Below are 165,190 nucleotides of genomic sequence, written 5' to 3'. Positions count from 1 at the left end.
ATACCCTGCGCCGCCACGGAATCCGAGCAGCCACAACCGAGTCAATCCGTCGCAGAAAGATGTGTATATGCCCTAGCCCCATGTGGGGGAGATGTCCGGCAGGACAGAGGGGGGCGCTGTCCCGCCGACTTTCGTGATCTGTCAATCCCTCAATACGGGCTCGCCACGTCCCCCGTCTCGACATAAACCGCCTTCAGCTGCGAATAATGCGCCAGCGCCGCCAGCGAATTCTCGCGGCCGATGCCGGACTGCTTGACGCCACCGAAGGGCATTTCCACCGGCGTGAGATTGTAGGCGTTGATCCAGCAGATGCCGGCCTGCAATTCGGCGATGACGCGATGCGCGCGCGGCAGGTCGCGCGTGAACACGCCCGCCGCCAGCCCGAATTCGGTGTCGTTGGCGCGCTCGATCACCTCGTCCTCGCTGTCGAATTTGAGCACGCTCATCACCGGTCCGAAAATCTCCTCGCGCGCGATCCGCATGGTGTCGGCGACATTGGTGAACACCGTCGGCTCGACGAAAAAACCGCCTTCGAAACCCTGCAGCGACGGTAAATTGCCGCCGCAGGCTAGGCTGGCGCCATCCTGCTTGCCGGCTTCGATATAGGAAACGACCTTGTCCTGCTGCGCCTTGTTGACCAGCGGACCCATCTGCGTTTCCGGATCGAGCGGATCGCCGATGCGGATCTTCTTGGTGCGCTCGACAAGCCGCTCAACGAAGCGGTCGTGCAGGCCCTTCTGCACGAAGACGCGCGTGCCGTTCGAGCAGATCTGGCCGGTAGAGTAGAAGTTGCCGAGCATGGCGCCGCCGATGGCGTTCTCGAGATCGGCGTCGTCGAAGACGATCAGCGGCGACTTGCCGCCGAGCTCCATCGTCGCGTGCTTCATCTTCGAGCCGGCAAGCGACAGCACCTTGCGGCCGGTCGGCACCGAGCCGGTCACCGAGACCTTGGCCACGACATCGTGCCCGACAAGGCCGGCGCCGACATCGCCATAGCCTTGCACGACATTGAACAGCCCGTCGGGCAGGCCGGCCTCTGAATAGATCTCGGCCAGTGCCAGCGCCGAAAGCGGCGTGTTCTCCGACGGCTTGAATACCATGGCATTGCCCATGGCCAAAGCCGGCGCCGACTTCCAGCCGGCGATCTGGATCGGATAGTTCCAGGCGCCGATGCCGACGCAGACGCCGAGCGGCTCGCGGCGCGTATAGGCGAAGGGCCCGCCGAGATCGATCATCTCGCCATTGAAGGCGGCGACCGCTCCGGCGAAATATTCCAGGCAGTCGGCGGCCGAAGGGGCGTCGGCCACCAGCGTTTCCTGGATCGGTTTGCCGGTGTCGAGCGTCTCGATGCGGGCCAGATCGGCATTGCGCGCGCGCAGAATGTCGGCAGCGCGGCGCAGGATGCGGCCGCGCTCGACGGGCTTCAACCGTGCCCAGGCAGGCTGCGCGGCCCGGGCGGCTTCGATCGCCAGCTCCAGCACGTTCGGCGTTGCCGAATGCAGCGTGGCGATGATCTCGCCGGTAGCCGGATAGATCACCGGCAGCGGGGCACCGCCTTCGTCCTCGATGTAGCGGCCGTTGACGTAGTGCGATGCCGTTGGCTGGGCGCGCATGGCTTTCTCCGGAACTGTTCGCCGATCGGGCGGGTGTGCCCGACAATGCCCTATCGGTCCGCCACCTGCCAGCGCGGATTGATCCACGGTTCCTGGTTGGATGGCGCCAGCGGCGTTCGGCCAAGGATGTGATCGGACGCCTTCTCGCCGGTCATGATCGACGGCGCGTTGAGGTTGCCGTTGGTCACCCGCGGGAAGATCGAGGAGTCGGCGACGCGCAGCCCCTCGACGCCGATCACCCGGCATTCCGGATCGACGACGGCCGTAGGATCGTCGGCGCGGCCCATCCTGCAGGTGCCGCAAGGATGGTAGGCGCTCTCGGCATGGTCGCGGATGAAGGCGTCGAGCTCGTCGTCCGACTGCACATGGCTGCCCGGTGAAATCTCCTTGCCGCGGAAGCCATCGAAGGCCTTCTGGCCGAAGATCTCGCGCGTCAGCCGGATGCAGTGGCGGAACTCGCTCCAGTCGTCCGGATGCGACATATAGTTGAAGCGGATCACCGGCTTGGCCTTCGGATCGGGCGAGCGCAGGCCGACCGAGCCGCGCGACTTCGAGCGCATCGGCCCGACATGCGCCTGGAAGCCGTGCGACTTCGCCGCCGACTTGCCGTCATAGCGCACCGCCGCAGGGATGAAGTGATACTGGATATCGGGGTAATCGACGCCGGCCTGCGAACGCACGAAGGCTGCCGCCTCGAAATGGTTGGTGGCGCCAAGGCCGGTCTTGAAGAAAAGCCATTGCGCGCCGATCAGCGCCTTCGAGAAAGGATTGAGCACCGAGTTCAGCGTGATCGGCTTGGTCGATTCCTGTTGGATATAAAGCTCCAGATGATCCTGCAGATTGCCGCCGACGCCCGGCCGGTCGGCAACCACCTGGATGCCGTTTTCCTGGAGATGCGCGCCCGGGCCGATGCCTGACAGCATCAGGATCTTTGGCGAATTGATCGACGAGGCCGCGACGATCACCTCACGCCGCGCCTTAACGACCTGAATCTTTTTATCAGCTTCAATCTCGACGCCGATCGCGCGTTGATTCTCGATTACCACGCGCCGGGCGAAACCCTTGAGCAGCCTGACATTTCCGCGTCTGAGAGCCGGCTTCAGATAGGCGTTCGCCGCCGACCAGCGGCGGCCGCCCAGAATGGTCTGTTCCATCGGCCCGAAACCTTCCTGCTTGGAGCCGTTATAGTCGTCGGTGAGCTCGAACCCGGCCTGGCGGCCCGCCTCGACGAAGGCGCCGTAGAGCGGATTTTTCCGCGTGCCGCGCTGCACATGCAATGGTCCGCCTTTGCCCCGCCAGCCATCCTCGCCGCCGTCGCAATCCTCCATGCGCTTGAAATAGGGAAGCACGTCGGCGAACGCCCAGCCTGCGGCGCCCTGTTCGGCCCAGTGGTCGAAGTCATGCGCATGTCCGCGCACATAGACCATGCCGTTGATCGAGGACGAGCCGCCGAGCACCTTGCCGCGCGGGGTGGCCAGCACGCGCCCGCCGAGATGCGGCTCCGGCTCGCTGGCGAACCCCCAGTCGTAGAGGCTCATATTGAGCGGGATCGACAGCGCCGACGGCATCTGGATCAGCGGCCCCATATCGGTGCCGCCGAACTCGATGACGATCACCGAGTGCTTGCCGTCTTCCGATAGCCTGTAGGCCATGGCCGAGCCGGCTGAGCCGGAGCCGATGATGACGAAATCCGCTTCAAGCATTGTTCACATGCGCCATAAAGTCGGCGAGCGAGACATTGCCGCCGGTTGCAACCACAAGGACGGTCTTGTCCTTCACATCCACCTTGCCGCCGAGCAGCGCCGCGAGCGATGCCGCGCCCGAAGGCTCCAGCACCAGCTTCATCCGCTCGAAGGCGATCTTCATCGCCCACCGCACCGAGGCGTCGTCGACGGTGACGCCGCGCACGCCGGCCGCGCGCACCGCCGCGAAGGGCGCGTCGCCGGGCTTGCGCGCCATCAGCCCGTCGCAGATCGATTTCGGCCCGATCGGCATGGTCTCGATCGCGCCATGCGCCAGCGACGAGCCCATGCCGTTGAAACCTTCCGGCTCGACGGCGATGATCTCGGTGTTGCGCGACAGATAGTGGAAGGCCAGCGAAACACCGCCGATCAACCCGCCGCCGCCGACCGAGCAGAATACCAGGTCTGCATGCGCCTTCTTCATTGCCAGCTGGTCGAGCGCTTCCAGTCCCGCGCCGGCCTGGCCGGCGACGATCTCAGGATCGTCGAAGGGATGCAGCAAGGTGAGATGCTCGCTCTCGGCGATCTCGCGCGCCTTTGCAGCCGCAACTTCCTCGCGGGCCCGTTCGCCATGATCCGTCAGCACCACGCGCGCGCCATAACCGGCGGTCGCGTCGCGCTTGGCGGCGGGCGCGTCGATAGGCATGACAATGGTGACGGGGATGCCCAGCGCCTGGCCGGCCGCCGCCAGCCCTTGCGCGAAATTGCCGGAGGAATAGGCGACGACCCCCTTTTTCGCTTCATCCGGCGAAAGCCGGTTCAACCGCCAATAGGCGCCGCGCACCTTGAAGGAGCCGGCCCATTGCAGCGACTCCGGCTTGACGAAGATCCGCGCTGCACCCGTCTCTTTTGCGAGCGCCGCCGACTCCAGCAGCGGCGTCACCTGCGTGGCCGTCGAGGTGACGGCATAGGCCTGTTTCAGATGGTCGAGGGTGGGAACGAGAACGTCAGCCATTATTCGCCTCTCGGATAGCGTTTGCTCTCTTCGAGATTGTCGAGGTTCATGTGGTTACGCATGTAGCGTTCCGACGCCTTCTGCAGCGGCTGGAAATCCCACGGGTAGTAGGCGCCGTTGCGCAGCGCCGGATAGACGACCCAGCGGCGCGCCTGGCTTTCGCGCACGGCGGCGTCGAAGGCGGCCATGTCCCAGCGGGCCCCGACCTTGTCCATGAACGCCGCCACCAGGGCTGCGTTCGCCGGATCGTCGGCGAGGTTGTCACGCTCGAGCGGATCGGTATCGAGATCGAACAGTTGCGGCGCGTCGAGCTCGCAATGGACGAATTTGTATTTACCGTCGCGCATCGCGACCAGCGGCGCGTAGGAGCCTTCGGCCGCATACTCCATCAGCACCGGCCCGCTTCGCGCCTTGCCGTCGAGCAGCGGCAGCAGCGACTGACCGTCGGTCCACGGTTCGATTGCCGCGATGTCGATACCGGCTAGGTCGCAGAGCGTCGGCGTCACGTCGAGATTGGAAACCGGCGCCGCGATCAGGCCGGCCGGCACGTCCTTGCCGGCGATCATCAGCGGCACGCGCGCCGAGCCTTCGAAGAAGCTCATCTTGAACCACAGGCCGCGCTCGCCCAGCATGTCGCCGTGGTCCGAGCAGAACAGGACGGTTGTGTCGTCGAGCATGCGGGTACGCGTGAGGACGTCCAGAATCTCGCCGAGCTTGTCGTCGACATAGGAAATGTTGGCGAAATAGCCGCGCCGCGAACGGCGCACTTGTTCTGGCGTGATCTCGAAGGCTTGGTAGTCGCTGGCGCGGTAGAGCCGTTGCGAATGCGTATCCTGCGCGTCATGCGGTATGAACGGGATTTCAGGATCGAGCGCCTGGCAGTTCTCGTAGAGATCCCAATACTGCTTGCGCGCCACATAGGGGTCGTGCGGGTGCGACAGCGAAACGGTAAGGCACCAGGGGCGATGACCCGCGTCGTCCTGCTCGCGCGACAGCTGGTAGAGCTTTTGCATGGCAAGGAAGACGACCTCGTCGTCATACTCCATCTGGTTGGTGATCTCGGCGACGCCGGCGCCTGTGACCGAACCCAGATTGTGATACCACCAGTCGATGCGCTCGCCGGGCTTGCGGTAGTCTGGCGTCCAGCCGAAATCGGCGGGGTAGATGTCGGTGGTCAGACGCTCCTCGAAACCGTGCAACTGGTCGGGCCCGACGAAATGCATCTTGCCGGACAGGCAGGTGTAGTAGCCGGCGGCGCGCAGATGGTGGGTGAAGGTCGGAATGGAAGAGGCGAACTCGGCGGCGTTGTCATAGACCCCGGTGCGCGACGGCAGTTGCCCGCTCATGAACGAAGCGCGGCCAGGCGCGCAGAGCGGCGAGGCAGTGTAATTGTTGGCGAAGCGCGCCGAGCGCGCGGCAAGCGCCTTCAGGTGCGGCGCATGCAGGAAGTCCGCCGGGCCGTCCGGAAAGAACGTGCCGTTGAGCTGATCGACCATGACGATCAGGAAATTGGGTCGCCGGGTGGTCAAGGCAGGCTCCGTCCGTTGAGCTTGGTTTCGAGATAGTCTTCCACGAGCGCGATCGCGGTCTGCGCGTCGGGCACGCCGTCCTTCAGCGCGCGGCGGATGTAGAGCCCGTCGATCAGTGCCGCGGTCGCTTCCGCCACGCGGTCTGCCTCGGCCCGAGGCAGGATGCCGGTCAGCCCGCTCATCAGGTTCGAATGGAGCCGCCGCGCATAGATGCGCAGCAGCCGCCGCAGCTCCATCGATTTCTGTGCCTCGACATAGAAGGCGAGCCAGGCGGCGATGATCTGAGGCTGGAACTGCTCGTCGGAAAAGCTGACGGCGACGACGGCCGAGACGCGCTGGCGCGGTGTCGCGGCAAGGCCGAACGCGCGTCTGGTGTCGGTGTTGAGCTCAGCGAGGATGTGCCGCATCGTTGCGAAGAGCAATTCGTCCTTGGCGCCGAAATAATGATGCGCCAGCGCCGACGACACCCCGGCGCGGCCGGCGATCTCCGACATCGTCACGTCCAGCGATCCGCGCTCGCCGATCGCCGAGATCGTCGCGTCGATCAGCGCCCTGCGGCGCACTGGCTCCATTCCGATTTTGGGCATTCTGGGGGTCCGGTTCGAGCCAAGGTTATTTTTTATTGACGCGTCAATCAATAAAAATCGACACCGGGATCAACCGATCGTGTCGTTCTGGCCCATGGCATGGGGCTGGAAACGGTTCATTATTGAACAATATTGAATCACATGCCGCGTGCGATCGTGCTAGGCTGCGGCACAGATGGAGGTTGCCATGACCGCATGCATCGTCGGCTGGGCGCATTCGCGCTTCGGCAAGCTCGAAGGCGAGACGCTGGAGGGCCTGATCACCAAGGTCGCCGTCGAAGCGCTCGACCACGCCGGCATCGGCCCGGACGATGTCGACGAGATCGTGCTTGGCCATTTCAACGCCGGCTTCTCGCCGCAGGATTTCACCGCAAGCCTCGTGCTCCAGGCCGACGACCGGCTGCGCTTCAAGCCGGCGACGCGCGTCGAGAACGCCTGCGCCACCGGTTCGGCCGCCGTCCGTCAAGGCATCCGCGCCATCGACGCCAACGCCGCTCGCATCGTGCTGGTGGTCGGCGCCGAGCAGATGACGACCACGCCTGGACCCGAGATCGGCAAGAACCTGCTCAAGGCATCCTACCTGCCGGAAGATGGCGACACGCCGGCAGGCTTCGCCGGCGTCTTCGGCAAGATCGCGCAGGCCTATTTCCAGCGCTATGGCGACCAATCGGACGCGCTGGCCATGATCGCCGCCAAGAACCATCGGAATGGCGTCGACAATCCCTACGCCCAGATGCGCAAGGATTTCGGCTACGAGTTCTGCCGCCAGGAAAGCGAGAAGAATCCGTTCGTCGCCGGTCCGCTGAAGCGCACCGACTGCTCGCTGGTCACCGACGGCGCCTCGGCGCTCGTTCTCACCGACACGGCGACGGCGCTGAAGATGCGCCGCGCCGTGACTTTCCGCGCCAATGAGCATGTGCAGGACTTCCTGCCGATGTCGAAGCGCGACATCCTCTCCTTCGAGGGTTGCGAGCGCGCCTGGGAGCAGGCGCTGAAGAAGGCTGGCGTGACGCTCGACGACCTCTCCTTCGTCGAGACGCATGACTGCTTCACCATCGCCGAATTGATCGAATACGAAGCGATGGGGCTCGCCAAGCCAGGAGAGGGCGCCAAGCTGGCGCTGGATGGCACGACGGCAAAGGACGGGCGCCTGCCGGTCAATCCGTCCGGCGGCCTGAAGGCCAAGGGCCACCCGATCGGCGCCACCGGTGTCTCGATGCATGTGCTGACAGCCATGCAGCTCACCGGCGAAGCCGGCGGCATCCAGGTGCCGGGCGCAAAACTCGGCGGCATCTTCAATATGGGCGGCGCGGCCGTCGCCAACTACGTTTCCATCCTCGACCGGATCAGGTAGAAGCGGCCCGCATCGAAGCGCGCCCTCCTTGGGCAGCCCGTGCGGGAGGCAACATGACGAATCCGGTTCTGGTCGAGGTCACGCGCGGCGCTGTGGTCGAAAGCGGGCACCGCGGCGCGGTTTCCATTTTCGACGCCGACGGCAAGGCCGTTTGGGAGATCGGCGATACGGACCGCCCGGTGTTCCCGCGCTCGGCGGTGAAAGCAATCCAGGCATTGCCGCTGGTGGAATCGGGTGCCGCCGATGCCTACGGCTTCGGCAACCGCGAGCTGGCGCTGGCCTGCGCCTCGCATTCGGGCGAGCCGGCCCATGTCGAGCTGGCCACGGCGATGCTCGCCAGGGCGGGCCTCGACAGGACGGCGCTGGAATGCGGTGCGCACTGGCCCTCGAGCCACGAGGCCACCATCGCGCTCGCTCGCGCCGGCAACGTGCCGAACGCCTTGCACAACAACTGCTCCGGCAAGCATTCCGGCTTCCTCTGCACCTGCGTGCATACCGGCATTTCGCACGCTGGCTATGTCAAGGCCGGCCACGCTTTGCAGGAGATGGTGCGCGACGCCATGCAATCCGTGACGGGCGCGGCGCATGACGTCGATCATTGCGGCATCGACGGCTGCTCGATCCCGACCTACGCCGTGCCGTTGAAGAATTTTGCTCAGGGCTTTGCCCGCATGGCGACGGGCAGCGGCTTTGCGCCCGAGCGCGCCAAGGCGGCGAAGCGGCTGCTTTCGGCCTGCATGGCCGAGCCGTTCCTGGTCGCGGGCACCGGCAAGGCGGACGTCGCGCTGATGCAGGCAGCACCCGGTCGCATCTTCGTCAAGACCGGCGCCGAAGGCGTCTATTGCGCGGCATTGCCCGAGCTTGGCCTCGGCATAGCCTTGAAATGCGATGACGGCGCGGGCAGGGGAGCCGAAGTGATGATCGCCGCAGTGCTGGCGAAGTTGCTCCGCGACGATGAGGCGGTTGCGGCAAGGCTTACCGAACTTGCCCATCCCGCGGTCGAAAGCCGCATAGGTGCCAAGGTCGGCTTGCTGCGGCCGACAGCGGCGCTCAACTAGCCGTCTTCAGCGACAGCACCAAAGTCATCGGATTCTTTGGCGAAGCCTGAAAGCCGTAGCGCTCATAAAACGTCTTGGCCTCATCCGATATGGCATGAACCAGGAGACCGCGAATGCCGAGAATGGCAGCCGCTTGACCGGTCCGCAGCACCGCGTCCTGCAGCAGAGCAACACCCAGACCCTTGCCTTGCCAGTTCGCATCGACAGCCAAACGGCCAAGCACAGCCACAGGCACGGGATCGGGCATATTGCGGCGGATCGAACCAGGCGCATCCGCCAGGTCAAGTCCGCCCGATGAAAGGCAGTAGTAACCGACGACGAGCGTCCCTTCCGCAACCACATAGGTTCTGGACGCACCGCTGACTTGATTGGCTCGCGCCCGCCGTCGAAGCCATAGGTCCAGGCTGTCGGTCCCGCTTTGAAAAAGGTCGAGCTCGTGCACACCGGCTAACAGGGCTGGCGCCGAAAGCATCAGTCCCGCCAGGGCCTGGGCGCATTCATCAGGCGGGCGAATCCCTCGCCGCTCGGCGGCTGGTCTAGAATATCGAGATAGTGCTGATAACTTTCGGCATCGACCTTGATCAATGTCTGGTCCAGCAGCGTGTCTTCGGCTGCGCGGTAGGCGGCGTCGATCATGAAATCGGAGCGGGTCTTCCCGCGGATCTTCGCGGCGCGGTCGATCAGGATGCGGATATCCTCGCGGATGCGCAGATTGACGGGCTTGGCGCGGGTGTCCTCGTTTTTGATGGCCATGGCGATGTATCCTTCCATCACCGATATAGCATTTTTGCATACACAATGTGTATCTAAATCTAAGATTGCCAATTTTCATCGCTGGCGACCTGGACGGCGCCGGTTCTACGCAAACCGAACAGCAGCGAGTTCATGTTTCTGCTAGTCTCCCTCACCATCAATCGGATGCTGGGCGCTGGCTATGCTGGAAGCGGACAAGGTGTTTGCCGGGTCAATCCCGGAAAATTACGATCGACATATGGTGCCATTGATTTTCGAGGCCTATGCCGCGGAGACCGCGCGGCGAGCGGCGTCTTTCTCACCCTTGGCCATTTTGGAGACCGCCGCGGGCACCGGAGCCGTCACCCGTGCCTTGGCGCCGAAACTCTCTCCTGGTGCCAGCTACATCGTAACCGACCTCAACCAGCCGATGCTCGACTATGCGGCTTCGCGCCAGGGCCCCGACGGCCGCATCGCCTGGCGCCAGGCGGATGCCCTGAAGCTGCCTTTCGAGGATGCGGCCTTCGACCTCGTCTGTTGTCAGTTCGGCGCGATGTTCTTTCCCGACCGTTCCGCTGCCTATCGCGAGGCAAAGCGTGTGCTGAAGCCCGGCGGATATTTCCTCTTCAGCGTCTGGGACCGCATCGAGGAGAATATATTCGCCGATGACGTGACGAATGCTCTCGCCAGGATTTTTCCGCACGATCCGCCGCGTTTCCTGGCGCGCACGCCGCACGGCTACCACGACAAGGACCTGATCCGCCGCGATCTCGAAGCCGCGGGGTTTTCCGAGGTCGCGATCGATACCAGGGCCGAGCAGAGCCGCGCATCCTCGCCGCGCGTTCCGGCCGTTGCCTATTGTCAGGGGACGTTGCTTCGCAACGAGATCGAGGCGAGGGAGGCAGGACGGTTGGCGTCCGCGACCGACTACGCCGAAGCCGCGATTGCCGACAGACATGGCCGCGGCGAAATTGCCGCCAAGATCCAGGCGCACATCATCGTGGCCTCGATCTAGCTGACCTTGTTGCGCTCGACGGTGAGATGCGCGTAGCCAGTATCGGTTGACTGGGTGAGGTCGCCGGTCACCGGATCGGCCCAGCGCTGGCCGATGATGGCGCCGTGTTGCGCGCCGTCGATGACGTTGTCGGAGATGACGGCGCTGCCGGAGCCTTCGACGACCGAAACGACGATGCCGGTGCCCGCCTTGCGGATGACGTTGCCTGTCGCCACGACATTGCGCAGATAGGGGCCCCAGCCGAGCTGCATGCCATAGAGCGGCGCGTTCTCGACGACATTGCCGGAGACGGTGGTGTCGGCCTCGGTGCTGATGCCGACGCCGAAGCCAGGCGGGTCGGCGGTGTAGGGGCCAGTGGTCGAGAGGTTGCGCACGATATTGTTCGAGCAGACGGCCATCCGCCCGCCTTCGTTGAAATTGACGATCGAGATCCCGTTGGCGGCGCCGTCGACCAGATTGTTGCTGATGACCGCGCCTTCGAAGGAGAATTCCGAATAGATTCCGGTCTCGCCCGAGCGCGAGCAGGTGTTGCCGGTGATCTGCAAATTGCTTGAGCTGTTGGCGCGGACCGCGGTGAAAGCACAGTCGGAGACGACATTGCCGGAGATGATGACATTGCCGGCGCGGAAGGCATTGATGCCGTTGCCGTTCTGCCCGGTGCCGCCGCTGCGCGCGCCGATGCGCTGGACACGATTGCCGCTGACGATGGTGCCGTCCTCCGCCGCCTGCCAGCGATGCACCAGGATGCCGCCATTGGCGCAATCGGACACGGTGTTGCCGGAAATCTCCAGGCCGCCGGCCTCGACCGAATAGATGCCGGCATCTGCAGCACCTGAAATATCGGAGCGGCCGACGCGGCCGACGGCATGCTCGAGCGCCAGCCCGTTCTTGCCGCTGCCGGTCACCTGGCAATTGTCGATGACCAAGTGCGCGACACGGCGCAGGTCGAGCAGCCCTTGCGTGTAATCGGCCAGCCAGCGGTTGGCGCCGTCGAGCACCAGGCCGCTGAGCTCGATGTGCTCGGCTTGTTCGGCCATCATCAGATGGCCGTTGCCGCCATAGATGATGCGCGTCGCGCCGGGCACGCCCGACAGGCGCACGCGTGTGGGCAGCTTCAGGTTTGAGACGAGATAGCTGCCGGGCGGCAGGAATATCGGCTGGTCGCGGTCACTGGCCTCGGTCAGCATCCTGGCGAAAGCCTTGCTCTGGTCGTCGACCGCGCCCGGCTGCACGCCGATCTCGGTCGCGTTGATCGAGCCGCGCGTCGCGGCCATCTCGATGCCCGGCAGCGACTTGGCCGATGCCTTGCCGGCAAAGATGCCGGCGACGGCGAAGCCGGCGGTCCGGGCAAGCAGCGTTCGTCTGTTCAACATCGGCACAGGTCCTGGCGTTTCGCCCTGTCTGTCGCAGGAATCGTGCCAAGGCGGGCTCATCGGCAAACCGCTTGTGCAGTCGCCTCGCCAAGCCTAAGTTCACCGCATGAGCAGAGCTTTCACGCGCGAAGAAGACAGCGAAAACGCCATTGCCGGCGTCGGCGAACGTCCGGTCAGCACGCACCGCAATCTTGTGACGGAGCGCGGCCTTGCGATGATCGAGGACAACCTCGCCGAGCTGCGCGACCTGATGGCCAAGGCTGAAAGGCGCGGCGACCGCGAGCGCCTCGCTGTCGTGTCGCGCGACCTGCGCTACTGGACCGCGCGGCGCGAAAGCGCGGAGCTTTCGGTGCCGGAGCCGGGCAGCGACGTGGTCCGCTTCGGCATGGGCGTCACCCTGGAAGGCGATGACGGCAAGAAGGTGCATTGGCGCATCGTCGGCGAGGACGAGGCCGATCCCTCGAAGGGCAGCATTTCCCATGTCTCGCCGATGGCCGTGGCGCTGTTCGGCAAGAAGGTCGGCGAGATCGTGACCGTCAACGGCAAGGAATGGGAAATCGCCAAGCTCTCGGACAAGGCCGAGAGCTAGTCTTCGAGCTTGACGACATGGTCGCGGAAGAAGGCGGCCGCCCCAGGCTCATCGATCTGACCTGCGGCGACACCCATGACGAATTCGTAGATCGTGCCGTTGTCCGCCATCAGGTCGTAACCGTTGATGATCAGGAACGCGCCGGCTGCAACCATGGCCGTGCGCTTGTTACCATCAACGAACGCATGGTTCCTCGCGATGCCGAAGATATACGCCGCAGCCAGATCCTCGACAGACGGGTCACCATAGTTGGCCTTGTTCTCGGCGCGGGCTAGCGCGGATTCAAGGGCGTTCTCGTCCCTCAAACCCTGTGCACCGCCATGCCGACGCAATTGCTCAGCATGCATCGCTTCGACTGCGCGACGCGACAGAAACTGCCAGCTCATTCCGCAAGCTTCTGAAGCGCGACTTTGTATTTGTCCATGACCTTGCGGGCAGCTTCCATTTGCCGCTCGAAGCTGTCGTCCACCGGCTCAAGCGCAATGCCCTTGTCCGTTTCAACGATCTGAAGCTGGTCACCCGCCTTCATGTTCATGCGATCGAGGAGTTCCTTGGGCAGGATCACGCCTTCGGAATTGCCGATCTTTCGAATGATGGTGTTCATGGTGCTGCAGTCCTGTTGCAACATTGATTATAACCTAAACACCGTGTTGTTGCAACAGATATTATAACCCAATGCAGCCTATGAACCAGCCAACGTCCGCGATTAACCGCGACGATTCATCCTCGTCATCCACGGGCGGAGCAGGAGCAAAGCTCCTGCGCAGACCCGAGGATCCATTCCGTGACGCTTGTACGGATCAAAACGATGCGGAACCAGGCGCTTATCCAGTCCAGTGACAAGGCTCGATAGCGTCCGGACGATTATGCGACCATTCTGAGGTGTCGCGTTCCTTCGCAGACGTTACGGAATGGATCCTCGGGTCTGCGCGACGGAGCCTCGGCTTCGGTAGCGACGTCGGCGACCTGCTCTCGCCGCCGCTATTACCGAACCCTCGCTCAGCCGCCCAGCAACCGATCCATCAGCCGGTTGGCCGCTTCCGGGATGACGGTTCCCGGCGGGAAGATCTCCGCCGCGCCTGCGGCCAGCACCGCGTCGTAGTCTTGTGGCGGGATGACGCCGCCGGCGACGATCAGCATATCGCCATGGCCAAGCTTCCTCAGCGCGTCCTTGAGCTCGGGGATCAGCGTCAGGTGCCCGGCGGCTAAAGAGGAGGCGCCGATGATGTCGACATCGTGCTGCACCGCGAGCTTCGCGATCTCATCCGGCGTCTGGAACATCGGCCCGACGGTCACGTCGAAGCCCAGATCGGCGAACGCGCTGGCGATCACCTTCTGGCCGCGATCGTGGCCGTCCTGTCCCATCTTGGCGACCAGGATGCGCGGCTTGCCGCCGGATTTCTTTTCGAACGCTTCGATCTTCTCCTGCAGCCGCTCAAGCGCCGGGTTGTCGCCGAGCGCCTCGCGATAGACGCCGGAGATCGTCTGCACCGCCGCCGTGTGGCGGCCGAATACTTTTTCCAGAGCCAGCGAAATCTCGCCGACGGTAGCATTGGCGCGCGCCGCGCGGACCGCGAATTCGAGCAGGTTCTCGCCGCCCTCGGCGGCACGGGTCAGCGCCGCCAGCGCATCCTCCAGCGCCGCGACGTCGCGCGTGCCCTTCAGCCGCTGCAGCTTCGCCAATTGCCTGGCCTTCACCTCGGCATTATCGATCTTCAGCACATCGACCTCGATATCCGCTTCAGGCCGGTGCGCGTTGACGCCGACCAGCACCTGCTCGCCGGAATCGATGCGCGCTTGGGTGCGCGCGGCCGCTTCCTCGATGCGCAGCTTCGGGATGCCCTTCTCGATCGCCGCCGCCATGCCGCCGAGATTTTCGACCTCCTCGATATGGGCAAGCGCGCGCGCCGCCAGATCGTGCGTCAGCCGCTCGACATAGGCAGAGCCGCCCCACGGATCGATCATGCGCGTGGTGCCGGATTCCTTCTGCAGGACGAGCTGCGTGTTGCGCGCGATCCGCGCCGAATGGTCGGTCGGCAGCGCCATCGCTTCGTCGAAGGAATTGGTGTGCAGCGATTGGGTGTGCCCCTGCGTCGCCGCCATCGCCTCGATCATCGTGCGGGTGATGTTGTTGTAGGGATCCTGCGCCGTCAGCGACCAGCCCGAGGTCTGGCAATGGGTGCGCAGCGACAGCGAGCGCTCGTCCTTCGGCGCAAAATTCTTCTTCATCAGGCTCGACCACAGCAGCCTTGCGGCCCTGAGCTTGGCGACCTCCATGAAGAAGTTCATGCCGATCGCCCAGAAGAAGGACAGGCGCGGCGCGAAACGGTCGATGTCGAGGCCGGCGGCGACGCCGGCGCGGGCATATTCGATGCCGTCGGCGATGGTGTAGGCAAGCTCCAGATCGGCCGTCGCGCCGGCTTCCTGCATGTGGTAGCCGGAGATCGAGATCGAGTTGAACTTCGGCATATGCCTGGAGGTGTAGGCGAAGATGTCCGACACGATCCGCATCGAAGGTTTCGGCGGATAGATGTAGGTGTTGCGGACCATGAACTCCTTCAGAATGTCGTTCTGAATGGTGCCAGTGAGATCGTTCTGGGCGACGCCCTGTTCCTCCGCCGCCACGATGTACAGCGCCATGATCGGCAGCACGGCGCCGTTCATTGTCATCGACACCGTCATCTCGTTGAGCGGAATGCCGTCGAACAGCTGCCGCATGTCGAGGATGGAATCGATCGCCACGCCCGCCATGCCGACATCGCCGGCGACGCGCGGATGGTCGCTGTCATAGCCGCGATGCGTGGCGAGATCGAAGGCGACCGACAGGCCTTTCTGGCCGGCCGCGAGGTTGCGTCGGTAGAAGGCGTTGGACTCCTCGGCCGTCGAGAAGCCGGCATATTGCCGGATCGTCCAGGGCTGCTGGACATACATGGTCGGGTAGGGGCCGCGCATGAAGGGGGGCAGGCCGGGATAGGTGTCGAGATTGGCAAGACCCTTGAGATCGCCTTGGCCGTAAATGTGCTTTACGGCGATGCCTTCCGGCGTCATCCGCTGACCTCTGAGCTCGACCGGCGCGCGACGCGGCTCCGACCAGCCGATCTGGCTGAAATCCGGGATCATGATCCGGCTCCGATCGACTGATCGATGCGCACCGGAAACAGCGGCTCGCAGGTCGCCACGCCTTCGGTCAGGGCTGGACGCCGTTCCCGCGGTAGCGTCTCGACAGGACGTTCGCTGCCGACGCGGTAAAGCGTCGTGCCGACAATGCCGCGCTCGCCCGACCGATAGGCGCCGTTGCGCTTGGCGGCGGCCGTCTGCACGCGGTTCTGGATATAGCCCTGCTGCAGGCTGGCGAGCACGCCGCCCTCGGCCTCGATGCGCTGGAATTCTTCCCAGGCCGCGGCGCAGAGATCGTTGGTCAGCGCCTCGACCGAACCGGAGCCGCAGGCCGGATCGGCGACATGGCCGATGTGGCTCTCCTCGGCCATGATCAGCTGCGCGTTGCGGGCGACGCGGCGGGCAAAGCCGGCCGGCAGCCCGTGCGCAATGGTGTGCGGCAGGATCGAGATCGAATCGGCGCCGCCGGTTGCCGCCGCGAAAGCCGCGATCGCCGTACGCAAGATATTGGTCTCCGGGTCGGCCATCGTCATCATGCGATACGAGGTCTCGGCATGGATGCTGGCGGTCGAGGCCGGGATAGAGCAGGCTTCCTGGACCCGCGCCCAGAGCTTGCGCAACGCCCGCACCTTGGCCATCGACAGGAACTGGTCCTGGTCGACGCTGAGCGCGAAGCCAATATAGGGCGCCGCATAGACCAGCGGCTGGCGCGCCTTCTCGAACATCCTGAGATAGGACACGACGGAGGCCATCATCGAGCCGAGCTCCTGCGCCTCGGTGGCGCCGGCATTATGGAAGACGCGGCCGTCGGCCTCGAGCAGCACCCCCGGCACACCCATCGAGAAGAAATGCGCCAGCGACTGCGGCATCGATTCCTGCAGCGCCTCGATCGAGGTGCGCAGCCGCCCGGTTCCGGCGAAGATCGCTGCCGGGTCGATGCCGAAGGAAAGGTTGAGCTTGGCCGGATCGGAGCGGCGGCGGCTGAGAAAAGCCAGCAGCCAGTCGGCCACGGCACGGCTCCAGGGGTGCGCGTCGATGCGCACCTGCACGCGGTTGAGCGGCACGCCGTCGAGCACTCTCTCCAGCGCCTCCGCGGTGCGCGGCAAGCCGTAGCCGAAGGCATTCGGCGCACCCTCGAAGACAAGCGACAGGCCGGTGGCGCCTTGGGCGATGTCTTCCAGGGCTTGCGCACTGGCCCGGGCGACGTCCGGGTCGTCGACGCGCTGGCTGACGATCCAGGGCGCGGTCGGATTTGTGCGCGGCAACGGCTCGGCGGTCGTCGAGCGTTGGCTGAGCGGCTCGATGCGGATGCCGTCATCGGTGTGGGAGACGAGCTTTTCCTCGAAGGATCCGCCGGCAAGCACCTTTTCCGCCAGTGCCCGCCAACGCTTGGCGTCCGGGTTCGGAAGGTCGACATCCCTGGTCAAGGCGCCGGCGCCCATCGCTCTCCTCGCTTCTCGGTCGCATCAGCCGGTCAAGCCAATCTAAGGTCAGGAACCGGATATCACAATCCATCATCCGGCCGGGTTCTCTCGGCCAGCCAATCGATTGCCAAACATGCGCCGAATCCGCAAGCGCCAAAGGCCGAATCCGCAAGCGCCAAAGGCCAAATTCGCTGCGCCGCAAAATCGAGACTGGGCATTGCCGCATGCGACCCGCGTTACTATACCTCGGGTGAGGCCTTTGAGCGGAACAGATTGCGGAGACCGGACATGGTTGACGAGACCAGCATCTTCATCGGCGCCAGCCGCAAGCCCGACGATTCCTATCAGCGCGCCGAAGAGCTGCTGCTGCGCTACGGCAACCGCCACGGCCTCGTCACCGGGGCCACGGGCACCGGCAAGACCGTCAGCCTGCAGATCCTGGCCGAGGGCTTTTCGAATGCCGGCGTGCCGGTCTTCTGCGCCGACATTAAGGGCGACCTTTCCGGCATATCCATGATGGGCGAGGCCAAGGATTTCCTGGTCAAGCGCGCCGAGCAGGTGAAGCTCGATCCTTATCAGTTCCAGGAATTCCCGGTCATCTTCTGGGATCTGTTCGGTGAGCAGGGGCATCCGATTCGCGCTACCATTTCGGAGATGGGGCCGCTGCTTTTGTCGCGTCTGATGAACCTCACGGAAGCGCAGGAGGGTGTCATGAACATCGCCTTCCGCATCGCCGACGAGGAAGGCCTGCTGCTGCTCGATCTCAAGGACCTGCAGGCGCTGCTTGCCAACATGGCCGATCGCGCCGACCAGCTCAGCGCGCGCTACGGCAATGTCACCAAGCCTTCGGTCGGCGCCATCCAGCGCACGCTGCTCGTGCTGGAGAGCCAAGGCGCGGCGAACTTCTTCGGCGAGCCGGCGCTGCGCATTGCCGACATCATGCGCACCACGCGCGACGGCCGCGGCGCGATCAGCGTTCTGGCCGCCGACAAGCTGATGATGAACCCCAGGCTCTACGCCACCTTCCTGCTCTGGCTGATGTCGGAGCTGTTCGAGGAGTTGCCCGAGGTCGGCGATCTCGACCGGCCGAAGCTGGTGTTCTTCTTCGACGAGGCGCATCTTTTGTTCGAGGACGCGCCGAAGGTGCTGATCGATCGCGTCGAGCAGGTGGTGCGGTTGATCCGCTCCAAGGGCGTCGGCGTCTATTTCGTCACCCAGAACCCGCTGGACATTCCGGAAAAGGTGCTGGCCCAGCTCGGCAATCGCGTCCAGCATGCGCTGCGCGCCTATACGCCGCGCGAGCAGCAGGCGGTGCGCACCGCTGCCGAAACCTTCCGGCCCAATCCCGATTTCGATTGCGCCACCGCCATCACCCAGCTCGCCACCGGCGAGGCGCTGGTCTCTATGCTGGAGGACAAGGGCGTGCCGGCCATGGTCCAGCGCACGCTGATCCGGCCGCCGTCATCGCGGCTCGGACCGATCACGCCCGACGAGCGCCGCAAGATCATCGCCGAGAGCCCGGTCGCCGGCCAGTATGACGACGCCGTCGATCGCGAATCGGCCTTCGAAATGCTGCAGAAAAAGGCCAAGGAGGCGCAGGATGCCGAGGCGCAGGCACAGCAGCAGAACAGCGGCGGTTCGCGCTGGACCATTCCGGGCTTCGACGATGTTCTGGGGACAGGCAACCGGCGGTCCTCAAACCGCCAGACCGTTGCCGAAGCCGCCATCAAGTCGGTGGTGCGCTCGGTCGGCTCGTCCGTCGGCCGCGCCATCGTGCGCGGGATTTTGGGCAGCCTGGCGAGAGGCCGCTGAAGCGGAGAGGCGGTACCGCGCTCGGCGCGACGCGAATCACGCCCCGCAGCCTTTGATATCGGGCGAGACCCGCTTGCCGTCGCGCGAATCCGTCACGGAAATGCGCCGCCCCGGAAAGCTGTCCTCGTTACCTCCCGACGATCAAATCTTACCCGTCGACGGGTGAGCCGCATCAGCGGCAGCTAAAACTTTTCGCAAGGGAACTTTTCCGGCAGAACCGCAATTTCATGAAATACCGGACGCGCCAAATCATGGCCTTTGACGTGCTGTTGCCGGGGGGCAAACTGGATAGCGCCGACAGCACGTGCGATCACGAACCATTGTGTCCAGGGAACCAAAAGCGCCCGCTAAGGTTGGGCCAAAGCTGCGGAGAGCTGAGCATCAGGAGTCCGAGTTGCGGCGCGATGACGATCTGCCAGCTTGGTATTCGGAAATTCCTGCTGAAAGGCGGCCACTGCTGAACGCGAAAGGTGGGCTGTCGCTCGGCCACGCTCGTCTCGTGGCGCAATTCCTGAGCGAGAACTTTTCGCGCAAGCTTTCGCTCGCCGAGATGGCGGCCGTGTGTGGGCTGTCGCCCTACCATTTCGCCCGCGCTTTCTCCAAGACGTTCGGCGTGACGCCGCACCAATATGTTCTTGCCCTTCGCCTTGACTTTGCCGAGAAGCTGCTGGCCGACAGGCGCATGTCGATCACCGACATCGCCTATCTGAGCGGCTTCTCGAGCCAGAGCCATCTCACCACCACGATGAAGAAATATCGCGACGTGACGCCGTTGCAGGTGCGGGAGAGGCTGGTTCGATCGCGGGCCGGTAGGCAGGGCTGATTTCCCGGCGGCGGTTATCCATGGGTCGGCTTATAAAAGGTATTACTAAAGTAATTTTGCGTTAACCTATGGAAGATCTACGGTATATTTTCAGATAAACAGCAATTTGTTGGAATACGAACCTCTGAAAACCTGTCTTTCTGCAACAAATCCGGTATTCGGATTCTAGCTGGCCGAGGGGACATGAGCGACGACACGGCGATCCGCCGCAGCCTTTCCGAGGAGATCGGTTATTGGCTGGAGTCGGCATCCAGGACGCTTGAGAAGCGCTATGGAAATGGCGTGCCCCTGGCCAAGCAGGACATGTTGCTGGCCCATTATCTCTACGGCCTCACGACCGTCGTTCATGCGCATGACGCGCCTGCCGTCCATCTGGCGGCGGTGCGCTCTTATCTCGAGCGGCTGATCCCAACCGAGCGGGTTGCCGCGGCGCTCCAGGCTGTGCCCGAGGCGGGTGACGCTTGGCTTGAAAACACGCTCGATCGCGTCGAGGCGATCGGGGAAAAACAGGGCCATGCGCTGCTGGCGCGCGGCGCCGACGTGATCATCCCATTTTCGAGCAGACACGCTTTGGCGGCAGGGTCGGCGGAACCTGCCGTTATCGAGCGCGACCCACCAAAGGAGGCATTCTCGCAATGAACTTCAGGCAAGAACGGATCATTCGGCGCGGATCGGCCCGATTTGCTGGAAACTGGGTCTCAGGCGCGGCCGATAGCCGCTCGCTCCGTCGTCGCCTGATGGCGGCGCTTCGCAATGCGCATCGCGTGCTCGGCATGCGACGCAAGGGACGTGGGCTCGGCAAGCTCGGCGTCGGCGCAAGCCTTGGGTATATTGCATCGGCCGCCGCTTTGTTCCTGTTCGCGGCGCCGGCGCAAGCGCAATATGCCGCTGGCGGCGGGTCCGCGACCGCTCCCGAGACCATAGCGATCGGAAATGGCTCAACCGCCAGCCTCAACTGGGCCATAGCCCTCGGCTTTCAGGCTCAATCGACAGCGCAATACTCTGTCGCTATCGGCCGAACCGCGTCGGCCACCGGCCCCGGCGGCGCGGTGGCGCTGGGCTCCGGCACAATCTCGAACAACGTCAATACGGTAGCGATCGGCGTCAGCTCCAGTGCAACCGCCGCGGGTGCCAGCGCCCTGGGAACCTTCTCCGTAGCTTCGGGTGGCAACGCCACTGCCGTCGGCGTCAGTTCCTTGGCCAGCGGCGCCACCTCCTTCGCCGGCGGCTGGGGGACCCAAGCCACCGGGCAGCGCAGTACCGCGATTGGCACTTCATCGGTCGCGTCGGGAATAGACGCCTTTGCTCAAGGTACTTCCGCCGTTGCAAGCAACCAGAATGCCATCGCGATCGGCTTCCAGTCGGTCGCTACACAGATCAACTCCATCAATATCGGCGGGCGCACTCTTGCGGGAGCGGGCGCTACTGCGCAGGGCGCCATCGCCCTTGGCACGGATGTGACGGCGTCTCAGCAAAACACGGTTGCCATAGGCATCCTGACCAAGGCAACGGGAACGAGTGCTACCGCGCTGGGCAACACGGCCAGCGCTTGGGGCAACCAGTCCATTGCACTCGGCCTGGGTGCACAGGCAGGCCTTCAGGCCAACACGGCGCTGCCCAACAGCATCGCGATCGGCACCAATTCCCTCTCTTCCGGCGCTTTCGCTGTCGCGATGGGGACCACCTCCGTTGCGAGCGGCGCCGCCAGCACGGCAGTTGGCAACACCGCCGTTGCCAGCGGCGCAAATGCCTCCTCGTTCGGGACAGGATCCAAGGCGACGGGAGACAATTCGCTTGCTGCCGGCGTCAGCGCCAGCGCCGGTGGGGTAGCCAGCACCGCGCTCGGCATCGGCGCCAATGCGTCGGCGCAGAGCGCCATCGCCGTCGGCAACAATGCCAAGGCCGACGCCACCAACGCGGTGGCCATGGGCACCAACGCGGTTGCGACTGGCGGCCAGGCAGTCTCCATCGGCGCGAACAACACCGCCTTTGGCAACGGCGCGGTCTCGATCGGCGACCCGAGCTATGCCAGCGGCACCGGCGCCTTCACCGGCGGCGCCAACAACATCGCCAACAGCGACGGCACGGCAAGCGCCACCGCCGCCAACCAAGCCGCCGGCGCTGTGGCGATCGGCAACAACAACAAGGCGATCGGGCAAGGCTCGGTTGCGCTGGGCAACGGCTCCACCGCGGGTGCCGCCGGTCTCGCCGGCAATGTCGCGCTCGGCGACGGTGCGACCGCTGCGGCGAGTTCCGGCGACGTCGCCCTGGGCTCCGGCTCGGTGACCGACGTGGCCGTCGGCACGGCCAGCGCGACGATCGGAACCACGACCTACGCCTTCGCCGGCACGACGCCGTCCTCGACCGTCAGCATCGGCGCGCCGGGCGCCGAGCGGACCCTCACCAACCTCGCCGCAGGGCGGCTCAGCGGCGGTTCGACCGACGCCATCAACGGTTCGCAGCTTTTCGCCACAAATCAGCAGGTGACGCAGAACACGACCGATATCGCCAACATCGGCAACACGATCACCAACATCAATACCGGCGCGGGCATCAAGTATTTCCACGCCAATTCGACGCTGCCCGACTCCCAGGCTCTGGGGACGGATTCGGTCGCGATCGGCCCCAATGCCGTGGCCAACAACGCCGGCGATGTCGCAATCGGCCTGAACTCCGTATCCGGCACCACGACGGTGGTCGGCGGCACAACGATAGGCGGTGTGAACTACGCCTTCGCCGGCGGAACGCCGGCCGGCGCATTCTCGGTCGGCTCGGTGGGCGCGGAGCGCCAGATCCAGAACGTCGCGGCCGGGCGGTTGAGCAACTCCTCTACCGACGCGGTCAACGGCTCGCAGCTGTTCGCGACCAACCAGCAGGTGACGCAGAACACCACCGACATCGCCGCCAACACCGCCGACATCACCACTCTCGGCAACACGATCAACAACATCAACACCGGCGGCGGCATCAAGTATTTCCACGCCAATTCGACGCTTGCCGATTCCCAGGCGCTGGGGACGGATTCCGTCGCGATTGGCCCGAATGCCGTCGCCACCAACACCGGCGACGTGTCGATCGGCCTGAATTCGGTTACCGGCGCCACCACCAATGTCGGCGGCACCACGATCGGCGGCGTGAACTACACCTTCGCCGGCGGAGCGCCGGCCGGCGCGTTCTCGGTCGGTTCGGTGGGCGCGGAGCGCCAGATCCAGAACGTCGCGGCAGGGCAGCTGAACGGCTCCTCGACCGATGCCGTCAACGGCTCGCAGCTCTTCGCGACCAACCAGCAGGTGACGCAGAACACCACCGACATCGCCGCCAACACCGCCGACATCACCACGCTCGGCAATACGATCAACAATTTTGCCGGCGACACCTCGACTGCCTACACCGACGCCAACGGCGACGGCATCCGCTATGTCCGCACCAACGACTCGACGCTGCCGATTACCGACGCCTTCGCGCAAGGGGTTGGCTCCTCGGCGCTCGGCTACCAGGCGACGGCGTCCGCCGCCAATTCCCTGGCCCTCGGCCGTGGCACCGCGGTCACCATTGCCGACGGCGTGGCGCTGGGCTCCGGCTCCGTGTCTGACCGTGCGGTCGCGCCCGTGTCGGGATCGATCCTCTCCGGCACCGGCCTCATTCCTTACAACACCACGGACATGAGCCTGCTCGGCGCCGTCTCGGTGGGTACATCCACCGCCTATCGCCAGATCATCAACGTGGCCGATGGCACGCAGGACCAGGACGCAGTCACGCTTCGCCAGCTGAAGGGCGCGCTGAGCTCCTTTGCGGTAACGGGGACCATGTACTTCCACGCCAATTCGACCGCTCCGGACTCGCTGGCGGTCGGCGCCGAGTCGGTCGCGATCGGCCCGCGCACCACCGTCAACGGCGACAACGGCATCGGCATGGGCAACGGCGCCATCGTCCAGCAGACGGCGCCGGGCGGCATCGCGATCGGCCAGAACGCGACATCCAACCAGGCCGACAGCATCGCCTTCGGCACCAACTCGACGGCGAACGGCGCCCAGTCCATGGCGCTCGGCGCCGGCGCCACGGCCAATGAGCCGGGCAGCGTCGCTCTCGGCGCGGGTTCGACGACCGCCGCGGCGGTCGCCACGACCGGCACGACGATCAACGGCGTCAACTACACCTTCGCCGGAACTGCTCCGACGAGCACGGTGAGCGTGGGCGACGTCGGCAAGGAGCGCACCGTCACCAATGTGGCGGCGGGCCGGATCAGCCAGACTTCGACCGACGCCATCAACGGCAGCCAGCTCTACGCCACCAATCAGGCTGTCGAAGCAGTGCAGGGAAGTGTCGGCAATCTGAATGAATTCGCCGTCCAGTATGACAAGAACCCGGACGGCACCAAGTCCAATTCGCTGACGCTTGTCGGCGGCGATGTGAATGCGCCTGTCGTCATCCACAATGTCGGCGCCGGCACCGCCGACACCGATGCAGTCAACGTGCTGCAGTTCAACAACGGGCTGGCGACAACGTTCGACAACTCCAAGGCCTACACCAACCAGGTGGCGGCCACCACGCTGCAGCAGGCCAATGCCTACACGGACTCCAAGCTCAGCCAGCTCAACATGGATATGGGCGAGGCTCGGGGCGAGGCGCGCCAGGCTGCCGCGATCGGCCTTGCGGCCGCCTCGCTGCGCTACGACGACCGTCCGGGCAAGCTGAGCGTGGCGGCCGGCGGCGGCTACTGGCGCGGCGAAGGCGCCGTGGCTTTCGGCGCTGGCTACACCAGCGAGGACGGCCGGGCTAGAGCGAACGTCTCGGGCACGACGGCCGGCGGGCACTGGGGTGTCGGCGCGGGCGTCAGCTTTACGCTGAACTGAGTCCGTTGATGACCAGGCAGACGGTCCTTGCCGTGATATCCGGGACTTGCCTCCTTCTGTCCGGCGCGCACGCGGCCGGGCAGCAGGCGGCTCAGCCTGCCTATCGGATAAAACCTTCCGACGTCGCGGTGCCTGCGGGCGTGAGGCTTGGCGATTATCAGCGCACCACCCGCCCGTTCGAGAACTGGACGCTGATCTGCGACGAGAACCTGCAGGCCAGGAAGAAGGTCTGCAACATCAGCCAGTCCTTCATCGATCAAGGCCAGGCGCTGGTCTTCAGCTGGTCGCTGGCGGCCGACGACAAAGGCAAGCCCTTCATGATTTTGCGAACCCCGATCGCGGCAGGTGAGGGCAGCAAGCTTTCGCTGAGACTTGCCGGCCGCAAACAGCCGGTCGACGTTCAACTGCAGGGTTGCGACGCGTCGGTCTGCGTCGGCTATGTGCCCGTCGGCCCGGTGCTTCGCGAGCAGATCGGCAAGGAGACCACGGTCCAGGTTTCCTATTCCCTGCCGTCGGGAGCGACCGTCAGCCTCGATGCTCCGTTCAAGGGACTCAAGACCGCGCTGTCGGCCATCAACTAGAAAGACTTTGAGATGACACGCCAATCCATCGAGGACAGAATCCTGACGCAGCCGGTCGCGCTGCCGGAGCCGCCGGCAAGTCCGCCGCCACAGCGTTCGCCAGGCTGGCGCCTGGTGCGAAACACGGCGCTGCTCGGCGCGTTCGCGGTCTTGGTCGCGGCGGCGGTGGTCTTGTCGTTCCGTCTCTATCCCGCGCTTGGGACATTCGTCGCTGGCACGGCCTCCGCGCAGGCGCAGGCGCCCATGCAGGGCAAGCCGGCCGAAGCCGTGCCCGCGCCGGTCGACGCCTCGGCAAACAAGAATCCGTTTCAGGCGCATGTCGCGCAGGCAGGTGTCCGCACCTGCGCCAATCTCTTTGCCGCGATGGGGCAGGCTCTGACTGCCGGGTCGACCTATGCGATCCAGACGCAATGGGACAAAACCTCACCCGACACCCATGCCGTGCAGGCCGTCGCCGGGATGAGCTACAACCTGCCGGACTACAAGACGCAGGCAGCGGGCGTCGTTTTTGCCTCGCCTGTCGGCCAGAGCTGCGAGGGTGGCTTCATGCGCGTGGCGCCATTCCCGCGCTCTTGCCAGGAAGTCGTCGGAACGCTCCCGAAGGGCAGCCTGCTGGCGGACAATCTTTCGAACACGATGCTTTTCAACCTGGCCGACAATGCCGGCCAGGCGCTGCTGGTCCCAACCGGCAACACTTGCATCGTCGTCTCGGTCGCGCGCATGGGCGGCTAGAGCCGGGCATGACAGTCGATTGCTGAATAGCTGCAACTGGAGCACGAAGATGCTGATCAATCCCCGCCTTTCGATCCCGCTGCTTGCGGCGCTCGCCGGGCTTACGATTGCGAGCAACGCGGCTGACCTGATCGCCCCGTCGCCGCCGGCGCAGACCGGCGAGGAAAAGGGCATCTGGGGCGCGATCGCCTACTCGCCGGGCGACGGCCGTCACGGCTTTTTCTGGGGCGCCGACAAGCGGCAGGAAGCGGAAGACATCGCGCTCAAGCATTGCGAGAATGCGGATGGCAAGGGCTGCCGCGTGGTTGAAGTGTTCCGCAATCATCGCCATTGGGACGATGATGACGGCACCGGCTTTCCCTATGAGCACTGCGCGGCGCTCTCGGTAGGCAAGAGCCGTGGCGCGGCGACGCCGTTCTGGAGTGCAGCATCGGCCGCGACCCGCCGCGAAGCCGAGGAGAAGGCAACAGCCCAGTGCGGAGGCGAGAGCAAGGAGTGCAAGATCCGCGAGTGGGTCTGCACCTGACTTGCTGCGGAACTCAAGCAGCCGCGGCGGTTGGCCGACGCCGCGCCGTTCACACTGGAATGAGCGGCGCGACCTCGCGGTCTGAAGGCCGGTCGCTGGATGACAGGCCGGACACGACACCGGCGCGATCGGCGGCGTTGCGGTTCTGACTCATCTTGCGCTTGCCTTCGAGCTTTGTAATCGGCATGCGCAGGCCGACAATGCCCTTCAACTGCGATTGGATGAAATCCGCCGGCGCGTCCGACACCGCCCAGGGCGCGCCGCGCTCGCCTTCATGCAGGTTGGTCAGGCGGGTCACGACCTCGAGCAGCCTGTCGGCGTCCTCGAAGAATTCGATCGGCCCGTGGGCGTGGACGGCGACATAGTTCCAGGTCGGGACGACCTTCCCGGTCTCCTGCTTGGTCTGGTACCAGGCCGGCGTCACATAGGCATCCGGGCCCATGAACATCGCCAGGCCGTCGCGCAGCGGCGGCACGTGCCACTGCGGGTTTGCCTTTGCGACGTGCCCGTAGATCACCCCATGCTCACCCTCGTTCTCGTCGAGCAAAAGCGGCAGATGCGTCGCCAGCGGTCCATCGGCCGTGGCGGTCACCAGAATTGCCAGCCGCGCCGCGCGGATCGTGGCCCTGAGGCTCTCATGATCGTCGTCGCGAAAGGCGGGTGGTGTGTACATGGCAAGACTCCTTGCAGCATAAAATGCCTGAAGTCCGGCCAGCTTAGAACATCCGCCGTTGAAAGTTTGTATGGTCCAGCCGCACGGCATGGCGTGCCGATGCGGGCTGCCGGGATGATGGATTTTCACCGCAGCCCCGGTGGCGGTGCTGGCTATATTTGGCCAAGCACCGCCGGCCTGGGCGCAGGGTCAGAAAATCTCGTTGGTGAGCCGCTTCACCGGACCGAGCAGGATAGAGCCCGTCGGCACGCCATTGTCGATCGGAATGGCCTTGCGCTCCGGCATGTTCTCTTCCGGCGCGCCGATGTTGGCCGTCACGATCACGGGGGTCTTGGTCGGCACACGGTCGTAGAGGTCGATGATGTCCTGGTTGATCAGGCGCACGCAGCCCGACGACACCGACTTGCCGATCGACCACCATTCGGGTGAGCCGTGCAGGCGGTAGAGCGTGTCCTGATTGCCCTGGAAGAGATAGAGCGCACGCGCCCCGAGCGGGTTCTTCAGGCCGCCCGGCATGCCGCCATTCTTGGCGCTGAATTGCGTCAGCTCCGGCTGGCGTGCGACCATCTCGTCCGGCGGCGTCCATTTCGGCCATTTCTGCTTCCACTGCACGACCGCGTCACCCGACCATTCGAAGCCGGCGCGGCCGAGGCCGACGCCGTAGCGGATCGCCTGGCCGCCCTCGCGCACCAGATAGAGGAAGTGGCCGGTGGTATCGACGACGATGGTGCCCGGGCGCTGTCCGGTCGGATCGGGGACGATCTGGCGCAAGAATCTGTGATCGATCTTGTTGACCGGGATGGCCGGCAGGTCGAAGCCATTGTCCGACATCGCGCCATACATCGTCTCATAATCGCCGAGCGGCGGCTCGACATAGGCGGGCGGCGGCTGGACGGGGGCTGGTGCAGGACCGGTGGTGGTGCAGGCGGACACGGCGGCCGAGGCAGCGCCGAGGGCTGTGAAATTGAGGAAGCCACGGCGGCTGATGCGGAAGGAAGCGTCTGACATGGTTGCCTTTTCTAGGTCTTAATTCGCAAGAAAGCATGAACCCGCGGGCACGTCGCGGCGGCATTCATAACAGTCGGCGGCGATAGGCGGTTCCAATTCTGGCCTGAGGGTGGACAGAAAAAGGCGAAGCTGTGACCGCGCCACAGCTGTTGCCCTGCAGCAACAGCGGCATCAGACCTCCGCCAGGAGACCTTCGAGCGAAGGCAAGATCAGCCCCGGCGGGAGGTCACGATACTCGTCCGGCTGGTTGGTCCGGTTGATCCAGACCGTGCGAAAACCGAATCTCGCCGCGCCGGCGATGTCCCAGCGGTTCGACGACTGGAACGAAACCGCGCCGGGGTAAAGCCGCCAGCCGGTGACTACCATGTCGTACACCGACGGGTCGGTCTTGAAGCGTTTGACCTCGTCGACCGAAAACACGTCGTCGAGGATCTGGTCCAACGCTGCGGATTTGACCGCCGCGTCGAGCATTTCAGGCGAGCCGTTGGATAAAACAGCGAGCTTCGCGCCCGACGCCCTAAGCGCCTTCAGCACGGCGGGCACTTCCGGATAGCAGTCGAGCCGCCAATAGGCTTCGAGCAGTTTCGTCCGCAGCGCCGGATCGGCCGAGGGCACCTTGCGCAAAGCGAAATCCAGCGCCTGCTCGGTCAGTTGCCAGAAGTCGGCGTATGATCCCATCAGCGTCCGCACCCAGGAATATTCGAGCTGCTTGGCGCGCCAGATTTCGGAGAGAAGCTGGCCGTCCGGGCCGATCTCGCCGGCGTGGCGGCGCACGGCGGCGTGCACGTCGAACAACGTGCCATAGGCGTCGAAGACATAGGCCGCATGATGCATGTCTCAAGTTTTGCGGCGCGCAGGCTTGCCGCGCAAGCATTGATTGCGGCCAAGTGCCTCTGGCCCCAACGAATTTTCCCGATGTCAATTGACGCCAGCCGCCAAAGCATCGTCCTATGGCGGACTGAAATCACTCAATTGGACGGCGACCATGACACTGGCGGCGGCGGCGCAAACCGCGACTTGGACCTATGTGGACGGCGACTGGTACGAGGGCAATGTCGCCATTCTCGGGCCGCGCAGCCACGCCATGTGGCTCGGCACCAGCGTCTTTGACGGCGGCCGCTGGTTCGAGGGCGTCGCGCCCGACCTCGAGCTGCACTCCGCCCGCGTCAACGCCTCCGCGATCGCGCTTGGCCTGAAGCCTTCGATGACGGCGGAAGAGATCGTCGGCCTGACTTGGGACGGTTTGAAGAAATTCGACGGCAAGACGGCGGTCTATATAAGGCCGATGTATTGGGCCGAGCATGGCGGCTATATGGGCGTCCCGGCCGACCCGGCCTCGACGCGCTTCTGCCTCTGCCTCTATGAATCGCCGATGATCCCGCCATCCGGCTTTTCGATCGGCGTTTCGCCGTTCCGGCGCCCGACCATCGAGACCATGCCCACCAACGCCAAGGCCGGCTGCCTCTATCCCAACAATGGCCGTGCCATTCTGGAGGCCAAGAACCGCGGCTTCGATAACGCTTTAGTGCTCGACATGCTGGGCAATGTTGCCGAGACCGGGACCTCCAACATCTTCCTGGTCAAGGACGGTCATGTGATGACTCCGGCGCCAAACGGCACGTTTCTCTCGGGCATCACCCGCTCTCGCACCATCAGCCTGCTCGGCGACTACGGTTTCAGGACCACCGAGAAGACGCTGTCGGTCCGCGATTTCCTCGAAGCCGACGAGATATTCTCGACCGGCAACCACTCCAAGGTCGTGCCGGTCACACGCATCGAGAACCGCGACCTGCAGCCCGGTCCGGTGGCCAAGAAGGCGCGCGAGCTCTATTGGGAGTGGGCGCATTCGACGTCCGCCGCCTGAGCCGCCAGAGCGGCTCACCGTTTCGTTGAAATGGCGAACCGCTCCATCTTCCTGTTTGCGCAATTGCGGGCGGAAAACCGTTTCACACTTTTCCCGGAATTGCTCTAAAAAGTCGCTCGGCGCTCCATTCGGAGTTGCCCCGATCCATTCCAGACCTATCTTAGCCCGGTAGCATCACCGGACTTTTTTCCTCGAGGGAGTACTATCCATGGCTTTTGAGTTGCCCGCCTTGCCCTATGACTACGAGGCCTTGCAGCCTTACATGTCGAAGGAGACGCTGGAGTATCACCACGACAAGCACCACAAGGCCTATGTCGACAACGGCAACAAGCTCGCCGCCGAGGCCGGAATGGGCGACCTGTCGGTCGAAGAGGCCGTGAAGCAGTCCTTCGGCAAGAATGCCGGGCTCTTCAACAATGCGGCCCAGCACTACAACCACATTCATTTCTGGAAGTGGATGAAGAAGGGCGGCGGCGGCAACAAGCTGCCGGGCGCGCTGCAGAAGGCCTTCGACAGCGATCTCGGCGGCTACGACAAGTTCAAGGCGGATTTCATCGCCGCCGGCACCACCCAGTTCGGTTCCGGCTGGGCCTGGGTCTCGGTCAAGAACGGCAAGCTGGAAATCTCCAAGACCCCGAACGGCGAGAACCCGCTGGTCCATGGCGGCTCGCCGATCCTCGGCGTCGACGTCTGGGAACACTCCTATTACATCGACTACCGCAACGCCCGGCCGAAATACCTCGAGGCCTTCGTCGACAGCCTGATCAACTGGGACCACGTCCTGGAGCTTTATGAGAAGGCTCAAGCCTGAGTGATTTTGATGAGAAGCCCCGGTTCGCCGGGGCTTTTCTTTTTCAGGACAAACCCGGCAAAATCGTCACGGCGCCGGGGAATAATCCCACCATCACGCTCGTTAACGTCCAGAGCAGTTCCAGGAAAAGTATTGAACGGTTTTCCGTCCGGAATTGCGCCAGCGAACTCTCTTCATCCACGGAGCCAATTGAATGAGAAAGCTTGTCATCGCCATCTCTCTGCTTGCCTTTGCCGGCTCGGCCTATGCCGACCCGATCAAGGGTCGCCAGGCCCTGATGAAGGAACGCGGCAAGCTCGCCGGGCAGATCTCGAAGGTGGTCAAGGGCGAGACGCCTTTCGATACCGCCGCCGTGCTGGACGCGCTGAAGGCACTGCAAGCCAATGCCGAGAAGTTCGACGTCGACACGCTGTTCCCGGCCGGCTCCGACAAGGGCGACACCACGGCCGCGCCGAAGATCTGGGAAGACATGGCGGGCTTCAAGACGGCCGAGGACAAGTTCCTGGCCGATACCAAGGCTGCGGTCGCTTCCCCGCCGGCCGATGTCGACGCCCTGAAGGCGCAGCTCAACACGCTGGGCGGCGATTGCGGCACCTGCCATCAGACCTACCGGATCAAGAAGAGTTGATCGCTTGACGATGGCCTGGCTGAAGAAGCTTGTCGGCGCCGTCATCGTGCTTGGCGCCGCCGCGGCTGGCGCCAGCTGGGTTCTGTCGGCACCGGTCAGGCTGGACGCCGGCACCGTCGCTGATCTCGGCCCTGGCGACGCCGCCAGGGGAAAGCGGATCTTCTACGCCGGGGGCTGCACCTCCTGCCACGCCAGACCTGGCGCCCAGGGCGACGCCCGCCTCGAGCTCGTCGGCGGTCTGGAACTCAAGACGCCGTTCGGCACCTTCGTTCCGCCCAATATCTCGCAGGACCGGAAGGACGGCATCGGCGCCTGGAGCGAGGCGGACTTCGCCAACGCCATGCTGAAAGGCGTCTCTCCGTCCGGCGAGCATTTCTATCCGGCCTTTCCCTATGCGTCCTACGCGCGCATGAAGCCGGCCGACATCGCCGATCTCTACGCCTTCATGAAGACGCTGCCGGCGGTTGCCGGCAAGGCGCCGGATCACAGGCTTTCCTTCCCCTTTACCATTCGTCGCGGCATTGGCCTCTGGAAGCTTGTCTATCTCAGCCCCGAACCCGTGATCGCACTGCCAGAGGGCGCGCCGGACAAAGTTCTCGCCGGCCGCTACCTGGTCGAGGGTCCGGGCCATTGCGGCGAATGCCACACGCCGCGCGATTTCGCCGGCGGCGTCAGGAAAAGCGATTGGCTGGCAGGAGCCGTGGCCGCCGAAGGCTCCGGCGTCGTGCCCAACATCACGCCCGACGGGAAGGGCGTCAAGGACTGGTCGGAGGCGGACATCGCCAATTATCTCGAGACCGGCTTCACGCCCGATTTCGATTCCGTCGGCGGCGCCATGGTTGACGTGCAGCGCAACATCGCGCAACTGACCGCCGACGACCGCGAGGCGATTGCCGCCTACCTCAAGGCCGTCCCGCCGCACCCCAACGGCTATCCGGCACGCAAGCCGGCGAGTTGAGGATACCCGGCCTATTGTCCGGGCTGGGCGGTATTTATCAGTTCGAGCACCTTTTCGAGCCGTGCTACGACATCGCCGGTTTCCAGGATCTGCTGCTTCTCATCAATGCCTATCGACAGCAATTGGGTGACTGAATCGGCCAACAGGCCGGGATTTTCAGTGGAAGGAAGGCCGAAGCGGACTCGCTGACGCACTGGCAGTGAGGAAAGGTCGATATTGGCGTAGATTCGGTATGCCTCAAGTACCGTGTGGGAAAGTGAGATAGCTTCTTCTGACTGGCTACGCTGCTCTTCAATCGGCTCTATCTCGGCGGCCAGGAATTCGCCGTCGGTCAGGCGTGTGATGGCTGTGCGTTGAAGGCCGGACACGGTGACCTTGAGCACGCCGTCCATTTGTGTCTGGCTATTTATCACGCTCGCCGTAACGCCTACCGGATAGAGAGCTTGAAGAGTGCCGGGGTTGTCATCGGCGCCATGCCTCTGGGCGACCACAATAACCCGGCGATCGCCGGCCATGGCACGTTCAACGGCGCGCCGGGTTTTGTCGCGCGCCACGAACACAGGTGCGACCGTTTGCGGAAACAGCACAAAATCCCGCATGGGAAAAACGGGGACTTCTGTTTGCGTAGGCCCTGAAGGGATCACACCTGACGCCACTCCCGGCGCCGTTCCCTGAATCCTTGCGGCCAGCACATTCCAATCGCGGAGGCCAAGAATCTTGGCGATCAACTCCAGGCTTTCACTGTGGGAAAGAGAAACGGATTTTGCGGCCAGCGCTTCGCTTAGCGTTCGCGCCATAGCCTTGGCGTCGCGGAAATCGCGCATGAAATCATCCTCTGCATAAACGAACGGAAAGCGTCAGGGGCTTGCGTTGCTGACCCGTTCGTTCGGGCAAAGGGGAGCCGAAATTGGCTCGATACATTCACCGTACCCAGGAGGGTGCAAGCAGCAGGTTGTATCTACCGCTCGGGAAGGTGCGCCGAAGGTCTGGTGTTTGTCAATCCTGACCTGGAATTTCAGCGCTCTCTACGGGTGGCGATCGCCCAGGAAGTCGAAGCCGTTCTCGAAAAAATGGTTATAGTCGCAGGTCAGTTCCTCACCGGGCGCGATGTCGCGCAACGCGTAGGCCTCTTCCGGAGAGGAGATATCGCAGTTCGGGTCGTCCGCGTGGTTCATATAGCGGGCGTCGTCCGCCTCGAAGACGATGAATTTGGGATCGCGCCGATCCGGATAGGAATAGCGGTCGAGATAGGACTTCACCGGGCCGGATTCGCCCTCATAGGTCTCTACGGGAATGCGTCGATCGAACCTTGGATCGAGCTTCCAGATCAATGTGCCGCGCGCAATGCGGTGTTTGGCGAAAACGCCGATGCCCTGAATGGGCGATTTGTCGAGATAGACGTCGACGAGCAGCATAGCGAACCTTGCGAATGTATCGGGGCGCGGCCCCAAAATGGCCACGACCAAAAAACGACGGCGCATTGCCTAGCGCGCGAGCCGTGCGATTGCGAGTAGAAAATCAGGCCTTGCCTGTCACTTTCAAGGCATAGGCGTAAATATAGGCGATCTCCTCCAGCCGCGAGAAGCGACCCGAGGCGCCGGCATGGCCGGAATCCATGTTGATCTTGAACAGGACCGGGTTGCCGCCTGCCTTGCGTTCGCGAAGCCGCGCCACCCATTTCGCCGGCTCCCAATAGGTGACGCGCGGATCGGTCAGGCCCGCCAGCGCCAGGATCGGCGGGTAGTCGAGCGCCGCCACATTGTCATAGGGCGAATAGGCCGCGATCGTCGCGTAGTCGGCGGCTGAGGCGATCGGATTGCCCCATTCCGGCCACTCAGGCGGCGTCAGCGGCAGGCTGGCGTCGAGCATGGTGGTGAGCACGTCGACGAACGGCACCTCGGCGACGATGCCGCCGAAGCTTTCCGGGGCCATGTTGGCGATCGCCCCCATCAGCATGCCGCCGGCGGAGCCTCCCTGCGCCACGATGCGGTCGTGCTCAGTGTAGCGCTCGGCAACGAGATGGCGGGCGCAGGCGATGAAATCGGTGAAGGTGTTCATCTTCCTTGTCCGCTTGCCGTCCTCGTACCAACCGTAGCCCTTGTCCTTGCCGCCGCGCACATGCGCGATGGCATAGATGAAGCCGCGGTCGACCAGCGACAGGCAATTGGTATTGAAGGCAGAAGGCACCGTGATTCCGTAGGAGCCGTAGCCGTAGAGCAGGCAGGGCGCCGAGCCGTCGAGGGGTGTGTCGCGATGGTGCAGCAACGAGATCGGCACCAACTCGCCATCGGCGGCGGGGGCCATTAGCCGGCGTGTGACATAGTGCTCCGCATCGTGGCCGGATGGCACTTCCTGCGTCTTCAGGAGCACGCGTTCGCGGCTGCGCATATTATAGTCGAACATTTGCGCGGGCGTCGTCATCGACGAATAGGTGAAGCGCATCACGTCGGTGTCGTATTCGTAGGAGCCGGAGAGACCGAGCGAAAAAGCTTCCTCGTCGAAAGAGATGAAATGCTCCTCGCCGCTGGCGCGCTCGCGCACGACGATGCGCGGCAGGCCTTCCTTGCGCTCGAGCCGGACCATGTGATGCTTGAAGCCGAGCACCGACAGGATCAGCCGGCCGGGCTCGTGCGGCACCAGTTCCTGCCAGTTGGCCCGCACCGGGTTGTCGACTGGCGCGGTCATGATCTTGAAATCCTTGGCGCCGTCGGCATTGGTGAGGACGAAGAAGACGTCGCCGCCTTCTTCCAGATCGTATTGCAGGCCGGTCTCGCGCACCGCCACAAGCTTCGGCTCTGCGGTTGGATCATCGGCGGGCAGCAGGCGGTATTCCGACGTTTCATGATCGTTGATGCCGATCATGATCCAGTCGTTGGCGCGCGTGCCGCCGACATCCATGAAGAAGCCCGGATCGGTCTCCTCATAGATCAACCGGTCGTTTTCGGACCTGTCGCCCAGCGCGTGGAAGAACACTTTCGACGGACGATGGTTGTCGTCGAGACGGGTATAGAAGAAGCCGCCGTCGCCGGCGTCCCAGACCCCGCCACCGCCTGTATCCGGGATCTGGTCGGCAAGTTCTTTGCCGCTCGCAAGATCGCGCACGCGCAGCGTGAAGAACTCCGAACCCTTGTCGTCGAAGCCCCACAGCAGCTTCCCGTGGTCGGCCGAATGATCGACGCCGCCAAGCCGGAAATAGGGCTTGCCCTCGGCTTCCGCATCGCCGTCGAGCAGGATCTCCTCAGTGCCGCCGTCGCGCGGCGTCCGGAAATAGCGCGGCTGCTCGCCGCCCTGCCGGAACGACGATCCGTAGGCATAGCGGCCGTCCTTCATGGGCACTGTCGCGTCATCTTCCTTGATGCGCCCCTTCATCTCCGCAAACAGCCTGGCGCGCAGCTCCGCGGTGCCGGCCATGAGCGCGGCCTGATAGGCGTTCTCGGCATTGAGATGGGCGCGAATGCGGCCGTCGAGCAGGGAAGGGTCGCGAAACACGGCCTGCCAGTTGTCGGCCCGCATCCAGGCATAGTCGTCGCTGCGGGTGATGCCGTGATGCGTGTCGGAAACCGGCTGTTTCTCAGGGGTCGGCGGGCTGGCGGCCGGGAAGGCGGAAGTCAAGGCGGAAGCTCTGGTCATTACGTCTCGCTGCGGAATTTGCTTGAATGACGAATGAACACGCCGCTCAGCGGCGGTTCAACGGGCGCGGTTCAAGGTGGTACAGAAGCTAAGTCGAAGGGGGAAAGATGAAATCCTGCGTTTCTACAATGTCTGTTGCCGTCGTAGCGGCAGGTCTGGGTTTTTCCAGCCAGTCTCATGCAACCGTCTTTGCCGCCTGGCAAGTGGCGGGGGTGCCGTTCGGTGATACGCTCAATGCTCGAAAATATCCGTCCAATACATCGCAGAAACAGGCCGCCTATCCGAACGGCACCGTGCTGCAGATGACCGGCCGCTGCACCGGCGGCGTAAACCTGCTCGATATCGCCCGCCAGCCGCAGTGGAAGCAGCGCCAAGCGATCCGCTATCGCTGGTGCGAGATCTGGCACGACCCGGCGCAGAACGGTCATTTCGTCACCGGCTGGGTCTACGGGAAACATATCGCGCCTTACTGATGGATCTGTCGCGTCGCCTTGCCAGGTCCAGCCGCCAAGGCGGTATCCTTGCGCTTCGCTGTGCCGCAGGATTCGTTGTGCAGGCGAAAGGGCACCCAAGCATTAGCCAAGCATTGAACGTCGTGTCGAGTGGCGATCGGATGTCTAACATGCGGATGACGCAACGTCATGCCATGCTGGTCTGACCAGAAAAATCTCGCGAAGTTACACGGCGCACGAATTTTTGAAGCTGAATCGGCAATAGTTGATGAATATCGACCAATATAAGTCAATATGCGAATTGACTTACTTTCAATGCGGCGTCATTAAGATAACCGACGCGAATCTCAGAGCCTTTCCTGAACGAAATCCGCGCGATGCCCGATCCATAAAAAAGGGCGCAGTTATAGAAACAACTCTCGTTGGGGCCTTAGCACTATGGAAATTGTCGAAACACCTTCGAAAAACGGTGACGCGCTGATCGAGCTGACCGCCGATGTCGTCGCCGCCTATGTCAGCAACAATCCGGTGCCGGTTGGGGAACTGCCGAACCTTATCGCCGACGTCCATGCCGCGTTGGGCCGCGTCGGTGGCTCGTCGGAGCAGCCGTCGGCTGAGAAGCAGAAGCCGGCCGTCAATCCGAAGCGCTCGGTCCATGACGACTACATCGTCTGTCTCGAGGACGGCAAGAAGTTCAAGTCGCTGAAGCGGCATCTGATGACCCACTACAATCTCACGCCGGAAGAGTACCGCGAGAAGTGGGGCCTGGACGCCAACTATCCGATGGTCGCCCCCAATTACGCTGCCGCCCGCTCGCAGCTCGCCAAGAAGATGGGTCTGGGCCGCAAGCGCAAGGGCCGTTGATAGGTCTCAGCTCGTCAAGCAGTTCGACGGCGCCCTTGCGGCGCCGTTTTGCTTTCCTGATGGGAGCGATATCGGCCGGATCAGGCCGTCTGCTTCAGCGCCGCTTCCGCATCGCGCTTGATGCGCTTGACCATCGAACGCAGGCCGTTGGCGCGCTGCGGCGACAGATGCTCGTCAAGGCCGAGCTCCTTAAGGGTCGCTTCGGCGTCCGTGTTCTGGATTTCGCTTGCATGCCTGCCTGAAAACAGCGCCAGCATGATGGCGACGAGGCCGCGCACGATATGGGCGTCCGAATCGCCCTGGAAGCCGATCACCGGATCGGCGCCCGCTCCCTGCCTGGTGGTGAGCCACACCTGGCTCACACAACCAGGCACCTTGTTCGCAGCCGTGCGCTCCTCCTCAGGGAAAGGCGGCAGGCCCTCGCCGAGCTCGATCACATAGCGATAACGGTCCTCCCACTCGTCAAGCAGGGAAAAGTCGTCGCGGATGGTCTGAATCGAGGGGGCCATTGCCCGCATATAGTGGCCCGACACGGCCGCGTCACGGAAAAAGAAAGACGCCGCGGGCGTCGAGAGGTCGGACGGGCCCGCGGCGTTAGAGCAATTCTGGGAAACGTGCGTAGGCGGTTTTGCGTCAGGAATTGCGCTAAAATTAAAGTGCCGAGCGAACGGTCGGAAAGAATTCAGTTCTTGGCCGTCAACATCACCGGAATGTTGACCTTGGCCGGCAGCACGATGTCCTCGGCGACGCTGCCGGTGGTCGTGACGGAGCCATCCGCGACCTTCGTTTCGGGCGCGCCTGGCTGCCCGGACTGCTGGTCGTCGATCATGGCTGCGGCGATCTTGGCCGTTTCCTTGGCGCGAACGGTGATGGTGTACATAGCCGATTTGCCGGTCTCGCAGACATCGGGCTTGCGCTCGCAGAGCCCTGCAATGTCGCCGACCGCCTCGCGCGCCGCAAACAGCGCCTGGATCGGTCCGACGCTCTGCTGGCCGTTCTCGCCCGGGCCGACGCCGAGCGGCAGCGCCAGCAGCACCAGCGAAAACCAGAAAGCCATCCTGATCAGAAAGCCCATCTTACTTGCCTCTCATCCGGGATGGAATGATGCATCCATCCGTGACGGATCATGCATCCATCGGCATGACCTCTTTTATGGGCACGATAATGGCACGGTCACGCAAAGGACGGCTTGCATCGAAGCCGCGAATTTTCCTCAAATTTTAGGTGAATTCGAAAGGATAGGTTTTGACATGGGCTTGTGTCGAATCTCATCGAGTTCATTAACTTTATAATAACCATGTAGAGCATTGTTATCAAACGATTTTATTCCAGGCAGAACTTAGCCGGTTCAAGTTCCGGCCCGTTTTGGCACAGGCCTTGCGGCTAACCCGCCGTTTACCATGGCGCCAACTCGGCATGCTTTGCCGGGCCGGCATCGCAATATTTGCCTTGGCGCGGTCGCCGGCTTCGCCAGCCTTATCCATTCCTTAAACGCTGGATGCGAGTTTCAAGCCAATTGATGAGTCACCTGCCAGGCAGGCGTTTTTCACGACCGGGTACGCGTGCGTTGAGTTCTATTTCAGCCAGATACGTTCAATTGCCTGGCGCGGTTTCCGCCGGCTGCGAACGCATGGTTCACCCGACCGTGACGGGTGAGGCGGAACGCCTGCGCCAGCGCCGCTTCATCGGTGTCATGCTCGCCGCGCCCTTCCTTGCCGCGGGCGCCGCGGTCACGCTGGTCACTTCAAGTCTCGGCGCCGCCGTCACGATAGCCGCGATCTTTGCCGCTTTCGGCCTGTGCTGGTTCGCGGCGCTTCTGGTGGCGGCCACCGGCCATATGGCGCTTGCCGGCCGCATGGCGGTCGTGTTGGGGGGGCTTGCCCTAGCCGGCGCTATCGCCGCGGCGGGCGGATTGGCCTCGCCGGTGGCACTCCTTGCCGTCGCATTGCCGCTTGAAAGCTGGTGGGTCTCAGGGTCGCGGCGCGCCGCGCTGGCGGGCGCGATGGCGGCGCTTGCCGCCATCGTGCTGCAGCCCTTTGCCGGGCAGTTGCTGCCGCTCGGCGAGATCGCCGCCTGGCATTGGCTGCTGCCGCTCGCCTGGGCGCTGACGCTGTTGCCGCGGGCCGCCGCCTTCGCCAACCCGGCCGGCTTGCGGTCGGCGGAGCCTGCCGGCGATCGTCTCGAGGACGTCATCGACGCCGTCGTGCTGCGCCTCGGGCGGCAGGGCGAAGTGGTCGACGCGTCCGCCAAGGCACGTTCGATCCTGAAATTGGCGCCCGAGCTTCTGCTCGGCACCGGCCTGTTCGACCGTATCCATCTTTCCGACCGCGTCGCTTATCTGACCGCTCTGGCCGACATGCGCGAGGGCGCCCCGAAGCGTCGGCTTGATCTGCGCATCCGCTTGCCGCGCGAGGGTTCTGGCGCGGTCGACAATTTCCGCCCGTTCAGCCTCGAGCTGCTGCGCGGCGAAGCCGACCGCGACGTCTTCACCTTGGTTCTGCGCGAAAACGACGATGTTGCAGCACTTCGCGAGGAGCTGGTGGAAGCGAGGGAGGCGGCCGCGACCGCCGAAGTGGCCAAGGGCCGCTTCCTGGCGGTGGTCAGCCACGAGCTGCGCACGCCGCTCAATGCCATCCTCGGCTTTTCCGACATGCTGCTCCATGAGATGTTCGGGCCCTTCAAGGATCCTCGTCAGAAGGAATATGTCGGCCTGGTCAGGGAGTCCGGCCAGCATCTGCTGTCCGTCGTCACCTCGATCCTCGATGTTTCGCGCATCGAGGCGGGCGCCTATGCGACCGAGATGGAGCCGTTCCGCTTTGTCGAGGCCGTCGACATGTGCCGTTCGATGATGCGACCGCTGGCCGACGCCAAGAGCATAGTTCTTGCCACGCAAATTGCCCCGGATGCGGGCGAGATCAATGCCGACCGGCGGGCCGTCCAGCAGATTCTGATCAATCTCGCCTCGAACGCGGTGAAGTTCACGCCCGATGGCGGCAGCGTGGTGATCGGAGCCAAGCGCGTCGGCTCGCACCTGCATTTCTGGGTGAGCGACACCGGTATCGGCATCGCCGAGGAGGACATGGCCAATCTCGGCAAGCCGTTCATGCAGATCCAGAACGACTACACGCGTCGTTTCGAGGGAACCGGACTCGGCCTGTCGCTGGTCAAGGGCCTGGTGGCGCTGCACGAGGGTACGATGTCGATCGAGAGCGCGCCGGGTGAGGGCACCACGGTGACGATCGGCCTGCCGGTGAACGGGCCGAAGCGGCGATCCGGTGCGCCATCCGGCGTGCTGGCCATGCCGGCGGCCAAGCCGAAGGGGGATGCAAATGGGGAGAGGAATGGCTCGCTCCGCAAAACGGCCTAAGGTGGTCGAACCCGAGCGCGGCGTTCTTGCCGAGGGCGCGGTTGCCGTCGGTCAACTGATCGCCAGCAATCCGGTTCTGGTCGGCGGCTCGACCGCTTTTCTGGTGACGCTGTTCTACGTCTCGGCCAACGCGCTCTGGTATCAGCCTTTTCCGCATACCGGCGCCTTCTTCGCCACCCGAAGCATCGAGAACTTCCCGCACACCGTCTCCGACGAACCGGAGACCACCATCAACATCGTGCGCCAGCCGCCGGCGCAGCCGACAGTCAAGCCGGATCCGGTCGTCCAGCAGGTGCAGGGCATCCTGAAGGACCTCGATTTCTATGACGGCGCGGTTGACGGTCTCACCGGGCCGGCCACGCGCAAGGCGATCCAGGCCTACCAGTTGAAAGTCGGGCTGCCGGGGTCGGGCGAGATCGATGGCGCGCTACTCGACCAGCTTGGCGCCCGCCAGACGACGGCGGCCATTCCCCACCCGGCGCCGCGACCGGCCGATGCCGCAGTCGCTGCGGCGGCCAAACCGCAGGTGATCCAGGTCTCTGCTCCGGCCGATGGCACCACGCAGCCGCCCGACGCCCGCATCGTCAAGATCCAGGCCGGCCTCAAGGCGTTCGGCAATGGCGACATGCAGCTCGACGGCAAGGTCGGCGCCCGCACCAAGGCCGCGATCAAGGAATTCCAGGCCTTGTTCGGACTGCCCGAGACCGGCGAGCCGGACGAAGCGGTCTACGCAAAGATGCGCGAGATCGGCCTGACGAACTGAGCGGCAGCGCGCAAAATTGTTATTCGAGCCAAATGCTCCGGGTCCCGCATCCCGTGAACAACAGCTACTGCCAGGATGCCGTAGTCCATGGGCTCGTAGATAACGACATATCGGCCCTCTACGAGGATACGTGCGGTGCTGCTCAACTCTGGCCGGGCGACTCCCATATTGGGATGATTACAGGCGAGTTCCAGCTTATCGAAGATGCGCCCTAGAAGTCTGTCCGCTGCCTGTTCGTTGTCAGCCGCAATGTGGCGCCAGGTATTCTTGAGGTCTTGTTCAGCGCGAGGTGTGAGTCGATAACTAGCCACGTTCCGAGCGCTCGGCCTTCAGGGCGCGAAGAAAGGTGCTGCGATCGACGTCCTTGCCTTCGCCGCTCGCCATCCCTTCGTCGTAAGCCTGCTTGAGCTGTGCGAGCTCGAGCACGCGAAGCTCCTCGCGGCGCTCCCACAACCTGAGGGCCTCCCTGACGATTTCGCTGTTCGAGGCGTAGTCGCCGCTCTCGACCGCGTCCTGCAGACGGGCGGCCTGCTTCGGCGTGAGCGATATGGTGAGGGTGCGCATTGCTTGACTTTTCATTGCTCCTTTATAGCGCGCCCCACAAAGTCTAACAAGATTTGTTAGGCAGGACGTCTTCGACATCCAGGCACTCGCACGCTTAGGTGAATCTCGCTAGACCACATGAATGCCATCCAGGACCTTCCCATGCGCGTGACCACCGATCTCTGGGTCTCGGTCCTTGTGCGCCGCGTGTTCGGCGCCGGCGGCTTCGCCGCTGTCGTCAAGCGCGGCGCGACCGAGGCTGGCGCCGTGTTCGTGTTGTCGCGCGGGCGTCTGGGGGAGGTGACCTTCTACGGGCCGGCGCCGCAGACCAGCTACGATTCGGCCAAGCCCGATGAGCGCTTTTTCACTGTGCTCGGTACGAGCGACGATAGCTCGGCCTTCGATGCGCGGCTGGAGCGGGAGAAGAAATTCGATCCCGACATCTGGGTGGTCGAGATCGAGGGCGGGACCGTTCCCGTCGAGGAGCTTCTTTCCGTGAAGCCCGACTAGTGGCGCTGCACAGGGACTTTGACCGGTCGGCTCTGTTTGCGTTGGCAGGCGGCATGCCTTGGAGATTGGCCGAAACGCCCATCGCGATCGTCATTCCAGGGCGGAGCAGGAGCGAAGCTCCGTCGCGAAGACCCTGGAATCCATGCCGTTACCTTCGCCAAGGAATGCAACGGAGCAAGATTCTGCACCGGCACTTCCAAGTCACGGAATGGATTCTATGGTCTGCGCGCGTCGCTTCGCTCCTTGCTCCGCCATAGAATGACGAAGTTGGGGCGGCTTCAACCAATCTCCGATCTTGCACCAAGACAAACGCCAACCTTTCAAAATCCCTGTGTCGGGAAACTAGGGCGTTTACCGTTTCATGAGCTGGGAATCGCCATGACAGCAAGATCGCCGGCCGCGGGCCAAGGAAGCGCAGAAGGTTCAGCACGCCGCTTCCCCGTTCTGGACGGGAAATCGGGCGGCGAAGACTTCTTTGGCCGCAAACAGCCCGTTGAGCGCCGCGGGAAAGCCGGCATAGACCGTCATCTGGATGATGGTTTCGACGATCTCGTCCTTGGTCAGCCCGACATTGAGCCCCGCCTCGATATGGACTTTCAGTTGTGGGGTAGCGGTTCCCATCGCTGTCAGCGCCGCGATGGTCGCGATCTCACGGGCGCGCAGATCGAGACCGGGGCGGCTGTAGATGTCGCCAAACGAGAACTCGAACACGTAGTTCGCGAAGTCGGGGGCAATGCCAGCCAGGGCGGCAATGACTTTGTGGCCGGCTTCGCCGTCGATTTCAGCGAGCGCCCGCTTGCCGCGTTCCAGCCGGCTTTCGCCGATGTTCGGGGATTGATGCGTCATAGTCCTTCATCCTCTGTTTCACGCCGGCATATCCGGCGATTTTGGTGTCGAGGACGAGAAGGCAGGCTTGCAGTTTGGCCACATGCGCACGGACATGCTCACGGTGCTGCTTGAGCAGCGCGCCGCGCTCCGCTTCCGTGCCGACGCCGCGCTCCCGCAAGGCCGCGTAACGCAGCATTTCCCGGATAGGCATCCCGGTCGTTTTGAGACGGTCGAGAAATTCTATCCAGGTCAGGATTGATGCGTCGTAGTCACGTTGGCCCGATTGGTCCCTGTCGGCGTGGGGAAGCAGCCCGATCCGCTCATAGTAACGGATAGTGTAGGCAGACAGTCCCGAACGCTTCGCCAGCTCGCCAATCTTCATCAATGCCATTCTTTCGTCACGACGCGCAGAAAGCTACGGCTTAGAGTGCACTCTAAGTCAAGAGGCGTTGTCACTTTGTCGTGTCGCGGAAATGCCAAGTCTCGCGGCGACATCGGCTCGCTGACTTTCAAGCGAAAACAAACGCTTAAAAGCGCGTCGCCCGGATTCTTTCATCGCGAGGCGCTTTAAACCGATCAGGATGCCTTGAGGCTGGCACTCGCCGCGTCGCTGTTCGATGCCTGATGCTCGACGCCGGACGCGTCGGGAGCATTGTCGCGGATCGCCCGCGAAAGGGTCTCCGCCTTCCAGGCGCGTACCTTGTCGAGCGCCGCCTCGCGGTGCAGCAACCGGTAGCGGTCGAGGAACAGGCGGATCGCCTGCGGATGCGGGAACTCGCCGGGATAAACCGCGACCGCGATCAGGAAGGCCCTGTCTTCGCTGAGGTCGAGGGCACGCAGCGCCGCAAGCAATGCGGCATAGCCCGATTGCCCGGTCACCGAGCGGGCCGTCGCGAAGTCGATCTCCAGCGCATCGGCTAGCGCGGTCTGGAAGAATGCCGCGTTCCCCGTCAGCGCCGTCTCGCGCAACTTCACATAGGCCGGCTGGCCGAGGAAGGTGTTGACGTCGGCAGCGTCCCCGGTCGGGCGCATCATCGACCGCAGGCGGCGCCGCGCGTTCTCCGCGGCATCGCCGGGCGCGTGACGGCCGGTGTCCGCCGTGGCCACCGGCTCGGGTTTCGACGCAAGCCTGGTGACCGTCTCGGGCGGCCGTGCCTTGACCAGCGTCGGCCTTTCCAGCACGCGGATCAGGTCGGCGATCGTCGGGTTGAGCTCCTTGCGGCGCGCAATGGCGCGCGCGTGCGGCAGCCCGTGCCGGCCGATCAGCGCGATGAGGTCGATATCGCTCAGCGCGTTGGAGCGGGTGAGCAGGGGGGCTGCGATCTCGACCGGCTCTTCAGCCAGACGCCGCACCAATGCCGTCGGTGCGTAATCGCATTCGGAAAGGGCGGCAGCGACGTAGCGGCGCGACTCGATCGAGACCTCGTCGAACAGCGGCAGCGTCAGGTCTTCGAGCTGGGCGATCTCGCGGCGCGAGGGACGCGTCAGCGAGCAGAAGGCCGACACGGCGGCGCGGAACAGCCTTTCGGCCTTTCCCGCTTCGGTCCGGATAGCGATTTGCCTGAAATCGGAAGATGACACGGAGGATACGCCCGATACTCGACACAATCCCGAACCGCGCAAACCGGCCGGGCCGGTTTCGCGTCTTCAGGAAAACTAACATCAAATTAGCCGCGATCCGTTAGCGCTCCGTTAACCCTCTACGCCCCTTAATCAACTTTGGAGGCGTTGCGTTGTGCTCCGGTCAAACCGAGAGGAATGCGCGAACCATGGGCATGGTCCTGTCTTTTGTGCCGCGAGCGGCACCTGTAAATCGAGCAAGTCACGACACAACGACGGCGGCGGCGGTGATCATTTTCCCCGGCGTCCGTTATGAATTGCGTCCGCAGGCCGTCGAGGCGCGGCCCGGCGACAGCGGCTCCGACAGGCCGGGCTCTCCGCCGCCTGCCAAGCCGCATCACTGATCGGGCGCCTTTCTCAGTAGTCCTGCAATTCGCAGGCGCCCTGCTCGAGGAAGCGTGACACGATCGGCTTCCAGCTCCCGTCCGGCACGAAGGCGCGGACGACGAAAATGCCTTCCTCGATCGGCGCCTCGACAAAGATCGCGCCCTGCAGATCCTCCGGAAGGTCACGCCGCACATCGATCATCTGCGCCGGCGTCAACACCACCGCGTCGAGCTTCTCGCCATTGGCGTTGTGGTCGTTGAAGGAATAGATGTTGTGGCCGTTGCGGTCGTAGACCGAGGCCGACCAGAACGGCACGTCGCCCGGCGCCCTGATCCTGACCAGCCCGTCGGCAAGGTTGAAGCGGCAGGCGGCGGCATAAAACAATGGATCCACCGATTTCACCACCGGCGCGCCGCCGGCCTCGGCGTCGAGCCGCGTCATCTTGTAGAGGTCGGATGCCATCGCCAGCCGCGACCAGGCATCGCGTTCGGAAAATTCCGGCACCAGGAACAGCACAACGATGTGCACGATGCCGGCGCCGAGCAGGCCGAGGATCAGGGCATGCAGCAGTCTACGCATTGCAGCCCGCCTTCAGGATGCGCGGCAGTGTCACGTCCGAGAGGCCCGTGCTCGAGGCGATCGGCGTGTCGTAGAAGGTCAGCACGAAATACATCTTGCCGGAGCCGCCGGTCAGCAGCCAGTTGCCGGGGGCAGGGCGACTGCCGACGGAGATGACGACGGAATTGTCGGGCTGGCGCAGCACTTCGTAGGATTGCAGCGCCGACTGCCTCGGCTTGCCTGTGTCGATCACGCCAAGCGACTGGTCGGCGGCATAGAGCGTCCAGAAGCGGGCGGTCGGATAACCGCCTTCGATCGTATAGTTGCATTCGCGTTTCAGCGGCTCGCCGGCATCGTCGCGCTCGGCGACGAAGGCAAGTCCCTCGGCCTGGCCGAGCGCCAGCACGCCCTCGCGAGCCACGCGCGCCTTGGAATAGGGGTCGGCGGCCAGTGTCCCGACCTCCGGGAAAGCGGTCCATTGGCCGATGCGGATCGCGCCGACGCCGTCCTGCGCATTGAGCGCATACCAGACGCTGTAACCGCCAAGCCCGATGGCTATGGCAAGCGAAAGCAGCGTCAGGATGGCGTTCTTGAGCATGAGAGCCGCAAACAGAGGAGGTTGCCCGGGATATCGCGGCGCGGGGTGCCGTGGCAAGCCGGCTTCACGCCAGCGCCGTCCTAAAGCGCCGAAAGCGTCTCCGGCATGGTGGGCGCTTCGATTGCCGGCGCGGCCTGGAACGCCTTGGTCATGTCCCGCAGCGTCTGGCTCGTGCGGCTGGAAAGCACCGGCGGGCGTTCGGCCTCGGCTTGCGCCGCCGCCGCGTCGGCTTCCTTCTTGGCCGCTTCCTCGGCCTTGGCCGCGACCTCCGGATCGACCCAAGGATGATCGAGCCCGGGGATAGGCTTCAGATCGATGTTCTCATGCGCGTAGACCATCAGCCGCTGCCAGACCATCGCCGGCAGCGAGCCGCCGGTCATCTTGTTGGTCGCCGTGAAGTCGTCATTGCCGAGCCAGACGGCGGCTGTGTAATTGCCGGTGAAGCCGACGAACCAGGCGTCGCGGTAGGATTGCGTTGTCCCGGTTTTGCCGGCAACGACGATGTTCGGAAGCTGGGCGCGTCTCGCGGTGCCGATAACCGGCACCGCCGCCAGCATGGTGTTCATGTATTTCAGCGCCTTTTCCGACAGCACCCGGTGCGGTGGCGGCGCGTCCTTGGCCCAGTCGTAGACCACGTCGCCGGTGCGGGTGACGAGCTGGGTGATGCCGTGGCGCGAGCCGACGAAACCGTTCTGCGCAAAGACGCTGTAGCCCGTCGCCTGGTCCATCACTGTCATGCCGGATGTGCCGAGCACCATGGTCTTGTGCGCTTCCAGCGGCGATTCCACGCCCATCGATTCGGCCATCGCCTTGATCGGGCCGATGCCGAGGTAATCCTTGGCGAGCCGCACCGGCACCGTGTTGATCGACTTGGCGATCGCCGTGAGCAGCGTCACGTTGCCGGCCGATCCGCCGCTGTAATTGTGCGGCGACCAGCTGCCCCAGCTGATTGCGCCGCCGGAAACCACCGAGTCCGGCGTGAAACCGTGCTCCATCGCCGTGGCGTAGACATACGGTTTGAAGGATGAGCCCGTCTGGCGCAGAGCCTTGGTGGCGCGGTTGAATTGGCTGGTGCCATAATCCCGGCCGCCGACAATGGCGCGCACCGCGCCGTTGGTCTCGATCACCACCACCGCGCCTTCGGTGACATTGTATTCCTTACCGAACTGGCGAAGATGGAACTCGACCGACTCCTCGGCCGCCTTCTGGATGTTGGCGTCGAAAGTGGTGTGGGCGACCAGCGAATGCTGGCCGGGCTTGGCGATCTTCTTGACCTCGTCGAAGGCCCAGTCGAGGAAATAATCTGGACTCTTCTGCTCGCCGCGATCGACGACGTCGGCCGGATGCAGGCGCGCCTGCAGCACCTGGCCCTCGGTCATGAAACCGGCATCGACCAGGTTTGACAGCACGACATTGGCGCGGGCACGGGCCGCCGGCAGGTTGATGTGCGGGGCGTATTTGGTCGGCGCCTTGAACAGGCCGGCCAGCATCGCCGCTTCGGCGAGGCTCAGATCCTTGACGCTCTTGCCGAAATAGAAATCCGCCGCCGCCTCGATGCCGAAGGTGCCGCCGCCCATATAGGCGCGGTCGAGATAGAGCTGCAGGATCTCTTTCTTGGACAGATTCGCTTCCAGCCATAGCGACAGGAAAGCTTCCTTGATCTTGCGCTCGAAGGTGCGCTCGTTGGACAGGAACAGGTTCTTGGCGAGCTGCTGGGTGATGCTGGAGCCGCCCTGGACCACGGAGTTGGCGCGCACATTCTCGAAGATCGCGCGCGACAGGCCGAGGACATCGATGCCGTAATGGTCGAAGAAGCGCCGGTCCTCGGTCGCCAGCACCGCCTTGATGACGATGTCGGGCATCTCGTCGACCGGCACGGAATCGCGCTGGATGATGCCGCGCTGGCCGATCTCGTTGCCGTAGCGGTCCAGGAAGGTCACGGCGAAGTCGCCCTGGCTGCGCCAGTCGCCGGTGGTGATGTCGAAGGCGGGCAAAGCGAGCGCGAGCAGCACCACGAAGCCGCCGGCGCCCATGGTGAACCCTTCGCTCAGCACCTCGATGATCGTGCGGCGCCAGCCATGCACCCGGAAACGGCGGGAAAAGATGGTCGCCGCTTCCCAGAATTCGCGGGCCTTGAAGCCGATCTCGTAGAGCGAGGTATCGAACCAAGCGTCGGCGCCGAGCAGCGCCGAAGCGATGCGGCCTCTTCTCCTCTTGCGTGGTTTCGAAGGACTTGCCATTCCGACTTCCGCCCCAACGCGCTTTCGCCCGAAAACAGCACGCGGGCAGTTTCAGGGTGGCACCCTGTCAAACTATTCGACCATTTTATCACCGCTCACAAGGGCAGCGAAGCCACAGCACGAGCTTTGTTGATTAGAGGTGTGCTGGCCGTCAACAGCCGATCGATATCACCGCGCCGCGATGAATCGCATAAAATGCACCGCATCCGCCTCGGTCGGTTCATCGCCGATGAAGGAGCGCAGATAGGCGGCGAGATAGCTGACGCGCGCCTTGCCGCATCGAGGCGTCTCTCACGCGCGGTTGGCCCATTCTTGCCGCGCGAATTCATAGACTTGCACGATCATGGTCCGGGGTGCTCTCGACCCCGTTCATCTGAACGGCCGGCGTCACGAGAGGCAGCTGTGGTGCTTGGGAACCGCACGTCCAGCATATGTTCGACAGCATTCCATCTAGCCTCTTGGTATCGACGAAGGGCGAAGACGCTGACGGCGAATACCAACATGCCAATTCCGGTTGCTAGAACGATACCCAGGACTGCGACGGCTTTCGCCAGCACGCCGGCGAAAACACCTGCGATGACACTGGCGATGACGCTCACCATCCCCGCTGTGCTCATGAATGACTGCCAGTGCGAGGAATGAAGGGCTTTGCTGACGAGCAATGCCTCCTCGTCGTCGTGACGGGAGTGGATCAAGTATTTCTCCACGCCTGGAGCCGTCTCCACGAAATAGTGCCGGATGCGAGCCATGCCACGTGCGAGGACCATGTCCTCGATTGCGACTTGGACCGCCCGAACGAAGGTGACGATTCCGATGAAATACAGGCAGGGAAGCAGGATCAGGCTGAAAAAAACGAATGGCTGCCCCATGCGCGTTACTTGAGCGACGAATGCCAGCGCGACGGTTGCGCTGGAAACGGCGGTCAGGAAAAGGTCTGCGCGCGAATTGGCTTCCTGGATGGTGGCCGACCGCGCCGTCTGCAACACGAAATGTTCGGTCGTGAGGCATTGCAGGGTTTGATCACTGGTTTTGTCCTCGCCCGTCGCCATTGGATGCCGTCAACTCACTGCCTTGAAATGACGTGGCTTTGTGATGCACGTTGAACTGAAACAATCTGTAATTGTTCCAAAATGCATCCGATTCTTCGTAGGGTCGCGAGACGTGGGCGTCCGACGATCGTCGGCTTGAACGAACAGGTGGGAACCTCCGCGCCGGCAGGGTGCCTTGCTGCACGCCGCTAAGAGCGTCGCCCTGGCGTTGCTCGATGACGGTTTCGCCGGGGAGGGGACCGAGCTTTCCGTACACATTGTCGGGGTCGAACGGCCGGCGCGCGTCATCGCGGCCTCGCCCTAGGACGCCGAAAGCAAGGCGATGCGGCAATGAGGAGGAACCGCCATGATTGAGGAAGCCGCACGCGATCTCAGGCGCGAGCGCCGCCGGGGACGCACCGGGGAGGCCGGCAGCGAGTCGAGCCGCCATCCGAATTACCGGTCGCTGAAGAACCCGTTCCTGCCGCAGCCGATCTTTTCCGACGATCAGGTCGCGGCCATCCACGCTACCGCGCTGCGCGTGCTGGAGGAGCTAGGCATCAAGGTGCTGCTGCCCGAGGCGCGGACGATCTACGGCAAGGCCGGTGCTTTGGTCGACGAAGACAGCCAGATGGTCAGGATCGGTCGCGACATGGTCGAAGCCGCGCTCGCCTCGGCCCCGCGCACGATTCCGGCACTCGGCGGCGACCGCTCCCGCGACCTGACGCTCGAACTCGGCTCGATGACCTTCCTGGCCGGCTCCGGAGCCCCTAATGTCACCGATCTCGAGCGCGGCCGCCGGCCGGGAACGCTCACCGCCTTCGAGGAATTCATCAAGCTGGTCCAGCATTTCGACGTCCTGCATATGCTCGGGCCTTGCGTCGAGCCGCAGGAACTCGACAATCGCTTCCGCCATTATGCCGTCAACCGGGCGCAGCTGACGCTGTCGGACAAGTTCCCCTTCGTCTTCGCGCGTGGCACGCCGCAGGTCGAGGACGGCTTCGAGATGATCCGCCTGGCGCGCGGCCTCTCGCAGGACGAGTTCCGCGCCGGCGCCTATTGCTACACCGTCATCAACACCAACTCGCCGCGCCAGCTGGATATCCCGATGGCGCAAGGCATCATCGACTTCGCCAAGGCCGGTCAGGTTCTGGTTATCACGCCTTTCTGCCTGGCGGGCGCGATGGCGCCGATCACGGTCGCCGGCGCGCTGACCTTGCAGCATGCCGAGGCGCTCGCCGGATTGACGCTGGCCCAGATCGTGCGGCCTGGCGCGCCGGTGGTCTATGGCTCCTTCTCGTCCAATGTCGACATGAAGTCCGGCGCTCCGGCCTTCGGCACGCCGGAACACATCAAGGCGACGCTTGGGGCGGGGCAGCTAGCTCGCCACATCGGCCTGCCCTGGCGCTCCGGCGGCGGCAGCGCCGCCAATGTCTCCGATGCGCAGGCCGCGCACGAGACCCAGTTCGCGCTGTGGGGCTCGGTGCTGGCCGGCGCCACCGTCTGCATCCACGCCGCCGGCTGGCTGGAAGGCGGTCTCAGCGTTTCGCTGGAAAAACTGATCACCGACGTCGAGGCGCTGCAGACGGTGGCCGAGCTTTGCGCCACGACGCCGGGCGACGAGGATGCCATTGGCTTTGAAGCGATTGCCGAAGTGCAGCCCGGAGGTCATTTCTTCTCGGCCGCCCACACCATGACGCGCTACCGCAGCGCCTTCTACGAGCCGCTGGTGGCCGACTGGTCGAATTTCGGCAATTGGACGCAGGCCGGCGGCAAGACAGCCACAGAGCGCGCGACCGGCATCTGGAGGCGGATTGTCGCCGACTTCCAGCCGCCGGTCTCCGCTGCCGCCGCCGAGGGCGCGCTCGACGAGTTCATTGCCAGGCGCACCGCAGAAGGCGGCGCGGCTCCAGTCTCATGATTTGACGAAAACGCAATAAATTCTGGCCCTTCGCCCTTCGCACTATACTCAAAAACGATTCGCGGTCTGGCATCGGATCGCGAGCGCGGCTACGCTGCCGGAATTGACTGCGGCGCGGAGACATGTGTTGGCGATGGACGGTAGATGACGGCGCCTGGCGATTTGATGCAGGCCTTGTTCCTGAGGCTGAAGACCGATGAGTCGCTGTCGGCGCTGCTTGGCGGCGCGGGCCTGCTCGAGCAGGCGAGCGACAAGGCCGCCTTTCCGAACGTAACCTACGGCCGCACCAGCGCCTTCGACCTCGAGATCGGCGTCGACAACGACAATGACCAGCTGGTCACCTTGCACGTCTGGTCGAAAGCTCAGGGCGAGGCCGAGACACGCCTCATCATGGACAGCATCAAGGCGAGCCTCGATGGCGCGGCGCTGTCCATCGGCCCGCGCGGCCAGACGGGCCTGTCCCTGGAATTCGCCGAGGCGCGCTATGACGAGGATCTTGCGGTCTATCATGGATTGCTGCGCTTCCGCGCGCTGACCCAGGAAAGTGCATAGGGTGTGTTGAGATTCAGGTCAGGCCGAGTCGAAAATGGTGGCTTCCGAGAACCGGCGCGGAGCGTACTTAAAACACGTGAGCACCGGAAGCGCAGGAAGCCGTCGTTCGCAGGCCGGCCTCACCTGAACATCAACACACCCTAAAGCTGCGCCTGGATCGCGGCCTTGTCGATGACCGACCAGACCTCCCTTATGCGGCTGTCGTGGAATTCGTAAAAGACATTTTCGGCAAAGCTGACGCGCCTGCCGTGGACCGGCAGGCCGAACAGCACGCCTTTGGGATGGCAGTCGAAATGCAGGCGCGCCGCCACGCGCGGCGGCTCCGAGATCAGAAGCTCTATGTTGAAACGCAGGTCGGGAATGGCCTCGAAATCGCCTTCCAGCATGCGCCGATATCCGGACAGCCCGATCGTCTCGCCATTATACTGCACCTCCTCGCCGACGAACCGGCCGAGATTGCCCCAGTCCTGCTCGTTAAGGCAGGCGATGTAGCCCCGGTAGAGATCGGCAATATCCTCACGCGTCATCGCATCTTCCCATGGCCGGCCGGCATTTCTACACTAGGTAGCGCGGTGCGCGGAATCGGCAGGCCGAAAAGCGTAGCGGACCGACTGATTTTCCGGCTATGAATTTGCACCCGGGCTTGAGGGAGCGTTGGCGTCCATAGGGGGTATGGCGGGCATGGATTTTCGATCGTTCACCGTTCATTTCACGTTCAGCCCATATGCGTTAGAACCGTGATCATGAAAAGGTTTGGCCCTCATCTCCGCAAAGCAGTGCTGGCGCTTGCCGCAGCCGGCCTCTTTGCGTCGCAGGCGATTGCCCTGCCGGTCACCGAGCCGTCGGTCGATCGGCCGGTGGTGCTCGCCGCCAGCGATTGCTACGCCATCGGCCAGCAGGTCGCCGCGCAGAATGGCGGCACGCTGGCCAAGGCCTCGCAGGCGACGCGGGGCGGTCAGCAGGTCTGCGTGATCGTCGTTCTGGTTCCCGGCAAGGAAGGCCAGCGTCCCCGCCGCTCGGAAATCGTCGTTCCGATGGGCTGACCCTGTCGTTTCCCAGGCTGGCGGAATCGGCCTATAGGTCTACCCAACAACAGGCTTCAACCCCATGCGCGTGCTCGTCGTCGAGGATGACAAGGATCTCAACCGGCAACTGGCCGACGCGCTGGTCGACGCCGGCTATGTGGTCGACCGCGCCTATGACGGCGAGGAGGGGCACTTCCTCGGCGACACCGAGCCTTACGATGCGGTCGTCCTCGATATCGGCCTGCCGCAGATGGACGGCATCAGCGTCGTCGAGCGCTGGCGCCGCGGCGGCCGCAAGATGCCGGTGCTGATCCTGACCGCGCGCGACCGCTGGAGCGACAAGGTGGCCGGCATCGACGCCGGCGCCGACGATTATGTGACCAAACCCTTCCACATCGAGGAGGTGCTGGCGCGGGTACGGGCGCTGATCCGCCGCGCGGCCGGCCATGCCTCTTCGGAACTCACCTGCGGGCCGTTGCGCCTGGACACCAAGGCGTCCAAGGCCGACGTCAACGGCGTGCCGCTCAAGCTCACCTCGCACGAGTTCCGGCTGCTCGCCTATCTGATGCACCATATGGGTGAGGTGGTGTCGCGCACCGAGCTGGTCGAGCATCTGTACGACCAGGATTTCGATCGCGATTCCAACACGATAGAAGTGTTTGTCGGCCGGCTTCGCAAGAAGATGGGCATCGACATGATCGAAACCGTGCGTGGCATGGGCTATCGCATGCGTGAGCCGGAGGCGTGACGCGGAACCGCTGAAGCCAACCATGGAAACGCGGCTTTCGAAGCTGCGGCTCTGGCCGCGCTCGCTGACCTTTCGCGTCATCGCCTTTTCCACCATCTGGGCGATCCTGACTCTGGTCGTCATCTTCACCCTCATCACCACGCTTTACCGCCAGGCCAGCGAGCGCGGCTTCGACAGCCTGCTTTCGGCGCATTTGTTCAACCTGATCGGCTCCGTCGGCATTTCCGACAACGGCGCGCTGACCGGCTCGCCCGACCTCGGCGACCTTCGCTTTTCCGAGCCGAATTCCGGCTGGTACTGGTCGGTGGAGCCTGCCTCCGAAGGCGTGCATGGCGAAATCCATTCCTCCTCAATGACGACCTCGCTCCTGTCGCCGAGCGTCGCGGACGTCCCGTTCAATGCGAACTTCCAGCGCAGCTACTCGATGGAGGGCATAAAGGGCGAGCGACTCGAAGTGTTCGAGAGCGAGTTCGTGCTCGACGCCAAGAACCGCGCCGCGCGTTTCCGCGTCATGGGCAACCACAGCGAACTCGAGCAGGAGATCGCGAGCTTCCAGCGTCGCCTGCTCACCTATCTCTCGCTGTTCGGCGTCGGCATGATCGCCATCAATGCCATCGCCATCCTGCTGGGTCTCCAGCCTTTGCGCCGGGTCCGCAATGCGCTCGCAATGGTGCGCGAGGGCACCGCGCAGCGGCTCGACGGCAGCTTCCCGGCCGAGATTGAGCCGCTGGCCAGCGAGACCAATGCGCTGATCGAGAACAACCGGCGCATCGTCGAGCGCTCGCGCACCCAGGTCGGCAACCTTGCCCATTCGCTGAAGACGCCCTTAGCCGTGCTGATCAATGAGGGCCGCGCGCTCGGCGGCGCCAAGGGCCAGTTGATCGCCGAGCAGGCTACTTCCATGCAGAAACAGGTCGACCACTATCTGCAGCGCGCACGTGTCGCCGCGCAGCGCGACAGCGTCGTTTTCCGCACGCCGGTTTCGCCGCTGGTCGAGCGCATAGTGCGCGTGTTGCGGAAACTCAATCCGCAAATCAGGCTGACGCTGTCGCTGCCGCCGGCGGAGATCGTCTTTGCCGGCGAGCGCGAGGACCTAGAGGAACTGCTCGGCAACCTGCTCGATAATGCGATGAAATGGGCAAAGAGCGCCGTTGCCGTTTCGGTCGCGCTTGCACCGGGAATGAGCAACGTGTTCGAAATCGTTATAGAGGATGATGGCCCGGGCATTCCCGAGGACAGCGCGCGGGAAGTTTTGAAACGTGGCAAGAGACTCGACGAGACGAAGCCGGGAACAGGGCTCGGGCTGGCCATTGTCGCCGACCTCGTCAACGAGTATGGAGGCTCGCTGGCGCTGGAACGGTCTGGCATGGGCGGCTTGAGGGCGGCGGTGGGATTGCGGAGCCTTCAATGATGTTTTTTATCGATTTGCGAGCAGCGGCCGACGGCCAAATTTCCGACAAATATCAACACTATGGGCTCGACATCCTCCCCGATGACGCGGCCCCCCGCTCAAGAGAACCGGTTATTGGCATGAAGATCCGCGTCGTGCTCGTTTCCGCCCTGCTTGCCGTTTCCGGCTGCACGACGCTGGACAGGGGCGGGCCAAGCTCTGCGGTCACACCTGTTTCCACGCCGCCCGCCGGCGGCAAGGTCTCGACCGGCATCGTCTCGGCCATGAATGGCGGGCTTATCGGCGGGTCCGTCGGCTCGGGCCTCAGCGATGCCGAAAAGCGCAAGGGCCTGGAAGCGGAGTATAAGGCGCTGGAATACAACACCAGCGGCCAGAAGGTGACGTGGAAGAGCGACAACTCCTCGCATTATGGCGAGGTCGTTGCTGCCCAGCCTTACAGGGTCGGCTCGCAGGATTGCCGCCAGTACACCCACACCGTCTATACGAGCGGCGCGGGTGTCACCGCGCGCGGCACTGCCTGCCGCAATGCCGACGGCAGCTGGACGCCGCTGACCTAGAAAGGAACCCGGCCGGCCCGGTTATTCGGTCGGATTGACCTCGATCAAGGTCGGACGGCGCGTCTGCCGTCAAAGCGTCGCAGTACGTCCGTGTTGGCAGGGCACGGCTCTGCCTTTATTGGAAGGGCCATGCTGTTCTGGGTCATAGCCGCAATCCTCACGCTGGGCGCCAGCCTGGCCGTGCTGTTGCCGCTTACCGGCGGCATGAAAGGCGCGTCGCCGGCCGGCGATCACGATCTCGAAGTCTATCGCGACCAGCTGTCCGAGCTCGACCGCGACATGGCGCGCGGCCTGATCCAGCCCGGGGAGGCCGAGGAGGCGCGTGCCGAGATCGGCCGGCGCATCCTGCGCCTGGGCGCGGCCGTGCAGCCGGAGGCGGCAATACTCAAGCCTGCGCGCAGCGCCAGGTGGGTCGCCAGCATAGCCGTGCTAGCGGTTCCCCTGCTGAGCTGGGGGCTCTACGGAATGCTCGGCTCTCCCGATCTGCCTTCGCAGCCGCTGGCCGAACGTCTGGCCAAGAACCCGGCCGATGCCTCGGTCGACGAGCTGGTCGCCCGCGCCGAAGCCCATCTCGCCGCCAATCCTTCGGACGGCAAGGGCTGGGACGTGCTGGCGCCGATCTATCTTCGGCTGCAGCGTTTTCCCGACGCCGTGACCGCCTATCGCAACGCCATCCGCCTCGACGGCGACAGCGCCGTGCGCCAGTCGGGTCTCGGCGAAGCGATCGCCAGCGCGGCCGGCGGCATCGTTTCGGCCGACGCCCAAAAAGCCTTCGAGGCGGCCCTGAAGCTCGATCCGGCCAACGCCAAGGCGAATTTCTATCTGGCGGTGGGCCTGGCACAGGAAGGCAAGAAGGCCGATGCCGTCGCCGCCTGGCAAAAGATGCTCGGCCAGCTCGCGCCGGATTCGCCCTGGCGCAGCGCCGTCCGGCAGGCGCTTGCCGAGGCGGGCGGCCCGGCTGTCGCCGATGCGCCGGCCAATGGCCCGGACGCGCAGCAGGCGGAAGCTGCGCAGCAGATGTCGCCGCAGGACCGGCAGGCGATGATCGAGACCATGGTCGCCGGTCTCGACGACAAATTGAAGCAGAATCCCCGCGACGAGGAAGGATGGATGCGGCTCATCCGTTCCTATGTCGTGCTTGGCAAGGCCGACCAGGCGCGCAGTGCGCTCGGCCGCGCTGTCGCCGCCTTTGGCGCGGACAGTGAACAGGCCAGGAAATTCACCGCCTTCGCCGCCTCGCTCGGCGTGACGGCGACGGAGTAAGGCAATGACGCGCAAGCAGAAGCGATTGTCGGTGATCCTGGCGGGGCTGGCTTTCCTCGGTGCCGCTGCCGGCCTCACCTTCTATGCGCTGGGACAGAAGGCCTCCTATTTCTACATGCCGGCCGATCTCGCCACGGCAAGCGTGCCGCCCGGCCAGCGCATTCGGCTCGGCGGTCTCGTCGAGAAGGGCACCATCATGCGCGGGCAGGGCGCAACCGTCGCCTTCTCGGTCACCGACAAGCAGAAATCGGTCAAGGTCACCTATACCGGCATCCTGCCCGACCTGTTCCGCGAGGAGCAGGGCGTCATCACGGAGGGCGCTTTCGGCCCGGACGGCGTCTTCGTCGCCGACAGCGTGCTGGCCAAGCATGACGAGCGCTACATGCCCAAGGAAGTCGCCGACGGCCTGAAGGCCAAGGGTGTCTGGCAGGAAAGCACGAACTGATGAGCAGGTTCCGCAAAAGTGCCATGCGGTTTTGCGATCAGAACCTGCGGGAGAACAGGTAACCAATGGTCGAGACCGGACATTTCGCGCTTGTGCTCGCCTTCGCGCTGTCGCTGGTGCAGATGCTGGTGCCGCTCGTCGGCGCCCGCACCGGCAACCAGCGGCTGATGGCGGTCGGCGGTCCGGTCACGGTCACCGGCTTCGCGTTGACCGCATTGTCCTTCGCCGCCCTTGCGAGCGCCTATGCCGGCTCGGACTTCTCGGTGGCGAGCGTGTGGGAGAATTCCCATTCGCTGCAGCCGATGATCTACAAGATCACCGGCACTTGGGGCAACCACGAAGGCTCGATGCTGCTTTGGGTGCTGATCCTGACCTTCTTCGGCGCGCTCGTCGCAGTCTTCGGCAACAATCTGCCGTCGACGCTCAAGGCCAACGTGCTGGCCGTGCAGGGTATGATCGGCGCCGCCTTCTTCCTGTTCATCCTGGCGACATCCAACCCGTTCATCCGCCTCAATCCGGCGCCGATCGAAGGCCGCGACCTCAATCCGATCCTGCAGGACCTCGGCCTCGCCATCCACCCGCCGATGCTTTACCTCGGCTATGTCGGCTTCTCGATCTGCTTCTCTTTCTCGGTCGCGGCGTTGATCGAAGGGCGTATCGACGCCTCCTGGGCACGCTGGGTGCGGCCCTGGACGCTGGTCGCCTGGATGTTTTTGACCGGCGGCATCGCCATGGGTTCCTATTGGGCTTATTACGAGCTCGGCTGGGGTGGCTTCTGGTTCTGGGATCCGGTCGAGAACGCTTCCTTCATGCCCTGGCTCGCCGGCACCGCGCTGCTCCATTCGGCCATCGTCATGGAGAAACGCTCGGCGCTGAAGATCTGGACACTGCTCTTGGCCATCCTGACGTTCTCGCTGTCGCTGCTCGGCACCTTCCTGGTGCGTTCCGGCGTGCTCACCTCCGTGCACGCCTTCGCCACCGATCCGGCGCGCGGCGTCTTCATCCTGTGCATCCTGACGCTGTTCATCGGCGGCTCGCTGGCGCTGTTTGCGCTGCGCGCCTCGCGGCTGACGGCGGGCGGCCTGTTCCATCCTATCTCGCGTGAGGGCGCGCTGGTGCTGAACAATCTCTTTCTCACCACCGCCACGGCAACGGTGCTGGTCGGCACGCTTTACCCGCTGGCGCTGGAGGCGCTGACCGGAGGCAAGATCTCGGTCGGCGCACCGTTCTTCGACCTGACCTTCGGACCGCTGATGCTGCCGTTGCTGGCGATCGTGCCGTTCGGCCCCTTGCTCGCCTGGAAGCGCGGCGACATCATTGCCGCCTCGCAGCGCCTGATGGCGGCCTTGGCCGTGGCGATCGCCGCGATGCTCGTCACCGGCCTGTTCATCGACGGCGCCTCGGTCTTCGCAGCGCTCGGCGTCGGTCTTGCCGTCTGGCTGGTCGCCGGCGCGCTGACCGACCTTGCCGTCAAATCCGGCTTCGGCTCCGTGGCGCCGGCCGCCATGCTTCGCCGCTTCGCCGGCCTGCCGCGCTCCGTCTTCGGCACGGCATTGGCCCATCTCGGCCTCGGGCTGACTTTGCTCGGCATCGTCGGCACGCTCTGCTTCGGCACGGAGAAAATCCTCAGCATGCATCCCGGCGAGACGGTGGAACTCTCCGGCCATACGCTGCGCTTCGAAGGGCTCTTCCCGCAAAAGGGTCCGAATTTCACCGAGGATCGCGGCCGCTTCATGCTTATGGGCGCCGACGGCAACGCCGATGGCGCGATCGCCTCCGCAAAACGTTTCTACCCGGTGCGCCAGACGATGACGACGGAGTCCGGCATCAGGACGATCGGCTTGAGCCAGCTTTATCTGTCGCTCGGCGACGAGAACAAGGACGGCTCCGTCGTCGTGCGCCTCTGGTGGAAGCCGCTGGTGACGCTGATCTGGGGCGGCGGCCTGGTGATGATGGCGGGTGCCGCCATGTCGCTGCTCGACCGCCGCCTGCGCGTCGGCGCGCCGGCAAAGCGGCGCAAGCCTGCAGTAGCGGCAGCGGCCTTGCCATGAAGGCAAGATTTTCACTCGCCTCGCTGATCCTGCTGCTGGCGCTGTTCTTCGCCGGCGCCGCACAGGCGGTGAAGCCTGACGAGGTGTTGCAGGACCCGGCGCTGGAGGCGAGGGCGCGTGCGCTGTCGGAAGGCCTGCGCTGCATGGTCTGCCAGAACCAGTCGATCGACGAATCCGACGCCGATCTTGCTCGCGACCTGCGAGTCCTCGTGCGCCAGCGCCTCGTCGCCGGGGATACAGACCAGCAGGTAATGGACTATATCGTCTCGCGCTATGGCGAGTTCGTTCTGCTAAAACCGCGCTTCAACCTGCGCAACGCGCTTTTGTGGGGCACGCCGGTGCTTCTGCTTCTGGCCGGCGGCCTGTTCATTGTGCTGGGCAGCCGCTCGCGCCGCCCGGCATCGGACAGCGTTCTCAGCGTCGAGGAACAGGCGACGCTGGATAAGCTGCTTAGCGACTAACATGAATTGCGGACCTCGGAGTTGGCCGAGACCCCTGTGTCGTCGTCATCCACGGGCGAAGCAAGGAGCGAAGCGACGCGCGCAGACCCGAGGATCCATTCCGTGACTTCGAAGCGTCGCGGCCGTCCAGAATTTCTGCTCTGCTGCAACCCTAGCGCGAGGTAACGGCATGGGTTCCAGGATCTTCGCGACGGAGCTTCGCTCCTGCTTCACCCTGGAATGACGAAGTCTCGGGTGTTTCCGCCAAGCCTTCGAAGCGCGGCATGCCTGCGGTCATCGTCGCCGATCCCCAACATTACAAAACTTTCATGTACCGGAAATGGCGCCGTAATGTGCGGCTCTCTAATCCTCTTGCCCGAGGATGCTTCGCCTGAGTGCATCCACGTCGATAGAGGATAGGAAACCCCATGAATAATGCCCCCAATTCATTTGCATCCACCCGAAAGCGCCTGATGGCGGCTGCAGCGTCCCTGGCCGTTATCGGCGCGGTCGGCACGGGCGCGCTTGCCACCGGCACCGCCCCCGTGCTGGCCGATGCCGTGCGCGTCGAAGCCCCGCAGGTGCCGAGCTTCGCCGATGTCGTCGAGCATGTCTCGCCGGCGGTCGTCAGCGTGAAGGTCAAGGCCAAGATCCAGCCGACGGCCGACGATGGTTCCGACGATCAGGACGGTTTCGACAACCTGCCCGACAATCCGCAGCTGCGCCGCTTCTTCAAGGAATTCCGTGGCTTCGGCGACCAGGGTGGCCAGTTCGGCATGCGCCGCTTCGACCACCGCAACCATGGCAATGGCCAGCCGCGTCCGATCGCTCAGGGCTCGGGCTTCTTCATCTCCGAGGACGGCTATCTCGTCACCAACAACCACGTCGTCTCGGAAGGCTCGGATTTCAGCGTCGTCACCAATGACGGCAAGGAACTCGACGCCAAGCTGATCGGCACCGATCCGCGCACCGATCTCGCCGTGCTCAAGGTCGATGGCGGCGGCAACAAATTCACCTATGTCGACTTCGCCGACGATTCCAAGATCCGCATCGGCGACTGGGTGGTCGCCGTCGGCAATCCCTTCGGCCTTGGTGGCACGGTGACCGCCGGCATCGTCTCGGCCCGCGGCCGCGACATCGGCGCCGGCCCCTATGACGACTTCATCCAAATCGACGCTTCGGTCAACCGCGGCAATTCGGGCGGCCCGACCTTCAACCTCAACGGCCAGGTGATCGGCATCAACACCGCCATCTTCTCGCCGTCGGGCGGCAGCGTCGGCATTGCCTTCGACATCCCGGCCTCGACCGCCAAGCAGGTCGTCCAGGACCTGATGAAGAGCGGCTCGGTCCAGCGCGGCTGGCTCGGCGTCGAGATCCAGCCGGTCACCTCCGATATCGCCGAGTCGCTCGGCCTGAAGTCGGACAAGGGCGCGCTGGTCTCAAGCGCCCAGGATGGCGGGCCGGGCAAGAAGGCGGGTATCGTCGCTGGTGACGTCATCACCCAGATCGACGGCAAGGATGTCGCCTCGCCCAAGGAACTTGCCCGCATGATCGGTGCATTCGCGCCGGGCAAATCGGTCGACGTCACCGTCTGGCGCAATGGCAAGGACGAGACGGTCAAGGTCGATCTCGGCACGCTGCCGGCAAGCGACAAGCAGGCCTCGAACGACGACAGCAACAAGCAGTCGGCGCCGGCGGCCAAGGCCGACACGCTTGCCGATCTCGGCCTGACCGTCACCAAGGCGGAAAAAGGCAAGGGCCTCGTGGTCACCGACGTCGATCCCGACAGCGACGCGGCCGACCGCGGCATCCAGCCCGGCGACGTCATCACCTCGATCAATTCGAACGACGTGAACACCACCGACGACGTGTCCAAGGCGATGACGGATGCCGCCAAGGCCGGCCGCAAGGCCGTGCTGATGCAGATCACCCGCGACGACTCGAACCGCTTCGTGGCGCTGCCGGTCGGCAAGGGCTGACATCGACTTTCAGCTTCCCCATGGCGGTATCAACACCCCCGAGCCGCCGTGGGGAAACATGGGGCCGAGCACGTAAGTCAGTCACCGTGTTTCGCTCCTGGCGGCAGCGGGTTTCCCATCACCCGCTGCCGTTTTAACTTGAAGGCAACACGATATGGCTGCCCCTCAACCTTCCAGTGAAATCGCGTATAACGGTCCCATGAAGATTCTCGTCATGGAAGACGATCGCGAGGCGGCGGACTACTTGCAGAAAGCCTTTGCCGAAGCGGGCCACACCGCCCATGTCGCTGGCGACGGCGAGACCGGCTTCGCGCTCGCCGATGCCGGCGACTATGACGTGATGGTGGTCGACCGCCTGATGCCGCGCCGCGACGGCCTGTCGGTGATCGCCGCGCTTCGCTCGCGCGGCAACACCACGCCGGTGCTGATCCTTTCGGCGCTGGGCGAGGTCGACGACCGGGTCACGGGCTTACGCGCCGGCGGCGACGATTACCTCACCAAACCCTACGCCTTTTCCGAATTGCTCGCCCGCGTCGAGGTGCTGAACCGCCGCGCCAGCGCGCGCGAGTCCGAGACGGTCTACCGCGTCGGCGATCTCGAGCTCGACCGGCTGTCGCATTCGGTCAAGCGCGCCGGCCGCGAGATCACGCTGCAGCCGCGCGAGTTCCGCCTGCTCGAATATCTAATGCGCCATGCCGGCCGGGTGGTGACGCGCACCATGCTTCTGGAAAATGTCTGGGACTATCATTTCGATCCGCAGACCAACGTCATCGACGTCCACGTCTCGCGACTGCGCGGCAAGATCGAAAAGGGCTTCGACAAGCCGATCCTGCACACGATCCGCGGCGCCGGCTACATGCTGAAGGGCGGCTAGAACCCGTTATGGCGTTATCCCTGCCGGCCATCATGAAGACGACGGCGGCCCGGCTTTCGGCGCTTTATCTTCTGCTTTTCGCGCTCTGCGCGGTGCTGCTCGTCCTTTACATGACGTCGCTCTCGGCGCGCATGCTGACCGCGCAGACGCAGGAGACCATAAACGACGAGGTGCTGGGCCTGGCCCGCGCCTATCAGCGCGGCGGCCTGCCGGTGCTGGTGCGCGTCGTCGAAGCCCGCTCGCGCCAGCCCGGCGCCAATCTCTATCTGATCGCCGACGCCAACGGCCAGATCCTGACCGGCAATGTGCAGAGCCTGGAGCCCGGGGTCATCGAGACCGAGGGCTGGACGACGGACCCGTTTTCCTACCAGCGCTTTGGCGAGGGCGAGCTCGATCGGCTGCGCAGCGGCGGTTCGGACCAGTCCGCGCCCCAAGCCGGCGACAGCGCCAACATTCCTCAGTCGACAGGGGAAAAGGGCCACAACGCCATCGCGCTGGTGCTGAGGCTGCCCAACCAGATGATCATGCTGGTCGGCCGCGACCTCGGCGAGCCCGAGCGCTTCCGCGCCGTTATCAGCCGCGCGCTGACCCTGGCGCTCGGTATGATGGGTCTTGGCGGCATCCTGATCTGGTTCTTTGTCGGGCGCGCCGCGCTGAAGCGCATCGACAGCGTCTCGGACGCCAGCCGCCGCATCATGGGGGGCGATTTGTCCGGACGGCTGCCGGTCACCGGCGCCGGCGACGAATTCGACCGCCTTTCGGAAAACCTCAATTCGATGCTGGCCAGGATCGCCATGTTGAACGAGGGGCTGAAGCAGGTCTCCGACAACATCGCCCATGATCTGAAGACGCCGCTGACCAGGCTGCGCAACCGCGCCGAGGCGACGCTCGCCGGCAGGCACAAGACGGAGGAGTACCGCGAGGCGCTCGAGGGCACGATCGCGGAGTCCGACCAGCTCATCAAGACGTTCAACGCCATCCTGATGATCTCGCGCCTGGAGGCCGGCTACTCCTCGGAACAGACCGGTCCCGTCGATCTCGCCGAGACGGTGAGCGATGTGGTCGAGCTCTACGAGCCGGTGGCGGAGGAGGCGGGGGTTGCGCTGGAAACGACCGTGTCCGAGGCCTTCACGATCAACGGCAACCGCGAGCTGATCGGCCAGGCGTTGTCCAACGTCGTCGACAACGCCATCAAATATTCGACCGATGCTGCCGAGGCGCCGAAAGTACGGGTGGTGCTGGAGCGCGCCGGCAACGAGATCAAGCTTGCCGTCACCGACAATGGCCACGGCATTCCGGACGACGCCGATCGCGCCCGGGCCACCGAGCGCTTCGTGCGCCTGGAAAAGAGCCGCTCGCAACCGGGCTCGGGCCTCGGCCTCAGCCTGGCCAAGGCGATCATGACTTTCCACAACGGCAGGCTTGATCTTTTACCCGCCAATCCCGGATTGTCCGTGGCCATGAGTTTTCCGTTGCGGGAGACGCATTGACAGCGCGGACAAATGGCGAAGAAGAAAATCGAATCCGAGTTCCGGCTTAGCCCGACAGTGGCGCTCCGCCCCCTCGATGCGGAGCATGCCCGGCGTGAACTGTCGGAAATCGCCGATGCCGCCGAGGAAGAGGGGCTTTCGCGCCTCGCTGCGTTCCTGGCGGGCGAGGGGCCACTGCAGGAGCTGCTGGCGGCCGTCTTCGACCTCTCGCCCTTCCTGCGCGATGTGGCGCGCCGCCGGCCGGCCGTTCTCGACACGCTGTTCGACCGGACGATCGAAGCGCGGCTCGGCGCCGTCGGCGAAGCGATAGGCGGCGCGGCCAGGGTTGATGACGCTTCGGAATCGAGCCTGATGATGGCGCTGCGGCAATGGAAGACCGAAGCGCATTTCCTGATCGCGCTGGCCGACCTTTCAGGCGAAGCGGAGACCGCGGTGACGGTGCGCCGTCTCAGCGATCTCGCGGATGCCTGCACATGCGCCGCCGTCGATTTCCTGCTGCTCGATGCGAACCGGCAAGGCAAGCTCAAGCTGCCGGATCGGGCCGAACCGGCGAAGGATTCGGGCTGGATCCTGCTCGGCATGGGCAAGCTCGGCGCGCATGAGCTGAATTTTTCCTCCGACATCGATCTTGTCGTCTTCTTCGATCCGGAGGCGCCGGCCGTTATCGATCCGCTCGACGCGACCGAGCTGTTCTCGCGCCTCACCCGCCGGCTCGTGCGCATCCTGCAGGACCGCACCGAGCACGGCTATGTGTTTCGCACCGATCTGAGGCTCCGCCCCGATCCGGGCTCGACGCCGCTGGCGATCCCCGTCGAGGCGGCACTTCGCTATTACGAGGCGCGCGGCCAGAACTGGGAACGCGCGGCCATGATCAAGGCGCGGCCGGTTGCCGGCGACCTCGCCGCGGGCGCGGCCTTCCTCAAGGAATTGCAGCCCTATGTCTGGCGCAAATACATGGACTACGCGGCGATTGCCGACGTCCATTCGATCAAGCGCCAGATCCATGCCCACAAGGGCCATGGCGAGATCGCGGTGAAAGGCCACAACGTCAAGCTCGGCCGCGGCGGTATCCGCGAGATCGAGTTCTTCGTCCAGACGCAGCAACTCATCGCCGGCGGCCGCTTCCCGGAGCTACGCGGCCGCGAGACCGTGCCGATGCTCGCAGCGCTCGCCGCGCGCGGCTGGATCACCGTCGACGCGCGCGACGCGCTCACCCGGCAATACTGGTTCCTGCGCAGAGTCGAGCACGCCATCCAGATGGTGGCGGACGAGCAGACGCATATCCTGCCTGAGGAAGACGAGGAGCTGAAACGCATCGCGCTGATGCTGGGCTTTGCCGGCGAGGCGGAATTCACGCAGGCCTTCCGCGCCTCGCTACAGCAGGTCGAGCGCCATTATGCGGCGCTGTTCGAAACCGCGCCCGAGCTTTCGGCCGGCGTCGGCAATCTGGTCTTCACCGGCGATGTCGACGATCCCGACACGCTGCAGACGCTCGATCGCTTGGGCTTCCAGCGGCCGAGCGACATCTGCCGCGTCATCCGCGGCTGGCATTTCGGCCGCTACCGCGTCACCCAGTCGGCGGAGGCGCGCGAGAGGCTGACCGAACTGACGCCGGCGCTGCTGAAGGCCTTCGGCCAGACGCGGCGCGCCGACGAGGCGCTGATGCGCTTCGACGAGTTCCTCGCCGGCCTGCCGGCCGGTATCCAGCTTTTCTCGCTGCTGCAGTCGAACCCGGCGCTGCTCAAACTGATGGCGACCATCATGGGGGCCGCGCCTCGGCTGGCGGCGATCATCACGCGTCGTCCGCATGTCTTCGACGGCCTGCTCGATCCGGCATTGCTCACCGAACTGCCGGATCGCGCCTATCTCTCGGCCCGGCTTGCCGCCTTCATCGAAGGCGACCGCGCCTATGAGGATGTGCTCGACCGGCTGCGCATCTTCGCTTCCGAGCAGAAATTCCTGATCGGCGTGCGCCTGCTTGCCGGCTCGATTGATCCGGCGCGGGCGGGGCGCGCCTTCTCGGATCTCGCCGACCTCACCATCGAAGCGGCGCTTCAAGCGGTGATCGCCGAATTCGCGCTGCGCCACGGCAGGATCGCCGGCGGCAGGGTGGCGCTGCTCGGGATGGGCAAGCTCGGCAGCCGAGAGCTCACGGCGGGTTCTGATGTCGATCTCATCCTGCTCTACGACCATTCAGATGCCGAGGACTCTGACGGCGACAAGCCATTGGCGCCCTCGCATTACTATACCCGCATGACGCAGCGCCTGATTGCGGCCGTCTCGGCGCCGACGGCCGAAGGCGTGCTCTACGAGCTGGACCTGCGCCTGCGTCCATCAGGCAACAAGGGGCCGGTCGCCACCCATATCGACGCGTTCAAGAAATATCAGCGCCAGGATGCCTGGACCTGGGAACACTTGGCGTTGGCAAGGGCCCGCGCCATCGGCGGCGACGCCGAACTCTGCGCCGAGCTCGAGACGGAAGTGGCGGTGGTACTGGCGCAGCCGCGCGATGCCGCCAAGGTCAAAGCCGAGGCCTCGGAGATGCGGGCGCTGATCGAGAAGGAGAAGGCGCCGCGCGATCTCTGGGACATCAAGCTGATCCCGGGCGGGCTTATCGATCTTGAATTCATCGCCCAGGTCGCGGTCATTACCGGCGCGATCGAACCTGGCCGCCGGGTCACGGCGACCGCCGACATTTTGGCCCGGCTTTCTCCGGACTTCGCCGCAGCCGATATGCGTGAAGAGCTTGGCGAGGCTTATCGGCTCTATCTGGCGCTGACTCAGATGATCAGGCTTTGCCTAACCGGCGAATTCCAGCGCGACGATGTCCCGCCGGGGCTTTCGGACCTGCTTCTTGCGGTCACCGACCTCCCCGATTTCGCTGTGCTGGAAGCACATCTCAAGGAGACGTCACGGAGGGTCAGGCTGGACTTCGACCTACTGCTGCGGAGTGCGGGCGGGAGGGGCTAATCGGTGCGTTGCACGCGGCGGAGCTTGCGGCGCGCATGTGCCTGCAGAAGCCGATCGCGCAGATGAGCGTAGAAGCGTGGCGGCAGCATGCCATAGTGGAAGCGGGAGGGACTGCTTCCGGGAATTGGTCTAAGATCGGGGCCCGGCCAAAGGAAATCGTTGGTTTCACTCACCACGACCCATGACGGCATATCGTCGAGCCCAAAGTAAGCCTTGAGAGGCGCAGGCATTTCGACGGCATCGGCAGGATCGGCCGGAAGGGAATGCGTGATCGGAACCACAGTCACGACTTCGCGCCTTTCCACAATCCGGCGTGCGGCGACAATCGCACACGGGCGGTTCTTCCGACCCTCTTCGACGCCTTGCCTGTGCTCGTCCAACCACAGATGGGAATAGCAGATCACCAGGCCTGGAACAGGCTTGGGCAGGCTCACGGCACCCAGTCTTTGAGCATCTGGTTCAGTTCGTCATGCAGGGGCGGGACCGCGCTTTCGGCGATGGCTTTCAGCGTCTCATCATCAAGTTCTTCGACGGGGCGGGCGACCCGCCCCTTGACCAGCACTTCGAACATCGCCGCCGAAAGAAGCACTGTGTGGGTCCGGCCGTTTTTCGTTATCGCGACCGGCGCCCGCTGAGCGGCATCCTGGAAGCGGCCCACATTCTGCTGGAACTCAGTCGATGTCACGCGCATTGAAAAATCACCTCTTATCCAAAATAGATAAAATGGATAACTTTTTCAAGTTTGCTTCAGCCACTGCCGGTCGTTTCTGATCAGGCCGCAACCCTCACCGCCGCCGGCGCCTTCTTCAGGGGAATGCGCACCGACACGATGGTGCCGACGCCTTCGGTCGAGCGGATCTTCAGCGCGCCGCCCTGCAATTCGGCCAGCGAGCGCGAGATGGCGAGACCGAGGCCCGAGCCGGTGTGGTTCTTGGAGAACTGGTTCTGGACCTGCTCGAACGGCCGGCCGAGCTTGCTCAGCGCCTGCTTGGGGATGCCGCAGCCATTGTCCTCGATGGTGAGCAGCAGCGCGCCCGACGTGTTGCGCGCCCGGACCGTGATCTTGCCGCCCTGTCCGGTGAACTTCACCGCGTTGGAGAGCAGGTTGATGGCGATCTGCTTGATCGCGCGGCGGTCGGCATAGAGCCGCATCGTATCGGCGATGCGCGTCTCGACGTTGATCGACTTCTCCGCCGCCTGCAGCGAGATCACCCGCACCGTTTCCTTGATCAGCGGGCAAAGGTCGATCTCCTCGTGGTCGAGCGAGAACTGGCCCGCTTCGATCTTCGACATATCGAGGATGTCGTTGATGACGCCGAGCAGGTATTTGCCGCTGCCGTTGATGTCGGTCGCGTATTCCTCATAGCGCTCCGAGCCGAGCGGTCCGAACAGGCCCTGCTGCATCAGCTCGGAGAAGCCGATGATGGCGTTGAGCGGCGTGCGCAATTCATGCGACATGTTGGCGAGGAATTCCGACTTGGCGCGATTGGCCGCCTCGGCGCGCTCGGTTTCCTTCATGTATTTGCGGTTGAGCTCGACCAGTTCGCTGGCGCGTTCCTCCTCGGCGCGCCGCGCGAGGCTGAGATCGTGGATCGTCGCCATCAGCCGGCGCTCGCTGTCGACCAGCTTTTCCTGATGCAGCTTGATCTGGGTGATGTCGGAGCCGACCGAAACGACGCCGCCGTCCCGGGTCCTGAGTTCGTTGACCTGCAGCCAACGGCCGTCGGCAAGCTGGCGCTCGAGCGTGATACCGCCATGCGGCCCGTTGGCATTGGCCAACCTGCGCTCCGAGGCGAAGGCCAGCATGCGCTGCTCCAGCATATCGCGGGTCGCGCCCGGTACCACATCGCGGTCAGACAGCCCGTTGTCCTTCTGGAACTTCGAATTGCACATGATCAGCCGTTCGGCGGCATCCCACAGCACGAAGGATTCGTTGATGTTCTCGATCGCGGTCCTGAGCCGCATGTCGGCCGCTTCCGAACGCAGCGCCAGGTGACGCTGCTCGGTGACATCGACGGCGATGCCGATCAGCTGGATCTCCGGCGCCTCCGGGTCGATCACCTGGGCGCGGGCTCGCATCCACACCCATTGTCCGTCGGCGTGGCGCATGCGGAAGACCTGGTCGATATGGTCGATCTCGCGTTCGATGATGCGGTTGGCGAGCTCGAACAGGTCGCCGTCTTCCGGGTGGATGATCTCGTCGACCTCGCCGAAGGAGAGCATCGTATCGCAGGGCTCATAGCCCAGCATGTCGTACATCGAGCGCGACCAGTACATCTTGCCGCGCACCATGTCCCAGTCCCACAAGCCGCAGCGGCCGCGCACCAGCGCCATGTCGATGCGCTGATGCGCTTCGAGATAGATGCGGTCCGCCGCCTGGGCGCGCGCCGCCTGGCCGAAATAGGCGTAGAGGATGACGATCAGCACGCCCGCCGTCAGCACGAACAGCGTGACGTTGAGCGACATCGACTTGCGCCAGCTGTCGAACACCGCTTCCTGCGGCACCAGCACGGCGGCCGCGTGTTTGCGGTCGCCGCCGAGGCTGACGGCGGCAAACCAGTCCTGTCCGCCGGTGCTGACATCCATCACGCCGGCGCGGTCGCCGAACATGAACAGCGGCTGGCCGCCAAGGACCAAACTGTCGAGCGTGCGGCCCTGCCAGCCCGTCGACAACGGCGAAACGGCGATGACCTTGAAGTCGGCGTCGGTGATGGCAAGCACATGGGCGCGGCTCATGGCGCCCTGGCGGCTGATGTTCTCCAGGAGACTTACGGCATTGACGCCGGCCACGCTGGGGTCGGCGGTGATCGCCTGCGCCATCTGGCCGGCGGCCAGCGCCAGCACCGCCTTGGCGTCGCGCTCGATCTCGTCATGCTCGTTCATCAGCGACAGGAAGCGCAATGCCGCGATGACGATGAGAAAAACGACGATCAGCGCCGGGATCGACCGGCGCAGCAGCGGCTCGGCGGCCAGGAGCCGCTGATATGTGGGTTCGGCGATCAGGCGCGCATTGCCGGCAAGTCCGTCGCTCCTTGCCTTGCGACGCGCAAAAGCCTTCCCTCCGGGCGCGCCCCACGCGTCCGCCTTGGCCATAAATGGCACTCCCCGATTTGCCGCATACTTGGATGATCCGGCTACGCCGCACGCCCCGAATCGCCATTAAAGAATCAAAGCCGATTCGCCTTGTCCAGAGGCGCGGGCGAAAAAGATTAAAAGTTGATTGAAATTCGTCCCTTTCCCTTCTCCCCTTGTGGGAGAAGGTGGATCGGCGCGATGCGCCGAGACGGATGAGGGGTGTTCCAGCGGAGTGAGACGCTGGTTTTCCCTGGAGCACCCCTCATCCGTCGCCTTCGGCGACACCTTCTCCCACAAGGGGAGAAGGCAAAAGGCGCTACGCCAGCGTTCGCTCCACAATATCCCGCAGATCCGCCGACAGGTTCTCGACCTTCGCCATGTCGAGCAGCGCCTGCCTGGCCTTGGCCTGACGTCCAGGCTCCAGCGAGCGCCAGGAGCGTAGCGCCGTGGCCAACCGCGCCGCCACTTGCGGGTTGCGCTTCTCCACTTCCAGCACCGTCTCGGCGAAGAAACGGTAACCTTCGCCGTCGGGGCGGTGGAAGCCGGTCTGGTTGGCGCTGGAGAAGGTGCCGATTAACGAACGCACCCGGTTCGGGTTGGCGATCGAGAAAGCCGGATGCTGCGTGAGCCCGCGCACTTTCTCGACGGTCCTTGCGCCGGGCACGCCGGCCTGGATCTGGAACCATTTGTCGAGCACCAGCGCGTCGCCGCGATAGCGGGCCTCGAAGGCGGCTAGCGCTTCTTCGGCCTCGGCCGTCCCCGAATGGCGATGCGCCAGCACGGCGAGCGCCGCGGCGCGGTCGGTCATATTGGTGGCGGCGGTGAAGTGCCGCGCGGCGAGGCCCGCGCCGCCCGGCAGCAGCGAAAGATAATCGAGCAGGGTGTTGCGCAGGGCCCGGCGTCCGGCGCTCGCCGCGTCCGGACTGAACGGCCCGTTGTCGGCAAGCCGGTCATGGAGCGCCGCGAAGGTCTCGCCATTTGCCTCGGCGATCGCCCGCGCCAGCGCCTCGCGCGCGGCAAAGATGGCGTCTGGATCGATGCCCTTGCCGATGTCGCGGGCGATGTCGGCTTCGCCGGGCAGCGACAGCGCCAGTGCCCGGTAGGCCGGCTCCAGCGCCTCGTCGCCGGCGATCCTGCCGGCAAGCTCGGCGAGCCGTGCCGCGAAGGCCGGCTCCCTGCCGCCGAGGATCTGGCGGAAGGCGACGATCAGCGCGTCGGTCAGCAGCGTGTTGAATGCCTGCCAGCGCGCGAAGGCGTCGCTGTCATGCGCCGCAAGAAAGAACTGGTCGTCGGCCTTCTGCTGCACGGAAAGCGTGATCGGCGCCGAGAAGCCGCGGTTGAGCGACACCGAAGGCCGTTGCGAAATACCCGAGAAGCGCACCGTGTGCCGGCGCTTGCGGATATGGATGACACCGTCATCCACCGTTGCGCCCTCGACGGCCGTCCAGGTGATGGGCTTGCCGTTGGCGCCGACCAGCCCGAAGGCTAAAGGGATATGCATCAGCCGCTTGCGGCTTTCCGACGGCGTCGGCGGCACCGACTGCTCGATCTCCAGGGTGAACTCCTTTGCCGCCGCATTATGCGTGGAACTCACCGTCAGGTTCGGGGTGCCGGCCTGGTGATACCAGAGCGCGAATTGCGCGAGGTCTCTGCCGGAGACGTCCTCGAACACTTTGAGGAAATCCTCGATGGTCGCCGCCTCGCCGTCATGCCGCTCGAAATAGAGGTCCATGCCGGCACGGAAGGTCTCCGCGCCGAGGATGGTGCGGATCATGCGCACCACTTCCGAGCCTTTCTCGTAGACAGTCGCCGTGTAGAAGTTGTTGATCTCGCGGTAGCGGCGCGGCCTGACCGGATGCGCGAGCGGCCCCTGGTCTTCGGGGAACTGGTGCGCGCGCAGCGTGCGCACCTCGGCGATGCGCTTCACCGCTCGCGAGCGCTGGTCGGCGGAGAACTCGTGGTCGCGGTAAACCGTCAGCCCTTCCTTCAGGCAAAGCTGGAACCAGTCTCGGCAAGTGATTCTGTTGCCTGTCCAATTGTGGAAATACTCATGCGCGATGATCGCCTCGATATTGGCGAAGTCGGCATCAGTCGCGGTCTCCTCGTCGGCCAGCACATATTTGTCGTTGAAGACGTTGAGCCCCTTGTTCTCCATGGCGCCCATATTGAAGTCGGAGACGGCGACGATGTTGAAGACGTCGAGGTCGTATTCGCGGCCGAAGGCTTCCTCGTCCCATTTCATCGAGCGTTTCAGCGCGTCCATCGCGTAGCCGGCAAGCCGTTCCTTGCCGGGCTCGACATAGATGCCGAGCTCGACCTCGCGGCCGGACATGGTGGTGAAGCTGCCAGCTACCTTGCCGAGCGCGCCCGCCACCAGCGCGAAGAGGTAGGAGGGTTTTGGGAAGGGGTCGTGCCAGACTGCATAATGCCGGCCGTCGACGAGCGCGCCGCGTTCGACGGGATTGCCGTTTGAAAGCAAAAGCGGCGCCTCGTTGTGCGGCGCTTCGATGCGCACCGTGTAGACCGACAGGATATCGGGACGGTCGAGAAAATAAGTGATGCGGCGAAAGCCCTCGGCCTCGCATTGCGTGCAATAGACGTTGCTGGAGCGGTAGAGGCCCATCAGCGCCTCGTTGCGCGAAGGCGCGATCTCCGTCTCCAGGCGGAGCTCGAAGCGCTGCGCCGCCGGCGGCTTCAGGATCGTCAGCCGGTCCGGCGTCGCCTCATACTCGCCGGCTGCGAGCGCGTGACCATCGATGGCGACGCCGAGCAGCGTCAGGCCGTCGCCGTCGAGCACCAGCGGCGCCGAGGCGGCGATGCCCTCGCGTCGCTCGATGGTGAGCAGCGCGGTCACATGGGTCGCGTCCGGCGACAGGCGGAAGTCGAGGCTGGTGCTCGGGATGAGATAGTCGCAGGGGCGATAGTCCTCGAGCTTGAAGACATGGCCGGTATCTGTGCGCATTCGTTGAGCTTTTCCTGTCGAGGCGGCCAGCCGGCCTGGCTGGTCCAAGAATTTTGAGAGTGCGCGCTCTTTACACGAAACGGCCACTCGACAAAACTGCGGCATAATTTGTGTTTCGCAATTCCGGACGGAAAACCGTTACACACTTTTCCTGGAATTGCTCTTGGCCTATTTCGAGGCTTCGTTTCCCGACCATCCTTACGAGGCAAGATGACCGTCGATCATGCCGTCGGCCACAACACGCTGCGCGGCATCACGCTGAAGATCGTCTCGGTGACGGTCTTCGTTGGCATGCAGACCTGCATCAAGGCGGCCGGCGACGTGCCCGCCGGACAGATCGTCTTCTTCCGCTCCTTCTTCGCCATCTTCCCGATCATCGCTTTCCTGGCCTTCAAGGGTGAGCTCGCCACCGCGTTCACGACCAGGCGGCCGTTCAACCATATCGCGCGTGGCGTCGTCGGCGTCGGCGCCATGGGGCTCGGTTTCTTCGCGCTGACCAGGCTGCCGCTGCCGGAGGCCATCACGCTAAACTACGCCCAGCCGCTGCTGGTCGTGGTGTTCTCCTCGGTCTTCCTCGGCGAGACGATCCGCGTCTACCGCTGGAGCGCGGTTGCGGTCGGTCTTGCCGGCGTGCTGATCATCTCCTGGCCCGAGCTGACGCTGCTCAATTCCGGTGAAGGCCTCGACGACCAGGAGCTGCTGGGCGTCATGGCCGCGCTGATCGCCGCCGCGATTTCGGCGGTCGCCATGCTTCTGGTGCGCAATCTCGTGCAGACGGAGAAGACCGCGACCATCGTGCTGTGGTTCTCCTCGACGGCTTCGGTGTTGTCGCTCTTCACGCTGCCCTTCGGCTGGCAGGCCCCGACGCCGATGCAGGCCGCGCTCCTCGTCTTCGCGGGCTTCTGCGGCGGGCTCGGCCAGATCCTGATGACGGCGGCCTACCGCCACGCCGAAGCCTCGGTCGTGGCGCCGTTCGAATACACCTCTATGATCCTCGGCGTCGTCGCCGGCTATTTCGTCTTCGGCGACGTCACCTCTCTCAACACGCTAATCGGCGGCGTGATCGTCGTCGCCGCCGGCATTTTCATCATCTGGCGCGAGCGGCAGCTCGGCTTGGAGCGCACGCGCACCAGGACGGCCGCGTCGCCGCAGGGATAGTTCCGTTGCGTGAATCTCATGCGCCGAGTTCCGTTACACTCCTCTCTGGCCGCCAGGACAGAGGGGGGTGCTGTCCCTCGGCCTTTCTAGTTTCGAGCTATTGAGAGCTCCGCTCCTTCGCCAGCCGCACCAGCACCGCCCGGGTCTGCTCATCCGCAGGGAAGAAGGATTCGATCGCCAGCTCCGACAGCGTGACGTCGAGCGGCGTGCCGAAGACGGTGATCGTGCTGATGAAGGACAGCACCTGATCGCCATGCGCGAGCCGTAGCGGATGGACGATGCCGCTCGGCTCGACCGGTGCGGGCCGGCTGCTCCTCAGGCCCGACGGATAGGTGCGCAATTCGCGCTCCAGCTCAATCAGCACCGGGTCGCCGGTGGCGTCGTTCTGGTGTTTCAGCCGCTCCAGCAGATGTGCGCGCCACTCCGCCAGATTGACGATGCGCGGCGCCACGCCGCCCGGGTGCAGGCTGAGCCTCAGCACGTTGACCGGCGGCGTAAGCAGGGACGGCTCGGAAATATCGGCGAGGAGCGGGGCAATCGCGCCATTTGCGGAAATGAGGTTCCAGTGCCGGTCCACCGCCAGTGCCGGAAAGGGCTCGTGGCCCTTGAGCACCGTCTCGACGGCGGCAAGCGCCGGCGCAAGCGTCGCATCGGTGAGCGGCTTTTCGCTGAAGCTCGGCGCGAAGCCGGCGGCAAGCAACAGTTGATTGCGCTGGCGCAGCGGGATCGACAGCTGCTCGGCCAGATGCAGAACCATGTCGCGCGACGGCTGGGCCCGGCCGCTTTCGACGAAGGAGAGATGCCGCTGCGAGATATCGGCCTCCATGGCGAGGTCGAGCTGGCTCATGCGCCGCCGCGTGCGCCATTCGCGGATGAGGCTGCCGGCAGAAGGTTCGGATGTGGTCATGGGAGAGGAGTAGGGCGGCGAGGGGCGGAGTTCAATTACCTGGGAGGTTATAGCTCCGCCTTCTCCCCTGGTGGGAGAAGGTGGATCGGCGCGCAGCGCCGAGACGGATGAGGGGTGTTCCAGCGGAGTGAGACGCTGGCATTCCCTGGAGCACCCCTCATCCGCCCTTCGAGCACCTTCTCCCACAAGGGGAGAAGGAAAAAATGCTCACGCCAGCCCCCTCAACTTCGCCTTCACCTCGAGAAAATCCCGCCAGGCAAGCTTCTTGTGCGCCGGCGTTCTCAAGAGATAGGCCGGGTGCAGCGTCGGCATTGCCGGAATGGCGATCCCGGAAGCGGTCGTGTGCACCCGCCAGTTGCCGCGCAGGCGCAGAATCCCCTCGGTCGTGTTGAGTAGCGTCTTGGCCGACGGACCGCCGAGATTGACCAGCACCTTGGGATTGACCAGCTCGATCTGCCTTTCGATGAAGGGCCGGCAGATTTCGGTCTCGTGCGGCGTCGGCGTGCGGTTGCCCGGCGGCCGCCACGGAATAACGTTGGCGATATAGGCCGAGTTGCGGTTGAGGCCGATCGCGGCGAGCATGCGGTCGAGCAGCCGGCCGGAGCGGCCGACAAAGGGCAGGCCTTCAAGGTCCTCGTCGCGACCCGGCGCCTCGCCGACCAGCATCAGCTCGGCTTTCGGATTGCCGTCCGCGAAGACGAGGTTCTTGGCCGTGAATTTGAGATTGCAGCCGTCGAAGCCGGCCATGTGCTGGCGCAGTTCCTCGAGCGTCGAGGCGCTTGCGGCCAGTTGCCGGGCAAGCAGCGCCTGCGCCTCGTCGGGGACGGTGGCGGCCGGCATGCGCGCCGGAGCATCGGGAATATTGCGCGCGTCGAGGCCGGATGATGGCGTTGCCGGCACGGGCGCCTGGGGCCGCTCCGGGACCTGCCCGGATGCCGGGCGGCTCTCGGGTCTTGGGTCGCGAGGCGGCGCGGCTGGCGCCCGCTCGGCAGGCCTGCGTTCGGCCGACTTCGCCGCCGCTTCGGCAAACCGGTTGACCGGCGCGTCTTCAAGCGCCTCGTCGACGCCGGCGCTGGCATAGAAGGCGAGCAGTTCGGCGATCTCTGCTGGTGCGTTGGGGGAAGCGGCGGTCATGGCGCCACCATCATCCGCGCGGCGCCGATTTGCAACCGGGATCAGGTCAGCCCGTCGGTATGCGCGGGTCCTGCACGATATAAAACGTCCAGCGCGGCGTATAGTCGGTGACCAGGAAATCGAAGGTCGCCGTCTTCAGCGGGTCGACCTTGCCGTTTTTGAACAGCAGCTGGTCGTAAGGTTCGAACTTACGCTCGAAATCGGCGAAATTGCTCGACCAGATGTTGTCGGGCGTCTTGTTGCGCTGGTCGAAGGACAGGCCGTCGCCGAACACGCTCGGCTGATCGAGGATCTCCTGCAGCTCGAACTGGAACTCCACCCAGGGCAGCGCGCTGTTGTTGAGCACGTCGATGCGCATATACATCACGCCGTTGGCGACCTCGCCTGCCCTGCCGAAGGGCTCGATCGGCTTGGTCGCGCGGATCGTCAGCGTTACCGGCGTTGCCGTGTTGAGCTCCTCCTTGATGATCAGCGGGTCTTCCTTGGTGCCGATGCCCGAAGCGCCGGTGATGCGGAAGCCGCCCAGCTCGTCGGAGAAGGAATAGGCGCCGGTCGCCCAGACCTTCACTGGATCGGCCCAGACTGGCGTGGTCAAAAAGGCCGGCAGGGTCAAAAAGAGGAGCGGAAGAACCGCACGCCAAGCCATGCCTGGCGTGAAGAGTAAGCGCTTCGAGGGAAAGCCGGCTGGCTCTGGACTGCGCATGGTGCAAAGTATTGCCGATAACCAAGCCGTCGAACAATTAAAAACATGCGGATGCGGCCTGGCCTTCCATCCAATTGGCGTTGGCCTATGCTTGGCCATGGCCTGCGCGGCGGCCGTTTCGTAGGGAAAACCGCGACTTTTTGTCGAAATCGCTGTTGTCACGTCAGCGCCGGTTTCGCGTCGCGAATTGATGCGCTATGCAGCGCATGAGCCAGCACAATGCGAGAACATGGCGAGCCAGTGAGGGGCCGATGAGCGAAATCGAACGCGAGAGCATGGAATTCGACGTGGTGATCGTCGGCGCTGGTCCCGCCGGCCTTGCCGCCGCGATCCGTCTGAAGCAGCTCAACCCGGACCTTTCCGTCGTCGTCCTGGAGAAGGGCGGCGAGATTGGCGCCCATATCCTCTCCGGCGCCGTCGTCGACCCGATCGGCATCGACCGGCTGCTGCCCGGCTGGCGCGAGGAGGAGGGCCATCCGTTCAATACACCGGTGACGGAGGACCACTTCCTGGTGCTCGGCCCTGCCGGCTCCTTCCGCCTGCCGAACTTCCTGATGCCGCCGCTGATGAACAACCACGGCAATTACATCGTCTCGCTGGGCAATGTCTGCCGCTGGCTCGCGACCAAGGCCGAAGCGCTGGGCGTGGAGATCTATCCGGGTTTTGCCGCGGCAAGCCTCGTCTACAGCGAGGCCGGCGCCGTCACCGGCGTCATCACCGGCGACATGGGCGTCGAGAAGGACGGCACGCATGGCCCGGCCTATGCGCCCGGCATGGCGCTGATGGGCAAATATGTGCTGATCGGCGAAGGCGCGCGGGGCTCCTTGGCCAAGCAGCTCATCGCCAAATACAAACTTTCGGAAGGCCGCGAGCCCGGCAAATATGGCATCGGCCTCAAGGAGCTCTGGCAGGTCAAGCCCGAGAACCACAAGCCTGGTCTCGTGCAGCATTCCTTCGGCTGGCCGCTCGACATGAAGACCGGCGGCGGCTCCTTCCTCTACCATCTCGAGGACAACCAGGTGGCGGTCGGCTTCGTCGTCCACCTGAACTACAAGAACCCCTATCTGTCGCCCTTCGAGGAATTCCAGCGCTTCAAGACCCATCCGGCGATCGCCGGCACCTTCGAGGGGGCCAAGCGCATCGGCTACGGCGCACGCGCCATTACCGAGGGCGGCTGGCAGTCGGTGCCGAAGCTTTCCTTCCCCGGCGGCGTGCTGATGGGTTGCGCGGCAGGCTTCGTCAACGTGCCGCGCATCAAGGGCTCGCACAATGCGGTGCTCTCCGGCATGCTGGCGGCCGAGCATGTGGCCGGGGCGATTGCCGGCGGCCGCGCCAATGACGAGCTCGCTTCCTACGAGGAAGCCTGGCGCGGCACCGACATCGGCAAGGACCTGAAGAAGGTTCGCAACGTCAAGCCGCTGTGGTCGCGCTTCGGCACCATTATCGGCGTCGGCATCGGCGGTCTCGACATGTGGCTGAACACGCTGTTCGGCTTCTCGCCTTTCGGTACGCTGAAGCACGGCAAGGCCGACTATGCGACGCTCGAGCCCGCCGCCCAGCACCAGAAGATCGCCTATCCGAAGCCGGATGGCGTGCTGACCTTCGACCGGCTGTCCTCGGTGTTCCTGTCGAACACCAACCATGAGGAAAACGAGCCGGTGCACCTGATCGTCGGCGACATGGCGCTGCAGCAGCGTTCCGAGCACGACGTCTTTGCCGGTCCCTCGACCCGCTACTGCCCGGCCGGTGTTTATGAGTGGGTGGACAAGGACGGCAACGCCGCAGCTGACCCGTCGGCCAAGGATGTGCGCTTCGTCATCAACGCGCAGAACTGCGTGCACTGCAAGACCTGCGACATCAAGGATCCGAACCGGAACATCAACTGGGTGCCGCCACAAGGCGGCGAAGGCCCGGTTTACCAAGGCATGTGATCCGCTCGACCGGGCCGTCTCGACCGCCGCTCCAACAGGCCCGGCGAAGGTCGGGTAGCCGCGCCTTATCGGCAGAGACCGTTGAAGCCGGGCGCCGAGTATGGTCTGCTTCGCGTCAAACGAGGAAGCGGACATGCGGCGCATCAGCCTGGCGATTTTAGCTGCTGCCGGCATGCTTTTTTGCGGGACGGCCTCGGCCGGCACCAAGCTGACCGTGCATGTGCGCAGTTACGACGTCGCCGGCAGGACCGGGGCTGAACTGATCGAGGCGATGGATGGCCTCGGGCCGCGGCACGGTCATGCGACGCGCGCCATCGCCGAGACCGGCTATACCGTGCATTGGAACCTCGACGTGAAACGGGACAATGGCATCTGCCGGCTGCGTCAGGCCACCGGCACGATCGACCTGACCTACACCTTTCCGCGCCGCACGTCTTCGTCCGGTCCGGTCCTGCGCAAGCGCTGGGAGCGCTTCATGGCCGGCGTGCGCCAGCATGAACATACCCATGGCCGCATCGCAAAGCAGATGATGCGGGCAACCGAGACGGCGCTCGCCGGGCTCGAGCGGCAGGACAACTGGTTCTGCACCGGTCTTCGCTGGGACGCCAGGCGTCGCATCGACACGATCTATACCGACCACGAGGCCAGGCAGAATGCCTTCGACGCGCGCGAGCACCGCGACGGCGGCCATGTCGAAAAACTGGTCAATGCGTTGATGGGGAAGAACTGAACTCAGTCCGTTCGCCTACCAAGCGGACGTCAGCTGCGCGGCTTGACCGGCGCGTCGTTCGCCGCCAGCGCCGACTTGTGCTCGTCCTCGGGCGCGTTGCCATCGGACCGCAGCGTGAATTCGACCAGCACCGGCAGATGGTCGGAGCCGGTGTCCTCCATTCGGGCCGACGAAAGGATCGTCACCCCGCCCTTGCTGAACACCTGGTCGATCGGCAGGCCCGCATAGCGGCGCAGGAAGTCGGGCAGCGTGCGGTGGATCCAAGTCGGACCGATCGAAGGCATTAGCGTCATGCCGCTGAGCCGCGCCACCCGCCGCGCCGCCACACTCCACGGCACGGCATTGCAGTCGCCGGCCATGATGGCGGTTTCTCCGAGCGCGGCCAGCGATTGCGCCAGTTCGCCAATCTGCCAGTATTGCTCCTGCGGCCATGGCCAGCTGAGATGGATCGCGGCGACATCGACCGGAATGCCGCCGAAATCGATCGTGGCGGTGGCCATCGCGCCGCGCGGCTCGCAACCTGGCGCGGTGCCGGCGGCGAAGGGACGGCGCGAGAGCAGCGCGACGCCGAATATGCCGTTGGGATAGTCGCACAGGATGCGATAGGGGTAGGCGCCGGCAATATAGCCGAGCTCCTTCGCCCACATGCCGGACACTTCGTCGAGCGTGATGACGTCCGGATTGGTCCTGCCGATCAGCGACAGCACTTTCTTCGGCGTCGGGTTGTTGAAGCGCAGGTTCATCTGCAACAGGCTGTAGGTGATCCGGTCGGCCGGCTTTGCGACCGCCTGCTGCGCCGACAATCTGGGAAGCGCGCCCGTCGTCGTAGCGAAGCAGGCGATGGCGAAGACCAGAACGGCGACGGCCTGCAGCCGGTAGGGACCGGCAAGCAGCAACAGCGCAAGCAAGGCCGCCAGCAGGCTCAGATGCATGCGGAAATGCGAGAAGGAATCGAAGGCCGGATGCAGCGCGCCGAAGAACCCGGCCAAGAGCGCAGCCGAGCATGCCATCATCGCCAGGACTATCAGCTGAGCTATCATGCTCAAGCGCGCGCCGCCCGTTGTCATTTTCTCCGAAGCCCAGTCTTCCGTTCGGACCGGTTATCGGCCAAATTGCGGCCCAAGCAAGACGACCGATTGCCTCGCCGGTCGCTGGCAGGCGTGCGGCTCTATTGGAACGCGGTTTCGGAAAAGCTTCTGAGCTTGCGCGAATGCAGCCGCTCCATTGGCATTTCGGCCAGCTTCTCCATCGCCTTGATGCCGATGGTGAGATGCTGCGCCACCTGCCGCTTGTAGAACTCGGTCGCCATGCCGGGCAGCTTCAGTTCGCCATGCAGCGGCTTGTCGGAAACGCACAGCAGCGTCCCGTAAGGCACGCGGAAGCGGAAGCCGTTGGCGGCGATGGTGGCCGATTCCATATCGAGCGCGATGGCCCGGGACTGCGACAGGCGCTGCACCGGTCCGCGCTGGTCGCGCAGCTCCCAGTTGCGGTTGTCGATGGTGGCGACGGTGCCGGTGCGCATGATGCGCTTGAGGTCGTAGCCCGACAGTCCCGTCACTTCGGCGACCGCCTCCTGCAGCGCCACCTGGATTTCGGCCAGCGGCGGGATCGGCACCCAGACCGGCAGGTCGTCATCGAGCACATGGTCCTCGCGCACATAGGCATGCGCCAGCACATAGTCGCCCAGCGCCTGCGTGTTGCGCAGCCCGGCGCAGTGGCCAAGCATCACCCAGGCATGCGGCCTCAGCACCGCTATATGGTCGGTGATGGTCTTGGCGTTGGACGGGCCGACGCCGATATTGACCATGGTGATGCCGCCATGGCCCGGCTTCTTCAGGTGGTAGGCCGGCATCTGGGGCAGGCGGTGCGGCGGCGTTCCTTCCGGGACCGTCTCCCCGTTCCTGGTCACGACATTGCCGGGTTCGACGAACTCGACATAGCCGCTGTCGCCATTGGCCATCAACTCGCGGGCGCGCGCGACGAATTCGTCGATGTAGAACTGGTAATTGGTGAACAGCACGAAGTTCTGGAAATGCTGCGGGCTGGTCGCCGTGTAATGCGTCATGCGGTGGAGCGAATAATCGATGCGCTGCGCGGTGAACGGCGCCAGCGGCCGCGGCTCGCCGAACGCCACCTCGAAGGTGCCGTTGGCGATCTGGTCGTCGGTGCCGTCGAGATCGGGCACGTCGAACAGGTCGCGGATCGGCCGCTTGATGCGCTCGGCGGCGGCGCCGTCGACATAGGTGCCTTCCAGGAAGGCGAAATGCAGCGGGATGGGTGTCGTCGATTCCGAGACCGTCACCGTCACGCCGTGATTGCGCATGATGAGCCGAAGCTGCTCGATGAGATAGTTCTCGAACAGTTGCGGCTGCGTGATCGTGGTGGCGAAATGGCCGGGCGTCGGCATATGGCCATAGGCCTGGCGCGAGTCGACCTGGCTGAACGAGGTCGTGGTGACGCCGATCTGCGGATAGAAGGCCCGGTAGCGCTTGCTTTCATCTCCGCCCGCGGCAAGGGCTGAGAAAGAATCGCGCAGGAATTTGGTGTTGCGGTCGTAGAGCGCCTGCAGCGCCGCGACGGCCTTTCTGGCGTCGTGGAAGTCCTGCTTGCCGAAGGGCTCCGGCATGACGACCGAGTCGATGGCTTGGGGGTAGATTCGCTTTTCCATGGCTCAATATAGAGACTCAGGAGAGCGCTTGGGAGGGGTGAGCGGACAGGAACCGCTACCCAGCTGGAGATTTTTTGTTATCGCTCCGATTCAAGGTGTGACGAGATTCGGGTCAGGCCGAGTCGAGAAAGGTGGATTCCGAGAACCGGCCTACGCCGGCCGTAGCCTTCATAGGACGGAGACATTTATGAGGGCTTCGGCCGGCGAAGGCCGGAGCGGAGCGTACTTTTCGTACGTGAGCACCGGAAGCGCAGGAAGCCGCGTTTCGCAGGCTGGCCTCACCTGAATATCGTCACATCTACCCGCGCTGCAGGCTGATCAGCAGCACGAAGCCTACGCTGGTGTTCTTGTGCGGCGGCGCTTCGATCCTATGGCTTGTATCGGCCCGCATCATCGGCACCGCCAGCACCGGGGCTGCCAGCAGCATCAGGATAAGCATCGCCCGCGGCAGCAGCCGGAGGATCTTCGTTGCATTGTCGGCGATGCGGTTCATTTTGGTGGTATCCCGATTTCCAGCTTGGTCGATTCTAAGCTTTGTCGTTTCACAGCTCGATTTGGTTCACGAGGCCGACAATGCGGGCACCGGCCGTTCCCACGAGCGAACGGGGTGGCCGGCCTCCGCCACGAGGATGGCGAAGAGCATGCCGAACAGGCTCATCAGCAGGCAAACGATGGTGAAGCGACGGGCAAGCATTTCTCTCTCCTTCAATGCGGGAGAAAATGCCTGACGGCCTCTGAACCGGTTCTGAGACCGGTATTCATCTGCGGTTCAAATTGATTGACGAGGGTCTTGCACGCGTGCCGGTGCCACAGCGCGGCGGAGCGCTGTCGCTCCAAAAAACGGGCCGTGTAGAGCAATTCCAGGAAAAGTGTGGGCGGTTTTCCGTCTGGATTGCGTCAAACAAAGACGCAATTCCAGGAAAAGTGTGAGCGATTTTCCGTCCGGAATTGCGTCAAACAAGGAAATCGGGCGTTTCACCGTTTCGCAAAACGGTGAAACGCCCTTGGCCGTCTCGTATGGTCTGGAGTTTGGCGCTCAGAGCTTGTGCCACGTCTGGCTTTTGCAGATCAGGCCGCCGAACACGCAGCCGCTCATCTTGAGCGCGGTGCCCGAGAGCGTCGCCTTGCCGGAATAGGTCTTGTCGTTTGCCGGGTCGGTGATGCTGCCGGCATATTTGTTGTCGCCGGCCGCCTTCAGCGAGCCGATCGTCTTGCCGGCGTATTTGCCGGTCTTGAGCGTGATCGAGAAAGAACCGCTCCCGCCGATCGCCGCGGTGTCGCCGGCCTGCGTCTTCCAGTTGCCTTCGATCGGGTCGGCGCATGCGGCGCCCGCCATGATCAAGGTGGCCGCCAGGGCCAGAGTCAGCTTTCGAAACATCTTGTCCACCTCCCTATGGGGTTGCGGCGGCTCCAGTCCGCCTTCCTGCCCCTTACGCAAAGGTAAAGCTAATCCAGCCGCCGCCAAAACGAAAGCGGTGCCGCGACGGAAGGTTGCAAGGATTTTCGCCGCGCGGCCGACTGAAAATAAATGCGACCGAAAAACGCTTCGGTTTCCGTGGTTAGCGAAGTCTTGATTCTGCCGCCGGCAATTTTCATCGAATTTGACGCAAAATGGCTGAAACGCTGGATTCCCATGCTTAACAGTTTTCCGCGTTTACCTCTTGTTTTAGCTTTGTTTTCCTCAAATTAAGCAAGCCATTTAACGACGGATTCAAGGCCAGCCGTCATCCTCGAAAGCATCGAAAGAGCGGCTCGCCCCGAGGGATACCAAGGGAAAAGGAGGCAGCTCTCGGGAGCCAGACAGGGGATTGAAATGGCACGCTTTGAAATGCTTGAGGACGGCTTCGGCGCCATGGGGGCAACTGCCCAGGCCGACATTCTTTTCGAACTGGGCATGATGTATGCGACCGGTCGCGATTGCGAGACCGATGTCGTTGCCGCCCATAAATGGTTCAACATCGCCGCGATCAAGGGCTCGGCCCGCGCCGCCGAGCTGCGCTCCGAACTGTCGGCCACCATGTCGAAAGTCGAGATCGCCACGGCGCTGCGCGAAGCCCGCGAATGGATGACGATGCACTGATCCCCAGCGCGTAGCGCTCAGAAGCTCATTGGGACAAGGCCGCGAGAAGACGGCCGGTCAAGAAGAACGAGAATGTGGCGGGTTGAGACAACCGAAGCCACGCAAGAACAGGGAAGCGAGCGGGTTTCAGGCGCGGGGGCGTCTGGGGAGCTCGACTGCAAAAGCCGCGACCGACCGAAACAAGGTCGGCGCGGCTTTTTGCATTACGCCTGGCAATCAGGCGCGTGGCCCAAGAAATCCTCGTCGGAATGAACCAAAGCCGGCCTCACTGTCCTCTCGACAGTTTCGGCGAAGGGTGAAATTGTCCCGGCTCTGTGGAAGAAGCGCGGCCGGATCGGCACGCGCAAGTGGAGGAGTTCTTATAGTCATGAAAAAATTGGGTATTTTGAGCGCGGCCGCTATTGGCCTGATGATGAGCGCCCCGGTTGCCTTCGCCGACGACATCACCATTTCGGTGGTCGGCCCCATGACCGGCCAGCTCGCCACCATCGGTGACCAGTTCAAGCAGGGCGCGCAGGCGGCCGCCGACGCGATCAATGCGGCTGGCGGCGTCAACGGCTCCCAGATCAAGCTCGATATCGAGGACGACCAGTGCGATCCGAAGCAGGCGGTCTCGGTCGCCAACCGCATCGTCGCCAATGGCGTCAAGTTCGTCGATGGCCATGCCTGCTCTGGCTCCAGCATTCCGGCCTCGGCCGTTTATGCCGAAGCCGGCACGCTGATGATGAGCCCCGCCTCGTCCAACCCGGTGCTGACCGACGCCGCCGCCAAGGCCGGCTGGCCGACCATCATGCGCCTCTACACGCGTGACGACGCGCAGGGCGCCTTCATCGGGCCGTGGATCGCCAAGAAATACGCCGGCAAGAACGTTGTCGTCCTGCACGACAAGAGCGCCTACGGCCAGGGCGTCGCCGACGCCGTGAAGGCGACGATGAATGCCGGCGGTCTCAAGGAAGTCGACTACGAAGGCATCAATGCCGGCGAGAAGGACTATTCGGCCCTCGTCACCAAGCTGAAGGAACTGAAGGCCGACGTCGTCTATTTCGGCGGCTATCACCCCGAGGCGGGTCTGATCCTGCGCCAGGCGGCCGAGCAGAACGTCAAGTTCCAGCTGATCATGCCGGACTCGATCGCTTCGCCGGAATTCTGGCAGGTTGCCGGCCCGGCCGGTGAAGGCACCATGTTCGTCTTCCCGTCGGACCCGCAGGCCAAGCCCGAAGCGAAGGACGCGGTCGCCAAGATCAAGGCCGGCGGCTTCACGCCCGAAGGCTTCACGCTGTTCTCCTATGCGGTGATCCAGGCTGTGGCCGAAGGCGTCAAGCGCGCCGGCACCGACGATCCGGCCAAGGTCGCCGAGGCGCTCAAGGACGGCAAGCCGATCAGCACCGTGGTCGGCGACGTCATCTTCGACGAGAAGGGCGATCTGAAGAACGCCAGCTACGACATCAACCAATGGCACGACGGCAAATACGCGCCGATCAAGCCGTAATCGGTTCTGCAAGAATCAAGGAAATGGCCGGGACGAGCCCGGCCATTTCCGTTTGTGCTGCGGCATTGACGTGCAGGGCAGGCTGGCGCTCTACGGCGCCCCCCTCTGTCCTGCCGGACATCTCCCCCACTAGGGGAGATCGGATGTCGCTTTCGCCAATCGCCAACGCCGCAGGACTGAACGCCATCGGCGAAGCTGCCAATCTCCCCCCTTGTGGATGACATGGCCGGCAGGACAGAGGCTGGCGCTGTCCCGCCATACCTAATTATTTTGTCTCGTTAACGAGACAATCGAACAGCCGCTTCAGCCCTGCCCATCCTCCGCAAACCGCACCAGCACCGTGCCGTCGCTGACCTGCGCGCCCTCGGCCGCGATCTCGGCGATCACGCCGTCATGCGGGGCGGCGATCATGTGCTCCATCTTCATCGCTTCGAGGATCAAAAGCGGCTGGCCCCTGATCACGGCATCGCCCGCCGCGGCGCGCACCAGCTTGACCAGCCCCGGCATCGGCGCGCGCAGGCTGCTTGAGGCGGCTCCCGCCTCGTCGGCCTTGGCGAGCGGATCGGGGACCGTGAACGTATAGCCGACCGCGCCCTCGAAGACGGTGACATGGCCGGGCCAGCGGGCCGCATGCGGCATGGTCCTCAAATCATGCGTGTTCACCGCATCATGCGGTGCCTCCAGCGCCACCTGGAAGCGGCCGTCCGAGCGTGCCGAAACCCGCGCCAGGATGTTCTCCTCGCCATAGCGCAAGCGGGTGCGGCGCGAGAGCGGGTGGAAATGGGCATAGCTGGAAAGCGTGGACCAGGGGTCGGCGGCGGGACCCGGCACGCCGGTATCCGTCGCCGCCAGTGCCGCGGCGGCGATCGTCTCGTCGCTCGGCGGGGGAATGGCGGTGAGCGCCGCCTGGTGCCGGCCGATCAGCCCGGTGTCGACATCGCCGGCAGCGAAATTGGCGTCGGCAGCGAGCGCCGCCAGGAAGGCGGTGTTGACGGTCGAGCCGGCCACTTCCGTCCGCGCCAGCATCTCGCGCAGCGTGCCGAGCGCCGCAGCCCGATCCTTGCCGTGCGCCACCAGCTTCGCGATCATCGGATCATAGAAGAGAGAGATCGCATCGCCGGCACGCACGCCGGTCTCGATGCGTATCGCGGCACCTTCCGGCGCCGCGTCGTGGAATTTGAGATGATGCAGCGTGCCGGTCGCCGGCAGGAACCCTCTCGCGGCGTCCTCGGCATAGAGCCGGGCCTCGAAGGCGTGGCCGGACAAAGCGATCTCATTCTGCATCTTCGGCAGCGTTTCGCCGGACGCGACGCGAAGCTGCCATTCGACGAGATCGACGCCGGTGACCATCTCGGTGACGGGATGCTCGACCTGCAGTCGGGTGTTCATCTCCATGAACCAGAAGCGGTCGGCCTTGAGCCCCTGAGAGGCGTCGACGATGAACTCGATCGTGCCGGCGCCCGAATAATTTATCGCCTTGGCAGCCTTCACGGCCGCCTCCGTCATCGCCTTGCGCAGCGCCGGCGTCATGCCGGGGGCGGGCGCCTCCTCGATCACCTTCTGGTGGCGGCGCTGCGCCGAGCAATCGCGTTCGAAAAGATGCACGGCGTTGCCGAAATTGTCGCCGAACACCTGCACTTCGATGTGACGCGGCTTGTCGACATATTTTTCCACCAGCACGCGATCGTCGCCGAACGCCGCCTTTGCCTCGCGACGCGCGCTTGAAAGCGCCTCCGAGAAATCGTCGGGGTGGTCGACGCGCCGCATGCCCTTGCCGCCGCCGCCGGCGCGCGCCTTGATCAGCACCGGGTAGCCGATCTCGCGCGCCTTGGACGCAAGCAGCACGATTTCCTGCGCTTCGCCGTGATAACCCGGCACCACCGGTACGCCGGCCTTTTCCATCAGCCGCTTGGCGGCGTCCTTCAATCCCATGGCGCGGATCGAGGCGGCGGAAGGACCGATGAAGACAAGGCCTGCCGCCGTCGCCTGATCGACGAAATCGGGGTTTTCCGACAGGAAGCCGTAGCCGGGATGGATGGCCTCGGCGCCGGTGGCGAGCGCCGCCGCCACGATCCTGTCGCCGCGCAGATAGCTTTCGCCGACGGGCGAGGGGCCGATACGCACGGCCTCGTCGGCCATCTCGACATGCAAAGCGCGGGCATCCGCGTCCGAATAGACGGCGGCGGTGCGCACACCGAGCCTGCGGGCGGTTCGGATGACGCGGCAGGCGATCTCGCCGCGATTGGCAATCAGGATCTTGCCGAACATGGAGCCTCCGCAGCCAGGGTGTGTCTCGGGCGACGACGGCATTCCTTCGCGCCCCCCTCTGTCCTGCCGGACATCTCCCCCACGAGGGGGGAGATCGGACGTCGCCGCCGATTTCGCCAATCGTCAACATTATAGGGAGAGCGGCAGCGCCGAAGCTGCCAATCTCCCCCCTTGTGGGGGAGATGTCGGGCAGGACAGAGGGGGGCGCTGTCCCGCCGGCCTCTCCAGGCCAGCGTTCGTCCAACATAGTGGAGCACTCCCTTATCAAGAGAGTGCTTTGCCGAAGTCGTCTCTTGAGCAGTCTGGTTGATCATCGAGGTCAGCTCTTCCCGAGGGCAGCAATGGCTCGCCGGTATAGTTCCGCGGTCGGCTCGTCGAAGCAGCAGAAAGTCACGGTTCCCGGCAGCACATTCTGCGCGATGAAGTTGCTGACGGTGCCAACGGCAATGCTGGTCGCTTGCTCCTTCGGAAAGCGATAGATGCCGGTCGAGATCGCCGGAAAGGCGATCGTGCGGCAATCATGGCCGCGCGCGATTTCGAGCGAGCGCCGGTAGCAGGAGGCGAGCAGCTCGGCTTCGCCCTGGCCGCCGCCTCGCCACACCGGACCGACCGTGTGGATGACATAGCGCGCCGGCAATCGATAGCCCTTGGTCAGCTTGGCGTCGCCGGTCTTGCAGCCGTGAAGCGCGCGGCATTCGGCAAGCAGCTCCGGCCCGGCCGCGCGGTGGATGGCGCCGTCGACGCCGCCGCCGCCCAGCAGCGAGGAATTGGCGGCATTGACGATGGCGTCGACCGCAAGCCTGGTTATGTCGCCGGTGTGGATACGGATCCTGTCGCCGAGAGCGCTCATCGTCACATCCTGAACACGCCGAATTTCGTCGCCTCTATTCCGGCATTGAGCGCCGCCGAAAGGCTGAGCGCCAGCACGTCGCGGGTCCTGGCCGGATCGATGATGCCGTCGTCCCAGAGCCGGGCCGAGGAATAGAGCGGATGGCCCTCATGCTCGTATTTCATCAGGATCGGCTTCCTGAATTTCGCTTCGTCCTCGGCGCTCCACTCACCGCCCTTACGCTCGATGCCCTCGCGCTTGACCATGGCAAGCACGGTGGCCGCCTGCTCGCCGCCCATCACCGAGATGCGCGCGTTCGGCCACATCCACAGGAAGCGGGGCGAATAGGCGCGGCCGCACATGCCGTAATTGCCGGCGCCGAACGAGCCGCCGATGATCACCGTGAGCTTGGGCACGCGTGCCGTGGCGACCGCCATCACCAGCTTGGCGCCGTCCTTGGCGATGCCGCCGGCCTCGTATTTTCGCCCGACCATGAAGCCGGTGATGTTCTGCAGGAAGATCAGCGGGATGCCGCGCTGGCAGCAGAGCTCGATGAAATGAGCGCCCTTCAGCGCGCTTTCGGAAAACAGCACGCCATTGTTGCCGAGGATGCCGACCGGCATGCCGTGCAGATGGGCAAAGCCCGTGACCAACGTCGCGCCGTAGTTCTGCTTGAACTCGTCGAACTCCGAACCGTCGACGAGCCGCGCGATCACCTCGCGCACGTCATAAGGCTGGCGCAAATCCGTCGGCACGATGCCGTAGAGTTCCTGCGGATCGTGAAGCGGCGGCACCGGTTTCTGCAGATTGAGGTTTAGAGCCTTGTTCCGATTCAGGTTCTTGACGATGCGCCGGCAAATGGCCAAGGCGTGCTCGTCGTCCATGGCGTAGTGGTCGGCGACGCCGGAGAGCCTGGTGTGTACATCGGCGCCGCCGAGCTCCTCGGCGCTGACATCCTCGCCGGTGGCGGCCTTCACCAGCGGCGGACCGCCGAGAAAAATGGTCGCCTGGTTGCGCACCATGATCGTCTCGTCCGACATCGCCGGCACATAGGCGCCGCCCGCCGTGCAGGAACCCATCACGCAGGCGATCTGCGGGATGCCGGCGGCAGACATGTTGGCCTGGTTGTAGAAGATGCGCCCGAAATGCTCGCGGTCGGGAAACACCTCGTCCTGGTTGGGCAGGTTGGCGCCGCCGCTGTCGACCAGGTAGACGCAAGGCAAGTTGTTCTGCAGCGCGATCTCCTGCGCCCTGAGATGCTTCTTCACCGTCAGCGGATAATAGGTACCGCCCTTCACCGTGGCGTCGTTGACGACGACCATGACTTCGGTGCCCTCGACGCGGCCGACGCCGGTGATGATGCCGGCCGAGGAAATGTCCTCGCCATACATCGACCACGCCGCGAACTGCCCGACCTCGAGGAAGGGCGAGCCGGTGTCGAGCAGTTGCGCCAGCCGCTCGCGCGGCAACAGCTTGCCGCGTGAGACGTGGCGTTCGCGGGCTTCGTCCGAGCCGCCGCGCTCGATGCTTGCCGCCTTCTCGGCGATGTCGGCGACCAGCGCCCGCATGCGCTCCGCATTGGCGCGGAATGTATCCGAGGAGGGTGAGATCTGGGACGTAAGCGCAGGCATTGACGGACCTCAGATGATATCATATTTTAGTATCACTTGGCTCTCGCCCTGACCCGAGAGGAGTCGACCAAGTCTTCGATCTCGGGAGGGCGAAAAGTCATGAAGACAGCACATCGACAGACGCTGGACAGGATATTTGCAAACCCGGTCAGCGCTTCGATCAAGTGGCGAGATGTTGAGGCTTTGCTGGTTGCGCTCGGCGCGCAAGTTTCGGAAGGACGCGGATCGCGGGTCCGCTTCACATTGAACGGTATAACGCTTCGAGTCCATCGACCGCATCCCTCGCCTGATACGAAAGCATATGTGGTCCGGGAGATCAGGACTTTCCTACTAGATTCGGGTGTTGAGCTATGAGGCCATACAAAGGATATCTGGGAACCATCGAGTTCGACGAAAACGACGTCGTGTTTCACGGTCGTATCGTGGGTATTCGCGACATCTTCACATACGAAGCCGATTCGGCGGAAGAATTGCTGAAGGCTTTTCATGAATGTGTCGACGACTACCTCGAATTTTGCGCGGAACAGAACAAGGAGCCGGAAAAACCTTTTTCTGGCAAACTCGCCTTGCGCACCACGCCGGAAGTCCACCGTCTTGTCAGCCGGGCGGCTTCCAGCGACGGCAAATCCATTAATCAATGGGTTTCGGACACTCTCGCCGAAGCGGCTCGTAAGCGGGTCGACGAAGGCTCGACGAAAGTGACGAGCCGAGCGCATTAAACCCCCTCCGCCATGATCTCGCGCCCGATCAGCCAGCGGCGGATCTCGCTGGTGCCGGCGCCGATCTCGTAGAGCTTGGCGTCGCGCAGCAGCCGTCCCGTCGGATAGTCGTTGATGTAGCCGTTGCCGCCGAGCAGCTGGATAGCATCGAGCGCCATCTGCGTCGCTTTCTCGGCGGCGAACAGCACGCAACCGGCGGCGTCTTTTCGCGAAGTCTCGCCGCGGTCACAGGCGGCCGCAACCGCATAGACGTAGGCGCGCGCGGCGTTCATCGTCGAGTACATATCGGCAAGCTTGCCTTGTACCAGCTGGAAGGTGCCGATCGGCTGGCCGAACTGCTTGCGCTCTTGCACGTAGGGCACAGCGACGTCGAGGCAGGCCGCCATCAGCCCGATCGGGCCCCCGGACAGCACCGCGCGCTCGTAGTCGAGCCCCGACATCAGCACCTCGACGCCGCGCCCTTCCTCATGCAGCACGTTCTCGAACGGCACCTCGACATCCTCGAACACGAGCTCGCCGGTGTTCGAGCCGCGCATGCCGAGCTTGTCGAGTTTTTGCGCCACCGAAAAGCCGGCCATCGTCTTCTCGACGATGAAAGCCGTGATGCCGCGCGCATGACGTTCCGGATCGGTCTTGGCATAGACCACCATCGTCCCGGCGTCGGGACCGTTGGTGATCCACATTTTCGAGCCGTTGAGCACGTAGCGGTCGTTGCGCTTTTCGGCGCGCAGCCTGAGCGACACCACGTCCGAGCCGGCGCCTGGTTCCGACATCGCCAGCGCGCCGACCGTCTCGCCCGAGCAAAGGGCAGGCAGGTACTTTTCCTTCTGCGCCGGGGTGGCCCAGCGGTTGATCTGGTTGACGCAGAGGTTCGAGTGCGCGCCGTAGGAGAGGCCGACCGAGGCGGACGCGCGCGAAATCTCCTCCATGGCCACGACATGCGCGAGATAGCCCATGCCGCTGCCGCCGAAGTCCGGATCGGCGGTGATGCCGAGCAGGCCGAGCGCGCCGAGCTCGGCCCACAGATGCGCGGGAAATTCGTTGGAGCGGTCGATCTCCGCCGCGATCGGCGCGATCCTGTCCTGGGCGAAGCGCCGCACCGTATCGCGCAGCGCCTCGATATCCGGATCCAATCCGAAGTTCAGCGTATTCGTGTACATGCCGTTCCTCCCTGCGCCGGTCTTCGCGGAGATCGCGCCGTATCAGAGTGCCACGGCGTCCCTGGCGCGCCCCAAGCGACGCGCGGTGCCATGGCTGATTGTCGCGCCGACCAGGCGCATTGTCATCGAAAGATATGATGCCGTGACTTCGGCGATCGACAGCCGCTCGCCCGGCCTGAACCAGACGATGACGCCGGTCATCATCTGGATCAACGCCATGGCAGTGAGCCCGGTGTCGTCGACCTGAAAGACACCGGCCTCGGCGCCGTCGCGCAGGATCGTGCGCAGTTCCTTCTCATAGGCCGTGCGCATTTTGAGGATCTGCGTCAGCCTTTCATGCGAAAGGCTGCGCAACTCCATATTGGAGACATGGGTGGCGTGGCGCCGCTCGATGTGGAACGCGATGTGGTTCTCGACATAGGCGGCGAGCCGGGTGACCGGATCGATGCTCGCCGGTCGCGCCGCTTCCCAAGCCTTGAGCAGACCTTCCATATGCTCTCGCATCAAGGTGAAAAGCAGATCCTCCTTGGTCGGGAAATACCGATAGAGCGCTGCCGCCTGCACGCCGACCTCAGCCGCCAGCTGCCGCATCGACATCGCCTCGTAGCCGAGGCGCGCGATCAGGCTGACCGCCGCCTCGCGAACGGCCGCTTCGGTCTTTTCCCCGTCGGAACCTGTGGTGCGTGCCATGTTTGCCTCTGGCAGGAATAATAAAACGAACGTTTAATTAATTCAAGCGGTTCATACGCTCGTTGCCCGCCCCGGCTTTGCGGAGATGAAATGAGACTAGTTCCCCGATAAGCGATTTCGAAGGTTGCCGTTTGCCTCGGTGAAAGTTTTTCCGTTCATTTGCGTGAAATCAGCGCAAACGCCGGGGAGTGGTTGGGGCCGCCCCAACCTCGTCATTCTATGGCGGAGCAAGGAGCGAAGCGACGCGCGCAGACCATAGAATCCATTCCGTGACTTGGAAGCGCCGCCACGGTGCAGAATTCTGCTCCGTTGCACGCCTTGGCGAAGGTAACGGCATGGATTCCAGGGTCTCCGCGACGGAGCTTCGCTCCTGCTCCGCCCTGGAATGACGACCGCGATGGACGTTTCGGCCAATCTCCAACGCATGCCACCCGCCAACGCAAACAGAGCCGGCCGGTCAAAATCCCTGTGCAGTGCCACTAAACGATGATCTTGAAATCTAAGGGCGCCTCTTCGGCCGCCTCCTCGACCTCGACATTCGAGACGAGCGCGCCCCGCGGCCCTTGCCACAGGCGTTCGATCATCGCCGTGACAGCGGCACCTCCGCCGGCAATCAGTGCGGTGACCGAGCCGTCACGCTCATTGCGCACCCAACCCGTCAGCCCGAGACGCATCGCTTCTGCGCGCGTCCAGACGCGGTAGCTGACGCCTTGCACCATGCCGGAAATACGCGCCCGAACGGCTCTATGCTCGCCTTGCATTGCCTGTGCTCCGCGTTGCACCTGGCGGAATCTGGCACAGCAAAGGGCAAAGGCAACGGGGACTTGGGCTAGGGTGTGTTGAGATTCAGGTCAGGCCAAGCCGAAAATGGTGGCTTTCGAGAACCGGCCTACGCCGGCCGTAGCCTTCATAGAGCCGAGACACTTATGAGGGCTTTGGCCGGCGAAGGCCGGAGCGGAGCGGACATTCGGGTCCGTGAGCACCGGAAGCGTAGAAAACCAGCATTTGCAGGCTGGCATCACCTGAATATCAACACATCCTAGTTCCCTCGCGCCGCCGCCAGCGCGCCTGGCAACTCCTCGGCGAAGATGTCGAGCTCACGGTCGAGCCCGACGCTGACCCTGATGCAGCGGTCCAGCCGTGGCGCCATCGGCTTGCGGATGAACACGTCGCGCGACAAAAGGTTCTGCATCGCCTTCAGCGCGAAGGCGCCGTCGCGGCCGCAGTCGATGGTGACGAAATTGGTCGCCGACGGCAGTGGCTTGAGATCGTTCTGCCTGGCGACGGCCGAAATGCGCTCGCGGCCCGCCGCAACGCGCGCCACCACCGAGCGCAGATAATCCTGGTCGGCAAGCGCCTCGAGGCCGGCGACCTGCGCCATGCGGCTGACGCCGTAATGGTTGCGGATCTTCTCGAAGTCGCGGATCACTTCCGCCTCCGCTACGGCGTAGCCGCAGCGTATGCCGGCCAGGCCGTAAGCCTTGGAGAAGGTGCGCATGCGGATGACGTTCGGCCGCGCGACATCGATCGCCGGCAGCGCCGAGGCCGGTCCCAGCTCGCCATAGGCCTCGTCCAGCACCAGCATGGTGGTTTCCGGCAGCGCTTCGATGAAGCGGACGACATCCGGCGCCTCCCACCAGCTTCCCATCGGATTGTCGGGGTTCGAAAGATAGACCAGCGGCGCCTTTTCGCTCGCGACCTTGGCGAGAAGACCGTCCAGGTCTTCCTTGTCATTGGCATAGGGCACCGTCACCAGGCGGCCGCCGACGCCGGCGATATGGAAATTGAAGGTGGGGTAGGCGCCAAGCGAGGTGACCACCGCATCGCCAGGGCCGACATACATGCGCGCCACCAGGCCGAGCAGGCCGTCGATGCCTTCGCCCACGACCACGTTTTCGATCGCCACGCCGTGATGCGCGGCGGCCGCCACCTTCAATTCGTAATTGTCGGGATCGCAATACATCCACTGGTCGCGGGCAACGCTTTCCATGCGCGCGATGACGCGCGGCGAAGGCCCGAAACTGCTTTCATTGGCGCCGATGCGGGCGCGGAACGGCCGCCCGCGCTCGCGCTCCTGCGCCTCCGGGCCGACGAACGGCACCGTGGTCGGAAGCGCGCCGATGATCGGCGTGAGGGAGGGGCGACGAAGCATGGCACAGGCTCGCGTGGAAATGGCGTTCTTGCTAGCGTGGTGGTTGATTACGCGCAAGCTGGATTGAAACCGCTGAACGCGTTCTTACTCGCGCGGCGAAGGATGCAAACGTCACTGAAAGCATCGGCTGCGCGTCGAGCTTGGACTGGATTCCAGCCGCGCTTTTTGCTAGCAGACACCATGAACAATCGTCTGCCGCCCGCCTGGTCCAAACACTTGAAATCCGGCCCTGCGCCGAAACCCAGATGGCCCCAGGCAAGTCCGCCACAGCCGAGCCTCCACAAGGCAAATTCGCTTGCCCGCGCGCAGGCCGACGACGCTTTGCTGGCGAAAGCCTATGAGTGTCAACAAGCCAAACGACTCGATGAAGCGCAGGATCTATGCTTCCAGGTGCTGGCTCGAACGCCAAACCATCCGCTGGCGCTCTACATCATGGGCACCGTTTGCCTCGGCTACGACGACGAGGCGGCGCTGCGCTATTTCGGGCGTGCGATCGCGGAAGAGCCTAAGAACCCCTATTACCACCTCAGCCTTGGCGAGGCCTATGGCAAGCTGAGTGAATATTCGGCAGCGATCGACCATATTCAGTATGCCTTGGAAGTGCAGCCCGATCTCATAGAGGCGCTTTGCGCCCTAGGGCGCGTCTACACCCAGTTCGACAAACCCGACCTGGCTTTGCCGCTCTATGAGAAGGCGCTGAAGATCAACCGCGACCATCCCAAGGCGCGGATCGGAATAGCGGCCGCGCTCACCGGTCTTGGGCGCATGGATGAGGCCGCTACCTATCTCAAGGAGGCGATCGAACGCCGCATCGACGCGGCGGCCGCCTACTACGACCTTGTGCAAACCCGAAAGTTCACCGAGGAGCCCGCCGAGCTCCAGGCGATCCTTCGCGAACTGGACAGTCCGGGGCTTAAGCCGGAGGCCAAAGCCAGCCTCAACTACGCCGCCGGCAAGGTGGAAAACGACCTCAAGCGCTATGCGGAAGCCTTCGACCACTTCAAGAAGGCGAAGCAAGCGGAAGGTTACAAATTCGACATCGATCGGTACCGTCGCTTCGTAGACCTGACGATTGAAACCTTCACGCCGGAGCTGTTTGCCGCAAGGTCTGGTTACGGCAATACTTCCGAAGCGCCCGTATTCGTGGTGGGCATGCCACGCTCGGGAACGACGCTTACCGAACAGATCTGCGCCAGCCATCCTGAGGTTCATGGCGCCGGAGAGCTTAGCAAACTGAGGCGGGTTGCGAATGCAATCGGCCTGCAACCCTCTGTCCCGGATTTCAACAAGCCGATCCAGACGATCACCGAAGGCTTGTCCAGGACGTTGGCTGAAGAGCACCTTACCTATCTGCGGGAACGCGCCCCGACGGCGCAGCGCATCGTGGATAAGATGCCGCACAATTTCGAATTGATTGGCCTTCTCACGCTGCTCTTTCCCAAGGCGCGCATCATTCACTGTCGCCGCGACGCAATCGATAACTGCGTATCGTGCTATGTCCTGCCGTTCAGCTCAGCACACAGCTACAACACGGACCTGCAGGCGCTAGGCCTATACTATCGCGAGTACGACCGCTTGATGCGTCACTGGAACGAGGTTTTCCCAGGCCGTATCTTCGAGAATCGCTATGAGACGCTTGTCGAGGACCAGGAGGCACAGTCGCGCCGGCTCATAGACTATCTCGGCCTGCCTTGGGATGACGCATGTCTTCGTTTCTTCGACAGGGAAGGGGCCGTTACCACCCCCAGCCGTTGGCAGGTTCGTCAGCCGATCTACAAATCCTCCGTCAAGCGCTGGAAGAATTTTGAGGGCGAGATCAAACCGCTCATCGAAGCACTAGGCGACCTCGCCGAAGTTTGATTTCGGCCACTGGAACGGCTGCGGCGAGCCGGTTGCTCGATGCGGAAACACTGGCGGCATCTGTCAATGCCGTCTGACTTGGTCGAGAAACCTGCCACATAATGCTGGATCGGTGATGATCCGCTCCCGCCGCTTCGTCCTGCGTTCTCCAGTTCCCCGACACAGGGATTTTGAAAGGTTGCCATTTGTCTTGGTGCAAGATTTTCCATTCATTTCCGTGAAGTCGCCGGGGATTGGTTGAAGCCGCCCCAACGTCGTCATTTTATGGCGGAGCAAGGAGCGAAGCGACGCGGCGCAGACCATAGAATCCATTCCGTGACTTGGAAGCGTTGCTGCGGTGCAGAATTTTGCTCCGTTGCATTCCTTGGCGAAGGCAACGGCATGGATTCCAGGGTCTTCGCGACGGAGCTTCGCTCCTGCTCCGCCCTGGAATGACGACGAGGTGGGCGTTTCGGCCAATCTCCACCTGCCAACGCAACAGAGCCGGTCGGTCAAAATCCCTGTGCCGTGCTACTAGAAGCAACTGCGGTGCCGGTCGGGCATTTCCCCGGAATTGATGAAACTGGCACCTTCCCGCTCATGCCTCGACGTTGGCAATTGGCAAACGCAGCGGGGAGTGTTCGATCTGCTCCCAGGCGAAGAGATGTCGCGTAGGGTCGGAGAGCCTGTTTCGCCGGAGTTGAAGCTCTTCACCGACGCTTCACTTCGACGGTGTGGAATGCCAAACGGCCGCCTTCGACATTGCTGATGAGCACCCAAACCGCGCGGCGGTTTGGAACCTCGACATGCATCAAACCAGAAAGAAAAACCCGGCAGTTGCCCGCCGGGTTTCTTTGTATCGCAGAAATATCTGGCCTTAGAAGTCGCGCTGGAAGCGGAGGATGCCGCCGACGACGTTCTTCTTGGTGCCACCGGTGAAGGTGAAGTTCTCCGGACCAGCATCGCCGAACCGGCCCCCATGGAGGTAGTCGACTTCGGCCGTGACCGTGAGGCCAGGGACAACAGTGTAGGCGACGTTCGCGGCGACGCCGACGTTCTTCCAATCGTCAGCCGAGGCCTGGATGTTGAACGAGGCCTTCTCGTTGAACTTGTAGGTACCGCCGCCCCACACAGCCCAGTTGCCGCCCCACGGCTTGTAGAAGCCGCGACCGCCTGCATAGTGCAAGTAGGTGCGGTCGTTGAGATTGTCGTCGGTGCCATAGCCGGCCATGAGGAACAGCGAGAGGGCGTCGTTGACGTTCACGTCCAAGCGGACCTTGCCGGACACTTCCTCGTAGTTGCTGTCATAGGCGATGACGCCGGTGATCGCGCCCCAGCCCTGCGTCCACTTCACGCCGCCGACGATATGCGGAACATAGGAGTCGATCGCGCCCGCGCCGTAATATGCGCCATAGTTGGCGGCTGCACCAAGACCAACGCCGAGAGGATCCCTGAGAGTGCCGGCACCCGCGCCTTCTTCGAGCGAGACCACCGCCGAGAAGCCGTTGCCGGCGTCGAAGTAATACTGCACGACATTGGTGTCGAAGCCGCCATAGGGGATCAGCGTATCCTGGATGACGTTGCCGGCGTAGCCGACGAACGTATCGAAAGCCGATTCGTCCTTACCGACGCGCAGGCCGCCAAGCTGGATCCAGGCAAAGTTCAGCGAGGTGCTGCTGCCGGGGGCATTGACGAAAGGTGTAGTGTCGGTGTTCCCCGAGTTTTGGAAATTGAAGCGGGTCTCGGTGTAGGTCTTCAAGGTGCCGAGCTCGGTTTCCTGGCCGGTCCAGGTCTTCAGCGAGAAACGAGCATGCTTGAACCAGGTGCCCTGGTCCTTGCCGTCCTTGACGTCGGCGCCGCGGGCACCGTCGAACGAGCCGATGTCGCCGCCGGCGATGTCATAGCGGAGATAGCCGCCGATGCGCAGGCAGGTTTCGGTACCCGGGATGTAGAAATAGCCGGCGCCGTACACGTCGCAGATCTTGACGTATTCAGCCGGTTCCGGCTCGGCGACGGTCACTGCGTCCGCGGCGCGAGCACCGGAAACTGCGACGAGGGCCGCAGCTGAGCCGAGAAGAAGGCTCTTGATGTTCATTTTCTGACCTCCAGTCAAAAGTTAAAAAACGGGTCTGGGTATTTTTTGCTGAAGGACAGCGTTCCCTGCCCCATCCCCACTACCGAAAAAGATGCGCACCGCGCCGCTCCTTCGAAGCTGACATTACCCATGAGCCGGCGCCGTTCAACCACGATCGTGCCACAGCGAGGGCCGTCCGGGCGCTATCGCCGGGGGTTGTTGCACAAATGACACGATTTGGCCTCACTCCGAAAGCTCTCGTTAACCATCGAGGTCCGCGTAAGGCTGAATCCGCCCGAATCCGGCAAAGGACCGACGGAAATGCGGCGGGCAGCTGAGTCGGCCGCCAGGCGATTGCCGCAGAATCGCCATCTGAAGCGGCGGGAGAACGCAGGCCCGCCGATTTTTCGCTGATTATGGCGCCGGCTTGTTGATTGTGCCGGCGCTTTTCTTTATCCACCGGCGCGACGGAGAGGTGGCCGAGTGGTCGAAGGCGCTCCCCTGCTAAGGGAGTAGAGGTCAAAAGCTTCTCGTGGGTTCGAATCCCATCCTCTCCGCCATCCTACACCCTGCGGGCTTCGGGTGGCAGGCCACCCGGAGCCGCATTTTGGGCGTAGGAGTGTCGCCCGAAGCTAGGAAGTAGCGTGGGGGGACCATATGGTACGTCTATTTCCTGCAGCTCCATAGCGGCGATGTCTATGTCGGATCGACAAACGATCTCCGGCGTCGTTTCGAATCGCCAATCAGGACAGGTGACTTCGACCAAGGCTTATCTGCCTGTCGCCTTGAAGGCCTATATCGCGGTTGAAACCGAGGCCAACGCCCGGCAGCTCGAGCAATATTTCAAGACCGGATCTGGAAAGGCCTTCGCCAATAAGCGGTTTTGGCGGACAGGGCTGTACTGACTGGCCAAGGATTATCTCATTGAAATGACAAGAGAATTCTTAGAATGATGCCTTTTCTTCGACCTTTCCCGTCCGATTCTGACTGGAGGTCAGAAAATGAACATCAAGAGCCTTCTTCTCGGCTCAGCTGCGGCCCTCGTCGCAGTTTCCGGTGCTCGCGCCGCGGACGCTGTGACCGTCGCCGAGCCGGAACCGGCTGAATACGTCAAGATCTGCGACGTGTACGGCGCCGGCTATTTCTACATCCCGGGCACCGAAACCTGCCTGCGCATCGGCGGCTACATCCGCTACGACATCGGCGTGGGCGACATCAACGGCGCCACGAACGTCCGTGATCGTTCGGACGGTAGCTTGAACGACACCTACTCCAAGCACGCCCGCTTCACGCTGAAGACCTGGACCGGCCAGGAAACCGAGCTCGGCACGTTGAAGACCTACACCGAGACCCGTTTCAATTGGGATACCGGTCACGGCGACTTTGACGGCGGCTTCATCTCGGCTTCAAGCGGTGTTCCCTCACTGAACTTCGCCTGGATCCAGCTCGGCGGTTTCCGCGTCGGTAAGGACGAGTCGGCCTGGGTGACGTTCAGCGGCTATGCCGGCAACGTCATCGACGACTCGATCGTCGGCTACGGCGGCGATTTCGATACCGGCGTGGTCCAGTACTATTTCGATGCCGGCAACGGCTTCTCGGCAGTGGTTTCGCTCGAAGATGGTGCCGGTGGCAATACGGTCGACAGCTATGTTCCGCATGTCGTCGGCGGCGTGAAGTACACGCAGGGCTGGGGCTCGATCAGCGCTACTGCTGCGTATGACAGCGTCTGGGAAGAGTGGGCCGGCAAGGCTCGCTTGGACGTGAATGCCACGAGCGAGCTGTCGCTGTGGGCCATGGTGAACTATGGCTCGGACAAGCACGTCGACACGAACTCTTTCAAGAACTGGGATGGCAACTGGGCCGTCTTTGGTGGCGGCACCTACAAGTTCAACGACAAGACCTCGTTCAACGCTCAGCTTTCCTATGACGAAGGCAAGACCTTCGCGGTGGCTGCCAATGTTGCCTACACCGTCGTGCCGGGCTTCACGGTCATCGGTGAAGTTGACTACTTCAACGCGTCTGACAGTGACTTCCACGTCAGCGACGACGGCATCGGCGCCGTCCTCCGCTTCCAGCGCGACTTCTAAGGGCTGGACTTGCACAAGTGAAATCCAGCCCGGGCGTTTTCTTGCCCGGGCTGGTTTTTGTTTTCGTGACTGGGTGAGGGCAAACGAAAGACGAGAAGGGGGTACTGGTAGCTGAAGTCTGTGAAATGGTTTCGTCGGGATCCGCCGTCTGGTGGATGAAATCATTTTGTCGGACAAAAACTCTTGAAAGGATGCTTCCAAGCGGGTAGCTGTGCCTATCCACTCGGGGGTGTGGTCAAAAAATGACGAACGAAGCGATTCAAGAGGGGGGGTCCTCTGCACACTTTGCGGTTTTTTCTTCTCAGAACTCGAACTTTCGATACACGTTCAACAAGATCAGAGAAGTAAAGTCGTATAGGGTCGGGGAGCTTTTTGCAGCCTATCGAGATATACTCTGGGATGACGGGCGACATAAATACAATGTCAGCTCTTTCATTGGTGAAATAGACGAGATCCTTCTTGGAGATCGTTTCAGCACCTTTGACCAGAATACCCTGGACAATCTTATCGGTACCTTGCGCCAGCGCGGCAACAGCAACGCAACCATCAATCGCAAGATGGCTGCACTCAGCAAATTGCTGCGTAAGGCGCATAAGATGGGAGATATCCACAGCCTGCCTGAGTTCCGCCGCCAGAAGGAGCGGGCGGGACGGATTCGTTTCCTGGAAAGGGACGAAGAAACGAGGCTGTTCGCGGCGATCAGGAGCCGCAGCGAGGATGCCTATAGGCTTTCCGTCTTCCTGGTCGATTCCGGCTGCCGCCTCGGCGAGGCGCTCGGCCTGATCTGGAATGACATCCAGGAACACCGGGTCTCCTTCTGGATCACCAAGTCCGGCCGCAGCCGTACCATTCCGATGACCGAACGCGTCAAGGAAGTCATCAAGCTGCCGCCGAACACGGAAGGGCGCCGGCCGAAGGGCCCGTTCACCAAGCTTACCCAGGCGCAGTACCGCGCGATCTGGAACGAGGCGAAGACGGAAGTCGGTCTCGGCGCGGACGAACAGGTGGTGCCGCATATCCTGCGTCACACCTGCGCTTCACGTCTGGTCCAGGGCGGTATCGACATAAGGCGCGTCCAGATGTGGTTGGGCCACCAGACCTTGTCGATGACCATGCGTTACGCGCACCTGGCTACCAACGATCTCGATGGCTGCGTCGTCGTTCTCGAGAAACCGCGCGGCGACGAAGCGTCGTCCCGCTCGGCGCAAAACTGCGTGTTCGCGTCGCCTCTCACCACGCCAACCTCAGTTCCTCGGAAAGCGAAAGGGCCGGAACCGGCCAAGGCGACCAGCAAGCGCTCGAAAGGCAAATAGAGAAATTCCAGAAAAGTGTGAGCGGTTGGACTCGGACGCCTTCGCCGTAGCCTTCCGTCCGGAATTGCGCAAAAACAAAGAGCTAGTGCGTTTCACCGTTTCGGGAACGGTGAAACGCACTAGGTCCCGACACAGGGATTTTGAAAGATTGCGGTTTGTCTTGGTGCAAGATTTTCCGTTCATTTCCGTGAAATCAGCGCAAACGCCGGGTTGAAGCCGCCCCAACGTCGTCATTCTATGGCGGAGCAAGGAGCGAAGCGACGCGCGCAGACCATAGAATCCATTCCGTGACTTGGAAGCGCCGCCACGGTGCAGAATTCTGCTCCGTTGCATTCCTTGACGAAGGTAACGGCATGGATTCCAGGGTCTTCGCGACGGAGCTTCGCTCCTGCTCCGCCCTGGAATGACGATCGCGATGGGCGTTTCGGCCAATTTCCAAGGTATACCGCCTGAGCCGATCGGTCAAAATCCCTTGCAGTGCCACTAGGTCGGTCGGATCGGCCTTGCTGGCGGGTAAAATTCTATACAATGCCAGAGACAGATGTAGTCTCGGACTTTACTTTTGCTTGATTTGATTTTCTTGTCGATCAAGGAATACGGCAATCTTCCCGGACAAATCGCCGGTATCGAGGAAGGGCGCATGGCCCTGGCCCTCGACGGTGATGGCTTCCATGCCGGGATGCCTTTCCTGCATCTCTTTAAGCGTCGTCGAGGAAAGCAGTTTCGAGTTGGCGCCGCGAATGACAAGCAATGGGATCGCGGCGAGCGCGTCGAATTGCGGCCACAGGTCCGGCAGCGGCTTGCTGAAATCGATGCCGGCAAGGGTGTCGACCAGCGCCGGATCGAAATCCGGCACCCAGCCGGCCTCCGTCTCGCGGCAGATTGCCCGGACCATCCGCGGCCAGTCGGCGTCGGCGAGCGCCGGGAAATCGGCGCCATGCACGCTGCGCTGAGCATCCACCGCCTCGCCGAATGTCTTCGGTCTCGGCGCAGGGTCCAGATAGGAGCGGATATGGGCCAGGCCCGCTGCCTCGATCGCCGGGCCGATGTCGTTGAGCACGATGGCTTTCAGCACGGCGGGCTGCAATGCGCCGAGCACATGGATGATCAGGCCGCCGCGCGACGTGCCGATGAAGGCGGCCTGCTCGATGCCGAGTGCAGATAGCCCGGCAAGCACATCGCCGGCTTCAACCCCGATATTATAGTGGCCGATATCGGGATCGCGGTCGGATTGCCCGCGCCCGCGATAGTCGAAGGCAACGACCTTGCGCGGCCTTTCCGCCTTGATTGAAAGGTAGAGCGCCAGTTCGTGGAAGTCGCGGGCGTTGCGGGTGAGTCCGGGCAGGCAGACGATCGGCCAACTGCCGGCGTTCGCCTCGCCGTAAATACGAGCATGGAGTCTTAAACCATCGGGCGCGGCGTAGAAGAAATCGGAAAAGCCGTCGCTGGCCATTTTGGATGCTATCCCTTGCCGGATCGGCAAGAGCTACAGGCGAGGACAGGGATCGTCAAACAAGAAGGCATGCATGTGGGACCGGCTTTCGAACGCGCTATGGCTTTTTGGTGGTCCAAGGTCAGCTGAGCGCCGCTAAGAAAGGCTTCCCTCCATCTGTCGTCAGCTGGTCCGCCGTCAGACCGAAAAGTCGATCCTCGCCCGATTCATCTTTCAAAGAGATCCACCAACAGCACCGCAAACTCGGCCAAAATTGCGCAAAGAATGGCTATCTCCACCCATAGCTCGGTCAGGAAGTTGCGATATTCGATCAGCCGATCGTTGGCCCGTTCGTAAAGGTCTTCGCCGACCTCGATCCCATCGTCCAGCAAGCGGACGCGCGACGCCAAGTCGGACTGCAGCGCAAGGTCGCTAAAAAGCCGCTTCGCCGCAGGAAGGAGCGTCGGCTCCCTTCGTTGCAGTGCCATGTCGATGCGCGTCACCAAAATACGCGCGGATTGAAAGCGCCGGGTCATGTTGTTGACGCGAGATTGCTCACGCAATGCAGCGCGGGGGACGTCATGTGTGAGAGCGACATCTGCCATCATCGCCGGCCATGCCTCCTCCAGTCGCGCCTCTTCCGACGATAGGGTGCTATAAGTGTGCGAGAAGGCCGCCGCCGCCGCAAGGCAGTCGTCAACGCTTTGCGCGGGTGCGAAAGCCAGGCAGCGCCGGTCGCGCCAGACAAGCCGGACATTTCGGCTCACCACATCCAGATATGGTTCGGCGCTATCGCATTCCGCTACCCAGGCTTCGAACTTCTTTTGAACGTCGAAAGGCGTCTCAATTCCTGGAAGCAGGTGGACAAATGTCAGCGATCCGTCCGCGTCCGCCGGCAAATCAGTCAGCAATTCCCGAACGAGTTTAAGCGAGGTGGGATGCTCAAGAGCAAGCCAGATGTTGCTGTCGTCCGGCGTAGCTTGGCGGAGCCGCCAAATCGTAGGACTGCGAACCTCCTGTGGAGTCATTGCGGTCAATCGCGCAAGGCCGGCAAAAGCGAACCGGATGGCTCTTCCTCCGCGATATCGGGAGGTTCGACAAAAGCCACGTCATCCTCGAGGATCGGCCCGGGGAGATCGAGCAGAAACTGCGTTTCCTTGCAGTGGGTGAAACTGGCCTGGATGAAGGGTCCCGTCAGATGGTCGAGCCATTCCGGGCCAAGGCGCGCCAAAATTGCCCGATCGAGCACCTCCGCGCTGAAGCTGTCCGGTGACACGCAGTTCGAGGCGATCAAAAATCCCCAACTGCCCAGAAAGGACGGAACGCATGTCTTGTAACTGTGTACTTCCGCGAAGACCGTCCGGAGCGTGCGCCGCAGGGCGCAATGGGCTTTATAATCCGCAAAGGAAAATTCGAGTGCTTGCACTATGAGGATACCATTCGGGCGCAGATGACTATGCGCAAGTTCATAGAATTGCCGCGTATAAAGTCGCTGCGCCGGTCCGTTTTCCAGCATGTCGACGACGTCGACGATGATGACATCGAACATCTCATCGGCGCTATCCAGGTAAGCTCGACCATCCATGTAGAGCAGCGTAGCTCGCGGATCGTCGAAAGCACCCCGGTGCCAAGTCGGCAACTGGTCGCGGCAGATATCGACAAGCTCCCGATCGATATCGATCATCACGGCGCGGCTTACTGACCGGTGCGCCAACACCTCCCTCAGGGTTGCGCCTTCTCCCCCGCCGATAATGAGAACTTCGCGTGGATCGTCGTGCATCAGAAGCGCTGGTTGCACGAGGATCTCGTGATAGAGACCCTCGTCTTCGGCCGAGCTTTGAATCGCGCCGTCCAAGAACAATGCGCGTCCAAAGTTGCAGGTGTCAGCTACGATGACATCCTGGAATTGCGTCCGTCCGGAATATACGATGCTCTTGATGCGGTAGTTGTACTCATCGAAGGGATCGGCATCCTCCCGCACGAACGCGCCAACGGATCCTTGCGGCTTCTCAATCTCTACGTAGAAATAACCTGGCGGCAAAGGCGGCAGGGGATACGTCCGCTGTGGCGTCTCAAGGTCGCTTGGCGTACGATCTATATCGTCGCGGACTGGCATTCTATCCTCGATCCAGGGACTTAAAGCGCGTCGCGTCGAAACAAATTTGAGTAACGCGCTTCAAGCCTTTTTTGTCTTCACGCGTGTCGTTCTTCCGAGAAGATACGCGTAGGCGCCGCCTTGTGGCCGCTTTAGTCCAGCGCGTGCGAACCACGGCTGAGATTCAGTACACTCATGCGTTTTGGTCGAAACGCCGTTGCAAAGGCGAGCAGGCAAGCGAGGGGATTGCAAGTACCGCACATGAATATATCCACCGCAGCGTAACATTCGACTGGCCAGGTATGGATGGAAATATGGCTCTCAGCCAACATCGCAAATGCAGTAACGCCGCCATCGGGCGTGAAAACGTGATGGTGGAGCGCGAGCACTTTCGCTTTGGCGGCCTCGGCTGCGTGCCGCAGGATCTGGTCTATAAAAGAAGCGTCGTCGAGGTTTACGGCATCGTGGAGTTCGACAATAAGATGTCGACCTGGCAAGCTCCCTGGCATTCCCAACGGAGAGGTGACGTCTTCCGATATTGGTAGAGGCGGGCTGTATTTCCCCGAGGACAGGCTATGCACAGTATAGTCGTACTGCCGCTGCGCAGGAACGACCAGCTCACTCGCGAACAACATCCGCCCACCCGGAATATTCGTATTCACTAAAGGAACGACAGAAGCACGTCCTTGTCAAGCAGTGCCGGGGCGCTGCCCATGGGCAGTTCAACCAGCGGTCCAGAGATTCGATTGTAGCGACGCGACCCTTCTGCCGGGACTAACACGTCGTTCGCGAGTGCGCCGCAGTTTTGAGAGAACCAGATGCCAAACACGGATTTAAAACGCACGGCTTGAATTTGTTTTGACGCGATGCGCTTCGATATCCTTGCGCCCTCAACCTCGTCCGTTCACGAGATCCCCCACGATGTCGTATTTGCCTGAAATACGCATCTTGTAGACCTCGTAATTCTCCATCACACGCTGTACGTAACTTCTTGTTTCCGTGTAGGGAATCCGCTCGATCCAGTCGACGACGGCGTCCACGTCCTTGCCGCGCGGGTCGCCGTATTTCGCCACCCATTGGGCGGCGCGGTTGGGGCCGGCATTGTAGCCGGCGAAGGTCAGCACATAGGAGCCGCCGAAACGGTCGAGCTGCTCGCCGAGAAAGGCCGAGCCCAGCGTCGCGTTGTAGCCGGCATCCGTCGTCAGCCGCGCCTGCGAGAAATTCATCCCGGCCTTTTTCGCCAACTGCTTGGCGGTGCCCGGCATCAACTGCAGCAGGCCGCGCGCGCCGGCGCTGGAAACGGCGCCGATATTGAACTCGCTTTCCTGGCGAGCGATGGCATAGGCGAGCGCCTTGCCGGATCCGGAAATGTTGGCCGAGTCGGGAATGACGCCCAGCGGATGCGAAAGCGCGCCGACATCGATGCCGCGCTGGGCGGCGATCTTGCCGACTTTCAGCGCCATGAAATGGTTGCCCTGCTTTTCGGCCAGCACCGCGAGCAGCGCCAGTTCGCCCGGGCTGGTCAGCTGGCCGGCAAGGTCGCGGTAGAGCGTCTCGGCGTAGCGGTCATAGCCCGCTTCCTGCAGCCGTTTGATCGCGCTCACCGCCTCGCGGCCGTCGAAACTCTGACGGTCGGCCGCGCTCGGCTTCGGATAGGCGATGTTGAGGGTCCTCAAGCCCACGCGCTCGCCGGCGAGCTGGCCATAGAAGGTCGTGCCGTAGCTGGCCGCGCGCGTGAAATAATCCTTGGCGCTGCCCGGGCCGCCGACTTCCGCCGCCCGGCCGAGCCAGTAATAGGCGCGCGACAGCGACACCGGTCCCTGGGCGAGCTCGGTGATGCGCGTGAAATGCCTTGCGGCGGTCGCCGGGTCGTTGAGGCCGCGCAACGCGTACCAGCCGGCATGGAACTCGGCCTCGGCGGCGTTCGGCGGGCTTTCGGCAGCGTGCATGGAGACAATCTTGTAGGCGGTCTTCATGTCGCCCTGGTCGACCAGCTCGCGCGAGAGCACGCGGCGTTCGACCCACCAGGCATCGGGGTCGACCAGCGAATCGCGGTTCGTCGGCGCTTTCATCACGGCAGCAGCGGCTTCGGCGAATTTCTGCTGCTTGCGCAGATACTCCGCCTCGGCGAAGAAATAGCCGGCGGAGCGCTGCGCCGCGGGCACTGCTTTCAACAGCTTGGCCGCGTCCTTGTCGCCCTTGTCGGCCGCCGCCCAGGCATCCGCCAGCGGCTGTGCGCCGGCGAGGCCGGCGACCCGCAGCGCCGACGACGGCCGGTCGGCGTAGAACATGCGCTCCATGCGGTAGCGATGGTCGGCCGCCGGGATCAGCGTGCCGAACTCCTTTATGACGGTCGCCTCATCCTTCGCTTCCAGTTTCTCCGTGCGCCAAAAGGGTACCAGCACCGACCGCGCCGCGGCCTGGTTGCCAAGCGCCACTTGCGAGCGGGCAAGGATGATGACGCCCTCGGGCGTCAGCGGCTGGCTGCGGCCGAAGGCCTGCACGACCACCTGCGGCGGCGGATTCTCGCGATAGAGCGCACGCTCGCTGTTCTTGCGCAGCGCGATCGTGCCCGGCCATCCAGGCAGCATCTTGGCCGCGTCGGCAATCTCGCCGCTCGGCACCTGGTCGCCGCCGTAAAGCGCGATCGCCCAGGCGAGGATGTGCCGGTCGAGCGAGGTGGCGGGCAGCGTGTCGCGCGCATTGCGCGCGCCGACGATGTTGTTGGCGGCAAGCGCATCGAGCCCGCTCTTCAGTTGCGCTATGTCGGAGGCAATCGGCGTCTGGCTAGGCGCCTGCGGTGCATCTGGCGCCGGGATCGAGGCCGTCGCGCGCGCATCGACGCTGCCACCGATCGCCATGGTAGGCGTCAGCGCGACGATCGCGCCCAAAAGCGCGAAAAGATGGGGCCGCCTCGTCGGCATTTTACGATCCTAGCACATCGTCAGCAGGCGCGGGCATTGAGAACCCGATGCAAAGCCTAGACTTAGGTCGTGAAGGGCTCGTAAACAAAAGGTTATCGAGGCCGTTCGAATTGCGCTTGCTGGCACTACGCCGATGCTTGCCGCTGAACAATGTCGAGACTATGGTGCGCGGCTTCGCTTTCGGGTAGAAGGCGCGCAACTGACCGATCTGATGAAACGCCGATGCATGTCGCCCAGAAGCGGAAACCGGTTTTGGGACGACGAGATGCATAAACCGACAAAGTTCCAAGGAGTTTGGACGACATGCTGAGAGGCTCGCTGACTGCGCTCGTGACACCGTTCGAAAAGAGCGGGCGCTTCGACGAGAAAGCCTTTCGCTCATTCGTCGAATGGCAGATCGCCGAGGGCACCAAGGGCCTCGTTCCCGTCGGCACCACCGGCGAGTCGCCGACGCTGTCGCATGAGGAGCACCGCCATGTCGTCAAAGTCGCCATCGAGGTGGCCAAGGGCAGGGTGCCGGTCGTGGCCGGCGCGGGCTCCAATAACACCGAGGAAGCGGTCGGCCTGGTGAAGTATGCCGAACAGGCCGGCGCCGATGCCGCCCTTGTGGTCACGCCTTACTACAACAAGCCGACGCAGCGCGGCCTCTATGAGCATTTCGCGGCCGTCGCCAAGGCGACCAAGCTGCCGATCATCATCTACAACATCCCGCCGCGCTCGGTGATCGACATGACGCCGGAGACGATGGGCAGGCTGCGCCACGATTTCAAGAACATTGCCGGCGTCAAGGACGCGACCGGCAAGGTCGAGCGCGTCTCCGAGCAGCGCATGACCTGCGGCAAGGATTTCATCCAGCTTTCCGGTGAGGATGCCTCCGCGCTCGGCTTCAACGCCCATGGCGGTGTCGGCTGCATCTCGGTGACGTCCAACGTCGCGCCGCGGCTCTGCGCCGAATTCCAGGAAGCGACGCTCTCCGGCGACAGCGCCAAGGCGCTCGAGCTGCAGGATCGGCTCCTGCCGCTGCACAAGGCGATCTTCATTGAGCCTGGCGTATCCGGCGCCAAATACGCGCTGTCGAAGCTGGGCAAGGTCGAGAACGTGGTGCGTTCGCCGCTGGTGACCGTCGAGACTTCGACCGCCGAGAGGCTCGACGCGGCGCTTAAGCACGCCGGCTTGATAAATTAGGGATGAGGCGCCACCTCTCCGCATTATGAATCAAGTCAAGAAAGCCGATCCCAACAACAAGACCGTTGCGGAAAACCGCAAGGCGCGCTTTTCCTATGAGGTGCTCGACACGATCGAAACCGGCTTGGTGCTGACCGGCACTGAGGTCAAGTCGCTGCGCCAGGGCCAGGCCAACATCCAGGAGAGCTACGCCTCGACCGAGGGCGGCGAGATCTGGCTGATCAATTCCTATCTGCCGGAATATCTGCAGGCCAACCGCTTCAACCACGAGCCGCGCCGCCGCCGCAAATTGCTGGTCTCCAAGCGCGAGATGGCCAAGCTCTCGCAAAGCGTCGAGCGCGAGGGCATGACGCTGGTGCCGCTGAAAATCTATTTCAACGACCGCGGCCGCGCCAAGCTGCTGCTCGCCGTTGCGCGAGGCAAGAAGCTGCACGACAAGCGCGAGACCGAGAAGCAGCGCGACTGGTCGCGCGAGAAGGGCCGGCTGCTGAAGGAGCGCGGCTGAGCCTCTGGGGCTAGCAGCGTCGGCCGCCTGGAAAAAGCCACCGGCCGGTTCTCCGGTCCGGCACCTTCCGACAGGGGATGGTCTTGGGCAAGCGGATTGTTTTCTGGGGCCTTGCCGTCGCGGTTGTCGCCAGTGCCGTCGCGGCGGGCGCCTTCTTCTGGTTCCGCGGCTTTTCGCCGGACCGCGGCAAGTTTCCGATCCGCGGCATCGATGTCTCGCATCATCAGGGAAAGATCGACTGGCCCCGTGTCGCGGCCGACGATGTCGCCTTCGCCATCATCAAGGCGACCGAAGGCGGCACCCATGTCGACACCCTGTTCGCGACCAATCTGCGCGAGGCGCGGGCGGCCGGCCTGGCGGTCGGCGCCTATCACTTCTTCACCTTCTGCCGGCCAGGCGCCGATCAGGCGAGGAACTTCATCTCGGAGGTGCCGCGCGGCGAGCCGCTTTTGCCGCCGGTGGTCGACATCGAGTTCGGCGGCAATTGCCCGCAGCGCCCGTCGCCGCAGCAACTGAACGCCGAGCTTGCCGCTTTCCTCGGCCCGGTCGAGACGGCATTCGGCAAGCAGGCGGTTTTCTATCTGGCCGACGAGGCGGCAGACGCCTATTCCGGCAGCATCCTTAACCGCCGGCGCTGGTTGCGTTCGCTGGCGATGAGGCCGCGCGAGAACGACTGGACCTATTGGCAGTATCACAATATGGGCCGCGTCGACGGCATCGAAGGCGATGTCGATCTCAACGTCCTGAAGGGCAGCCGCGAGACGCTGGCGAAGTTGTTTGCGCCGACGCCTTGAATTGCCGGCCCTTGAATCGCTTGCCGTATCGCTGAAGGCTCACGATCCTCCCGGCGCCGGTGCATTAAGACGTCTACAGGCAATCCGCCCTCCGATCGCTGACAAGCCCATCCCGGCGGCCATGATGGCAATGGCTGCGAACTGGATCGTCATCGGCGTTTCGCCGAGTACCGCCATGCCGACAGCCACGGTGGCGATGGGTATGCCGGGCAGGAACAGCGATGCCGTCTGCGGCCCCAGTTGCCGGACGATGTAGGTATAGAGGAACATGGCTGCTGCGCCGGCCAGAATCCCCTGGATCACGATCTGACTGATGATCTCCGTGGCGGCCGCGGCATGGATATGGCTTGGTGCGACGAAATAGAGAACCGGCAACGGCAAGCACGACAGAAGTACCACCGCGGCCGTCGCCGTGACCGGATCGGCACGCCAGCGCCTGACAAGAACGGCATAGGCCGAAAACATCAGGCCCGATCCGATGAAAAGCATATCGCCGAAGAGAACGCCGCCGGTGCCGTCGCGCGCCGGCGCGATGAACAGCGACAGGCCGGCGACAATCGCGAGGACCCCGATGGTCCGTTGCCGCGAAGCGCCGTCATTGAAAACGATGCGTGACAGCAGGAACGAAAAGAAGACGATCGACGCTGGACAAAGCGCTGCCGCATGGACGGCAGGGGCATAGGCCAGGCCCCAATTGATGATCAGCGGATAAGGCAATCCGGCCAGCGCCGCCAAGGCCAAGGCCCGTCGCCAGCCAAGCGCCCTCATGCCTGCGAGGCCGCCGCGCCAGACGATCGGCAGAAAGACCGCCCCCGCGCCGCCAAAACGCAAGGCGGCCAGATCCGTCGCCGTCAGGTGCTCCCTGAGGCTGAAGCGGGCGGCGACGAATTGGATTGCGTAGATGCCGATCATGGTCAGGCCCGCGATGATCGCCAGCCTGGAGTTTCCTGAGTCTCGCGCGTCCGCCATGTTCCGCCGCCGTCGTGACATCGCCAGCGAAGAGCATCTCCGCAGAAAGCGATGGAAGCGCAGGCTATTGCCGAAAAGCCCGTGGCAAAATACGCTCTTTTCTCGAAATTCGAGTGAAACTCGCAGATTAGGGGCAGATTTGGCGTGAATCCTGAAGCAAGCGATCTCGACGCGGTCGACCGTAATCTTCTTCGGCTCCTGCAGGAGGACGGGCGTCGCACCACGCTTGATCTGGCGGCGCGTGTCGGCCTGTCGCCGACCGGCACCAGCCAGCGGGTGAAGCGGCTGTTCCGCGAAGGCTACATCACCGCGGTCAGGGCCGTGCTCGACCCCGCCAAGATCGGACGCGGCACGCTCGTCTTCATCGAGGTACGCCTCGACCACACGGCGCCGCATATTTTCGAACGCTTCGCCGAGGCGGTGACCAAGGCGCCCGAGGTTCTAGAGTGCCACATGGTCGTCGGTGGCTTCGACTATCTGGTGAAGGCGCGAATTTCGGAAATGGCCGCCTATCAGGATTTTCTGACGCGGGTCATCCTCGCGCTGCCTGGCGTGAAGGAGACGCACACCTATGCCTCGATCGGCGATGTGAAGCCGCATGCGCTGCTGCCGGTATGAGTCGGGAGTTGGACCGCTGAAGCGCCTGAATCTAGCTCTTCAAGAACGCCGCAATTTCCTTGAACACGCTGACGAACATCTCCTGCGTCAGCACGCCCGTATTGGTGTTATAGCGTGAGCAGTGGTAGCTGGAAAACAGCGCGATGCCGCCGGCTTGCTGCCTCCCGCCATGGCGGAACGGAAAGGCCGCGACGCGCTCACCCAGCGCCCGCACCGTCGATTGATGCGCGATCGAACCCAGCGTCAGGATAGCGCGCAGGTTGGGAAAGCGCGCGACGGTCGGCTTGAGAAAAGTCCTGCAAGTGGCGATCTCGGCGCCCACCGGCTTGTTCTCCGGCGGCACGCAGCGCACCGCATTGGTGATGGCCGTGCCGACGAGTTGCAAGCCGTCATCGGGCCTGGCCTTGAATTCGCCGCGCGCAAAACCGTGCGCGATCAGCGTGCCGTAGAGCAGTTCGCCGGCATAGTCGCCGGTGAAGGGGCGCCCCGTGCGGTTGGCACCGCGCAGGCCGGGCGCCAGCCCGACGATCAAGAGGCGGACTGAATCTTCACCCTCCGGCGGCAGGAAGGTCGGCACTGGCGCGTTGAACCAGCTCGGCTCGCGCTCGCGCCAGGCGGCGATGAAATCATGCAGCCGCGGGCAAAGCGGGCAGTCACGGCTGGGCTCGGGGGAGGGCGCGGCGATCAAGGCCGCCGCCCGTCAATAATCTTCCTCGTCGACTTCGGCGGGTTCTGGGCGGCGCGCCGGCCGCTCGGACGGATCGCGGCCGACTTCGCTCTTCAGCGTCATCAGGTCGATGAAATGATCGGCCTGGCGGCGCAGATCGTCGGAGATCATCGGCGGCTGCGAGGCCATGGTCGAGATGATCGACACCTTGCGCCCGCGCCGCTGCAGCGCTTCGACCAGCGTGCGGAAGTCGCCGTCGCCGGAGAAGATGACATAATGGTCGACGACATCGGCGAGCTCCAACGCATCGACGGTCAACTCGATGTCCATGTTGCCCTTGATCTTGCGGCGGCCGGTCGAATCGGTGAATTCCTTGGCGGGCTTCGTCACCACCTTGAAGCCGTTATAGTCGAGCCAGTCGATCAGCGGCCGGATCGACGAATATTCCTGATCCTCGACCAGCGCGGTGTAATAATAGGCGCGCAGCAGGTAGCCGCGCTTCTGGAAGCTCGACAGGAGCTTGCGGTAGTCGATGTCGAAGCCCAGCGCGCGGGACGTGGCATAGAGATTGGCGCCATCGATGAAAAGAGCGATCTTTTCACGGGGATCGAACATTGAAAAACATTCCTTTCGAAAATTTTTGTCGTCTAAAAGCGTTTGACGAATAGGTCCGGCAAATGGACCTTTGTACCGTCACCTCCGAGATAACGCGCAATTTATGGATATCCAAGGGCATGGCCCTGTGTTGCAAGCAATTGTGATCGCCACTATGTGGGTAGCTTCACGGCGTGGCGCGATGATGAGCCGGGCAACGGCCCGCCAAGCTGACGCTGGCGCCATAAAGCTTGTATTTCGGCCGCGCCCGCGTTATGGAGCGCGCCAGCTTTCCATCAAATCCATCGCATGAAAGGGGCAGTCCATGGCCCGCGTAACCGTTGAAGATTGCATCGACAAGGTCGACAACCGTTTTGAACTCGTGCTGCTCGCCGGCCATCGCGCCCGCCAGATCAGCCAGGGCGCGCAGATCACCGTTCCGCGCGACAATGACAAGAACCCGGTCATCGCGCTGCGCGAGATCGCCGACGAGACGTTGTCTCCCGACGACCTCAAGGAAGACCTGATCCACTCGCTGCAGAAGCATGTCGAGGTCGACGAGCCGGAAGCCGAGGGCGAGGCGATCGCCGACCAGACCGGTGCGACCGCCGTTGCCGCCGACGCCGACGACGCCGAGGAGAACGTCACTTTCGACCGCATGAGCGAGGAAGACCTGCTCGCCGGCATCGAAGGTCTGGTGCCGCCGGAAAAGAGCGACGACTACTAAGTGCTTTTGTCCGGGTTGGATCAACCATCCGGGACTTCCGTATCCTAGGTTTCGTGGCTATCTATGAGATGCGTCGCACGTCGGTGCGGCGCATCAATCATTTCAGCACCGCGAGATCCCGCCCATGATGCGTCAGTATGAGCTTGTCGAGCGCGTCCAGCGCTACAAGCCTGACGTCAACGAGGCGCTGCTCAACAAGGCCTACGTCTATGCCATGCAGAAGCATGGCCACCAGAAGCGCGCCTCGGGCGATCCCTATTTCTCGCATCCCCTCGAAGTCGCGGCCATCCTCACCGATATGCATATGGACGAGGCGACCATCGCCGTTGCCCTGCTGCATGACACGATCGAGGATACGACCGCGACCCGCGCCGAGATCGACGAGCTCTTCGGCCCCGAGATGGGCAAGCTGGTCGAGGGCCTCACCAAGCTGAAGAAGCTCGATCTGGTCTCGAAAAAGGCCGAGCAGGCGGAGAACCTGCGCAAGCTCCTGCTCGCGATCTCCGAGGACGTCCGCGTTCTGCTCGTCAAGCTCGCCGACCGCCTGCACAACATGCGCACCCTCGACCATATGCCGGAAGCCAAGCGCCTGCGCATCGCCGAGGAGACGATGGAGATCTATGCGCCGCTGGCCGGGCGCATGGGCATGCAGGGCATGCGCGAGGAGTTGGAGGAAATAGCCTTCCGCTACATAAATCCGGAGGCTTACCGCGCTGTTACTGCGAGGCTTGCCGAGATTTTCGAGCGCAACAGGGGCGTCCTGCAGGAGATCGAGACGGCGCTGTCTGGCCTGTTCGAAAAACACGACATCAAGGCGAGCGTGAAGAGCCGGCAGAAGAAACCGTGGTCGGTGTTCCGCAAGATGGAGGCCAAGGCGCTCTCCTTCGAGCAGCTCTCCGACATCTTCGGTTTCCGCGTCGTGGTCGATTCGGTCGACGACTGCTATCGCGCGCTTGGCGCTATCCACACCACCTGGTCGATGGTGCCTGGCCGGTTCAAGGATTACATCTCAACGCCCAAGCAGAACGACTACCGTTCCATCCACACCACCATCGTCGGCCCGTCGCGCCAGCGCGTCGAATTGCAGATCCGCACCAGGGAGATGAACAAGATAGCCGAATATGGCGTCGCCGCGCATTCGATCTACAAGGATACCGGCGGCAAGATGAACGGCGCGGGCCATGCGATCTCCAGGGAGACCAACGCCTATGCCTGGCTGCGGCGCACTATCGAGCAACTGGCCGAAGGCGACAATCCGGAGGATTTCCTCGAGAACACCAAGCTGGAGCTGTTCCAGGACCAGGTGTTCTGCTTCACGCCCAAGGGCATGCTGATCGCGCTGCCGCGCGGTGCCACCCCGATCGATTTCGCCTATGCCGTCCACACCGATGTCGGCGACACCTGCGTCGGCGCCAAGGTCAACGGCCGCATCATGCCGCTGATGACGGAATTGAAGAATGGCGACGAGGTCGAGATCATCCGCTCCAAGGCGCAGGTGCCCCCCGCCGCCTGGGAATCGGTCGTGGTCACCGGCAAGGCGCGCGCCGCCATCCGCCGCGCCACCAAGAACGCGATCCGCAAGCAATATTCCGGCCTCGGCGCCCGCATCCTGGAACGAGCCTTCGAGCGCGCCGGCAAGACATTCACCAAGGAGAGCCTGAAGCCGGTGCTGCACCGGCTGGCGCGCAAGGATATCGAGGACGTGCTGGCCTCGGTCGGCCGCGGCGAGCTAAGCTCCACCGACGTCATGAAAGCGGTCTTCCCTGACTACAAGGATGAGCGTGTCACCGTCGCGGCGCCCAAGCAGCGCGAGGAGGGCTGGTCGAAGATCCGCAACGCCGCCGGCATGCTGTTCCAGATGCCGGGCACCCGCGCCGCGAAGAAGGACAAGGACCAGCAGCGCGACGGCGCGGTGCCGATCCGCGGCGTGCGCGGCGACCTGCCGGTGCGTTTCGCGCCCGAGGGTGCCGTGCCCGGCGATCGCATCGTCGGCATCATCCAGCCCGGCACCGGCATCACCATCTATCCGATCCAGTCGCCGGCTTTGCAGGCCTTCGACGACCAGCCCGAGCGTTGGATCGACGTGCGCTGGGACATCGACGAGCGCACCAAGGAACGTTTTCCGGCGCGCATCTCGGTCACCGCCATCAATGCGCCGGGTTCGTTGGCCGACATCGCCCAGGTCGTCGCATCCAACGACGCCAACATCCACACGCTGTCGATGATACGCACCGCACCCGATTTCACCGAGATGCTGATCGATCTCGAGGTCTGGGACCTGAAGCATCTCAATCGGCTGCTGTCGCAGCTCAAGGACAATTCGAGCGTCAGCGATGCGCGGCGTGTGAATGGATGAATAGTGAATAGTGAATAGTGAATAGTGAATAGTGAATAGTGAATAGTGAATAGTGAATAGTGAATAGTGAATAGAAGGTGCTCTCACTACCATTCACCATTCACCATTCGCCAAGGGGGACCGAACAATGAACACCGACGAAGTGCTGGGCATTTTCCGCGAGGCCGGCGCCGTCCTCGAAGGTCATTTCATCTTGACGTCCGGCCTGCGCAGCCCGGTCTTCCTGCAGAAGGCGCGGGTCTTCATGCATGCCGACAAGACCGAGCGTCTCTGCAAGGCGCTCGCCGAGAAGATCCGCAAGGCGGTGCCGGGCGGGATCGACTACGTCGTCGGCCCGGCCATCGGCGGCCTGATCCCGGCCTATGAGACCTCGCGCCATCTCGGCGTCCCGGCGATCTGGGTCGAGCGGGAAGGGGGCGAATTCAGGTTGCGCCGCTTCGAGATCGCCGAAGGCGCGCGAGTGGTCATCGTCGAGGACATCGTCACCACCGGCCTGTCGATCCGCGAGACCATCGACTGCCTGCGCGAGCTTGGCGCCGAGGTCGTGGCGGCCGCCTGCATCATCGATCGCTCGGCCGGCAAGACCGATGTCGGCGTGCCGCTGATCGCGCTTGCCGAATATGAAGTGCCGGCCTATCCCGCCGACCGCCTGCCGCCGGAACTTGCCGCGATTCCAGCCGTTAAGCCGGGAAGCCGCAACATCTGACATCGCGATGTATGAAAACAGATACTTCAGCGCGTCGTTTGAACCTCTTTGCCGAAGACGTGCGCCGAGGCGACAATGATCGCCGGGATCGACCATTTCGTGCTGACGGTCCGCTCGCTGGAAGCGACCTGCGACTTCTACCGGCGGGTGCTTGGCATGCGGCGGCTCGACGAAGCGAACCGGCCGACCGCGCTTCTGTTCGGCTCGCAGAAGATCAACCTGCACGAAGTCGGTCGCACCTTCGAGCCGAAGGCGAAGGCGCCGACGCCGGGTTCCGGCGATTTCTGCCTCGTGTCGGCCGTGCCGCTTGCTGAGGTCCAGGCCAGCCTCGAGGCCAATGGCGTGGCGATCGAAGTCGGTCCGGTCGAACGCACCGGCGCGCGCGGCAAGATGATGTCGGTCTATTTCCGCGACCCGGACGGCAATCTGGTCGAGGTCAGCGAGTATCGGCTCGGCTGAGATCGAGCCGCATGGCGCAGCGCTGGTCCGAAGGCATGCCGTGCCTGGCCTCGTCGTCGAGCAGGCTTGCCAGCCGTTCGTCGATCTCGACGTCTTCCAGGATGCGAAATCCGGCCTTGCGATAGAAGGGCGCGTTCCAGGCGACGGCGCGAAACGTGGTCAGCGTCACCGCCGCCAGTCCGCGCCGCCCGGCATCCGCGACCGCCCGTTCGAGCAGCGCGCGGCCGATGCCTTGGCCCTGCCGGTCGAGGCGCACGTCCAACTCCCAGATATGCAGCGCATCGCCCGCGATCCCGGCGCTCAGGAAGCCGACCGGTCGGTCCTTCTCGTCTGCGGCAACCCAGCATGCGCCGGCGGCGATCAGCGCGCGGTGCCGCTCGACGCTGATATTGTCGCCGTCAGCGAGCCACGCCAGTTCCGCAATGGCGCGGAACGCCTGTCCGGCGGACTGTTCGATCCGCGGCAGCGCCCCGGCGTCCTCGGCCCGCGCCGGTCGAATGGTGATCATCGGCTCCGCATCCCGGTTGTTTTCCTCAGTTTCGCCAGAATGACGCTGTTGTTACAGCCTGCGGCAGACCATCGCGGCGGCGTTCGTTGTTGCGCGGCCCGGTCGTCGCTATATCAAAGCTTGTTGCCTTTCTGCGCCATCGAAGCGCAAGATATGTTGGCGCGACCCGGTGGGCAGGGGCAGCGCGTATTGGACCGGGAACTGGAACAGAGTGCTTTTTCGACGCCGAGAGCCTGATGGCTTCCTGGAACAGGTGCGTACTTATCTTTGGCCGCGCCGCTCGTTCTCGCGTTCCGTGCAGTATTTCTCCAAACGCATCCTGCGGCTGAAGGCGACGCCGCATTCCGTCGCCGCCGGCGTCGCCGCGGGCGTTTTCGCCTCCTTCTTCCCGCTTGGCTTCCACTTCATCGTCGCCGCCGTGCTGTGCTGGATTATCGCCGGCAATCTGGTCGCGGCAGCACTCGGCGCGGTGTTCTTCGGCAATCCGCTGACCTTCCCGCTTTTGTGGGGCGCGTCCTGGGAGACCGGCAAGCTGCTGCTGCATGAGCATCTGCCGAAGCACGGCCCGCCCGAGCATCTGGGCGAAATGATGCATAAGCTTTCCTTCGCCAAGCTCTGGCACCCCATTCTGGAGCCGATGCTGATCGGCGCGGTGCCGCTCGGCCTGGTCTTCGGGCTCGTGTTCTACGCCATCACGCGCTGGGGCATGACGGTGTTTCGCGAGCAGCGCCGGAAGCGCATGGCCGAGCGTGCCGAGAAGAAATCGCGGCAGGGCGGACGGGAAGTGCCGGCGGAATGATCATCGGCATCGGCAGCGACCTGATCGACATCAGACGTATCGAGAAATCGCTGGAGCGGCACGGCCAGCGCTTCGTCCAGCGCATCTATACCGAGGTCGAGCAGGCCAAGTCGGAAAATCGTGCCGCCCGCGCGGCTTCCTATGCCAAGCGCTTCGCCGCCAAGGAGGCCTGCGCCAAGGCGTTGGGTACCGGCATGGCCGAGGGCGTGTTCTGGCGCGACATGGGCGTGGTCAACCTGCCGAGCGGCGCGCCGACCATGGCTCTGACCGGCGGCGCCGCGGCCAGGCTGGAGAAAATCCTGCCGAAAGGCCACCGCGCCCTCATTCATCTCACCATCACCGACGATTTCCCGCTTGCTCAAGCCTTTGTGATCATCGAGGCGGTGCCCGCCGAACAAGCGCCACATTGATTCCATCTGACCACGAGCGGCATGACGTTGCCCAGCGCCCGCCGAGACTCTATACCAACATCGCACAATCGAGGACGACATGAGCGTGGCTGAAAAATCGCAGAAGAAATCCGGCGGGCTTGGTGAGACCTTTTCCGTCATCATCCAGGCTCTGCTGCTCGCGCTCGTCATCCGCACGCTGCTCTTCCAGCCTTTCTCCATTCCCTCCGGCTCGATGCGGCCGACGCTGCTGGAAGGCGATTATCTCTTCGTCACGAAATGGGCCTATGGCTATTCGCGTTACTCGTTGCCCTTCGGTCCCGATCTCTTCTCGGGCCGCATTTGGGGTTCCGAGCCCAAGCGCGGCGACGTGGTGGTGTTCAAGTTCCCGCCGGATCCGTCGGTCGACTATATCAAGCGCGTCGTCGGCCTGCCCGGCGACAAGATCCAGGTGAAGGACGGCCAGCTTTTCATCAATGACGTCGGCGTGCCGCGCGTGAAGACCGGCCAGATCGACAATCCCGACGTCACCGAGGAGAACCGGCCGATCGATGTCTACCGCGAAACGTTGCCGAACGGCGTCAGCTACGACACGCTCGACATCAATTCCGATTCGATCGGCGACAACACGCGCGAATTCGTCGTGCCGCCCGGGCACTATTTCATGATGGGCGACAATCGCGACAATTCCTCCGACAGCCGCTTCGCCGTCGGCTATGTGCCGGCCGAGAACCTTGTCGGCCGCGCCAACCTCATCTTCTTCTCGATCGCCGGCAAGGCGAGCCCGCTCGAGATCTGGAAGTGGCCGTCGTTGATGCGCGCCGGGCGCCTGTTCCATTTCGTCCACTAGAGCGATGGCGGCCAGCAAGCGTTTGACCGCCGATGCCCTTGCCGAAGCGCTTGTCGAGCGCACCGGCCATGTCTTCGCCGACCGCCAGCGCCTGCAGCGGGCGCTGACCCATGCCAGCGCCCGTTCGACCCATGCCGGCGTCGACTACGAGCGTTTCGAATTCCTGGGTGACCGCGTCCTCGGCCTCGTCGTGGCCGACATGCTGCTCGCCTCCTTTCCCGATGCCGCCGAAGGCGAGCTTTCGCTGCGCCTCAACGCGCTGGTCAATGCCGAGGCGCTGTCGGAAATCTCCGAACAGATCGGCCTGCCGGAACTGGTGCGCGCCGGTTCCGATGTCCGCAATCTCGAGGGACGCAAGCGCACCAATCTGCGCGCCGATGCGCTGGAATCGCTGATCGCCGTGCTCTATCTCGACGGGGGAATGGATGCGGCGCGCGCGTTCATCCACCGCTACTGGCAGCCGCGCTCGCAGGCGATGGGCGCTGCGCGGCGCGACGCCAAGACCGAATTGCAGGAATGGGCGCATCAGGCGGCCGCCGGCGCCGTGCCGGCCTACCATATCGACGGCCGTGACGGACCGGACCACGACCCGGTGTTCACGGTCAGCGTAAAAGTCGGCTCTTTCGCGCCCGCCGTCGGCAGCGGCCGCTCCAAGCGCGAGGCCGAGCAGGCCGCGGCGGCTACTCTTTTGCTGCGCGAAGGCGTATGGAGCGCGGCATGACAGAAACGGAAACCACTCAAGCCCCCGCGACGCGCTCCGGTTTCGTAGCGCTGATCGGCGCGCCCAACGCCGGCAAGTCGACGCTGGTCAACCAGCTGGTCGGCGCCAAGGTGTCGATCGTCACCCACAAGGTGCAGACCACCCGCGCCATCGTGCGCGGCATTGCCACGCATGACAACGCGCAGATCGTCTTCGTCGACACGCCGGGCATCTTCAAGCCGAAGCGGCGGCTGGACACGGCGATGGTGACCACCGCCTGGGGCGGCGCCAAGGATGCCGATATCGTAGTGCTGCTGATCGACGCCGAGCGCGGCATCAAGGGCGATGCCGATGCCATCCTCGACCGGCTGAAGGACGTCAGGCAGCCGATGCTTCTGGTTCTCAACAAGGTCGACCGCGTCAAGCCGGAGACGCTTCTCGCCTTGGCCGCGACCGCGAACGAACGCGTGCCCTTCAAGCGCACTTTCATGGTCTCCGCGCTGACCGGCTCCGGCTGCAAGGACCTGCTCGACTATCTCGCGGAGACGTTGCCCGCCGGTCCCTGGTACTATCCGGAGGACCAGATCTCCGACCTGCCGATGCGCCAGCTCGCGGCCGAGATCACGCGCGAAAAACTTTATCTGAGGCTGCATCAGGAGCTTCCCTATTCCTCGCATATTGAGACCGAGAAATGGGAAGAGAAGAAGGACGGCTCGGTCCGCATCGAGCAGGTCATCTATGTCGAGCGCGACAGCCAGAAGAAGATTGTGCTCGGCCACAAGGGCGAGACGATCCGCGCCATCGGACAAGCCGCGCGGATGGAGATCGCTGCCATTCTGGAGCAGAAGGTGCACCTCTTCCTGTTCGTGAAGGTGCGCGAGAATTGGGGCGACGACCCCGAGCGCTACCGCGAGATGGGGCTGGAGTTTCCCCATTGATAAATGCCCGACAAACGGGTCAGCGACATTGCATAATCCAAAGATAACCATCGATACCGAACTCGTCCGCCGGTTGGTCGATGCGCAGTTTCCGCAATGGCGGCATCTGCCGGTCAGCCCGGTCGCTTTCGGCGGCTGGGACAACCGCACCTTCCATCTTGGCGACGAAATGACGGTCAGGCTGCCGAGCGCGGCCTCCTATTCGCTGCAGGTCGAGAAGGAGCATCGCTGGCTGCCGAAACTCGCCCCTCATGTGCCGCTGCCCATTCCTATGCCTCTCGCCATGGGCGAGCCGGCCGAGGGCTATCCCTGGCGTTGGTCGGTCTATCGCTGGATCGACGGCGAGACGGCCAGGAGTGCGCGCATCGACGATCTCAACGCCTTCGCAGTCTCGCTCGCCGATTTCCTCGTCGCGCTGCGAGGCATCGACATGACGGATGGGCCTGCACCCGGCCAGCACAATTTCCATCGCGGTGGATCGCTGAACGTCTATGACGGCGAGGCGAGGCAAGCCATCGCCGCGCTCGAAGGTCGGATCGACACGCAAGCCGCAACCGCCGTGTGGGAGGCAGCGCTTGCCGCCACCTGGCATGGCTCGCCGGTCTGGTTTCACGGCGATGTCGCCTCGGGCAATCTTCTGGTCGAGGACGGCAGCTTGAGCGCCGTCATCGATTTCGGCACCTCCGGCGTCGGCGACCCGTCCTGCGATCTTGCTGTAACCTGGACATTCTTCGAAGGCGAAAGCCGCGAGGCGTTTCGCACCCGCATCGACGTCGACGACGCCACCTGGGCGCGCGGCCGCGGCTGGACGCTGTGGAAGGCGCTGATCACCGTCGCCGGCCACGACGCCAACCAGGCGGAGGCGGAAAGGCAGCGCAACGTGATCGACGAAGTGCTTGCCGATCACGCAAAGTTTGCGTGAGGCTATAGGCCGTTGGCAAAAATGTGGGGCATGGCTCGCTAGAGGCACTACACAGGGATTTTGACCGGTCGGCTCTGTTTGCGTTGGCAGGTGGCATGCGTTGGAGATTGGCCGAAACGCCCATCGCGATCGTCATTCCAGGGCGGAGCAGGAGCGAAGCTCCGTCGCGAAGACCCTGGAATCCATGCCGTTACCTTCGCCAAGGCGTGCAACGGAGCAATTCTGCACCGTGGCGGCGCTTCCAAGTCGCGGCATGGATTCTATGGTCTGCGCGCGTCGCTTCGCTCCTTGCTCCGCCATAGAATGACGAGGTTGGGGCGGCTTCAACCAATCCCCGGCGTTTGCGCTGATTTCACGGAAATGAACGGAAAATCTTGCACCAAGACAAACGGCAACCTTTCAAAATCCCTGTGTCGGAGAACTAGCCCCAATCGTCACCGCGTCAAATTGGACTGGGTAGCGCCGCGATGGCGGCCCGCAATTTCGCGTTGGGCCGTGGGCTATGATCAAGCAGTTCGAGGATTCGCCTGAAATCGCTCTCGGACACCCTGATCGTTTCGGCCACTGTGATAACGCCGCCCGGTATGGCGCTGTATCGATGGGTATCGTTGCTCGATGGTCCGGGCATGATCGTTCCTTTGATCAGATGCATTCCATACTAGCCGGAATTAGCTGTCTGTGCAGGGTTCTTCTGAGAAGCCACGTTCAGCATCCAACTTGATTTCGCCGCTCAACGGGTGAAAAGCTCGTCTCATGGAATGGCGCGACGAGGGAATCGTTCTCGGCACTCGCAAGCATGGCGAAACCAGCGCCATCCTCGAGGTGATGACGCGTGCCCATGGCCGCCATCTCGGTCTGGTGCGGGGCGGGCGCTCGCGCAAGCAGCAACCGGTGCTGCAGCCCGGCAACCGCGTCGACCTTCTGTGGCGGGCGCGGCTCGACGAGCATCTCGGCATCTTCCAGGCCGAAGCGATCGAGATGAACGCCGCGCGGCTGATGGACAGCGCCGTCGCCGTCTACGGCCTGCAGACCATGGCCGCGCATCTCAGGCTCCTGCCCGAGCGCGACGCCCATGGCGGCCTTTATGAGGCGCTTGCCGTGATGATCTCGCATCTCGATGATGCCGACGCGGCGGGAGAGCTGGTAGCGCGTTTCGAGCTGCTCATCCTCGATGAACTAGGCTTCGGCCTCGATCTCAGCCAATGCGCGGCGACCGGCACCAGGCAGGATCTCGCCTATGTCTCTCCGAAATCCGGGCGCGCCGTGTCGCGCGAGGCCGGCGCGCCCTGGCACGACAAGATGCTGGCGCTGCCGGCCTTCCTGCAGCGCGGCTCCGGCCTGCGCGCCGATGCGGCGGCCCTGGAGGACGCGTTCCGGCTGAGCGGCTTCTTCTTCACCCGTCACGTCTACGAGCCTCGTGGCCTCGAGCCGCCCGACGCCCGCGCCGGCTTCCTCGCCGCCCTGCGCCGGCATCATGCGGCGGTGAGGGCGATTGCGGGCGAGGCAGGATAGCGAGGCAGCCGCCTATTCGGCGCCGCGTCGCTCCAGGAAATCGTCGAGCATGGCGCGCTGGCCCTTGAGAATTTTGACGCCGGCTTCGGGCAGCGAAAACCAGCCGGCCTTGTCGACTTCAGGAAACGCTTTCATGGTCCCCGATTTTGGCGGCCACTCCATCGTGAACATATTGCTCCTGACGGCATCCGTATCGATATCCGCTTCGACGCTCCATGCGATGACGATCTTGCCGCCGGGCTGCTTGTAGCTGCCGAGCGGCCGGAAATCACCGTTGACTGCGACGCCGAGCTCTTCTTCGGCTTCCCGCTTGGCGGCCTCGAGATCATCCTCGTTGTCGCCGATCAGTCCTTTCGGGATGGTCCACGCGCCTTCATCCTTTCTGGCCCAGAACGGCCCGCCCGGGTGGACGAGCAGGAATTCGAACACACCGGCGGTGCGCCTGTGGATCAGCAGGCCAGCGCTTTTTTGCGGCATCCGTCACCTCGCGGCATTTTCTTCGCCCGCGCGAGAATAGCATGAGTATTCCGCGGCAGAGGCCACGTAATCTCGCCGGCAATGCCGGCGCCTCGGCGACCCGACATTGGATAAACCGGCAAGTTGCTGGCAATCGGCCACAAAACATGCTCGATCTTGTCAGTGCATGCCGCCTAAAGGTGCGCAGCGGTTTTGGGGGAACGACATGCACCAAAACAATGACTAAAGGCGCGTCGCCTGATTCCGTTTCGGCGCGAGGCGCCTTTAGCCGGCAAGACGCTGATTTGCACCAGCCGTCTCATTGCCGCATTCTTTGGCCACGACTGGCCTGGTTTTGAGGGAAACCGCCATGTTTTTCAGCCTGATCGCCATTGCCGCCGTCATAGCTCTTTTCGTCATCGTGTCACGACAGCAGAACCGCATTGCGCTGGTCGAGCGCGAATTGGCTGTGCTGCGCGGGCTGGTGCAGTCGGGCGCTTCGCTATCGGCGCCCAAGCCGGCGGACGCGGCGCAGGAAGGTCTTCCTGAGGAGGCCAAGGCAGCGCCTGCCGCGCCGTTGGCGGATGGCGCGACCGTGGCCGAGGAGATCGCCGCGACGCCCGAGAATGCCGAAAGCGAGGCCGTGGCCGGACCCTGGACGAAGGGCAGGACGGTCCCCGCGCAATCCGCCGGGACGGCCGAGCCGGCGCACGCTGCTTCCGTGGTCGAAACGCCCGCAGCCGGATCTCCCGCGGCCCCCAAGGCGGCGCGCCAAACCGATGTCGAAACAGCGCTGGGCACGCGCTGGGCAGTCTGGGTCGGCGGCATCGCGCTGGCGCTGGGCGGCCTGTTCCTGATCCGCTACACCATCGAGGCCGGCATTTTCGGCCCCGGCGTGCGCCTCGCCATGGCCGGCATCCTCGGCCTGGTGCTGATTGCCGGCGCCGAATTCATCCGCCGCACCGGCTTCAGGGTGCCGGTGCAGGGCGCCGCCGGCGCCTACATTCCCGCGATTCTGACCGGGGCGGGCGCCTTCATCCTGTTCGGCACGGTCTATGCGGCGCACGGCATCTATGGCTTCATCGGTCCGGCGACGGCCTTCGCGCTGCTTGGCGTCATCGGCGTCGCGACCATTGGCGCTTCGCTCCTGCATGGCCTGGCGTTGGCCGGCATCGGCCTCGTCGGCGCCATGGTCACGCCGGCGCTGGTCGCCTCGGAAGCACCCAATCCCTGGGCCTTGTTCGTCTATCTCGCGATCGTGCTTGCCGCCACGGCGGCAATCGCCCGCATTCGCGACTGGAAGGCGCTGGTGGCTGCGGCCTTTGCCGGCACCGGCATCTGGACCATTCTCTATATGGTCGACGCGCCGGAGGTGAACCTCGCCGCCGTCCTGTTCATCAGCCTGGCGACGCTGGCCGTGCTGGCTTTCGTCTGGCTCGGCCTTTTCTTGGTTACTGGCCGCGACGATACGGTGCGCGGCTTCGACTGGCCTTCGATCGTGCCCGGCTTCTTCATCGCCCTGAGCGCGCTGGCCCTGTCCGTCGATCCGGCCTTTGCTAGCGCCGGCGATGCCTTGCACGGGGCGATCCTGTTGGCCGCGCTGGTCGCTGCGGCGCTCTATCGGCCGCCCGCGCTTCCGCTGGTCTTTGCCGCCGGCATCGCGACCGTGCTAATCTATCTCGGCATCATTCCGCCCGCCACGATCGGGGCGGATGCGCTCGATGTCGGGCTCGACGCTCAGCCTTTGGCGTCGTCCGACGCGCTGACGTTCCGCATCGGCGTCGCGCTCGGTATGATCTTCCTCGCCGCCGGTTTCTGGGCGGCACGCCGCTTCGCCGCTGCCGCTCCCTTGCGCGCAGCCTGCTGGGCGGCCTGGGGCGTCATTGCGCCGCTGGTGGTGCTTCTGGCGCTGTGGCTGACCTTCGGCGATATCGACCGCGACCTCGGCTATGCGCTGCCGGCCCTGTTGCTGGCGCTCGCCTTCGCCGCCGGCAGCGAATGGATCGCACGCGCCGAGGAGCCGCCGCTGGCCGGCGGCCCGGCCGTGTCATTCGCGCTCGGCGGCGCCGGCGTCGCCGGCCTGCTGATGCTGCACATGGCCTTCGGCTCCGGCTGGACGACCCTGCTGCTCGGCGCCGCCGCTGTCGTCCCGGCGCTGGCAACGCGCTGGCGCACCTACCCCGTGCTGGGCTGGATCGCGGTGGGCGCGGCGATCGCCGTGCTCGGCCGCGTCGCCTTCGATCCGACCATCGTCGGCGCGGCGTCTCTCGCCAGGACGCCGATCTTGAACTGGCTGCTGCCGGGCTATGGCGTGCCTGCTTTGGCCTTCGGTTTCGCCGCCTGGCAACTCGCCCGCACCACCAATGGCCGGCCGCGCCTTGCCATGGAGGCGGCGTCGGCGCTGTTCGCGCTGCTCGCCATTGCCATGCTCGTGCGCCATGCCATGCATGGCGGCGTCATCGACACCGGCACGGTCACTCTTGCCGAACAGGCGATCTACACGCTAATCGCGCTCGGCGCCGGCGCCATACTGGTCGCCATCGACATGCGTTCGCCGAGCTCGGTCCTGCGCTATGGCTCGATGGCCGCCGGCGTGGTTTCGGCTGGCCTGATCGCCGTCCAGCATTTCGTGGTGCTGAACCCGCTGCTGACGGACGAGTCGACCGGCACGGTTCCCGTCTTCAACCTTTTGTTTCTCGCCTATCTGCTGCCGGCGGTCGCCGCCGGCGCGCTGGCGCTCTATGTCCGCGACAAGCGCCCGCGATGGTATGCGGCGATGCTGGCGCTGATCGCCGCGCTGCTTGCCTTCGCCTATGCCACGCTCTCGGTGCGCCGCCTGTTCAAGGGCGAGTTCATCGCCCTGTGGAGCGGGCTGGGCCAGCTCGAGACCTACACTTATTCGGCGCTCTGGCTGGTCATCGGCGTTGCGCTGCTCACCGCCGGCGTCTGGCTGAAATCGCAGGTGCTGCGCATCGCGTCGGCGGCGCTGATCGCGGTCGCGGTGCTGAAAGTCTTTCTCTTCGACATGTCGGAGCTCGAAGGCGTGCTGCGTGCGCTGTCCTTCATCGGTCTCGGTGCCGTGCTGATCGGCATAGGGCTGTTCTATCAACGGCTGCTGACAAGGGCGGCGAGGGAAGCGTAGTGCGTCGACTTGTTTGGATATTCAAAATGGAATATATGAATATCCAATAGGAGATATTCATGCCGCTCTACATTCGCGACGACGAGGTCGATGCGCTGGCCGCAAAATTGCAGCGCGAGACCAAAGCGACCAGCAAGACCGAGGCCGTGCGGACCGCGCTTTTGCACGAACTGGAACGCCATCGCGCAAAGGTGCCGCTGCGCGATCGGATCGTCAGGCTTCAGGCGGAGGCGAAGAAGATCGGTCTGCCCAATCCCGATTTCGACATGAAGAAATTCACCGATGAGATGTGGGAAGATTGATGTTTGTCGACGCTTCGGTGATCGTCGCCATCCTCAACCAGGAACCAGGCTGGGAAGAATTGTTCAAACAGCTCTCCGGAACTGTCGACTTCTACGTCTCCGCGATGGTCCGCTTTGAGGCGACACAGGCTCTGGCGAGAGCCGGCGCGGGTTCCCGCAAGCCGACCGCTGAAGCTCTCCTGAAGGCTCGCGATCTGGTAGACCAGCTGATTTTGGAAATTAGCGGAGAAAATGTGCCGATCGGCGAGGAGATCGGTTCGCGCGCCATCGAGGCCAGCGCTCGCTATGGGAAGGCCGTCGGCCATCAAGCCGATCTGAATTTGGGCGACTGCTTTGCCTATGCCTGCGCCAAGGCGCTTGATATTCCGCTGCTCTACAAAGGCAATGATTTCCTGCTGACGGATTTGGCATGATCTTAGCTTCGACAATCGGATAGCTGGCGCGTCGCTGTTACCTGCGAACAGTGCCTTGCAGGCGGTGTTGTTCTGCTGCTTGCTTGATGATGCTGGCAATCTTGCGGACAAATGCCGGACTGAAAGCGCCGATTGGCTTGGTGGAGACGAGATCATACGCCTCATCGACCTGTGCGCGGTTGTATTCGTCGACGATTAGCCATGAGGGAAAGTCGAGCCCGCCTCTGCGGCACTCGATCTCACTGATTGCGATGTATAGTCGGGACGGGTCCGGCTTTTGCGAGGTGAGCGGAAACAGGAACAGCGCGGCAGGTGTAGCCGGGGTTCTGACCACGATGCAGACAGGGCGCGCTTTTCGGCCGGATTCCTCGCCGGCCTTCGCCTGCCGCGCCCAAAGATAATAATATCGGAGCAGGTCGCCCGGCTTAAGCATCAGGCTCTTCACCGGCTATGATCGCTTCGAGCCCGGACATCAGTTCATTATGGACGTCGTTCGGTGCACCCTCGAGCGTGTAAGCGGCCGCATGGGGCATGCTGACGAGCTTGCGGTATTGACTGGCTGAAAGGATGACAAGTTTCTCCTTGCCGCGTTTCGTGAGCGCTACGGGCTCGATCATTGCCGTTTCGAGTATCTCCCCCGAAGCGCGGTTCATGTCTGAGAAGGTGAATTGCTTCATCGCAGGCCTCATACGTAATTCATCTATTATAGGTATTTTACGTAACTAAGACAATCAATTCCTGGGTCGGTTGCTGCGGGAATAAATTGGCCTCTGCCATCGTTATGCTCTTGCTTGGGTAACCGCAGCGGTTGGGCCGCTTCGCGCTGACTGCTTGCACCGCGCCGCGAAGGCGCGTTCTATCCGGATGGAAAGCGACCTCGAAACAAGCGGTCATGGACGACAAGAAGGCAGCGATCCTAAGCGAGATACCGCGGTTGCGGCGCTACGCGCGCTCGCTGCTGCGCGACCGCGATTCCGCCGACGACCTCGTCCAGGATTGCCTGGAGCGGGCGCTTGTGCGGCTCGACAACTGGCAGACGGGAGAAAGCCCCCGGAGGTGGCTGTTTACGATCATGCATCACTTGTTCATCGACCAGATGCGCAAGGTCAACCGGCGCGGCGAGGCGGCGATATTGCCTCTCGAAGCCGGTGAAGCCCAAGCCGCACCCGCCGATCAGGTCGAGACCATCGCCTCGCGCGAGATAATGGATGCCTTGCAGGCGATCAGCCCCGATCGCCGCGCGGCCTTGGTGATGGTCGCCATCGAGGGTTTTTCCTATGCCGAGGCCGCCAACATCCTTGGCGTGCCGGCCGGCACGCTGATGTCGCGCATCGCGCGCGGCCGCGAGGAATTGCGAGGATTGCTCGACGACACATCGCGCCGCCGCTCGATAAGGATTGTTGAGAAATGACCCGCCGCGATTTCTCCGAACGCGATATCCATATGGCCCTCGACGGCGAGCTGCCGGGCGAGGAGCGCATGGCTTATGACGCCTGGCTCGAAGCCAATCCCGAGATGAAGGCAAAGTCCGCGCGCTACATCGCCGACCGCGCCGCCATGCGCGCCGCCCTGGCCGGCGTGATGGACGAGCCGGTCCCGGCGAGGCTGCGGCAGGCATTGCTCGGCCAGGCGCCTGCAAAGGCATCGACCTGGCGTTCGCGCTGGTGGCTCTCGGCCGCGGCCGCCGTTGTGTTCGCCGTGGGCGGCCTCGGCGGCTATGTCGCCGGCATCGACAGCGTCAGCCGCGGTGACGACGGCGACGACCAGCTCGCCGAGCAGGCGATCGCCGCCCATGTCCTCTACGCCGCCGAGAAGCGCCATGCCGTCGAGGTCCCGGCAAGCGACAAGGACCATCTCCAGGCCTGGCTGTCGAACCGAGTCGGGCTGAAGCTGGTTGCGCCCGACCTGGCGGCCGAGGGCTTTCAACTGGTCGGTGGCCGGCTGCTGCCGGCCGGCGGCCAGGGCAAGGCGGCGATGCTGCTCTACGAGGACGCCAAGGGCGAGCGCATCTCGCTCTTCGTCACCGCCGAATCGTCGGCGACGTCCAAGGGCACCTATACTGCCGAGGGGGGCGGACCGGAGGCGGTCTACTGGCTGGATAAAGGCTATGCTTGCGCCGTCGTCGGCTCGTTGCCGCCGGAGCGGCTGTCGGATGTCGCAAAAACCGCTTATGGCCAGCTCGTGGCAGGCATATCGAGCTGAACCGGCTGCCTTTTTCGGCGGCCGGCAGCCCTTTGAACGGCAATCCTGTTCAAACGCTTTGCCCTTTCCAGCCGGGGCGGAAACTGTCACAATTCAGCCCTAATCAAGGAGCGATAGCGCTTGATGAATACTGGCGGTTCGGCCGGTGTTCGCGACGCATCCACCGGGGCCGTTTTCTTTAACCCAATCGAGGTTCTCCCAAGCCCGCATGCCTGCCGAGATCCGCAAGGCCCGTGCGTCAGACGTCGATGACCTCGCCGCCATCGAGAAGGCGGTGTTTCCGGGCGACAGGCTCTCGCGCCGCTCCTTCCGCCAGTTCATCGAACGTGAAACCGCCGAGATGCTGGTGGCTGAGAACGAGGGCCGTGTCGCCGGCTATGCGGTGGTGCTGTTTCGCAAGGGCAGCGGCGTGGCGCGGCTCTATTCCATCGCCGTCGGCCCGTTCTTCGGTCGGCTCGGTATCGGCCGCCTTCTGCTGGCGGCCGCCGAGGAAGCGGCCTTCGAGCACGACCGGCTGTTGCTGCGCCTCGAAGTGCGCGAGGACAACGATCGCGCCATTCGTATCTACGAGCAGGCCGGCTATCGAAAACTGGGCCGCGAGCCCGATTATTACGAGGATGGCGCCACGGCGCTGCGCTACGAAAAGACGCTGCGCGGCGACACCCCGACCGCGACCAGGGTGCCGTTCTACCAGCAGACCTGCGAGTTCACCTGCGGCCCTTGCTGCCTGATGATGGCGATGGCCAATTTCGATCCTGGCTTCGTGCCCGATCCGGTTATGGAAATCCGCCTGTGGCGCGAGGCGACCACAGTCTTCATGATGTCCGGCCCTGGCGGCTGCGAGCCTTTCGGCCTGGCGGTCGCCGGCTACGAGAGCGGACTTGCGGCCGAGATATTCGTCTCCTTTTACGGCGCGTTGTTCCTCCAGTCGGTGAGGAGCGTGGACAAGCGCCGGGTGATGGAGCTTGCCCAGGTCGATTTCCGCCGTCGCGCCGAACTCTACGGCGTCCCTGTCAACTACCGTCCGTTCGGCATCGGCGACATCCGTGACGCCCTTGCCGAGGGCAAGCTGGTTGTGGTCCTGATCAGTGGCTTCCTGATGTTCGGCAAGAAGGTGCCGCATTGGGTGCTGGCCATCGGCGACGATGGCGACCATATCCTGATCCACGATCCCTGGGTCGAGGATGAAAGGCAGGAAACGATCCTCGATGCCGCGAACATTCCGGTGCCCTACGACATCTTCATGAATATGGCGCAGTTCGGCCGCGATGGTTTGCGCGCCGCAATCACTCTGGGAAAACGCTGAGACAATGACCTGGGTTATCCTGACAGGCAGGCAGAACGATCTCGATCAGGTGGCCACACCCCACAAGATCATCACCAACCGCGACTATCTCGCGCATCCGGCGCTGTTCCGCGGCCAGCGGCCGAAGGTGATCAACCTGTCGAACAATTACGGCTACCAGAGCCGCGGCTACTACGCCTCGCTTCTCGCGGGCTCGCGCGGCCACAGGGTGATCCCGACCGTCGAGACCATGATCGACCTCTCGGAGCGCAAGCTCTACGAGCACGCGCTGCCGGAGCTCGAGCTTGCCCTGAACAAATGCCGCAAGGATCTCGGCGGGATTTTTCCGGCCAAGGTAGCGATCTTCTTCGGCATCGGTCCGTCGAAAGTATGGGATCGTTTCGCCAAGCTGTTGTTCGACTGGTTCCGCGCGCCGGCGCTCGAGGTCCATATCAAGGACAGCGCCGAATGGGCCTCGATCCGCAAGATCGGTTTCCTGCCGCTTGCCCGCATGTCCGAGGATGAGGAAGAGTTCTTCCTGCAATGCCTGGACACCTACACCAACCGCGAATGGCGCGACACCAAGGGCCGCACGCCGGCGCGCTATACGTTCGCGACGCTGGTCGACCCGCATGAGGAACTGCCGCCGTCGGAGATTTCCTCGCTGCGCTATTGGGCGAGGATCGCCGAGAAGATGGGCGTCGAGGTCGAGCCGATCACCAGGAAGGACCTCGCCAAGCTCGCCAATTACGACGCGCTGTTCATTCGCGAGACGACGTCGATCTCCAACCACACCTACCGCTTCGCGCGCCGCGCCCAGCAGGAAGGCATGCCGGTGATCGACGATCCGCTGTCGATGATCCGCTGCACCAACAAGGTCTATCTCAACGAGCTGATGACCTACAACAAGGTGCCGGTGCCGCCGACGGTGATGATCGCCGGCACGTCCGACTTCGAAGTGGCGGCGCAGACGCTGGGCTTTCCGCTGGTGCTGAAGATCCCGGATTCGTCTTTCTCGCGCGGTGTCAAGAAATGCGAGAACATGGCGGAGCTGACCAAGCTCGCGACCGAGTGGCTGGACGATTCCGATCTCTTGATCGCGCAGAAATTCATCCCGACCGAATATGACTGGCGCGTCGGCGTGCTCGGCGGCCAGCCGCTGTTTGCCGTGCACTATCTGATGGCGAAGAAGCACTGGCAGATCGTCAACCACAAGGCCAGCGGCAAGCCCGACCAGGGCGGCATCAAGACGTTCACGCTGAAGCAGACGCCGCCGCATGTCGTCGAAACCGCGGTGCGGGCGGCAAAATGCATCGGCGACGGGCTCTACGGCGTCGACCTCAAGGAGACCAAGGACGGCGTCTTCGTCATCGAGGTCAACGACAATCCCAACCTCGACCATGGCTGGGAGGATTCCGGCGAAAAGGACGAACTCTGGGTGCGGCTGACGCAGTGGTTCCTGGAGCGACTGGAAAGGCCGGACAAGTAGCGGCCGGAGGAGGGGAGTTGGGGAACTGAGGAACTGAGGAACTGAGGAATTGAAGAATTGAAGAATTTGAAGAATTGAGTGTCTAGCCGAGTCATCCGTCCTCGCTTCCCCAGTTCTCCAGTTCTCCAGTTCTCCAGTTCTTCAATTCCTCAATTCCCCCTGGGTATCGTGATCCCATGAGCGCAATCGACCCCGACGCAGCCATCGATCATCGTTCCGTGATAGCCTCGCTGACGAATGAGGAGCGCAGCCGGCTGACCGGCAAATCGGATGGGCCGGCCCTTGTCCACCTCGCGCTCCATCTCGGCGCGATCGTCCTCCTCGGCGCGCTGATCGCGGCCAAGGTGCCGTTCTGGCCGGTCCTGATGCTGCCGCAGGGCATTCTGATCGTGTTCCTGTTCACGCCGCTGCATGAAACGGTGCACAGGACGGCGTTCGAAACGCAGTGGTTAAACGATGCCGTCGCGCGCTTCTGCAGCCTGGCGCTCGCGCTGCCGGCCGACTGGTTCCGCTATTTCCATTTCGCCCATCACCGTTTCACCCAGGATCCCGAAAACGATCCGGAGCTCGCATTCCCGAAGCCCGAGACGATGCGGCAATACATCGTCCACGTCTCCGGCCTGCCGGTGTGGTGGGGGCATTTCAAGACGCTCTACACCAATGCGATGGGGCGCTGCCGCGACACTTACGTGCCGTCAAAGGGCTTGCCGAAAGTGAAGGCCGAGGCGCGGGCGATGATCGTCTTCTATGTCGTGCTGCTGGCGCTTGCGGTCTGGTTCAGGGCCTCGGTGCTGCTCACTGTCTGGATCGTGCCGGCGCTGCTCGGCCAGCCGTTCCTCAGGCTCTATCTGCTGGCCGAGCACGGCCGCTGCCCCTTCGTCGCCAACATGCTGGAAAACACCCGCACGACGCTGACCAACTGGTTCGTGCGCAAGCTCGCCTGGAACATGCCTTACCATGCCGAGCACCACGCCTATCCCGGCGTGCCGTTCCACCAGCTGCCGGAATTTCACCGCCTGATCGAGTGGCACCTCAAGGTGGTCGAGCCAGGTTATGTGAGCTTCCACGAGAAATATGTCGGGGCGCTACGCTGACGGAGGACGTCACTCAGCCTGACTGGCGCAGCAGCGCCTGCGAGCGCAGCAGCCCGCCAATGTCGGACGCCTTGGCCGGCACGCCGATCAAAAAGCCTTGCGCCTCGCCGCAACCGGCTTTGCGCAGCGTGTCGAGCTGCGCTTCGGTCTCCACTCCTTCGGCGGTGACGGTGATGCCGAGCTCGGCCCCGAGCCCGATCACCGTGCGCACGATCGCCGCCGTGTCGCGCTTGTCGAGATCGCGGATGAAGGAGCGGTCGATCTTGATCTTGTCGACGGGGAAGCGCCGGAGATAGCCGAGCGAGGAATAGCCGGTACCGAAATCGTCGAGCGCGATGCGCACGCCGAGACCGCGCAGCTGGCTCAGCGTCTTCAGCACCGCGTCGCTTTCGTCCATCATCACCGTCTCGGTGATTTCGAGCTCCAGCCGGTTGGCCGGCAGGCCGGAAAACGCAAGCGCCGAGATCACGCTGCGAGCGAAGCCGCCGCTCTTGATCTGCGCGGCCGAGACATTGACGGCCATGCGCATGTCCGGCGGCCAGTTCGCCGCCACGTTGCAAGCCTTGCGCAGCGCCCAATCGCCGAGCTGCACGATCAGTCCGGTTTCCTCGGCGACCGCGATGAAGTTTTCCGGCGATACCAGGCCGCGTGACCGCGAGCGCCAGCGCATCAGGGCTTCCGCGCCGACAATCTTGCCGGAGCCGATGTCGAGGATCGGCTGGAAGTCGAGTTCGAATTCGCGCCTGGACAGCGCTGCCTCGAGATCGGCCTCGAGCGCACGGCGCTCCCGCATCAGCGCATCCATGCCTTGCTCGAAGAAGCGGTAGACGTTGCGCCCTTCGCTCTTGCCCCGGTAGAGCGCCATGTCGGCGTTGGTGAGCAGCGTGTCGGCGTCGTGTCCGTCGCCGGGATAGAGCGCGATGCCGAGGCTCACGCCCACATGCATCTCGCGCCCCTTGTCGCGATAAGGCTTGCCGACGATCTCAACGATGCGCTTGGCGAGCCTTTCGGCGTCGGCGGCGCTCTTGGTGCCCGACTGGATGACGGCGAATTCGTCGCCGCCGAAGCGCGCCACCACGTCCTTGCTGCTGCGCACGGCGTGCTGCAGCCGCTTGGCGACGCATTGCAGCAGCCAGTCGCCGGCCGGATGGCCGAACGTGTCGTTGACGGCCTTGAAGCGGTCGAGGTCGAGCGAGAGGATTGCCAGCGGCTTTGCCTCGCCAAGCGCCTGGTCCAGCTTTTCGCGAAACATCGAGCGGTTGGGCAGATTGGTGAGCGTGTCGTGATGCGCCAGATGCGTCATGCGCTCTTCGGTGCGCCGGCGCTCGGTGACGTCCTCGAAAGTCGCCACCCAGCCGCCGCCGGCCAGCGGTCGCCGCTGGACGAAGAGCGTTCGGCCGTCGACCAGCTCGCGATAGCTCGCGTGCGACTGGCCGGCATCCAGCCTTGCCTTGGATTTTCCGACTTCGATGTCGATTTCGAGCGGTGCGAAGATGCCGAGGCGAATGAGTTTGTCCAGCATCTGGCGATGCGTCATGCCGAGCGTGAAATCCGACGCCTCGGCGTTGCACAGGTCCAGAAAGCGCTGGTTGCGCACGATGAGCCGGCCCTCGGCGCTGTACATCAGCAGGCCTTGCGACATGTTGGCCAGCGCGGCATCGAAGCGGCGGTATTGCTCTTTCAACTCGGCCTCGGCGCGCCGCTCCTCGGTCACATCCTCGTAGATCGACACCCAGCCGCCGACGGCGATCGGCCGGTGCGAAATGACGATGATGCGCCCGTCCGACAGGATTTCCTCATAAGTCGAAGCCCTGGCGCCGTCGATGTAAGGCTTGCGGATGGCATAAAGCTCGCTCGCGCTCTGCGAGGCGATGCCGATGTCGACGCTGTGCTGCAGGATGTCGAGGAAACGAATGCCGGGCTTCACCACTTTGGCGTCCAGGCTGAAGATGTCGATGTAGTTGCGGTTGCAGATAATCATCCGCTCATCGGCGTCGAACATGCACAGGCCATGCGACATGTTCTCGACAGCGGCCGCGAAGCGCTCGTTCTGCGCGCGAAGTTCTTCTGCGATTCGCCGGGATGGACCAATGCCGGACGTCTTTCGCCTGCCGACGACCGAACCAGTCTTGACATGTGCGCCGGGCATGAGCACGCCTTCGGATCGTGACCGAACGCAATACTGTCGCGGCCGCGGGTTAATTTAGCGTTCTTTCATGGGGTTGTATTCACGGCAAGCGACGACTGGCGCCTGGCTTCCAGCGTCTTGAAACGCTTCAGAAAAGCTGTTTGCGCCCAGGTCACGGATTTTGGCGTGAAGTCGAAGCGATCGGCGGAGAAGCCGCGCGGCCGGCCGAAATACTCGGTCGCCTCAGCGGTCGAAAAGCCAGCCAGCAGCGTCGCCTCGTAATAGGCGGCGATCTGGTCGGCGCGCTTGATGTCGTTGCGCAAGGAGGCGGCGAGCTCCGCCGGCAGCGAGAAACGCAGATGGATGGCGCGCTGCAGGCGCAGCTCGCAATCCTTGTAGGAGCCGCCCATCACCGATTTGAACGGCGAGATCATGTCGCCGATGACATATTCCGGCGCATCATGCAGCAGCGCTGCCAGCCGCGCCTCGGCCGTGGCCTCGGGTGCCAGTTCGCCATAAAGCGCTTCGACCAGCAGCGAGTGCTGCGCCACCGAGAAGGCGTGGTCGCCTCTGGTCTGGCCGTTCCAGCGCGCGACGCGGGCGAGCCCGTGCGCGATATCGGCGATCTCTATGTCGAGCGGCGAGGGATCGAGCAGGTCGAGCCGCCGGCCGGACAGCATGCGTTGCCAGGCGCGCGGCGGAGCGCCGGCCCGGTCGGCAGCCATCAGGCCTCCTCCGCGCTGGCCGCATCCTGCGGGAAGGTGAATTTCGCCCAGTGCGGGATAGCAAGCATGATTGGCGTCTCGCCGGCCCTGATCGAATCGTGAGCGTCGATCGCTGCCTTGACGCGGTCGGTGCGCACGATGGCGAGGCCGCGCCCCTCGTTTGACGAACCCAGAATGCCGACCGGCCGGCCATTGACCGTCACCTCCGCGCCGGCCGGCGGTAGCGGACCGGCTGCGACGGCGATCAGCACACGGCGCCGCGCGGTGCCGCGATGCTGCATGCGCGAGACGACCTCCTGGCCGACATAGCAGCCCTTCTTGAAGCCGACGCCGCCCGTCTCGTCGAACAGCACGTCGTGCGGGAAGGCGTCGCCAAGCTGGTAGTCGGAGCCGCTTTCTGCAATGCCGTAGCCGATGCGCATGTTCAGCCAGCCATTCGGGTCGCCGCCGTCCCGCGCCTCGCCGCCATAAGTGCGCGTAACCGTGATATCTTGAAACCGCGTGTCGGCAAGCACGCTTGAATCAGAACGTGAGGCGGTTGAATCATCACCCCATGCGACTGTGACAAGCACCTGATCCTGCTTGGCGATCTCGGCCTTTGCCCTTAGCCGGTAAAGCATCAGCCTGCGCACGAAGTCGTCGGCGATGTCGGCCCGGCATTCCAGTTGGAAGCCATCGTCGCCGGCGCGCGAGACCAGGAAATCGAACAGGATCTTGCCCTGCGGCGAAAGCAGCGCGCCGGGTTTTGCCTCACCGGGCGCAAGCGTGTCGAGGTCGGTGGTGAGGATGTTCTGCAAAAAGTGCTCGGCATCGGGGCCTGACACGGAAATGAGCGCGCGGTCTTTGATTTGGGCAAAGGGCATGAGCGTGAAATCGGCCTGATCTTGCAAAACGTCCGGTCATTACGTAAGCCGGCCACACTCCCCCCGCAAGAGATTGGACCTGCTCATGGCAACCACCTTCGACCTCATCCTGACAGGCGGCACGGTGGTCAACCATGACGGCGAGGGCCGGCGCGACATCGGCGTGAAGGCCGGACGCATCGCGCGGATCGGCGATCTCGGCCAGGCTTCGGCTGGCGAAACCATTGACTGCACGGGCCTGCACATCCTGCCGGGCGTCGTCGACAGCCAGGTGCATTTTCGCGAACCGGGGCTGGAGCACAAGGAGGATCTGGAAACCGGCTCCCGCGCCGCGGTGCTGGGCGGCGTCACCGCCGTCTTCGAAATGCCCAACACCAACCCTTTGACCACCAGTGAGGCCGCGCTCGCCGACAAGGTGCGGCGGGCCACCGGGCGCATGCATTGCGACTTCGCCTTCTGGGTCGGCGGGACGCGCGACAATGCTCGCGATGTCGGCGAACTGGAGCGGCTGCCGGGCGCGGCCGGCATAAAAGTGTTCATGGGCTCGTCCACCGGCGATCTTCTGGTCGAGGACGATGAAGGCGTCACCTCGATCCTGCGCAACACCCGCCGCCGCTGCGCCTTCCACTCGGAGGACGAGTTCCGCCTGCGCGAGCGGCTCGGCGAGCGCGTCGAGGGCGATGCCTCGTCGCATCCCGTCTGGCGCGACGAGATCGCGGCGCTGCGCTGCACGGAGCGGCTGGTGCGGATCGCTAGGCAGACACGTGCGCGTATTCACGTGCTGCACATATCGACGGCCGAGGAGATCGTCTTGCTCGAGCAGCACAAGGATGTCGCGACCTGCGAGGCCACGCCGCATCATCTGACGCTGAGCGCTGACGACTATGCCAGGCTTGGCACGCTGATCCAGATGAACCCGCCGGTGCGGGCAACACGCCATCGTGAAGGCGTCTGGCACGGCATTTCGCAGGGCATCGTCGATGTTCTTGGCTCCGACCACGCGCCGCACACGCTGGCCGAGAAGGCGAAGACCTATCCGGCCTCGCCGTCCGGCATGACCGGCGTGCAGACGCTGGTGCCGATCATGCTCGACCACGTCAATGCCGGCCGGCTCAGCCTGCAGCGCTTCGTCGACCTTTCCAGCCATGGTCCGCAGCGCATTTTCGGCATGGCCAGGAAAGGCCGCATCGCTGCCGGCTACGATGCCGATTTCACGATCGTCGACATGAAGCGGCGCGAGACCATCACCAACGCGCAGGCCGGCTCCAGGGCCGGATGGACGCCCTATGACGGCAAAGAGGTCACCGGCTGGCCGGTCGGCACCATCGTGCGCGGCGTGCGCGTCATGTGGGAAGGCGAGATCGCGACACCCGGCCAGGGCAGGGCGGTGGAGTTCTCCGAGGCGCTGCCGGCCTGATCCCACCGACATTGGATTTGTTAAGCGCTCTGCATTATCTTGAGTGGGCTATGACCGCGAATATTGCGCCGATCATTCCTGCGGAGTTTCCTGAGCTCCAGGCGCTCGCCTGGAACCGCGATGTCGCGCGCCCTATTCCCGCGAAAGAGGCCTTTGCGCTTTACGAACGCAACTGGCGCTTTGTCGATCAAAAGCGCCTTACGGCGCGTGAGAAGCGGCTTATCATGAAATTGGCCGACGAATTCGGTCACGGCATCCTTCTGACCACATCGTGATAACTTATCTTGTGGTCCTCGATGCGCACCATCACCGCGCCCGATAGGAATATTGCGGGTAGAAATCATGAAGGCGTTCAAAAAACCGGAACATAGGGTGATTGCCAAAGCCCTCGAGCTGATGGATCGAGACTTTCTGACGGCGAACCAATGCTGGTTTGGCGGCGGCACAGCCATTGTTATGAAGCTTGGCGAGTATCGCCGGTCACTGGATCTGGATTTTCTTTGCGCCGACGCCGGCGGCTACCGCGAGCTGCGGACACGAGCATCGGAGTTCGGCGTTCGAGCCTTTTTTCCTGAGCCCGTCGAAACTGTTCGGGACTTTCAGATCGACCAATATGGCCTAAGGACGGTGTTGCGCCTGACGGATCAACCGATCCGGTTCGAAGTCGTCCGGGAGGGCCGCATCGATTTGCGTGGTCATTTTGACGACGATCTGGGGATACCGGCCCTTGTTCCTGCAGACATGTTTGCCGAGAAGCTGCTGGCGAATGCCGATCGATGCCAGGATCGTGCCGTCGCATATCGAGATGCCTTCGATCTCGGGATGCTGGTTAAAGCGTATGGGCAAATCCCAACCGAAGCCCTCGACAAGGCGCAAACTGCTTATGGACCCGACATCGAACGCAAAATTGCCTGGGTGGTGGGTAAGCTCCGGGACAAACGCGAACTCCGCGACGCAGCCGAGGTCTTGCAAATGGACCCTGCGGTGAGTGCCGACGCCATTTCGGCCTTGCGAGAGGAAGCGGCTCGCATCTGGCCGGAGGCTAGGAAGAGATAAGTTTCCCGCTCAATCCCCGGCGACGAAAAACAGCCACTGTCCCGTCGGCGTGATGCCAACGCGGTAGAAGATGTAGGCGCCGAACTGCTTCATGTCGTCATAGTCGCTGGCGGTGACCAGCTTGAACAATTCGACGCGCTGCCTTGCATCGAGCTTGTCGAGTGGCAGCGCGAAAAAATACGGCCAGACATAGAGTTCCTGCGGCGTACCCGTATCGACATGGACATAGCCGGCAGAAAGCACCTCTTCCAGGATGGCGAGGATTTCCTGGCCGTCGCCGTCGCCCGAAAGGCTCTTGAGGAAGGTGACCGGGTCCCCGTCGATGTCGCCCAGCGACAATTGCGTCATCGCCTCGCCCTTGCCGATCAGCGGCCTCAGCTTCTCGATGTCGCCGGTCCGGCAGGCCTCGATGAGCAGCCCGTGCATGCGCTTGACCGGTTCGGGAAGCGTGTTGAGGTCGTAGACGACCGCGGGCGGCGGCGCGTCAGGGTCTGCGCGCGGGCTGGTGATGCCGCCATTGGCGGGCGGCGTCTCAGGCTCCGACTTATCGGTGTCGTCGGCCGGCTGGTCGTCCGCGGGCTTGGTGCCGGGCGCCTCCGGCATCGGCACGGCAGCGCCGGGCGCGGCGTTGTCGCTATTGGCGGGCGCGGTGACCGGCGAAGGCAGGTCCTCGCGCTGGATCTCGCTCAGCGCGTAGGAAGGCGTGCTGGTGAGGCACAGAGGCAGCGCCAGGCAGGAAGCGGCGATCAGGATGCTAACGGCCAGCCCGCGCGGCCGGCCTGACATCGAAAATCTCACCGCTTGCCTCTCCATGGTTCCCGGGTTCGGCCCGGCCGGCGCATTGAATGTCCGAGCGCATGGACATGATGCCCAAACGGCGCGTCAAAAGTCACTATCAAAATGTCGCTGTCAAAACAGATGGCTAGTGCTTCAGCCGTTCCGGCTCGAACGCGCCGGCGATCACTTTCTCGCGCATGCGGTCGAGCAGGGCAAGCGCGGAGGTCTCGCCATTGGCGCGCAACATCTCGCCGAAAGCGGTCTCCAGCGCTGCTTCGGCGATGATTTCCGGTTCGATGCCGGCCGACAGGCCCTCCGCCCACGCTTCGCTATGGCTCTCCACGGCAGTCAGCCGCTTTTCTTCCCTGACCAAAGCGTCGATGTCGCTGACACCATGTTCCATTGCGATGTCCACTTTCTGCAAGCGTCGATCCGACGAGGGATCCGGCTTGGTCTGTCAGTTCGTCCGCAGTCTCAATTAAGTCTTTGTAAATACGACATTTTTACGGTCGAAATCCACATTCCGGGCGAGACTGCCCTCAATCGATGCCGAGCTTAGCCGATTAGACCGGCTTGGGGCATCGAAACCTTCAGTTTGAGTTAATTCCACAACTGCGCGCTAACGTTTCATTAACACTGTTGCGCAAGTGCAACACATGATTGCACCAGAGCGAGACAGGACACAATAAGGCACGTCACATTGGCGCCGATTGCCCGCAACAAATCTGCGCAAAACGCGCAGCGGTCGAGCCGGTCTCAATTCCCGTAGCGGGAGGCGATGTCGCGCGACAGCGTCTCGCCTTCCTTCATGTAGCGCGCGATGGCCTCGGTCGCCGACGGTGTGCATCGGGTGTAGGTGCCGCTGAAGGAGCGATAGCCGCGGTTGAACGAGGCGATGAAACGGGCGCGCCGGTCGGGATCGGGATTTTCCGATTCGAGCAGCTTTTCCATCTCGCCCCGCCACTTGTCGCCCTTCTCGCCACACAGGTTGCGCAGGAAATGCAGCGATCCCAGCACTTCCGCCAGCCGCATCAGCCCGGGCTCGAAAGGCGCCTCGGCGGCGGGCGCCGGGGACGCTGCGACGGTCATGCTGACGGCGAGGCACGCGGCGAGAAAAGCGGAAGCGCGGGTCATCAAAGCCTTGCGATGAAAGAGCAGGGTCTTGTGGCGAAACATTTTGTCGCCTGCAAGGCCATTCTGGACGCTCACCGCCTGGGGTCTTGTGCGGGGCCGAGCAATTCTTCGGCGACCGAGAACACGTCGCCCGCCAGCGGCATCCCTGCCATTTCCGCCAACGTGTAGAACGCCGCCGTCTCGGCGTCGTCGCTGGCGACGGGTTCGCCGCCGGCATAGGCCGCGCCGAACACCGTCAGCAGATAGTCGACCGCGTGGTTTTCAGCATGGCCGTCAATATGGATGTCGCGCAGCGGCCGGTAGCCTGTCGCCTCGAGCCCGGTCTCTTCCTGCAACTCGCGCGCTGCGGCTTGCGCAAGCGTCTCGCCCGGCTCGACCTTGCCGCCGGGATAGGCATAGAGCCCTTGCGACGGCGCCCGCGCGCGCTTGACCAGAAGCACGGTGCCGCCGCGCACAACGGCGACGGAAACGGCCGGTATGATCTTGCGCTGTTCCATGCGTGCCGATCTTTCTGCAGCCTTTTGTGGATCGATTGGGCGAATCCAGCTTTAGCCGTTGCGGCATGGCGGTTCCATCGCCACTTTCGTGGCACGTCAATCGAAGAACCCAGATCCATGTGTGGACGCTTTGCCCTGACCGCGACGCCGGACCAGACCGCCGCCTTGCTCGGCCTGGCCGAGCTGGAGGAATTTCCGCCGCGCTACAACATCGCGCCGACGCAGCCGGTGCTTATGGCGCTTGCCGGGCCGCGGCGGGAGCCGGGCTCGAACTTGCCGGATCGCCAGGCGATGCTGGTGCGCTGGGGCCTGATTCCTACTTGGGTCGAGGACACCAAGGCGTTTCCGCTGCTCATCAACGCCCGCTCCGAAGGCGTGCTGCAAAAGGCTTCGTTCAAAACCGCCATGCGCCACCGCCGCGCTCTGGTGCCGGCCTCCGGCTTTTACGAATGGCAGCAGTCGGGCGGCAAGAAGGGCCAGCCTTACTGGATCCGGCCGAAGCGAGGCGGGATGATTGCCTTCGCCGGCCTGATCGAGACCTATGCCGAACCAGGCGGCTCGGAGATGGACACCGGCGCGATCCTCACGACCGAGGCCAATGCCGGCATCGCCCATATCCATGACCGCATGCCCGTGGTGATCGAGGAGTGCGACTTCGCCCGCTGGCTCGATTGCCGCACGCAGGAGCCGCGCGACGTGCTCGACCTGTTGAAACCCGCCGAGCCCGATTTCTTCGAGGCGATTCCGGTTTCAGACCTGGTCAACAAGGTCGCCAACACCGGGCCGGAGATTCAGGAACGGGGCGTCGTCGGGCCACAGGCCGAGAAGGTCAGGCGCCAGAAGCCCGGCGCTGACGAAAACCAGATGACGCTCTTTTAGCGAAGGCTGCTCGCCTCGAGAGGCTGCTTTGGGGCCTTCATCTCCAGGGCGCTTGTTTGCGCCCTCATCGCCGGCTTCCGCATGGTCGGGGACTGTGCCGGTCGTTCTTGTCAGGCGGCGCGCGGCGAGACGATCTTCTGCGTCGGCTTCTTCTTCTTCGCGGTGTGAAGCAGCGCTGCGACGATGGCCGCCGGGCCGATCGCGCGGTAGTGGCTCGCGAGAGCCGGCTGCGTTTGTCGGTCCTGTTCCTGCTTGGCGCGAGCCATGATTCTCTCCCTGGTAACCGTTTCGTGTTCAGCGTTTGGCGGTCGATTCCGACCAAATCGTGACTTCTGGCGGTCTAGCCGGCGAATGTTTCATCACTGTGCCGACATGTTTAATAAAATGTTTCGGCCTGTCTTTACCTGTGATCCAACGACATCTTTCCTGAGCAGAGCGACTTGACGGCAACACCCGCCGGCGCGATAAAGCCGCCCATGAAAACGTCTTTCGCCATTTGTGGCATTTGCATTATTGGCTAGCCTCGCGCTGGTCCGGACGTTTTCGCCTTATCTTTCCCCAGATCGGAAAAACGCCCCGGCCAGCAGGCTGGAGCCTGATTTGCGCCGACGGCGCAGAGCTGGTTCCAGTGAACCCAAATTAAGGACCGGGACCGCATGTCGGACGCATCGAAGGGCCTCAGCCTCCACAACACGCTGACGCGGGCGAAGGAACTTTTCGTTCCGATCGATCTGCACAACGTGCGCATGTATGTCTGCGGCCCGACCGTCTACGACTTTGCCCATATCGGCAATGCGCGTCCGGCGATCGTCTTCGACGTGCTCTTCCGTCTGTTGCGTCATCTCTACGGCGAAAGCCACGTCACGTATGTGCGCAACATCACGGATGTCGACGACAAGATAAATGCCAGGGCGCTGCGCGACTTCGGCGGCGACATCGCGGCCGGAAAGCTGTCGCTCAACGACGCGATCCGCAAGGTCACCGAAAAGACCGCCGGCCAGTACCACAAGGATGTCGCGGCGCTCGGTTGCCTGCAGCCGACCTACGAGCCGCGCGCCACCGAGTTCGTCGCGCCCCGTGCCGACGGCAAGGCCGACATGCTCTCGCTGATCCGGCAGCTGATCGAGCGCGGCCACGCCTATGTCGCCGCAGGCGAGGTGCTGTTCGACACCGCCTCGATGCCGGACTATGGCGAATTGTCGAAGCGCAATCTCGACGAGCAGCAGGCCGGCGCGCGCATCGCGGTCGACGCGCACAAGAAGAACCCCGGCGATTTCGTGCTGTGGAAACTGTCGAGCCCGGAAGAGCCCGGCTGGGAGAGCCCGTGGGGCAGGGGCCGGCCCGGCTGGCACATCGAATGCTCGGCCATGTCGGCCGCCTATCTTGGCGAGGTCTTCGACATCCATGGCGGCGGCTTGGACCTGATCTTCCCGCACCACGAGAACGAGATTGCCCAGTCGCGCTGCGCCCACGGCACCAAGGTCATGGCTAATGTGTGGATGCACAACGGCTTCCTGCAGGTCGAAGGCCAGAAGATGTCGAAGAGCCTCGGCAATTTCTTCTCGATCCATGAGCTGCTGGAGACCGACACTTTCGGCGGCCGCGCCTGGCCGGGCGAGGTGCTCAGGCTGGCGATGCTGATGACGCATTACCGTGAGCCGATCGACTTCTCCGTGCGCAAGCTTGAGGAGGCGGAAAACACGTTGCGCAAATGGAAACGCGCCGCCGACCTCGCGCCTGTGGCGGCAAAAGAATTGCCGGCCGAGGTGGTGGAAGCGCTCTGCGACGATCTCGCCACCTACACCGCCTTCCAGCGGCTGACGCAGCTCGCCGGCGAGGCGGTCGATGCCGGCGGCGAGGTCGGGAATGGCGCAGCCGCTTCGCTAAAGGCAGCGCTGGCTTTCCTAGGTTTCGACACGGGCGCGACCAAGGTGGATGAGGAAGCGATCGCCAAGGCGATCGCCGATCGCCTGAAGTTCATTGCCGACAAGAACTGGGCCGAAGCCGACCGCATCCGCGAAGAACTGTTGGCGCAGGGCGTGCAACTGAGAGACGGCAAGGACCCCGTCACCGGCGAGCGCGTGACGACCTGGGAGATCAAGCGGTGAGGGTGGATGCTCGGGACGCGAAATTGGAGAGGTTGGCGCGAGGCGCCCCCCTCTGTCCTGCCGGACATCTCCCCCTCAAGGGGGGAGATTGGATGTCGCCTTGGCTTTCGCCAGTCGCGGACGTGGCAGATGAGATGCCGTCGGTGAAGCTGCTGATCTCCCCCCTTGAGGGGGAGATGTCCGGCAGGACAGAGAGGGGGGCCTCGCGATGACGCATCATCGGGTATCTCCCGCCAACCGCGGCAATGCGCGCAAGATGCGCAAGCAAATGACAGATGCCGAATTGAAGCTCTGGAACGAAATCCGGGCACATAGGCTGATGGGCCTTTCCTTTCGGCGGCAAATGCCTATCGCAGGCTACATCGTCGACTTCGCTTGCCCCGACAAAAAGCTGATCGTCGAGATCGATGGCTCTCAGCACGCTCTTGCTGAAGTGTCGGCGTCCGATACTGCACGAACCGCGAAGCTCGAGGCTTTAGGCTGGACCATCCTGCGCTTCTGGAACGACGACGTGATCCGCGATATCGACAATGTCTGCCAGCACATCGTCATCGTGGCCGGCCTGGCCGCCGCGCCACCAAGGGAGGAGCTCGTCATATGATCGATCATCTCGGCATCACCGTGTCCGATTTTGACGCTTCGAAGGTTTTCTACGACAAGGCGATGGCGCCTTTGGGCGCTTCGCTGCTCTACATGGTGCCTGACCAATATACCGGCGGCGCCAAGGTTGGCGGTTATGGTCGCGACCGGCCGGTGTTCTGGCTGAGCGACAGCACGGACAAGCCCAAATCCACTCAGCATGTCGCCTTCACCGCGCGCAGCCGCGCCGAGGTCGATGCCTTCCATGCGGCAGCGCTTGCCGCGGGCGGCGAGGACAATGGCGGACCGGGCCTGCGGCCGCACTATCATCCCAACTATTACGGCGCCTTCGTCTTCGATCCCGACGGCAACAATGTCGAGGCGGTCTGCCATGATGCGGAGTAAGCCGATGACCAGGAGTGAGCGATGAGCCTCGACAACCGGCCGGTCTATACAGGCGGCTGCCAGTGCGGGGCGGTGCGCTTCCGCGTCGAGGGCGCGCTGGGCGACGCCTCGGTCTGCCACTGCCGGATGTGCCAGAAGGCGAGCGGCAACTTCTATCTGCCGCTGGTCTCGGTGCGCGGCGCGACGCTCGACTGGACGCGCGGCGAGCCGAAGCGCTTCCGCTCGTCCAACGCCGTCTGGCGCGGCTTCTGCGCCGAATGCGGAACGCCGCTGACTTTCGAGGCGCCGGATGGCACAGCACTTGCAATCGCCGCCTTCGATGATCCGACCGGCATCGCGCCCACTATCCAGTGGGGCATCGAAGCAAAGCTTCCCTATGTCGACGGTATCCCCAAACTGCCGTCCGAGGACACGATGGCCGATATCGCGTCTGCGCGTTATCTGGCCGAGCTCGTCTCCTATCAGCATCCCGATCACGACACCGAGCAATGGCCGCCGGAGGAAAGACCATGACCGACCAAGTTCGAACAGGCGGATGCCAGTGCGGCGCCGTACGTTTCCGCGTCCACGGCAAGCTTGGGCGCCCGTCCATCTGCCATTGCCGCATGTGTCAGAAACAGTTCGGCAATTTCTTCGGCGCGCTGGTGGCGGTGCCGAAGAACGGCGTCGAATGGACCCATGAGGAGCCGAGCTATTTCCAGTCCTCGGTCAATATCGACCGCGGCTTCTGCGCCCGCTGCGGCACGCCGCTGACCTACCGCCAGCCCGGCGCGCTGGAGATCGCCATCGGCGCTTTCGACGACCGCTCCGACCTCGCGCCGCAGATCCAGGTGAATTACGCCGTTCGCCTGCCCTGGGTGGAAAAGATATTCGAGGCGCCGATCCTTGACGACCCCGACTTCTATCGGCGGCAAGAGCAGATCATCTCTTTCCAGCATCCCGACCACGAGACGGTCAACTGGCCGCAGCAGGGCTTGAAACTATGACGATCCACAGCGGTTCCTTGCGTACGCTCTACCCCGAGATCGAGCCGTTCGATTCCGGCATGCTCGACGTCGGCGACGGTCACACCGTCTATTGGGAGCGCTGCGGCACCAAGGGCGCCAAACCCGCCGTGTTCCTGCATGGCGGTCCGGGCGGCACCATTTCGCCGAAACACCGGCGCCTGTTCGACCCGAAACTCTACGACGTCGTCCTGTTCGACCAGCGCGGTTGCGGCAAGTCGACACCGAACGCCTCGCTGGAGGCCAACACCACCTGGCATCTCGTCGCCGATATCGAGCGCCTGCGCGAGTTGGCTGGCTTCGACAAATGGCTTGTCTTCGGCGGCTCCTGGGGCTCGACGCTGGCGCTCGCCTATGCCGAGACGCATCCCGAGCGTGTCAGCGAGCTCGTCGTGCGCGGCATCTACACGCTGACCCGCGCCGAGCTCGAATGGTATTATCAGTTCGGCGTCTCCGAGATGTTCCCCGACAAATGGGAGCGCTTCCTGGCGCCGATCCCCGAGGCCGAGCGCGGCGACATGATGGCCGCCTATCGCAAGCGGCTGGTTGGTTCCGACCGCAAGGCTCAAGTTCAGGCCGCCCGTGCCTGGAGCATCTGGGAAGGCGAGACGATCACGCTGCTTCCCGAGCCCGAGACCAGCGACCCGTTCGCCCAGGACGACTACGCGATCGCTTTCGCCCGTATCGAGAACCACTATTTCGTCCATGCCGGCTGGCTGGAGGAGGGGCAGTTGCTGCGCGACGCCTGGAAGCTGAAGGACATCCCCGGCACCATCGTCCACGGCCGCTATGACATGCCATGCCCGGCGAAATATGCCTGGGCGCTGCACAAGGCCTGGCCGAAGGCCGATTTCCACCTCATCGAGGGGGCAGGCCACGCCTATTCGGAGCCCGGGATCCTGGACCGGCTGATCCGGGCGACGGATCGGTTCGCGGGGAAATGACGATGCAGGTTCGTGCTCTACGGCGCCCCCGTCTGTGCTGCCGGACATCTCCCCCACAAGGGGGGAGATTGGCAGCTTCGGCTCTGCCGCTCCTCCTGCAACGCTGGAAATTGGCGAAAGCGGAAGTGACGGCTGATCTCCCCCCAAATGGGGGAGATGTCCGGCAGGACAGAGGGGGGCGCGAAGGATCGCAGCCTTTCGAGCTACAGCCATGACCAAGCAACGCCTTTACCTCTTCGACACGACTCTCCGCGACGGCCAGCAGACGCCGGGCATCGACTTTTCCGTCGAGGACAAGATCGCGATCGCCAAGCTGCTCGACGACTTCGGCATCGACTATGTCGAGGGCGGCTATCCGGGCGCCAACCTGACCGACACGACGTTCTTCCAGAAGAAACGGACTGAGAGCGCGAAATTCGTCGCCTTCGGCATGACCAAGCGGGCAGGGGTCTCGGCTTCCAACGACCCGGGGCTGGCGGCGCTGGTGCAGTCGAAGTCGGATGCCATCTGCTTCGTTGCAAAGAGCTGGGACTATCATGTGCGCGTCGCGCTCGGCTGCACCAACGAGGAGAATCTGGACTCGATCAAGACCTCGGTCGAGGCGGCGGTCGCTTCGGCCAAGGAGGCGATGGTCGACTGCGAGCATTTCTTCGACGGCTTCAAGGCCAATCCCGACTACGCGCTGGCTTGCGCCACAACCGCCTACGATGCCGGCGCGCGGTGGGTGGTGCTGTGCGACACCAATGGCGGCACGCAGCCTTCGGAAGTGCGCGAAATCGTCGGCAAGGTGATCGCGCAGGGCATCCCGGGCGATCATCTCGGCATCCATGCCCATGACGATACCGGCCAGGCGGTGGCGAATTCACTCGCCGCGGTCGAGGCCGGCGTGCGCCAGATCCAGGGCACGCTGAACGGCATCGGCGAGCGCTGCGGCAACGCCAATCTCATCTCCATAATCCCGACGCTTTCGCTGAAGCCCGCCTTCGCTGATCGTTTCGTAACCGGCATTTCGGCCGAGGCGCTGACCGGAATCTCCAGGCTCTCCCGCGCCTTCGACGAATTGCTCAACCGCGCGCCGGAAGCCCAGGCGCCCTATGTCGGCTCCTCCGCCTTCGCCACCAAGGCCGGCATCCATGCCTCGGCTTTGGCCAAAGAGCCGGCGACCTATGAGCATGTGCCGCCGGAAGCCGTCGGCAACCGCCGCCGCGTCATGGTCTCCGACCAGGGCGGCAAGGCCAATTTTCTCGCCGAATTGAAGCGGCGCGGCATCGACGTGCCCAAGGACGATCACCGGCTCGACTCCCTGATCGCCGTGGTCAAGGAGCGCGAGGCCGAAGGCTATGCCTATGAAGGCGCCGACGCCTCCTTCGAGCTGCTTGCCCGCAAGATGCTGCATGGGCTGCCGGAGTTCTTCAACGTCACCTCCTTCCGCTGCATGGTCGAGCGCCGCTTCGATGCCAATGGCAATCTGAAGACCGTCTCCGAGGCGATCGTGAAGGTCGAGGTCGACGGCGAGGAGAAGATGTCGGTGGCCGAAGGCCATGGCCCGGTCAACGCGCTCGACATCGCGCTGCGCAAGGATCTCGGCAAGTACCAGAGCGAGATCGTCGACCTGGAGCTCGCCGACTTCAAGGTGCGCATCCTCAACGGCGGCACCGAGGCCATCACTCGCGTTCTCGTCGAATCGCACGATTCTACTGGAGCCCGCTGGTGGACGGTCGGCGTGTCGGAAAACATCATCGACGCCTCCTTCCAGGCGCTGATGGATTCGATCGTCTACAAGCTGATGAAGAACCGCGAGATGGCAGGACTGGTGGCGGCGGAGTAGAACTCCTTTCCTCGCCCCCGCGAAGGCGGCTACGCTATGCACACATCTTGTGTGACTGGCGCGACTGATCAGGCCGAGGCTTGTTTGCCAGGTGGTTCCCCCAATCCGTCGCTGCTTCGCAGCGCCACCTTTCCCCCCTCCGGAGGGAAAGGAAGGGAGTGTTGCTGGACGAGCGTTGAAAGCTTGGCGCCTTTCCTCTACCCCGTCGATCGGGGGAGAGGTGGCTCGGCGAAGCCGAGACGGAGTGGGGGTCGACCAGCGCTACATTGGACAATGCATGCTCCAAGCTGCCATGCACGCTATCGCCAAAGATCAGCCGCTTGGAAATGGGTGCATGCCGTAGCCCACTCCGTGGGGCGAGGAATTGCGACCCCCTTGAACCATCACCAAAACTCCGTTGATCCATCATAATTTTGTGATGGTCTTGGGCGGTCCGCTGGGCCATAGCGTTGGCCATGGTCACCGCTACAGCCGATCTCGATCAGGATGCCAAGACCCGGCGCGGCTTTCTCTTGGCGCTCGGCGCTTATTTCCTCTGGGGGCTCTTGCCCTTCTACATGAAGGCGGTGGCGCATCTGCCGCTTGCCGAGGTGATCGCCAACCGCGTCGTCTGGTCGGTGCCGATCGCCGCGGCGGTGCTCATCTGGGCCGGCCGCACGGCAGACTTCAAGGCGGCGATCCGCTCGCCGAAAAGCCTTGCCATGGCGGCGCTGACGGCGGTGCTGATCTCGATCAACTGGGGCATCTATGTCTGGGCGATCGCGGTCGATCGCACTGTCGAGACCGCGCTTGGCTATTACATCAACCCGCTGGTCAGCGTCGTGGTCGGTGCAGTGCTGCTCGGCGAGCGGCTCGACAGGCTGCAGATCGCCGCGGTGGCGCTGGCCACGATCGCGGTGGCGGTGCTCACCATCGAGGCCGGCAAATTGCCCTGGGTGTCGCTGGCGCTCGCCTTCTCCTTCGCCGCCTACGGCTTCTTCCGCAAGACGCTGCCGATCGGCCCCAGCCAGGGCTTCCTGCTCGAAGTGCTGCTGCTGTCGGTGCCGGCGCTTTGCTACATCGTCTACCTGATCGCCACCGGCCAGGATCATTTCATCTCCAGCACCGGTGCCGACGCGGCCTTGCTGATCGGCTGCGGTCCCGTCACCGCAGTGCCGTTGCTGCTGTTTGCCTTCGGCGCCAGGCTGCTGCGCCTGTCCACCATCGGCATCATGCAATATATCGCGCCGACCATGGTGTTCCTGATCGCCGTGCTGATCTTCGATGAACCGTTCGGCACGACGCAGGCGATCGCCTTCGCGCTGATCTGGACGGCGCTGGCGATGTATAGCTGGTCGATGTTCAGGGGCCGTGAGCTTCGCTCGCCGGCGCCCGCGATAAAGTAACTTCCAGGGAAAGTTCGAGACAGTTTTCCGTCTAGGGTTGCATCAAACAGGGCAGGGTCCTGATGTACGTTCTGCATATTGGCAACAAGAACTATTCGTCCTGGTCGCTGCGGCCATGGTTGCTGATGCGCGTCCTCGACATTCCTTTCGAGGAGCGGTTGACGCCGTTCCCGAGCGGATCGAGTTTCGACCTCTACCGACAATTCTCGCCTAACGGCCGGGTACCCTGCCTTGTCGATGACGGCTGGACGGTCTGGGATTCGCTCTCGATCGTCGAATACCTGGCCGAACGCCACCAGGGCGTCTGGCCGGAGGACGCAAAAGCGCGTGCCTGGGCGCGCTCGGCCGCCGCCGAGATGCATTCGAGCTTCACCGCGATGCGCAATAACTGCCCGATGAGCTGCGGCGTGCGCGTCGCGCCATTGCCGATGTCCGGCGCGCTGAAGCACGACATCTTCCGCATGGGAGATTTGTGGAACGACGGTCTTGCGCGTTTCGGCGGACCTTTCCTGGCCGGCAACCGTTTCGGCGCCGTCGATGCATTCTTCGCTCCCATCGCGTTCAGGGCACAGTCCTACGGCCTGACTTTCGAAGGCGCGGCAGCTGCCTACCCGCAACGGCTGCTCGACCTGCCGGCCATGCGCGAATGGTACGCGTCCGCGCTTGCCGAGACGTGGCGCGAATCCGGCCATGACGCGGAGATCAGTGCAGCGGGCACCGTCGTCGAGGATTTGCGGGCAACCGCTTGAAGCGCTACACGCGCCCAAGCCGTCGCACGAACATATAGATGATGCCGGCGATGACGACCGAGATCGCCGTCACCACCCAGAATCCCAGCGGCGTGCCGACCAGCGGCAATCCGCCGACATTCATGCCGAACAGGCCGGAGATGATGGTCATCGGCAACAGCACCGCCGTCATGACGGAGAGGATATAGAGCAGCTGGTTCGACTGCTCGGTCAGCTTCGCCATCAGCTCGTCCTGCAACAGGCGTGTGCGCGCCTGCAACTGCTCGCCGTCGTGATGCAGCGTGTGCGCCCGGTGCGAGAGCCTGGTCGCCATGTCGTTGATGGGGTCGGGCAGTTCGTTGCGATGCGAATGGTCGAGATGGCGGAAGAGGCTGGTGAGCGTCGCCATCTGCCGGTGGATCAGCACCAGCTGCCGGCGTGCGTCGACCAGCGCCTGGCGCTCATTGTGCCATGCATCGCACACGATGCGATCCTCGATGCCGTCGAGCGTGTCGCCCATTTTGTCGAGCTCGGCCGCCATGCCGTCGAGCGACTGGCCCATCACCGCCTCGATCAGCTCGGCTGGTGTGCGGAATTTTCGCGTGCCGCTCTCCACCAGCTTGCGGATCTTGTCGACCGATTCCAGCGGCTGCTTGCGGGCGCCGACCAGCATCCTGTCGTTGAAGGCGAAGCGGAAATGCGTGAGCCCGCGCGCCTCGGCGAAATCGTGCCTGAGGTCGGGCAGGTCGCCATAGAGGAAGTCGTCCTCGAAATCGATCTGGCAGCCATGGCTGGGCGACAGGAAGGCATCGCGCACCGGCGCCGGCAGGGCCTGCTCGGCGCCGATCTCCTGGCGGGCGCGCATGTCGGTGATCTGGTAGCTGCGCCAGCTCCAATGCGCCTCCGCTGGATTCTTGGTGCGGCTGCCGTCGGCCTTGAAATGGTAGATGAAGAACAGCCCGTGCTCGTCCGGCAGATAGGGCGAGAGGTCGGTGCCTTCGGCGGGGAGGGCGATGTTCATGGCGGCTTCGCCGGCTCTTGATGCGGTCAGGGGTCGCGGGGACGGCTACGGCAAACCTACCATGGAGGTTGCCGCCTGGTGTGACAGTTTGATGACTGCAGCTGCTGTCACTCTCGGCAGGGCTGTCCTATCGTATGCTCGTTTGCTGAACACCCCGCGCGGCCGGCGGCGGTGCGGTCAAACGGCAGCTCGCTTCGTCCACCTATGCCGTGGCCAGCCATTTGCGCGATATGGCGAAGGTCCTGAAGGATTTTGCGTCCATCGGGCGCCCGAATGCGTAGCCTTGCAGGATGTCGCAGCCGAGGTCCTTCAGGATGCGCGCATGTTCCATCGTCTCGACGCCTTCCGCCACGACGCCGATGCCGAGCGATTTGCCGATTTCGATGATTGACGACACCAGCCGCCGCTGCGCCGCCGAACCGGTTATCGGCGTGACGAGCTGCCGGTCGATCTTGAGACGGCTCGGTTGCAGTTTGAGCAGGCTGACGACGGATGCATGGCCCGTGCCGAAATCGTCGATCTCGATGTCGATCCCGAGTTCCTTGATGTGCTCGATGTTCCAAGCGACAAGCTCGTCATTTTCGTCCAGGAAAATCGATTCGACGAGCTCGAATGAGACGGTTCCCTCCTTGATCGGCAGCTTGCGCAGGCCGTTGATCAGGTCTTTGTCCTCCAGCCTTCGTGCCGAGACGTTGACGGAAAAGCGCGGGATGTTGAGACCGTCGCGCGACCAGCACTGGAAATTCTCCAGCGTTTGTTCGAGGATCGTGCGGTCGATCAGCGAGACCACGTTCAATTCCTCGGCCACTTTGAGGAAGATGTCGGGGGCGAGGATGCCGCGTCGTGGATGGCGCCAGCGCGCCAGCGCCTCGACGCCGACGATCTCGAGGGTCTTGGCATCGAACTGTGCTTGGTAGTAGGCGATGAATTCGTTGCGCTCCAGCCCGCCCAGGATCTCGTCCGCGGTCTGCTTGGTCCTGACAATCTCGCTCTGCAGCTCTTCGTTGAAGAACTCATAACGATTGCGACCGCGGCTCTTGGCTCGATAGAGCGCGAGATCGGCATTGACCAGCAGCTGCTTTGCATCGACGCCGCTAAGCGCCGCAATCCCGATGCTGACCCCGAACCGGCATTGGTGGCCTTTATAGTCGACGGGCTGGCGCATTTCTTCGATGATACGGTCCGCTAGCGCGGCGAGTTCATTGTCATCGCGCCCCTGGCACACTACAACGAACTCGTCTCCGCCGATGCGCGCCACGAAGTCGCCTGCCCGGACGTTGGCTTTGATGACCTTCGAGGCATACATGAGCATGGCGTCGCCCGCCGCATGGCCGAGCGTGTCGTTGATGTGCTTGAAGCGGTCGAGGTCGAGATGCAGCAGCGCAGTGCGATCCTCGGGCGAATTGGCCAGCATCTCGTCGAGATAACGGCGATTGGGCAGGCCTGTTAGCGAATCGTGCAGCGCAACATGCTCGATGCGCGCCTTGGCGGTCTTGAGTTCGGCATTCTTCGATTCCGACAATTGCCGTTCACGCACCAGATTCTCGTTGAGCAGAACGTCGCTGGTCACGTCCCACTCGGCCCCGACCATCTTCGGCGTGCCGTCGCTGTCCTGGAAGTAGCTTGCACGCGCCCGCACATGGCGGACGGTGCCGTCTGGGCGAAGCAGTCGATACTGCGACGAGTAGGGACCTTTTGCAGCCACGGCAAGGTCGAACTCGCGCTGTGCCCGTGCGATATCCTCGGGGTGGATCGCCAGTGCCCAGTCGTCATAGCCGCGCGGCTTCCCATCCGCGGGCTTGCTGTAGATCTCATTGACGCGATCGTCCCACAGCAGCTCGTCGGTGACGAGGTCTTGCTCCCACACGCCGATCCCTGAAGCCTCCAGAGCCAGTTCCAGCCTCCCGGACAGGCGCCTCAATTCGGCATAGTTTTTCTGCCTTTCGCCGAACAGCCGTCCGGCCACCAGTATGGGCAGCACCACCAGCACAGCGGCGAGCGCCATGAGCGCCTGCAAGACCCGCTCGTTCTTCGGCACGGCCGGCCAACCACCCTTGGGGACTGCCGATATCTGCCAGGAACCGAACGGCAGCTGCACTTCTGCCGTTACCGGATTGTTCTTGACGATGTCGGCGCCACCGAAGAAGCGCTGGCCACCGCCGCCAAGCGCATCCATTCCGGTAAGCGCCACATCTATGTCGAGACCGGGGTCGGTGAGGCCGCTTGCGGCGTAGAGCCGATCGATATCGATAGCTGCCGAGACAAGGCCCCAGAAGCGATCGCCGCCCCCCGCTGTCGGCACGAAGACAGGAATCCGGCCGATGAAGGCGCGCCCGCCCTGCCTGAGGTCGACGGGACCGGCAAGCACCGATATGCGCTGGTCGCGCGCCCTAAGCGCCGCCAAGCGTTGCGCCTCGTTCTTGCGGTAGTCGAGCCCGATCGCCTTCTCGTTGCCCTCCATCGGATACATCAGCGAAATGACGAGATCGGGCGCGCCGCCAATGTTGCGCAGCTGCGATTTCTGCTTGAAGAGATTGGCAGCGAGGGAGGCAAATCTCTGCTGCCCCATATAGGGCTCGGTGACGATGGCCGAGACGAGGCCCTGAACCAGCTGGAGATTGCCGTTGATGTTTCCTTCCAGCTTGGCGCGGATGATATTGACCTTGTAGAGGACGTCGGCGCGCGTGAGTTGATCGGAAACCGTTTTGTTCTGCTGGTCGACGAAGATCGCGCAGATCATGAGCACGACGAAGGCAATCGCCGCCGGCACGTTGGCGGAAGAGAAAACGGCCTGCCTGATACGACCGATGTTGAAATTTGTCGCGGTCAATTCAACCCGAATAGCTTTCCTGGGCGACGCTCTGTCGATCGGAGGACGACGCGCCGTCGATCGGAGTTAAAGGAAAGTGCTTAAATTAGAACTTCCATGCCCGCCTCAAGTTGCGCCATTCGCGGCCTGGAGGCTTGCCTTGAGCCAACAAACTCAAGCCATGATTAACGCCGGCTAACCGGGCCGTTCATCGCGCAAAAATCGCGATCTTCCGTTGCCTCCAAAAAATTCTTTCCGCCCCCGGGAATAAAGCCGGGGCCCTCGGGGTCTTGGCTGTAGCGAGGCCATCCTCCCAAGTCACGCATCAACCAACCCGGAAGGAATACGCAAATGAACAGAACCGCCTTTGCCGCAGTCGCCATCCTGGTTGCCACCGGCAGCGCCTTTGCCGGCAGCGACCACTTCTCCTGGACGAATGGCGGCCAGCAGGCTGCCGTCGTCGACACCACCACCACCGCTTCCATCGTGAGGCCCGAAATGGCCCGCCACGCCATGAAGCCGGCGGCCAGGATTGCTGCGGAAGAGCCCGGCCAGGGCATTTGGGGTCGCTAGGCAGGAGTCGGGACCACAGGTCCCGATCCCCGGCGGGACCGAAAGGTCCTCGCCCAGGAGTCAGAACCGCAGGTTCTGATCCCAGCCGGGACCGAAAGGTCCTCGCTCCGGAGCTCGGGGCGAAGGGTTCTGATCGCGGCGGGGAAGGCACGCCTCGCCGGGTCGGAAACCAGAAGTCCTGATCTCCTCGGCGCCGGTCGGTCTTCAGTCGGACCGGTCGGTGCCGGTTTCCGCAGTCTCGGCGGAGGGCAGCACCGAGCCCTCCGCCATTCTCTCATACCGCATGAAACTTGAAACAACCCGCAGCCATTAGAGGAGATTTCCGATGTTCAACATGACGCGTCGCATGGTGCTGGGATCCGCCGCGGCCGCTGCCGCCTTCGGCATTGCCGGCAAGCTGGAATTCGCGCCCGCGGCTTACGCCGAAACCCCGGTCGAGCCGCTGGTAGGCTTCTACAAATACAAGGTCGGCCCGCTCGAAGTCACCGCGGTCTATGATGGCATCTGGCGCAAGCCGCACGACCCGGCCTTCATCAAGGACGTGTCGGTCGAAGACACCAAGGCGGCACTCGCCAAGGCGGGGCTGACCACGGAGTTCATGCCGATCCCGCTCACCGTCGTGGTGCTCCAGATGAACGGCCGCACCATCATGATGGACGCCGGCTCCGGCGTCGGCCAGTGGCAGGCCAACGCCACGCATCTGCCGGCCAACATGAAGGCCGCCGGCATCGACTACAAGGCGATCGACACCATCCTGATCTCGCATTTCCATCCGGACCATGTCTGGGGCCTGATGGAAAAGGGCACCAACGATCCGGTGTTCCCGAATGCCGAGCTGATCGTCAACGCCACCGAGTATAATTGGTGGACCGATCCGAGCCGGCTGGCCAAGCTGCCCGAGGGCCGCAAGCCCGCGGGCAAGCGCATCGCCGAGAACTTCCCGAAATGGAAGAACTGGAAGCTGGTCGACGACGGCACCGAAGTGGTGCCCGGCATCCGCATCATGGCGGCGCCCGGCCACACGCCCGGCCATTCCGTCTACCATGTCGATGCCGGCTCCGAGCAGTTCCTCGTCTCGGCCGACACCATGTACGTGCCGGCGCTGCTCGCCCCGCATCCCGAATGGCAGGGCGCCTACGACCAGGACGGGCCGATGGCGATCGCCACACGCCACAAGATCGTCGACCAGGTGATCGCCGACAATGTCCGCATCTGCGGCTCGCACTTTCCGTTCCCCGGCACAGGCAGCTTCGTCAAGGACGGCAATGCCTACGCCTTCACCCCAACCCAAATCTGAATCGGATCCTGAACAGAAAGCGATAACAATGAAACACGCACTTTTCGCGGTGCTCGGCGCCATTGCGGTCTTGACGGCGGCCCCGATCGCCATCGCCGTTCCGGCCTATGCCGTGGACGACATCGAAGGCGCCGACGCGCCGGACCTGACGGCGGTGAAAGCCAAGATCGAGGCCAAGGACTATCAAAGCGCGCTTGCCGACCTGCGCGACCTCGCGCAGGACACTCAGCAGGCCGACGTCTACAACCTGCTCGGCTTCACGCTGCGCAAGACCGGCGACTACCAGACCTCGCTCACCTACTACACCAAGGCGCTGGAGCTTCAGCCCGACCACAAGGCCGCGCATGAATATCTGGGCGAGCTCTATGTCGAGACCGGCGACATGGCCAAGGCCGACGAGCAGCTCGCCTCGCTGCAAAAGCTCTGCCCGGCCGGCTGCGAGGAGCTTGCCGACCTCAAGCAGGCGATCGCCACCAAGGTGACGAAATAGCTCAGCCTGTTCCTCGCCCCCACAACGTGGGGGAGAGGTGGCCGCGAAGCGGCCGGAGAGGGGGCCTGGCACCGACCTCGCCCCCCATAGGTACCGATTTTGGGCGCCGCGGCGGTAGCGCCCGAAAACCGGAGCCGGCGTTCCTCTCCCTCGCGCCGGCTCCGACCTTTCAACCTCGAGCGCGCAGGCGGACCTCCACGCGGACGCGCTGCGCCACTTGGTCCCAAAGACTGGAGCCGACCATGACACCGATCGAACTCGCCGAAAAACTTCACGCCAGGGACGTCGTCCTGCTTCCCGGCCGCCTGCTTCTCTCGCTGATCTTCGTGCATGAGGGCCTGCAGCTGGCGACGCATTTCGAGGGCGCTGAGAAGGCGATGGCCGCGCTCGGCGTCGGCACGCCGCTGCTTCTCGCCACCACCGCGTTGCAGCTTGGCGCCGGCCTTTCGGTGGCGCTCGGCATCCTGGCGCGGCTGGGCGCGATCGGGCTCGGCCTGTTCTGCCTGATGACGGCCAGCCTCTTCCACACCAACTTCGCCAGCCAGAACGAATTGCTGCATTTCGAGAAGGACCTCGCCATTGCCGGCGGCATGTTCATCCTGGCGCTCAGCGGCGCGGGTGGGCTGTCGGTGGACAGGGTTCTGGCTGGGTTCTCGAAGGATACCAAGATTCACCCGCCCGTCGAGCGGCATCTGTCAGTGGGGGAGACGAGCCCGCCGGTTTGAAGCGCGGGTCCGCGTGATGTGAGGGCGGCCTTACAACACGCTCGTGATCCCGCCATCCACCAGCAGCGTCTGCCCGGTCACGAAGCTCGCCGCATCCGAAGCCAGGAACACCGCCGCGCCCGCCAGTTCCGCGACATCGCCCCAGCGCCGCATCGGCGTGCGGCCGGCGAGCCAGGTGGAGAATTTCTCGTCGGCAACCAATGCTGCATTCAGCTCGGTCTTGAAATAGCCCGGCGCGATGGCATTGACGCGCACGCCATGCTGGCCCCATTCGCCGGCCATCGACTTGGTCAGCATGGTGATGGCGCCCTTGCTTGCCGCGTAAGGCGCGATCGAGGGCCGGGCGAGCGCGCTCTGCACCGACGACACGTTGATGATCACGCCCTTGCCGCGCGCAATCATCCCTTTGACCGTCGCGCGGCTGACCTTGAACACGCCGTCGAGATTGGTCGCCATCAGCGCATCCCAGTCGGCGTCGGAAAACGTCTCGAGCGGCGCGCGGCGCTGGATGCCGGCATTGTTGACCAGGACGTCGATCGGCGCGGTGCCGGCTTCGCTCGCCGCGATCGCCGCGTCGACCGACCGTGTGTCGGTCACGTCGATCAATGACTCCGCCACCGTGTAGCCTTCGGCGCGCAAACGGTCGCCGGCGGCCTTCAACTCGCCGGCCTTGCGGCCGCCGATGGTGACGCGCGCGCCCGCGGCAGCCAAGGCCTCCGCGAAAGCGAGCCCCAGCCCGCGGCTGGCGCCGGTGACGAAGGCATGCCGGCCTTCGAGGCCGAAGAGGCGGCCGAGATAATCAGTCGAGCGCAATTTGCACCTTCATCGATTGCGATTTGTCGCTGGCCAGCGCGAAGGCCTTGTGGGCCCCGGCCAACGGCAAGGTGTTGCCGAGCAGGGGCGCCGGAATTCTTCCTCTCACAGCTAGCAGCAAAGCCCGGCTCCATTCAACCGATTCATCTGATAAATCGGACTAACAAGCGGGCTGTGCCGCATTTGCAATTGGTCGGTGCGGTATGGCGTGGCCTATCATCGTGGGGATATGTCATAAACTGTCCCGGGATTGCTTGCGCATCCGCGTAAGGCGCCCATCCCTGTGCAGTTGACTGAGATGGAGCTAATACTTGGCTTGATTTCACGCGAGAATTGCTTGCGGTCGTCGCAGGCTTATGGGGGAACGATGCTTAAATGGGGTGCAATCCTGGGTGTGATCGGCTTTCTCGGCGGCTTCGTCGGCCCGGTCATCTTCACGCCGGAGGCAAACCAGGGTCCGCTGCTCGGCATCTTCATCACCGGCCCGCTGGGCTTCGTCCTCGGTCTCATAGTGGGCTTTGTCCTGCGGTTGCTGCCGGATCGCGGTTAGGCTTCGGCTGGCGGTCCGTTTGCCCGCGGAACGCTATCCGTGCTGTCCCGCAAGCATAGAGCCCGACCACGCAAGGTTGGCGGGGATGCGGCTGGCGCTGCTCGTCGCGCTGCCCGCGATGGCCTGGCTGTCGGTGAACGCGATGCAGGACGCTTGGCCGTGAGCCATCTAGGCTAGGTCGTGACAAACTGGCAGGATGGCTCGATCAACGCGATTTGGGGGCGATCGCATGACTTTGCTTCAATTTCCGGTCACCGGCGAACAGGTCTCGAACGATGAGACGGAAGAGGTCATCCGCGAGGCCGAACCGCATCGCGCGCTGGTACGCTACCGCCCCGATGGCGGCGAGCTCTTCATCCATACGCGGGTGAACATGGTGCTGCTGCGGGCCGCCGCCTCGCTGCCGATCCTGCGCCTGAAGCTCACACCGCGCGCAGACGAGTTGACGGCGCGTGACACTCTGCTGACGCCCAAGGGATCGCAGCGAAGCTACGCTTTCCTCGAAAAGCTTTGCCAGGATCTTGCTGCCGCAAACTGCCCAGCCTGTTATATCGCCGAACAGCATGGCGCGGGCGGCCGCGATTTCTATTTTACGACCGAAGACATCGCCGGTTTCGAACAGATAGCTGGCAAGGCCGCCGAGGCGTTGGCCTTTCCGCTCACGCTGGAACGGCATTCGCTTGCCGCGCTGGCGCCGCTCATCCTTCCCGCCGAGGCGATAGGCAACCTCCGGCTGGAAATCGCCGCGGATGCCCGCATCCGGCCGACACGCTTCGAGTTCTGGGGCGCCGAGCCTTCTCTGGCGAAGCTGCGCGCCGAGCTTGAAAAGCGCGGCTACCGCTTCTTGAGTCTGGAGATAGTCTCGCGCGAGCTCAGGATGGCGAAGGACGTGCCGATCGACGGCGAGGGTTTCGGCTCCGTACTGAAGGAAATCGTTCCGCTGGCAAGGTCGCTGCAATGCAGCTATCGCGGCACCGAGACCGTCGAGGGCCACGAACAGTTCCTGCTCACCCGCCCTCTGCCCGAGCGCTACAGCGGCGCGCGCTCGGGTATTTTCAGTCGTCTTTTCGGTCGCGGGTAGGCGCTGTCAGGTGGGCCGCCGCAGCTGCTTCACCGCTTCGGTCCAAAGCCCGGATAAGGGTTGAGCGGCACGATCGCCGCGATGTCCATCATGCCGGCCTCGATCAGCGGCAGCGTGGCAAGGTGGCCGCGCACCTCCTTTTCGTCTGCCGCCTCGAACATCATGCCGCTGCCGGGAACATCGCCGCGGTTCCAGATCTGGCGCACGGCGCCTTGGACGTAGAGCGTCTTGCGCTGCTCGGACTCGGGCGGCAGCAGCGGCGCGAAATCGGCGTCGCCGAACTTCTGGGTGTCGCGGGTGAGCAGGGCAAAGAACTGCATGGCGATCTCCTTTCATGGCTGGTTGATACCGGGAGATATCGCGCCCGCTGGTCAGACTGTCCAAGACTGATTAGGTTATAGTTAAGACCTTTGAGGACTTAGAAGCGAAAGAATGCTCGACCTGCGCCAGATCAGATATTTCGTCGCCGTCGCCGAAGCCGGCAATGTCGGCCGCGCCGCCGAGCAGTTGCACATCTCGCAATCGCCCTTGAGCCGGCAGATCATCCAGCTCGAGGAACAACTGGGCGTCGCCTTGTTCGAGCGGGCGAAGCAGCGCGTCCACCTCAACGCCGAGGGCAGGGCCTTCCTTGCCGAAGCCCGCGCGTTGCTTGCCAATGCGGCGCGGCTGGAAGAGCTCGGCCGCAACCTTGCCAGCGGCGCCACAGGCAGCCTCGCCATCGGCTATGTTGAGGGCGCGGTGCATTCCGGATTGGTCGCGGACATGCTGCGGGATTTCCGCCGTGCGCGGCCGGATTTTCATCTGCAGTTGCGCAGCCGGCGGACGGCGGCGCAGTTCGAAGATCTGAGGCAGCGCGTCCTCGACCTCGGTTTCGTCTATGCGCCGGCGCCGCAAGGCGATCCGGATATCGAGAGCATATTGGTGCGGCGCGAACCGCTGGTGCTTGCAATACCGGAAGGCGATCCGCTCGCCGATGTCGCCGACATCGCGCCCGGGCATCTCAACGGCCGCGTTTGGATCACAGTCGTGCGCCAGCCCGGCGACACCAACCGCGCGCAATTCCTGGCGGCCTGCGCCGAATCCGGTTTCATGCCCAATATCGCCTATGAGACCGCCGATCCCTTGACCTCGCTTGGCCTTGTCAGCGCCGGGATGGGCCTGGCGACGGTACAGGAAAGCCTGCGAAGCACCGCACCCCCAGGCGTGATCTTTCGCGACCTGCCATGGTTCAAGCGCAGCGTGTCGATCCATCTGGCATGGCGGCGGAATGATGGGAGGGCGGTGATTGGGGATTTGAGGGACGCGGTAAGTAGGGGAGTAGGGGAGTAGGGG

General features: G+C 63.6%; 165 protein-coding genes and 1 tRNA gene. 91 read left to right on the top strand and 75 right to left on the bottom strand.

The features are described 5' to 3' along the window. Window positions 1-149: 149 nt before the first annotated feature. The 5 genes from betB to betI are packed head-to-tail and all read right to left on the bottom strand — an operon-like array spanning window position 150 to window position 6,426. Complete coding sequence (gene betB / locus FJ425_RS20790) at window positions 150-1,613, bottom strand: betaine-aldehyde dehydrogenase (protein WP_140636229.1); 1,464 nt, start codon at window positions 1,611-1,613, stop codon at window positions 150-152. A gap of 50 nt (window positions 1,614-1,663) precedes the next feature. Then, window positions 1,664-3,316 (bottom strand): choline dehydrogenase, encoded by a 1,653-nt coding sequence (gene betA, locus FJ425_RS20785; protein ID WP_140636227.1) that lies wholly within the window; start codon window positions 3,314-3,316, stop codon window positions 1,664-1,666. Next, window positions 3,309-4,310 (bottom strand): threonine/serine dehydratase, encoded by a 1,002-nt coding sequence (locus FJ425_RS20780; protein WP_140636226.1) that lies wholly within the window; start codon window positions 4,308-4,310, stop codon window positions 3,309-3,311. Before FJ425_RS20780 ends, betA begins: the two co-directional genes overlap by 8 nt. Continuing rightward, entirely contained in the window at window positions 4,310-5,839 is a 1,530-nt protein-coding gene (gene betC / locus FJ425_RS20775; protein WP_140636224.1) for a choline-sulfatase, read from the bottom strand. The genes FJ425_RS20780 and betC overlap by 1 nt, the downstream gene beginning before the upstream one ends. Continuing rightward, entirely contained in the window at window positions 5,836-6,426 is a 591-nt protein-coding gene (betI, locus tag FJ425_RS20770) for a transcriptional regulator BetI (protein WP_140636222.1), read from the bottom strand. The genes betC and betI overlap by 4 nt, the downstream gene beginning before the upstream one ends. 187 nt (window positions 6,427-6,613) lie before the next feature. Here betI and FJ425_RS20765 point away from each other — a divergent pair, with 187 nt between their 5' ends. Both FJ425_RS20765 and FJ425_RS20760 read left to right on the top strand, forming a co-directional pair. Next, entirely contained in the window at window positions 6,614-7,780 is a 1,167-nt protein-coding gene (locus tag FJ425_RS20765) for an acetyl-CoA acetyltransferase (protein WP_140725782.1), read from the top strand. Between the two features lie 53 nt (window positions 7,781-7,833). Continuing rightward, a complete protein-coding gene (locus tag FJ425_RS20760) occupies window positions 7,834-8,838 on the top strand; it encodes an asparaginase (RefSeq protein WP_140725780.1) in 1,005 nt (334 codons plus the stop codon). On the opposite strand, the gene FJ425_RS20755 is transcribed toward FJ425_RS20760, so the two are convergent. Both FJ425_RS20755 and FJ425_RS20750 read right to left on the bottom strand, forming a co-directional pair. After that, window positions 8,831-9,310, bottom strand: coding sequence for a GNAT family N-acetyltransferase (locus tag FJ425_RS20755; protein ID WP_140725777.1), 480 nt, complete (start codon window positions 9,308-9,310; stop codon window positions 8,831-8,833). The two genes, FJ425_RS20760 and FJ425_RS20755, sit on opposite strands and share 8 nt — an antisense overlap. Continuing rightward, window positions 9,310-9,591, bottom strand: a complete 282-nt coding sequence (locus tag FJ425_RS20750) for a DUF1778 domain-containing protein (RefSeq protein ID WP_140725774.1) — start codon at window positions 9,589-9,591, stop codon at window positions 9,310-9,312. The genes FJ425_RS20755 and FJ425_RS20750 overlap by 1 nt, the downstream gene beginning before the upstream one ends. A gap of 181 nt (window positions 9,592-9,772) precedes the next feature. Here FJ425_RS20750 and FJ425_RS20745 point away from each other — a divergent pair, with 181 nt between their 5' ends. After that, window positions 9,773-10,585: a class I SAM-dependent methyltransferase gene (locus tag FJ425_RS20745; protein WP_140725771.1), complete on the top strand. Its 813-nt coding sequence runs from the start codon at window positions 9,773-9,775 to the stop codon at window positions 10,583-10,585. On the opposite strand, the gene FJ425_RS20740 is transcribed toward FJ425_RS20745, so the two are convergent. Further along, window positions 10,582-11,958 (bottom strand): TIGR03808 family TAT-translocated repetitive protein, encoded by a 1,377-nt coding sequence (locus tag FJ425_RS20740; protein ID WP_140725768.1) that lies wholly within the window; start codon window positions 11,956-11,958, stop codon window positions 10,582-10,584. The genes FJ425_RS20745 and FJ425_RS20740 overlap by 4 nt on opposite strands. Before the next feature lie 106 nt (window positions 11,959-12,064). On the opposite strand from FJ425_RS20740, the gene greA reads away from it, so the two are divergent. Further along, on the top strand, window positions 12,065-12,547 hold the full coding sequence (greA, locus tag FJ425_RS20735) for a transcription elongation factor GreA (RefSeq protein WP_140725765.1): 483 nt from the start codon (window positions 12,065-12,067) through the stop codon (window positions 12,545-12,547). Here the strand turns inward: greA and FJ425_RS20730 are convergent. From FJ425_RS20730 to FJ425_RS20715, 4 genes are all read right to left on the bottom strand, one after another. Next, on the bottom strand, window positions 12,544-12,933 hold the full coding sequence (locus FJ425_RS20730) for a type II toxin-antitoxin system death-on-curing family toxin (protein WP_140546063.1): 390 nt from the start codon (window positions 12,931-12,933) through the stop codon (window positions 12,544-12,546). The two genes, greA and FJ425_RS20730, sit on opposite strands and share 4 nt — an antisense overlap. Then, on the bottom strand, window positions 12,930-13,151 hold the full coding sequence (locus tag FJ425_RS20725; protein ID WP_140546064.1) for an AbrB/MazE/SpoVT family DNA-binding domain-containing protein: 222 nt from the start codon (window positions 13,149-13,151) through the stop codon (window positions 12,930-12,932). Before FJ425_RS20725 ends, FJ425_RS20730 begins: the two co-directional genes overlap by 4 nt. A gap of 395 nt (window positions 13,152-13,546) precedes the next feature. Further along, window positions 13,547-15,667: a methylmalonyl-CoA mutase gene (gene scpA, locus FJ425_RS20720; protein ID WP_140725761.1), complete on the bottom strand. Its 2,121-nt coding sequence runs from the start codon at window positions 15,665-15,667 to the stop codon at window positions 13,547-13,549. Next, window positions 15,664-17,106: a methylmalonyl-CoA mutase subunit beta gene (locus FJ425_RS20715; RefSeq protein WP_140725758.1), complete on the bottom strand. Its 1,443-nt coding sequence runs from the start codon at window positions 17,104-17,106 to the stop codon at window positions 15,664-15,666. The genes scpA and FJ425_RS20715 overlap by 4 nt, the downstream gene beginning before the upstream one ends. A 270-nt stretch (window positions 17,107-17,376) precedes the next feature. Between FJ425_RS20715 and FJ425_RS20710 the strand changes: the two genes are divergently transcribed. From FJ425_RS20710 to FJ425_RS20680, 7 genes are all read left to right on the top strand, one after another. Then, window positions 17,377-18,900 (top strand): helicase HerA-like C-terminal domain-containing protein, encoded by a 1,524-nt coding sequence (locus FJ425_RS20710; RefSeq protein ID WP_140725755.1) that lies wholly within the window; start codon window positions 17,377-17,379, stop codon window positions 18,898-18,900. Window positions 18,901-19,294: 394 nt separating this feature from the next. Beyond that, window positions 19,295-19,723: an AraC family transcriptional regulator gene (locus FJ425_RS20705; protein WP_246677968.1), complete on the top strand. Its 429-nt coding sequence runs from the start codon at window positions 19,295-19,297 to the stop codon at window positions 19,721-19,723. A 183-nt stretch (window positions 19,724-19,906) separates the two neighbouring features. Continuing rightward, a complete protein-coding gene (locus FJ425_RS20700; RefSeq protein ID WP_140725750.1) occupies window positions 19,907-20,362 on the top strand; it encodes a hypothetical protein in 456 nt (151 codons plus the stop codon). A 98-nt stretch (window positions 20,363-20,460) separates the two neighbouring features. Then, window positions 20,461-24,576 carry a YadA-like family protein gene (locus tag FJ425_RS20695; protein ID WP_246677967.1) on the top strand — a complete coding sequence of 1,372 codons (4,116 nt, stop codon included), beginning with the start codon at window positions 20,461-20,463 and terminating at the stop codon, window positions 24,574-24,576. Window positions 24,577-24,584: 8 nt separating this feature from the next. Then, window positions 24,585-25,157, top strand: coding sequence for an invasion associated locus B family protein (locus FJ425_RS20690; protein ID WP_140725744.1), 573 nt, complete (start codon window positions 24,585-24,587; stop codon window positions 25,155-25,157). Window positions 25,158-25,169: 12 nt separating this feature from the next. Further along, window positions 25,170-25,889: a hypothetical protein gene (locus FJ425_RS20685; RefSeq protein ID WP_140725741.1), complete on the top strand. Its 720-nt coding sequence runs from the start codon at window positions 25,170-25,172 to the stop codon at window positions 25,887-25,889. 49 nt (window positions 25,890-25,938) lie between these two features. Beyond that, window positions 25,939-26,415, top strand: a complete 477-nt coding sequence (locus FJ425_RS20680; RefSeq protein WP_140546124.1) for a DUF4189 domain-containing protein — start codon at window positions 25,939-25,941, stop codon at window positions 26,413-26,415. Between the two features lie 49 nt (window positions 26,416-26,464). On the opposite strand, the gene FJ425_RS20675 is transcribed toward FJ425_RS20680, so the two are convergent. The 3 genes from FJ425_RS20675 to FJ425_RS20665 form a co-directional block, all read right to left on the bottom strand. Then, window positions 26,465-27,088: an FMN-binding negative transcriptional regulator gene (locus tag FJ425_RS20675; protein WP_140725738.1), complete on the bottom strand. Its 624-nt coding sequence runs from the start codon at window positions 27,086-27,088 to the stop codon at window positions 26,465-26,467. A gap of 189 nt (window positions 27,089-27,277) precedes the next feature. Beyond that, window positions 27,278-28,096, bottom strand: coding sequence for a L,D-transpeptidase (locus FJ425_RS20670; RefSeq protein WP_140694728.1), 819 nt, complete (start codon window positions 28,094-28,096; stop codon window positions 27,278-27,280). A gap of 171 nt (window positions 28,097-28,267) precedes the next feature. After that, window positions 28,268-28,930, bottom strand: coding sequence for a haloacid dehalogenase type II (locus FJ425_RS20665; protein WP_140725735.1), 663 nt, complete (start codon window positions 28,928-28,930; stop codon window positions 28,268-28,270). Window positions 28,931-29,081: 151 nt separating this feature from the next. Here FJ425_RS20665 and FJ425_RS20660 point away from each other — a divergent pair, with 151 nt between their 5' ends. From FJ425_RS20660 to FJ425_RS20645, 4 genes are all read left to right on the top strand, one after another. Next, window positions 29,082-29,960 carry a branched-chain amino acid aminotransferase gene (locus tag FJ425_RS20660; protein ID WP_140725732.1) on the top strand — a complete coding sequence of 293 codons (879 nt, stop codon included), beginning with the start codon at window positions 29,082-29,084 and terminating at the stop codon, window positions 29,958-29,960. 208 nt (window positions 29,961-30,168) lie between these two features. Next, on the top strand, window positions 30,169-30,771 hold the full coding sequence (locus tag FJ425_RS20655; RefSeq protein ID WP_140725729.1) for a superoxide dismutase: 603 nt from the start codon (window positions 30,169-30,171) through the stop codon (window positions 30,769-30,771). A gap of 193 nt (window positions 30,772-30,964) precedes the next feature. Next, entirely contained in the window at window positions 30,965-31,399 is a 435-nt protein-coding gene (locus FJ425_RS20650; protein ID WP_140636175.1) for a cytochrome c, read from the top strand. Window positions 31,400-31,409: 10 nt separating this feature from the next. Continuing rightward, window positions 31,410-32,357 carry a cytochrome c gene (locus FJ425_RS20645; protein ID WP_140636234.1) on the top strand — a complete coding sequence of 316 codons (948 nt, stop codon included), beginning with the start codon at window positions 31,410-31,412 and terminating at the stop codon, window positions 32,355-32,357. An 11-nt stretch (window positions 32,358-32,368) separates the two neighbouring features. On the opposite strand, the gene FJ425_RS20640 is transcribed toward FJ425_RS20645, so the two are convergent. The 3 genes from FJ425_RS20640 to FJ425_RS20630 all read right to left on the bottom strand — a co-directional run bounded on the left by FJ425_RS20640 (window position 32,369) and on the right by FJ425_RS20630 (window position 35,987). Further along, complete coding sequence (locus tag FJ425_RS20640) at window positions 32,369-33,181, bottom strand: LON peptidase substrate-binding domain-containing protein (RefSeq protein ID WP_140636173.1); 813 nt, start codon at window positions 33,179-33,181, stop codon at window positions 32,369-32,371. A gap of 201 nt (window positions 33,182-33,382) precedes the next feature. Then, the gene (locus tag FJ425_RS20635) at window positions 33,383-33,772 is read right to left on the bottom strand and encodes an SET domain-containing protein-lysine N-methyltransferase (RefSeq protein WP_140636171.1); all 390 of its coding nucleotides are present in this window, start codon (window positions 33,770-33,772) and stop codon (window positions 33,383-33,385) included. A gap of 103 nt (window positions 33,773-33,875) precedes the next feature. Continuing rightward, window positions 33,876-35,987: a S9 family peptidase gene (locus tag FJ425_RS20630; protein ID WP_140636169.1), complete on the bottom strand. Its 2,112-nt coding sequence runs from the start codon at window positions 35,985-35,987 to the stop codon at window positions 33,876-33,878. Window positions 35,988-36,115: 128 nt separating this feature from the next. On the opposite strand from FJ425_RS20630, the gene FJ425_RS20625 reads away from it, so the two are divergent. Both FJ425_RS20625 and FJ425_RS20620 read left to right on the top strand, forming a co-directional pair. Then, complete coding sequence (locus FJ425_RS20625) at window positions 36,116-36,460, top strand: SH3 domain-containing protein (RefSeq protein WP_246673615.1); 345 nt, start codon at window positions 36,116-36,118, stop codon at window positions 36,458-36,460. Between the two features lie 417 nt (window positions 36,461-36,877). Next, window positions 36,878-37,303 (top strand): MucR family transcriptional regulator, encoded by a 426-nt coding sequence (locus tag FJ425_RS20620; RefSeq protein WP_040991330.1) that lies wholly within the window; start codon window positions 36,878-36,880, stop codon window positions 37,301-37,303. 80 nt (window positions 37,304-37,383) lie between these two features. Here FJ425_RS20620 and FJ425_RS20615 read toward each other — a convergent pair whose 3' ends face one another. Beyond that, a complete protein-coding gene (locus tag FJ425_RS20615; protein WP_140725727.1) occupies window positions 37,384-37,812 on the bottom strand; it encodes a SufE family protein in 429 nt (142 codons plus the stop codon). 173 nt (window positions 37,813-37,985) lie between these two features. After that, a complete protein-coding gene (locus FJ425_RS20610) occupies window positions 37,986-38,378 on the bottom strand; it encodes a DUF5330 domain-containing protein (protein ID WP_140725724.1) in 393 nt (130 codons plus the stop codon). A gap of 555 nt (window positions 38,379-38,933) precedes the next feature. On the opposite strand from FJ425_RS20610, the gene FJ425_RS20605 reads away from it, so the two are divergent. After that, window positions 38,934-40,670, top strand: coding sequence for a PAS domain-containing sensor histidine kinase (locus tag FJ425_RS20605; RefSeq protein WP_140636161.1), 1,737 nt, complete (start codon window positions 38,934-38,936; stop codon window positions 40,668-40,670). Further along, a complete protein-coding gene (locus tag FJ425_RS20600; protein WP_140636159.1) occupies window positions 40,645-41,433 on the top strand; it encodes a peptidoglycan-binding protein in 789 nt (262 codons plus the stop codon). Before FJ425_RS20605 ends, FJ425_RS20600 begins: the two co-directional genes overlap by 26 nt. Here the strand turns inward: FJ425_RS20600 and FJ425_RS20595 are convergent. Together FJ425_RS20595 and FJ425_RS20590 are read right to left on the bottom strand one after the other, a co-directional pair. Beyond that, on the bottom strand, window positions 41,397-41,744 hold the full coding sequence (locus FJ425_RS20595) for a type II toxin-antitoxin system RelE/ParE family toxin (protein WP_140636158.1): 348 nt from the start codon (window positions 41,742-41,744) through the stop codon (window positions 41,397-41,399). The two genes, FJ425_RS20600 and FJ425_RS20595, sit on opposite strands and share 37 nt — an antisense overlap. Next, on the bottom strand, window positions 41,737-41,997 hold the full coding sequence (locus FJ425_RS20590) for a type II toxin-antitoxin system ParD family antitoxin (protein WP_181165054.1): 261 nt from the start codon (window positions 41,995-41,997) through the stop codon (window positions 41,737-41,739). Before FJ425_RS20590 ends, FJ425_RS20595 begins: the two co-directional genes overlap by 8 nt. A gap of 141 nt (window positions 41,998-42,138) precedes the next feature. Here FJ425_RS20590 and FJ425_RS20585 point away from each other — a divergent pair, with 141 nt between their 5' ends. After that, the gene (locus FJ425_RS20585; protein WP_140636154.1) at window positions 42,139-42,486 is read left to right on the top strand and encodes a DUF1491 family protein; all 348 of its coding nucleotides are present in this window, start codon (window positions 42,139-42,141) and stop codon (window positions 42,484-42,486) included. Window positions 42,487-42,909: 423 nt separating this feature from the next. Here FJ425_RS20585 and FJ425_RS20580 read toward each other — a convergent pair whose 3' ends face one another. The 7 genes from FJ425_RS20580 to FJ425_RS20540 form a co-directional block, all read right to left on the bottom strand. Then, window positions 42,910-43,332: a carboxymuconolactone decarboxylase family protein gene (locus FJ425_RS20580; RefSeq protein ID WP_140725721.1), complete on the bottom strand. Its 423-nt coding sequence runs from the start codon at window positions 43,330-43,332 to the stop codon at window positions 42,910-42,912. Beyond that, window positions 43,268-43,696 (bottom strand): MerR family transcriptional regulator, encoded by a 429-nt coding sequence (locus FJ425_RS20575; protein ID WP_140725797.1) that lies wholly within the window; start codon window positions 43,694-43,696, stop codon window positions 43,268-43,270. The genes FJ425_RS20580 and FJ425_RS20575 overlap by 65 nt, the downstream gene beginning before the upstream one ends. A 194-nt stretch (window positions 43,697-43,890) precedes the next feature. Next, window positions 43,891-44,895: a DUF2336 domain-containing protein gene (locus FJ425_RS20570; RefSeq protein WP_140725719.1), complete on the bottom strand. Its 1,005-nt coding sequence runs from the start codon at window positions 44,893-44,895 to the stop codon at window positions 43,891-43,893. Window positions 44,896-45,291: 396 nt separating this feature from the next. Then, the gene (locus FJ425_RS20560; RefSeq protein WP_140546169.1) at window positions 45,292-45,840 is read right to left on the bottom strand and encodes a DUF1254 domain-containing protein; all 549 of its coding nucleotides are present in this window, start codon (window positions 45,838-45,840) and stop codon (window positions 45,292-45,294) included. Continuing rightward, window positions 45,833-46,417 carry a DUF1214 domain-containing protein gene (locus tag FJ425_RS20555; protein WP_140546170.1) on the bottom strand — a complete coding sequence of 195 codons (585 nt, stop codon included), beginning with the start codon at window positions 46,415-46,417 and terminating at the stop codon, window positions 45,833-45,835. Before FJ425_RS20555 ends, FJ425_RS20560 begins: the two co-directional genes overlap by 8 nt. Before the next feature lie 80 nt (window positions 46,418-46,497). Beyond that, window positions 46,498-48,657, bottom strand: a complete 2,160-nt coding sequence (locus FJ425_RS20550) for a penicillin-binding protein 1A (protein WP_140725716.1) — start codon at window positions 48,655-48,657, stop codon at window positions 46,498-46,500. 341 nt (window positions 48,658-48,998) lie between these two features. Continuing rightward, on the bottom strand, window positions 48,999-49,706 hold the full coding sequence (locus FJ425_RS20540; protein WP_181175987.1) for a hypothetical protein: 708 nt from the start codon (window positions 49,704-49,706) through the stop codon (window positions 48,999-49,001). Window positions 49,707-49,881: 175 nt separating this feature from the next. Between FJ425_RS20540 and FJ425_RS32375 the strand changes: the two genes are divergently transcribed. From FJ425_RS32375 to FJ425_RS20530, 3 genes are all read left to right on the top strand, one after another. Next, window positions 49,882-50,010, top strand: coding sequence for a hypothetical protein (locus FJ425_RS32375; RefSeq protein ID WP_281406338.1), 129 nt, complete (start codon window positions 49,882-49,884; stop codon window positions 50,008-50,010). Window positions 50,011-50,052: 42 nt separating this feature from the next. After that, the gene (locus FJ425_RS20535) at window positions 50,053-51,606 is read left to right on the top strand and encodes a trimethylamine methyltransferase family protein (protein ID WP_140725713.1); all 1,554 of its coding nucleotides are present in this window, start codon (window positions 50,053-50,055) and stop codon (window positions 51,604-51,606) included. A 144-nt stretch (window positions 51,607-51,750) separates the two neighbouring features. Continuing rightward, window positions 51,751-52,158 (top strand): DUF3168 domain-containing protein, encoded by a 408-nt coding sequence (locus tag FJ425_RS20530; RefSeq protein ID WP_140725710.1) that lies wholly within the window; start codon window positions 51,751-51,753, stop codon window positions 52,156-52,158. Between the two features lie 140 nt (window positions 52,159-52,298). Here the strand turns inward: FJ425_RS20530 and FJ425_RS20525 are convergent, their stop codons facing one another. After that, the gene (locus tag FJ425_RS20525; RefSeq protein ID WP_140636143.1) at window positions 52,299-52,685 is read right to left on the bottom strand and encodes an ester cyclase; all 387 of its coding nucleotides are present in this window, start codon (window positions 52,683-52,685) and stop codon (window positions 52,299-52,301) included. Window positions 52,686-52,901: 216 nt separating this feature from the next. On the opposite strand from FJ425_RS20525, the gene FJ425_RS20520 reads away from it, so the two are divergent. From FJ425_RS20520 to FJ425_RS20465, 12 genes are all read left to right on the top strand, one after another. After that, entirely contained in the window at window positions 52,902-53,201 is a 300-nt protein-coding gene (locus FJ425_RS20520; protein ID WP_140636141.1) for a hypothetical protein, read from the top strand. 64 nt (window positions 53,202-53,265) lie between these two features. Next, complete coding sequence (locus tag FJ425_RS20515; protein WP_041002188.1) at window positions 53,266-53,931, top strand: response regulator transcription factor; 666 nt, start codon at window positions 53,266-53,268, stop codon at window positions 53,929-53,931. Window positions 53,932-53,953: 22 nt separating this feature from the next. Then, window positions 53,954-55,342: an ATP-binding protein gene (locus tag FJ425_RS20510; RefSeq protein WP_181165052.1), complete on the top strand. Its 1,389-nt coding sequence runs from the start codon at window positions 53,954-53,956 to the stop codon at window positions 55,340-55,342. Window positions 55,343-55,461: 119 nt separating this feature from the next. Continuing rightward, window positions 55,462-55,899: a hypothetical protein gene (locus FJ425_RS20505; RefSeq protein ID WP_140546176.1), complete on the top strand. Its 438-nt coding sequence runs from the start codon at window positions 55,462-55,464 to the stop codon at window positions 55,897-55,899. A gap of 129 nt (window positions 55,900-56,028) precedes the next feature. After that, the gene (ccmI, locus tag FJ425_RS20500; protein WP_140725708.1) at window positions 56,029-57,162 is read left to right on the top strand and encodes a c-type cytochrome biogenesis protein CcmI; all 1,134 of its coding nucleotides are present in this window, start codon (window positions 56,029-56,031) and stop codon (window positions 57,160-57,162) included. Window positions 57,163-57,166: 4 nt separating this feature from the next. Next, window positions 57,167-57,607 (top strand): cytochrome c maturation protein CcmE, encoded by a 441-nt coding sequence (gene ccmE, locus FJ425_RS20495; RefSeq protein ID WP_140546178.1) that lies wholly within the window; start codon window positions 57,167-57,169, stop codon window positions 57,605-57,607. Window positions 57,608-57,672: 65 nt separating this feature from the next. Beyond that, entirely contained in the window at window positions 57,673-59,658 is a 1,986-nt protein-coding gene (locus tag FJ425_RS20490) for a heme lyase CcmF/NrfE family subunit (RefSeq protein WP_140636136.1), read from the top strand. Further along, window positions 59,655-60,119: a cytochrome c-type biogenesis protein gene (locus FJ425_RS20485; protein ID WP_140636134.1), complete on the top strand. Its 465-nt coding sequence runs from the start codon at window positions 59,655-59,657 to the stop codon at window positions 60,117-60,119. Before FJ425_RS20490 ends, FJ425_RS20485 begins: the two co-directional genes overlap by 4 nt. A 407-nt stretch (window positions 60,120-60,526) precedes the next feature. Beyond that, a complete protein-coding gene (locus FJ425_RS20480) occupies window positions 60,527-62,077 on the top strand; it encodes a Do family serine endopeptidase (protein WP_140636132.1) in 1,551 nt (516 codons plus the stop codon). A 199-nt stretch (window positions 62,078-62,276) separates the two neighbouring features. Then, complete coding sequence (locus FJ425_RS20475) at window positions 62,277-62,951, top strand: response regulator transcription factor (RefSeq protein ID WP_140636130.1); 675 nt, start codon at window positions 62,277-62,279, stop codon at window positions 62,949-62,951. 8 nt (window positions 62,952-62,959) lie between these two features. Further along, a complete protein-coding gene (locus tag FJ425_RS20470; RefSeq protein WP_140636128.1) occupies window positions 62,960-64,441 on the top strand; it encodes a HAMP domain-containing sensor histidine kinase in 1,482 nt (493 codons plus the stop codon). A gap of 12 nt (window positions 64,442-64,453) precedes the next feature. Next, on the top strand, window positions 64,454-67,411 hold the full coding sequence (locus FJ425_RS20465; RefSeq protein WP_140725705.1) for a bifunctional [glutamine synthetase] adenylyltransferase/[glutamine synthetase]-adenylyl-L-tyrosine phosphorylase: 2,958 nt from the start codon (window positions 64,454-64,456) through the stop codon (window positions 67,409-67,411). On the opposite strand, the gene FJ425_RS20460 is transcribed toward FJ425_RS20465, so the two are convergent. The 4 genes from FJ425_RS20460 to pepN all read right to left on the bottom strand — a co-directional run bounded on the left by FJ425_RS20460 (window position 67,408) and on the right by pepN (window position 73,448). Further along, window positions 67,408-67,845 (bottom strand): type II toxin-antitoxin system PemK/MazF family toxin, encoded by a 438-nt coding sequence (locus FJ425_RS20460; RefSeq protein ID WP_140725702.1) that lies wholly within the window; start codon window positions 67,843-67,845, stop codon window positions 67,408-67,410. The genes FJ425_RS20465 and FJ425_RS20460 overlap by 4 nt on opposite strands. Next, the gene (locus tag FJ425_RS20455) at window positions 67,842-68,102 is read right to left on the bottom strand and encodes a type II toxin-antitoxin system prevent-host-death family antitoxin (RefSeq protein WP_140546510.1); all 261 of its coding nucleotides are present in this window, start codon (window positions 68,100-68,102) and stop codon (window positions 67,842-67,844) included. The genes FJ425_RS20460 and FJ425_RS20455 overlap by 4 nt, the downstream gene beginning before the upstream one ends. An 80-nt stretch (window positions 68,103-68,182) precedes the next feature. Further along, window positions 68,183-70,504, bottom strand: coding sequence for a PAS domain-containing sensor histidine kinase (locus tag FJ425_RS20450; protein ID WP_140725699.1), 2,322 nt, complete (start codon window positions 70,502-70,504; stop codon window positions 68,183-68,185). Between the two features lie 298 nt (window positions 70,505-70,802). Beyond that, window positions 70,803-73,448 (bottom strand): aminopeptidase N, encoded by a 2,646-nt coding sequence (gene pepN, locus FJ425_RS20445; protein ID WP_140725697.1) that lies wholly within the window; start codon window positions 73,446-73,448, stop codon window positions 70,803-70,805. Between the two features lie 210 nt (window positions 73,449-73,658). Between pepN and FJ425_RS20440 the strand changes: the two genes are divergently transcribed. Next, window positions 73,659-74,606 carry a DMT family transporter gene (locus FJ425_RS20440; RefSeq protein WP_140725694.1) on the top strand — a complete coding sequence of 316 codons (948 nt, stop codon included), beginning with the start codon at window positions 73,659-73,661 and terminating at the stop codon, window positions 74,604-74,606. 97 nt (window positions 74,607-74,703) lie between these two features. On the opposite strand, the gene FJ425_RS20435 is transcribed toward FJ425_RS20440, so the two are convergent. From FJ425_RS20435 to FJ425_RS20425, 3 genes are all read right to left on the bottom strand, one after another. Continuing rightward, window positions 74,704-75,513, bottom strand: a complete 810-nt coding sequence (locus FJ425_RS20435; RefSeq protein ID WP_140725690.1) for a helix-turn-helix transcriptional regulator — start codon at window positions 75,511-75,513, stop codon at window positions 74,704-74,706. Between the two features lie 207 nt (window positions 75,514-75,720). Further along, window positions 75,721-76,647 (bottom strand): uracil-DNA glycosylase, encoded by a 927-nt coding sequence (locus FJ425_RS20430; protein WP_140725687.1) that lies wholly within the window; start codon window positions 76,645-76,647, stop codon window positions 75,721-75,723. Between the two features lie 46 nt (window positions 76,648-76,693). Continuing rightward, window positions 76,694-77,350, bottom strand: coding sequence for a hypothetical protein (locus FJ425_RS20425; RefSeq protein WP_140636113.1), 657 nt, complete (start codon window positions 77,348-77,350; stop codon window positions 76,694-76,696). Window positions 77,351-77,601: 251 nt separating this feature from the next. Between FJ425_RS20425 and FJ425_RS20420 the strand changes: the two genes are divergently transcribed. Further along, window positions 77,602-79,281, top strand: a complete 1,680-nt coding sequence (locus FJ425_RS20420; RefSeq protein ID WP_140725684.1) for an electron transfer flavoprotein-ubiquinone oxidoreductase — start codon at window positions 77,602-77,604, stop codon at window positions 79,279-79,281. A 133-nt stretch (window positions 79,282-79,414) separates the two neighbouring features. Then, complete coding sequence (locus tag FJ425_RS20415) at window positions 79,415-80,011, top strand: DUF922 domain-containing protein (protein ID WP_140725681.1); 597 nt, start codon at window positions 79,415-79,417, stop codon at window positions 80,009-80,011. 29 nt (window positions 80,012-80,040) lie between these two features. On the opposite strand, the gene FJ425_RS20410 is transcribed toward FJ425_RS20415, so the two are convergent. The 6 genes from FJ425_RS20410 to FJ425_RS20390 form a co-directional block, all read right to left on the bottom strand. Further along, window positions 80,041-81,051: an endonuclease/exonuclease/phosphatase family protein gene (locus FJ425_RS20410; protein ID WP_140725794.1), complete on the bottom strand. Its 1,011-nt coding sequence runs from the start codon at window positions 81,049-81,051 to the stop codon at window positions 80,041-80,043. A 128-nt stretch (window positions 81,052-81,179) separates the two neighbouring features. Beyond that, window positions 81,180-82,637, bottom strand: coding sequence for an AMP nucleosidase (locus FJ425_RS20405; protein ID WP_246673617.1), 1,458 nt, complete (start codon window positions 82,635-82,637; stop codon window positions 81,180-81,182). Window positions 82,638-82,977: 340 nt separating this feature from the next. Next, complete coding sequence (locus tag FJ425_RS20400) at window positions 82,978-83,172, bottom strand: hypothetical protein (protein ID WP_095766908.1); 195 nt, start codon at window positions 83,170-83,172, stop codon at window positions 82,978-82,980. 66 nt (window positions 83,173-83,238) lie between these two features. Further along, window positions 83,239-83,373: a hypothetical protein gene (locus FJ425_RS32370; RefSeq protein ID WP_281405785.1), complete on the bottom strand. Its 135-nt coding sequence runs from the start codon at window positions 83,371-83,373 to the stop codon at window positions 83,239-83,241. 342 nt (window positions 83,374-83,715) lie between these two features. Then, on the bottom strand, window positions 83,716-84,057 hold the full coding sequence (locus tag FJ425_RS20395; RefSeq protein WP_140546991.1) for a DUF2147 domain-containing protein: 342 nt from the start codon (window positions 84,055-84,057) through the stop codon (window positions 83,716-83,718). 68 nt (window positions 84,058-84,125) lie between these two features. Continuing rightward, window positions 84,126-84,314 (bottom strand): hypothetical protein, encoded by a 189-nt coding sequence (locus FJ425_RS20390; protein ID WP_140725678.1) that lies wholly within the window; start codon window positions 84,312-84,314, stop codon window positions 84,126-84,128. A 178-nt stretch (window positions 84,315-84,492) separates the two neighbouring features. Here FJ425_RS20390 and FJ425_RS20385 point away from each other — a divergent pair, with 178 nt between their 5' ends. Together FJ425_RS20385 and FJ425_RS20380 are read left to right on the top strand one after the other, a co-directional pair. Next, window positions 84,493-84,759: a sel1 repeat family protein gene (locus tag FJ425_RS20385; protein WP_027164869.1), complete on the top strand. Its 267-nt coding sequence runs from the start codon at window positions 84,493-84,495 to the stop codon at window positions 84,757-84,759. Window positions 84,760-85,126: 367 nt separating this feature from the next. Beyond that, window positions 85,127-86,248, top strand: a complete 1,122-nt coding sequence (locus FJ425_RS20380; RefSeq protein WP_140725675.1) for an ABC transporter substrate-binding protein — start codon at window positions 85,127-85,129, stop codon at window positions 86,246-86,248. A 303-nt stretch (window positions 86,249-86,551) separates the two neighbouring features. On the opposite strand, the gene FJ425_RS20370 is transcribed toward FJ425_RS20380, so the two are convergent. The 3 genes from FJ425_RS20370 to FJ425_RS20355 form a co-directional block, all read right to left on the bottom strand. Next, window positions 86,552-88,516, bottom strand: a complete 1,965-nt coding sequence (locus tag FJ425_RS20370; protein ID WP_140725671.1) for an acetyl/propionyl/methylcrotonyl-CoA carboxylase subunit alpha — start codon at window positions 88,514-88,516, stop codon at window positions 86,552-86,554. A gap of 319 nt (window positions 88,517-88,835) precedes the next feature. After that, window positions 88,836-89,366 (bottom strand): O-acetyl-ADP-ribose deacetylase, encoded by a 531-nt coding sequence (locus tag FJ425_RS20360; RefSeq protein WP_140725667.1) that lies wholly within the window; start codon window positions 89,364-89,366, stop codon window positions 88,836-88,838. Window positions 89,367-89,368: 2 nt separating this feature from the next. Then, entirely contained in the window at window positions 89,369-90,976 is a 1,608-nt protein-coding gene (locus tag FJ425_RS20355; protein ID WP_140725664.1) for a carboxyl transferase domain-containing protein, read from the bottom strand. A 99-nt stretch (window positions 90,977-91,075) separates the two neighbouring features. Between FJ425_RS20355 and FJ425_RS20350 the strand changes: the two genes are divergently transcribed. Both FJ425_RS20350 and FJ425_RS20345 read left to right on the top strand, forming a co-directional pair. Beyond that, window positions 91,076-91,330, top strand: coding sequence for a type II toxin-antitoxin system HicA family toxin (locus FJ425_RS20350; RefSeq protein ID WP_140636486.1), 255 nt, complete (start codon window positions 91,076-91,078; stop codon window positions 91,328-91,330). Continuing rightward, window positions 91,327-91,695, top strand: a complete 369-nt coding sequence (locus FJ425_RS20345; protein ID WP_140636484.1) for a type II toxin-antitoxin system HicB family antitoxin — start codon at window positions 91,327-91,329, stop codon at window positions 91,693-91,695. Before FJ425_RS20350 ends, FJ425_RS20345 begins: the two co-directional genes overlap by 4 nt. Here FJ425_RS20345 and FJ425_RS20340 read toward each other — a convergent pair. The 4 genes from FJ425_RS20340 to FJ425_RS20325 form a co-directional block, all read right to left on the bottom strand. Further along, entirely contained in the window at window positions 91,692-92,855 is a 1,164-nt protein-coding gene (locus tag FJ425_RS20340) for an isovaleryl-CoA dehydrogenase (protein WP_140636482.1), read from the bottom strand. The genes FJ425_RS20345 and FJ425_RS20340 overlap by 4 nt on opposite strands. A 42-nt stretch (window positions 92,856-92,897) precedes the next feature. Further along, a complete protein-coding gene (locus FJ425_RS20335) occupies window positions 92,898-93,545 on the bottom strand; it encodes a TetR/AcrR family transcriptional regulator (RefSeq protein ID WP_140636480.1) in 648 nt (215 codons plus the stop codon). A 479-nt stretch (window positions 93,546-94,024) separates the two neighbouring features. Next, on the bottom strand, window positions 94,025-94,306 hold the full coding sequence (locus FJ425_RS20330; protein WP_140546883.1) for an acylphosphatase: 282 nt from the start codon (window positions 94,304-94,306) through the stop codon (window positions 94,025-94,027). 278 nt (window positions 94,307-94,584) lie between these two features. Then, window positions 94,585-95,697, bottom strand: a complete 1,113-nt coding sequence (locus FJ425_RS20325; RefSeq protein ID WP_140725661.1) for a pyridoxal phosphate-dependent aminotransferase — start codon at window positions 95,695-95,697, stop codon at window positions 94,585-94,587. 180 nt (window positions 95,698-95,877) lie between these two features. On the opposite strand from FJ425_RS20325, the gene FJ425_RS20320 reads away from it, so the two are divergent. Continuing rightward, window positions 95,878-97,557, top strand: coding sequence for a sulfotransferase (locus FJ425_RS20320; protein WP_140725658.1), 1,680 nt, complete (start codon window positions 95,878-95,880; stop codon window positions 97,555-97,557). Between the two features lie 856 nt (window positions 97,558-98,413). Here the strand turns inward: FJ425_RS20320 and FJ425_RS20315 are convergent. Beyond that, window positions 98,414-99,631 (bottom strand): porin, encoded by a 1,218-nt coding sequence (locus FJ425_RS20315; protein ID WP_140636472.1) that lies wholly within the window; start codon window positions 99,629-99,631, stop codon window positions 98,414-98,416. Window positions 99,632-100,079: 448 nt separating this feature from the next. Here FJ425_RS20315 and FJ425_RS20310 point away from each other — a divergent pair. From FJ425_RS20310 to FJ425_RS20295, 3 genes are all read left to right on the top strand, one after another. Then, window positions 100,080-100,170: transfer RNA gene (locus tag FJ425_RS20310), tRNA-Ser, on the top strand. A gap of 441 nt (window positions 100,171-100,611) precedes the next feature. Continuing rightward, complete coding sequence (locus FJ425_RS20300; RefSeq protein WP_140636470.1) at window positions 100,612-101,697, top strand: porin; 1,086 nt, start codon at window positions 100,612-100,614, stop codon at window positions 101,695-101,697. A 242-nt stretch (window positions 101,698-101,939) separates the two neighbouring features. Next, complete coding sequence (locus FJ425_RS20295) at window positions 101,940-103,010, top strand: site-specific integrase (protein ID WP_140725655.1); 1,071 nt, start codon at window positions 101,940-101,942, stop codon at window positions 103,008-103,010. A gap of 556 nt (window positions 103,011-103,566) precedes the next feature. Here the strand turns inward: FJ425_RS20295 and FJ425_RS20290 are convergent. From FJ425_RS20290 to FJ425_RS20280, 3 genes are all read right to left on the bottom strand, one after another. After that, window positions 103,567-104,463 (bottom strand): alpha/beta hydrolase, encoded by an 897-nt coding sequence (locus tag FJ425_RS20290; RefSeq protein ID WP_140725652.1) that lies wholly within the window; start codon window positions 104,461-104,463, stop codon window positions 103,567-103,569. A gap of 206 nt (window positions 104,464-104,669) precedes the next feature. Then, window positions 104,670-105,470 (bottom strand): hypothetical protein, encoded by an 801-nt coding sequence (locus FJ425_RS20285; protein WP_140725648.1) that lies wholly within the window; start codon window positions 105,468-105,470, stop codon window positions 104,670-104,672. Window positions 105,471-105,475: 5 nt separating this feature from the next. Next, window positions 105,476-106,558: a fused MFS/spermidine synthase gene (locus tag FJ425_RS20280; RefSeq protein ID WP_140636463.1), complete on the bottom strand. Its 1,083-nt coding sequence runs from the start codon at window positions 106,556-106,558 to the stop codon at window positions 105,476-105,478. Window positions 106,559-106,680: 122 nt separating this feature from the next. On the opposite strand from FJ425_RS20280, the gene FJ425_RS32085 reads away from it, so the two are divergent. Continuing rightward, complete coding sequence (locus tag FJ425_RS32085; RefSeq protein ID WP_246673628.1) at window positions 106,681-107,082, top strand: hypothetical protein; 402 nt, start codon at window positions 106,681-106,683, stop codon at window positions 107,080-107,082. A 345-nt stretch (window positions 107,083-107,427) separates the two neighbouring features. Here FJ425_RS32085 and FJ425_RS20270 read toward each other — a convergent pair whose 3' ends face one another. Continuing rightward, window positions 107,428-109,461 (bottom strand): lytic transglycosylase domain-containing protein, encoded by a 2,034-nt coding sequence (locus FJ425_RS20270; protein ID WP_140725645.1) that lies wholly within the window; start codon window positions 109,459-109,461, stop codon window positions 107,428-107,430. A gap of 303 nt (window positions 109,462-109,764) precedes the next feature. Here FJ425_RS20270 and dapA point away from each other — a divergent pair, with 303 nt between their 5' ends. The 3 genes from dapA (at window position 109,765) to FJ425_RS20255 (ending at window position 111,945) form a co-directional block, all read left to right on the top strand. Then, window positions 109,765-110,646, top strand: a complete 882-nt coding sequence (dapA, locus tag FJ425_RS20265; protein ID WP_140725642.1) for a 4-hydroxy-tetrahydrodipicolinate synthase — start codon at window positions 109,765-109,767, stop codon at window positions 110,644-110,646. 25 nt (window positions 110,647-110,671) lie between these two features. Then, entirely contained in the window at window positions 110,672-111,151 is a 480-nt protein-coding gene (gene smpB, locus FJ425_RS20260) for an SsrA-binding protein SmpB (RefSeq protein WP_140545806.1), read from the top strand. Between the two features lie 77 nt (window positions 111,152-111,228). Beyond that, entirely contained in the window at window positions 111,229-111,945 is a 717-nt protein-coding gene (locus FJ425_RS20255) for a GH25 family lysozyme (RefSeq protein WP_181165065.1), read from the top strand. A 39-nt stretch (window positions 111,946-111,984) separates the two neighbouring features. On the opposite strand, the gene FJ425_RS20250 is transcribed toward FJ425_RS20255, so the two are convergent. Further along, on the bottom strand, window positions 111,985-112,857 hold the full coding sequence (locus FJ425_RS20250) for a DMT family transporter (protein WP_246677966.1): 873 nt from the start codon (window positions 112,855-112,857) through the stop codon (window positions 111,985-111,987). Between FJ425_RS20250 and FJ425_RS31600 the strand changes: the two genes are divergently transcribed. Together FJ425_RS31600 and FJ425_RS20245 are read left to right on the top strand one after the other, a co-directional pair. Then, complete coding sequence (locus FJ425_RS31600) at window positions 112,847-113,062, top strand: hypothetical protein (RefSeq protein WP_181175989.1); 216 nt, start codon at window positions 112,847-112,849, stop codon at window positions 113,060-113,062. The genes FJ425_RS20250 and FJ425_RS31600 overlap by 11 nt on opposite strands. Next, window positions 113,059-113,532 (top strand): Lrp/AsnC ligand binding domain-containing protein, encoded by a 474-nt coding sequence (locus FJ425_RS20245; protein WP_140636451.1) that lies wholly within the window; start codon window positions 113,059-113,061, stop codon window positions 113,530-113,532. Before FJ425_RS31600 ends, FJ425_RS20245 begins: the two co-directional genes overlap by 4 nt. A 31-nt stretch (window positions 113,533-113,563) precedes the next feature. Here the strand turns inward: FJ425_RS20245 and FJ425_RS20240 are convergent, their stop codons facing one another. Then, window positions 113,564-114,217, bottom strand: a complete 654-nt coding sequence (locus FJ425_RS20240; protein WP_140725791.1) for a uracil-DNA glycosylase — start codon at window positions 114,215-114,217, stop codon at window positions 113,564-113,566. 15 nt (window positions 114,218-114,232) lie between these two features. Continuing rightward, entirely contained in the window at window positions 114,233-114,814 is a 582-nt protein-coding gene (locus FJ425_RS20235; RefSeq protein WP_095766928.1) for an NYN domain-containing protein, read from the bottom strand. A gap of 304 nt (window positions 114,815-115,118) precedes the next feature. Between FJ425_RS20235 and rpoZ the strand changes: the two genes are divergently transcribed. The 4 genes from rpoZ (at window position 115,119) to FJ425_RS20215 (ending at window position 119,041) form a co-directional block, all read left to right on the top strand. After that, entirely contained in the window at window positions 115,119-115,520 is a 402-nt protein-coding gene (gene rpoZ / locus FJ425_RS20230) for a DNA-directed RNA polymerase subunit omega (protein WP_095766929.1), read from the top strand. A 124-nt stretch (window positions 115,521-115,644) separates the two neighbouring features. Continuing rightward, window positions 115,645-117,876 carry a bifunctional (p)ppGpp synthetase/guanosine-3',5'-bis(diphosphate) 3'-pyrophosphohydrolase gene (locus FJ425_RS20225; protein WP_095766930.1) on the top strand — a complete coding sequence of 744 codons (2,232 nt, stop codon included), beginning with the start codon at window positions 115,645-115,647 and terminating at the stop codon, window positions 117,874-117,876. 127 nt (window positions 117,877-118,003) lie between these two features. Further along, entirely contained in the window at window positions 118,004-118,582 is a 579-nt protein-coding gene (gene pyrE / locus FJ425_RS20220; protein WP_140545800.1) for an orotate phosphoribosyltransferase, read from the top strand. Window positions 118,583-118,657: 75 nt separating this feature from the next. Beyond that, window positions 118,658-119,041 (top strand): VOC family protein, encoded by a 384-nt coding sequence (locus tag FJ425_RS20215; protein ID WP_140725639.1) that lies wholly within the window; start codon window positions 118,658-118,660, stop codon window positions 119,039-119,041. Here FJ425_RS20215 and FJ425_RS20210 read toward each other — a convergent pair. Continuing rightward, entirely contained in the window at window positions 119,019-119,549 is a 531-nt protein-coding gene (locus FJ425_RS20210) for a GNAT family N-acetyltransferase (RefSeq protein ID WP_140725636.1), read from the bottom strand. The two genes, FJ425_RS20215 and FJ425_RS20210, sit on opposite strands and share 23 nt — an antisense overlap. 211 nt (window positions 119,550-119,760) lie before the next feature. Here FJ425_RS20210 and FJ425_RS20205 point away from each other — a divergent pair, with 211 nt between their 5' ends. The 6 genes from FJ425_RS20205 (at window position 119,761) to FJ425_RS20180 (ending at window position 124,147) form a co-directional block, all read left to right on the top strand. Beyond that, on the top strand, window positions 119,761-120,348 hold the full coding sequence (locus FJ425_RS20205) for a DUF2062 domain-containing protein (protein ID WP_140725633.1): 588 nt from the start codon (window positions 119,761-119,763) through the stop codon (window positions 120,346-120,348). Further along, a complete protein-coding gene (gene acpS, locus FJ425_RS20200; protein ID WP_140725631.1) occupies window positions 120,345-120,758 on the top strand; it encodes a holo-ACP synthase in 414 nt (137 codons plus the stop codon). Before FJ425_RS20205 ends, acpS begins: the two co-directional genes overlap by 4 nt. A 79-nt stretch (window positions 120,759-120,837) precedes the next feature. Beyond that, entirely contained in the window at window positions 120,838-121,587 is a 750-nt protein-coding gene (lepB, locus tag FJ425_RS20195) for a signal peptidase I (RefSeq protein WP_095766934.1), read from the top strand. 4 nt (window positions 121,588-121,591) lie between these two features. Next, a complete protein-coding gene (rnc, locus tag FJ425_RS20190; RefSeq protein ID WP_095766935.1) occupies window positions 121,592-122,308 on the top strand; it encodes a ribonuclease III in 717 nt (238 codons plus the stop codon). Further along, window positions 122,293-123,225 (top strand): GTPase Era, encoded by a 933-nt coding sequence (era, locus tag FJ425_RS20185; RefSeq protein WP_181175985.1) that lies wholly within the window; start codon window positions 122,293-122,295, stop codon window positions 123,223-123,225. The genes rnc and era overlap by 16 nt, the downstream gene beginning before the upstream one ends. Window positions 123,226-123,253: 28 nt before the next feature. Further along, window positions 123,254-124,147, top strand: coding sequence for an aminoglycoside phosphotransferase family protein (locus FJ425_RS20180; protein ID WP_181175983.1), 894 nt, complete (start codon window positions 123,254-123,256; stop codon window positions 124,145-124,147). A gap of 442 nt (window positions 124,148-124,589) precedes the next feature. On the opposite strand, the gene FJ425_RS20175 is transcribed toward FJ425_RS20180, so the two are convergent. Then, window positions 124,590-124,775, bottom strand: coding sequence for a DUF1778 domain-containing protein (locus tag FJ425_RS20175; protein WP_140545328.1), 186 nt, complete (start codon window positions 124,773-124,775; stop codon window positions 124,590-124,592). Window positions 124,776-124,900: 125 nt separating this feature from the next. Here FJ425_RS20175 and recO point away from each other — a divergent pair, with 125 nt between their 5' ends. Further along, on the top strand, window positions 124,901-125,659 hold the full coding sequence (gene recO, locus FJ425_RS20170) for a DNA repair protein RecO (RefSeq protein WP_140545278.1): 759 nt from the start codon (window positions 124,901-124,903) through the stop codon (window positions 125,657-125,659). Window positions 125,660-125,671: 12 nt separating this feature from the next. Here recO and FJ425_RS20165 read toward each other — a convergent pair whose 3' ends face one another. Continuing rightward, window positions 125,672-126,136 (bottom strand): NUDIX domain-containing protein, encoded by a 465-nt coding sequence (locus tag FJ425_RS20165; protein ID WP_140725625.1) that lies wholly within the window; start codon window positions 126,134-126,136, stop codon window positions 125,672-125,674. Window positions 126,137-126,485: 349 nt separating this feature from the next. Here FJ425_RS20165 and FJ425_RS20160 point away from each other — a divergent pair, with 349 nt between their 5' ends. From FJ425_RS20160 to FJ425_RS20150, 3 genes are read left to right on the top strand one after another with little or no spacing between them, the layout of a single operon-like run. Further along, window positions 126,486-129,257: a DUF2339 domain-containing protein gene (locus tag FJ425_RS20160; protein WP_140725622.1), complete on the top strand. Its 2,772-nt coding sequence runs from the start codon at window positions 126,486-126,488 to the stop codon at window positions 129,255-129,257. A 59-nt stretch (window positions 129,258-129,316) separates the two neighbouring features. Further along, the gene (locus tag FJ425_RS20155; protein ID WP_140725619.1) at window positions 129,317-129,559 is read left to right on the top strand and encodes a type II toxin-antitoxin system VapB family antitoxin; all 243 of its coding nucleotides are present in this window, start codon (window positions 129,317-129,319) and stop codon (window positions 129,557-129,559) included. Further along, window positions 129,559-129,972 (top strand): type II toxin-antitoxin system VapC family toxin, encoded by a 414-nt coding sequence (locus FJ425_RS20150; protein ID WP_140725616.1) that lies wholly within the window; start codon window positions 129,559-129,561, stop codon window positions 129,970-129,972. Before FJ425_RS20155 ends, FJ425_RS20150 begins: the two co-directional genes overlap by 1 nt. A 37-nt stretch (window positions 129,973-130,009) precedes the next feature. Here the strand turns inward: FJ425_RS20150 and FJ425_RS20145 are convergent, their stop codons facing one another. Further along, window positions 130,010-130,405, bottom strand: coding sequence for a hypothetical protein (locus FJ425_RS20145; protein WP_140699812.1), 396 nt, complete (start codon window positions 130,403-130,405; stop codon window positions 130,010-130,012). After that, entirely contained in the window at window positions 130,398-130,649 is a 252-nt protein-coding gene (locus tag FJ425_RS20140; protein ID WP_140725613.1) for a type II toxin-antitoxin system prevent-host-death family antitoxin, read from the bottom strand. Before FJ425_RS20140 ends, FJ425_RS20145 begins: the two co-directional genes overlap by 8 nt. A 215-nt stretch (window positions 130,650-130,864) precedes the next feature. On the opposite strand from FJ425_RS20140, the gene FJ425_RS20135 reads away from it, so the two are divergent. From FJ425_RS20135 to FJ425_RS20115, 5 genes are all read left to right on the top strand, one after another. Continuing rightward, complete coding sequence (locus FJ425_RS20135) at window positions 130,865-131,383, top strand: RNA polymerase sigma factor (RefSeq protein WP_140725610.1); 519 nt, start codon at window positions 130,865-130,867, stop codon at window positions 131,381-131,383. After that, window positions 131,380-132,174, top strand: a complete 795-nt coding sequence (locus FJ425_RS20130) for an anti-sigma factor (protein WP_140545293.1) — start codon at window positions 131,380-131,382, stop codon at window positions 132,172-132,174. Before FJ425_RS20135 ends, FJ425_RS20130 begins: the two co-directional genes overlap by 4 nt. A 208-nt stretch (window positions 132,175-132,382) precedes the next feature. Beyond that, on the top strand, window positions 132,383-133,480 hold the full coding sequence (locus FJ425_RS20125; protein ID WP_140545295.1) for a GNAT family N-acetyltransferase/peptidase C39 family protein: 1,098 nt from the start codon (window positions 132,383-132,385) through the stop codon (window positions 133,478-133,480). Window positions 133,481-133,484: 4 nt separating this feature from the next. Continuing rightward, complete coding sequence (locus tag FJ425_RS20120) at window positions 133,485-134,948, top strand: RimK family protein (protein ID WP_140545297.1); 1,464 nt, start codon at window positions 133,485-133,487, stop codon at window positions 134,946-134,948. 203 nt (window positions 134,949-135,151) lie between these two features. Beyond that, window positions 135,152-136,042, top strand: coding sequence for a fatty acid desaturase family protein (locus FJ425_RS20115; RefSeq protein ID WP_140636494.1), 891 nt, complete (start codon window positions 135,152-135,154; stop codon window positions 136,040-136,042). 13 nt (window positions 136,043-136,055) lie between these two features. Here FJ425_RS20115 and FJ425_RS20110 read toward each other — a convergent pair whose 3' ends face one another. From FJ425_RS20110 to FJ425_RS20100, 3 genes are all read right to left on the bottom strand, one after another. Next, window positions 136,056-138,191: an EAL domain-containing protein gene (locus tag FJ425_RS20110; RefSeq protein ID WP_140636424.1), complete on the bottom strand. Its 2,136-nt coding sequence runs from the start codon at window positions 138,189-138,191 to the stop codon at window positions 136,056-136,058. A gap of 65 nt (window positions 138,192-138,256) precedes the next feature. Then, window positions 138,257-138,895: an HD family hydrolase gene (locus FJ425_RS20105; RefSeq protein WP_140545301.1), complete on the bottom strand. Its 639-nt coding sequence runs from the start codon at window positions 138,893-138,895 to the stop codon at window positions 138,257-138,259. Then, window positions 138,895-139,758, bottom strand: coding sequence for a folate-binding protein YgfZ (locus tag FJ425_RS20100; RefSeq protein ID WP_140725607.1), 864 nt, complete (start codon window positions 139,756-139,758; stop codon window positions 138,895-138,897). The genes FJ425_RS20105 and FJ425_RS20100 overlap by 1 nt, the downstream gene beginning before the upstream one ends. Before the next feature lie 85 nt (window positions 139,759-139,843). Between FJ425_RS20100 and FJ425_RS20095 the strand changes: the two genes are divergently transcribed. The 3 genes from FJ425_RS20095 to FJ425_RS20085 all read left to right on the top strand — a co-directional run bounded on the left by FJ425_RS20095 (window position 139,844) and on the right by FJ425_RS20085 (window position 142,231). Continuing rightward, window positions 139,844-141,175, top strand: a complete 1,332-nt coding sequence (locus FJ425_RS20095; RefSeq protein WP_140725604.1) for a dihydroorotase — start codon at window positions 139,844-139,846, stop codon at window positions 141,173-141,175. 50 nt (window positions 141,176-141,225) lie between these two features. After that, window positions 141,226-141,450: a hypothetical protein gene (locus FJ425_RS20090; protein ID WP_140725601.1), complete on the top strand. Its 225-nt coding sequence runs from the start codon at window positions 141,226-141,228 to the stop codon at window positions 141,448-141,450. 67 nt (window positions 141,451-141,517) lie between these two features. After that, on the top strand, window positions 141,518-142,231 hold the full coding sequence (locus FJ425_RS20085) for a nucleotidyl transferase AbiEii/AbiGii toxin family protein (RefSeq protein ID WP_140725598.1): 714 nt from the start codon (window positions 141,518-141,520) through the stop codon (window positions 142,229-142,231). 9 nt (window positions 142,232-142,240) lie between these two features. Here the strand turns inward: FJ425_RS20085 and FJ425_RS20080 are convergent, their stop codons facing one another. The 4 genes from FJ425_RS20080 to FJ425_RS20065 form a co-directional block, all read right to left on the bottom strand. Continuing rightward, window positions 142,241-143,029, bottom strand: a complete 789-nt coding sequence (locus tag FJ425_RS20080) for a hypothetical protein (RefSeq protein ID WP_181175981.1) — start codon at window positions 143,027-143,029, stop codon at window positions 142,241-142,243. A gap of 124 nt (window positions 143,030-143,153) precedes the next feature. Beyond that, on the bottom strand, window positions 143,154-143,411 hold the full coding sequence (locus tag FJ425_RS20075; RefSeq protein ID WP_040984202.1) for a hypothetical protein: 258 nt from the start codon (window positions 143,409-143,411) through the stop codon (window positions 143,154-143,156). A 353-nt stretch (window positions 143,412-143,764) separates the two neighbouring features. Then, window positions 143,765-144,142 carry a TIGR02301 family protein gene (locus FJ425_RS20070; protein ID WP_140545334.1) on the bottom strand — a complete coding sequence of 126 codons (378 nt, stop codon included), beginning with the start codon at window positions 144,140-144,142 and terminating at the stop codon, window positions 143,765-143,767. Window positions 144,143-144,213: 71 nt separating this feature from the next. Next, window positions 144,214-144,639, bottom strand: a complete 426-nt coding sequence (locus FJ425_RS20065) for an NUDIX hydrolase (protein ID WP_140636408.1) — start codon at window positions 144,637-144,639, stop codon at window positions 144,214-144,216. A gap of 117 nt (window positions 144,640-144,756) precedes the next feature. On the opposite strand from FJ425_RS20065, the gene FJ425_RS20060 reads away from it, so the two are divergent. Then, window positions 144,757-145,518: an SOS response-associated peptidase gene (locus FJ425_RS20060; RefSeq protein WP_140725595.1), complete on the top strand. Its 762-nt coding sequence runs from the start codon at window positions 144,757-144,759 to the stop codon at window positions 145,516-145,518. Window positions 145,519-145,628: 110 nt separating this feature from the next. Here the strand turns inward: FJ425_RS20060 and FJ425_RS20055 are convergent, their stop codons facing one another. Then, a complete protein-coding gene (locus tag FJ425_RS20055; RefSeq protein ID WP_140699776.1) occupies window positions 145,629-145,784 on the bottom strand; it encodes a hypothetical protein in 156 nt (51 codons plus the stop codon). Window positions 145,785-146,174: 390 nt separating this feature from the next. Between FJ425_RS20055 and cysS the strand changes: the two genes are divergently transcribed. The 9 genes from cysS (at window position 146,175) to FJ425_RS20000 (ending at window position 154,520) form a co-directional block, all read left to right on the top strand. Then, window positions 146,175-147,626 carry a cysteine--tRNA ligase gene (gene cysS / locus FJ425_RS20050; RefSeq protein ID WP_140725592.1) on the top strand — a complete coding sequence of 484 codons (1,452 nt, stop codon included), beginning with the start codon at window positions 146,175-146,177 and terminating at the stop codon, window positions 147,624-147,626. 256 nt (window positions 147,627-147,882) lie between these two features. Further along, on the top strand, window positions 147,883-148,227 hold the full coding sequence (locus FJ425_RS20040; protein ID WP_246677965.1) for a DUF559 domain-containing protein: 345 nt from the start codon (window positions 147,883-147,885) through the stop codon (window positions 148,225-148,227). After that, complete coding sequence (locus FJ425_RS20035) at window positions 148,224-148,610, top strand: VOC family protein (protein WP_140725587.1); 387 nt, start codon at window positions 148,224-148,226, stop codon at window positions 148,608-148,610. The genes FJ425_RS20040 and FJ425_RS20035 overlap by 4 nt, the downstream gene beginning before the upstream one ends. Before the next feature lie 21 nt (window positions 148,611-148,631). Further along, window positions 148,632-149,123, top strand: a complete 492-nt coding sequence (locus tag FJ425_RS20030; RefSeq protein WP_140636398.1) for a GFA family protein — start codon at window positions 148,632-148,634, stop codon at window positions 149,121-149,123. After that, the gene (locus FJ425_RS20025) at window positions 149,120-149,596 is read left to right on the top strand and encodes a GFA family protein (protein WP_140636395.1); all 477 of its coding nucleotides are present in this window, start codon (window positions 149,120-149,122) and stop codon (window positions 149,594-149,596) included. The genes FJ425_RS20030 and FJ425_RS20025 overlap by 4 nt, the downstream gene beginning before the upstream one ends. Then, on the top strand, window positions 149,593-150,558 hold the full coding sequence (pip, locus tag FJ425_RS20020; protein WP_140636393.1) for a prolyl aminopeptidase: 966 nt from the start codon (window positions 149,593-149,595) through the stop codon (window positions 150,556-150,558). Before FJ425_RS20025 ends, pip begins: the two co-directional genes overlap by 4 nt. 211 nt (window positions 150,559-150,769) lie before the next feature. Beyond that, the gene (cimA, locus tag FJ425_RS20010; protein WP_140725584.1) at window positions 150,770-152,386 is read left to right on the top strand and encodes a citramalate synthase; all 1,617 of its coding nucleotides are present in this window, start codon (window positions 150,770-150,772) and stop codon (window positions 152,384-152,386) included. 455 nt (window positions 152,387-152,841) lie between these two features. Beyond that, window positions 152,842-153,771, top strand: coding sequence for an EamA family transporter RarD (rarD, locus tag FJ425_RS20005; protein ID WP_140636390.1), 930 nt, complete (start codon window positions 152,842-152,844; stop codon window positions 153,769-153,771). Window positions 153,772-153,833: 62 nt separating this feature from the next. Next, window positions 153,834-154,520: a glutathione S-transferase family protein gene (locus FJ425_RS20000; RefSeq protein ID WP_140636388.1), complete on the top strand. Its 687-nt coding sequence runs from the start codon at window positions 153,834-153,836 to the stop codon at window positions 154,518-154,520. A 4-nt stretch (window positions 154,521-154,524) separates the two neighbouring features. Here the strand turns inward: FJ425_RS20000 and FJ425_RS19995 are convergent, their stop codons facing one another. Both FJ425_RS19995 and FJ425_RS19990 read right to left on the bottom strand, forming a co-directional pair. Then, window positions 154,525-155,520: a transporter gene (locus FJ425_RS19995; protein ID WP_140636386.1), complete on the bottom strand. Its 996-nt coding sequence runs from the start codon at window positions 155,518-155,520 to the stop codon at window positions 154,525-154,527. 202 nt (window positions 155,521-155,722) lie between these two features. Then, on the bottom strand, window positions 155,723-158,260 hold the full coding sequence (locus FJ425_RS19990) for an EAL domain-containing protein (RefSeq protein ID WP_246673629.1): 2,538 nt from the start codon (window positions 158,258-158,260) through the stop codon (window positions 155,723-155,725). A gap of 420 nt (window positions 158,261-158,680) precedes the next feature. Between FJ425_RS19990 and FJ425_RS19985 the strand changes: the two genes are divergently transcribed. The 4 genes from FJ425_RS19985 to FJ425_RS19970 all read left to right on the top strand — a co-directional run bounded on the left by FJ425_RS19985 (window position 158,681) and on the right by FJ425_RS19970 (window position 161,414). Next, window positions 158,681-158,902 (top strand): DUF680 domain-containing protein, encoded by a 222-nt coding sequence (locus FJ425_RS19985; RefSeq protein ID WP_140725581.1) that lies wholly within the window; start codon window positions 158,681-158,683, stop codon window positions 158,900-158,902. A gap of 325 nt (window positions 158,903-159,227) precedes the next feature. After that, entirely contained in the window at window positions 159,228-160,199 is a 972-nt protein-coding gene (locus FJ425_RS19980; RefSeq protein ID WP_140725578.1) for an MBL fold metallo-hydrolase, read from the top strand. A gap of 28 nt (window positions 160,200-160,227) precedes the next feature. After that, on the top strand, window positions 160,228-160,689 hold the full coding sequence (locus FJ425_RS19975) for a tetratricopeptide repeat protein (RefSeq protein ID WP_140725575.1): 462 nt from the start codon (window positions 160,228-160,230) through the stop codon (window positions 160,687-160,689). Window positions 160,690-160,931: 242 nt separating this feature from the next. Next, window positions 160,932-161,414 (top strand): DoxX family protein, encoded by a 483-nt coding sequence (locus tag FJ425_RS19970; RefSeq protein ID WP_140725572.1) that lies wholly within the window; start codon window positions 160,932-160,934, stop codon window positions 161,412-161,414. Window positions 161,415-161,444: 30 nt separating this feature from the next. On the opposite strand, the gene FJ425_RS19965 is transcribed toward FJ425_RS19970, so the two are convergent. Continuing rightward, a complete protein-coding gene (locus tag FJ425_RS19965) occupies window positions 161,445-162,227 on the bottom strand; it encodes a glucose 1-dehydrogenase (protein WP_140725569.1) in 783 nt (260 codons plus the stop codon). 367 nt (window positions 162,228-162,594) lie between these two features. Between FJ425_RS19965 and FJ425_RS19960 the strand changes: the two genes are divergently transcribed. Beyond that, window positions 162,595-162,777 (top strand): hypothetical protein, encoded by a 183-nt coding sequence (locus FJ425_RS19960; protein WP_140725566.1) that lies wholly within the window; start codon window positions 162,595-162,597, stop codon window positions 162,775-162,777. A gap of 229 nt (window positions 162,778-163,006) precedes the next feature. Beyond that, window positions 163,007-163,858, top strand: coding sequence for a hypothetical protein (locus tag FJ425_RS19955; RefSeq protein WP_140725564.1), 852 nt, complete (start codon window positions 163,007-163,009; stop codon window positions 163,856-163,858). Between the two features lie 29 nt (window positions 163,859-163,887). Here FJ425_RS19955 and FJ425_RS19950 read toward each other — a convergent pair whose 3' ends face one another. Continuing rightward, entirely contained in the window at window positions 163,888-164,178 is a 291-nt protein-coding gene (locus tag FJ425_RS19950; protein WP_140725562.1) for a muconolactone Delta-isomerase family protein, read from the bottom strand. A 112-nt stretch (window positions 164,179-164,290) separates the two neighbouring features. On the opposite strand from FJ425_RS19950, the gene FJ425_RS19945 reads away from it, so the two are divergent. Further along, entirely contained in the window at window positions 164,291-165,187 is an 897-nt protein-coding gene (locus tag FJ425_RS19945; RefSeq protein ID WP_140725559.1) for a LysR family transcriptional regulator, read from the top strand. Window positions 165,188-165,190 lie beyond the last annotated feature (3 nt).

It is taken from the genome of Mesorhizobium sp. B2-7-2, from assembly GCF_006440775.1.
In the GTDB taxonomy this organism is placed as follows: Bacteria; Pseudomonadota; Alphaproteobacteria; order Rhizobiales; family Rhizobiaceae; genus Mesorhizobium.
The sequence above is the reverse complement of the archived record's forward strand: the minus strand, read 5'-3'. Positions and strand labels throughout refer to the sequence as shown.

What these genes read in the sequence shown, in the direction of transcription:
- greA (WP_140725765.1), top strand. Translation starts at nt 12,065, where the DNA reads ATGAGCAGAGCTTTCACGCGCGAAGAAGACAGCGAAAACGCCATTGCC.
- FJ425_RS20550 (WP_140725716.1), bottom strand. Translation starts at nt 48,657, where the DNA reads ATGGCAAGTCCTTCGAAACCACGCAAGAGGAGAAGAGGCCGCATCGCT.
- FJ425_RS20680 (WP_140546124.1), top strand. Translation starts at nt 25,939, where the DNA reads ATGCTGATCAATCCCCGCCTTTCGATCCCGCTGCTTGCGGCGCTCGCC.
- FJ425_RS20490 (WP_140636136.1), top strand. Translation starts at nt 57,673, where the DNA reads ATGGTCGAGACCGGACATTTCGCGCTTGTGCTCGCCTTCGCGCTGTCG.
- FJ425_RS19975 (WP_140725575.1), top strand. Translation starts at nt 160,228, where the DNA reads ATGAAACACGCACTTTTCGCGGTGCTCGGCGCCATTGCGGTCTTGACG.
- FJ425_RS20320 (WP_140725658.1), top strand. Translation starts at nt 95,878, where the DNA reads ATGAACAATCGTCTGCCGCCCGCCTGGTCCAAACACTTGAAATCCGGC.
- FJ425_RS20430 (WP_140725687.1), bottom strand. Translation starts at nt 76,647, where the DNA reads ATGACCGCCGCTTCCCCCAACGCACCAGCAGAGATCGCCGAACTGCTC.
- FJ425_RS20335 (WP_140636480.1), bottom strand. Translation starts at nt 93,545, where the DNA reads ATGGCACGCACCACAGGTTCCGACGGGGAAAAGACCGAAGCGGCCGTT.
- FJ425_RS20360 (WP_140725667.1), bottom strand. Translation starts at nt 89,366, where the DNA reads ATGAGCGCTCTCGGCGACAGGATCCGTATCCACACCGGCGACATAACC.
- FJ425_RS20425 (WP_140636113.1), bottom strand. Translation starts at nt 77,350, where the DNA reads ATGCGCAGTCCAGAGCCAGCCGGCTTTCCCTCGAAGCGCTTACTCTTC.
- FJ425_RS31600 (WP_181175989.1), top strand. Translation starts at nt 112,847, where the DNA reads ATGCCGATCATGGTCAGGCCCGCGATGATCGCCAGCCTGGAGTTTCCT.
- FJ425_RS20065 (WP_140636408.1), bottom strand. Translation starts at nt 144,639, where the DNA reads ATGGAACAGCGCAAGATCATACCGGCCGTTTCCGTCGCCGTTGTGCGC.
- FJ425_RS20440 (WP_140725694.1), top strand. Translation starts at nt 73,659, where the DNA reads ATGACCGTCGATCATGCCGTCGGCCACAACACGCTGCGCGGCATCACG.
- FJ425_RS20130 (WP_140545293.1), top strand. Translation starts at nt 131,380, where the DNA reads ATGACCCGCCGCGATTTCTCCGAACGCGATATCCATATGGCCCTCGAC.
- FJ425_RS20710 (WP_140725755.1), top strand. Translation starts at nt 17,377, where the DNA reads ATGGTTGACGAGACCAGCATCTTCATCGGCGCCAGCCGCAAGCCCGAC.
- FJ425_RS20270 (WP_140725645.1), bottom strand. Translation starts at nt 109,461, where the DNA reads ATGCCGACGAGGCGGCCCCATCTTTTCGCGCTTTTGGGCGCGATCGTC.
- FJ425_RS20465 (WP_140725705.1), top strand. Translation starts at nt 64,454, where the DNA reads ATGGCGAAGAAGAAAATCGAATCCGAGTTCCGGCTTAGCCCGACAGTG.
- FJ425_RS20625 (WP_246673615.1), top strand. Translation starts at nt 36,116, where the DNA reads ATGTCTGTTGCCGTCGTAGCGGCAGGTCTGGGTTTTTCCAGCCAGTCT.
- ccmE (WP_140546178.1), top strand. Translation starts at nt 57,167, where the DNA reads ATGACGCGCAAGCAGAAGCGATTGTCGGTGATCCTGGCGGGGCTGGCT.
- FJ425_RS20610 (WP_140725724.1), bottom strand. Translation starts at nt 38,378, where the DNA reads ATGGGCTTTCTGATCAGGATGGCTTTCTGGTTTTCGCTGGTGCTGCTG.
- FJ425_RS20150 (WP_140725616.1), top strand. Translation starts at nt 129,559, where the DNA reads ATGTTTGTCGACGCTTCGGTGATCGTCGCCATCCTCAACCAGGAACCA.
- scpA (WP_140725761.1), bottom strand. Translation starts at nt 15,667, where the DNA reads ATGATCCCGGATTTCAGCCAGATCGGCTGGTCGGAGCCGCGTCGCGCG.
- FJ425_RS20160 (WP_140725622.1), top strand. Translation starts at nt 126,486, where the DNA reads ATGTTTTTCAGCCTGATCGCCATTGCCGCCGTCATAGCTCTTTTCGTC.
- FJ425_RS20745 (WP_140725771.1), top strand. Translation starts at nt 9,773, where the DNA reads ATGCTGGAAGCGGACAAGGTGTTTGCCGGGTCAATCCCGGAAAATTAC.
- FJ425_RS20120 (WP_140545297.1), top strand. Translation starts at nt 133,485, where the DNA reads ATGACCTGGGTTATCCTGACAGGCAGGCAGAACGATCTCGATCAGGTG.
- FJ425_RS20670 (WP_140694728.1), bottom strand. Translation starts at nt 28,096, where the DNA reads ATGTCAGACGCTTCCTTCCGCATCAGCCGCCGTGGCTTCCTCAATTTC.
- FJ425_RS20140 (WP_140725613.1), bottom strand. Translation starts at nt 130,649, where the DNA reads ATGAAGCAATTCACCTTCTCAGACATGAACCGCGCTTCGGGGGAGATA.
- era (WP_181175985.1), top strand. Translation starts at nt 122,293, where the DNA reads ATGGAGCGCGGCATGACAGAAACGGAAACCACTCAAGCCCCCGCGACG.
- FJ425_RS20555 (WP_140546170.1), bottom strand. Translation starts at nt 46,417, where the DNA reads ATGCTCAAGAACGCCATCCTGACGCTGCTTTCGCTTGCCATAGCCATC.
- FJ425_RS20070 (WP_140545334.1), bottom strand. Translation starts at nt 144,142, where the DNA reads ATGACCCGCGCTTCCGCTTTTCTCGCCGCGTGCCTCGCCGTCAGCATG.
- FJ425_RS20085 (WP_140725598.1), top strand. Translation starts at nt 141,518, where the DNA reads ATGAAGGCGTTCAAAAAACCGGAACATAGGGTGATTGCCAAAGCCCTC.
- FJ425_RS20155 (WP_140725619.1), top strand. Translation starts at nt 129,317, where the DNA reads ATGCCGCTCTACATTCGCGACGACGAGGTCGATGCGCTGGCCGCAAAA.
- FJ425_RS20025 (WP_140636395.1), top strand. Translation starts at nt 149,120, where the DNA reads ATGACCGACCAAGTTCGAACAGGCGGATGCCAGTGCGGCGCCGTACGT.
- FJ425_RS32370 (WP_281405785.1), bottom strand. Translation starts at nt 83,373, where the DNA reads ATGCTTGCCCGTCGCTTCACCATCGTTTGCCTGCTGATGAGCCTGTTC.
- FJ425_RS20060 (WP_140725595.1), top strand. Translation starts at nt 144,757, where the DNA reads ATGTGTGGACGCTTTGCCCTGACCGCGACGCCGGACCAGACCGCCGCC.
- FJ425_RS20675 (WP_140725738.1), bottom strand. Translation starts at nt 27,088, where the DNA reads ATGTACACACCACCCGCCTTTCGCGACGACGATCATGAGAGCCTCAGG.
- FJ425_RS20695 (WP_246677967.1), top strand. Translation starts at nt 20,461, where the DNA reads ATGGCGGCGCTTCGCAATGCGCATCGCGTGCTCGGCATGCGACGCAAG.
- FJ425_RS20225 (WP_095766930.1), top strand. Translation starts at nt 115,645, where the DNA reads ATGATGCGTCAGTATGAGCTTGTCGAGCGCGTCCAGCGCTACAAGCCT.
- FJ425_RS20420 (WP_140725684.1), top strand. Translation starts at nt 77,602, where the DNA reads ATGAGCGAAATCGAACGCGAGAGCATGGAATTCGACGTGGTGATCGTC.
- FJ425_RS20435 (WP_140725690.1), bottom strand. Translation starts at nt 75,513, where the DNA reads ATGACCACATCCGAACCTTCTGCCGGCAGCCTCATCCGCGAATGGCGC.
- FJ425_RS19995 (WP_140636386.1), bottom strand. Translation starts at nt 155,520, where the DNA reads ATGAACATCGCCCTCCCCGCCGAAGGCACCGACCTCTCGCCCTATCTG.
- FJ425_RS20235 (WP_095766928.1), bottom strand. Translation starts at nt 114,814, where the DNA reads ATGTTCGATCCCCGTGAAAAGATCGCTCTTTTCATCGATGGCGCCAAT.
- FJ425_RS20600 (WP_140636159.1), top strand. Translation starts at nt 40,645, where the DNA reads ATGGCTCGCTCCGCAAAACGGCCTAAGGTGGTCGAACCCGAGCGCGGC.
- FJ425_RS19950 (WP_140725562.1), bottom strand. Translation starts at nt 164,178, where the DNA reads ATGCAGTTCTTTGCCCTGCTCACCCGCGACACCCAGAAGTTCGGCGAC.
- FJ425_RS20615 (WP_140725727.1), bottom strand. Translation starts at nt 37,812, where the DNA reads ATGGCCCCCTCGATTCAGACCATCCGCGACGACTTTTCCCTGCTTGAC.
- FJ425_RS20485 (WP_140636134.1), top strand. Translation starts at nt 59,655, where the DNA reads ATGAAGGCAAGATTTTCACTCGCCTCGCTGATCCTGCTGCTGGCGCTG.
- FJ425_RS20395 (WP_140546991.1), bottom strand. Translation starts at nt 84,057, where the DNA reads ATGTTTCGAAAGCTGACTCTGGCCCTGGCGGCCACCTTGATCATGGCG.
- FJ425_RS20345 (WP_140636484.1), top strand. Translation starts at nt 91,327, where the DNA reads ATGAGGCCATACAAAGGATATCTGGGAACCATCGAGTTCGACGAAAAC.
- FJ425_RS19980 (WP_140725578.1), top strand. Translation starts at nt 159,228, where the DNA reads ATGTTCAACATGACGCGTCGCATGGTGCTGGGATCCGCCGCGGCCGCT.
- ccmI (WP_140725708.1), top strand. Translation starts at nt 56,029, where the DNA reads ATGCTGTTCTGGGTCATAGCCGCAATCCTCACGCTGGGCGCCAGCCTG.
- FJ425_RS20105 (WP_140545301.1), bottom strand. Translation starts at nt 138,895, where the DNA reads ATGGCTGCCGACCGGGCCGGCGCTCCGCCGCGCGCCTGGCAACGCATG.
- FJ425_RS20030 (WP_140636398.1), top strand. Translation starts at nt 148,632, where the DNA reads ATGAGCCTCGACAACCGGCCGGTCTATACAGGCGGCTGCCAGTGCGGG.
- FJ425_RS20410 (WP_140725794.1), bottom strand. Translation starts at nt 81,051, where the DNA reads ATGATAGCTCAGCTGATAGTCCTGGCGATGATGGCATGCTCGGCTGCG.
- betA (WP_140636227.1), bottom strand. Translation starts at nt 3,316, where the DNA reads ATGCTTGAAGCGGATTTCGTCATCATCGGCTCCGGCTCAGCCGGCTCG.
- FJ425_RS20100 (WP_140725607.1), bottom strand. Translation starts at nt 139,758, where the DNA reads ATGCCCTTTGCCCAAATCAAAGACCGCGCGCTCATTTCCGTGTCAGGC.
- FJ425_RS20700 (WP_140725750.1), top strand. Translation starts at nt 19,907, where the DNA reads ATGAGCGACGACACGGCGATCCGCCGCAGCCTTTCCGAGGAGATCGGT.
- FJ425_RS19985 (WP_140725581.1), top strand. Translation starts at nt 158,681, where the DNA reads ATGAACAGAACCGCCTTTGCCGCAGTCGCCATCCTGGTTGCCACCGGC.
- FJ425_RS20175 (WP_140545328.1), bottom strand. Translation starts at nt 124,775, where the DNA reads ATGCCCGGACCATCGAGCAACGATACCCATCGATACAGCGCCATACCG.
- betB (WP_140636229.1), bottom strand. Translation starts at nt 1,613, where the DNA reads ATGCGCGCCCAGCCAACGGCATCGCACTACGTCAACGGCCGCTACATC.
- FJ425_RS20035 (WP_140725587.1), top strand. Translation starts at nt 148,224, where the DNA reads ATGATCGATCATCTCGGCATCACCGTGTCCGATTTTGACGCTTCGAAG.
- FJ425_RS20560 (WP_140546169.1), bottom strand. Translation starts at nt 45,840, where the DNA reads ATGCGTAGACTGCTGCATGCCCTGATCCTCGGCCTGCTCGGCGCCGGC.
- FJ425_RS20715 (WP_140725758.1), bottom strand. Translation starts at nt 17,106, where the DNA reads ATGGGCGCCGGCGCCTTGACCAGGGATGTCGACCTTCCGAACCCGGAC.
- FJ425_RS20640 (WP_140636173.1), bottom strand. Translation starts at nt 33,181, where the DNA reads ATGCGCGATTTCCGCGACGCCAAGGCTATGGCGCGAACGCTAAGCGAA.
- FJ425_RS20255 (WP_181165065.1), top strand. Translation starts at nt 111,229, where the DNA reads ATGGTCTTGGGCAAGCGGATTGTTTTCTGGGGCCTTGCCGTCGCGGTT.
- FJ425_RS20145 (WP_140699812.1), bottom strand. Translation starts at nt 130,405, where the DNA reads ATGCTTAAGCCGGGCGACCTGCTCCGATATTATTATCTTTGGGCGCGG.
- betI (WP_140636222.1), bottom strand. Translation starts at nt 6,426, where the DNA reads ATGCCCAAAATCGGAATGGAGCCAGTGCGCCGCAGGGCGCTGATCGAC.
- FJ425_RS20280 (WP_140636463.1), bottom strand. Translation starts at nt 106,558, where the DNA reads ATGCCAGTCCGCGACGATATAGATCGTACGCCAAGCGACCTTGAGACG.
- FJ425_RS20690 (WP_140725744.1), top strand. Translation starts at nt 24,585, where the DNA reads ATGACCAGGCAGACGGTCCTTGCCGTGATATCCGGGACTTGCCTCCTT.
- FJ425_RS20515 (WP_041002188.1), top strand. Translation starts at nt 53,266, where the DNA reads ATGCGCGTGCTCGTCGTCGAGGATGACAAGGATCTCAACCGGCAACTG.
- FJ425_RS20730 (WP_140546063.1), bottom strand. Translation starts at nt 12,933, where the DNA reads ATGAGCTGGCAGTTTCTGTCGCGTCGCGCAGTCGAAGCGATGCATGCT.
- FJ425_RS20325 (WP_140725661.1), bottom strand. Translation starts at nt 95,697, where the DNA reads ATGCTTCGTCGCCCCTCCCTCACGCCGATCATCGGCGCGCTTCCGACC.
- FJ425_RS20390 (WP_140725678.1), bottom strand. Translation starts at nt 84,314, where the DNA reads ATGGGAATCCAGCGTTTCAGCCATTTTGCGTCAAATTCGATGAAAATT.
- rarD (WP_140636390.1), top strand. Translation starts at nt 152,842, where the DNA reads ATGGTCACCGCTACAGCCGATCTCGATCAGGATGCCAAGACCCGGCGC.
- FJ425_RS20400 (WP_095766908.1), bottom strand. Translation starts at nt 83,172, where the DNA reads ATGAACCGCATCGCCGACAATGCAACGAAGATCCTCCGGCTGCTGCCG.
- FJ425_RS20055 (WP_140699776.1), bottom strand. Translation starts at nt 145,784, where the DNA reads ATGGCTCGCGCCAAGCAGGAACAGGACCGACAAACGCAGCCGGCTCTC.
- FJ425_RS20760 (WP_140725780.1), top strand. Translation starts at nt 7,834, where the DNA reads ATGACGAATCCGGTTCTGGTCGAGGTCACGCGCGGCGCTGTGGTCGAA.
- FJ425_RS20405 (WP_246673617.1), bottom strand. Translation starts at nt 82,637, where the DNA reads ATGCCGGAGCCCTTCGGCAAGCAGGACTTCCACGACGCCAGAAAGGCC.
- FJ425_RS20450 (WP_140725699.1), bottom strand. Translation starts at nt 70,504, where the DNA reads ATGGCCAAGGCGGACGCGTGGGGCGCGCCCGGAGGGAAGGCTTTTGCG.
- FJ425_RS20535 (WP_140725713.1), top strand. Translation starts at nt 50,053, where the DNA reads ATGATTGAGGAAGCCGCACGCGATCTCAGGCGCGAGCGCCGCCGGGGA.
- FJ425_RS19945 (WP_140725559.1), top strand. Translation starts at nt 164,291, where the DNA reads ATGCTCGACCTGCGCCAGATCAGATATTTCGTCGCCGTCGCCGAAGCC.
- FJ425_RS19990 (WP_246673629.1), bottom strand. Translation starts at nt 158,260, where the DNA reads ATGATCTGCGCGATCTTCGTCGACCAGCAGAACAAAACGGTTTCCGAT.
- cysS (WP_140725592.1), top strand. Translation starts at nt 146,175, where the DNA reads ATGTCGGACGCATCGAAGGGCCTCAGCCTCCACAACACGCTGACGCGG.
- FJ425_RS20505 (WP_140546176.1), top strand. Translation starts at nt 55,462, where the DNA reads ATGAAGATCCGCGTCGTGCTCGTTTCCGCCCTGCTTGCCGTTTCCGGC.
- FJ425_RS20330 (WP_140546883.1), bottom strand. Translation starts at nt 94,306, where the DNA reads ATGCAAGGCGAGCATAGAGCCGTTCGGGCGCGTATTTCCGGCATGGTG.
- FJ425_RS20075 (WP_040984202.1), bottom strand. Translation starts at nt 143,411, where the DNA reads ATGGAACATGGTGTCAGCGACATCGACGCTTTGGTCAGGGAAGAAAAG.
- FJ425_RS20165 (WP_140725625.1), bottom strand. Translation starts at nt 126,136, where the DNA reads ATGCCGCAAAAAAGCGCTGGCCTGCTGATCCACAGGCGCACCGCCGGT.
- FJ425_RS20250 (WP_246677966.1), bottom strand. Translation starts at nt 112,857, where the DNA reads ATGATCGGCATCTACGCAATCCAATTCGTCGCCGCCCGCTTCAGCCTC.
- FJ425_RS20125 (WP_140545295.1), top strand. Translation starts at nt 132,383, where the DNA reads ATGCCTGCCGAGATCCGCAAGGCCCGTGCGTCAGACGTCGATGACCTC.
- FJ425_RS19970 (WP_140725572.1), top strand. Translation starts at nt 160,932, where the DNA reads ATGACACCGATCGAACTCGCCGAAAAACTTCACGCCAGGGACGTCGTC.
- FJ425_RS20590 (WP_181165054.1), bottom strand. Translation starts at nt 41,997, where the DNA reads ATGCGCACCCTCACCATATCGCTCACGCCGAAGCAGGCCGCCCGTCTG.
- FJ425_RS20285 (WP_140725648.1), bottom strand. Translation starts at nt 105,470, where the DNA reads ATGACTCCACAGGAGGTTCGCAGTCCTACGATTTGGCGGCTCCGCCAA.
- FJ425_RS20355 (WP_140725664.1), bottom strand. Translation starts at nt 90,976, where the DNA reads ATGCCTGCGCTTACGTCCCAGATCTCACCCTCCTCGGATACATTCCGC.
- FJ425_RS20635 (WP_140636171.1), bottom strand. Translation starts at nt 33,772, where the DNA reads ATGCTGCTCGTCGACGTCTATCTCGACAAATCGCCCATTCAGGGCATC.
- FJ425_RS20000 (WP_140636388.1), top strand. Translation starts at nt 153,834, where the DNA reads ATGTACGTTCTGCATATTGGCAACAAGAACTATTCGTCCTGGTCGCTG.
- FJ425_RS20095 (WP_140725604.1), top strand. Translation starts at nt 139,844, where the DNA reads ATGGCAACCACCTTCGACCTCATCCTGACAGGCGGCACGGTGGTCAAC.
- FJ425_RS20655 (WP_140725729.1), top strand. Translation starts at nt 30,169, where the DNA reads ATGGCTTTTGAGTTGCCCGCCTTGCCCTATGACTACGAGGCCTTGCAG.
- rnc (WP_095766935.1), top strand. Translation starts at nt 121,592, where the DNA reads ATGGCGGCCAGCAAGCGTTTGACCGCCGATGCCCTTGCCGAAGCGCTT.
- lepB (WP_095766934.1), top strand. Translation starts at nt 120,838, where the DNA reads ATGAGCGTGGCTGAAAAATCGCAGAAGAAATCCGGCGGGCTTGGTGAG.
- FJ425_RS20315 (WP_140636472.1), bottom strand. Translation starts at nt 99,631, where the DNA reads ATGAACATCAAGAGCCTTCTTCTCGGCTCAGCTGCGGCCCTCGTCGCA.
- FJ425_RS20480 (WP_140636132.1), top strand. Translation starts at nt 60,527, where the DNA reads ATGAATAATGCCCCCAATTCATTTGCATCCACCCGAAAGCGCCTGATG.
- cimA (WP_140725584.1), top strand. Translation starts at nt 150,770, where the DNA reads ATGACCAAGCAACGCCTTTACCTCTTCGACACGACTCTCCGCGACGGC.
- FJ425_RS19960 (WP_140725566.1), top strand. Translation starts at nt 162,595, where the DNA reads ATGCTTAAATGGGGTGCAATCCTGGGTGTGATCGGCTTTCTCGGCGGC.
- FJ425_RS20455 (WP_140546510.1), bottom strand. Translation starts at nt 68,102, where the DNA reads ATGCGCGTGACATCGACTGAGTTCCAGCAGAATGTGGGCCGCTTCCAG.
- rpoZ (WP_095766929.1), top strand. Translation starts at nt 115,119, where the DNA reads ATGGCCCGCGTAACCGTTGAAGATTGCATCGACAAGGTCGACAACCGT.
- FJ425_RS20580 (WP_140725721.1), bottom strand. Translation starts at nt 43,332, where the DNA reads ATGACGCATCAATCCCCGAACATCGGCGAAAGCCGGCTGGAACGCGGC.
- FJ425_RS20525 (WP_140636143.1), bottom strand. Translation starts at nt 52,685, where the DNA reads ATGACGCGTGAGGATATTGCCGATCTCTACCGGGGCTACATCGCCTGC.
- FJ425_RS20520 (WP_140636141.1), top strand. Translation starts at nt 52,902, where the DNA reads ATGAAAAGGTTTGGCCCTCATCTCCGCAAAGCAGTGCTGGCGCTTGCC.
- FJ425_RS20370 (WP_140725671.1), bottom strand. Translation starts at nt 88,516, where the DNA reads ATGTTCGGCAAGATCCTGATTGCCAATCGCGGCGAGATCGCCTGCCGC.
- FJ425_RS20215 (WP_140725639.1), top strand. Translation starts at nt 118,658, where the DNA reads ATGATCGCCGGGATCGACCATTTCGTGCTGACGGTCCGCTCGCTGGAA.
- FJ425_RS20475 (WP_140636130.1), top strand. Translation starts at nt 62,277, where the DNA reads ATGAAGATTCTCGTCATGGAAGACGATCGCGAGGCGGCGGACTACTTG.
- recO (WP_140545278.1), top strand. Translation starts at nt 124,901, where the DNA reads ATGGAATGGCGCGACGAGGGAATCGTTCTCGGCACTCGCAAGCATGGC.
- FJ425_RS20585 (WP_140636154.1), top strand. Translation starts at nt 42,139, where the DNA reads ATGCGCGTGACCACCGATCTCTGGGTCTCGGTCCTTGTGCGCCGCGTG.
- FJ425_RS20575 (WP_140725797.1), bottom strand. Translation starts at nt 43,696, where the DNA reads ATGAAGATTGGCGAGCTGGCGAAGCGTTCGGGACTGTCTGCCTACACT.
- FJ425_RS20750 (WP_140725774.1), bottom strand. Translation starts at nt 9,591, where the DNA reads ATGGCCATCAAAAACGAGGACACCCGCGCCAAGCCCGTCAATCTGCGC.
- FJ425_RS20620 (WP_040991330.1), top strand. Translation starts at nt 36,878, where the DNA reads ATGGAAATTGTCGAAACACCTTCGAAAAACGGTGACGCGCTGATCGAG.
- FJ425_RS20510 (WP_181165052.1), top strand. Translation starts at nt 53,954, where the DNA reads ATGGAAACGCGGCTTTCGAAGCTGCGGCTCTGGCCGCGCTCGCTGACC.
- pip (WP_140636393.1), top strand. Translation starts at nt 149,593, where the DNA reads ATGACGATCCACAGCGGTTCCTTGCGTACGCTCTACCCCGAGATCGAG.
- FJ425_RS20040 (WP_246677965.1), top strand. Translation starts at nt 147,883, where the DNA reads ATGCGCAAGCAAATGACAGATGCCGAATTGAAGCTCTGGAACGAAATC.
- FJ425_RS20340 (WP_140636482.1), bottom strand. Translation starts at nt 92,855, where the DNA reads ATGTACACGAATACGCTGAACTTCGGATTGGATCCGGATATCGAGGCG.
- FJ425_RS20530 (WP_140725710.1), top strand. Translation starts at nt 51,751, where the DNA reads ATGACGGCGCCTGGCGATTTGATGCAGGCCTTGTTCCTGAGGCTGAAG.
- FJ425_RS20685 (WP_140725741.1), top strand. Translation starts at nt 25,170, where the DNA reads ATGACACGCCAATCCATCGAGGACAGAATCCTGACGCAGCCGGTCGCG.
- FJ425_RS20650 (WP_140636175.1), top strand. Translation starts at nt 30,965, where the DNA reads ATGAGAAAGCTTGTCATCGCCATCTCTCTGCTTGCCTTTGCCGGCTCG.
- FJ425_RS20135 (WP_140725610.1), top strand. Translation starts at nt 130,865, where the DNA reads ATGGACGACAAGAAGGCAGCGATCCTAAGCGAGATACCGCGGTTGCGG.
- FJ425_RS20110 (WP_140636424.1), bottom strand. Translation starts at nt 138,191, where the DNA reads ATGCCCGGCGCACATGTCAAGACTGGTTCGGTCGTCGGCAGGCGAAAG.
- pepN (WP_140725697.1), bottom strand. Translation starts at nt 73,448, where the DNA reads ATGCGCACAGATACCGGCCATGTCTTCAAGCTCGAGGACTATCGCCCC.
- FJ425_RS20470 (WP_140636128.1), top strand. Translation starts at nt 62,960, where the DNA reads ATGGCGTTATCCCTGCCGGCCATCATGAAGACGACGGCGGCCCGGCTT.
- FJ425_RS20755 (WP_140725777.1), bottom strand. Translation starts at nt 9,310, where the DNA reads ATGCTTTCGGCGCCAGCCCTGTTAGCCGGTGTGCACGAGCTCGACCTT.
- FJ425_RS19955 (WP_140725564.1), top strand. Translation starts at nt 163,007, where the DNA reads ATGACTTTGCTTCAATTTCCGGTCACCGGCGAACAGGTCTCGAACGAT.
- FJ425_RS20765 (WP_140725782.1), top strand. Translation starts at nt 6,614, where the DNA reads ATGACCGCATGCATCGTCGGCTGGGCGCATTCGCGCTTCGGCAAGCTC.
- FJ425_RS20645 (WP_140636234.1), top strand. Translation starts at nt 31,410, where the DNA reads ATGGCCTGGCTGAAGAAGCTTGTCGGCGCCGTCATCGTGCTTGGCGCC.
- FJ425_RS20415 (WP_140725681.1), top strand. Translation starts at nt 79,415, where the DNA reads ATGCGGCGCATCAGCCTGGCGATTTTAGCTGCTGCCGGCATGCTTTTT.
- FJ425_RS20540 (WP_181175987.1), bottom strand. Translation starts at nt 49,706, where the DNA reads ATGGCGACGGGCGAGGACAAAACCAGTGATCAAACCCTGCAATGCCTC.
- FJ425_RS20660 (WP_140725732.1), top strand. Translation starts at nt 29,082, where the DNA reads ATGACACTGGCGGCGGCGGCGCAAACCGCGACTTGGACCTATGTGGAC.
- FJ425_RS20605 (WP_140636161.1), top strand. Translation starts at nt 38,934, where the DNA reads ATGGTTCACCCGACCGTGACGGGTGAGGCGGAACGCCTGCGCCAGCGC.
- FJ425_RS20300 (WP_140636470.1), top strand. Translation starts at nt 100,612, where the DNA reads ATGAACATCAAGAGCCTTCTTCTCGGCTCAGCTGCGGCCCTCGTCGCA.
- FJ425_RS20665 (WP_140725735.1), bottom strand. Translation starts at nt 28,930, where the DNA reads ATGCATCATGCGGCCTATGTCTTCGACGCCTATGGCACGTTGTTCGAC.
- FJ425_RS20295 (WP_140725655.1), top strand. Translation starts at nt 101,940, where the DNA reads ATGACGAACGAAGCGATTCAAGAGGGGGGGTCCTCTGCACACTTTGCG.
- FJ425_RS20210 (WP_140725636.1), bottom strand. Translation starts at nt 119,549, where the DNA reads ATGATCACCATTCGACCGGCGCGGGCCGAGGACGCCGGGGCGCTGCCG.
- dapA (WP_140725642.1), top strand. Translation starts at nt 109,765, where the DNA reads ATGCTGAGAGGCTCGCTGACTGCGCTCGTGACACCGTTCGAAAAGAGC.
- FJ425_RS20350 (WP_140636486.1), top strand. Translation starts at nt 91,076, where the DNA reads ATGAAGACAGCACATCGACAGACGCTGGACAGGATATTTGCAAACCCG.
- pyrE (WP_140545800.1), top strand. Translation starts at nt 118,004, where the DNA reads ATGAACACCGACGAAGTGCTGGGCATTTTCCGCGAGGCCGGCGCCGTC.
- FJ425_RS20380 (WP_140725675.1), top strand. Translation starts at nt 85,127, where the DNA reads ATGAAAAAATTGGGTATTTTGAGCGCGGCCGCTATTGGCCTGATGATG.
- FJ425_RS20725 (WP_140546064.1), bottom strand. Translation starts at nt 13,151, where the DNA reads ATGAACACCATCATTCGAAAGATCGGCAATTCCGAAGGCGTGATCCTG.
- FJ425_RS20630 (WP_140636169.1), bottom strand. Translation starts at nt 35,987, where the DNA reads ATGACCAGAGCTTCCGCCTTGACTTCCGCCTTCCCGGCCGCCAGCCCG.
- FJ425_RS20385 (WP_027164869.1), top strand. Translation starts at nt 84,493, where the DNA reads ATGGCACGCTTTGAAATGCTTGAGGACGGCTTCGGCGCCATGGGGGCA.
- acpS (WP_140725631.1), top strand. Translation starts at nt 120,345, where the DNA reads ATGATCATCGGCATCGGCAGCGACCTGATCGACATCAGACGTATCGAG.
- FJ425_RS20740 (WP_140725768.1), bottom strand. Translation starts at nt 11,958, where the DNA reads ATGTTGAACAGACGAACGCTGCTTGCCCGGACCGCCGGCTTCGCCGTC.
- smpB (WP_140545806.1), top strand. Translation starts at nt 110,672, where the DNA reads ATGAATCAAGTCAAGAAAGCCGATCCCAACAACAAGACCGTTGCGGAA.
- FJ425_RS20290 (WP_140725652.1), bottom strand. Translation starts at nt 104,463, where the DNA reads ATGGCCAGCGACGGCTTTTCCGATTTCTTCTACGCCGCGCCCGATGGT.
- FJ425_RS20090 (WP_140725601.1), top strand. Translation starts at nt 141,226, where the DNA reads ATGACCGCGAATATTGCGCCGATCATTCCTGCGGAGTTTCCTGAGCTC.
- FJ425_RS20780 (WP_140636226.1), bottom strand. Translation starts at nt 4,310, where the DNA reads ATGGCTGACGTTCTCGTTCCCACCCTCGACCATCTGAAACAGGCCTAT.